This window comes from Clostridium zhoujianii (assembly GCF_051590805.1).
Classification (GTDB): Bacteria; Bacillota; Clostridia; order Clostridiales; family Clostridiaceae; genus Clostridium.
Window position 1 is genome coordinate 922,743 of sequence record NZ_JBPUTF010000001.1, and the last position, 230,686, is coordinate 1,153,428.

Annotated in this window: 232 protein-coding genes, 1 tRNA gene, 1 pseudogene and 3 riboswitches (1 of these 237 running past the window's edge); of the genes and pseudogenes, 207 read left to right on the forward strand and 27 right to left on the reverse strand. The window is 30.0% G+C overall.

The genetic code is table 11. From position 1 onward, the window contains the following. The 8 genes from ACSYT2_RS04265 to baiCD all read left to right on the forward strand — a co-directional run. Positions 1-137: the 3' end of a phosphohydrolase gene (locus ACSYT2_RS04265; protein ID WP_438383685.1), read on the forward strand. The gene continues 403 nt to the left of window position 1, outside the view; only the last 137 of its 540 coding nucleotides appear in the window; the start codon falls outside the window, past its left edge; its stop codon occupies positions 135-137. Between the two features lie 153 nt (positions 138-290). Next, entirely contained in the window at positions 291-605 is a 315-nt protein-coding gene (gene trxA, locus ACSYT2_RS04270) for a thioredoxin (protein WP_438383687.1), read from the forward strand. 7 nt (positions 606-612) lie between these two features. After that, positions 613-1,470 carry an NAD(P)/FAD-dependent oxidoreductase gene (locus tag ACSYT2_RS04275; RefSeq protein WP_438383689.1) on the forward strand — a complete coding sequence of 286 codons (858 nt, stop codon included), beginning with the start codon at positions 613-615 and terminating at the stop codon, positions 1,468-1,470. 221 nt (positions 1,471-1,691) lie between these two features. Continuing rightward, the gene (locus ACSYT2_RS04280) at positions 1,692-1,847 is read left to right on the forward strand and encodes a hypothetical protein (RefSeq protein ID WP_430855948.1); all 156 of its coding nucleotides are present in this window, start codon (positions 1,692-1,694) and stop codon (positions 1,845-1,847) included. A 127-nt stretch (positions 1,848-1,974) separates the two neighbouring features. Next, positions 1,975-2,757: an alpha/beta hydrolase gene (locus ACSYT2_RS04285; protein ID WP_438383690.1), complete on the forward strand. Its 783-nt coding sequence runs from the start codon at positions 1,975-1,977 to the stop codon at positions 2,755-2,757. Next, entirely contained in the window at positions 2,748-2,900 is a 153-nt protein-coding gene (locus ACSYT2_RS04290; protein ID WP_438383692.1) for a hypothetical protein, read from the forward strand. Before ACSYT2_RS04285 ends, ACSYT2_RS04290 begins: the two co-directional genes overlap by 10 nt. A 106-nt stretch (positions 2,901-3,006) precedes the next feature. After that, positions 3,007-3,594: a TetR/AcrR family transcriptional regulator gene (locus tag ACSYT2_RS04295; RefSeq protein WP_438383693.1), complete on the forward strand. Its 588-nt coding sequence runs from the start codon at positions 3,007-3,009 to the stop codon at positions 3,592-3,594. A 271-nt stretch (positions 3,595-3,865) separates the two neighbouring features. Then, a complete protein-coding gene (gene baiCD / locus ACSYT2_RS04300) occupies positions 3,866-5,806 on the forward strand; it encodes a bile acid Fe-S flavoenzyme BaiCD (protein WP_438383695.1) in 1,941 nt (646 codons plus the stop codon). Between the two features lie 99 nt (positions 5,807-5,905). Here the strand turns inward: baiCD and ACSYT2_RS04305 are convergent, their stop codons facing one another. Continuing rightward, complete coding sequence (locus ACSYT2_RS04305) at positions 5,906-6,235, reverse strand: hypothetical protein (RefSeq protein WP_438383696.1); 330 nt, start codon at positions 6,233-6,235, stop codon at positions 5,906-5,908. Positions 6,236-6,447: 212 nt separating this feature from the next. Between ACSYT2_RS04305 and ACSYT2_RS04310 the strand changes: the two genes are divergently transcribed. From ACSYT2_RS04310 to ACSYT2_RS04330, 5 genes are all read left to right on the forward strand, one after another. Then, positions 6,448-6,609 carry a hypothetical protein gene (locus tag ACSYT2_RS04310; RefSeq protein WP_430855953.1) on the forward strand — a complete coding sequence of 54 codons (162 nt, stop codon included), beginning with the start codon at positions 6,448-6,450 and terminating at the stop codon, positions 6,607-6,609. Positions 6,610-6,804: 195 nt separating this feature from the next. Then, on the forward strand, positions 6,805-7,170 hold the full coding sequence (locus ACSYT2_RS04315; RefSeq protein WP_430855954.1) for a phage holin family protein: 366 nt from the start codon (positions 6,805-6,807) through the stop codon (positions 7,168-7,170). 986 nt (positions 7,171-8,156) lie between these two features. After that, on the forward strand, positions 8,157-8,378 hold the full coding sequence (locus ACSYT2_RS04320) for a hypothetical protein (protein ID WP_430855956.1): 222 nt from the start codon (positions 8,157-8,159) through the stop codon (positions 8,376-8,378). A 645-nt stretch (positions 8,379-9,023) separates the two neighbouring features. After that, entirely contained in the window at positions 9,024-9,605 is a 582-nt protein-coding gene (locus ACSYT2_RS04325; RefSeq protein WP_438383699.1) for a hypothetical protein, read from the forward strand. A 137-nt stretch (positions 9,606-9,742) separates the two neighbouring features. Next, complete coding sequence (locus tag ACSYT2_RS04330; RefSeq protein WP_430855958.1) at positions 9,743-9,877, forward strand: hypothetical protein; 135 nt, start codon at positions 9,743-9,745, stop codon at positions 9,875-9,877. A gap of 762 nt (positions 9,878-10,639) precedes the next feature. On the opposite strand, the gene ACSYT2_RS04335 is transcribed toward ACSYT2_RS04330, so the two are convergent. From ACSYT2_RS04335 to ACSYT2_RS04345, 3 genes are read right to left on the reverse strand one after another with little or no spacing between them, the layout of a single operon-like run. Continuing rightward, positions 10,640-11,812 (reverse strand): tyrosine-type recombinase/integrase, encoded by a 1,173-nt coding sequence (locus tag ACSYT2_RS04335; protein WP_438383701.1) that lies wholly within the window; start codon positions 11,810-11,812, stop codon positions 10,640-10,642. 12 nt (positions 11,813-11,824) lie between these two features. Continuing rightward, positions 11,825-12,295 carry an ImmA/IrrE family metallo-endopeptidase gene (locus tag ACSYT2_RS04340; protein ID WP_438383703.1) on the reverse strand — a complete coding sequence of 157 codons (471 nt, stop codon included), beginning with the start codon at positions 12,293-12,295 and terminating at the stop codon, positions 11,825-11,827. 4 nt (positions 12,296-12,299) lie between these two features. Then, the gene (locus tag ACSYT2_RS04345; protein ID WP_438383705.1) at positions 12,300-12,995 is read right to left on the reverse strand and encodes a helix-turn-helix domain-containing protein; all 696 of its coding nucleotides are present in this window, start codon (positions 12,993-12,995) and stop codon (positions 12,300-12,302) included. Positions 12,996-13,217: 222 nt separating this feature from the next. On the opposite strand from ACSYT2_RS04345, the gene ACSYT2_RS04350 reads away from it, so the two are divergent. The 17 genes from ACSYT2_RS04350 to ACSYT2_RS04430 all read left to right on the forward strand — a co-directional run bounded on the left by ACSYT2_RS04350 (position 13,218) and on the right by ACSYT2_RS04430 (position 23,606). Continuing rightward, entirely contained in the window at positions 13,218-13,439 is a 222-nt protein-coding gene (locus ACSYT2_RS04350; protein ID WP_438383707.1) for a helix-turn-helix transcriptional regulator, read from the forward strand. Continuing rightward, positions 13,440-13,676: an excisionase family DNA-binding protein gene (locus tag ACSYT2_RS04355; protein ID WP_438383708.1), complete on the forward strand. Its 237-nt coding sequence runs from the start codon at positions 13,440-13,442 to the stop codon at positions 13,674-13,676. It abuts the gene before it with no gap. Positions 13,677-13,775: 99 nt separating this feature from the next. Next, complete coding sequence (locus ACSYT2_RS04360) at positions 13,776-14,051, forward strand: AbrB/MazE/SpoVT family DNA-binding domain-containing protein (protein ID WP_438383710.1); 276 nt, start codon at positions 13,776-13,778, stop codon at positions 14,049-14,051. After that, a complete protein-coding gene (locus ACSYT2_RS04365) occupies positions 14,041-14,232 on the forward strand; it encodes a hypothetical protein (RefSeq protein WP_438383711.1) in 192 nt (63 codons plus the stop codon). Before ACSYT2_RS04360 ends, ACSYT2_RS04365 begins: the two co-directional genes overlap by 11 nt. A 30-nt stretch (positions 14,233-14,262) precedes the next feature. Then, the gene (locus ACSYT2_RS04370; RefSeq protein ID WP_438383713.1) at positions 14,263-15,186 is read left to right on the forward strand and encodes a helix-turn-helix domain-containing protein; all 924 of its coding nucleotides are present in this window, start codon (positions 14,263-14,265) and stop codon (positions 15,184-15,186) included. A 40-nt stretch (positions 15,187-15,226) separates the two neighbouring features. Continuing rightward, the gene (locus ACSYT2_RS04375; RefSeq protein ID WP_438383715.1) at positions 15,227-15,490 is read left to right on the forward strand and encodes a sporulation transcriptional regulator SpoIIID; all 264 of its coding nucleotides are present in this window, start codon (positions 15,227-15,229) and stop codon (positions 15,488-15,490) included. Beyond that, positions 15,481-17,160: an AAA family ATPase gene (locus ACSYT2_RS04380; RefSeq protein ID WP_438383717.1), complete on the forward strand. Its 1,680-nt coding sequence runs from the start codon at positions 15,481-15,483 to the stop codon at positions 17,158-17,160. Before ACSYT2_RS04375 ends, ACSYT2_RS04380 begins: the two co-directional genes overlap by 10 nt. Further along, positions 17,160-17,483, forward strand: a complete 324-nt coding sequence (locus tag ACSYT2_RS04385) for a hypothetical protein (RefSeq protein WP_438383719.1) — start codon at positions 17,160-17,162, stop codon at positions 17,481-17,483. The genes ACSYT2_RS04380 and ACSYT2_RS04385 overlap by 1 nt, the downstream gene beginning before the upstream one ends. A gap of 2 nt (positions 17,484-17,485) precedes the next feature. Beyond that, positions 17,486-18,436 (forward strand): phage recombination protein Bet, encoded by a 951-nt coding sequence (bet, locus tag ACSYT2_RS04390; RefSeq protein WP_438383721.1) that lies wholly within the window; start codon positions 17,486-17,488, stop codon positions 18,434-18,436. A gap of 12 nt (positions 18,437-18,448) precedes the next feature. Further along, positions 18,449-19,036, forward strand: a complete 588-nt coding sequence (locus ACSYT2_RS04395; RefSeq protein WP_438383722.1) for an HD domain-containing protein — start codon at positions 18,449-18,451, stop codon at positions 19,034-19,036. An 11-nt stretch (positions 19,037-19,047) separates the two neighbouring features. Continuing rightward, positions 19,048-19,473, forward strand: coding sequence for a single-stranded DNA-binding protein (locus tag ACSYT2_RS04400; protein ID WP_438383723.1), 426 nt, complete (start codon positions 19,048-19,050; stop codon positions 19,471-19,473). Between the two features lie 11 nt (positions 19,474-19,484). After that, positions 19,485-19,637 carry a hypothetical protein gene (locus ACSYT2_RS04405; RefSeq protein ID WP_438383725.1) on the forward strand — a complete coding sequence of 51 codons (153 nt, stop codon included), beginning with the start codon at positions 19,485-19,487 and terminating at the stop codon, positions 19,635-19,637. A 30-nt stretch (positions 19,638-19,667) separates the two neighbouring features. Beyond that, positions 19,668-20,330: an ERCC4 domain-containing protein gene (locus ACSYT2_RS04410; protein ID WP_438383726.1), complete on the forward strand. Its 663-nt coding sequence runs from the start codon at positions 19,668-19,670 to the stop codon at positions 20,328-20,330. Positions 20,331-20,417: 87 nt separating this feature from the next. Further along, a complete protein-coding gene (locus ACSYT2_RS04415) occupies positions 20,418-20,594 on the forward strand; it encodes a nucleoside triphosphate pyrophosphohydrolase family protein (RefSeq protein ID WP_438383728.1) in 177 nt (58 codons plus the stop codon). Positions 20,595-20,620: 26 nt separating this feature from the next. Beyond that, positions 20,621-20,770, forward strand: coding sequence for a hypothetical protein (locus tag ACSYT2_RS04420; RefSeq protein WP_438383729.1), 150 nt, complete (start codon positions 20,621-20,623; stop codon positions 20,768-20,770). A gap of 3 nt (positions 20,771-20,773) precedes the next feature. After that, complete coding sequence (locus ACSYT2_RS04425; RefSeq protein ID WP_438383731.1) at positions 20,774-20,998, forward strand: hypothetical protein; 225 nt, start codon at positions 20,774-20,776, stop codon at positions 20,996-20,998. Further along, positions 20,976-23,606, forward strand: a complete 2,631-nt coding sequence (locus ACSYT2_RS04430) for a CHC2 zinc finger domain-containing protein (RefSeq protein ID WP_438383733.1) — start codon at positions 20,976-20,978, stop codon at positions 23,604-23,606. The genes ACSYT2_RS04425 and ACSYT2_RS04430 overlap by 23 nt, the downstream gene beginning before the upstream one ends. Before the next feature lie 47 nt (positions 23,607-23,653). On the opposite strand, the gene ACSYT2_RS04435 is transcribed toward ACSYT2_RS04430, so the two are convergent. Then, the gene (locus tag ACSYT2_RS04435; RefSeq protein ID WP_438383735.1) at positions 23,654-23,788 is read right to left on the reverse strand and encodes a zinc ribbon-containing protein; all 135 of its coding nucleotides are present in this window, start codon (positions 23,786-23,788) and stop codon (positions 23,654-23,656) included. 80 nt (positions 23,789-23,868) lie between these two features. Between ACSYT2_RS04435 and ACSYT2_RS04440 the strand changes: the two genes are divergently transcribed. The 31 genes from ACSYT2_RS04440 (at position 23,869) to ACSYT2_RS04590 (ending at position 47,130) form a co-directional block, all read left to right on the forward strand. Continuing rightward, a complete protein-coding gene (locus ACSYT2_RS04440; protein ID WP_438383737.1) occupies positions 23,869-24,171 on the forward strand; it encodes a hypothetical protein in 303 nt (100 codons plus the stop codon). 1 nt (position 24,172) lies between these two features. Beyond that, entirely contained in the window at positions 24,173-24,514 is a 342-nt protein-coding gene (locus ACSYT2_RS04445) for a hypothetical protein (RefSeq protein WP_438383738.1), read from the forward strand. Then, a complete protein-coding gene (locus tag ACSYT2_RS04450; protein ID WP_438383739.1) occupies positions 24,514-24,996 on the forward strand; it encodes a hypothetical protein in 483 nt (160 codons plus the stop codon). Before ACSYT2_RS04445 ends, ACSYT2_RS04450 begins: the two co-directional genes overlap by 1 nt. Continuing rightward, positions 24,996-25,151: a hypothetical protein gene (locus tag ACSYT2_RS04455; RefSeq protein ID WP_438383741.1), complete on the forward strand. Its 156-nt coding sequence runs from the start codon at positions 24,996-24,998 to the stop codon at positions 25,149-25,151. The genes ACSYT2_RS04450 and ACSYT2_RS04455 overlap by 1 nt, the downstream gene beginning before the upstream one ends. Beyond that, positions 25,152-25,274: a hypothetical protein gene (locus ACSYT2_RS04460; RefSeq protein ID WP_438383742.1), complete on the forward strand. Its 123-nt coding sequence runs from the start codon at positions 25,152-25,154 to the stop codon at positions 25,272-25,274. It begins immediately after the preceding gene. Beyond that, entirely contained in the window at positions 25,271-25,423 is a 153-nt protein-coding gene (locus ACSYT2_RS04465) for a hypothetical protein (protein WP_438383744.1), read from the forward strand. Before ACSYT2_RS04460 ends, ACSYT2_RS04465 begins: the two co-directional genes overlap by 4 nt. A gap of 4 nt (positions 25,424-25,427) precedes the next feature. After that, a complete protein-coding gene (locus tag ACSYT2_RS04470) occupies positions 25,428-25,871 on the forward strand; it encodes a DUF722 domain-containing protein (RefSeq protein WP_438383746.1) in 444 nt (147 codons plus the stop codon). A 648-nt stretch (positions 25,872-26,519) separates the two neighbouring features. Beyond that, positions 26,520-27,110 (forward strand): terminase small subunit, encoded by a 591-nt coding sequence (locus ACSYT2_RS04475; protein ID WP_438383748.1) that lies wholly within the window; start codon positions 26,520-26,522, stop codon positions 27,108-27,110. A gap of 165 nt (positions 27,111-27,275) precedes the next feature. Continuing rightward, positions 27,276-27,836, forward strand: coding sequence for a recombinase family protein (locus ACSYT2_RS04480; protein WP_438383750.1), 561 nt, complete (start codon positions 27,276-27,278; stop codon positions 27,834-27,836). Between the two features lie 41 nt (positions 27,837-27,877). Then, the gene (gene terL, locus ACSYT2_RS04485) at positions 27,878-29,386 is read left to right on the forward strand and encodes a phage terminase large subunit (protein WP_438383752.1); all 1,509 of its coding nucleotides are present in this window, start codon (positions 27,878-27,880) and stop codon (positions 29,384-29,386) included. Between the two features lie 27 nt (positions 29,387-29,413). Then, positions 29,414-29,632, forward strand: a complete 219-nt coding sequence (locus ACSYT2_RS04490) for a hypothetical protein (RefSeq protein WP_438383753.1) — start codon at positions 29,414-29,416, stop codon at positions 29,630-29,632. Further along, complete coding sequence (locus ACSYT2_RS04495) at positions 29,625-31,292, forward strand: portal protein (RefSeq protein ID WP_438383754.1); 1,668 nt, start codon at positions 29,625-29,627, stop codon at positions 31,290-31,292. Before ACSYT2_RS04490 ends, ACSYT2_RS04495 begins: the two co-directional genes overlap by 8 nt. Positions 31,293-31,332: 40 nt before the next feature. Next, entirely contained in the window at positions 31,333-31,596 is a 264-nt protein-coding gene (locus tag ACSYT2_RS04500; protein ID WP_438383756.1) for a DUF6275 family protein, read from the forward strand. A gap of 97 nt (positions 31,597-31,693) precedes the next feature. Continuing rightward, positions 31,694-32,494, forward strand: coding sequence for a hypothetical protein (locus tag ACSYT2_RS04505; protein ID WP_438383757.1), 801 nt, complete (start codon positions 31,694-31,696; stop codon positions 32,492-32,494). Between the two features lie 20 nt (positions 32,495-32,514). Next, positions 32,515-33,342: a major capsid protein gene (locus tag ACSYT2_RS04510; RefSeq protein ID WP_438383758.1), complete on the forward strand. Its 828-nt coding sequence runs from the start codon at positions 32,515-32,517 to the stop codon at positions 33,340-33,342. Positions 33,343-33,352: 10 nt separating this feature from the next. Beyond that, complete coding sequence (locus ACSYT2_RS04515; protein ID WP_438383760.1) at positions 33,353-33,577, forward strand: hypothetical protein; 225 nt, start codon at positions 33,353-33,355, stop codon at positions 33,575-33,577. A 55-nt stretch (positions 33,578-33,632) separates the two neighbouring features. Beyond that, positions 33,633-34,223, forward strand: a complete 591-nt coding sequence (locus tag ACSYT2_RS04520) for a hypothetical protein (RefSeq protein WP_438383762.1) — start codon at positions 33,633-33,635, stop codon at positions 34,221-34,223. Further along, positions 34,210-35,940: a hypothetical protein gene (locus tag ACSYT2_RS04525; protein ID WP_438383763.1), complete on the forward strand. Its 1,731-nt coding sequence runs from the start codon at positions 34,210-34,212 to the stop codon at positions 35,938-35,940. The genes ACSYT2_RS04520 and ACSYT2_RS04525 overlap by 14 nt, the downstream gene beginning before the upstream one ends. 9 nt (positions 35,941-35,949) lie before the next feature. Then, positions 35,950-37,923 carry a metallophosphoesterase family protein gene (locus ACSYT2_RS04530; protein WP_438383765.1) on the forward strand — a complete coding sequence of 658 codons (1,974 nt, stop codon included), beginning with the start codon at positions 35,950-35,952 and terminating at the stop codon, positions 37,921-37,923. A gap of 13 nt (positions 37,924-37,936) precedes the next feature. Beyond that, on the forward strand, positions 37,937-38,728 hold the full coding sequence (locus ACSYT2_RS04535) for a hypothetical protein (RefSeq protein WP_438383767.1): 792 nt from the start codon (positions 37,937-37,939) through the stop codon (positions 38,726-38,728). A gap of 9 nt (positions 38,729-38,737) precedes the next feature. Further along, on the forward strand, positions 38,738-42,124 hold the full coding sequence (locus ACSYT2_RS04540; protein ID WP_438383768.1) for a hypothetical protein: 3,387 nt from the start codon (positions 38,738-38,740) through the stop codon (positions 42,122-42,124). A 57-nt stretch (positions 42,125-42,181) separates the two neighbouring features. Next, entirely contained in the window at positions 42,182-42,466 is a 285-nt protein-coding gene (locus ACSYT2_RS04545; protein WP_438383769.1) for a hypothetical protein, read from the forward strand. Between the two features lie 3 nt (positions 42,467-42,469). Next, complete coding sequence (locus ACSYT2_RS04550) at positions 42,470-42,658, forward strand: hypothetical protein (RefSeq protein ID WP_438383771.1); 189 nt, start codon at positions 42,470-42,472, stop codon at positions 42,656-42,658. A 10-nt stretch (positions 42,659-42,668) separates the two neighbouring features. After that, positions 42,669-43,403, forward strand: coding sequence for a glycoside hydrolase family protein (locus ACSYT2_RS04555; RefSeq protein ID WP_438383773.1), 735 nt, complete (start codon positions 42,669-42,671; stop codon positions 43,401-43,403). Positions 43,404-43,554: 151 nt separating this feature from the next. Next, positions 43,555-43,818, forward strand: a complete 264-nt coding sequence (locus ACSYT2_RS04560; RefSeq protein ID WP_438383775.1) for a hypothetical protein — start codon at positions 43,555-43,557, stop codon at positions 43,816-43,818. 182 nt (positions 43,819-44,000) lie between these two features. After that, on the forward strand, positions 44,001-44,450 hold the full coding sequence (locus ACSYT2_RS04565; RefSeq protein WP_438383777.1) for a hypothetical protein: 450 nt from the start codon (positions 44,001-44,003) through the stop codon (positions 44,448-44,450). A 45-nt stretch (positions 44,451-44,495) separates the two neighbouring features. Next, the gene (locus ACSYT2_RS04570; protein ID WP_438383778.1) at positions 44,496-44,660 is read left to right on the forward strand and encodes a hypothetical protein; all 165 of its coding nucleotides are present in this window, start codon (positions 44,496-44,498) and stop codon (positions 44,658-44,660) included. A 95-nt stretch (positions 44,661-44,755) separates the two neighbouring features. After that, the gene (locus ACSYT2_RS04575) at positions 44,756-44,911 is read left to right on the forward strand and encodes a hypothetical protein (RefSeq protein WP_438383780.1); all 156 of its coding nucleotides are present in this window, start codon (positions 44,756-44,758) and stop codon (positions 44,909-44,911) included. A gap of 9 nt (positions 44,912-44,920) precedes the next feature. Beyond that, positions 44,921-45,871, forward strand: coding sequence for a hypothetical protein (locus ACSYT2_RS04580; RefSeq protein WP_438383782.1), 951 nt, complete (start codon positions 44,921-44,923; stop codon positions 45,869-45,871). A gap of 168 nt (positions 45,872-46,039) precedes the next feature. Then, complete coding sequence (locus tag ACSYT2_RS04585; protein WP_438383783.1) at positions 46,040-46,840, forward strand: rolling circle replication-associated protein; 801 nt, start codon at positions 46,040-46,042, stop codon at positions 46,838-46,840. Positions 46,841-46,845: 5 nt separating this feature from the next. Continuing rightward, the gene (locus ACSYT2_RS04590) at positions 46,846-47,130 is read left to right on the forward strand and encodes a hypothetical protein (protein WP_438383784.1); all 285 of its coding nucleotides are present in this window, start codon (positions 46,846-46,848) and stop codon (positions 47,128-47,130) included. Positions 47,131-47,248: 118 nt separating this feature from the next. On the opposite strand, the gene ACSYT2_RS04595 is transcribed toward ACSYT2_RS04590, so the two are convergent. Then, a tRNA-Glu gene (locus tag ACSYT2_RS04595) sits at positions 47,249-47,323 on the reverse strand. Positions 47,324-47,557: 234 nt separating this feature from the next. Between ACSYT2_RS04595 and ACSYT2_RS04600 the strand changes: the two genes are divergently transcribed. The 18 genes from ACSYT2_RS04600 (at position 47,558) to ACSYT2_RS04685 (ending at position 65,749) form a co-directional block, all read left to right on the forward strand. After that, positions 47,558-48,343, forward strand: a complete 786-nt coding sequence (locus ACSYT2_RS04600; protein ID WP_430856006.1) for an SDR family NAD(P)-dependent oxidoreductase — start codon at positions 47,558-47,560, stop codon at positions 48,341-48,343. 252 nt (positions 48,344-48,595) lie between these two features. After that, entirely contained in the window at positions 48,596-48,916 is a 321-nt protein-coding gene (locus tag ACSYT2_RS04605; RefSeq protein ID WP_430856007.1) for a hypothetical protein, read from the forward strand. A 214-nt stretch (positions 48,917-49,130) separates the two neighbouring features. After that, positions 49,131-49,544 carry an EamA family transporter gene (locus ACSYT2_RS04610; protein ID WP_430856683.1) on the forward strand — a complete coding sequence of 138 codons (414 nt, stop codon included), beginning with the start codon at positions 49,131-49,133 and terminating at the stop codon, positions 49,542-49,544. 631 nt (positions 49,545-50,175) lie between these two features. Beyond that, positions 50,176-51,840 (forward strand): ribonuclease J, encoded by a 1,665-nt coding sequence (locus ACSYT2_RS04615; protein ID WP_430856008.1) that lies wholly within the window; start codon positions 50,176-50,178, stop codon positions 51,838-51,840. 120 nt (positions 51,841-51,960) lie between these two features. Continuing rightward, the gene (locus ACSYT2_RS04620) at positions 51,961-52,629 is read left to right on the forward strand and encodes a hypothetical protein (protein ID WP_438383786.1); all 669 of its coding nucleotides are present in this window, start codon (positions 51,961-51,963) and stop codon (positions 52,627-52,629) included. 140 nt (positions 52,630-52,769) lie between these two features. Then, complete coding sequence (gene sufC / locus ACSYT2_RS04625) at positions 52,770-53,537, forward strand: Fe-S cluster assembly ATPase SufC (RefSeq protein ID WP_430856010.1); 768 nt, start codon at positions 52,770-52,772, stop codon at positions 53,535-53,537. Then, complete coding sequence (gene sufB, locus ACSYT2_RS04630) at positions 53,537-54,946, forward strand: Fe-S cluster assembly protein SufB (RefSeq protein WP_430856011.1); 1,410 nt, start codon at positions 53,537-53,539, stop codon at positions 54,944-54,946. The genes sufC and sufB overlap by 1 nt, the downstream gene beginning before the upstream one ends. Positions 54,947-54,958: 12 nt before the next feature. Further along, positions 54,959-56,056 carry a Fe-S cluster assembly protein SufD gene (sufD, locus tag ACSYT2_RS04635; RefSeq protein WP_438383789.1) on the forward strand — a complete coding sequence of 366 codons (1,098 nt, stop codon included), beginning with the start codon at positions 54,959-54,961 and terminating at the stop codon, positions 56,054-56,056. After that, complete coding sequence (locus tag ACSYT2_RS04640) at positions 56,049-57,269, forward strand: aminotransferase class V-fold PLP-dependent enzyme (protein WP_438383791.1); 1,221 nt, start codon at positions 56,049-56,051, stop codon at positions 57,267-57,269. Before sufD ends, ACSYT2_RS04640 begins: the two co-directional genes overlap by 8 nt. 1 nt (position 57,270) lies before the next feature. Next, the gene (sufU, locus tag ACSYT2_RS04645; protein ID WP_438383793.1) at positions 57,271-57,705 is read left to right on the forward strand and encodes a Fe-S cluster assembly sulfur transfer protein SufU; all 435 of its coding nucleotides are present in this window, start codon (positions 57,271-57,273) and stop codon (positions 57,703-57,705) included. 51 nt (positions 57,706-57,756) lie between these two features. Further along, positions 57,757-58,458 (forward strand): Crp/Fnr family transcriptional regulator, encoded by a 702-nt coding sequence (locus tag ACSYT2_RS04650; RefSeq protein ID WP_430856015.1) that lies wholly within the window; start codon positions 57,757-57,759, stop codon positions 58,456-58,458. Positions 58,459-58,736: 278 nt separating this feature from the next. Continuing rightward, on the forward strand, positions 58,737-60,017 hold the full coding sequence (locus ACSYT2_RS04655; RefSeq protein WP_438383795.1) for a hypothetical protein: 1,281 nt from the start codon (positions 58,737-58,739) through the stop codon (positions 60,015-60,017). Positions 60,018-60,038: 21 nt separating this feature from the next. Beyond that, on the forward strand, positions 60,039-60,443 hold the full coding sequence (locus ACSYT2_RS04660) for an arsenate reductase ArsC (RefSeq protein ID WP_438383796.1): 405 nt from the start codon (positions 60,039-60,041) through the stop codon (positions 60,441-60,443). Positions 60,444-60,611: 168 nt separating this feature from the next. Continuing rightward, positions 60,612-62,270 carry a hydroxylamine reductase gene (gene hcp, locus ACSYT2_RS04665; RefSeq protein ID WP_438384997.1) on the forward strand — a complete coding sequence of 553 codons (1,659 nt, stop codon included), beginning with the start codon at positions 60,612-60,614 and terminating at the stop codon, positions 62,268-62,270. Between the two features lie 286 nt (positions 62,271-62,556). After that, positions 62,557-63,192 (forward strand): hypothetical protein, encoded by a 636-nt coding sequence (locus tag ACSYT2_RS04670; protein ID WP_438383798.1) that lies wholly within the window; start codon positions 62,557-62,559, stop codon positions 63,190-63,192. Positions 63,193-63,203: 11 nt separating this feature from the next. After that, the gene (locus ACSYT2_RS04675) at positions 63,204-63,764 is read left to right on the forward strand and encodes a hemerythrin domain-containing protein (RefSeq protein ID WP_430856019.1); all 561 of its coding nucleotides are present in this window, start codon (positions 63,204-63,206) and stop codon (positions 63,762-63,764) included. 351 nt (positions 63,765-64,115) lie between these two features. Continuing rightward, a complete protein-coding gene (locus tag ACSYT2_RS04680) occupies positions 64,116-64,268 on the forward strand; it encodes a zinc-ribbon domain-containing protein (protein WP_430856020.1) in 153 nt (50 codons plus the stop codon). A gap of 758 nt (positions 64,269-65,026) precedes the next feature. Next, the gene (locus ACSYT2_RS04685; RefSeq protein ID WP_438383801.1) at positions 65,027-65,749 is read left to right on the forward strand and encodes a metallophosphoesterase family protein; all 723 of its coding nucleotides are present in this window, start codon (positions 65,027-65,029) and stop codon (positions 65,747-65,749) included. Positions 65,750-65,870: 121 nt separating this feature from the next. On the opposite strand, the gene ACSYT2_RS04690 is transcribed toward ACSYT2_RS04685, so the two are convergent. Next, positions 65,871-66,602, reverse strand: coding sequence for a 3'-5' exonuclease (locus ACSYT2_RS04690; RefSeq protein WP_430856022.1), 732 nt, complete (start codon positions 66,600-66,602; stop codon positions 65,871-65,873). Between the two features lie 359 nt (positions 66,603-66,961). Between ACSYT2_RS04690 and ACSYT2_RS04695 the strand changes: the two genes are divergently transcribed. From ACSYT2_RS04695 to ACSYT2_RS04740, 10 genes are all read left to right on the forward strand, one after another. Next, positions 66,962-67,636, forward strand: coding sequence for an MgtC/SapB family protein (locus tag ACSYT2_RS04695; protein ID WP_430856023.1), 675 nt, complete (start codon positions 66,962-66,964; stop codon positions 67,634-67,636). Positions 67,637-67,800: 164 nt separating this feature from the next. Next, positions 67,801-68,367, forward strand: a complete 567-nt coding sequence (locus tag ACSYT2_RS04700; protein WP_430856024.1) for a P-loop nucleotide/nucleoside kinase family protein — start codon at positions 67,801-67,803, stop codon at positions 68,365-68,367. Positions 68,368-68,580: 213 nt separating this feature from the next. Then, positions 68,581-69,954: a citrate/2-methylcitrate synthase gene (locus tag ACSYT2_RS04705; RefSeq protein WP_438384998.1), complete on the forward strand. Its 1,374-nt coding sequence runs from the start codon at positions 68,581-68,583 to the stop codon at positions 69,952-69,954. A 250-nt stretch (positions 69,955-70,204) separates the two neighbouring features. Further along, positions 70,205-72,370, forward strand: a complete 2,166-nt coding sequence (locus ACSYT2_RS04710; RefSeq protein ID WP_438383804.1) for a HelD family protein — start codon at positions 70,205-70,207, stop codon at positions 72,368-72,370. Positions 72,371-72,856: 486 nt separating this feature from the next. Next, positions 72,857-74,299 (forward strand): potassium/proton antiporter, encoded by a 1,443-nt coding sequence (locus tag ACSYT2_RS04715; protein WP_430856026.1) that lies wholly within the window; start codon positions 72,857-72,859, stop codon positions 74,297-74,299. Between the two features lie 130 nt (positions 74,300-74,429). Then, the gene (locus tag ACSYT2_RS04720; RefSeq protein WP_430856027.1) at positions 74,430-75,335 is read left to right on the forward strand and encodes a chemotaxis protein; all 906 of its coding nucleotides are present in this window, start codon (positions 74,430-74,432) and stop codon (positions 75,333-75,335) included. A gap of 220 nt (positions 75,336-75,555) precedes the next feature. Continuing rightward, positions 75,556-76,377 (forward strand): ABC transporter permease, encoded by an 822-nt coding sequence (locus ACSYT2_RS04725; RefSeq protein ID WP_438383806.1) that lies wholly within the window; start codon positions 75,556-75,558, stop codon positions 76,375-76,377. A gap of 17 nt (positions 76,378-76,394) precedes the next feature. Beyond that, positions 76,395-77,168, forward strand: a complete 774-nt coding sequence (locus ACSYT2_RS04730; protein ID WP_430856029.1) for an ABC transporter ATP-binding protein — start codon at positions 76,395-76,397, stop codon at positions 77,166-77,168. Between the two features lie 87 nt (positions 77,169-77,255). Continuing rightward, a complete protein-coding gene (locus tag ACSYT2_RS04735) occupies positions 77,256-78,260 on the forward strand; it encodes an ABC transporter substrate-binding protein (protein ID WP_438383808.1) in 1,005 nt (334 codons plus the stop codon). Positions 78,261-78,308: 48 nt separating this feature from the next. Then, positions 78,309-79,757 (forward strand): aryl-sulfate sulfotransferase, encoded by a 1,449-nt coding sequence (locus ACSYT2_RS04740; RefSeq protein ID WP_438383809.1) that lies wholly within the window; start codon positions 78,309-78,311, stop codon positions 79,755-79,757. 55 nt (positions 79,758-79,812) lie between these two features. Here the strand turns inward: ACSYT2_RS04740 and ACSYT2_RS04745 are convergent, their stop codons facing one another. Then, the gene (locus ACSYT2_RS04745) at positions 79,813-80,607 is read right to left on the reverse strand and encodes an HAD family hydrolase (protein ID WP_430856032.1); all 795 of its coding nucleotides are present in this window, start codon (positions 80,605-80,607) and stop codon (positions 79,813-79,815) included. A 247-nt stretch (positions 80,608-80,854) separates the two neighbouring features. Beyond that, positions 80,855-80,947, forward strand: a riboswitch (TPP riboswitch). Between the two features lie 101 nt (positions 80,948-81,048). On the opposite strand from ACSYT2_RS04745, the gene tenA reads away from it, so the two are divergent. The 7 genes from tenA (at position 81,049) to ACSYT2_RS04780 (ending at position 88,359) form a co-directional block, all read left to right on the forward strand. Beyond that, complete coding sequence (gene tenA, locus ACSYT2_RS04750) at positions 81,049-81,714, forward strand: thiaminase II (protein ID WP_438383811.1); 666 nt, start codon at positions 81,049-81,051, stop codon at positions 81,712-81,714. Position 81,715: 1 nt separating this feature from the next. Then, a complete protein-coding gene (gene thiT / locus ACSYT2_RS04755; RefSeq protein ID WP_430856034.1) occupies positions 81,716-82,306 on the forward strand; it encodes an energy-coupled thiamine transporter ThiT in 591 nt (196 codons plus the stop codon). A 178-nt stretch (positions 82,307-82,484) separates the two neighbouring features. After that, positions 82,485-83,996, forward strand: a complete 1,512-nt coding sequence (locus ACSYT2_RS04760) for an ABC transporter permease (RefSeq protein ID WP_438383814.1) — start codon at positions 82,485-82,487, stop codon at positions 83,994-83,996. A gap of 12 nt (positions 83,997-84,008) precedes the next feature. Continuing rightward, a complete protein-coding gene (locus ACSYT2_RS04765) occupies positions 84,009-84,674 on the forward strand; it encodes an ABC transporter ATP-binding protein (RefSeq protein WP_438383816.1) in 666 nt (221 codons plus the stop codon). A 20-nt stretch (positions 84,675-84,694) separates the two neighbouring features. Continuing rightward, positions 84,695-85,363: a response regulator transcription factor gene (locus ACSYT2_RS04770; RefSeq protein WP_438383818.1), complete on the forward strand. Its 669-nt coding sequence runs from the start codon at positions 84,695-84,697 to the stop codon at positions 85,361-85,363. A 97-nt stretch (positions 85,364-85,460) separates the two neighbouring features. Then, a complete protein-coding gene (locus tag ACSYT2_RS04775; RefSeq protein WP_438383819.1) occupies positions 85,461-86,759 on the forward strand; it encodes a sensor histidine kinase in 1,299 nt (432 codons plus the stop codon). 211 nt (positions 86,760-86,970) lie between these two features. Beyond that, positions 86,971-88,359: a L,D-transpeptidase family protein gene (locus ACSYT2_RS04780; RefSeq protein WP_438383821.1), complete on the forward strand. Its 1,389-nt coding sequence runs from the start codon at positions 86,971-86,973 to the stop codon at positions 88,357-88,359. A 134-nt stretch (positions 88,360-88,493) separates the two neighbouring features. Here ACSYT2_RS04780 and ACSYT2_RS04785 read toward each other — a convergent pair whose 3' ends face one another. Beyond that, positions 88,494-88,673, reverse strand: a complete 180-nt coding sequence (locus ACSYT2_RS04785) for a hypothetical protein (protein ID WP_438383822.1) — start codon at positions 88,671-88,673, stop codon at positions 88,494-88,496. Between the two features lie 174 nt (positions 88,674-88,847). On the opposite strand from ACSYT2_RS04785, the gene ACSYT2_RS04790 reads away from it, so the two are divergent. The 12 genes from ACSYT2_RS04790 to ACSYT2_RS04845 all read left to right on the forward strand — a co-directional run bounded on the left by ACSYT2_RS04790 (position 88,848) and on the right by ACSYT2_RS04845 (position 106,436). Continuing rightward, a complete protein-coding gene (locus tag ACSYT2_RS04790; protein WP_438383824.1) occupies positions 88,848-89,402 on the forward strand; it encodes a sigma-70 family RNA polymerase sigma factor in 555 nt (184 codons plus the stop codon). Positions 89,403-89,406: 4 nt separating this feature from the next. Next, the gene (locus ACSYT2_RS04795; protein WP_438383826.1) at positions 89,407-90,762 is read left to right on the forward strand and encodes a DUF4179 domain-containing protein; all 1,356 of its coding nucleotides are present in this window, start codon (positions 89,407-89,409) and stop codon (positions 90,760-90,762) included. 143 nt (positions 90,763-90,905) lie between these two features. Next, positions 90,906-92,270 (forward strand): FAD-binding oxidoreductase, encoded by a 1,365-nt coding sequence (locus ACSYT2_RS04800; RefSeq protein ID WP_438384999.1) that lies wholly within the window; start codon positions 90,906-90,908, stop codon positions 92,268-92,270. 262 nt (positions 92,271-92,532) lie between these two features. Then, positions 92,533-94,617 (forward strand): SPFH domain-containing protein, encoded by a 2,085-nt coding sequence (locus tag ACSYT2_RS04805; RefSeq protein ID WP_497527250.1) that lies wholly within the window; start codon positions 92,533-92,535, stop codon positions 94,615-94,617. Between the two features lie 430 nt (positions 94,618-95,047). Beyond that, positions 95,048-96,436, forward strand: coding sequence for a L,D-transpeptidase family protein (locus ACSYT2_RS04810; protein ID WP_430856044.1), 1,389 nt, complete (start codon positions 95,048-95,050; stop codon positions 96,434-96,436). Between the two features lie 162 nt (positions 96,437-96,598). Further along, a complete protein-coding gene (locus ACSYT2_RS04815) occupies positions 96,599-97,126 on the forward strand; it encodes a DUF5662 family protein (protein WP_430856045.1) in 528 nt (175 codons plus the stop codon). Positions 97,127-97,204: 78 nt separating this feature from the next. Further along, positions 97,205-98,440 (forward strand): peptidase U32 family protein, encoded by a 1,236-nt coding sequence (locus tag ACSYT2_RS04820; RefSeq protein WP_430856047.1) that lies wholly within the window; start codon positions 97,205-97,207, stop codon positions 98,438-98,440. A gap of 232 nt (positions 98,441-98,672) precedes the next feature. Continuing rightward, a complete protein-coding gene (locus tag ACSYT2_RS04825; protein WP_430856048.1) occupies positions 98,673-99,461 on the forward strand; it encodes a GDSL-type esterase/lipase family protein in 789 nt (262 codons plus the stop codon). 19 nt (positions 99,462-99,480) lie between these two features. Next, positions 99,481-99,978 carry a DUF4358 domain-containing protein gene (locus ACSYT2_RS04830; RefSeq protein WP_438383829.1) on the forward strand — a complete coding sequence of 166 codons (498 nt, stop codon included), beginning with the start codon at positions 99,481-99,483 and terminating at the stop codon, positions 99,976-99,978. A 22-nt stretch (positions 99,979-100,000) separates the two neighbouring features. Further along, positions 100,001-101,407 carry an MBOAT family O-acyltransferase gene (locus ACSYT2_RS04835; protein WP_438385000.1) on the forward strand — a complete coding sequence of 469 codons (1,407 nt, stop codon included), beginning with the start codon at positions 100,001-100,003 and terminating at the stop codon, positions 101,405-101,407. A 21-nt stretch (positions 101,408-101,428) separates the two neighbouring features. Then, complete coding sequence (locus tag ACSYT2_RS04840) at positions 101,429-102,622, forward strand: DHHW family protein (protein ID WP_430856051.1); 1,194 nt, start codon at positions 101,429-101,431, stop codon at positions 102,620-102,622. A gap of 376 nt (positions 102,623-102,998) precedes the next feature. Continuing rightward, the gene (locus ACSYT2_RS04845) at positions 102,999-106,436 is read left to right on the forward strand and encodes a pyruvate carboxylase (protein WP_430856052.1); all 3,438 of its coding nucleotides are present in this window, start codon (positions 102,999-103,001) and stop codon (positions 106,434-106,436) included. Between the two features lie 46 nt (positions 106,437-106,482). On the opposite strand, the gene ACSYT2_RS04850 is transcribed toward ACSYT2_RS04845, so the two are convergent. Then, positions 106,483-106,746, reverse strand: coding sequence for a DUF1294 domain-containing protein (locus ACSYT2_RS04850; RefSeq protein WP_430856053.1), 264 nt, complete (start codon positions 106,744-106,746; stop codon positions 106,483-106,485). Between the two features lie 172 nt (positions 106,747-106,918). On the opposite strand from ACSYT2_RS04850, the gene ACSYT2_RS04855 reads away from it, so the two are divergent. From ACSYT2_RS04855 to ACSYT2_RS04870, 4 genes are all read left to right on the forward strand, one after another. Continuing rightward, positions 106,919-107,515, forward strand: coding sequence for a sugar O-acetyltransferase (locus ACSYT2_RS04855; RefSeq protein ID WP_430856054.1), 597 nt, complete (start codon positions 106,919-106,921; stop codon positions 107,513-107,515). A 283-nt stretch (positions 107,516-107,798) separates the two neighbouring features. Beyond that, entirely contained in the window at positions 107,799-110,495 is a 2,697-nt protein-coding gene (locus ACSYT2_RS04860) for a glycosyl hydrolase family 18 protein (protein ID WP_438383831.1), read from the forward strand. A gap of 224 nt (positions 110,496-110,719) precedes the next feature. Beyond that, positions 110,720-111,409, forward strand: a complete 690-nt coding sequence (gpmA, locus tag ACSYT2_RS04865; protein ID WP_430856056.1) for a 2,3-diphosphoglycerate-dependent phosphoglycerate mutase — start codon at positions 110,720-110,722, stop codon at positions 111,407-111,409. Positions 111,410-111,724: 315 nt separating this feature from the next. After that, positions 111,725-112,150 (forward strand): acetyl-CoA carboxylase biotin carboxyl carrier protein, encoded by a 426-nt coding sequence (locus tag ACSYT2_RS04870; RefSeq protein WP_438383832.1) that lies wholly within the window; start codon positions 111,725-111,727, stop codon positions 112,148-112,150. 28 nt (positions 112,151-112,178) lie between these two features. Here ACSYT2_RS04870 and ACSYT2_RS04875 read toward each other — a convergent pair whose 3' ends face one another. After that, a complete protein-coding gene (locus tag ACSYT2_RS04875; protein WP_430856058.1) occupies positions 112,179-112,925 on the reverse strand; it encodes a suppressor of fused domain protein in 747 nt (248 codons plus the stop codon). Positions 112,926-113,182: 257 nt separating this feature from the next. Beyond that, entirely contained in the window at positions 113,183-114,760 is a 1,578-nt protein-coding gene (locus ACSYT2_RS04880) for a multicopper oxidase family protein (RefSeq protein WP_438383834.1), read from the reverse strand. A 214-nt stretch (positions 114,761-114,974) separates the two neighbouring features. Between ACSYT2_RS04880 and ACSYT2_RS04885 the strand changes: the two genes are divergently transcribed. The 4 genes from ACSYT2_RS04885 (at position 114,975) to ACSYT2_RS04900 (ending at position 121,080) form a co-directional block, all read left to right on the forward strand. Then, the gene (locus tag ACSYT2_RS04885; RefSeq protein ID WP_438383835.1) at positions 114,975-116,021 is read left to right on the forward strand and encodes a 5'-3' exonuclease; all 1,047 of its coding nucleotides are present in this window, start codon (positions 114,975-114,977) and stop codon (positions 116,019-116,021) included. 320 nt (positions 116,022-116,341) lie between these two features. Beyond that, on the forward strand, positions 116,342-117,325 hold the full coding sequence (locus tag ACSYT2_RS04890) for a CAP domain-containing protein (protein WP_430856061.1): 984 nt from the start codon (positions 116,342-116,344) through the stop codon (positions 117,323-117,325). A gap of 313 nt (positions 117,326-117,638) precedes the next feature. Then, on the forward strand, positions 117,639-120,323 hold the full coding sequence (locus ACSYT2_RS04895; protein WP_438383836.1) for a glycosyl hydrolase family 18 protein: 2,685 nt from the start codon (positions 117,639-117,641) through the stop codon (positions 120,321-120,323). A gap of 130 nt (positions 120,324-120,453) precedes the next feature. Beyond that, positions 120,454-121,080, forward strand: a complete 627-nt coding sequence (locus ACSYT2_RS04900; protein ID WP_438383837.1) for a DUF5105 domain-containing protein — start codon at positions 120,454-120,456, stop codon at positions 121,078-121,080. 41 nt (positions 121,081-121,121) lie between these two features. Here ACSYT2_RS04900 and ACSYT2_RS04905 read toward each other — a convergent pair whose 3' ends face one another. Then, positions 121,122-122,735 (reverse strand): DEAD/DEAH box helicase, encoded by a 1,614-nt coding sequence (locus ACSYT2_RS04905; RefSeq protein WP_430856064.1) that lies wholly within the window; start codon positions 122,733-122,735, stop codon positions 121,122-121,124. A 218-nt stretch (positions 122,736-122,953) separates the two neighbouring features. Here ACSYT2_RS04905 and ACSYT2_RS04910 point away from each other — a divergent pair, with 218 nt between their 5' ends. The 3 genes from ACSYT2_RS04910 (at position 122,954) to ACSYT2_RS04920 (ending at position 124,781) form a co-directional block, all read left to right on the forward strand. Further along, positions 122,954-123,622 carry a deoxynucleoside kinase gene (locus ACSYT2_RS04910; RefSeq protein WP_430856065.1) on the forward strand — a complete coding sequence of 223 codons (669 nt, stop codon included), beginning with the start codon at positions 122,954-122,956 and terminating at the stop codon, positions 123,620-123,622. A 172-nt stretch (positions 123,623-123,794) separates the two neighbouring features. After that, on the forward strand, positions 123,795-124,292 hold the full coding sequence (lepB, locus tag ACSYT2_RS04915; protein WP_430856066.1) for a signal peptidase I: 498 nt from the start codon (positions 123,795-123,797) through the stop codon (positions 124,290-124,292). 144 nt (positions 124,293-124,436) lie between these two features. Beyond that, positions 124,437-124,781 carry a hypothetical protein gene (locus tag ACSYT2_RS04920; RefSeq protein WP_438383840.1) on the forward strand — a complete coding sequence of 115 codons (345 nt, stop codon included), beginning with the start codon at positions 124,437-124,439 and terminating at the stop codon, positions 124,779-124,781. Between the two features lie 136 nt (positions 124,782-124,917). Here ACSYT2_RS04920 and ACSYT2_RS04925 read toward each other — a convergent pair whose 3' ends face one another. Further along, positions 124,918-126,816 carry an NAD(+) synthase gene (locus ACSYT2_RS04925; protein WP_438383842.1) on the reverse strand — a complete coding sequence of 633 codons (1,899 nt, stop codon included), beginning with the start codon at positions 126,814-126,816 and terminating at the stop codon, positions 124,918-124,920. Between the two features lie 293 nt (positions 126,817-127,109). On the opposite strand from ACSYT2_RS04925, the gene ACSYT2_RS04930 reads away from it, so the two are divergent. The 16 genes from ACSYT2_RS04930 (at position 127,110) to ACSYT2_RS05005 (ending at position 141,916) form a co-directional block, all read left to right on the forward strand. Beyond that, positions 127,110-127,541, forward strand: a complete 432-nt coding sequence (locus ACSYT2_RS04930) for an NfeD family protein (protein WP_430856069.1) — start codon at positions 127,110-127,112, stop codon at positions 127,539-127,541. 2 nt (positions 127,542-127,543) lie between these two features. Next, a complete protein-coding gene (locus ACSYT2_RS04935; RefSeq protein ID WP_430856070.1) occupies positions 127,544-128,491 on the forward strand; it encodes an SPFH domain-containing protein in 948 nt (315 codons plus the stop codon). A 181-nt stretch (positions 128,492-128,672) separates the two neighbouring features. Beyond that, positions 128,673-129,278 (forward strand): hypothetical protein, encoded by a 606-nt coding sequence (locus ACSYT2_RS04940; protein WP_430856071.1) that lies wholly within the window; start codon positions 128,673-128,675, stop codon positions 129,276-129,278. 143 nt (positions 129,279-129,421) lie between these two features. Continuing rightward, complete coding sequence (locus tag ACSYT2_RS04945; RefSeq protein ID WP_438383845.1) at positions 129,422-130,222, forward strand: amino acid ABC transporter substrate-binding protein; 801 nt, start codon at positions 129,422-129,424, stop codon at positions 130,220-130,222. A 23-nt stretch (positions 130,223-130,245) separates the two neighbouring features. Next, positions 130,246-130,887, forward strand: coding sequence for an amino acid ABC transporter permease (locus ACSYT2_RS04950; protein ID WP_430856073.1), 642 nt, complete (start codon positions 130,246-130,248; stop codon positions 130,885-130,887). Between the two features lie 12 nt (positions 130,888-130,899). Continuing rightward, complete coding sequence (locus ACSYT2_RS04955) at positions 130,900-131,592, forward strand: amino acid ABC transporter ATP-binding protein (RefSeq protein WP_430856074.1); 693 nt, start codon at positions 130,900-130,902, stop codon at positions 131,590-131,592. 231 nt (positions 131,593-131,823) lie between these two features. Further along, a complete protein-coding gene (locus ACSYT2_RS04960; RefSeq protein WP_430856075.1) occupies positions 131,824-132,495 on the forward strand; it encodes a DUF969 domain-containing protein in 672 nt (223 codons plus the stop codon). Positions 132,496-132,513: 18 nt separating this feature from the next. Continuing rightward, entirely contained in the window at positions 132,514-133,443 is a 930-nt protein-coding gene (locus tag ACSYT2_RS04965; RefSeq protein WP_430856076.1) for a DUF979 domain-containing protein, read from the forward strand. A 17-nt stretch (positions 133,444-133,460) separates the two neighbouring features. Further along, the gene (gene pcp, locus ACSYT2_RS04970) at positions 133,461-134,102 is read left to right on the forward strand and encodes a pyroglutamyl-peptidase I (protein ID WP_438383848.1); all 642 of its coding nucleotides are present in this window, start codon (positions 133,461-133,463) and stop codon (positions 134,100-134,102) included. Next, complete coding sequence (locus tag ACSYT2_RS04975; RefSeq protein ID WP_438383850.1) at positions 134,102-134,563, forward strand: gamma-glutamylcyclotransferase family protein; 462 nt, start codon at positions 134,102-134,104, stop codon at positions 134,561-134,563. The genes pcp and ACSYT2_RS04975 overlap by 1 nt, the downstream gene beginning before the upstream one ends. 167 nt (positions 134,564-134,730) lie before the next feature. Beyond that, the gene (locus ACSYT2_RS04980; RefSeq protein WP_438383852.1) at positions 134,731-136,302 is read left to right on the forward strand and encodes a ClC family H(+)/Cl(-) exchange transporter; all 1,572 of its coding nucleotides are present in this window, start codon (positions 134,731-134,733) and stop codon (positions 136,300-136,302) included. Positions 136,303-136,396: 94 nt separating this feature from the next. Continuing rightward, a complete protein-coding gene (locus tag ACSYT2_RS04985) occupies positions 136,397-136,924 on the forward strand; it encodes an ECF transporter S component (protein ID WP_430856080.1) in 528 nt (175 codons plus the stop codon). 12 nt (positions 136,925-136,936) lie between these two features. After that, positions 136,937-137,767: a pyridoxamine kinase gene (locus tag ACSYT2_RS04990; RefSeq protein WP_438383854.1), complete on the forward strand. Its 831-nt coding sequence runs from the start codon at positions 136,937-136,939 to the stop codon at positions 137,765-137,767. 411 nt (positions 137,768-138,178) lie between these two features. After that, complete coding sequence (gene nrdD, locus ACSYT2_RS04995) at positions 138,179-140,302, forward strand: anaerobic ribonucleoside-triphosphate reductase (RefSeq protein ID WP_438383855.1); 2,124 nt, start codon at positions 138,179-138,181, stop codon at positions 140,300-140,302. Positions 140,303-140,330: 28 nt separating this feature from the next. Beyond that, complete coding sequence (gene nrdG, locus ACSYT2_RS05000) at positions 140,331-140,831, forward strand: anaerobic ribonucleoside-triphosphate reductase activating protein (RefSeq protein WP_430856083.1); 501 nt, start codon at positions 140,331-140,333, stop codon at positions 140,829-140,831. Positions 140,832-141,022: 191 nt separating this feature from the next. Continuing rightward, complete coding sequence (locus ACSYT2_RS05005; RefSeq protein ID WP_438383856.1) at positions 141,023-141,916, forward strand: aldo/keto reductase; 894 nt, start codon at positions 141,023-141,025, stop codon at positions 141,914-141,916. Positions 141,917-141,997: 81 nt separating this feature from the next. Here ACSYT2_RS05005 and ACSYT2_RS05010 read toward each other — a convergent pair whose 3' ends face one another. After that, complete coding sequence (locus tag ACSYT2_RS05010; RefSeq protein WP_438383859.1) at positions 141,998-142,408, reverse strand: hypothetical protein; 411 nt, start codon at positions 142,406-142,408, stop codon at positions 141,998-142,000. A gap of 326 nt (positions 142,409-142,734) precedes the next feature. On the opposite strand from ACSYT2_RS05010, the gene ACSYT2_RS05015 reads away from it, so the two are divergent. From ACSYT2_RS05015 to ACSYT2_RS05025, 3 genes are all read left to right on the forward strand, one after another. After that, positions 142,735-142,935, forward strand: a complete 201-nt coding sequence (locus tag ACSYT2_RS05015) for a hypothetical protein (RefSeq protein WP_430856086.1) — start codon at positions 142,735-142,737, stop codon at positions 142,933-142,935. A gap of 136 nt (positions 142,936-143,071) precedes the next feature. Further along, positions 143,072-143,260, forward strand: a complete 189-nt coding sequence (locus tag ACSYT2_RS05020; protein ID WP_430856087.1) for a hypothetical protein — start codon at positions 143,072-143,074, stop codon at positions 143,258-143,260. A gap of 9 nt (positions 143,261-143,269) precedes the next feature. Beyond that, a complete protein-coding gene (locus ACSYT2_RS05025) occupies positions 143,270-143,476 on the forward strand; it encodes a helix-turn-helix domain-containing protein (protein ID WP_430856088.1) in 207 nt (68 codons plus the stop codon). Positions 143,477-143,566: 90 nt separating this feature from the next. Here ACSYT2_RS05025 and ACSYT2_RS05030 read toward each other — a convergent pair whose 3' ends face one another. Beyond that, positions 143,567-143,812 (reverse strand): hypothetical protein, encoded by a 246-nt coding sequence (locus ACSYT2_RS05030; RefSeq protein ID WP_430856089.1) that lies wholly within the window; start codon positions 143,810-143,812, stop codon positions 143,567-143,569. A gap of 216 nt (positions 143,813-144,028) precedes the next feature. Here ACSYT2_RS05030 and ACSYT2_RS05035 point away from each other — a divergent pair, with 216 nt between their 5' ends. The 7 genes from ACSYT2_RS05035 (at position 144,029) to ACSYT2_RS05065 (ending at position 149,394) form a co-directional block, all read left to right on the forward strand. After that, the gene (locus ACSYT2_RS05035) at positions 144,029-144,601 is read left to right on the forward strand and encodes an accessory gene regulator B family protein (protein ID WP_430856090.1); all 573 of its coding nucleotides are present in this window, start codon (positions 144,029-144,031) and stop codon (positions 144,599-144,601) included. Further along, on the forward strand, positions 144,598-144,735 hold the full coding sequence (locus tag ACSYT2_RS05040; protein ID WP_430856091.1) for a cyclic lactone autoinducer peptide: 138 nt from the start codon (positions 144,598-144,600) through the stop codon (positions 144,733-144,735). The genes ACSYT2_RS05035 and ACSYT2_RS05040 overlap by 4 nt, the downstream gene beginning before the upstream one ends. A 168-nt stretch (positions 144,736-144,903) precedes the next feature. Further along, positions 144,904-145,626 carry a LytR/AlgR family response regulator transcription factor gene (locus tag ACSYT2_RS05045; protein ID WP_438383862.1) on the forward strand — a complete coding sequence of 241 codons (723 nt, stop codon included), beginning with the start codon at positions 144,904-144,906 and terminating at the stop codon, positions 145,624-145,626. A 2-nt stretch (positions 145,627-145,628) separates the two neighbouring features. Next, complete coding sequence (locus tag ACSYT2_RS05050) at positions 145,629-146,882, forward strand: sensor histidine kinase (RefSeq protein ID WP_438383863.1); 1,254 nt, start codon at positions 145,629-145,631, stop codon at positions 146,880-146,882. A 144-nt stretch (positions 146,883-147,026) separates the two neighbouring features. Further along, complete coding sequence (locus tag ACSYT2_RS05055) at positions 147,027-147,557, forward strand: GHKL domain-containing protein (protein WP_438383865.1); 531 nt, start codon at positions 147,027-147,029, stop codon at positions 147,555-147,557. Between the two features lie 611 nt (positions 147,558-148,168). After that, positions 148,169-149,065, forward strand: a complete 897-nt coding sequence (locus ACSYT2_RS05060; protein WP_430856095.1) for an HD domain-containing protein — start codon at positions 148,169-148,171, stop codon at positions 149,063-149,065. A 146-nt stretch (positions 149,066-149,211) separates the two neighbouring features. After that, positions 149,212-149,394, forward strand: coding sequence for a DUF1858 domain-containing protein (locus ACSYT2_RS05065; protein ID WP_430856096.1), 183 nt, complete (start codon positions 149,212-149,214; stop codon positions 149,392-149,394). An 88-nt stretch (positions 149,395-149,482) separates the two neighbouring features. Here ACSYT2_RS05065 and speE read toward each other — a convergent pair whose 3' ends face one another. Further along, positions 149,483-150,328 (reverse strand): polyamine aminopropyltransferase, encoded by an 846-nt coding sequence (gene speE / locus ACSYT2_RS05070; protein WP_430856097.1) that lies wholly within the window; start codon positions 150,326-150,328, stop codon positions 149,483-149,485. An 11-nt stretch (positions 150,329-150,339) separates the two neighbouring features. Further along, positions 150,340-150,756, reverse strand: a complete 417-nt coding sequence (gene speD / locus ACSYT2_RS05075; RefSeq protein WP_430856687.1) for an adenosylmethionine decarboxylase — start codon at positions 150,754-150,756, stop codon at positions 150,340-150,342. Positions 150,757-151,251: 495 nt separating this feature from the next. Here speD and ACSYT2_RS05080 point away from each other — a divergent pair, with 495 nt between their 5' ends. The 12 genes from ACSYT2_RS05080 (at position 151,252) to ACSYT2_RS05135 (ending at position 166,004) form a co-directional block, all read left to right on the forward strand. Then, positions 151,252-155,001: a phosphoribosylformylglycinamidine synthase gene (locus ACSYT2_RS05080; protein ID WP_438383868.1), complete on the forward strand. Its 3,750-nt coding sequence runs from the start codon at positions 151,252-151,254 to the stop codon at positions 154,999-155,001. 19 nt (positions 155,002-155,020) lie between these two features. Beyond that, a complete protein-coding gene (gene purE, locus ACSYT2_RS05085; protein ID WP_430856099.1) occupies positions 155,021-155,500 on the forward strand; it encodes a 5-(carboxyamino)imidazole ribonucleotide mutase in 480 nt (159 codons plus the stop codon). Then, positions 155,500-156,210, forward strand: a complete 711-nt coding sequence (purC, locus tag ACSYT2_RS05090; RefSeq protein WP_438383870.1) for a phosphoribosylaminoimidazolesuccinocarboxamide synthase — start codon at positions 155,500-155,502, stop codon at positions 156,208-156,210. Before purE ends, purC begins: the two co-directional genes overlap by 1 nt. Positions 156,211-156,213: 3 nt before the next feature. Then, entirely contained in the window at positions 156,214-157,644 is a 1,431-nt protein-coding gene (purF, locus tag ACSYT2_RS05095; protein ID WP_438383871.1) for an amidophosphoribosyltransferase, read from the forward strand. Positions 157,645-157,655: 11 nt separating this feature from the next. Continuing rightward, positions 157,656-158,657, forward strand: coding sequence for a phosphoribosylformylglycinamidine cyclo-ligase (purM, locus tag ACSYT2_RS05100; RefSeq protein ID WP_438383873.1), 1,002 nt, complete (start codon positions 157,656-157,658; stop codon positions 158,655-158,657). Continuing rightward, positions 158,645-159,256, forward strand: a complete 612-nt coding sequence (purN, locus tag ACSYT2_RS05105; protein WP_438383875.1) for a phosphoribosylglycinamide formyltransferase — start codon at positions 158,645-158,647, stop codon at positions 159,254-159,256. Before purM ends, purN begins: the two co-directional genes overlap by 13 nt. A 93-nt stretch (positions 159,257-159,349) precedes the next feature. Continuing rightward, the gene (purH, locus tag ACSYT2_RS05110) at positions 159,350-160,855 is read left to right on the forward strand and encodes a bifunctional phosphoribosylaminoimidazolecarboxamide formyltransferase/IMP cyclohydrolase (protein ID WP_438383877.1); all 1,506 of its coding nucleotides are present in this window, start codon (positions 159,350-159,352) and stop codon (positions 160,853-160,855) included. Between the two features lie 18 nt (positions 160,856-160,873). Next, positions 160,874-162,124 (forward strand): phosphoribosylamine--glycine ligase, encoded by a 1,251-nt coding sequence (purD, locus tag ACSYT2_RS05115; RefSeq protein ID WP_438383879.1) that lies wholly within the window; start codon positions 160,874-160,876, stop codon positions 162,122-162,124. 244 nt (positions 162,125-162,368) lie between these two features. Next, a complete protein-coding gene (locus ACSYT2_RS05120) occupies positions 162,369-162,755 on the forward strand; it encodes a hypothetical protein (RefSeq protein WP_430856106.1) in 387 nt (128 codons plus the stop codon). 31 nt (positions 162,756-162,786) lie between these two features. After that, positions 162,787-162,930 (forward strand): hypothetical protein, encoded by a 144-nt coding sequence (locus ACSYT2_RS05125; RefSeq protein ID WP_430856107.1) that lies wholly within the window; start codon positions 162,787-162,789, stop codon positions 162,928-162,930. Positions 162,931-163,038: 108 nt separating this feature from the next. After that, positions 163,039-164,859 (forward strand): GGDEF domain-containing protein, encoded by a 1,821-nt coding sequence (locus ACSYT2_RS05130; protein ID WP_438383881.1) that lies wholly within the window; start codon positions 163,039-163,041, stop codon positions 164,857-164,859. Between the two features lie 155 nt (positions 164,860-165,014). Further along, positions 165,015-166,004, forward strand: a complete 990-nt coding sequence (locus ACSYT2_RS05135) for an NYN domain-containing protein (protein ID WP_438383882.1) — start codon at positions 165,015-165,017, stop codon at positions 166,002-166,004. Positions 166,005-166,161: 157 nt separating this feature from the next. Here ACSYT2_RS05135 and ACSYT2_RS05140 read toward each other — a convergent pair whose 3' ends face one another. Next, positions 166,162-166,677: a hypothetical protein gene (locus ACSYT2_RS05140; protein WP_430856110.1), complete on the reverse strand. Its 516-nt coding sequence runs from the start codon at positions 166,675-166,677 to the stop codon at positions 166,162-166,164. A 171-nt stretch (positions 166,678-166,848) separates the two neighbouring features. Here ACSYT2_RS05140 and ACSYT2_RS05145 point away from each other — a divergent pair, with 171 nt between their 5' ends. From ACSYT2_RS05145 to ACSYT2_RS05190, 10 genes are all read left to right on the forward strand, one after another. Continuing rightward, a complete protein-coding gene (locus ACSYT2_RS05145) occupies positions 166,849-167,814 on the forward strand; it encodes a tRNA dihydrouridine synthase (protein ID WP_438383884.1) in 966 nt (321 codons plus the stop codon). 166 nt (positions 167,815-167,980) lie between these two features. Continuing rightward, positions 167,981-168,514, forward strand: coding sequence for a UBA domain-containing protein (locus ACSYT2_RS05150; RefSeq protein WP_430856112.1), 534 nt, complete (start codon positions 167,981-167,983; stop codon positions 168,512-168,514). A gap of 102 nt (positions 168,515-168,616) precedes the next feature. Continuing rightward, positions 168,617-169,171 (forward strand): UBA domain-containing protein, encoded by a 555-nt coding sequence (locus tag ACSYT2_RS05155; protein ID WP_438383887.1) that lies wholly within the window; start codon positions 168,617-168,619, stop codon positions 169,169-169,171. After that, positions 169,164-169,844, forward strand: coding sequence for a response regulator transcription factor (locus ACSYT2_RS05160; protein WP_438383889.1), 681 nt, complete (start codon positions 169,164-169,166; stop codon positions 169,842-169,844). The genes ACSYT2_RS05155 and ACSYT2_RS05160 overlap by 8 nt, the downstream gene beginning before the upstream one ends. After that, positions 169,837-171,099, forward strand: coding sequence for a sensor histidine kinase (locus ACSYT2_RS05165; protein WP_438383891.1), 1,263 nt, complete (start codon positions 169,837-169,839; stop codon positions 171,097-171,099). Before ACSYT2_RS05160 ends, ACSYT2_RS05165 begins: the two co-directional genes overlap by 8 nt. Before the next feature lie 246 nt (positions 171,100-171,345). Further along, the gene (locus ACSYT2_RS05170) at positions 171,346-172,212 is read left to right on the forward strand and encodes a cation diffusion facilitator family transporter (RefSeq protein WP_438383892.1); all 867 of its coding nucleotides are present in this window, start codon (positions 171,346-171,348) and stop codon (positions 172,210-172,212) included. A 547-nt stretch (positions 172,213-172,759) separates the two neighbouring features. Next, positions 172,760-174,544: an adenine deaminase gene (locus ACSYT2_RS05175; protein WP_438383893.1), complete on the forward strand. Its 1,785-nt coding sequence runs from the start codon at positions 172,760-172,762 to the stop codon at positions 174,542-174,544. 18 nt (positions 174,545-174,562) lie between these two features. Beyond that, positions 174,563-176,296 carry an adenine deaminase gene (gene ade, locus ACSYT2_RS05180; RefSeq protein WP_438383894.1) on the forward strand — a complete coding sequence of 578 codons (1,734 nt, stop codon included), beginning with the start codon at positions 174,563-174,565 and terminating at the stop codon, positions 176,294-176,296. Between the two features lie 25 nt (positions 176,297-176,321). Then, a complete protein-coding gene (locus tag ACSYT2_RS05185; RefSeq protein ID WP_430856119.1) occupies positions 176,322-177,887 on the forward strand; it encodes a xanthine/uracil/vitamin C permease in 1,566 nt (521 codons plus the stop codon). A gap of 190 nt (positions 177,888-178,077) precedes the next feature. After that, positions 178,078-180,024, forward strand: coding sequence for a dockerin type I domain-containing protein (locus ACSYT2_RS05190; RefSeq protein WP_438383896.1), 1,947 nt, complete (start codon positions 178,078-178,080; stop codon positions 180,022-180,024). Between the two features lie 188 nt (positions 180,025-180,212). On the opposite strand, the gene ACSYT2_RS05195 is transcribed toward ACSYT2_RS05190, so the two are convergent. Further along, positions 180,213-180,905 carry an LbetaH domain-containing protein gene (locus tag ACSYT2_RS05195; protein ID WP_438383898.1) on the reverse strand — a complete coding sequence of 231 codons (693 nt, stop codon included), beginning with the start codon at positions 180,903-180,905 and terminating at the stop codon, positions 180,213-180,215. 270 nt (positions 180,906-181,175) lie between these two features. On the opposite strand from ACSYT2_RS05195, the gene ACSYT2_RS05200 reads away from it, so the two are divergent. The 7 genes and pseudogenes from ACSYT2_RS05200 to ACSYT2_RS05235 all read left to right on the forward strand — a co-directional run bounded on the left by ACSYT2_RS05200 (position 181,176) and on the right by ACSYT2_RS05235 (position 186,791). Next, positions 181,176-182,387, forward strand: coding sequence for a BaiN/RdsA family NAD(P)/FAD-dependent oxidoreductase (locus ACSYT2_RS05200; RefSeq protein ID WP_438383900.1), 1,212 nt, complete (start codon positions 181,176-181,178; stop codon positions 182,385-182,387). Positions 182,388-182,413: 26 nt separating this feature from the next. Next, positions 182,414-182,971 (forward strand): annotated as a pseudogene (locus tag ACSYT2_RS18535) (GNAT family N-acetyltransferase). 227 nt (positions 182,972-183,198) lie between these two features. Then, positions 183,199-184,272 carry a helix-turn-helix domain-containing protein gene (locus tag ACSYT2_RS05215; protein WP_438383904.1) on the forward strand — a complete coding sequence of 358 codons (1,074 nt, stop codon included), beginning with the start codon at positions 183,199-183,201 and terminating at the stop codon, positions 184,270-184,272. A gap of 118 nt (positions 184,273-184,390) precedes the next feature. Then, complete coding sequence (locus ACSYT2_RS05220) at positions 184,391-184,837, forward strand: GNAT family N-acetyltransferase (protein ID WP_438383905.1); 447 nt, start codon at positions 184,391-184,393, stop codon at positions 184,835-184,837. A 517-nt stretch (positions 184,838-185,354) separates the two neighbouring features. Then, positions 185,355-185,819 (forward strand): VOC family protein, encoded by a 465-nt coding sequence (locus ACSYT2_RS05225; protein WP_438383907.1) that lies wholly within the window; start codon positions 185,355-185,357, stop codon positions 185,817-185,819. Between the two features lie 254 nt (positions 185,820-186,073). Further along, positions 186,074-186,289: a hypothetical protein gene (locus ACSYT2_RS05230; RefSeq protein ID WP_438383909.1), complete on the forward strand. Its 216-nt coding sequence runs from the start codon at positions 186,074-186,076 to the stop codon at positions 186,287-186,289. Between the two features lie 37 nt (positions 186,290-186,326). Then, positions 186,327-186,791, forward strand: coding sequence for a hypothetical protein (locus ACSYT2_RS05235; RefSeq protein ID WP_438383910.1), 465 nt, complete (start codon positions 186,327-186,329; stop codon positions 186,789-186,791). A gap of 94 nt (positions 186,792-186,885) precedes the next feature. Here ACSYT2_RS05235 and pdxR read toward each other — a convergent pair whose 3' ends face one another. Next, the gene (gene pdxR / locus ACSYT2_RS05240; protein ID WP_438383912.1) at positions 186,886-188,307 is read right to left on the reverse strand and encodes a MocR-like pyridoxine biosynthesis transcription factor PdxR; all 1,422 of its coding nucleotides are present in this window, start codon (positions 188,305-188,307) and stop codon (positions 186,886-186,888) included. A 139-nt stretch (positions 188,308-188,446) separates the two neighbouring features. Here pdxR and ACSYT2_RS05245 point away from each other — a divergent pair, with 139 nt between their 5' ends. The 7 genes from ACSYT2_RS05245 (at position 188,447) to ACSYT2_RS05275 (ending at position 199,574) form a co-directional block, all read left to right on the forward strand. Further along, entirely contained in the window at positions 188,447-188,860 is a 414-nt protein-coding gene (locus ACSYT2_RS05245; RefSeq protein ID WP_438385001.1) for a CGGC domain-containing protein, read from the forward strand. 123 nt (positions 188,861-188,983) lie between these two features. Further along, complete coding sequence (locus ACSYT2_RS05250; RefSeq protein WP_438383915.1) at positions 188,984-189,745, forward strand: class I SAM-dependent methyltransferase; 762 nt, start codon at positions 188,984-188,986, stop codon at positions 189,743-189,745. Between the two features lie 165 nt (positions 189,746-189,910). Then, entirely contained in the window at positions 189,911-190,075 is a 165-nt protein-coding gene (locus ACSYT2_RS05255; protein ID WP_438383917.1) for a hypothetical protein, read from the forward strand. Between the two features lie 51 nt (positions 190,076-190,126). After that, positions 190,127-190,210, forward strand: a riboswitch (cyclic di-GMP riboswitch). A 153-nt stretch (positions 190,211-190,363) separates the two neighbouring features. After that, the gene (locus ACSYT2_RS05260) at positions 190,364-197,710 is read left to right on the forward strand and encodes an NPCBM/NEW2 domain-containing protein (RefSeq protein WP_438383919.1); all 7,347 of its coding nucleotides are present in this window, start codon (positions 190,364-190,366) and stop codon (positions 197,708-197,710) included. A 216-nt stretch (positions 197,711-197,926) separates the two neighbouring features. Further along, positions 197,927-198,421, forward strand: coding sequence for a helix-turn-helix domain-containing protein (locus tag ACSYT2_RS05265; RefSeq protein ID WP_430856131.1), 495 nt, complete (start codon positions 197,927-197,929; stop codon positions 198,419-198,421). 131 nt (positions 198,422-198,552) lie between these two features. Then, complete coding sequence (locus ACSYT2_RS05270; protein ID WP_430856132.1) at positions 198,553-199,113, forward strand: TetR/AcrR family transcriptional regulator; 561 nt, start codon at positions 198,553-198,555, stop codon at positions 199,111-199,113. Between the two features lie 29 nt (positions 199,114-199,142). Then, positions 199,143-199,574, forward strand: a complete 432-nt coding sequence (locus ACSYT2_RS05275) for a cupin domain-containing protein (protein WP_438383922.1) — start codon at positions 199,143-199,145, stop codon at positions 199,572-199,574. A gap of 59 nt (positions 199,575-199,633) precedes the next feature. On the opposite strand, the gene trhO is transcribed toward ACSYT2_RS05275, so the two are convergent. Then, positions 199,634-200,620: an oxygen-dependent tRNA uridine(34) hydroxylase TrhO gene (gene trhO, locus ACSYT2_RS05280; protein ID WP_438383923.1), complete on the reverse strand. Its 987-nt coding sequence runs from the start codon at positions 200,618-200,620 to the stop codon at positions 199,634-199,636. A gap of 101 nt (positions 200,621-200,721) precedes the next feature. Further along, the gene (locus ACSYT2_RS05285) at positions 200,722-201,411 is read right to left on the reverse strand and encodes a YjjG family noncanonical pyrimidine nucleotidase (RefSeq protein WP_430856135.1); all 690 of its coding nucleotides are present in this window, start codon (positions 201,409-201,411) and stop codon (positions 200,722-200,724) included. A gap of 112 nt (positions 201,412-201,523) precedes the next feature. Between ACSYT2_RS05285 and ACSYT2_RS05290 the strand changes: the two genes are divergently transcribed. The 10 genes from ACSYT2_RS05290 to ACSYT2_RS05335 all read left to right on the forward strand — a co-directional run bounded on the left by ACSYT2_RS05290 (position 201,524) and on the right by ACSYT2_RS05335 (position 214,876). Continuing rightward, the gene (locus ACSYT2_RS05290) at positions 201,524-202,213 is read left to right on the forward strand and encodes a Crp/Fnr family transcriptional regulator (protein WP_438383925.1); all 690 of its coding nucleotides are present in this window, start codon (positions 201,524-201,526) and stop codon (positions 202,211-202,213) included. Between the two features lie 131 nt (positions 202,214-202,344). Further along, positions 202,345-202,428, forward strand: a riboswitch (cyclic di-GMP riboswitch). A 135-nt stretch (positions 202,429-202,563) separates the two neighbouring features. Then, positions 202,564-204,339, forward strand: coding sequence for a GGDEF domain-containing protein (locus ACSYT2_RS05295; protein ID WP_438383926.1), 1,776 nt, complete (start codon positions 202,564-202,566; stop codon positions 204,337-204,339). A 324-nt stretch (positions 204,340-204,663) separates the two neighbouring features. After that, the gene (locus ACSYT2_RS05300) at positions 204,664-206,442 is read left to right on the forward strand and encodes a GGDEF domain-containing protein (protein ID WP_438383928.1); all 1,779 of its coding nucleotides are present in this window, start codon (positions 204,664-204,666) and stop codon (positions 206,440-206,442) included. A 227-nt stretch (positions 206,443-206,669) separates the two neighbouring features. Further along, entirely contained in the window at positions 206,670-208,241 is a 1,572-nt protein-coding gene (locus ACSYT2_RS05305) for a PAS domain-containing protein (protein ID WP_438383929.1), read from the forward strand. Positions 208,242-208,339: 98 nt separating this feature from the next. Further along, positions 208,340-209,038 carry an iron-sulfur cluster repair di-iron protein gene (gene ric, locus ACSYT2_RS05310; protein WP_438383931.1) on the forward strand — a complete coding sequence of 233 codons (699 nt, stop codon included), beginning with the start codon at positions 208,340-208,342 and terminating at the stop codon, positions 209,036-209,038. A gap of 34 nt (positions 209,039-209,072) precedes the next feature. Then, positions 209,073-209,783 (forward strand): Crp/Fnr family transcriptional regulator, encoded by a 711-nt coding sequence (locus ACSYT2_RS05315; protein WP_430856141.1) that lies wholly within the window; start codon positions 209,073-209,075, stop codon positions 209,781-209,783. A gap of 1 nt (position 209,784) precedes the next feature. Continuing rightward, positions 209,785-210,201 (forward strand): hemerythrin domain-containing protein, encoded by a 417-nt coding sequence (locus ACSYT2_RS05320; protein ID WP_430856142.1) that lies wholly within the window; start codon positions 209,785-209,787, stop codon positions 210,199-210,201. Between the two features lie 278 nt (positions 210,202-210,479). Continuing rightward, a complete protein-coding gene (gene licT, locus ACSYT2_RS05325; RefSeq protein ID WP_438383934.1) occupies positions 210,480-211,322 on the forward strand; it encodes a BglG family transcription antiterminator LicT in 843 nt (280 codons plus the stop codon). 133 nt (positions 211,323-211,455) lie between these two features. Continuing rightward, positions 211,456-213,393 (forward strand): beta-glucoside-specific PTS transporter subunit IIABC, encoded by a 1,938-nt coding sequence (locus tag ACSYT2_RS05330; RefSeq protein WP_438383936.1) that lies wholly within the window; start codon positions 211,456-211,458, stop codon positions 213,391-213,393. A gap of 28 nt (positions 213,394-213,421) precedes the next feature. Beyond that, positions 213,422-214,876, forward strand: coding sequence for a 6-phospho-beta-glucosidase (locus ACSYT2_RS05335; protein ID WP_438383938.1), 1,455 nt, complete (start codon positions 213,422-213,424; stop codon positions 214,874-214,876). 83 nt (positions 214,877-214,959) lie between these two features. On the opposite strand, the gene ACSYT2_RS05340 is transcribed toward ACSYT2_RS05335, so the two are convergent. After that, positions 214,960-215,619, reverse strand: coding sequence for a FusB/FusC family EF-G-binding protein (locus ACSYT2_RS05340; RefSeq protein WP_438383939.1), 660 nt, complete (start codon positions 215,617-215,619; stop codon positions 214,960-214,962). Between the two features lie 259 nt (positions 215,620-215,878). Further along, a complete protein-coding gene (locus tag ACSYT2_RS05345) occupies positions 215,879-216,157 on the reverse strand; it encodes a CD3324 family protein (RefSeq protein WP_430856147.1) in 279 nt (92 codons plus the stop codon). A gap of 426 nt (positions 216,158-216,583) precedes the next feature. On the opposite strand from ACSYT2_RS05345, the gene ACSYT2_RS05350 reads away from it, so the two are divergent. After that, complete coding sequence (locus ACSYT2_RS05350; protein ID WP_430856148.1) at positions 216,584-217,003, forward strand: PPC domain-containing DNA-binding protein; 420 nt, start codon at positions 216,584-216,586, stop codon at positions 217,001-217,003. A gap of 104 nt (positions 217,004-217,107) precedes the next feature. Here ACSYT2_RS05350 and ACSYT2_RS05355 read toward each other — a convergent pair whose 3' ends face one another. Continuing rightward, positions 217,108-217,536 carry a nuclear transport factor 2-like protein gene (locus ACSYT2_RS05355; protein WP_438383941.1) on the reverse strand — a complete coding sequence of 143 codons (429 nt, stop codon included), beginning with the start codon at positions 217,534-217,536 and terminating at the stop codon, positions 217,108-217,110. 160 nt (positions 217,537-217,696) lie between these two features. Between ACSYT2_RS05355 and ACSYT2_RS05360 the strand changes: the two genes are divergently transcribed. The 15 genes from ACSYT2_RS05360 to ACSYT2_RS05430 all read left to right on the forward strand — a co-directional run bounded on the left by ACSYT2_RS05360 (position 217,697) and on the right by ACSYT2_RS05430 (position 230,152). Beyond that, positions 217,697-218,110 (forward strand): GNAT family N-acetyltransferase, encoded by a 414-nt coding sequence (locus ACSYT2_RS05360; protein ID WP_438383942.1) that lies wholly within the window; start codon positions 217,697-217,699, stop codon positions 218,108-218,110. 29 nt (positions 218,111-218,139) lie between these two features. Next, positions 218,140-218,640, forward strand: a complete 501-nt coding sequence (locus ACSYT2_RS05365) for a GNAT family N-acetyltransferase (protein WP_438383944.1) — start codon at positions 218,140-218,142, stop codon at positions 218,638-218,640. 34 nt (positions 218,641-218,674) lie between these two features. Next, positions 218,675-219,541: an NAD-dependent epimerase/dehydratase family protein gene (locus tag ACSYT2_RS05370; RefSeq protein ID WP_438383945.1), complete on the forward strand. Its 867-nt coding sequence runs from the start codon at positions 218,675-218,677 to the stop codon at positions 219,539-219,541. Between the two features lie 173 nt (positions 219,542-219,714). After that, positions 219,715-220,056, forward strand: a complete 342-nt coding sequence (locus ACSYT2_RS05375) for a hypothetical protein (RefSeq protein WP_438383947.1) — start codon at positions 219,715-219,717, stop codon at positions 220,054-220,056. 138 nt (positions 220,057-220,194) lie between these two features. Next, entirely contained in the window at positions 220,195-221,070 is an 876-nt protein-coding gene (locus tag ACSYT2_RS05380; protein ID WP_438383949.1) for a helix-turn-helix domain-containing protein, read from the forward strand. A gap of 94 nt (positions 221,071-221,164) precedes the next feature. Beyond that, positions 221,165-221,593 carry a pyridoxamine 5'-phosphate oxidase family protein gene (locus tag ACSYT2_RS05385; protein WP_430856157.1) on the forward strand — a complete coding sequence of 143 codons (429 nt, stop codon included), beginning with the start codon at positions 221,165-221,167 and terminating at the stop codon, positions 221,591-221,593. A gap of 215 nt (positions 221,594-221,808) precedes the next feature. Further along, a complete protein-coding gene (locus ACSYT2_RS05390; protein ID WP_438383953.1) occupies positions 221,809-222,675 on the forward strand; it encodes an HAD family hydrolase in 867 nt (288 codons plus the stop codon). A 437-nt stretch (positions 222,676-223,112) separates the two neighbouring features. Next, positions 223,113-223,580 (forward strand): HAD-IA family hydrolase, encoded by a 468-nt coding sequence (locus ACSYT2_RS05395; protein WP_438383955.1) that lies wholly within the window; start codon positions 223,113-223,115, stop codon positions 223,578-223,580. A gap of 417 nt (positions 223,581-223,997) precedes the next feature. After that, positions 223,998-224,948, forward strand: a complete 951-nt coding sequence (locus ACSYT2_RS05400) for a family 16 glycosylhydrolase (RefSeq protein ID WP_438383956.1) — start codon at positions 223,998-224,000, stop codon at positions 224,946-224,948. A 913-nt stretch (positions 224,949-225,861) separates the two neighbouring features. Next, entirely contained in the window at positions 225,862-226,548 is a 687-nt protein-coding gene (locus ACSYT2_RS05405) for a response regulator transcription factor (protein WP_438383958.1), read from the forward strand. Between the two features lie 138 nt (positions 226,549-226,686). After that, complete coding sequence (locus ACSYT2_RS05410) at positions 226,687-227,610, forward strand: ABC transporter ATP-binding protein (RefSeq protein WP_438383960.1); 924 nt, start codon at positions 226,687-226,689, stop codon at positions 227,608-227,610. Then, complete coding sequence (locus ACSYT2_RS05415; protein ID WP_438383962.1) at positions 227,603-228,400, forward strand: hypothetical protein; 798 nt, start codon at positions 227,603-227,605, stop codon at positions 228,398-228,400. The genes ACSYT2_RS05410 and ACSYT2_RS05415 overlap by 8 nt, the downstream gene beginning before the upstream one ends. 27 nt (positions 228,401-228,427) lie before the next feature. Continuing rightward, positions 228,428-229,306 (forward strand): sensor histidine kinase, encoded by an 879-nt coding sequence (locus tag ACSYT2_RS05420; RefSeq protein WP_438383963.1) that lies wholly within the window; start codon positions 228,428-228,430, stop codon positions 229,304-229,306. A gap of 55 nt (positions 229,307-229,361) precedes the next feature. Beyond that, positions 229,362-229,718 (forward strand): DUF3221 domain-containing protein, encoded by a 357-nt coding sequence (locus ACSYT2_RS05425; protein WP_438383965.1) that lies wholly within the window; start codon positions 229,362-229,364, stop codon positions 229,716-229,718. A 47-nt stretch (positions 229,719-229,765) separates the two neighbouring features. Beyond that, positions 229,766-230,152: a VOC family protein gene (locus tag ACSYT2_RS05430; protein ID WP_438383967.1), complete on the forward strand. Its 387-nt coding sequence runs from the start codon at positions 229,766-229,768 to the stop codon at positions 230,150-230,152. A 105-nt stretch (positions 230,153-230,257) separates the two neighbouring features. Here ACSYT2_RS05430 and ACSYT2_RS05435 read toward each other — a convergent pair whose 3' ends face one another. After that, on the reverse strand, positions 230,258-230,632 hold the full coding sequence (locus ACSYT2_RS05435; RefSeq protein WP_438383968.1) for an SdpI family protein: 375 nt from the start codon (positions 230,630-230,632) through the stop codon (positions 230,258-230,260). Positions 230,633-230,686 lie beyond the last annotated feature (54 nt).

Here is a 230,686-nt window from a genome sequence, read left to right on the forward strand (position 1 = left end):
AGTATGAAATGGAAAACTTGCTTAATTATTCTGGTATAGAAGCAGAAGATATAAAAGGTGAGTACAATCTTGGTCTATTAATGATGAATGAAGTTGAAGAGGAGTTTATTGAATTAGCAGAGGAATTACAGCTTTAAACTGTAGTTCCTTTAACTATATAGGATGAATTTTTAGGTATAAAAATAAATAGAATACTTACACTAAGAGTAGGCTTTTAGTTGACATAAAATGAAATATAGTATAGAATTAATAAAAAACAATACCCCTTAGGGGTATGAGGAGGAAGAAAAATGGTAGAATATATTAGTCAAGATAACTTTCAAGAAGAAGTTTTAAATAATAAGGGAGTAGTAGTTGTAGATTTCTTTGCAACTTGGTGTGGACCTTGTAAGATGATTGCTCCAATTTTAGAAGAATTAGATTCAGAAATTAATGATGTTAAGATAGTAAAGATTGATGTTGATGAAAATGGAGATATAGCAAATGAGTATGGTGTTCAAAGTATACCTACTATAAAGATATTTAAAGATGGTGCTGAAATGGATACTAAGGTAGGATTCTTACCAAAGGATGCATTAAAAGAATCTATTGAAGAGCTACTTTAATTAAAATATGGCAGATAGATTTGATATAGCAATAGTAGGAACTGGGCCAGCTGGATTATCAGCGGCCCTTAATGCTAAAATTAGAAATAAATCATTTATTTTATTTGGAAATAATAATCTTAGTCCAAAGATTCAAAGAGCACCGAAAATAAATAATTATCTTGGGTTACCCAATTCATCAGGAAAAGATATGTTAGAAGCTTTTAGAGGACATATTAATGCTATGGGAATTGAAATAACTGAAGAGAGGGTAAATAGTATTTACTCAATGGGTGACTACTTCACCCTAATGGTTAATGATAAAATGTATGAAGCAAAATCCTTAATATTAGCTACAGGAGTAGAATTTTCAAAACCTTTAAAGGGAGAACTAGAATACCTTGGTAAAGGTGTTGGATATTGCGCTACCTGTGATGCTCCACTTTATAAGGGAAAGGTAGTTACTATAATTGCATCTAATGATGAGGGAGTACATGAAGCAAATTATGTTAGTGAATTGGCATTAAAGGTTTATTTTATTCCTTTATTTAAAGGAGAATATAAACTAAAGGATGGAATAGAGCTTATAAAAGATAAACCTATAGAAATAGTAGGTGAAAAAAAGGTCACAAAGCTTATTATTAAGAATGGTGAAATTGAAACAGATGGTATATTCTTATTAAAGGATGCTATATCACCATCTCAGCTTGTTCCAGGATTATTAGAAGAGGATGGGCATATTAAAGTTGATAGATCTATGGCAACTAACCTTAAGGGTTGTTTTGCAGCAGGAGATTGTGTTGGAAAGCCTTATCAATATATAAAGGCTGCCGGAGAAGGAAATATTGCAGCATTAAGTGCTACTTCATATTTAGATAATAAATAGTATAAAGACATTTATTGATTAAATCAATGAATGTCTTTCTTATTTTTGGAGAATACTATAATCAAATACCTATTAAACGAAATATTTTGAAAATTTAATTTATTATGATATAATAATATCTATTAGTTTATCACTACTTATAATAATGTTATCATTTCGTATTGACATGCATAATATAAGTAGTATAATAAATATTCGTAATATAGCATTAGGAGGTGAAAATGGTGGCTGTAAAGGATTATAGAGAAATGTATACATCAGCAATACTTACTCATGGAAAAGAGATTGGCTTAGAAGAAGAAAAACTTAATAGATCATATTTAGCTAAATTAACTTTTGAGGAGTTAAAAGAATTAGCTCAAAAATTACAAGGTTAATTAGAAAGGATAGTAATATGTATTTATCTATTAACAAATAAAAGAGTAGCAGATTGTAGAATGAAGCTACTCTTTTTTTGCGACTAAAAATAGTGTTATAATGGAGAAAAAAGTTGAGGTATAGATTATGGGAGTTTTAATTGTCATATTAGCCATATTATTAGTACTTGCACTATTATTTCTACACTATGCATCAGAGTATGCTTTTAAAAAAGCCTTTCATGATAATAAAAAAAGTAAAGAGGATGCATTTAGAGTTCTTAAAAGTAGAGAGATGTTAGATGAAAAAATCTATGATGAAGTTTATATGGAAGAAGTAAGTATATTATCTAAAGATGGATTAAAGCTTAGGGGAGCACTTATAGAGAATTTCAAAGATAGTAATAGATTTATAATATTAGTACATGGATATAGCGCAAATCGTCATATTCACATGCCCTTTGTAAGATTATTCATAAAGGAAGGTTTTAATATTTTAATAGTTGATGAACGGAATCATGGAGATAGTGAAGGAGAATATCCTAGCTATGGCTATTATGAGAAGGAAGATTTAGATAGATGGATAGATTTTATAGTTAAAAGAAGAGGTGATAATTTATTTCTAGGGTTACATGGTCAATCTATGGGTGGATCAACAGTCCTTATGTGTGGGGCTAGTAACCCTAGAGTTAAATTTGTAATTGATGATTGTGGCTATTCTAGTGGTAAGGAGATAATAAAATATCAGTTCTCAAAAGTTAAATGGGTACCTTTTGAAATAGTTTATAAAGTTCTTAATTATAAAGTTAAGAAAAGGTATGGTTTTAGGTTCGAGGAGGTAAGCCCTATTGAGGACATTTGTAATAGTGAGGTGCCAGTTCTTTTTATACATGAAACAAAGATAAATCAGTGCCTTATGAGATGGCAATAGATATGTATACAAGAAGAAATAATAAGAAGGATAGAGTACTAATAGTTCCTGATGCACCTCATATGGTAGCCTATAAAATGGCAAAAGAAGAGTATGAGAAATTAGTTCATGATTTTATTGAGAGTATAGAATCTGAATATTAAAATCTAATTAAGGAAATAAATTGAAGGTTTGCAAAAGCTAATAGGTTTGATATAATGCCTTATAGTATGTGGAAGTATTTTTATATATGTCAGTTAGGGGTGTAAAATGAGAGAATTAAAGAATGTTGAAGAGAGGATACTTGATAGAGCATTATATCTTTTTGGGAAAAATGGCTCTACAAATGTTCCAATCAGAACAATTGTAAAGGAAGCAGGAGTTAATGTAAGTGCGATAAACTATTATTTTGGAAGCAAAGATAGAATGTTAAGTTATGTTCAAGAATTCTATATTAATAACATATTAATGGCATATGAACCATTAGATAATAATGAGTTAAGTGATGAAGAAAAGCTTATTAATTGTTCTAATGAGATAATAGAGTATTCAATTAGATATCCAGGGGTACTTGTTATGAATAAAGAAGCATCTAATGCGGAAGAGAAGAGTGAAATGGATATTAAGATTATTAATATTATTAATGAAGCTAATAAGAAATTAGATAATGTGTTAAGGTCTGTTATGAAATGTAATGAAGAAGAATTTATATATAAAAGAATGATATTTTTGTCATCAATATTACATCCTTTCATTAATGAAACTAATGAAATTTTTAATGAAGAAATCCTAGTGGATAAAAATTCAAGGATAAACTATATAAAGTATATTATAAATACTTTAAAAATAAAGGAATAATAACAAGGTTATCTCTGTAGATTATGAGATAACCTTTTATTTATGATAAATTGGGGATTGGTAGTTAATAAATTAACATAATAATATTAATACATAACTTAAGGTATTGATTTGGTAATGATTACAAACAATGAAATTATTAAAAAATATAAAAAGTTCCTTAAAAAAGAAAATTAAAACAAATTGTTTAAAACATATTGATTTAATACTTCGTTAAATATATAATTAACAAAGAGGGAGATAAATTATATTTATTTTAGGGAGGTATATTATGAAATTTAATAGTCTATTTAGTCCAATTACAATCAGGGGAATGGAAATAAAGAATAGAGTAGCATTTCCTGCTATGGGAACAAAAATGGTAAAGGATGATAAGTTAGTAACAGATCAACTTATTGATTATCACGTAGCAAGAGCAAAGGGTGGAAATGGTTTGAACTTTACTGAAGTATGTTCAGTATACGATAAATCAGCTCCAAAGGACTTTTTATCAATATCAGATGATAAATACATACCAGGATTAAAAAAACTTGCTGATGCTATCCATGAAGGCGGAGCAAAAGCAGGGGTTCAGTTATGGCTTGGTGGAACAGCTGTATTTTTTAGTGATCAAAGCGCTATGGCTGTAGTTCCAAGTGATTTTAAAGTAGCAGGTACTGATCATGTAATACCAGCAGCAAGTTTAGAAGTTATAAAGGAATCAATTAAAGCCTTTGGGGATGCTGCAAAACGTGCTGTTGAAGCAGGATATGATACAGTTGAGTTTCATGCAGGACATAATTACACTCCACATTCATTTTTAAGCAAGGCTTTTAACAAGAGAACAGATGAGTATGGAGGAAGCTTTGAAAATCGTGCAAGATTTTTGATAGAGTGTATAGAGTCAATAAGAAATAACATACCAGAGGATATGCCATTATTTATGAGAATTGATGCTCATGACGATTACTTAGAGGATGGACTTACTATTGAAGAAGTAATTGACTTTTGCAAATTAGCAAAGGAAGCAGGAGTAGATGCGGTTGATGTATCTCGTGGTAATTTCTCAAGTGCAGCAATTAAATATGAAGTACCACCTGTTGATTTACCAAGAGGTTTTAATGTAGAAAATGCCGCAAGGATTAAGAAGGAAACAGGATTAATAACAGTTGCAGTAGGAAGAATTAATGATCCAGAACAAGCAGATGAAATAATTAAAAGCGGAAAAGCTGACATGGTGGTAATTGGACGAGCTCAACTTGCAGATCCTGAGTTCTGTAATAAAGCTTATAATGGAGATGTGGACAACATAATACGCTGTGTCGGATGTAACCAAGGTTGCTACGATGGGTTTGTCTCTACTGAAATACCATTTATAACTTGTATGAGAAATCCAGCATTAGGAAGAGAAAGAGAATTCATTTTAGAAAAAACTACCACTCCTAAAAAAGTATTAGTTGTAGGTGGAGGAGTAGCAGGACTTGAAGCAGCTTTAACTTTAAAAGCTAGAGGACATAATCCGATTATCTGTGAATCTTCAGAATTACTTGGAGGTCAATTTGTCCTTGCTGGAGCAGCACCAAGAAAAGAAGAAATGAAGGAAGCAGCTATAGCTATGGGGGAAATGGCAAAAAGAGAGGGTATAGAAATAAGATTATCAACAGCAGTTACACCAGAGCTTATAGAAGATATAGTGCCAGAGGCAGTAATAGTAGCAACGGGTTCTGAACCAATCAAATTAAATGTACCAGGTGCAGATTTATTAAATGTAAGTAATTCCCATGATGTGCTTGCAGGAAAGGTTTCTGTAGATGGGGAAGTTGTAGTTGTAGGAGGAGGTCTTGTAGGCTTAGAAGTAGCTGAATATCTTTCAGGTAAGGTTAAAAAAATAACTGTAGTAGAAATGTTAGATGAAGTAGCTAAGGATCTTGGACCACTAAGAAAGATCTGTGTTATTGAAAACATAGCACAAGAAGGAATAGAAACTATAACAGAAGCAAAATGTACAGAAATAAAAGAAAAGTCAGTAGTTTTAGAGAAGAATGGAGATATTATTGAGTTACCATGTGATTCAGTAGTAATTGCTATTGGAGCGAGATCTCGTGACTTTAAAGAAATATCAGATTTTTGTGAGAAAAAGAAAATAGATTGTTATGTTATTGGAGATGCAGTTAAAGCTCGTAGAGCATTAAATTGTATTGCTGAAGCAGTAGATGTAGCAAGAAAAATTTAATTATTAAATATATTGATTTTAGCTAGCCTATACTTAGGCTAGCTATTATTTTATTACTTTAAATTGATATTCTATGTTGATGAATTATGTAAAAAACTATTATATTATCATTCTAATCATATTATAATCACCAGAATCTCCAAAAGAATCATTAAACTCACCATTACAGAACTTTGATGGTGAGCCATTATCATTTTTATATCTAGCTTCAATAACCCATCCTATGTCCTCTAAGGACTTAATAATATTTAGGTCTTCCTTAAATTGTACTTTTACAACAACATTTATTATACTTTTATCTAGCTTAGAGTATTCTACAAAATAAATATCATAATCCTCTTTATTGACCATTCCTTTATTTTGCATAAAGTTAGTTACTTTTTCTATAGCCTCTTCTTGTCTATTTGTGATGGTTATTCCTGTGTACATGTAGTTATCCCCCTAAGAAATTATCTACACAATATTACCATTTAGAACAAAATACTACAAATTAAATAAATATATACTTTGTGAAGTTTCTATTAAGTTAAAGATTGAAATATGAATAGAGGGAAGAAGTTAAATGAATTCTACTATACTGAGTAACAATTATGTAATGTTAGGAATATATTTTAAGTATACAAAAGAGGAGGGGGATTAATATGTCATTTTGTAGATGTAATAGATGCGAAAAAGAAGAAAAAGAAGAAAGATGCAATAGATGCGAAAAAAAAGAAAGATGTAATAGATGTGAAAGAAAAAAATGCAATCAATGTAACAGATGCAATAGACGTTGTAGACAAAATGAAAACTGTAGATTCTAAAGACCTATAGATAAATCTCTTATGCTTCAAAGATAAAATAAAATTTCTTATTTTAATACCGCATTATTTATGAGAAGTGATGCGGTATTTTTTTACTATGTAGTAAATAGATATATTATGTCCTGTAAATATTTCTAGAATTTATGAGCATACTATAGATGAAATAGTAAGAAATATATTAAAGGAGGAAGTTTAATGGGACATAATGATAGTAAAGAAGGATCTAGCAGTAGCATAATGAGATGGGTAGGAAGATTTGTATTAGTTGGAATCATCTTGGGAATAACCTCATTTTTCACTCCAGGTTTTAGTATTCATGGAATATGGTCATATTTGATAGCCGCTGTTGTAATCTCGGCACTAGACTATTTAGTAGAATCTTTTATGGGAGTTGATGCATCCCCTTTTGGAAAAGGATTAAAAGGATTTGCTATTGCAGCAGTAATAATATATTTGACACAATTCCTTGTGCCAGATATGAGTGTTTCAATTATAGGAGCACTACTAGCAGCAGTAGTTATTGGTGTTTTAGACATGGTATTCCCTGTAAAAGTTATGTAATTTTAAATATTTGTATTTAAGAACCCTATTATAGGGTTCTTTTTATATTAAATTTGAAGAGGATGCAGGAGAATTTTAAGAACTGTAAAGAAATTAAACTAGCAGTAAAAAGGATTAAAATTAGGAGTTAAATTAAGGATTAGAGAAAGCGCATGATTTTTCTATGGATAAAAGTCGTAATTAATTCTAAATAGGAGTGATTTTGAATATTATATAACGATTACAAAAATGATATAATTAAAGGAGTATAATGGAAGAGGGGAAATAATGTGAGAAGAAGAAGGAGGCGTAAAAAGATAGAAATATTTACGACTGAAAGAATTATGATTTTAATTATAATATTAGTAATTACATTATGGGTTGGAGTTAAGTTTGGGAAATAATAGTTGAAGTATATGTATTATATAAAAGTAAAAGTGTTGATATTTCAAGAGATTATAAAATTTATAATCTCTTTTTTGTTTTAAATTAAAGGAGGTTTCCAAAGTGGGATGGGAATTTATCCAGTAAAAATTAACTTTAATGTTGATACACCTGAGGAATTAAAGGAAATAGCCTAAGAATATTTAGATACTCATGACTCACTAGAGAAGTTGACGAGTGTGATGTAGACTTTATTGACTTATTAGATAGCAAGGAGCATGAAAAACTAAGAAATGCTATTAAGATGAATCTCGGGGATACAGTAACAATTTGCGATACTGATTTGGAAATTAATGAGGAACAGAGAGTTATCTTACATATAGTATACTAAGTAAGTACTAATACTTACAATAATAGATGTAGCAGGTAGGAGAAATCTTACTTGCTACATTTTTTTGTAACAATATTAACGATTTATTTACAATATACTATACAAGATTCAAATTAACTAGTCAGAATATATTAGATAAGCTTTTAAAATGGGGAACGTTTTTAATTGAATCAAATGTAAATAAATGGTAATATGAAAGTGGGCCCAAAATAATAGAGGTGGAGGTTTTAGTATGAAAAAAATATTATTATCAACAGCAATTTTAGGAAGCTTATTATTAGGAATGGCATCACCAGCAGTAGTGAAAGCAGACTCACAAGCACAATCCAAAGCTGGAGTAGGCACATATTATGTATCCTGCATTAACCCTAAATGTTCTTCTTATGGAAATATAACCCCTCATGACGTGGTAGGAAATAAATGGGTTTGTAGAGTGTGTGGGTACGCTAGATAAAATATTTATAGAGTGATTGTTTTAAGTGATAGAGAAGGAAATCTGAACATGAAACAGTTAACGATATAGAATTATAGTATATAAAAAAGAATACTAGGATATGTGATAAGTATTCTAGTCTTAGAAAAAAGCTAGGAGAAAAATAACTACTAGCTTTTACTGTTTTAAAAGAGGTTTCAATTACTGAATGTCTATAGACATTAAAGTATATGCATAGGTAGATTAGACTAGGATAGATTATATCCTAGTCTTAAGTTTGAAATAAAGCATAGTAAAAAGTTTTAGAGTGACGTGTTTATTTGCTATTATTTTGCTCAAGTAACTTAATTAAATAGTTAATTTTTTTTAGTATAATTCTGAAACAGAATATTATAGTTGCTGTAATAATAAACAAAATCAGTAGAGATAGAGAATCTTTACTTGAATTATTACTTATTAAAAACAAAAAAAAGCTATTTATGATAATAGATAAGATAATTGAAATGAATAGTTCTTTTAAAAAATTACGCATAGCATTCTCCTTAATTTGTAAAATTCGAAGATATATGTTATTATATAAATAATCTAGCTAGATGTCAAAAAAAGTATTTATAGGGGAAAATTAAGAAAATAAAGGGTGTTGTTGTATTCTTGGGAGTTATTAGTATGTTATTTAGTCCAATTAGTGTACAAGCTAATACTGTTAAAAGTAATGGTATACATAGCGATATACTGAATACGTTTCCAAATATTAAAGAAAGTATTGAAGCTGATGGATATAATGAAATTGTATCAATAGAAGAGCAAGATTTAAAGTTTACGCTAAAAGACTCTGGTGAAATCAATAAGAAGAGTAATTATGTAGTAGATGATTATTTAGTAGAGGAAGTTACAGATAAAGAGTTTAATGGAGCAAAAATTAAAAAAGATATAGAAAAACAACGTAACCTATTAAAAGTAGGATTAGAAAGAAATTATGAAGGTGATGATTTTGAGTGGAATACTGGTGGGGATTCATATTTAGCATTAACTACTGTTGCCTACCGTAATTCAGCAGATAAGTTTAAATTCAAGGTAATTTATGATTATAATTGGATTAATAGACAAATGGTCACACTTCAAGATGCCATAGGTATTTCTATAGGAGAAAGTATGAAGATATATCAAAATAGCTATGAATCAAAATCAGCTCATACAGCAATGGTTGTTGATCCAACTAGTCCGACTGGAGTGAGTTATGTTACATAAGTTTCAGATAATACTTCATTCATAATAGTAAAGGGGTAGCGACTAAGTTTGATATTCGTGGAGGAACTGACGAAAGTGGATATATTTCATGTATAGCTGGATTTGTACAATATATAAACGAATATCAATCATCATCTGTGTTTGGGAATTATGTTCATACTAAAATAGGATTTAGTGGTTCATTATCTTTAGATATCGAAGGAAAGCCAAGTATTGGATGGAATTTAACAGATAAAGAATATAGTATTGCTGTTGATGTTGATGTAAATTAGAAAGAAAAAGCTAGGATAGAGCAAATATCTTAGGTCTAAAGTTAAATTAACATATATAAATAGATTATTAAATCAAAATATATTATGGAAGAACATAATTAAGTATATGAATAGGTAGATTAGGCTAGGATAAATTAAATCCTAGTCTTAAATTTTGCCCCTAAAAGGATAATAAAACTTATTCTATTAACAGATAATAATTTCATTAATAATGATAAAAATTAGATGTTTATTATATTTGTAGGTAATAAGTAATAATAGATAGTAAAGGATAATATCGCTCTTTTTCACCGAAATGTTAAAGAGGTAATCAAAGATGGTGATAGTGTTATAGTTAAAACACAAAGCCCAGTTGAAAATGTTGTTAATGCGAATAAAAATCATCTTGCAGTAACAATAATAGATGATAAAGGTAAATACCTTCAAATAATGCCTTACAAAACGAGTGTTGGAGATTATGCAGAATATGAAATAAAGTAAGACTAGGTTACCCTAGTCTTTTTCTATGGTGTAAAAATACTGAATTACGGATTGTTTAAGCAAATAAAAAACTCTCAAAGCTAGTATAAATCAGCCTTGAGAGTGTAATGGTAGTCCCTAGGGGAATCGAACCCCTGATTTTATTTTATTTACATAATAAAAGTCCATAATTATCTACAAAACAAGTTATAGTCACATTATTTTTGATTTAACTATCCATAAATATCAATACGTAAATAAAACTATGTTGTTAAAATGTTGTTAATTAACAACATAGTTTTATTACATTATTAAGCTTAATGTATCAACAGCTTTTTCCTTTTCCTTCTTTAAAACATGAGTGTATGTGTTAGCAGTGACATCAATACTAGAGTGCCCTAGAAGTTTAGAAATAGTCAAGAGTGGTCTTTCATTTTCAAATTGCAAAGTAGCGTAAGTATGTCTCAATGCATGGAATTTTTTATGTTGTACTTTGCACCTTTTTAAAAAGTAGATCCAACTTTTATCTATATTGCTAGCTTCAATTAATTCTCCAGTTTCAGTTAAGAAGATAAAATTCTTATAACTATCACTATAGCTAGTTGAGGCTTTTAACATATCTCGCTTTTTTAAGTTTATCGAAGACTTTATTATAGGAATTAGGCTTTCAGGTAAGGGGATATCTCTAATAGATGAATAGTTTTTAGCATCTGAAATAAAAGTACGCTTATGTTTATTACCATCAGCATCAAATACATAGGTCGTAACTACAGATCTACGTATATGAATTTCTTTATTCTTGTAATCAAAGTCATCTTCTGACAATCCTAATATTTCCCCACGTCTCATTCCAGTAGCATAGGATATTAATGATATATATCTTATTTTACTATCTTCCTTATTTGCCAATAGTAACTTCATTTCAGATTCTGAGAATACTGGAACTTGTTTCACTTCATTACGTTTAATCACATTATCTTTAGGTATAATTATCTTTTTGCCATCACAAGGATTTCTCAACATATATCCACTATCTACACAATAATTAAAGAATTGCTTAAGAAGCTTATTAGCGTTTTTTATAATATTACTACTTTTGCCATCTTTAAAAAGTGAATTATAATATCTCTGAATATCTATAGGAAGTATTTTATCTAAACTCATGCAGGCTATAGGTGAGTCTTTGAAATATTTAGTAAATATACCTTCATATCTAGCAAATGAAGATGGTTTTATTTGTCCGACCTTCACGACTTCAAAAAGCCAGGATTTCATTGTTTCACCAAGCCAGTATGTCTTAGTATCAACAATTCCACTATTCATTTTATTTATATACTCTTGTTTCTTTTGTTCTGCTTCTTTTTTATTTTTACCAGTAAAAAATTTAGTTTTTCGCTTTCCATTAGCATCTCTTCCAATTTCTAGAGAAACCCTATAATAATCTTTTCCATTTACGGTATAGTTAGTTTTTGCCATAAAAACAACTCCTTAAAAATCTTTGAATTTTTCTATAATCCATAGGGGTTCGAAGCAAAGAATATAATTATCTATTTTATGGAACAATCCTAATTTACACTTATAGTAATTAATTGAATCTTGTAAAAATTCATCAGTAACATTTAAATATTCAGCTAATTCATAGCGATCATTTATTCCGACTTTATGAGCTCTTATAACATCAGCTAAATCTATTAACTTTTCATACCCCCAGCCACGAGCGATTAGTTCTTGTTTCCTGTTATTTATATATGATTGATCAAGTATATTTCCGACTGTTTTATGATAATGCCCAAGTTCTTCAGCTAATACACAAGCTTTTTCTTTATTAGTATCTAATTTAGAACTTATCCCTATTTTATTGCCCTTACATAAGCCTTTTGCTTTTGATTTAAAAGATTTCTCTACAACACACACGTTGATACTATCAGCTTCAGCTAACAATAATTCATATTTATTCATGATGTTACAAGTTGTCTAAATCATCTTTCATTAGTTTTTGTTCTTCAGGGTCATTAGCAAAATCATTATGAGCAGCAATTGGGGCTATGTCCTTATTTTTAAAGATCAATAATTCATTAATATTTTTATCTTCTAATTCAATTATTTTAAGAATTTTATCTACCAAGTTGTTATAAAAACGTGATTTATACTTATATCCAACAGCTGATGCCTCAACAGAGTGAGTATCTATGTGGATTCCATTTATAGCCTTAAATTCATCAGATTCAATTGTAGATAATTTATTTAAATTATTCCTGATATTATTCAAAGAAATAGACGAAGTATTTTTCTCTAGAATTAAATCTAACAGTTCGGTTAAATCAGTTTCTTTAATATATTTTTTTATTGCAGTTTTGTCATCAATTTTTCTGATTATACCTTTGACTTTAGGTGATGTATACTCGTCATAAGTAGTAGATTCAAGATCTATATTTCCATTAACACCAATTATTTCGAAAATATCTATATCGAAAACGTCAGCAATCTTGCCGAGCAATGTTTCATTAGGAGTGGTCCTCCCACTTTCAATATCTCCAATATAACCTCTGGAAACTCCAACAGCCTCTGCTAAATCCTTTTGTAAAAACTTTTTTCCAATCTTTAATCCGTAATCGCTTCTTAATTGTTTAATTTTTAAGCCTAATATTTTATCTCCCATTATTAAAATCCTTTCATTTTGTGATAATAAATTAATTTTACGTCTTTTACGTCATTATGTCAACAAATAATAGAAAACAATAGAAAAAATAAACAGTATAGAGATAACTTAACATATTACCACATTATGACGTATTATTAAGTTTGTTATATACTTCCTTATGACGTAAAATACATTTGTAAACAGTTTTAATATACAAATAAGCAAAGGAGGTAATAAGAGGTGGGTGACGTTATAAATAAATTACCATGGTTTAAAAAAATAGAAGTATTAAGAATTATAAAAGGTTGGAAACAAGATGAAGCTGCTGAAAAATGTTTTACTACTCAAAAAGCATTTTGGTCTTGGGAAAAAGGATTGGTTTATCCAAGAAAAAATAGCAGACGAGCTATATCTCAAGCATTTAAGGTAAGTGAAGAAGAAATATTTGGAGAGGTGAAATAAATGTCTCAAGAAGTATTGGAGGAACTAATTTCAGAAATGAAAATATCAAAGAAAGCAACATTAACAGTAGTGGAATGCTCAAAAATAATTAATGTAAGCAAAGATAAAATAAGAGAGCTTATCAATAAACCCAATACAGACTTTCCATTCTTTAAAGTAGGTTCAAAAGTACTTATTAATAGAGAAATGCTTAATATATGGCTGGAAAAGATAAGTAAAGAGCATAGAGTAATTTAACATATAAATTTATTGGTCAAGCTCTAGGAAATACAAAGAACCCACTAGAGGCTAAGAGGGAGTATTGGAACGTGAAATAAATATAAGGAGGAAAAGTAAATGAAATCAACAGGAATAGTAAGAAGAACTGACGAGTTAGGAAGGATAGTAATACCAAAAGAATTAAGAAGGACCATGGATATTAACGAAGGAGATCCAGTGGAGATTTATACAGAAGGGGAAGACATAATACTTAGAAAATATAGTACAGGCTGTTACATTTGTGGTGAAGAAGGAAATCTAGAAGGATTACTAGGTAGGCAATTATGTCCTGTATGTTTAGAAGAAGCAAAAAGAAATATTGAAAAGATTTTAGGTGCTAACTATGGGAAATAATCAGATAAGAGCTATCAAAGCAGTATTGATAAAGCATGGCGAGAAGGTATTAAGCAGGGTTATGACAGAAACAGAAAATGACATAAAGGTAAATAGAATTGCTTTTGGGATTAAGACCAGTAAACAAGACTTTATGAGACTGTTTTATATGAACTTAAATGTCTATCTTAAGAGCTGTTAGGAGTAGGAGTGTAGAAAGGAGGTGAATGTATTGGAAGTAACTAAAGAGCTGCTTGAAGAATTATATTTCAAAAAGAATATGACTCAAAAAGAAGTAGGACAAGTCATAGGACTACCACAGAATATAGTGAGTAATTATTTCCATAAGTACGGTATAAAGGCAAGAAGAGTTTGGACAGCTAAAGATATTGAGTACTTAGAAGATCACTATGGGCTTATAACATTCAAGGCGATAGCTAAAAAATTAAACAAAACACCTAATGGAGTAAGCATAAAAGCTAAGCGATTAGGACTAGGAGGAACTCTTGGGGCTACTGAGTACCTAAACAGTTCTCAGCTAGCAGATGTTCTCGGAGTTGATAGAAAGACACCTGTAAGATGGATTAAAGATAAAGGGCTAAAAGCATCATTTAAAAATATAGGACTAAAGCGAAAGTTTTGGAGAATAAATCAGAAGGATTTTTGGAAGTGGGCAGAACAAAATAAGACAGCTATCAGATGGTCAAAAGTTGAACTAAATATTTTAGGTAAAGAACCTTCATGGGTTGATAAAGCAAGAAAAGACGATTCAAAAATATCGCACAAGGTATCTACCAAATGGAGTAAAGCTGAGGATGCAATATTAACATCTTACTGGAACTCAGGACTACTTATAAAGGATATAGCTATCAATCTACAACGAACTGAGGCAGGTGTAACAAGAAGAGCTAAGAGACTTGGTCTTAAACGTAGATCAATTTGTTTACCATGGCAATCAGTAGAAGTTGAAACATTAATAAATATGAAGCTTAAAGGCTATAGGGATAAAGATATTGCAGAAGAGTTAGGAAGAGAAGAGTTGAATATAAGTTGGAAAAGAAAAGAGTTGATAAAAAAAGGACAGCTCAACTGGACGTATAGAGAAAATAAAAAAGTTACCCAGGCACCGACCAAAGTAACCGAGGTAACAGTTTAAAGATTTCAGGATTATTATAACACATTTTAAGGAGGAGGAAATGAAAAATTATATCGAAAAGCGAGTTAAAGAAGTAGCTATGTTTACTATCCAAACAAAGAAAACAGTAAGAGATACAGCTAAATTCTTTAATGTAAGTAAGTCTACAGTTTATAGGGATTTAACTGAAAGATTACCTTTAGTAGATATTGGACTTTGTTGTGATGTAGAGGAAGTCCTAAGATTCAATGATGATGCTAAAAGATCTAGAGGTGGAAAGAATAGATGGATAAATAGAGAGGAGAGTATAAATATATGCAATTAGAAATTACAGGGATAGCCATAACAGGCTTTAGAGGATATAAAGAAACAGTTGATTATAAGTTTGCTAATAGAACAACTATAAAGGGTGACAACAGGCTAGGAAAGAGTTCTATAGGGGAAGCAATAGTATGGGCATTAACAGGATGCGATATGTGGGGAAATGAGAAAGCAACAACTAAATTAATCAATGACCAAAAACCAAAAGTTACAGAGGTAGTTTTAGATTTCTTGCTTGATAAAGAACCTCAGACTATTGTAAGAAGAAAAAAAGGTTCTACAAATGAAGTTTATTGGAATGAAAGTAAAAGTAGCACTAATGATATTTCAAGAGAGATATTTAAGAATAAGAATGTGTTCTTAAGTATATTTAATCCTTACTTCTTCCCAGAGTTAGCACCTAAAGATGCAAAACAACTTTTAAGTGATGTTTTGAAGCCAGCAAATAGAGAAGAGATATTTGAAGAGCTTGGGGATTATCTAAAAGAAGTACTTTTGAATAATGGATTCAGAATTGCCGAAACATTCTTATCAGATATGAGGACAGGCCTTAAAGAGCAAGAAGAAAACATTATATATCTTGAAGGGGTAATTGATGGCAGCAAGCCTATTGATGTGGCTGAAAAGATAGTTTTTGAAAATGAAGAAGAATTAAGAATATTAAGTGAGGAATTAAGCAAATTACAAATTCCTTTAAATAATAAATCAAAGTTAAATGAACTAGAGCTAGAGGAACGTATAGCGAGGCAAGAGCAGAAAAATGTATCACTTAATCAATTAATAAATGCTTCAGAAAAGGTGAGCGAAAAGTCAAGGTTGCTTGCTAGGTATAAGGAATTAGACAATGAGTTAAAGAATACTAAACCTAAATTAGTTAAGTGTGAAAATTGTGGTTTTGAAAAAGATAAAACATTATCCTATAGGGAAAAAATTAAAGAGGAAATGCAAAATATTCTTCCAAAAGGCCAGTTGCTAAAAATTGAAATTGAAGAAATTGATAAGAAGAATATTGAAATAGCTGAAGTAAACAGAAAAATGCTTGAAGAAGCTGAAAAAGAGTTAAATGAGAAACTTAAAAAAATAAATGAGAAAAGAGAAAATCTATTAAAAGAAGATGAAGATAGAAGACTTAACGGACAAGAAAAGCTAAGAAATATCAAATGTAAAGCAGATGAACTTGAGCTTAGAAAGATTGATATTTTAAATCATAATTCGCAAATAGATGGAGCTATTAAACATAATGAAAAGATTAAAAAGGATTTAGAAATAAGTAAAGAAAGAATCCAAAATAGTAAAAATAAGATAGAACAAATCAAATTAGCCATTGATGCAGGTAAGCAATATAACAGCATAAAGCTTAAGAAACAAGCAGCAGAGATAGGGAAGTATCTTAAAAATGTATCTATTCAATTTGAAAAGCTTACTAAAGATGGAGAACTTAAAGATGATTTTAAAGTTCTATTGGATGGTAAGGAGTTTAGTAAGCTGTCAGGAAGCGAAAAGATAACTGCAGGTCTTGAGATAGGGAATCTATTAATGAATATACAAAATCTTCATTTTCCAATATTCGTAGATGATGGGGAGAGAATTAATAACATTCCTGAGCTAGATACACAAATGATAGTTACTAAAGTTACTTTAGATAAAAAAATTAATGTGGAGGTAATTGAATAATGGAAAAGTGGAAAGAAGAAGCAGGTACTTTAATAGAAAGAATTTTAGACCAAAAGGAAAGTAAGAAGAATTGTGAAATGGAGCTTGAAAATGACAAGGCTAAGTTATCAGCAATATTAGAAGAGCATAATTTAACTGAGTTTGCTTGTAAAGAAGGTAGATGTAATTTTGTTGACTCTACTAGAGTTGGATTAATAAAAGAAGAAGTTGAAAGTACAGTAACTAAAGTAAACAACAAAGAAATAGATCAAATCGATATAAAAGATTTACAGAAGGATATTTATGTACATTTCTTAAGTGTAAAAGAAAACAAGGAGGAGTAAACATGAGTGGAGCAATACAAAAAGTAAGTTATGAGGCTGGTGGTCAGCGTATAGATCTTACACCAGCAACTGTTAAACAGTATTTAGTTAATGGTGATGCAAGAAATGTCACAGATCAAGAAGTTGGTATGTTTTTAAAACTTTGTGAAGGTCAAAAGTTAAATCCATTCTTAAGGGAAGCTTATTTAGTAAAGTATGGTAATCAAGCAGCAACAATGGTAGTTGGTAAAGATGCATTTACTAAAAGAGCTGAAACTAATGAGAATTATAAAGGCACTGAATCAGGTGTTATTGTAGTTAATTTAAATAATGAAATACAAGAAAGACAGGGAACATTCTATCTCAAAAATAGAGAGGAGCTTGTTGGAGGATGGGCCAAGGTTAAGTTTAAAGATGGTAAGGAAGATGTTTATAATACAGTAAGTTTAGATGAGTATATAGGACGTAAGAAAGATGGCTCAATATCATCTATGTGGAATACAAAGCCAGCTACAATGATTCGTAAGGTAGCTTTAGTCCAAGCACTAAGAGAAGCTTTCCCAAATGCATTAGGGCAAATGTATACAGCTGAGGAAATAGATATTCAGGAAGAACTTCCTACTGATGTAGTTGATCCACAAGAAGAGCAGAGAAAAAATGAATATGTTCCAATGCCTCCTAAACCTGCAGATAAGAAAACTAAGCAGCAAGTTATGCAGTTAGCAGCTGAAAAAGATTTGATGGTTGGAGAAGGTAAGGAAGCAGATATAAGTAAGTTAGAAGCATTAGCAAAGGAAAATGGTGTTAGCCTAAGAGGAATGACTCAAGAGCAGGCAACTAATTTAATAGAGGCATTAAGAAATTATCAAGAAATTCATGAAATTAAGGAAGAAGACATTGAGCCTGTAGAAGATGAAACTCCTGTAGTTGAGGCGGAAGTTGTTGAAGATACAGACGAAGATGATCCATTTTAGGAGGAATTATATATGGCAGATAAAGTTCAAAAAAACAGAGAGAAGATACTAAGTCTTCTCTCATCAGTTAAAAGACCAGGTATGCAAAAGTTGATTGAATGGATAGAAGCTAAGAGTGATTTCTTTGTAGCCCCTGCATCAACGAGATTTCATAGTAATTATACAGGTGGATTAGCTGAACATAGTTTGCTAGTTTATGAACGATTTAAGGAAAAAAATGTACAGTATGATTTAGGATTTAGTGAAGAAAGTGAGATCATTTGTACTCTTCTACATGATATATGTAAATGCAATTTTTATGTTGCCAGTACTAGGAATAAAAAAGATGAAACAACAGGTCAATGGATTAAGGTACCTTTCTATAAAGTAGAGGATGAATTACCACTAGGTCATGGAGATAAGTCAGTAATTATGTTGCAAAGCTTTATTAAGCTTACGAAAGATGAAATGTTAACTATAAGATGGCATATGGGTGGATACGTAGCTCCACAAGACTATAACACTTGTAGTGCTGCTTGGAATATGTGCCGAGGTGCAGTTTGCTTACATACAGCTGACCTAGAGGCAAGTTATATGTTTGAGCAACACATTGAATATTAGGAGGTCTAAGTATGAATAACATAAATCTAATTGGAAGACTTACAAAGGATCCAGAACTAAGATTTGCTCAAGGAAGTGGTACTGCAGTAGCCAGATTTTCATTAGCGGTAACTAGGAAGTTTAAAAAAGATGAAACAGATTTTATTAATTGTGTTGCATTTGGAAAGACCGCAGAAACAATTTCTCAATATGTAACTAAAGGAAGACAACTAGGAGTATCAGGAAGTTTGAGAACTGGAAGTTATGATGCTCAAGATGGTACAAAAAGATATACAGCAGATGTTGCAGTTGAGAGCTTCACATTTGTTGGAGGTGGCAATAATGAGGGGAATAATAATCAAAGTAGTTATTCAACACCAGGAAACAACAACGATACTTTCGGTAATGGAAACTATGATGATATAACTCCTGTAGATGATGGAGATATGCCATTTTAAAGGAGGTAGCTATGAGAGTTAAAGAAATTTGTTCTCCAGGAGATTTGGGGAATGATATTAATAAATGGCTTGATGAAAATAAGAATATAAAAATAATGGATATCAAATATTCAGCATTACCAGACTTTTCAGGAGCATTGATAGTTTATGAAGAAATAGAGTAGGTTAAAAGCTTACTCTTAAGGAGTGATAAAGTGCAATATAGGTTTACTGATAAAGAATTAAAGGAGATACTAGATAAACTAGTAATTCTGGTAGATACAAGAGAGCAAGCAAATTTTCATGTTACAGATTGGTTAGATAAACATAAGAAAAAGTACAAGACTCAAACACTGAAATACGGAGATTATAGTTGTTATCTTCCAAATGGTAGCTTCAAAGGACAGGAAAGAGATATTTATTTCACTAATGATATTGCTATTGAAAGGAAATTCTGCATTGATGAATTGGCAATGAATCTTAAAGACAATAAAACAAATATCAATGAGGTAAAAAAAGAAATTGTAGAATTATTTGGAGAAAAATACTTAGAAAAAGTTCTAAAAACTGATTACAACAGGTTAAAGATGGAACTTACAGCAATGAATAAATATGACATAGAGTTTTTTATATTTCTTGAAGATAAGGATTTTGATAGCAATATTGCATCAGGCAATTATAGATCTCAATATGATAAGTTTAAGCTATATGCAAGACTTAAAGCTTTAGAAAGAGAATTTTGCACAATTATAAGACCTATAAGCAAAGCAGTTATCGGAAGAGAAATATATTACACATTACATTATGGAGTTAGAAATGTTCTGAAGAACAAGGGCTTGATAGAAGATTGTATATGGGAGCGTGAGAATATTGAATGAAATATGCAAGGATGAAGAAATTGTTATATGTCAAAAGGCAATAAATACATTTGGCCAATCAATTCAATTAGTTGTGCCATGGAGGAAATGGCAGAATTAACACAAGCTATCTCTAAATCAATAAGAGGTAAGGAACATAATGTTGAGGAAGAGATTGCAGATGTGGAAATAATGTTGCAGCAATTAAAGATTGTGTATGACCATGGAAAGGTTGAAAAAATAAAACAATCAAAGCTTAAGAGATTAAAGGACCTGGTATGGTAATTAATATATTTATGAGGTGATAGAAGATGTATCTAGTAAGGAGCATTGACGAAATTATTAATACTTCAATAAATAACATAATATTAAGATTTAACTTTGAGGATAAAAAGAGAAGGAAATATCAAAAGAGGGTTAGAAATAGACAAGCCCTATTTTTAAAGATGAAAGGAAGATAAATTATGAATTTGTTAGCTTTGAAACAGAAATACAATAAATGTCTTGAAAGAAATAGAAAAGCAGAAGAGTTTTTCAAAACTCATACAGTTCAACAATGTGAAAAAAAACTTGAGTTATTCAATGAAGTTGTGAGGCAATTAAGTCTTCTCAAAATTGCAATAGAAATAGTTTCTGGGAAAAAGCTAACAGATCATGAGATATTAAATGGTTTTGAACCGAGGGGGTGATAAGGTGAAGGAATTACAAGATATAGATCTTAAGCAACTAATAGAAGATGAAACAGGACAAAGATTTAATCGAGAAGGTTATATAAATTGTCCTTTTCATGCAGATAAGACTCCTTCATTAAGTGTTAAGTTCTTTCCTGATGCCAATAAAGAGAGATTCAAATGCTGGGGATGTGAAGAGAAAGGTGACTCATTAGATTTTATTATGAAGTCAAAGAATTGCAATATAGTAGAAGCTAAAAAATATTTAGGGTTATCTGTTGAGAAAACAATAAAAGAAAAACATATAGAATCGATTAAAGAATATATAAAGTGGCAAATGGAAAAGCCTTTAGAACAAAAGGGATGCAAAAAGGGATTTGAGTTGATAGGTATCTATGAATTTGTAGGAACGAATAACAAACCTTTGTATTACAAAGCTAAGTTTCTAAAACCTAATGGTAAAAAAACAGCAAGTTATTACAGTTTTAAAGAAGATGGAAAGGTTACTAGTCTGAGACCAGAAACAGAAGTTCCATATAACTTACACAATGTATTACAAGGAATCAATGATAACAAGGTCGTAGTCTTTGTAGAGGGCGAGAAAGATGCCAATATGATTAACAATACCTTTAGAAATAATAGCTATGTAGCAACCTCTATTAAGGGTTGTAAGGACTTATCTATTATCAATGATGAGAATATAAAGGTATATGTATTAGGTGATACTGGAGAAGCGGGAGATAGATATAAGTGGAAAATTCATAAAGAATTCTTCAAAAACTCAATTGAATTTAAGTTTATTAATCTACCAGGTATCAAGCAGTTAGGAGACAACAAAGATGTAACGGATTGGATTGAAGCTGGACATAACAAGAAAGATTTACTTAAAGCGTTTAGTAGAAGTCTAGATTTAAAAGATAACTATGAGTTACAACAAGACAGTAAGGGAATATATAAAACTATTGTTAAAAATACTGAAGAAGGAGCACTGGAAAGGAAAATTTACCTAACTGATTTCACATTAAAAGAAGCTGCAAGACTTGTATTTATTGATGAAGAAATAGAGGGTGTTAAGTTGAAATTAAAAAGCTGTACTGGTGATCTAATAGAGAGAACAGGTCCTAGTACTTCCTTTGATGATGTTAGGTCATTTAAAAATTTCTTAGGTACATTAGATCTTTCTTTTAAAGGTAGAATAGATGATTTAACTGAGCTAAAGGGTTGGATAAACAGATATTGGGCTATAGAAAATGAGAGTATCTTTAGTGGTACACAATTTATAGCAGAGGATGAAGGACTTGCATTAGTAACTAATGAAGGTGCAATAAAGGATAACAATATAGAAACTAATAAGAAATCCGATAAAAGTGATTTTATTTCTATATGTGACATAGAAGAAATTAGTAAGAAGGAGCTTATTGAATTAAAAAAACATATATTTAAATTTGCATCTGCAGATAAAAGTATTTCTATAATTGGGACTATACTTAATAATTTATGTGTCTATCAAAATATAAGTGTAAAAGCCTTTCTGCATCATTTATTAATTGTAGGTGAAAGTGGTTCTGGTAAATCTACAATCCTCCAGAATGTTGTAGCAGCAATATTAAATTATCCAAGGAAGGATATAAAATCGATAGGATTAATTACACCATTTGCATTGATAAAGGAACTTTCAACAGGTAATTATCCAATTCTATTTGATGAATTTAAACCTAGTTTACTTGATAGATATAAAGTTCAAAAAATAAGTGATACTTTAAGAAATTCATATGATAGATCTACAGTATCAAGGAGTGACAAATCCTTTACAACGACAAACTTTCAATTAACTAGACCTATAATAATTGCAGGTGAGGAAAGTTACCCAAACAGGGAGAAGGCCCTCATAAATAGAAGTGCTATAGTTTATCTTTCAAAGAATGAAAGAACCATTGAGAATACAGAGGCTATGAAGTGGATTATAGCAAATGAAGGTATACTTAATAAGTTTGGAAGAAGCTTGATTAATGAGGCTATCAGCTTATCAGTCGAAGACTATAAGGATATTAGAGAGAAGATTAAAGACAGGTATAAGAATCTTAAAGATAGGCCCCTGAATACTGCTGTCAATATAGCTACTGGAATAGAGATTTTTAATATTCTACTAAAGAAACATAAAATTAAAGAACTTAAGAATTATGAGAAATATATAATTCAAAACATCAATGAAGAGATTTTAGATGGTGGAGAAGATACTAAGTCTACAGTAGAACAAATGATATCTCTTTACAATGAAATGATTGAAGATGGTAGAGCATTGGACCCGAAAGAAGTAATTAAAAAGCAAGGAAGTTTACTTTTCATAAGAACAAATGAAATGATAAATCAAATCCATATGTTTGTAAATCAGGTTGGATCAGCTGAAATAATACCACTAAAAGCAAGCGATTTTAAGAAGCAGGCTAAGAAATCAGGTTATTTAGTAAAATTAAGTTCGAAAAATATAAAAGTTTCAGGTGTGCAAACAAAGTTTGATGAGTATAACGTTAAAAAAATGAGGGCTCTTAATGTTGATGCAATAATAGAGCCGGAGTTAGTAATAGTAAGCAGTGAAGAACAGAAAATAATAGAAGGTGTATTCTGAGGATATTATAGCCATAAATATAAAAGGAGCATATAGCTCCAATTAAATCAAGGCGTAAATTCAGTGTTATTACATTTTGAACATGGTGGAAGTGTATCAGTATCATCGTCAAGATGTTTTGGTGCTTGACATTTTGTACAGATATAAATACCTTTGCCTGGTTTTTCTCCTGTTGTAGCCATATTATCACCCCTTTACTGTAATAATTATACAATAAAAAGGATTGAATTACTATATTTTACAATAGAAAGGATATGTTAAATTGAATAAATTAAAATCATGGCTAATTAATAAACTTGGAGGCGTTGAAAAAACAATTGAAATGCCACTAAAGATAGAACATTACGAAAAAGAACTGAGAAGGATAGGAGCTTGTATAGAAATGAGTTCTGATGAAGTATTATATCATACAAACACTGGAAAGTTAGAAAAGAGAGTTAAAGAAAAACTATCTTATTGTTTAGCAGTAGAAATTCAAAAATATATAAATGTTAAGAATATATTCGATGGTGGCAATAACACGTATATATTTAATACAAATATTTATATGAGAGAGAGTGATTGATTTGAAAAAACCAACTTTAAGAGAGCAGATAGCAGAACTACAGAAAGAGAATCATGATTTAAAAATTAAGATGGATAAAAAAGGATTGACAATAAATGATAAATACAAAGTAGAATCAGAAGAGTCAAATGTTATTATTTATGAAAAACGTATTCCAAAAGTAAATGAGGGTGAAGAACCTAAAGAACCTAAGTGGCTTCCTATAAGTTATCATCCTAACTTAGAAATGGCCTATAGAAGTCTTATGACTAAAGAAATCAATGGGACAGGCCTTAAGGATATAGAAACAGTACTTGATAAGATAAGTGAGCTTAAAAGCTTTATTAAGGAGGTTACTAGGTAGTGGAGTATATAACAGTAGAACAGTTTAGGGAGCAACCAGAAGAAGTGCAGAAGGTATTCTTAGATTGGTGGAAACCAATTTTAGGAGATATATTTAACATAGAAATGGTGGTTCAAGAACAAGATATTTATAATGGGATACCCTATGATATTTGCGACAACTATATCACTGTAGTTGACCATAAAACATTAAAATATGGTGATGGATTTGTAAAGAATGGGTTAGATGGAGTAGTAACCCCATTATTTACAGAAGGGCAATTAAGGAAGTTTATAGAGGATAAGACAAAGTGCGTTATGTCATCATCATGGGATTGCTGGAGCAGGGACAATGGAATAGAAACATTTGATTACAGATTCCATTTCTCTAATTGGGACGGACTCGCTAAAAGTCACAATGCTATAAAGTTGAAAGAATGTACTGATATGTTTCAAGCATATTGGAAAATTGCTTGTATGGTTGCTAAGGAGGGGTTAAGGTAGTGCAGGAAAGTGAACAAAGAGCATATGATTCATTAAGAGCTGAATTGGAAGGTGCTAACAAGGAGATAAAAAACCTTAAAGAAAAGATAAATGCAAGTGAGCTTGAGAATACAAGGCTGAAATGCATAATAAAGATTTTTGCTGAGGTGATATAAGTGAAATGCCTTAAAGCAGAATGTAGATGGAATTGTAACGGATGGATGTGTGTTAAATCAATACCTAAGCCTGGAATTTATGTATTTAAAGATGGGAAGTTAGTAAAGGGGGATTGTAAGTGAGTATAAATTTCAAAGAAGTTTATGGAGATAGAATAGCTGAAATTAACAATCAGATAAGAGCAGCAGTCAAAAAGAAGGGCTGGAAGGTTAAAGCTCAACTGGAAGCAGAGAAACAAAAATTACAGGATAAGATTGAGCAAATGAGGTGATACTTTGGATAATTCTTTTAAAGAAACAGAATATCAGCTGTACAATTACAAGGATATAGATACTTTAAACAAAATAGCAGATATAAAGATAAAGATGCTCAAAGATGATGTATCACTTAAGGGTATAAGTTATGAGGAAAAGTCAGCACCTACTAATTCATTTCATTCAGATGTTGAGGGGGAAGTAATTAGAAGAGAAGAACATAACTCTGAAAAAATAGACAGGCTTAAGCATGAAAAAGAAAATAGAATTAAGATGAAAGAGTTAATAGAGCAATCCCTTAATGTATTAGATCCAACCGATAAAAGGTTAGTTGAACTTAGATATTTCAGCAAACCAAAGAAGAGCTGGCAGAGTGTAGCCATTGACTTGAATATGTCTATAGAGAATTGCATAAAGTTAAGAAAAAACATAATTTCCTTATTGTCAAAGTTTATTAATATATGAAATGAAGCTAGTAGATTTAGTTCTACTGGCTTTTTACTTTATCTAAGGTTACCTTTTAGGTTACTTTTTTTATAAAATCTTAATTTTCGGAAATCCATCAACAAAGCCATTTACAGGCAATCAAGTGTTGAAAAGTTACCTTTTTAGAGTTTTTGGTAACCAATTTGGTAACCGTATCAAAGTGGCATGGTTGTGTCATTTGCTTATATATTATATATATAAGTTACTAAAATAAAAAAAAATATATATTATATATAAGGAGATATTCGTATAAATATATATGTATATATACACGTTACATTTTTATTTTTTGGTAACTTGGTAACCATGTACCTAGACATTAGTGATACCAATGCTTTGAGCAGTTACTAAGATTAGTAACCTTAGGTAACCAATAAATTAAGCAAAACAGGTATGAAGCTTGTTATATCAATGGATACATGCGGTTACTAAAAAAGGTAACTTTAGATAAAAACTATTGAAAATGTATAATAAAGTACTAGTTTTATGCTGAATTTATACCATTTTAGTACTAAACAAATACATTTCATATCTATTTTAAGGTGTTATTATAGTATCATAGAATAAATCAAGAGAGCATTTACTATGTAGGTGCTCTTATTTTTATATTAAAAGGAGGTGAATCTGTTGGATATAGAAAGAGATCCTAAAGATTTATTAAACCCTAGACAACAAAGATTCTGTAGAGAGTATGTTAAAGATTTGAATGCTACTAGAAGTTATAAGAAGGTCTATGGATGTGCTTATTCAACGGCTAATGTAGAAGGTAGTAAAAGTCTAGCGAATCCTAGTATCAAAGCATACGTTAATCAATTATTAGAAGAAAGAGAAAAGAGAACTAATATAACAGCAGATAGAGTCCTGGAGGAATTAGCTAAGATAGGATTTGCAAATGTAGGTGATGTAGTAAGAATAGAATCAGATGATCCTGTAGAAGAAGGTAATCCAAGACGTAATCAAAGAGTTACAATTCATGATACAGAAGATTTAAGCGAGAATGAATTAGCAGCTATAAGTGAAATTAAAAATACTAGAGATGGTATTACTATTAAGATGCATGACAAGACCAAAGCTCTTGAAAATCTAGCCAGACATTTAGGTATGTTTAATGATAAGCTTACTGTTACAGGTGATATAAATACAAATAATATCAATGCATTTAAGGATATGAGTCCGGAAGAAATAAAGGAATATATTAAATCTTTATCTAAACAGTAGTTATTTGTTTAGAATGTAGTCTAATAAAACAGATTCATAAGGTTGATATACTATTTATTTGAAATTGTTTTGCTTATTAATAAATAAATGTTTAATAAAGTTATTGACTTTAAATAAACACTTTCCTATAATTGGATTATAGAGTTTAGTGAGGGGTGTTTATTAATGAATATAGCATATGTAAGAGTTAGTACAGTAGAACAGAATGAGAACAGACAACTTGAAGGACTCGAAAAATACAATATAGATAAATGGTTTACTGAAAAGGTAAGTGCTAAAGATACTAATAGACCAGAACTTAAGAAGATGTTGGAATTTGCTAGGGAAGGAGATACAATCTTTGTTTGGGACTTTTCAAGATTAGCTAGAAGTACAAAGGATCTATTAGATTTAGTGGAATTAATGCAGCATAAAGGAATACACTTAAAAAGTATTAAAGAGAATCTAGATACTTCAACACCTACAGGAAAATTAATGCTTACAATGATAGGTGCTATAAATGAATTTGAAAGAGCTAACTTATTGGAAAGACAAAGGGAAGGTATTGCAATAGCTAAAAGAGAAGGTAAATACAGAGGCAGAAAGAAAATTGATTATCCTTCAAATTGGAATGAGGTCTATCCAAAGTGGAAGAGTAGAGAGCTTACAGGAAATAAGGCTATGGAATTACTGGGACTAAAGAGAAATACATTTTACAATCTTATAAAACAATATGAAGAAGATTAGCTTAGGCTAGTCTTTTTATTTTACCTAAGGAGGGTTGCTATATGAATAAAAAAGAAATACTACTGGAGCAACTCACCTTGGAGTTATGCAGGAAAGACTTCTGGGAGTACTGCAAGTACATTGATTCGGATTTCTTTAATGATAAGATGTGGCATCTTAAAAAGATAGCTGATGCTTTTCAAGAGATAGCAGATGGTAAGCTTAAGAAGTTAGCTGTATCTATAGCACCAAGAGCAGGTAAATCTTATATAACATCAATGTTTTGTGCTTGGATGTTAGGAAGAGATGTTCAAGGTTCTATAATGAGGAACTCTTACGCTTCAACATTGGCTCAAAAGTTCAGTAGAGATATAAGGGATGGAATACTTCAGAAGCCTGCATATAAAAAGATATTTCCAAATGTAGCTATAAGTAGATTAAGTTCTGCAGTAGATGCATGGAGCCTTGAAGGTAATACTCAACCATCTTACTTTTGTGCTGGTACTGGTGGAGCAATAACAGGGGTAGGGTGTAAAACTGTGGCCATACTAGATGATCCTATTAAGAACATAGAGGAAGCTTTATCACCAACAGTTATAGAGAGTGTATGGAATTGGTATACATCAACTCATTTATCAAGACTTGAAAAGGGATGTGCTGAAATACATATAGCTACAAGGTGGAGTTCTAAGGACCCTATAGGTAGGCTTACTGATAAGTATGGTGAGTTCTATATTGAGGATATGAAAGTAATATGTATACCTGCATTGATTGATGGGAAGTCATATTGTGAAGAAGTTAAGACAACAGAAGAGTATGCTCAAATAAAGAAAGTAACACCAGACTTTATATGGGAAGCTGAATATATGCAGAATCCAGTTGAAACTAAGGGACTACTTTATAATCCATCAACTCTTAAGCGGTTTAAAAAAGCAGATATTAAGGGGAAAAGTCCAGATGGGATTATTGCATTTGGTGATACAGCAGATAAGGGAACTGACAGTCTTTCTTTTCCTGTGGGGCTTATATATGGCAAAGATGTGTATGTTAAAGATGTTGTATTCACTCAAGAACCTGTAGAGATATCTGAACCTTTAGTTGCGGGTGCTATTATAAGGAATAAAGTTGAGGCAGCAAGATTTGAGGCTAATAACGGAGGTCATCAATACTCAAGAAATATAAGAAGACTTATAGAAGGTGAATCAGATTGTGTTGTTATTTCTAAAATGAATATGCAAAATAAAGAAACACGTATTTTGATGGAAAGTGGCTATGTTAAGGAACATTTCTATTTTTTAGATACTGAAGATATAGAACCTGGTAGTGATTATGATAGATTTTTTAGGGAACTTACAAGCTATATGAGACTTGGAAAGAATCCTCATGATGATGCAACTGATAGTATAACTGGATTATCTGAGTACTCAAAAACTTTTGTTTGTACTCCTAAAAGTGAAAATCAGGAAGAATACGATCCTATCTATGGATATGATCCAGAGGATGAATATGACGAGATGGTAAAAGAAATTACAGGCGGCAATATCAATGATGAAATATTTGATTGGAGTTGATTTAAGTTGATTACATTAGAAGTACCGTTGTGGCTCGTACAAGCCGTTATCTTTTTTATAGTGTTATGTATTGGCTATACCATTGGAAGGACGTCCACACGGGCAAGAGGACAATTAAACGAAGTAACAAGCGAAGAAGATGATAAAAAGGAGATAAGGCTTAAAGAAATGAATGAGGGTATGGCAAATATAATGAATTATGATTTAGATGTAGCTATGGGAACTAGAGGTGATATGTATGAGTGATAGTCCTATAAAAGAGTGGAAACTGTATGAGGCAGGTAAAAGCTACAATGGGAAGTTGGACCCTCCATATTATAAGACAGTTGATACAAATATAGACTTTTACAATGGGAACCAGTGGAAGAACTTAAAATCTAATGGTATGCCTACTCCTGTATTCAATATATTAAAGCGTGGAGTAACATTCTTTGTATCTTCTTTAATGAGTTCAAGGACAAAAGTACAATATACACCTCTAGAATATAGAGAGGATGCTCAGTCAGAAGATGGAACTCCAAGTACTGCTGATATAGCAACAAGTGAGGTAGACAATCTATTTGATAAGTTTAAGATGGATAATAGAATAAGAGATGCTTTATTTGATGCTGCTGTAATGGGAGATGTAGCAGCACATATTTATTTTGATCCAGATAAGAAACCTTACAATGGTCAGTTTGAAGATATAATGGGAGAAATAGAATTTGAGCTGGTAGATGGAACTAATGTATATCTAGGAAATGCAAATAATCCTATAATTACAACAAGTACTCAACCATATGTAATTATAAGTGGAAGAGATCTTGTTAAAAATTTAAAGCGTGAAGCTGAACTTCATGAGCAACAAGACTCAGAAATAACATCAATTCAAAAGGATAGTGCTAAAGAAGATATGCCAGGATCTAAAGATGAAATTGATATTGAATCAGATGAGTATGGAAAAGCTAACTACATAATTTATTATAGGTATGATAAGGATACAAAAACTATAAAGGTTACAAAGTGTACTGAAAAAGCTTATATCTACAAGGATATAGATACAGGACTTAGTTATTACCCTGTAAGTTGGCTTGTATGGGAAAAACAAAAGAATCAATATCATGGTAGAGCAGTTTGTACAAGTATGATACCTAATCAAATTTTTATTAACAGAATGTTTGCTATGGTTATGTATCACTTAATGATGAGTGCGTTCCCTAAAGCTGTTTATAATGGGGATGTAATTAAAAGTTTTACTAATGAAATAGGTTCAGCAATAAAAGTAACTGGAATGAATCCAGGGGATAATATTAAAAACTATGCTTCTTATATGGAGCCTGGTAATATGAGTAATCAAATTGTACAAGTGCTGGAACTTGCAATTAAATATACCAAGGAAACTCTAGGAATTAATGATGCAATGATGGGAGATGTTAATCCTGAAAAGACTTCAGGTAAAGCTATTATTGCAACAGTTAATCAAGCAGTTGTTCCTCTAGAAAATGTAAGGGCGAACCTCTATGAATGGATTGAAAACATAGGGGTTATTTTATTGGACATGATGGGGACTTATTACGGTGAGAGACCTATGGTTCTTCGTGGAGTTGGAAGTAGTAGAGAAGTTATTGATTTTAATTTTGATGCTCTAAAAGATACTTATTTAAGAAGTAAATGTGATGTTGGTCCTAGTACTTACTGGAGTGAATTAGCAGCAGTTGAAACCTTGGATAATTTATTTGAAAATGGGGCTATAGAACTAATTGAATACCTAGAGTCTATGCCAGATGGATATATACCTAATAAGCAAGAATTAATAGATAAGATTAAAACAAGAATTGAGGAAGAACAAAGAGCACAGGAATTACTGGGACAAATGAATCTACAGGGAGGTGTGCCTCCAGTAGGGGATATCATACCAGCTAACTGAATTGGTGCTTAAAGTAATTTAAATTAAGGAGGAAAAAGGAATGAATGAAAAAGAATTTTTAGAATGGTGTAAAAAAGAGGTTTGTAATTATACGAATAATCACTTAGATAAGTCAGATAAAAAGGAAATTACAACAGATGATGTATTTATGGTATGGGGTTGCAAAACACTTCAGAATAATAAAGCACTACTTAGTACTACTTTATTTGATGGAATGTATTATGAGTGTACTTACAATGGAGATAAAAAAGAGATGTATGTAGATGCTTATAAGAAATGGGAAAACTACAAGGTTGAAATCTAATTAAGTCTTAGGAAACTAAGGCTTTTTATTATGCCCTAAGCAAGGCAATAAAAGGCTTTATTTTTATGCCAAACCATAGGCAAGGAGGAATTTGAAAATGAATGAAGATGAAATATTAGAAGTTGAAACTGACAAACCAGAGTCAGAGGACTTAGATTTAGGATTTGAAGATGAAGTTGACTCAGTAGAGGACACCGACCAAACTGAGGAAGCTACAGAAGAAAATCAAACAGAAGAAGAAAATCAGGAAAATATAGAGGCTAAAGAGGAATCGAAAGAAGATACACCGACAATAAAGGTTAAATTTAATCATCAAGAGATGGATTTACCTTTAGATCAGGCACAAGAGTATATTCAGAAAGGTATGAATTATGATAAGATTCTAGGTCAATTACAGGAAGTTCAAGATAATCAAGGACTACAGTATCTTAATGACTTATCGCAAAAAAGTGGGATGTCAGTTGATGAAATGGTTAGTCATTGGAGGCAACAAGAAGAACAGGCTGAAATTGATGAACTTGTACAGAAAAATATTCCACCTGAGTATGCAAAGGAAATGATTGAAAATAAGAAATTTAGAGAAGAGCAGTTAAGAAAAGAAAAGGAAGCTGCGAAGGAAAATGAAAGTCAAGCAATGTATAAAGAATTTGTACAGGCTTATCCATATGCAAAAGCCGAGGAAATACCACCAGAGGTATGGGATAAGGTTGATGCAGGAGTTCCGCTTAAATATGCCTATATGGAATATGAAAATGCAAAGTTACAGGAAAAGATTAAAGTTAAAACTCAAAATGAAACAAATAAGAAAAGAGCTCCTGGATTAGGGGTTACATCTAATGGGACTGCTGAGAGTGTGAAGGAAGATGATTTCTTAGAGGGGTTTAACGAAGATTATTAAAAAAGAGGGAGATGTTATAAATGGCAATTAATTATGCTAAAAAGTATTCAGACAAGGTTGTTGAAAGATTTAGAAAAGAATCATTTACGGAGACTGGGTTAAACAAAGACTATGAATGGAAAGGTGTAAAAACAGTTGCAGTTTATTCAATTCCGACTGTCGGAATGAACGATTATGCAAGAACTGGTGATAATAGATATGGTACCCCAACAGAATTACAGGATACTGTACAAGAAATGTCGGTAAGTAAAGATAGATCATTTACATTTACTATAGATAGAGGAAATCAAACAGAACAAATGGGAGTTAAAGAGTCTGGTAAGGCTCTTAGGAGACAAATAGATGAAGTTGTTACTCCGGAAATAGATAAATATAGACTCGCAACTTGGGCTGCTAAAACAGGAATTCAAACAAATGCAACTAAGGAAGTTTTAAGTGCAGCTAATGCATATGAGAAATTCTTAGAAGCACAAGAAAAATTAGATGATGAAAGTGTTCCAGAGAAAGGAAGAATTTGTTATGCTACACCAAAATTCTTAAAGTTTTTAAAGTTATCAGATAATTTTATTAAGGCAAGTGACATAGCTCAAAATATGCTTATTAAAGGACAAGTAGGGGAAGTTGACGGAGTTGCTATTAAAAAGGCCCCTACAAGATATTTCCCAGCGAATGTTGGATTTGAGTTAATTCATCCTTCAGTAAGTTGTTCACCAATGAAACTTGCAGATTATAAAACACATGACAATCCTCCTGGAATTAATGGTTGGTTAGTAGAAGGAAGAGTAATATATGATTGCTTTGTTCTTGATGAGCTTGTAAAGGCAATATATGTATATAAAGAAGCTTAGGAGGTAGGTTATGAAAGTTTTTGTTCATAGAGAAACTGGTGAGGAAGTAAGTGTAAGTGATTCTAATTTATTTTCAATTTATGAGCGTGAAGGATATGAGGACTTAGATTTGAAAATGAGAAAACAGGAAGAAAAGGCTAAGAAGCAAGCAGAGAAGGAAAGGCTTGCAACTGAAAAATTAGCTAAAGAAGAATCAGAGAAGAACAAGAGTAAGGAAGTAAAAGATAATAAGTAACACTATAGGCCTCACCCAATAACTGGTGAGGCTTATTTTTGTATAGAGGTGTTTTATGAATATAAAGCAATTAAAGGATAAAACAATGCAAATTATAAGGGAATATTCAACAAACGGATCTATTATTGGAAAAGGTGGAAATGCTGATTATTTGTTATCAGTTCCAACTTTTTTGAGTGAAGCTGAAAATGAAATAAGCAATAAAAGACCAATATTAGATGAAATGGAGTTAAAGGAGCCAATAAGGGCTACTAGTAAATATATTAGGTTTAAGAAGCCAGAAAGATTTAAAAAGGTTAGTGAAATTACGTGTGATGATATTCATATAGGTGATTACGATGTTTCTGTTAATGAGATATGTATCCCAAAGTCGTATATGGGGAGGGATTTGGTACTAACGTACATCAAGAGTCCAAAAATGTTTGATAATACTGTAGATGACTCTTATATATTAGAGATTGACGAAGACTTACATTATATAACAGCTTATAAAGCAGCTGGAAGCGTAATAATGGATGAGAATCAAGAAATGGCTAATAGCTTTTTAAAAGAATATCAGAGTTTATTGGGTTCTATCGACTCAATATCAACAAAGAAAATAAACATTGTAGATGTATATGGATGTGATTTTAATGGAGAAGAATAGTATTTATACATTAAATGAATTTGAAGGAATAAATGTTAGTACTGATGTATCTAAAATTAAGGATAATGAAAGTCCTGATATGTGTAATTTTGAATTAGATATTAAAGGATCGTTGAGGAAAAGATTGGGCTATAAGAAGGTTTTTGAAAGTTTAGGTAGTGGTCCAATCAATGGTCAATTTATATACAAGAAAAAAGATAATACCTCAGTGGAATTATTCACACATCAAACAAAGTTATACTCACTTGTAAATGATATGCCTACGATAATTTATGATGGATTAGCAAACTCTAAGACTATATTTTTCGTTGTTAAAGATAAACTTTATATTCTGGATGGGGAAAGCTATCTTGAATATGACGGTAAAACGGTTAAAGAACCAACTCCATATATACCAGAGATGTTTCACAATACAATGGCTATGGAGGATTTTAACCTGCTTGGTACTAGATTCAAATGTACTTTTTCGCCTAAAGCTGATGAAAAGGAGTTTGCTTTAGGTGTTAAAAAACTCAATTCAGAAGAAGTTAAAGTATCTACTGATGGAGGTGTTACTTGGAGAACTACAGGATTCACAGTTGATAGGGATAAAGGCATAGTAATGATGGATGTTGCACCAGGTGATGGTGATAGTACATTGGTAATAGAGGCTGCAAAAGATAATTCCGGTAAAAAAGAGTTTATTAAAAAATGTACTTTACAAACTATTTATGGTGGAACTAATGATACTAGAATAATTCTTAGTGGTAATCCAAACTTCCCTAATAGAATATTTAGGAGTGGATTATATGATCCTAGTTACTTTCCCGAAAATGGATTTACTGATTTAGGTGGAGATAATGACAAAATACAAGGTTTAGTTAAGCAATATGATGGATTAGTTGTTATTAAGGAAATGAGTGTATTTATGGTTAATTATGATAGTACACAATTAATCTTTACCTCAAAGCCTATTAATGATGAAAGTGGTACTTGTGCTAAAAATAGCATTCAGATAATCAACAATTCTCCAGTATGGCTAGATAGATATAAAGGGGTAATGTTATTAAGGCAAAGTAATGTTAGAGATGAAAGGAATTGTAAAATAATAAGTGATAAAATTAATAACTTGTTACTACAGGAAGAAGGTCTTGAATTTAGTACGAGCGTTGATTATCAAGGTAAATATCATTTGTTTGTAAATGGAAATGTTTATGTATATGACTACAATAGGGATTTGTGGTGGAAGTTTGATAATATTCACGCTAACACCTTCTTGATTAAAGATACTTTGACTTTTGGTGATATGAATGGTTGCATACAAAGGTTTAAGAAAATAGAAGAAAACTTTGCTTACAACGATAATGATGATCCGATCAATGCTTATTGGTATTCTAAACTGATGAATTTTAATGCTGATTACAGAGAAAAAACTGTTAGGAAAATATATTACTGTATAAGACCTGCTGATAGAAGCTCTATATCTTTATATGTTAATACAGATAATTTCAAGGATCAGTTCTTAGCTTTTGGTAGAGTAAATCTTTTTAGATTTTCACCTTTTTATTTTGAGCCATTTTCATTTATAGGAAATAGCTTGCCTTTAACTGAGGGTATAAAAGCTAAGTTAAAAAAGATAGTTTTTTTGCAAGTTAAAGTGGTTAATGATAGATTTGATGAAAGTTTAGGATTAATTAGTCTTAACTTTGAAATACAAAAAACTAGATATGTGAAATAGGAGGTTGCTATGAAACAATTAAAAATCATGCCCGATTTTAGTTTTAAATGGATTGATGTACCGGGGAATTATATGGATACCCCAGCAGATGAAACTAAGGATAAATTGGATCTAAAAACTAGAGAAATTAGAACATACTTAAATGATGTTATTTCAAAGTTAACAAGTAGAGAAGGTGCTGACTATATAGGTGCTAAAAAAAGTGATGGTACTATTGGTTCTATTCAAGAGATAATCTCGACTTCAACTATTAATGCCGAGGACTTTAAGAGATTACAGGATTTATTTGAAAGTTTAATTATTAATGGTGGTAATAGTAATGCAGAAGTAGTTGTTGCTAGAAGAGATGATATAAATAAAGTTAATTATACAACTTTGGGCGATAGATTAAATGCAGTAAATATCTTTTTAAATGAATTAATAGTTGATAACCTTACAAGTGATAATTCTAAAAAAGCACTATCAGCAGCACAAGGACAGAATCTGAAAAAGTTGATTGACAGTATATCTTTTGATAATCCTTCAAATAATGAATATTCTTCATCCTCTCTTACTGATAACTATGTATCTAGTTACAATGAATTAATGACTTTAACACCACATTATAAATATTACAATGCTGAAAGGTACGGAGATTTCACAATATATAAAGATAACAATACCGTTACTTTTAATACTACGTTAACTAAAATCGGTAGTGGTATTGTAGAGCCAGAAGTTGTTATGACCTATTTACCACCAGAATTATTTCCAGATCATCATATTTATACAACTTCACAAAGTTGGAGATTAATGGATGGTAAATTCGGAGTCTGTGCTGTTATAACAAGCCAATTTGGAACTGTTAAAGTTGATGGTGATTCTTATTTTGCAGCAGGAGCGTTAAATGATTTTATAGTTGTAAATTTCACTTATATTGTTAATCCACAGTTAGTAAAACCATATGCTGAGGCTAATGCTAAAGCAGCAATTGAAAAGGTTCTTTCTAAAAACTTTAGAGGTGTATCTAAGATGGTATGGTCAAGTGATACTCACGCTAGACCTTATTTAGGGAAAATAGTAGATGGTATTAGAAATTACAATATTTATATGTTTAAATTTTTAAATTACTTAAATTACTCAATCAATGCCTTTGCCACGATTATAAGTGGTGATGTTGGTGACGATGGTGGAGCTTATACAAGCGATATGTTGAAAGCAGACCATAAAAGCATTAGAAGGCTATGTTTACCAAATACACTTTTTGCTAGAGGTAATCACGATGGTAATAATAGGTCTACTATTCTTAATGATGGAGTTACATCGGTAGATAATTTCAATAGCTTAATTAAGGGTAAGACAGTTAATTACAATCCTGCTGATAGAGCTTGTTACTATTATGTTGATGACCAAATTAATAAGGTTAGATATATAATCTTAAATTCGTGTGATAATCCTAAAGGAACAGATTGTAGTAATTATTCATTTATGACAAAACAAGTTGAATGGTTTGGTAAAGTAGCACTTAATGTTGTTGATGATTACCACGTTGTTGTATTTAGTCATAATCCTATTTTGAATGGTGAAGATATACCTTCTCAATATGATAGAACACCGATTAATTCAGACATTATGGAGAAGATTTTGTTAGCTTTTAAAGGATCAACTAAAATTGTTGAAAGTAAGTCAGATGGAGTATATTCATATAATGTGAACTGTGATTTTACTGAAAATAAGGGTTGTAAGGTTGTAGGTTGGTTCTTTGGTCATTATCACTATGACTATATTAAAACAGTTAATGGAATAACTCACGTTGGCATTGATAGTGCTTATTATGGTGATGGTAATAGTAATCCACCAACAGAAGGTGGAGCAACTGACAATAATAGAGCGGCTGGCACTTATACTGAATTCGTTGCTGATTTAATGTGTGTTGATACTGTAAATAGGTCAGTAGACTTATTCAGAGTTGGTGCAGGAAAGGACAGGAATTTTACTTATTAAGGAGGTTTTTACATTGGGTTATTTAGAGGATCAAACATCTAAAGTGAATTCACAATATGATAGTGAACTTGCAAGTAGAATACAAGCGATAAATAAGGCTAAGGAGCAAAGTGTTTTAGGGTTAAACAATCAGTATGATACTCAAGCAAAAGAATATAAAAATCAAAGAATAACAGCAGATACTCAGTCGGCTATGTCTAAGAAGAACAATAATGAGTTGATGGCTGCAATAGGTGCTTATAATAGTGGTGATAATATTACCGCGAATTCTAGAATAGATAATAATAGAGCAAGTGCTATAAAAGCTATTATGGGAGCTCAAAATGATTATAGAAAGATGACAGATGAAAAGATCAATGAAGCTAACTCAAATGCACAATATCAGATAAATGATACAACTAACTCTATTAATTCTCAAAGAGCACAAGCTTTAAGAGCAGTTCAAGAAGCGGAAAGGCAAAGGCAATTCCAAGAGCAAATGCAAAGAGAACAAATAGCTGCACAAGAAAGAGCAGCGGCGGCAAGTAGGGCTGCAGCAGCTCAAAAAGCAGCGGCTAGTTCTAGTAAATCAAGTGGTGGAACCTTTAATGATTTTTATGCTCAGTTTAAGGATTCTACTCGAAGTGGTTCAAAAGGTCAAGATGAAGCTAGAAATATGCTTAGTCAAGGAAAGGATAGCCTTGTTAGTAAATATGGCTATGCTAACTATAAAAAACTATATAATTGGTATTGGTCAGGACAGGCTCCTGAAAATAGTTATAGCAGTATGAAAGATAGTGATTTAATAGACTTTAATATTAGTTAGGAGGTTTATATGACTTATTTTGATGAGCTTAGAAATAAATTAAGTGGAGATTTTGAAAGTGGTTATAATACCAGAGTTGCTAATTATGAGATTAAAAGAAAAAAAGATGAAGAAGAAAGGCAACTATATAATAACAGCTTAAGCTCAAGACTTCCTACTACAAATACTCAAAAAACTAATTTAGGAGTCAATCCTCCTAGTGAGGTATTTGGAAAAGAATCATATGAATATTTTAAGAAGAACCATCCTGATACACCGGATGGTTTTTTTAGTGGATTGGGATATGCATTAGAGACTCCTTATAGGATACCGGTAATTAATAAAATATTTGGTAGTGCAAGTAAGACTATGGGTGGAGAAAAAGCTATAGCGGAAAATGCCCCTATGAATATGTATAAAGATACCACTGGAAATAAAGTTGTTGATAAAGTTGCTGAACTTGGTGGTAATATGCTTGGACTTGCAAGTTTTCAAGGACTTACACCAGGGCAGAATTTACTTAATGTAGGTGATGATATAGCAACAAGAGGAGCAAATGAACTAGGTAGTAAGATAAGTAATCCACTGTTAAACAAAATTACTACGGGAGCGGTTAGAGGTGCTATTGATAATTCAGTAGGTGAAGGACTCGATAATTTGAGGTTTAAAGGTGGAGAAGAGATAGGTAAAGATGTTTTAGAGGGTGCTTTGGGTGGTGCATTATTTGGTGGTACTCTAGGAGGTGCTAGTAGAGGTGTAGAGAAGATAAAAAACTTTAGTGATAATATTGAACCGTTGAAAAATGCTCCTCTTGTAGGGGCTTATAATGGCGAGAATTTAAGACCATCTTTGGACATCAAAAATCCTAAAAGTGATGGATTGAAATTACCTTCTTTAGAGTTACCAGTTAATAATATTAAGAAACCTAAATCCTTAGCATTGGATATTGAAAGACCTAAGGATAATATGAGTTTAGAAATTCCTATAGGAAAAGACATGTATAGTGAAGTAACTGGACCAGGACAAAATTTATCAATGAATAAATATAACACTATGAAAAATTCTCATTTTATGCAAGGTGATGATGTTCAGAAGGTTGTAGATGAAGTAAATGGAATCTACGATATTAAAGCAAATGCTCAAAGTTATGACAGAGCAACTAAGATGTTAGATGAAGATATGGAAGGAACTATTAAGCGTATCAGGAACAACGGTATTAAGTCAGCAGAGTACTCTGTAGCTAGTGGGTTAATAACTAACCGTCTTATTCAAGATGCTCGTACAAATGGCGATTACGGACAATTAAAAGAATGGCTTGAATATTCGAGGGGAGAAGCTACTAACTTAGGGCAAACTCTACAAGCTTTATCTACTTGGAAAAGGCTAAGTCCTGAAGGTACTTTAATGCAAATGCAGAAAATTACTGATAGTGCAAAAGAAAGTCTAAGTAAAAGAACTACTGATAAATTAAAGAAAGAACTGTCTAATGTCAAAGATAAAGAAATGATAAACGAAATAATGAAAAAGTATGATATTCCTGTATGGTCAGATGCTGAAATTGCCAAATTGATTGACAAATCGGAGTCAATTCAAAATATGTCTGATGGTAGAGAAAAGGATATTGCAGTTGCTCAGCTAAAAAAGGCTTTAGTTGAAAAAATCCCTTCTAGTAATACAGAAAAATATAGTGCTATGCAAAGAATGAATCTTTTACTTAATCCTAAAACAATGATTAGAAATCCTTTAGGAAATGTAGTTATGGGAACTTTAGAAAATGTTAAAGATATTCCAGCAACAGCTATTGATAAAGTAATGTCTAAATTTACAGGTGAGAGAACAACAGGGTTACCTAATTTAGGTGAACAACTAAAAGGCATGAAACAAGGACTAAAGGAAGTTGGAGAAGATTATAAGCTTGGAATTAATACATCTATGAGCCAAGGACAATATGAATTGCCTAGTACTAAAGCATTCAAGGGGAATAAGGGAATAGTAGACAAAGCGTTATCTAAGGCGGAGGACTTAACATCTACAGGGCTAAGGTTGGGTGATGAACCTTTTTACAAAGCTGCTTATAATGATGAAGTAAGAAGACAGATGAAACTTAAGGGTGTAACTGAGGTAACAGATGAAATAAAAGAAATTGCGAAAAGAACCGCTGAGGATAAAACTTTTCAGAACTCTTCAGGTATATCTGATGGAGCAAAAATGCTTCAGCAAGGTATGAATAAAATAGGAAACTCAATGATAGGAAAGGTTACTTCAAAGAATCCATTTGATTCATCTTTTGGAATAGGAAATATTGTAATGCCTTTTATTAAGACACCTGCCAATATAATGGATAAGGCAGTTGATTATTCACCTTTGGGTGGAATTAGAGGAATTGTAAACTTAGCAAAAGGAATTGCAACTGATGAATTAGATCAAAGGAAAGTAGTTGACCAATTAGCAAGAGGATTAACTGGTAGTGCTCTTATTGGAGCAGGGGCATTAATGGCACATGAGGGAGTTATTAATGGAAGTGGTCCAAAAGATAAAGAAGCAGCAGCATTGGAAAAACAATCAGGAAAGATGCCTTATTCAATAAAATCAGGAAATGTTTATAATTCTATTGACTGGATGCAACCGGCTGCTATTCCATTAATGATTGGAGCTGATGTTTATGAGAATATAAAAGGTAGTAAAGATATATTTAGTTCATTCATTGAAGGAGCCAAGACAGGTGGAGCAACGTTGTTTAATCAATCAATGTTGCAAGGATTATCTAAGCTATTTGGTGGATACGATAGTAATGCTGGTAATAATATGATGGAAGGGTTAGAGCAAACAGCGGTAAATGGATTAAGTCAGTTAGTTCCTTTTAACAGTGCTATGAAGGCTGTTAATGATGTTATTGATCCTAATACTAGAGATACGTATAGTGAATCTAATATAGGACGTGGCATCAATGGAATTAAGTCAAAGATACCTATACTGTCTCAAGGTTTAACTAAAAAAGTTGATACATTAGGAAATGAACAACAAAAATTTTATGGTGATGGAGCATTGAAGATGTTTAATACTTTAATTAATCCAGGTAAAACTAGTAAGTTTAATCCTAGTAAAGCCGAGAAAATTGCCTTAGATTTATATAATGATACAGGTGATGTTGCTCAAATGCCAAGGGTAGCTCCTAAGAGTTTTACCTATAAAGAGAAGAAGAATGCTCCAAGTTTAAAGATAAGCTTAACAGGTGAAGAAAAGAATCAAATGCAAAAATATATGGGTAAAGAAACAGAAAAAGCATTTAGTAGTATACCAAGTGGCTTAAGTAGTGAAGAGAAGTCAAAGAAAATGAAGGATATTTTAGAAGATGTACAGGAAAAGGCTAAGTTAGAGATTTTAAGGAAAAGGGGACTTAAATATTATAAAAAATAAAAGAGATTTAGATTAATTCTAAGTCTCTTTTTTTGTATTAAATTACTGGGGGTAATTATGGAAAATATACCGATAGCAATAATTTTTACAATCCTAGGTGGCATAATTGGTTTCTTAACATTCACAAGAAATAGGGATAAAGATATTAAAAATGAAAGTAAACAGGATGGAATCATTGAAACGAAATTGGATTATATAAGCAAAGGAGTTGATGATATTAGAATTGATAATAAAGCTAGAGATAAGCAAATACAAGATGTTGTAAAGGAATTAGCAGAAGTAAAACAGTCTGTAAAATCAGCACATCATAGAATTGATAATTTAGAAAAGGGAGATGTTTAAAAAGTGAAAGAAAGATTAATAAGAAAGTTGACAAGTGCAAGGTTTTTAATGTCTATTATATTAACAGTGGTTTTAAGCTACATGGCCATTAGAGGAACTATAACTGGAGAGCAATTCGTTCCATTGGTAACTATGGTTATAGCATTTTATTTTACAAAAGAAAAAAATCAAATAGAAGATAATCAGTTGTAGGGGTGGAGATATGAAAATAAGTGAAAAAGGTTTAAGCTTAATAAAAGAATTTGAGGGATGTCAATTAAGAGCCTATAGGTGTCCTAGTAATGTGTTGACGATTGGATGGGGACATACAGGGGATGTATGGGAAGGGCAAACAATTACACAAGATCAGGCAGATAACTTACTAGTAACAGATATGGTTGAGTACGAAAACTACGTTAATAATTGTAGAGAATTGACTTTCATACCTAATCAGAATCAATTTGATGCATTGACAAGTTTTGTTTATAATTGTGGACCTGGTAGCTTAAAGACTTTAGTACAGAATAGAGATGCCGGAGTAGTAGCCGATAAGTTATTGTTATACATTAATGGAGCATATGGACCACTGGCTGGATTAGTGAGAAGAAGAGAAGCAGAAAGGACATTATTCCTAAGTGGAGATAGGTTACCTATAGATCAACCAAGACAAGATACTGGATGGGTGTATAGATTACAGGATGAATGTAATGTTCAAGGATTTAGTAATCAAAAGGTAGACAATCTACCAGGGCCAGTTACATTAAAAGGATGTCCTACCATCAAACGTGGAGCTAAGGGGAGCATTACTAAATTGCTACAGGAAAAACTAGGAATAAATACTGATGGTAATTTTGGACCAGCTACAGAAGCAGCAGTAAAACAATTTCAAAGAAATAATGGATTAATAGCAGATGGTATTGTAGGTAAAAACACTTGGAATAAATTAATATATATGTAGTATAATATTTTATGTACTAATACTTACATAAAATAAGAAAACAAAAGAGGTAGTGGGTAGATTAATTTCTACCTGCTACCTCTTTTTTGCTTTACATACAAACAAATGTTCTCTATAATATAGTAAGGATTTATTTTAGGGAGCGGATAATATGAGCGAATTAAGAGAAATAGAAATGATTGCAGAGTTTAGTTTAGAAGGTGATATTAGACCAGTAAGGTTCAGGATTCACGAATGTGATGAGCCTGTAGTAGTTAAGATAGATAAGCTACTAGGAATACGGAAGATAAAGCCTAGAGGTTCTACATATCCGGTTAAAACGGTATATAAATGCAAGTGTATTTTTAGGGATATATGTAGGGATATGGACTTAATATATGAAACAGATACATACAAGTGGTATTTAAAAAGCTAGTAGGAATGAAACTACTAGCTTTTTATATTTATAGGAGAACTGGGATAGCTACCAATATTATAGCCATTACAGATAATTTCAATATTAAATTAACTTGAATATAACTCTTTTTCAAATTATCACCTCAGTAAATTATTGACAATATATTCAAGTATTATACAATTATCATGTGGGGGTGGATTATGAAAAAGATAATTAAAATTATTATTCCTATTGTTGGATTTATAATATGTTTTGCAATTATGATGTTAGGAAATCTAAAAATAAATGATTACAGAATAGCATCAGAAAAGGAAAAAGTGAAAATTAATTCAAAATATCAAGAAGATCTTAAGAAACATATGTTAAAAGAGCCTGAAAGAAAAGTATACACAGAAGATGAACCATTTACATTTGATAGAGGAATGAGAGCAGCAGAGGAGAACTTGAAGTGGGAAAAAAGCAAGCCCAAGGAACCTATAGAAGAATTGGAATTGGTTGAAAAAGAGTTCTCATCTAAACAGAATAGGGTATATTTAATCTATGGTGGTACAATGGTATTGATATTCACATTAAATATAATCTTTATATTAGTAAATCTGATAATGTTGATTGTTAAGAAGATAAAGAAAAGAAGTGTAATGAATTTATAATTATTACATTATGTGGTAAACTATTACTGTAAGGTGGTGTAAGTTATGCAGGACAAAAATAAATTCTCTATATCTTTTAAAAATACTGATAAAGAACAAGAATTAAAAAAATGGTTCATGGAGCAAAGTGAAATAATTGGTCCTGGTAACTATATAAAGCAATTGTTGTATAAAGAGATGATAAATCAGATAAAGGCTACAAAAGAGTAGTCTTTATTTTTTTATATATAATTTCGGAAATAGGAAACATTTTCGGAAATAGAGCATACATATAAACTATAAATCAAAACAAAAGGAATAGTTTAATGGAATGTGTAAACATCTATGAACTATGGGAAATTGAAATGCAGGATCATGTAAGAGAAGTGAGAAGGATTGGAGAAAGTAGAATTTATGTAGATACAATAGAATACATTGCATTTTTAGTAGATGGAAGTATGTACTCTATATTTCTAGAGTAACTTTAAACTATGTTATATATAAAATTATTAGCGATGTTTGTATCAGCATATGGCTCGATTTCTCTATTAACTCCACATGAAGTGAAAATTAAACGTGGGATAAAAAAGAGGTTTAGGCATTTTTTTAAAGATAAAAAGATTATTAACGTAGAGGAAAAAACTCCATATATAGACAACGTTGAATTATACAACTGGGGTTTTAAATCAACTATTGATATAAGTAGAATTTCTTCATTTGATGATATAGAAAAGAATGAAGACTATATTAAGCAGCTATTCAGGGCAAAGGAAGTTAAAATTACAAATGCTAAGGGAACAGCAATACTTGAAGTAATTAATAAAGAAGTTGGAGATGTTAAATATACTTATGTTAAATTACCACCTACAAGCCTATTGGTAGGCTATAACAATAAAGGTGAGGAAATTATCGTTGATATGAAAAAAACTCCACACATAGGGGTACAGGGTGCAAGTAATAGCGGCAAAAGTAAGATGGTTGAATTAGCATTAAGAAATTTAAAAAATGTAGATATTATTTTACTTAATGTATTTGAGGATGATTTTGTAACTATAAAAGGAAGACGAATTAACGGAAATGAGGATATACTAGATTACCTAAAAACTATAATTGATGAACCATATATTAGAGACAAACCTCTTTACTTAGTGCTGGATGAATTGAATGTGTTAGGAAAGGATAAGGCCATTAATAAAGCCATTATGGATGTATTAAGCCAAGCTAGGCATTTCAATATTTATCTTATTGCACTTGGTCAAAGTCTATTAAAGGAGTATTGCCCTTACAAGCAATTATTTAACGTAAGGATTACCTTTAGAGCTATAGACAAAAGTTCTATTAGTGCTTTTTTAGGATGCCCTGGACAAGACTCTGAATTATTACAAAGAGAGTTTATTTGTTATTCAGACAGTATTTATAGAGGAAAGTCATATCTATTATAAATTATTATGTAAAGAATTAATTGGCTGAGGCAGGAGTGTAGCAATCGTAGTTTTGAAATGCGAAGGTAAGCTTGCTTATTGTAGCATGCAGAAACGGAGAGAGCGGAGCGACTACCGAAGACAATAAGGCGAAGCCTAATAACTTGATAGTAGTGGGGTAATTCAAATATGGAAAGACTTTATAATCTAAAAATAATAACTTCAGGTGATAGATTAGAAATCTACAAGATGAATAACTATGCTGCAAGAACAAATTTCAAACGGGATCTAAAAGCTAAAGAGATAATTCTTAATGAGGAAAAGGGAAAAATTCAATCCCAAAAGGATAGAAAAGCAACCTTGAATAAGGCGAGAAATAACATTATGAGGCTTATTAAGGCTAATCCAGATATGACTACATTTATTACATTGACCTTTAGCAGAGTGCCCAATTACAAGGAGAGTAAGAGGTTGCTAAATATATTCTTTACTAAGTTAAGGAAAGAACATGATGGACTTAAATATATCTGGGTATTGGAGCTTGGGGAAAAGTATAAAAGGTTACATTATCATTTGCTTACTAATTTGCCTATAGGTGTAAAACTAAGTTCAAATTTTGAAGAGAAGACAGAAAATCATAAAAGATTTGAGGAATTATTTAGACAAGAGTATTGGGACCATGGGTTTATAGATATTCGTAACCTTAAGCAAGAGGATAATACAAATATAGCTTTGTATGTTAGTGCATATATAGTTAAGAGCCTTATAGATGTAAAAGTAGATGGTAGGGTATACAGCTATAGCCACAAAACAATGAATCGTCCTATTGAGACGAAAGTTTATTCAAATGACAATTTAGAACAATTACTGAGTAAATTTGATGATTATGATTTGATATTTTCAAATAGCTACAATATAGGTTTTACAGACTGGAAAGGTGAAAGAAAAGGTACAGTTACCTACTTAGATTTAAATAAAAAAGGAGAATGATTAATATGAAAATAAATAATATATGTTGTTTAGTTAGTTCTATCACTAAGAAGGAAAATCAAAATACCCATTTACCTTATTGGGCAGTAGGCTTAGTTAGTTTAGATGGAGAAGGCACATCAATAAATGTTAATGTAAAAGATGAAAGCATAGCAAATAGATTAAAGTTGATGTTCAAATATGATTTCAATTTGAGTTTATCATCTTCCCAGTATGGACTAAAGGTAGAAATGGCATCTAATAATCCAATAGCAAAAGAGTTAGGATCTATTCTTGGAAATGAAAAATAATTTATGTTAGGTTTTAAAATAAAATGTTGTTAAAATGTTGTTAAAATAAATAAAAGTATATATAATTGATGAAATAAAAAACTCTCAAAGCTAGTATTACTCAGCTTTGAGAGTATAATGGTAGTCCCTAGGGGAATCGAACCCCTGATTCCACCGTGAGAGGGTGGTGTCTTAACCTCTTGACCAAGAGACCGGAACAGTTGTTAGTATACCATATATTTCATTAAAAAGTAATCCTTGTTTTGAAGTGTTTGGACTACTATTTACTGTATATAGGTAAAAATTATAGTAGATACTCCAAAATCCTTTGTTTTACTTGAATATGCTACTATTGTAAATTCTTTAAGAGTGTTATAATAATAGTGATAATAGAGCACAGAATATTCTATTATATACTTTAATAAAAAGGTAAAGATTAGGTGGGATTATGGGAAAGGTTGCAGTAGTAACAGGAGCAACAAGTGGCTTTGGCAGAGTATTTAGTAGAAAACTAGCAAGTCAAGGATACGATTTAATTATTGTTGGAAGAAGAGAAGATATAATTAGTAAAGTAGCAGAGGATATTAAAAAAGAATATAAAATTAAAGTAGATGTTAATATATTTGACCTTACAGACAAAGATAGACTTAATGATTTTATAAGTAAGCTAGAAGAGAGAAATGACATTGAATTTTTAGTTAATAATGCAGGACATGGGGCAGATGATTCCTTTACTGAGGACAAGTATGAAAATCAAGAGGGAATGATAAATGTACATATTCTAGCAGCTGTTAAGTTATGCCATGTAGTAGCAAAGCAGATGAAAAGGAATAAGAAGGGATTTATAATTAATCTTAGTTCATTAGCATCTTTCAATGTATTTCCAACTTCAGCCATGTATTGTGCTACGAAATGTTTTTTAACAAGTTTTTCTCAATCTTTAGCAATGGAACTTAATAAATACAATATAAGAGTTCAAGCTTTATGTCCGGGTTTTGCCAGGACAGATTTTCATTCAAAATTAGATATGGATGAAAGTACACTAAAAAGTAAAGGAATTATTAGATGGATGACAGCAGAAGAAGTTGTAGATGTTTCTTTGAAAAATATAGAAAAGGAATTAAAGGTGATAGTTATACCTGGTTTCTTTAATAAGCTAATCTATCAATTACTAAAAGTGATACCTAAGAAAGTATATTATAAGGTTGCATCAAAAGGGTGGGATCTATTATAGAATTTACAAAAAATATATAATCATTATAATTATATGGGTGGACTAGTTTAATAAATAATATATAATTATATAGAGGGGATTAATTAAGTAATATTTTAATAAAAAATCTCTTATTGGATTTCTCATAATATTAAGGGGAGTGTTGAGATAAAGATTATTTATACAATCCTAGGGAGGGTTATACAAAAGTTTTAAATGAATTAACTCAAATAAAAATGATATGAATTTATAAGGTAGAAAGTAGGAATATTAATGGGCTTATTTGATGAAATGAAAAGAGCAGCAACAACAGGAAGGATAATGGCAGAAGTGAAACAGGCGGAAAAATATAAAGAAATAAAAGAAAAAGATGACAAAGAAAAGGCAGCGAATTACACAAAACAAGGAATAGCATTTTGTCCTAGATGTTGTGCAACGAATATAAAAACAACGAAGAAAAAGTATAGTATTGGGAGAGGTGAAAAAGGACCTCTATTAATGGATACAAAAGGAAAAATACTAGGATCACTAGTATGTAGAGATATAACACTAGTATGCCCATGTTGCGGCTATAAGTGGAAACCAACTAAGTAGAATCAATATTTTATATTGGTTCTTTTATTTTGATTAAATTATGATGGGATATAGTTATAATTTGTTTGAAAAGAAATGAAGATAATAATGATAATATTTCTCAATAGTGTAGAAAATATATTGCCACTTTGATATATTATAAGAAGAGGTATTCATATAGTAGTAAGAAATTAAGGAGGTTAATAATTTGATATCATTACAAGGAGGAAAGAAAATGTGGGTGTTATTTGCGATTTTATCGGCATTGTTTGCTGCCTTAACTTCAATTTTAGCTAAGATGGGAATAAACAATATTAATTCTAATCTAGCAACAGCAATACGTACTGTAGTAGTTCTTGTTATGGCATGGGGAATAGTGTTTATTACAGGAACTCAGAATGAAGTGGCGAATATTAGTACAAAATCATGGGTGTTTTTAGTTCTATCTGGAATAGCTACAGGTTTGTCTTGGTTATGTTATTTTAAGGCACTACAGATGGGGGATGCATCAAAGGTAGTCCCTATAGATAAGTTTAGTGTAGTTATTACTATGGTGTTAGCATTTATTATTTTAGGGGAGACAGTTACTGTAAAAACAGTAATTGGAGGTCTTTTAATTACTGCAGGAACATTTGTACTTATACTTTAATATATTTTTAAAATTAAAAAACACCAAGTCATAAATTATATTTAAAGATATTTATGCTTGGTGAAAAGGCCTTTAAATCCTGTTACTTAGTAAAATTTGCATAGAAAAAAGAGGATAAAGAATGATTATTATAGCTATAATAAATATATAAATATATAAATTCTAAAATATCTGTTTGATTATTTTCTAAATTTAGTATACACTTATAGTAGATGAGAGAGGATGTATGTAAAAAAAGATGAATGAATATATAGAATTATATTTATTCAAGTTTTTTTAGATGCGTTAAGAAGGGTTTATTATAAGAATTAATACTTGAATTACAATGACTCTAAACTTACTTAGCTATGTAGTATTGAATATAGAAATAGATCAGTGAAGCGGTTAGAGACTGATGTTGATCAATATATGCATAGATTGGGTAGGAGAAGACTAGGTTTATAAGGATATCTTCAACGGTTTATTACAGAGGATTATCCATAACTAGTAAAATTGAAGAGCAGAAGAATTACATGAGATTATAAGGACTTATTTTTGTACGCTTTTTTAAATAAACAAATTAAATTATGATTAAATGTAGATGTAAATTTATTTTGAAAGTGAAAGTAAATTTACAAGATAGGAGAAAATTGTGCAAAAGAATAAGAAGATAAAGATAATCCCATTAGGGGGACTAGGTGAAGTAGGAAAGAATATTACTGCTTTTGAGTATGAGGATCAAATAGTAATCGTGGATTGTGGTTTAGCATTTCCAGATGAAGAATTATTTGGAATAGATTTAGTTATTCCTGATATTGCATACCTTAAGAAGAATAGAAGTAAAGTAAAAGGAATATTTATAACACATGGACACGAAGATCATATAGGTGCATTGCCATACGTATTAAAAGAATTAAATGTACCAGTATATGGAACAAGATTAACTTTAGGGTTAGTTGAAAATAAGCTTACAGAACATGGAATATTAAAGGACTGCACATTAAATGTAGTTGAGCAAGGAGATACTGTAACCGTAGATGATTTTAAAGTGGAGTTCATTAGAACAAACCATAGTATAGCAGATAGTTGTGCTCTAGCAATACACACACCAGTTGGTGTCATTGTCCATACAGGGGACTTTAAGATTGATTATACTCCAATTGATGGAAAAGTAATTGATTTAGCTAGATTAGCTCAACTAGGTAAAAGAGGAGTATTACTATTAATGGCGGATAGTACAAATGTTAGCCATGCAGGATATACTTTATCAGAGAGAGCAGTTGGTGAAACCTTAGATAAGTATTTTGGTAAAGCTAAGGGTAGAGTTATTGTTGCTACATTTGCATCAAATATTCATAGAATACAACAAATTGTTAACACTTGTATGAAGACTAATAGAAAGATTGCTTTCAGTGGACGTAGTATGGAGAAAATATCTGAAGTAGCCATTAGACTTGGATACTTAGATATGCCAGAGGGTATGTTAATTGATTTAAGTGAAATTAATAAGTATGCAAACGATAGATTAACTATTATTACTACAGGAAGTCAAGGGGAACCGATGGCTGCATTAAGTAGAATAGCTGCTGGTAATCATAGAAGTATTCAAATTGAAAAAGATGACATGGTTATAGTATCAGCAACACCAATTCCAGGAAATGAGAAAGCTGTATCAAATATTGTAAATGATTTAACTAGAAGAGGGGCAGATGTAATCTATAAAACTGCAGAACCTATTCACGTTTCAGGTCATGCTTGTGAAGCTGAATTACAGTTAATGCAAGCATTAGTTAAACCAAAATTCTTCTTGCCTATTCATGGTGAGTACAAAATGCTTAAAAAGCATTTAGAACTTGCAGAAACTATGGGGGTTAAGAGAGAGAATATTACAATTCTTGAAAATGGTGATGTTTTTGAACTTACTAGAAAAACAGGAAAAGTAGTTGGTAAAGTACCATCAGGTAGAGTGCTTATAGATGGTAGTGGTGTAGGAGATGTAGGTAATATAGTCCTTAGAGATAGAAAATCCCTTTCTCAAGACGGTATAATTACAGTAGTAGTTGCAATCAATAAAGAAAGTAAGACTATAACATCAGGACCAGATATAATAACTAGAGGATTCGTTTACGTTAGAGATTCAGAAGCTTTAATGGGAGAGCTTAGAAGAATAAGTTATAAAGCTGTTGAAGGTTGTCTTGAAGAAAATGTTACTCAATGGTCTGAAATTAAACGTAAGCTAAGAAATGATGTTAGTAGTTATGTTTATGAAAATATTAAGAGAAGACCTATGATAGTACCAGTTATCGTAGAAATATAAAAAGTTAAAAAGGCTATATCTAATTGATATAGCCTTTTTTATTATGTAGATATAAAGAAAAATATTTTGTAATAATTTGGTATATGTGCTAATGTAATAATGTGAGATTAGGGGGGGAAGATGAAAAAAATTAATAGAACATTAGTGTTAGGGTTGGTAATGATTTTAACTACATCTTTATTTTTTGTAGGATGTATAGGTGAATCAAAACAAGCAGATAAAGTTGCAGAAGCAATCTATGATTTATTTATATTAGAAGATTCAACTAAGATAGAGGGAATTGGATTTAGCAAGGAAGAAGTTGAAAAGAGTAATATGACTAAGGCAATATATATGGAGGAAAGTAAAAAGGAGCTTGAAGGTGAGAAACTTATTGTTACAGATGAAGAATTAGAAACTCTTTACGTTGTTTTAAAAGAACGTTTAAAGAAGTTAACTGTAACTACAGAAATTATATCGGAAGATAAAGAAACTACTGTTGTAAAAGTTAAAACTACATTTTTATATTTAAAAGATGCAGCTATAGAAGCAGGTGAATATACTTTAAAAGAAGCTCAGAATGTGGAAGCAATTAGTGAGTCAGATTATTATAATAAAATTTCTAATATCTACATAAGCAAGTATATAGATAATATTAAAATATTAGAACCTTCAGTAGCGGTTAAAGAAAAAACTTTTGAATTTGAAAAACAGTATGTGAAAAATGAGGATAATACTATCAAGTTATGGGTTCCAAAGGATGCAAAAGAGTTTGGTGAAGTGACAATGCAAATGTGTTTAGGAATATAATAATATTAACTAGGAGATGGCTCTCCTAGTATTTTTTTTGCAAAAGTGTGATTTGAATCACATTTTATTTACCTAAGTGAATATATAATAAATATAAAGCAGAGTGAAATACTCGGGATTAGAAAATAGGAGATGATACCATGAAGGGCAATTTATTGAATATAGAAAATTTAAAGGTAAATGTAGAGGATAAGGAAATCCTAAAAGGATTAGATTTAAATATAAACAAAGGTGAAGTACATGTAATAATGGGACCAAATGGAGCAGGTAAGTCAACTTTGGCAAATGCGTTAATGAACCATCCTAGATACGTAAGAAAGAACGGCGATATAGTTTTAAATAACGAAAATATAAATGAACTAAAAACAGACGAAAGAGCAAGAAAAGGATTATTCTTATCTTTCCAATATCCAGAAGAGGTTCCAGGAATAACTGTAGAAAACTTCTTAAAGAGTACAATTAAGACTATGGGAACAGGAATTCTAGGTCATATGAAGTTTGAACTTGATTTAAAAAGAATAATGAATGAATTAAAAATAGATGAAAATTACGCTAAGAGATACTTAAATGTTGGTTTCTCTGGTGGGGAAAAGAAGAAAAATGAAATTCTTCAAATGTTAATGTTAGAACCACAACTTGCAATTTTAGATGAGTCTGATTCAGGACTAGATGTTGATGCTATAAGAGTTGTTTCAAAAGGAATTAATATGTTCTTAAATGAAAATAATTCAGTACTTATTATAACTCATAATACAAAAATACTAGAAAATTTAAAGCCAGATTATGTACATGTTCTTGTAGATGGGAAAATAGTAAAAACTGGAGATGCAACTTTAGCTAAGGAAATTGAAAAAATAGGTTATGAAAGTTTTAAAAAAGGCATTAACGAGCTTGGTGGTGAGAAATAATGGGAGAAAAGAAAAGAACAGAAATTGATGAAATGGATAGAGGTATATACGATGTAAAGAATGAAGACGTATATAGCTTTAAGTCAGAGAAAGGTTTAACAGAGGATATAGTAAGAACTATATCAGAAGAAAAAGATGAACCAGAATGGATGCTAAAGCTAAGATTGAAGGCTTTGGAAATATATAATAAATTAGAATTACCATCTTGGGGACCATCCCTAGATGAACTAGACATGGATAGTATTGTAACTTATGTTCGTCCTAAGTCTGATTTAAAGGGAAGTTGGGATGAGGTTCCTGAAGATATTAAGAAAACCTTTGATCTTTTAGGAATACCAGAAGCTGAAAAAACTTCACTTGCAGGAGTTGGTGCTCAGTATGACTCAGAAGTTGTTTACCATAGTATTAAGGATGAGCTTGTAGCGCAAGGTGTAATTTATACTGACATGGAAACAGCAGTGAAGGAACATGAAGATTTAGTAAAGGAATACTTCATGAAATGTGTTACGGCTAATGATCATAAATTTGTAGCCTTACATGGAGCAGTATGGTCAGGAGGATCATTCGTTTATGTACCTAAAGGGGTTCATGTAGATATACCACTTCAGTCATACTTTAGATTGAACTCTCCAGGAGCAGGACAATTCGAGCACACTTTAATAATAGTAGATGAAGGAGCAAGTCTTCATTTTATTGAAGGATGTTCAGCACCTAAATATAACTCAATAAATTTACATGCAGGTTGTGTTGAGTTATTTGTTAAAGAAAATGCAAAATTAAGATATAGTACCATAGAAAACTGGTCAAAGAATATGCTTAATTTAAATACTAAAAGATCAATAGTTGAAAAAAATGGGTCAATAGAATGGGTATCTGGTTCATTTGGATCAAGAATATCTATGTTATATCCAATGAGTATTTTAAAGGGTGATGGAGCAAAGGCTGACTTCACAGGGGTATCTTTCGCAGGTAAAGGACAGACTCTAGATACTGGAGCAAAGATGGTTCATGCTGCACCAAATACTTCATCAACAATAAATTCAAAATCTATATCAAAAAGTGGTGGAACTGCCATCTATAGAGGTGTAGTAAAGATAAATAGTAATGCTTATAATTCAAAATCATCTGTATCTTGTGAATCTTTAATGTTAGATAGCATATCAAAATCTGATACTATTCCTGTTATGGATATATTAAATGATGATGTTAATATTGGACACGAAGCAAAGATTGGTAAGATAAGCGATGATGCAATTTTCTATCTTATGAGTAGAGGTTTAAGTGAAGAAGAGGCTAAGGGAATGATAGTTAGAGGCTTTGTTGAACCAATATCAAAGGAATTACCTCTAGAGTATGCGGTAGAGATGAATAAGTTAATTAGTTTAGAGCTAGAGGGAAGTATAGGATAGGAAGTGAGTGTAATGAATAGTAACAAATACATTAATATAAATGAAACTCCAGTAAGAACAAAATCTTGGGTTGGAGTTAATGATATTAGTTTAAAAGATTATAAAGGTTTAGAAATAAAAGAATTTACTAATAGTAACTTATATTTTGGAGAAGGTGCTACAGTAAAAAAGTTAGAACTTTGTAAACATGAGAAGTTATCAAATAATCTTATTTATGGTGTTGGAAGAGAATTAACTAAGGAAGCGGATAATTTATACAATAAAGGATATATAGTTAAAATTGATAAGGATATAGAATTAGAAGAACCAATAGTAATTAAGTTTGATATGGATGGTTATAACAATTCCTTAGTAGATAATTTAAATATTATTGCAGAAGAAGGAAGTAAGGCTACTATAGTCATTAACTATAAGTCTTGGGATGATAAAGAAGGATATCATAATGGAGTATGTAGGGTAGTTGCCAAAAAGGGTAGTGACCTAAAGATAATAAAAGTCAATCTCCTAAATAATAATACAGGGAATTTTGATTCTATTGAAGGAACAGTTGAGGAAGGTGCCAATATAGACTATGTAGCAATTGATTTTGGTGGGAAATATAGTGTAACTAATTACCATGGAGATTTAGTTGGGAACAAGGGATCGTCAACAATAAATTCTATTTATCTTGGAGATGATAAAAAGACTATTGATATTAATTATATTATGACACATAAGGGAAAAGGAACTAAGTCTAAAATAGTTACAAATGGAGCTTTAAAGGATGAATCAAAAAAGACCTTTAAGGGTACTATTGATTTTAAAAGAGGAGCTTCTAAAAGTGAAGGGGCAGAAAGTGAATATTGCATGTTACTTTCAGAAAAGGCAAGATCAAAAGCAATGCCATTATTACTTTGTGAAGAGGATGATGTATCAGGAGAACATGCAGCTTCATCAGGAAATATTGATGAAAACAAATTGTTCTACCTTATGAGCAGAGGTTTAAGCTATAAAGAAGCAAGAAAGGTTATAGTGCAAGGAGCCTTTAATCCAATAATAGATATGATACCAGTAGATGATATAAGAGAAGAAGTATTAGCAGAATTAGATAGGAGGTTAGTAAATGGTTAAAAAAGATATATTGCAGGACTTTCCAATATTACAAGATGATAAATTAGTATATTTAGATAGTGCAGCTACTACGCAAAAGCCTAAAGCAGTACTTGAAGCTATTGAAGGATATTATAAAGAACAGAATGCTAACCCCCATAGAGGAGCTTATAACTTAAGTATATTATCAACTGATGCTTATGATAAAGCAAGGGTAAAGATTCAGAAATTTATAGATGCAGAGGATTCTAGGGAAGTGATTTTCACAAAGAATGCAACAGAAGGATTCAATTTAATTGCTGAATCCTATGGTATGGATAATATTAATGAAGGTGATGAAATAGTAATTTCAATTTTGGAGCATCATTCTAATTTAATTCCATGGCAAAGAGTAGCTAGAGTAAAAAATGCAAAGCTTAAATATCTATATATAGATGAAAATGGGGAAATATCTAAGGAAGAAATAGAAAGTAAAATTACTGATAAAACTAAGATTGTAAGTATAACTCAAGTATCTAATGCCCTTGGAACTATTAATCCTGTGAAGGAAATCGCAGCTTATGCACATTCTAAAGGTGCTGTAGTTATAGTTGATGGAGCTCAGAGTGTACCACATATGAAGGTGAGTGTTAGGGATTTAGATGCAGATTTCTTAGTATTCTCTGGACATAAACTACTAGGACCTATGGGTATTGGAGTAGTTTATGGTAAGAAAAATTTATTGGAAAATATGAGTCCATATATATTAGGTGGAGACATGATAGAGTACGTTTATGAGGATAGTGCAACCTATGCAGAAATACCTTGTAAGTTTGAAGCAGGTACTCAAAATGTTGAAGCAGCTGTAGGACTTGGGTTAGCAATAGATTATTTAAATGAAATAGGGTTAGAAAATATTAAAGAGTTAGAAGAAAGTCTTATATCTTATGGAGTTGAGAAGTTATCAGAACTAGACTATGTTACTGTATATGGGCCAAAGGACATCAGAAAGAGGAGCGGTGTAATTTCCTTTGCTATTGATGGAATTCATCCTCATGATGTAGCTTCATTATTAGATAGTTATGGTATAGCAATTAGATCAGGTAATCATTGTGCACAACCATTAATGAGATATATGAATATTAATTCTACTTGTAGGGCTAGCGTCTATCTATATAATACAAGAGAAGATATAGATAAATTAGTTAATGGAGTAGAAAGAATCTATAATAAATTTAAAGAGTGGAGGAAATAGAATGGATTTAGATGCAATTTATACAGAGTTAATAATGGAGCACAGCACTTCAAAACGAAACAAAAGAAAAATAGATAATCCAGATATTTCTGAGAAAGGCCACAATCCAAGCTGCGGTGATGAAATTGAATTAGAAATTAAATTCAATGGAGATATTGTTGAAGATTTAGCCTTCACAGGCGATGGATGTGCTATTTCTCAAGCTTCAACTTCAATGATGATAGATTTATTAAAGGGAAAAAGTAAAAAAGAAGCATTAAACCTAGCAGATACATTTATTAAGATGATAAAAAGAGATATAATAGAAGATGAAAAATTATTAATCTTAGAGGATGCTATGGTTTTAAAGAATATTTCCAATATGCCAGCAAGGGTAAAATGTGCAGTTTTAGCTTGGCATACTTTAAAGGAAGCTATAGATAAAGAAGAAAACTAAAAATTTAAGATTGATAATTTGAATATTTTAAAGGTGGAATATGGTGGTATTATGAAGTGCTGTTGTTCAAATTGTAGTAAGGATATTTGTTTAAAGAAAGTATCTTTATTCAATTCTTTATCAGATGAAGAACTTTTAGATATTAGACAAAATGTTGTTTCTAAAGAATATTCAAAAGGAGATCTTATTTTTAGAGAAGGAAGTAATGGGAAAACCCTTTATTTTATAAATGAAGGTAAAATAAAGTTATATAAGTATACTAAATACGGAAAAGAGCAGATATTACACATACTATCTGATGGTGACTTTTTTGGTGAATTAAACTTACTTAAAGATTCAAGTTATAAGTTTAATGCTATGGCACTATCAGATTGTAAGATTTGTTCACTAAGTAAGGATGAACTAAAAAGTATAATAATGAAGAATCCTGAAATAGGAATAAAGATACTAGAAATTCTAGCAGAGAGGTTATCAGATACAGAAAGTCTTGTTCAAAACATCGCTAGTAATGATGGTGATTCAAGAATAGCATATTTATTAATTGAATTAGCAGAAAAGTATGGGGAGCCTGTTGGAGAGTATATTAATATAGATCTACCTATATTAAGAGATGATATGGCTAACTATACAGGAGTAACTAGGGAAACTATTAGTAGAAAACTTAGGAAGTTCCATGATGATAAATTAATTAAGGTTGTAGGGACAAAGAAAATAGTTATTCTAGATAAAAAAGGATTAAAAGAGTATATATAAGCAATAACTTAACAAGTGAAATATTTTTCTATTACATTAGGATATTAATAGTGTTCTATTGTTATAAAATAAAATCCCAGGAGTATAAGAGCTATACTTCTGGGATTTTATTCTTTGTCATTAAGATAATATTTAATTATGTATATAAATAGATAACTTCCTTTTTACAAATATATGTATAAAATTGGTATAAAAGATGTTATGATATAGGTATATAACAAAATATGGTAAGTTTCTTTGGTATTGGTTATATCAATAAGAAAATAGGGGGGATTACAGTGCTAAATGAGAGTATATTAGGATTATTTCAAATTGATGAACATTTGATTGGAGAACGGTATATTAATGCCTTTATTGAAAACAAGTGTGACATTAACGACTTAGTCGAGGGTTTAGATAGAAATAATATGTATAAATATCATAATGATTTAAAGAACTTTAATTATCCTGTAATCTATAGTATAGAAGAAGAGCAGAAGATAAATGAGTTATTTGGAAAGATAATGGAAAAGGATATATCCCTAGGTCAAAAGATATATATTTATATGAATTCATTTTTTAGGACATTTTTGAACCTTGAGGAATTTATTGAGTCTATTATTGAGGAGTCAATGGAAGAAGTTATTTTAAATAAGTTATTTGCTTTTTATAAATTTTATGGAAAAGTTATTAATACAGAAGGGGATTATATTGAGATTGATCCTTTATACCTTGGAACTAGAAAGAGTATTCTTTTAAAAAAATCATCAGAACCAGATTTAGAGTGGAGAAATGTTAAAGTTAATGATGAAGTAAGTTTTGACTTGAAGAAATTTAATAAAGGAAGAATATATGGGAAAACCATAAAGATTATTAGGTTAAATAGTGATGAAAATTTACTAATTGATTGGGAATTATATTCAAAGGCTTTACTAAAAATATCATTATGTAGATATATAAGTGAAGAAAATAGAAGAACTCTGAATGAGATACGTAATATAGATTTTAGAGCTATAAGAAAGATAGCTAAAAATCAAGAATTAATTATGGAGTGCCTAAGGGGTCTTAAAAATATTGAATCAATAGCAAATTTTTTAGAACTACTAGGAGATAGGAATAGCTATAAATATGATGAAATTAGAAGTAAGTTATGTTATAAGCCAAATGGAAAAGATAATGAAGAAAAGTTAGAAAAACTTTTAAGTATAATTATGAGTGATAAAGGATCTTTTGAGAATAAGGTTAATATTTATATGAATACACCTTTAAAAACTTTAGTGGACATTAATAAATTTATGGGATTATTGATAGAAAATGGTTTAGAGGAGAATAAAGTATATAGGGTATTCGATAAGTATAAGTTTTATGGAAAGGTTATTTACAGTACAGGTAATATTGTAAAGGTACAACCATCAACAATATATTTAAAGGATATAGTAACTATAGATAAGAGATATCAATTATCTTTAAAGAAAGAAAATGTAAGAATAAATAATATGGTTATTTTTAAGATTAATAGGTATTATAAGGATACAGATAGAATTGATGTTCAAGTAGTTGCACATATAGTAAGAAAATAGACTTAAAAGGGAGAGGTAAATATGAAACCAAAGATAGCATTTATATGTGTTCATAATTCATGCAGATCACAAATGGCTGAGGCAATAGGAAAATTATATGGAGATGATGTATTTGAAAGTTATTCTGCAGGTACAGAAACTAAGCCTCAGATTAATCAAGATGCAGTTAGAATAATTAAGGATTTATATGATATAGATATGAATGAAGGTCAAAAATCTAAGTTATTATCAGAAATCCCAAAGGTAGATATAGTTGTTAAGATGGGATGTAATGTAGTATGTCCATATTTTCCAGGGAAACATATTGAGGACTGGGGATTAGAGGATCCTACAGGTAAGCCTGATGAAGAGTTTATCAAAGTTGCCAAGAATATAGAAGAAAAGATAAAAGATCTTATAAAGAGAATTAAAAATAAGGATATATAGTAAATTATGATTAGAGGTAGAAATATTTAATTTCTACCTCTAATTCTATATTAAAGGCAAAAGTAAATAATATATAGAAATAATAAGAATAAATATATAAAGATAGTAGGGTATATTATAAGCTTTTATGAAAATAATAATATGGAAGAATTTAAAGGAGTGATATTCATGGATGAGAATCCGATGTTTTGTTATCAATGTGAACAAACAGCAGGGGGGAAGGGCTGTACTAAAATGGGTGTCTGCGGTAAAACACCTGAAGTAGCAAATTTACAAGATTTATTAATATATCAGCTTAAGGGAATTAGCTGCTATGCAATGGAGATAATAGAAAATGGCAAAAATATAAGTAAGGATATAGTTAGTTTTGTAGAAAATTGTTTATTTACAACATTAACAAATGTAAATTTTGATGCAGAGGTCCATATTGAGTTATTAAAAAAAGCTCAAGAAATAAAAGAAGAATTAAGTAAATATGGAGCTCAGGGTAAAGAGTATCCAGAGCAAGCTACTTATAAATTAAGAGATACAAAAACTGAAATCCTTGAGGATTCAAAAAGAGCAGGGATTATGTTTGATCAGGACTTAGATGCTGATTTAAGATCACTAAGACAAACCATAGTTTATGGACTTAAGGGAATAAGTGCTTATGGACATCAAGCAAGAGTCTTAGGTTATTATGATGATCAAGTAGATAATTTCTATTTTAGGGGATTGGAAGCTGCAACTAAGGATAACCTATCAGTTGAAGAGTTAATTAGAATGACTATGAGGACTGGTGATATGGCTGTAGCAGTAATGAAAAAACTGGATGAAGCCAATACTAATACATATAAAAATCCTAAGCCTCAAAAGGTAAATGTCAATATTAAAAAGGGGCCATTTATTATAGTGTCTGGACATGATTTAAGGGATCTGGAAATGCTTCTTGAGCAGACAGAAGGTAAGGGGATTAATATTTATACTCATGGTGAAATGATTCCTTCTCATGGATATCCAGAACTTAAAAAGTATAAACATCTTGTGGGTAATTATGGTGGAGCTTGGCAGGATCAACAGAAAGAGTTTGATGGTATTCCAGGTTGTATTCTAATGACTACGAATTGCCTAATGAGACCTAGAGAAACATATAAAGATAGGATATTCACTACAAGTGTAGTAGGCTGGGATGGGATTAAATATATTGGGGCAGATAGCAAAGGCTACAAAGATTTTTCGGAGATAATAGAGAAAGCTTTAGAGCTTGGTGGATTTAAAAAATCTGAAGAACCTCATGAAATCTTAGTAGGCTTTGGTCACAATGCCACCTTGAGTTATGCTAATGAAATTGTTGAAGCAGTGAAAAATGGTGATGTAAGGCATTTCTTTTTAATAGGTGGATGTGATGGTGCAAGACCGGGAAGAAACTATTATACAGATTTTGCTAAGCTTGTACCAGAAGACTGTATTATCTTAACACTTGCTTGTGGTAAATATAGATTTAATAAGTTGAACTTTGGTGAAGTGGCAGGGCTTCCAAGATTATTAGACATTGGTCAATGTAATGATGCTTATTCAGCAGTAAGAATTGCTACAGCCCTTGCTGACGCTTTTGATACAGATGTAAATGGGTTACCATTATCAATTATTTTATCCTGGTATGAACAAAAGGCGGTTGCAGATCTTTTGGCGTTATTATCATTAGGGATAAAGGGTATATTCCTTGGACCGAGTCTTCCAGCCTTTATAAGCCCTAATGTGTATCAATATTTAGTTGATACATTTAATTTAAGACCTATAAGTACGCCAGAAGATGACTTGAAGACATGTTTACAACAAGGAATTTAAAATTTCCAGTAAAATTAAAATAATAAAAATTTTAAGGTACTTATATTATTAATCTAAGTACCTTTTTATATTTTTAAGAACATATTAGTTTTTAATGTAACAAAGGTTACAGAGTAATTCTTAGTGTTTTAGTATACTTTAAATAACAGATAGCAAGTAATGAAAGGAAGTATTTTTATGAAGCTTAATGTTAAAATAGAGGATAATGTTATTGTCAAGGAAGAGAGTAAAATATTAGTGATGATTTCGAAATCATTAAATGAATAATAGAGAGGTGGAGTAGACTATGAGTTTATATTTAGGTAAAATTCATTATTGGTTATTTAATAAAATTGTATGGTTTGAAGGGTTAGAGAGTGAGATTATTAAGTTAGCTGAAAAGAAAGGATTGAATGTAGAGGAGCTATCAGCTGAAATAAATAAAAAGTATGGAGAGAAGTTACCAAATAAACCATTAGAAGAAATTATAGATTTAGGAAATATTCACGGATGGTTACAAAGCAAGATTCATTCTGCGGAAGGAAGGGTTGCTACTTGGACAGCTAGAATAATACAAAGTAGTAAAGATAATTCTAATGAGATGAATGATATATTTATTCATCAAGGGATGAATACAGGTATGTTGGTTCGAGAGGAAAAAGGAGAGATTAATACAGCTATAGAGATCTATAATAGTATTAATGACTATATTTTAGATGGAATGCCATGTGATAGAGTTAATGAGGTTATAATATCTGAAGAGGATCTTGTTAAGTGGCAGAGAAGGATTTGTGTCCATAAAGATATTTGGGATGAAGTTGGGGTTGAAGTAGAGTATTTTTATACCCTAAGAGATTTATGGATAAAAGCTTTTGTAACAGAAGTAAATAGTAGTTTTATTTATATTGAAAAAGATGGTGTGATGGAAATAAAAAGAGTTTAGGGGAGGATAATATGAAGGCTATAGAATTATTAATGGATGAACATAAGTATATAAAGAGAATGCTACTTGTAGTAAGAAAGGTCTGTTTAAATATTATGGATGGATCAGAAGTTGACTATGAGGATTTTTATAAAATAATTGATTTTATAAGGAACTATGCAGATGGACATCATCATAATAAGGAAGAAATTATACTTTTTAATAAGATGATAGATGAAATGGGAGTAACTGCTGAAAAGGTAATTAAATATGGGATGCTTGTTGAACATGATTTAGGTAGACTATATATAAGTAGTTTAGATGAATCTTTGCAGAAACTAAAGTCTGGAGATAAGGAATCAAGGCTTGATGTAATTGCTAATGCGATTTCATATACTAATCTTTTAGAAAGACATATACATAAAGAAGATAATGTGATTTACAAATTTGCAACTAGAGAGCTATCAGAGGATACTTTAGATAAAATAAATGAAGAGACAAATCTTTATGAAGGTACAAACAATACAGTTAAGGATAAGTATGTGGAGTTATTAGAAGTCCTAGAAGAGAAATACTTAGAAAAAAAGAGCTAAAAAGTCGGGGTGGACTTATATAGCTCAAAACTTTATGAAACAGGCATATGTTTCGATTTATTATATACTGAATTAATTGAAATAGAAATATATATAAAGTTAATGATTTATGAATTCAAGTTTATATTTACTATTGTAGCTATATATAGATGATAAAGAACTATTTAGCATGTATATTTCATATAAAAATGATTTATTTTATGGAAAAAATAAAAAAAGGGTTTGTTTTTTATTTTGAAGTATGTTATACTAAATGAGCCGAAACAAAAAAGATTTACTATGAAATATACATTTCTCCTTTAAGAGAATTATATGGAAGTATTAATCTTTAAATTAAAGGAGGATTTTAATATGACAGATAAGACTATCGTATGCAGAGATTGTGGAGAAGAATTCGTATTCACAGTTGGAGAACAAGAATTCTACAAGGAAAAAGGATTCGATAACGAACCAGTTAGATGTCCAGCTTGCAGAAGAGCTAAGAAAGAACAAAACAGAAGATAATTTTGTTCACTAAGAGTTACGAGAGTTTCTTGTAACTCTTTTTTGATCTATTAAGGTATGTTAGTAAACAGAAAAAAGAGGAAAATAAAGTGAATGAATAAAGAAGTTGCTTTGTAGTTAGATAATAAAGTTATCATTTATAAAGTGTAGGGTTCCGTAGTAGTTAATCCTTTAAAAGCTACTTTCCATAAAATATGATATAAACTCCTGTAAGAAGGGAGCTAATAAAAAAGCTAGTAGTAAGCTACTAGCTTTTTTGTTATTCAGAAAACTATTAGTAATTTTAGTATAGTAAGACTACTAATTTTATAGACTTTTTATTTCATCAAAGGTACAGTTTCTATTTGATCAGAAATACTTTCAATTTAATTCCAAGGGGGCATATTATATTCTTTATATTAGGGATATAAAGAATATAAATAAAACTATAAAGTTATCTATACCCTAGAAAAAAGAGTGGTTATAGTTGCCAAAGTATTTTAAATTTTGTGCTAGTAGATTTATAAGGCAAGTAGTAACCTACTAGTACAATTGGTAAAAAGGATAGTAGAAAATCATAAGAATTAAATGACATAATAAATCTCTTTAAATATTGTAAGTTACATACAAGTGTAGATTATTTTATAAAAAAGTAAAATTTTGTATAAATATAAGTTGAAAACTCTTCTGTTAAATTTTTATTGAAAATAGGATTAAAATAATAAATAATATGTTACAATTACATAAGAAATCTTTATAGGAAGAAAGGAGAATTATTTATGATTTATGTAATGTCAGATATACATGGTTACTATAATTCTTTTATAAGAATGTTAGAGAAGATAAATTTTACTGAGGAAGATACCTTATATATTTTAGGGGACTTAATAGATAGAGGACCTCAGGGAATTAAACTTATAGAATATTGTAGAAACAATCCTAATATTATAGTTCTTAAAGGCAATCATGAGTATATGCTAGAGACATATAAACGTGATGAGCAAATGAATAAATGTTGGCTTAGAAGTGGTGGGCTAGATACTTTAGATGAATTAGAAAGTAACTATGGAGCTAATTCTGAATATGAAAAGGATATTATAAGTTGGATAGAAAAATTGCCGTTATTTATGGAAGTTAGTGTTGGGGGAGAAAGTTATTTACTTACTCATGCTGGATTAAGTAAAGAATTATTTGATAAATATTGTAAACGCAATAAATATGGAAAGTTCCATAAGATCGATTTACCAGATTTATTTGAGTGGGCTGTTGAATATTTAGATTGGAACGATAGCAATATACTTTGGAGTAAGGGGATATTCGATTCAAAATTTATATTCACTAAGGGAAGTTTAGTAGTAGGCCATACACCAACAAGTAGTAAGAAGATAGAAAAGAAGAAAAAAGTTTATAATATAGACTGTGGTTCCTATGAGAAGGGTGGAGCCTTAGGCTGTCTTTGCTTGGACAATTTAAAAGAGTTCTACGTTAAGGTAATAGATTAGAATTATTAATTTGCTAGTATCTATGAATTATATACTAGCAGTAAACTCTTAAGGAATAAATAAGGAAGCTTGTGAATACAGGCTTCCTTGTTTATTTTTTAGATATTCCTTATAAACTTAATTATATAAGGAATTGGTTAGTCTTTCCCATAATATAAGAAAGTTTTATTATAGATATTTCTTCATCAGTCATTTTTCTATTATACATTTTTTCGAATTGATTAATTAATGATTTTGTATCAATTTTAGATTTATATGCTACATTCCTTTTATAAGAGCTTTTTAAATTATAGGATAAAGTATTTATATTAGGATTATAAAGTATTTTAAAAATCTCTGAGGTATAGTAGGCATCATTAAAGGCATCATGAAAATCATGTTTAATAGGTATATTTAGGCCCTCGGCAGCATTTTTCAAACCTATTTTTATTCCCTTTTTAGTATTAAAATAGGTTGAAGCAATATTTTGAACATCAATATATTTTTTGACAATTAGATTATCAGATAAATTATGAAATTCTATGTTTCTTAAAAGTTCTTTGATATCAGCCATGCCCCAGGTACATAAGGTATAGTCATTTTCACCAATAAAGTTTATAAAATCATTATAAACATAAGGAAAGGTTTTTTCTTTATATAAATCTTCAGTAGATATTTTAGTTAGGCCTTCTACATAAGGATGTACAGTAGTATAAAGGGTAGGCTTCACTAATGAGTTAAAAGTGGATATAATCTCTAATTTATCATTTAGTTTGAATGCTCCTATTTGAATTATTTCAAAGTTTAATTTATATGTATTATTATCTTTAGAATCTTTCTGATTAAATTCTAGATCGTATACTATGAAATTCATTATACTTACCTGCCTTTTAGGTTTATAGTTCTTTATTTATAGTATATGTAAAATTAATAAAAGAAAATAAAAAAATTAAGGGGATAGATAGTAAAATAATGAGCTGTGTAGGTTTAATAGCAAGTCTTTTTAATAATTATATACATAAAATATAATGTGATTATTATCTGAGAGATACAAGTGATGTATTCAAAGGGTTCAGTTAATTAAGGAAAGTACTCAAAGGCATGTTGTTTAGTACAGTGGGAATTTAACATCACCTTATAGAGATAATGTAAGTTTAACATGGAATAGTAGATTTTTGGAAGATATTTAAACATATGATATAAAGTAAAATATTATAAAAATGGAGAAGTAAAATGAGTGAGTTTTTATATACACAATTAGAGCTAGTTTTAAGAATATTGATAGCAGGGGTTTGTGGGGGATTAATTGGATATGAAAGGAGAAATAGATTAAAGGAGGCAGGAATTCGAACTCACATTATTGTAGCCTTTGCGTCGGCACTTATGATGATTGTGTCTAAATACGGATTTGATGACATATTAGGAGAAGTAGGAGTAGGTCTTGATCCATCTCGCATAGCATCTATAGTAGTATCGGGAGTTGGATTTTTAGGAGCAGGACTAATCTTTGTTAGAAATAGGTCAATTAGTGGACTAACTACAGCAGCGGGGATATGGGTAACAGCAGGGGTAGGGCTTGCAGTGGGCTCAGGCTTATATTTTTTAGGGTTAGTTTCCACATTATTACTTGTTATTGTACAGGTACTAAGACATAAGAGAATAAAATGGTTTAAGCTGCCTACATCTGAACAAATAGTAATCAAAGTTTGTGATAGTAGTAATGGTATAAATTATATTCAGAAACTATTTGCTGAGGATAATATTGAAGTAACAAATATGAGAGTTGAAAGGATAGAGGTTGGATGTATTGAGGTTGATGCATATATAAAATTACCAAGTGGATATAATGTGGCTGATCTAATGAAGATTTTTACTGATAATCCTCTAATAAAATCTGTAGAGATATAATCTACATTTTCACAGCATATATTGTAAATTTCTAAAGAGATGATATAATTATAAATGTTCGATTTTTTATATCGTAATTTAGCTTTACACATTAGATAATTGTACAAGCTTAAATATATAAACCAAAAGACAAAATAAAGATGACTGTAGGGGTGGAACATAAAATGAAAAAATTAATATTAGTTACATCTCCACCTGCGTGTGGAAAAACTTTCGTATCAAAAGAATTATCTAAAGGAATGAAGAACATAGTTTATTTAGATAAAGATACTTTAATACCATTATCTAAGCAAATATTTAAGGTTGCAAATGAAGAGTATAATAGAAGCTCGGATTTTTTTGAGGAGAATATCAGAAATTATGAGTATGAAGTTATAGTTGATTTAGCATTAGAAGCATTAGAGTATGCAGATAATGTTTTAATAAATGCACCTTTTACTAGAGAAATTAGAGATACAAGCTATATGGAGTCATTAAACAAAAAATTAGCAGAGAAAAATGCTAAGTTAAGTATAGTATGGGTTGAAACTGATGTGGAAGTATGTCATAGAAGAATGATAGAACGTAACTCAAGTCGTGACACATGGAAACTAGAAAATTGGGATGAGTATATTGCAGGATGCAATTTTGAAAGACCAGAAGATATTAAGGATCTAATTGTATTTAATAATTCTTCAGAAGAAGAATTTAAAGAGTCTCTAGAAAGAATAGTAAAAACTTTAAGTGAATAAAGTAAAAAAGGAAATCCACTGTGTATAGCAGTGGATTTTTTTTATAAGTACTGAATAAAAATAATTAGAATAAAGTGTAATTGAAGGGTAAATATAAATAAGTAATAAAAATTTCGAAAATGTGTTAAAATATGTTATCATATTAGTAATATCCTTATAGTTTAAAGACTATATTACTATATTATTAAGAAAGGAGAGGGTTTAGTGATAAATATATCAGATATAAATTTTTCTGAAATCACGCCAGAAATAATTAAATTAAAAGATATTTGTCTCGAAAATAGCAAAATAGAAAAGGATCTCTATGTAAAGTATAAAGTAAATCGTGGATTGAGAGATTTAAATGGAAAAGGCGTTCTTACTGGGCTTACAGAGATATCAGAAATATGTTCAAAAAAAATTAAAAATGGTGAGAGTGTTCCTTGTGATGGAAAACTTTATTATAGAGGTATGGACATAGAGGAATTGGTGGCTGGTTTTGTAAAAGAAAAGCGATTTGGATTTGAGGAAGTAGCATATCTTTTATTATTAGGAAATCTACCTAACAAGAAAGAATTAGAAGATTTCAATCAAATACTAGCAAGGTATAGAAGTTTACCAACATCCTTCGTAAGAGATATTATTATGAAGGCACCAAGTTTTGATATGATGAATGCTCTTGCTAGAAGTGTCCTTACCCTTTATTCATATGATGATAGGGCAGATGATACAGCTATTGATAATGTTTTACGTCAATCATTACAACTTATTGCTGTATTTCCACTATTATCAGTATATGGATATCAATCATATGATCATTATTATAATGGTAAAAGCTTAATTATTCATACACCACAAGCAGAATTATCAACTGCAGAGAATATTTTATACATGTTACGTCCTGATTGCAAATATACTGAGCTTGAAGCAAGGATACTAGATGTTGCCTTAGTACTTCATGCAGAACATGGTGGAGGTAATAATTCTACATTCACAACTCATGTAGTTTCATCATCAGGAACAGATACTTATTCAGCAGTTGCAGCAGCACTAGGTTCATTAAAGGGACCAAAGCATGGTGGAGCTAATATAAAGGTAATTAAAATGTTCAATGATTTAAAAGAAAATGTATCGGATTGGAGAAATGAAGATGAGGTTAGAAATTATTTAAAGGCATTACTTAGAAAAGAGGCCTTTGATAAAACTGGTTTAATTTACGGTATGGGACATGCTGTTTATTCCTTATCAGATCCTAGAGCAAATATTTTTAAAGGATTTGTAAAAAGCTTATCAGAGGAAAAGGGTAGAACTGATGAGTATAACCTTTATGCCTTAGTTGAAAAACTAGCACCTGAAGTTATAAATGAAGAGAGAAAAACTTATAAAGGTGTAAGTGCTAATATTGATTTTTATAGTGGATTTGTATATAGTATGTTAGATTTGCCATTAGAATTATATACACCAATATTCGCAATGGCACGTATTGCAGGATGGAGTGCCCATAGAATTGAAGAGTTAATTAATGCAGATAAAATAATTCGTCCAGCTTATATGAATGTTGAGGAGCAGAAGGAATATATTAGCTTAGAAGATAGAGAAAACAATTAAATATTTTAAGATTATTTAAGTACTTTTTTGAAAAGAAATTAATAAGAGTGCTATTTTACTCCAGTAAAAAGAAAAAGTCTTTTTGCTGGAGTATTTTTATTTTAATAAATAGCATTGGGAGAAATATTATATCTATGGTATTATATAGTGTCTAAGGGTTAAATATAAAAGTATGGTCATGATAAAAGCTTGACATATTAAATAATAGTATTTAAAATTTAATGACGATTAAATTAGGAGATAAAGAAATATGCTTATAGGAAAAGATAAATTAGCAGAAGAAAAGTATTTAGAATTAACTATTAAAACAATTAAGGGACTTTTGGAAAAATATATTGACCTAAGTGAAATAGGGGATAAGGAGATTGTAAAACATAGAAGATTTCTTTGGGAAAATAGAACTGAGCTAGATGAAATAGAGATAAATGAAAACTGCAGTCAAGTTGCATTACAAGAAAAGGTTCATGCAAAACAAGTAACTAGGATTAGAACTCTTGAAAGGCAGCTTGGATCACCATATTTTGCAAGATTAGATTTTAAGGAAGATGGTGAAGAAACTGAAAGTTTTTATATAGGATTATCAACAGTAGAAAATGAAGAGGATTTTGAGTTTTACGTTTTTGACTGGCGTTCACCAGTTTCAACTATGTTCTATGATTTTGAAGTAGGTCCAGCTTATTATGAAGCACCTGGAAGAAAAGTTAAGGGTGTAATTGAATTTAGTAGACAATTTAACATTAAAAATGGTGAGATAGTATTTATGCATAATTCAAATGAATCATTATGTGATGAAACCTTAGGAGCAATGCTTGGCGGTAATGCTACAGATAAAATGAAGAATATAGTAGCATCTATACAAAAAGAACAAAATGATATTATAAGAAATGAAGATAGCAAAGTATTGTTTATTCAGGGTGCAGCAGGGTCAGGAAAGACCTCAATTGCCCTTCATAGAGCAGCATATATATTATATAAACATAGAAAAGAACTTAAAGCAGATAATATATTAATTTTCAGTCCAAATGAGGTGTTTGCAGAATATATATCTGATGTACTACCTGAACTTGGTGAAAGTAATATTCTTCAAACTACTTTTGAACAATTCTCAAGGACTTTCTTGCCAGGAAATTATATATATGAAAATAAGAATGAACATTTAGATTATATATACTCTCAAGAGGACGATTCAAAGGAATTTAAGATAAGAGCAAAGTCTATGGAATATAAAAATACTACTGAATTTATGGAGGTATTAAATAAATTTACAAGAGATATACCAAGATTAATAGTAAATTCTAAGGCTATAATAATAGAGGGTAAAGAGATAGTAAGTAGAAAATCTGTTGAGAAGACATTCTTAGAGAGATTTCAAAATATACCATTTTTAAATAGAATTGATGTGGTTAAGCAAAGTATATTTTCACAGGTTGAAACAAGATACTTATCTGATAATGACGACTTTGATTATATAGAAGATAGAAAAACCTTCTATGATTATTGTAATGAGCAAGTAAGTATTCAAATTGATGGAATGATAAGGACTTTAAATAATGTTGAAGTATATAAAATTTTATGGAATAACATAGAGAAATACACTAAAGAAAATTTAAGGGATATTAAAGAACTTACACTAGAGAATTTAAGTTGTGGAGAAGTTAAATTTGAAGATATTACGCCAATAATATATATTAGAGCAGCTATGGAGGGCTTTAGAAATTATAGTAGTGTGAAGCATATTCTAATAGACGAAGCACAGGATTATAGTCCTCTTTTCTATGAAATAATAAAAAAATCTTTTGTAGATGTCTCAATTACAATTATGGGGGATTTAAATCAAAGAATTGATAAACATTCAAACGTTAAAGATAAAAACGGAATAACTAGTATATTCAAAGATGTTAAGGTTGCAATATTAACCAAGAGTTATCGTTCAACATGGAATATAACTAATTTTACAAAGGAAATATTAGATACACATGAGCCAATAGAAGCTGTTGAGAGAACAGGTGAATATCCTATGGTTCATATAATTAAAGATAATTTAGAAAATGAAATTTCAAAGGTTATCGATAAAATGACTGAAAAAGGCTATAAATCTATAGCTGTAATTTGTAAAAATAAGACTAAGGCTGAGGAGATTTATATAAGACTTAAGGACATTAAAGATAATATAAATCTTATAGATAACGATAAAGCAGAGTTCAAGATTGGTATAAATGTAATATCATCATATTTAGCTAAGGGACTTGAATTTGATGGGGTTATCCTTGCAGATGGAGAAGCTTATTATGGTGAGATAGACAAAAATCTATTCTATACAGCTTGCACTAGAGCATTGCATGAACTACATATTTTTGGTGATAAGGAGCTTGATAAAGTATTACCAAAGAATAAGGAACTTTATACTATTGTGTAGTAAGAGAAGCTAAGAAATAATTCTGGAAAAAGCAAATATAAATAACTAATGTTAAGGGTGGATTTGTATTAATGAATCCACTTTTGCTGTTCACGGATAAAGATAAATTAATCTTCATATACTGAAATATATGAATTTATTAAATGTTAATATTATTGGGACTATTAAACATTATTAGTTGATAATTGTATTTTAGTGAAATATAAATACAAAAATTAAAGTCTTAAATATGGTGAACACAAGGATATACTAATAAATATATATATAATACACAATAATAAATTATTGAATAAATATGAACAAATTTAAATTTGTTAATTATTAGTTAACATTTAAGTGGTAAATTAAAAAATAAAAGCATAAATATGTTATAATATAACTAATTGATATTGATTATTAGCACCCTTATCAAAAGAATTTAAGATTTTGGTTAGAGTGATGCTTATATAACTTAACATAATAATATTTTATAATGGGAGGAAGTGTATGATTAATTTAGTTTTACTTAGTATTTTAATTCTCTTAATATGTATAAGCTCAGATAAGGCTTTATACAAATTTGGAGTACCTATTCTTTTAATATTTATAGCCTTTGGTATGTTATTAGGCTCAGATGGAATCGGTGGCATTTATTTTGATGATTATGCATTAACAGAAAGAATATGTTCTATTGGACTTGCATTTATAATGTTTTATGGTGGTTTTGGAACTAATTGGAGAATGGCAAAACCAGTAGCAATTAAATCTGTTGCCATGTCGACTATAGGCGTAGCAATAACAGGAGGTCTTACAGGACTATTCTGCTATTGGATAATGAAAACAACCCTACTTGAGGGATTACTTATAGGTGCTATTGTGGCATCAACAGATGCAGCATCAGTTTTTTCAATATTACGTTCACAAAAGTTAAATTTAAAAGATGAACTTGCTTCATTACTGGAATTGGAAAGTGGAAGCAATGACCCTATGTCATATATGCTTACTATAACTATTTTAACCTTTATGTCCAGTGGTAGTGGAGAGTCAATCTTCTCCATGTTATTACTTCAAGTTATCTTTGGTCTTTTAATAGGATTTGTATTAGCAAAGATTGCTGTTGTGTTATTAGATAGAATATCTTTCCAAATTGATGGATTCTACCCTATATTTGTTACGGCCATGGCCTTATTAACTTATTCTCTAAGCGATTCTCTTGGTGGAAATGGATATTTAAGTGTTTATATTGCAGGTATTATAATTGGAAATAGTGCCATTCCTCATAAGAAGAGTTTAGTTCATTTCTTTGATGGAATATCATGGATAGTACAAATGGGATTATTCTTCTTACTAGGACTATTAGCATTCCCATCTAGATTACCAGCAGTTATGTTTACTGGAGTTGCTATTTCAATATTTATGATCCTAATAGCAAGGCCTATTGCTACATTTAGTATACTTAGTTGGTTTAAAGTTCCTATAAAAGAGCAAATTTTTATTTCATGGGTAGGTCTTAGGGGTGCAGCATCTATAGTTTTTGCTATATTTGCTATGAATTCTGGAGTCTTAATAGATTCAGATATATTTCATATAATATTCTTCATAGCATTATTCTCTGTTGCAGTTCAAGGTACTCTTATACCAAAAGTTGCAACAAAGCTTAATCTTGTAGATGATAACGCACCAGTTCTTAAAACATTTAATGATTACAGAGAAGAAAGAGCAACGAAATTAATAGAGTATAATATTAAGAGCGATAGCATTTGGGCAAATAAAAAAGTAATGGATGCGAGAATACCAGATGAAATTCTTATTGTAATGATAAAACGTGGAGAAGAGGTTATAGTACCTAAAGGAACTATAAAGATTGAAAGTGGAGATACATTAGTATTAAGTGGAAGTGATTATGAAATGAATAAATTTATTAAGGATAATTCACTTAATATAAATTAATTTAAAAATCTCAGCAATAGTGCTGAGATTTTTAATTATTTGTCTAAAGAATTCACATAATATATCGATAAATATACTGAAGCCATAGGTTACTATCCTATGGATTATAAAAGCATTGAGAGGTAAAATTATGAATAATAATATATTATTAGAATCAGGCAATGGTGAATTAGAGATTATTGAGTTTGTTGTTAATGGAACTCATTATGCAATTAATGTAGTAAAGGTTAAAGAAGTAATAGAGATGCCAAAGGATGGAATAACATCACTACCAAATCCTAAGGCTGAGATAGCAGGACTTATGCTGTGTAGAGGGGAAGTTCTTACATTAATTGATCTAAAATATATAGTAACAAGACAAAAAATAAATAATTTAGGCTCTAAGGTTATAGTTTGTGAGTTTAATAAGCTTAAGGTTGCCTTTAGTATTGATGATATAGTAGCAGTTCATCGTATAAAATGGAGTGATATAAGAAAGCCAGATGAATTATTTGATGAAACTTTAGCTGTTGGAACTATACTATTAGGTGAGAAACTTATGATTATGCTTGACTTTGAGAAGATAGTTACTGATATTAATCCAAGTTCAGGAATAAGTGAAGAAAGACTTGTAACTGTTGAATATAAGGATAGATCAGGTGTGAAATTAGTATTAGCTGACGATTCTGCCTTAATTAGAAGACTTTTAAAAGAAACATTAACAAAAGCAGGGTTTAGGGACCTAAGAATTTTTGATGATGGTAAACAAGCACTAGATTATTTCAATAGTCTTGTTGATAAGAAGGGGCAAGACTTTATTGAAGATGCTCAAATATTAATTACTGATATAGAAATGCCACAAATGGATGGGTTAACGCTTACAAGAAATATAAAGGAAAATGATGTTTTAAAGAGGCTACCAGTTATTATATTCTCATCATTAATTACCGAAGAGTTAAAACATAAGGGTGAGTCAGTTAAAGCTGATGCTCAACTAAGTAAACCTGAAGTTGAACAATTAGTAGCAGTTATTGATAGGTTATTAGGCATTTATTAAAGTTAATAGAGGTTAAGAATTTTTAAAGTAATGAAATCCGCTGTGTTACACAGTGGATTTTTTATTTTGTAGTTACTAACTAAGATTCAAGCAAAATAAAAAAATTAACATTTGGAATTTATTAATATTATTAACATTTGATAGAAATAAGAATATAATTAGTAAATACATAGTATTCATATAGAATAACTATGAAATAAAAAAGAAGGGGGCCGATAACATGAAAATGACACAAGAAAATTTAGTCGAAGAAATTAAGAATAATATTGAGAAGAGGAAAAAGAAAAACTGTAGTATCAGAAAAATAGGGAATTATCTATGTTTACCAATAATCATTGTAGTCCTATGGATCACAGCAACAAATATACAATTATTTTCATCAGCAATATTACCATCTATACCAACTGTGTTTGAATCTTTAAAGAGTCAAATAATATCTGGTCAACTTGTTCAAGATATTAGCATTAGTTTGATACGGGTATTAGAAGGATATCTTCTGGCAGCAACCCTAGGTATTACTCTAGGTGTACTTATGGGGATGAGTGATAAAATAAATAATTTCTTCTTTATAACCTTTAGTGGAATAAGACAAATACCAATGCTAGCATGGATTCCGTTGATAGTTTTATGGTTTGGAATTGGAGAGAAATCAAAAATTATAGTTATAGTAATTGCAGCCTTTTTTCCTATTTTATTAAATACTATTAATGGAATAAAGAGGGTTGATGAGAGATTAATAGAGGTTGGTAAGATGTTTAATCTAAGCAAGTGGAAGTTATTTAAGAAAATATATTTTCCATCTGCACTACCCTCAATATTTGTAGGATTAAAGCTTGGACTTGGAATATCATGGATGGCTGTAGTTGGAGCTGAAATAATAGCTTCAAGTTCAGGGATAGGATATAGAATGAATGATGCAAGAAGTTTAATGCAACCAGAAGTAGTCTTTGTTGGAATGATATCAATTGCGCTAATTGGAATTATAATGGATCAAATTTTAACAAGAGCATCTAAAAAGATTACTCCATGGGAAAGGAAATAATGGGGGAGGTATTAAAAATGATAGATAATAATTTAGTTATTGATAACTTAAATAAAAGCTTCCATGTTGATGGAAGTAGTATAAAGATATTAAGTGATATTAACTTGGATATAAAAGAAGGAGAGTTTGTAGTAATTGTTGGGAAGAGTGGATGCGGGAAGAGTACATTGCTTAAAATTATTGCAGGATTATTAGAATATGATTATGGAAATGTAACCTTAGGTGGAAATAGAATTATTAAACCAGGTGTTGATAGAGGAATGGTTTTTCAAGAGCATAGATTATTTCCTTGGTTAACTATAAAAGAGAATATAGGACTAGGGTTAGATAAGCTTGAAGAGATAAAGAGGGAAAGTATAGTATCGGAACATTTAAAATTAGTAAAACTTGAAGGATTCGAAAATGTTTATCCCCATCAGTTATCTGGAGGCATGGCTCAAAGAGCAGCTATAGCAAGAGCACTTATAAACGAACCAAAGGTATTATTATTAGATGAACCTTTTGGGGCTTTAGATGCATTAACAAAGATTTTATTACAAAAAGAAATATTAAGAATATGGGGAAAGGAAAAATCAACTATGGTTATGGTTACTCATGATATTGAAGAGGCAGTATATTTAGCAGATAGAATTATTGTAATGTCTGAGAGACCAGGGAAAATAAAAGAAATAGTTAAGGTTGATTTAGGTAGAAATAGAGACAGAGGTAGTGCAGATTTCTCACGCATTAAAAAGAAAATATATTCCTATTTCTTTGAAGAGGATAAAGTTGAAATAGAATATACAATTTAAAGAAGCAAGATTCATTAGTATATTTCAAAAGCCAGAGAGTTTAGGTAAATAAAATCAGATTATAAATGAATATAGGGAGAGATTGAAATGAGAAAAAAACTAGTATCAATAATATTAGGGTTAATTATGGTAGTAGTATTAGTAGGATGTGTTGATAAAAATGAAAATGGGGATACTGGGAATAAGGTAGTTAGAATAGGATATCCAGGGACACAAAATTTTATTGGTGGGGTAGCGGGGATAGCCCAAGAGAAGCAATTTATAGAAGAAGAACTTAAGAAAGTTGGATATAGAGTAGAGTATAAATCTTTTGCAGCAGCTGGTCCTGCTGTAAATGAAGCACTTACTGCAAAGGAAATTGATATAGCAGTATATGCAGATTTTCCAGGAATTCTAAGTAAATCAAAAGGGGTTGAAACAACATTAATAGGAATATCTGATAATTATATAAATTCAGCAGTAGTTGTTAAGTCTGATTCAAATATAAGTACAATTAAGGATTTAAAAGGCAAAAAAATTGGATTTACAAAAGGAACTTATATGCAAAAATATTTGTATCAAATATTAGAATATAATAGTATAGGCAAAAATGAAGTTGAACTTATTAATACTAGTGATGGGGAAGCAGCTCTTCAAGGAGGAACAATAGATGCTTTAGTTACAACTGATACTCAGGAAGCCTTACTGGTTTTGACAAAGAAACAGGCTAAAGTTATTGATACATCAAAGGATAATAAGGAAATTTGTGCTCAGTCAATTATAATTGGAACTAATGAATTTCTGGAAGGAAATAAAGAGGCTGTAATTGCATTACAGAGAGCATTATTAGATGCAAAAAGATTTATTAAGGATAATACAAATGAATCTTATGAGGTATTTACTAAATCAGGATTGGACAAAGAGTCCGTAGAATATCTATATGGTAAAGATAAGGAGAAATTTGATTATATTACACTTAAAGTTGGAGAAGAAGAAAAGAAGAAGCTCAATAATAGTAAAAAATTTATGTTGGAAAACAAAATAATATCTAAAGATTTCAATATAGATAGGTGGGTTGATAATTCATTTTATGAGGCAGCAAATTTAAATTAAAATTTATATTTAAATAAGAGAAACTAGTAATTAAAGGGGGAATTTATTATGGGACATCCGACAATTTATCCAACTGGAGTAACTTTTTATAATCCAAAGAAATCATGGAGTGGATACACTATCTTTCAGGTTAATGGATTAGGAGCATTATTAATAAATATGAATGGAAAAGAGGTTAAACTATGGAAGGGGCTTCAAGGATTCCCTAACAAAATATTCCCAGGGGGATATGTACTAGGAAGCACTGGAGAGAGGAATCCTAAATATGGGATTCAGGATATGGTTGACTTAGTACAAGTAGATTGGAATGGAAATATTGTTTGGAAATTTGAAGAAAAAGAATATATTCATGATGATGGAGAGGAATCGAGATGGATGGCAAGACAACATCATGACTTTCAAAGGGAAGGAAATAGCGTTGGTTACTATGCACCGGGATCAGAGCCACTAGTTGATAGAGGGAATACACTTATACTTTGTCATGAAAATATTAAGAATAATAATATAAGTGAAAAGTTACTATTAGATGATAAGATAATCGAAGTAACATGGGAAGGGGAAATTATTTGGGAATGGAATATTAATGAGCACTTTGAAGAGTTAGGGTTTAATGAGACTGCTAAAAATGTAATTTGTAGGGATCCTAATATAAGGCCAGTAGGTGGGGGGATGGGGGACTGGATGCATATAAACTCCATTTCTTTATTAGGTCCTAATAAATGGTATGATGATGGTGATGAGAGATTTAACCCTAATAATATTATTTGGAGCAGTAGGGAATCGAATATTTTTGCAATTATTGATAAAAGTAGTGGGAAAATTGTTTGGAAGGTTGGGCCATACTATGATGAAAATGAAACCTTAAAAAAACTAGGGTGGATTATTGGTCAACACCATGTGCATATGATACCAAAGGGATTACCGGGAGAAGGGAATATACTAATCTTTGATAATGGGGGATGGGCCGGGTATGGAAGTACTAATCCTGTGTCACTAACTGGCAGACAAAATGCCCATAGGGACTATTCTAGAGTATTAGAAATTAATCCAGTAACATTAGAGATTGTATGGCAATATACTCCAAAGGAAGCTGGGTTAGTTGAGCCCCTAGATTCAAGTAGATTTTATAGTCCTTTTGTAAGTAGTGCACAAAGACTTGCCAATGGTAATACACTAATAACTGAAGGATCAGATGGACGGGTATTTGAAATTACATCTGACCATGAGATAGTATGGGAATATATAAATCCGTACAAAGAAGTAGAAAATAACGTTCCAAGTATGAACATGATATATAGGGCTTATAGGGTTCCCTATGAATGGGTACCACAATTAGAAAAACAAATTGAGGTAGAAATTAAAAAGGTGGATTTAAAAAACTATAGAATAGAGGGGGCAGAACCTATAGGGGCAAAAGAAATAACAGAAGTTATTGGAGTTAAAGGATATAATAATAGTAGTGCATTTTGCGTTATATCAAATACAGAAGGAAAATAGGATAATGTAAAAGTAAATAGGGAACCCCAGCATAAGTGGTGCTGGGGTCTTTTATTTAAAGCATATTATAATGAGATAAGGCATGATGTATTCCATCATCCTCAAGATTCTTAGTAATAAAGGAAACTAGATTAAATAGAATGGGATTACTATTACCCATTGCAATACTATGATTAACATACTCAAGCATAGATAAATCATTAGTGCTATCACCTATAGCATAAGTATTTTCATAAGGAATATTTAAATGATTTATTATATACTTAATTCCTGATGCTTTAGAGTATCCACTAGGCACTAATTCATAAAAATCATCAGCTCTTTTTATAAAATCGAATATATTTTTATACTTTTCATAAAATCCATTAAAGTTACTATCTTCATTTAAGAAAATAACTAGCTTGTCAATATCTAAGTTATCTTCATACCAGGTAGTACCTTTATAGAAGCCTTCATTTTTATGTATATCTATAATTCTTAGAATTTCTTTATGTTTTATATTTTCAAGGTTATCAAAATAAACACCATTTCTACCTTCCAATACTCCATCTAAATTATACTCTTGCATTGCTTGTCCTAATTCCTTTGATAATTCTTTACCAAGAGATTTGTAAAGAAGAACTTCATTATTATATTCAATGTAAGTACCACAACCACAAATTAATCCATCAAAACCTATCTCTCTATGAGTATTAGTTATTTCTGATACTGGCCTACCTGTATTAATAAAGGCTAGGTGACCATTTTCCCTTATCTTTTTAATTGCCTCTTTAGTGCTTTCTGGAATGATATGATTTTCTTCACTTACTAAGGTGCCATCAATATCAAAAAATACAATATTTTTATTCATTAGTAACTTAACTACATCAACATGTAGTATCTCCTCTCTTTGATTTATAACTTTATTATAGTGAAAAAGCTCATATATTTCAAAAAAATCATAAGGAAGAGGTAAAAGAGACATTGTAAAGGCGAAGATGGATATTAACCAAATTATATTAATTTAGAGTAGTCCTTCTAATATTTAAGTATTAGTGATATAATTATTTTGGATATTATAGGTTGTAAAGTTATAATATTCTGATATTTTGTAAAAATAAAATAGCTAGGGGAGCCATGTGCTGAGAGGATAACCGACCCTTATACCTGAACTAGATAATGCTAGCGTAGGAAAGCTTATTATAGAATTATAATATTAATATATTTTAATCTTGAATTATATAAGCTATGCCTATAGGTATAGCTTTTTTATTATGTAAATTAAGAATATGTATAAGTAGGAGGAGAAAATATGTTATTTACAGAAAAATTATTTAAAGGAAGTAAGGATATATGGATGGGGTATTTAGAACATCCATTTATTAAGGAGATTGGTGAAGGTACTTTAGATAAGGATAAGTTTAAAAATTATCTTATACAAGACTATCTATATCTTAAAGAATATACAAAAGTATACTGTATGGGGGTTATAAAAAGCAACAAAATATATGATATGAAAATGTTTTATGAAGGAGCAGATGGTATTATTAATGATGAAAGTGCAAATCATATTTCTTATCTAAAGGGATTTGGAGAAAATATTATTGATATAGAGAATTATGATTATCATAAAGCAAATGAAAGCTATACAAGCTATATGAAGAGTGTAGCATTAACAGGTTCAATTGAAGAAATAGTTGCAGTATTATTACCTTGTACCTGGAGTTATAATTTTATAGGGAAATATCTTAAAGATAATTATAGTGGATCAATTGAAGGTAATTTTTATGGAAGTTGGATAGATGTTTATAGTGGTGAAGACTATACAAATTTCACAAAAATATGGATAGACTACACTAATAAGTTATGTGAGAATTTAAATGAAGATGATAAGGAGAAATTAATAAAAATCTTTAGGAATGCAAGTATATATGAGATGGATTTTTGGAATATGGCATATTCCTTGGGAGATAAATAAGATGTTTAATACTTTTCTATTATTTATTTCTATAATTCCATTCCTAATTTACTTTAATAAGATGAGAAAGCTTAAATTAACTACAAAAGAGATGGTAGTAGTGGCATTGTTTAGTGCCATTAGCTATATGTTATCATTGATACCTGTAATAAAGTATCCTCAAGATGGAGGAATTAATATGTTCTCCATGTTACCACTTTTATTAGTATCAATCTTATATTCAAGAAAGGTAGGGGTTACTGCTGGACTTATTACAGGATTGTTAAGCTTATTAATGGGAGGATACATAGTTCATCCAGCACAATTAATACTTGATTATTTACTTCCAGAGATGGCATTAGGTTTAAGCGATATATTTGGAAAAGATAGTAAAAAGAATATTGTAATAGGTAGCTTAGTAGCGGTACTTATAAGTACTCTATTACACTTTATATCTGGAATAGTCTTCTTTGGACAATTTGCTCCAGAGGGGATGAATCCTGTAGTTTATTCATTTATATATAATTTCTCTGGAGGTGGACTAGAAGGTGTGCTTTCAGTAGGGATAATATATATGTTGCCAATTGCAAGATTAAAGAAAGCTTTAAATTAATAAAAACTATATTAAACTAAGAAATATTCACCTAGGTAGTATGCTAACCTAGGTGCTTTTTTATTATTAATACAGGTGTAGAAATTACAGATGAAATTCACATGTCCTTCATTAGAAATACAATTTACTTTGCTAATATTAATGAAAGTAAAAATATAAGTAAAGGAATGTGATAAAAATGAACTTTATAATACGAGGAATACTGACATTAAAGGAAAAGAAAGGTAGAACGGTAATTTTACTTGGAATTATGTTTACAGTTTGTGTAGTAATACTAGCATCTTTTGGAATACAGTCAGGGGCACAAGCAGCCGCAGTACTAGCTAGAGAAAAACTTGGAGCAGTTGTTACTGTATCTCAAAATATGGAGAAAATGATGCAAAAACAAAGAGATAGTAATGAACAGGGCAGTAGTACTGCTGGAGAAAGAAAAAGGCTTACTATGGAGAAAAAAGATGTACCTTTAGAATATGTAGATTTACTAAAAGAAAATGATCACGTAACAGGATATTACTTAAGTAAAAGTGCTGGTGCAAACTTAACAGAACTTTTACCCGTTGGCAAAGAGAAAGAAGCGGAAACAACAACTACGGAAAATAAGATTGCGGGATTTGGCAAAGAAAATGGTGGAAATTCATTTATAAATAACATTCCCAAAGGTATGCATATGTCTGGTGATATTACAATAAGCGGAGTTAATAATTTTAGTATGTCAGATGAATATGTAAATGGCGAATCAGTACTAAGCGAAGGAGAGTCAATAACGGAAAGTAATATAGATACAAATGTAGTAATGGTTGAAAAAACTTTTGCAGATGAAAATTCATTGGCAGTTGGTAGTACTTTTTCAATTGAAGATACAGATGGAAATAATGTAATACAAGTTGAAGTTATAGGGATATATACATCTAGCAAAGAAGTTAGTGATAATGGATTTATTAATACTTCTCAGCTTCCATATAATACAATAATTGCACCATATACATTAGTAAGCTCAATTAATTCTGAAGAAGCAACAACAGGGGTTAATACAATTAAATTTTACTTAGATGATCCATTAAATGTTGATTCATTTGTTGAATTTGCAAAAAGCACTACAATAGATTTTGATACTTATTCAGTAGATGGTGGAACAAAAGAGTATGAAGATATGATGAAACCAATTGAAAATGTTGCTTCATTTTCTAAAACAACAATTATTATAGTATCAGTTTTTGGAGGAGTAATATTAGCTTTAATAATAATTCTATCAATAAAAGATAGAACAAGCGAAATTGGAATGTTAATGGCTTTAGGAGAAAGGAGAGTAAAGGTAATAGGTCAATTCTTAGTTGAGGCATTAATTGTTTTAGTAGTAGCTTTTAGTTTATCTATTATAGCTGGAAATGCAATTAGTAGTAAAATTGGCGATGTTCTTTTAGAAAAAGAATTAACTACAACAGAATCAATAGCAACAAATACGCAAGGTGGTGGTATGCCTAACAGACCAGGTGGTATGAATTTTGGGAATAATAAAGGTGGTTTGATTACAACTACTGAAAAGATTGAGGAATTAGATATAGATATTTCTACTGATGAAGTAGGGAAAATGGCAGAATTAGCATTCATAATAGTGATTTTAGGAACTATAGTTCCTTCAGTAATGATAATGAGATATAATCCTAAAACAATATTAAGTAAGCATAGCTAGGAGGAAATAATTATGGAAAGTATTTTAAGAGTAGAAAATGTATCCTATTGGTACGATAAAAATCAAAATGTATTAGATGAAATTGAATTAGAATTTAATAAAGGCAGATTTTATACTATTATAGGAAGTTCAGGGTCTGGAAAGACAACCTTTCTATCTTTAATATCTGGACTTGATCATCCCAAAGAAGGTACAATTGTATTTGAAGGTGAAAGTATAAGAAATATTGGACTTGAAGCCTATAGAAATAAGTGTGTTTCAATAATATTTCAAGGATATAACTTATTAAATTATATGACAGCACTTCAAAATATAACTTCGGCTATGTCTATTAAAGGAATTAAAAAGGGAAATAATAAAATGTTTGCTTTAGAAATGCTAAATAGAGTAGGCTTAACTAAGGATAAGGGTCAACAAAAGGTACTAACATTAAGTGGGGGTGAACAACAAAGAGTTGCCATTGCAAGAGCATTATGTTGTGAAAGTGATTTAATTATTGCAGATGAACCAACAGGAAATCTTGATGAGTCAACCTCTAAGGAAATTGTTTCTTTATTTAAAGATATAGTGTATAAGGAAGGTAAAACTGTTGTGATGGTCACTCATGATAAAGAAATTGCTAAAGTAGCAGATGAAATTTATCAGGTTAAAAAACAAAAAATAATTAAAGTAAAGTAAAATGAAGGGTAGTTAGAAATATGGATATAAAGATTTTAGTAGTAGAAGATGATGTTAAGATTCAAGAACTTATTGTTGAATTTCTATTATCACAAGATTATAAGGTTGATGCAGCAAGTGATGGTGTAGAAGGCTATGAGAAATTTAAAAAGGGTAACTATGACTTGATAATTTTAGATGTAATGATGCCAAATCTAAATGGATACGATCTTTGTAAGATGATAAGAAAAAAGAATAGATATATTCCAATTATATTTTTAACTGCCTTAGGAAATGAAGAAGATGAGATTAAAGGATTTGATTTAGAAGCGGATGATTATATCACAAAGCCTTTTTCATATAATATTTTAATAAAAAGAGTAGAAGTAATATTGAAAAGAAAAGGAAATCAGAAGATTAACGATAATTTGCTAGAATATAAAGATTTAAATATAGATGAGAATTCATATAAGGTCTATATTAAAGGGGAAGAAATTGAACTTACATTAAAAGAATTTAATATTTTAAAGCTTTTAGTAAAGTCATATCCAATGGTAGTTACAAGGGAACTTATTATAGAAAAGGTTTGGGGAACAGATTACTTTGAGGATACAAGAGTAATTGATGCTCATGTTAAGAACTTAAGAAAAAAGATAAATGCTAATTATATAAAAACATTAATAGGAATTGGTTATGTTCTTGAAAAATAAATTTAATAATTTAGGAATTAAAAAGAAAATATTTGTAGTATCCACTTCAGTAATAATATTTGGATTTTTGATCCTATATATAGCGTTTTATATATTTATGCCGAGAGTCTTTTATCGTTATAAGGTTGCAACAATTGAAAGTAAAATTAATACATTAACAAATGATTTAAGTAGTAATAGCTATGAAAATCCTTATGAGATATTAGATAAATTTTCTTATGATAATAACTTAATTATGTTTATAGTGGACGAAGATGGAAGGCGTATATACTCTTCAGTTAGGGAAGGATTTAATCATTCAGATAGAGGTGTCTTACCAGGGTTATCTAAAAAAAAGACTTCTATAATGAGAAAGGAAGAGGAGTTTTATTTTAAGCAAATAAATAAGAATTGTATAGTATATCTTGACATACCTATTAAAGCAATAGATGAAACTGAAACAACAATAAAGATATTTTTCCCTTTTGCTATATTGGCAATTGTAGTAATTGCTCTTACAATTTCATATTTTTATTCAATGATAATAAGTAAACCCTTAATTGAGATAACAAAGAAGGCAAAGAAGATGTCTAATTTGAATTTTACAGAAAAGTTTTATCCAAAGGGAAATGATGAGATAGCCCAATTGTCAAAGTCATTAAATATTATGAGTGAAAATTTATATGCTGGTATTAAAAATTTGGAGTCGGCTAATTTTAAGTTGCAACAGGATATTGATAATGAAAGGAAGATTGAAAAAGAGAGAAAGGAATTCATACAAACTATATCCCATGAATTAAAATCTCCAATTACCGTTCTAAGGGGTCAGTTAGAAGGAATGATTCATAGTATTGGGAAGTATAATGATAGAGATAAGTATTTAAAAGAATCTTATGAAGTTATTAAGAAGATGGAGCAATTAGTTTTAGAATTATTAGATTTATCTAAGTTTGATAATCTAGATTTTCAATTAAATCTTGAAAGGGTAGATGTATCAAAGCTAATTAGGGAAATCTTAAGAGACAATTATTACTTTATAGAGCAGAAGATGATAAAGCTTGATGAGAATATAGAAAAAGAAGTATTTGTTGTAGGCGATAAAAAGCTACTAAATAAGGTCTTCTCAAATATAATAGGAAATGCTATTCAACATTCTCCAATTAATGAGAGGATAGTTGTAGGTCTTAATAGTTCGGTATTTAGGGTGAAAAATAGTGGCGTAGAGATAGAAGAGGATGATTTAATTAACATATTTAAAGCTTTTTATAGAGTTGATAAATCGCGGAATTCTAATACTGGCGGTACAGGATTAGGGTTATATATTGTTAAATCTATTTTAGATAAACACAGTAATTTAGATTTTTCAATAGTCTCAAAAAATAATAGTGTAATTTTTAATATAAACATAGAAAACTAGCATTTAAAAGTGCTAGTTTTATTTTATGAAAATAAATAAGAAATTGTTTAATAATTTTTTTATGTAAAGTGATTATAATAGTTTTAAATTTAAAACTTACCTCATAAATATAGAGTAGATAACAATAAAGTATTGGAACTATTAGAGTGAACAGTTCATATAATTAAAATGATAAAAAATGGTAATAATCTATATTGAAGGGGGGAGTATTATGAGCAAGGGAAAGAAGAAACATTCTAAATTCGTAAAGGCAGGTATTATAACATTTTCTATTTTACTAGGAATATATGTAATTACATCAATGTATTTTTCTAATCATTTTTATCTAGGTTCATCAATAAATTCAATTAGTGTGTCAGGTAAGACTATTGATGAGGCTCATGAAGAAATACTATCAGAAGCAGATTCATATTTATTAGAGTTAAAAGGTAAAGATGGGGTTACAGATTCTATTAAAGGAAGAGAGATTGATCTTAAATATGATACAGAAGAGGAGGTTAAAAGATTGAAGGATAAACAGAATCCCTTTGGATGGATTATAGGGATTTTTAGTACTGATGAGATTGAGACATCGGATATAGTTTCTTTTAATGAAGAAAAGTTAAAAGAAAAGATAGATGCTTTATCTTTTTTTGATAGTAAAAATATAGTTGAATCTAAAAATGCTGGATTTGAGTATAAGAATAATGAATATAGGGTTATTAATGAGATATATGGCAATAGTGTTGATAAAGAATATTTATATTCTAATATAGTTAGTGAAATATATAAGGGTGGAAAAATAATAGATTTAGAGTCAGCAAAGTGCTATAAAGAACCTGAATATAAAGCTGATTCTAAGGAAACTAAGGAGATTGTAAAAACCTTAAATAAATATGTAGATTCAAAAATAACATATACAGTAGCTGACCATCCAGAGTTGATTGATGGGAGAATAATAAATCAGTGGCTTACTGTAAATGATAATTATGAAGTTGTTTTTGATGAATCGAAAGTTAAAGAATATGTTAACTCCTTAGGAAGTAAGTATAATACCTTGGGGAAAACAAGGAAGTTTACCACAACAGAAGGTAAGGTAGTATCTGTTCCAGGTGGAGATTATGGATGGAAAGTCGATACTACAGATGATGTATCAGGTATAATAGCTGATATAAAAGAGAGTAAGACTACATCAAGGGATGCTGAATATACACAAACAGCCTTTGCTAAAGGTGAAAGTGATATAGGAAAAACTTATGTAGAGATTAATTTAAGTAAGCAGCATATGTGGTTTTATAAGGATGGAGCACTTGTAGTTGAAGGTGATATTGTTACAGGAAATGTTAGTTTAAATCATACAACTCCAGCAGGAACTTATAGATTAAAGTATAAACAAAGGGATACAGTACTTAAAGGTGAAGATTATGAATCGCCAGTTAGTTTCTGGATGCCATTTAATGGAGGTATTGGACTTCATGATGCAACTTGGAGAGGTACATTTGGAGGATCTATTTATAAAACAAATGGATCACATGGTTGCGTTAACTTGCCTTATCCTGTGGCAAGTAAAGTTTTTAGTAATATTGAAGCTGGTACTCCAATTGTTTGCTATGTGGAGTAATAAATTATTATAGATAGAATTTATAACAATAAGGATTCTCACCTTTCTTTTAAGGATACATCTCCCATTAGGAGTAGAATTAAAAGGACATGTGAGAGTCCTTATTTTAATGTGGAAATTTAAGAGGTGATTATTTATAAATCATCAGCATCTTGTTCTTCACCATACCTAACAGTACCTTCAGAACTAAAGCTATCACTAGGATCCCTTTCAATAAAGTATCCATCATTAGGCTCCTTAGAAGGCTTAGCACAATTCTTAGATGATTTTACTTGAAGATCTTTTAAATTATTTATTTTTTTTTCTTTACTCATAATAAAAACTCCTTTTTCATTAATGAATTTAGTATACCCAATTTAAATAATTAAGTAATGGTTAAGGCTGATAAAGAAAATTTAACCATATGGATAGATTTGGTATAATTTATACGAAGTAATAATTAGAGGAGGAAAATGATTATTTACTTGCAAGTATAAAGGAGAATCAATATGAAAGTTAATGAAGAAAATTATATTTTGTTATTGAGAAGAAGAAATGAAAAAGCATTGGATTATGTGATAGATAACTATGGCGGCTTAATAAAGGTAGTAGTTAAGAAACAATTATATAACTTAAGTAGCCTTCAAGATGAGTGTATTAACGATATTTTACTAGGTATCTGGAATAATATAGACAAGTTTGACGAAAAGAGAAGTGAATTTAAGAACTGGGTAATTGGGATAGCTAAATTTAAATCTATTGATTATAAAAGAAAGTATTTAAGAGAGTTGGCTTATGAAAATATAGATGAATTAAATTTAAGTACTCCAGATAATACATATAATGGGATTACAATAAAAGCCTTAGAGGAGGAGTTAGGAATTTTACTTAGTTACCTAAAAGAAGAGGATAGGGAATTATTTAGGAAAATCTATCTTGAGGAAAAGGATATTTTAGAAATAGTTAAAGAAACAGGGCTAAAGAGAGAGATTATTTATAATAGGATTTCTAAGGGGAAGAAAAAAATAAGAAGGCTACAAGAAGTAGCAAACAATAGGGGGTAACTCTATGAGTAGAGATATATATGATATGTTAAATGATGCTAAATTTAACTCAGAAGAATTTAGTGCTGAGGAATTAGATATGGAAGGATTTAATGATATGGAAAAAGAAAAGATAAAAAATAATATTAAAAAAAATGGAAATGGAATAAATAAAAATAAAAATAAAAATAAAAAAGTAAAAATAGCAATAACTGCAGCAGCTATGGCTTTAGCAGTAGCATTGTCTAATGGAAGTGTAAGAGATGCTGTTTGGGCAAGTGCAAATGAAATAGCAAGTAAACTAGATTTTAGCAAGAATTACTCATCAGATTATATAGTGCCATTAGATGAGATGGTTAATAAAAATGGTGTGAGTATAAAGTTAGATGAAAGTTATAGAAATGGAAGAGAGGTAAGACTAGTTTATACTATGACTTTTGAAAAGGGAGTCCCAGATTCGATTAATGGAGAAGTAATTAGAGCAAATGAGGAAGGAGCTAAAACAGAAAATATTAAGCAAATCACATATTATACAGTTGGTGATGATGGCAAGATTAGTGCTTATGGGAAAAATGATAAACCTCTAGATTTGAATGAAGATGAAGAGGCATATCTTAGAGAAGAAGTAAGAAAAGGTACTATGGAAATGAATGATGAACGACGTGAATTTGAATCAAGAAAGCGAGGAGTCTATGGGGCTAGCATATCTATAAATGGATCAAATATAGCAGATATACTACAAATAAGAGAAAATTATGAAGAATCTGGAATACTAGAGTGTCAATCAACAGATAAATTAGTAGATGAAAATACAATACAAAAAGAATTTATAATTACTTTAATGAATGATGAATTAGATAAAAATTTAGATGTAGAAATAAATTATGACAAAATCATAGAGAATGATGGGAATGCACTTAATGGACCATGGATTTTAAAATATACAGTAAAAGCTGATAATAAAGAAAATTCTATAGAAATAACAAAATTTGATGGGAATTACGATTATACATTCAGCAATGGAGAGAAGATTGTATTTGAAGGTTATGCTAATACGAATACAGGATTAAAAATATATACAAAAAACTACGAGGCACCATCGAAAGATTTAGTAAGTAACCGACTTGAAGGAACTGATAATTTAGGTAATAAATTAATAATGTATCCTCGTTATCCAAATTATAAAGAGGGTGAAGTTAATGAAGGCGTATATACACTATATGATGGACCAGATGGATCTAGTACAAAGAGACCAGTATTTGGAGATGATGTTACAAGTGTAACTCTTAGACTTTATGAGGGGAAATCTGTGTTTACAAATGGTAAATGGGGTGAAAATTGGAGTCCTGTAGGAGAAGAATTTACAATTAACTTAAAATAATAACAGAGCTCTAGCCCTAGTGCTAGGGCTCTATACTCTTATATTAAAATAAATTATGAACTAATATTAGTAACAAATATTAGTAACAAAGTTATAGTTTACATCATAATATATTACGTAAATATAATAAAAATGAGGATGTCATTATGAAATATAATTTTGATGGAATAACAGGTGAATTAGTAACTAGAAGGAGTAGTAGCTATAATGTAGATAGAGAGATATGGAATAGATCAATACAGAGATTTCCTATAGCTATTGTCTATTGTTTTAAGAAAATTGATGTAGTTAATGCAATTTGTTGGTCAAGGAGAAATGATGTAGACATAAGAGTCAGGACAGGAGGACATAATTATGAAGGTTATTCTATTGGCAATGATATATTAGTTATTGATATAAGTAAAATGGATAATATATATATAAATGAAGAGAAAGGAATAATTAAAGTTGATGGAGGAGTAAGTAATTTTCATATTTATGAGTCTCTTGGAGTTAGGGGATATCCATTTCCAGGTGGCTCTTGTCTTACAGTTGGAGTAGCAGGTTATGCTCAAGGTGGAGGTTGGGGATTTTCTTCAAGAATTTTTGGATTAGGTTGTGATAGCCTTAAAGAGGTAGAGATTATCAATTATAAAGGTGAGACAATAATAGCCAACCAATACTGTAATTCAGACCTTTTTTGGGCATTAAGAGGTGCTGGAGGAGGTAACTTTGGCATTATAGTATCTATGACATTTTCTTTACCACCTAAGATCAATAAGGTTACTTTACTATCAATAAATTATGATGAATTACCACTTGAGGAAGAGGTTGAGATATTTGATATTCTACAAAATATGTTTCCAAATTTAGATAGGAGAATTAACTTTAGGGTTAGTTTTTTTAATTCAGAGGAAGATGGAAGAGGAATTTATATAATTGGATTATTTTATGGAAGAGAAGAGGAAGCCTTAGAAATAATCAAACCTCTAATAGATATAAATAGTAGTGTTAAGATTAAAATTGAGTATATTACTTTTTTAGAGGCAACTCGGAAGATTGGATCTATTTATGCTCCCTATGAAAAATTTAAATCTACCGGTGGATTTGTATATAAAAAATATAGTAAGTCAGAACTAGTAAGAATACTTCAATATATAAGAATGAGACCTGCAGGATCAGTATATATAGCAGTAACCTTGTATGGATTAGGTGGAGCTGTTAATGATAAAGATAAAAATAGCACAGCATTTTATTATAGAGGATGCCAGTATATATTAGGAATTCAAACAGTATGGGAAGAGGATAATTACCAAGAAGTTAATGAAGAATGGTTTAAAGAGCAATTTGAAATAATGAAGGGGTTCTTTATAGGTTCATATGTTAATTTTCCATACTCAGATATAAAAAATTATGAAATTAGATATTATGGAAATCATGTAAAGAGACTTAGAAGGATAAAAAACAAATACGATCCTTTTAATATATTTAAATTCCAACAAAGCATAAAGGGATATCTTGAGGATTAATTAAAGATTCTAATGAAAAAAAGCTATCTTAAATATTAAGGGTAGCTTTTTTACTTATAAGAAAATTACTGTCCATATAGAGGATTATAAAAATGTTCTGAAAGGAAAAATTTATTTTAGAGAAATAAGAAAATAAACTAATAATTGTATGGTGAAATAAAGTGGATAAAAAATGCCAAGGTGAATATAAATAGAGTATATTCATTTAGAATTTAATATAAAAATTAAAAAATGAATACAAAATTAAAAGGGGATGCTTATATTGGAAGAGATTAAACAATTTATTTTACCTGGGGTTTTAGTTATAGTAGCTTTGATAGCTGCTTATTTATTAATTTTCAAAGTATTAGGACTCAGAATAATTAGCACAGATGAAGTAGGGGTAGTGGAGAAATGGTGGTCTCCACGAGGTAACCTAAAAGATGGAAGGTTTATTGCATTAAATGGAGAAGCAGGATTTCAGCCAGATGTTCTAAGAACAGGTATACATTTCAAATCTTGTTTAATATACAAAGTTTTAAAGTGTCCATTAGTAACAATTCCTCAAGGACAAATAGGATATATTTTTGCTAGAGATGGGGAGCCACTAAATGAAACACAGACCTTAGGCAGAGTGGTAGACTGTGCAAATTATCAAGATACTAAATCCTTTTTAGCTAACGGAGGCCAGAAAGGACCACAAAGGTCTATTCTGAGAGAAGGAACCTATGCTTTCAATCTTAGTATATTTATAATACTAACAGAAGCTAAAGATCTTTATGTAAATATAGGTAATAAGCTTGAAATAGATCAGATTGCAAGAATGTCAGATGACTTAAGGGCTCAAAATGGATTTAGGCCAGTAGTAATAAAAGAAGGTACTAGAAATGCTTTTGGAGAGATTATTAAAGATCCTATGGGGATTATAACAGTTCAAGATGGACCTTCATTGAGAAATGGAGAGATAATAGCACCAGTAGTTGGCGAAGATCCAACAGATCCAGAAACATATCACAATAACTTCCAAAATACAGAGGCATTCTTAAGAGCTGGCGGATATAGGGGAAAGCAATATCAAGTAATTAGTGACGGGACTTATTTTATAAATCGTTTGTTTGCAAGTATAGATATTATTCCAAAGACAATTATTCCAGTGGGTTTTGCAGGTGTAGTAAATTCCTTTGTTGGTAAGAAAGGAATAGATGTATCTGGAAGTACTTATACTCATGGAGAACTAGTAGAAGAGGGATGTAAAGGGATATGGGCAAATCCATTAAAGCCAGGTAAGTATTCATATAATCTTTCAGCAGGAATTTTAACTCAAGTTCCTACAACTAACTTTATATTAAAATGGGTTCAATCTGAGGTTGGGGGACATAAATTTGATGAGAATTTAAAAGAAGTAACATTAATAACTATGGATGCTTTTGAACCAACATTACCACTTTCAGTTGTTGTTCATATAGATTATAAAAAAGCACCTCTTGTTATTCAAAGATTTGGAGATATAAAGAGATTAGTTGATCAGACATTAGATCCCATGGTTTCCTCATACTTTAAAAATATAGCTCAGAAAATGACATTAATACAACTGATTCAAAATCGCTCAGAAATTCAGAAGCAAGCCACTGATGAAATGAAGTCAAAGTTTGAAAATTATAATCTAGAACTTGAGGAAGTATTAATTGGAACTCCTTCACCAAATGGGGATAAGAAAATTGAAGAGATTCTAAAACAATTAAGTGATAGACAATTAGCAAAGGAAAAGATTGAAACATACAGTAGTCAAATGAAAGCTAGTGAGAAAGAGAAGGAATTAAAAGAGTTCCAAGCTAAAGCTGATCAACAATCTGAACTTACTAAATCAGAAATTAACATTAAGATACAAGACAATATTGGTAAGGCCGAATTGGAAAAGGCTAAACAAGATGCTGAAAAGCAAAAAACTCTTGCTGACGCTGAATCCTATAAGGTTAAAAGATTAGGAGAAGCTCAGGCAGAAATGAAAGCAAGACTTGGTATTGCCCAAGCTATTGCAACAAAGGAACAAGTTAATGCATATGGAGGGCCTCAATATCAAGTAATTCAAGATGTAATGACTAAATTTACTGATTCAATTAAGGAAGGAAAAATCAATATAGTACCTAATAATGTAGTTACTATGGGTGGTGGAGAAAATGGTGGAAATGTTAATGCTGTAGAAAGTTTACTTGCAGTACTATTATCTGAGAAGATTGGGATTGATTTTAAAGCTGATATTGAGGAAAGTGACTATGTCAAGAATATGAAAGAAGATATATATAAGAAAATGGGTGAGAAAAGTAGAGACTACAATGATAAGGCAAAAGAGGAAATAGAAGAAAAATGAAAACAATTATAGAATAAATATTAAAATAAGAAAATCACTTGCGAACATGCAAGTGATTTTCTTATTTTAATTATTAGTAAACTTTATAAATCTATAGTGATTTAAATTGTTAAAGTTAAGTATAAGTCAAATAATAAGTATATTTTTTTTAATCTATAATAAACCTCTAAATAATATAAGAACTATAGGCGATAATAGAGTAATATATAATTATTTCGAATAGTTATAAATTATATTGATAAGAAATTTCAAAATAATCACATTAGTAAATATAAAATCTATGAAAGTATAAAATAAATAGAACAAAAGTTTTTTAGGTAAAGGATATCAGCCTTTGAACTTATTAAAAAAATATTATATAATTATTAGGTTGATGAAAATGGAATTATTTTGGTAATTATTAAAATGTTTTGGGAAAGGAGAAATTATTATGGATAAAAAGCTAAGTAAAGGTAAGAAGATTGCAATAGGTACTGCAATTCCTTTTTTCATTTTACTTATTATATACTTAGGTGGATCAATGTATTTTAGAAATCATTTCTATTTAGGATCTAAAATTAATGGAATGGATGTTTCAAGAAAAACAGTTGAAGAAGTAGAAAATAAAATCATTTCTGAAATTGAGAAATACACATTAACTTTAGAGGGAAGGGGAAATCATAAAGAAGAACTTAAGGCGGCTGATTTTGGATTGAGATATGAAGCAACTGAGACAATCCAAAAGATAAAGAATAGTCAGAGTCCTTATGGTTGGATTTCAGCATTATTCAAATCGGAAGAAGAGGAAAAGTATGAGGTAGTCTCATATGATGAAAATTTGTTAAAGAAAGTTATTGATACTCTGTCAGCACTTAAGAGTGAAAATGTAACTGAGCCCCGGAATGCAGCTTTAGAATACACTGAGAATGGTTATGTAATAGTTGATGAAGTTTATGGAAATAAAATAAATAAGAATACTTTGTATGAAGAAGTAACAAAGGCAATACTAGAAGGGCAAACAACACTAGATTTAGAATCCGCTAATTGTTATGAAAATCCAAGATTTACAGCTAAGTCTCAGGAAGTATTAGAGGCTAAAAATACAGCTGATAAGTATGTATCATCAAAAATTACTTATAATATTGGAAATAATACAGAAGTACTAGATGGATCTACAATAAATAAATGGATTACTGTTAATGATAATTATGAAGTTGTTTTTAATGAATCTAAGGTTAAAAGATATATTGATGAATTGGGATATAAGTACAACACTGTTGGAAAGACAAGAACATTTACTACTTCATTAGGAAAGACAGTAGAGGTTCCAGGTGGAGATTATGGTTGGAAAATTAATCGTTCAGAGGAAACAGAAGAATTAATTGCAGCTATAAAGGAAGGACAAGACATTACAAAAGTACCAAAGTACAGTCAAAGTGGTGCATCTCGTGATGGAAATGATATAGGCAATACCTATCTGGAGATTAATTTAACTACACAACATATGTGGTTTTATAAAGATGGTGCTCTTATAACTGAAGGTGATATTGTTACAGGTAATATAGTTAATAATTGGGGGACACCAGCAGGAACTTATATGTTAAAGTATAAAGAGAGAAATGCAACCCTTACAGGAGAGGATTATAAAACACCTGTTAACTTTTGGATGCCATTCAACGGTGGGATTGGTCTTCATGATGCACTTTGGAGAGATGAGTTTGGAAAGGATATTTATATAGCAGCTGGTTCTCATGGATGTGTGAATGCACCATATGAAGTAGCACAGGCAGTATTTGATAATATTCAAGCTGGTGCACCTGTTGTTTGTTATACTGAATAATTATATAAAACGGAATTATATCTTAAAATTATTTATATAAAGGACAAGAGTATCATCTTATAAGAGTTGATGCTCTTGTCCTTATATTGTCAAAAATGCTATTATAGTAGAGGATAGAGACCTTAAAAGCTATTAGATAAGATATAGTGGGAGAAAATGAAAATGAATGCAATAGATCATTTTAGAACAATCACAAATCATAAAATGCTAGTTATGAAATACTGCTTTAAAGTAGGTTTATATAAGCAAGGTATATTACATGATTTATCGAAATATAAATGGATTGAATTTTCAGCTGGTATAAAATATTACCAGGGGAATAGAAGCCCAAATGGTATTCAAAAGGTTAAAGAAGGATACTCAAGAGCATGGCTTCATCACAAAGGAAGAAATAAACATCACTTTGAATATTGGATTGATTATGGTATAAAAGCTGAGGATGGAGTAATAGGTATGAAAATGCCTATTAATTACGTAGTTGAGATGTTTATAGATAGAATGTGTGCTTCGAAAAACTATGAGAGGGACAAGTATACTGATAAAAGCTCTATAGAATATTATAATAGAGAAAAGGATTATTATATTCTTCATAAGGAAACAAGAGAAATATTAGAAAGGTTACTGAATATGTTAGCAGATAAAGGTGAAGAAGTAACATTTAACTATATAAAAAACTCACTTTTAAGTTGATTTAGAAGTGAGTTTTTGTTAATGTCATAATAGAATAATTATAGTTATAAAATATAAGAAGGTAAGGAAGATATAGAAATGAAACATAAGTATAAAAAACCAGAATTATTAGCACCAGCAGGAAGTTTAGAAAAACTTAAAATAGCATTTCAATATGGAGCAGATGCAGTTTACTTTGGAGGTAAGTTCTTTTCTTTAAGAGCTACAACACAAAATTTTTCCTATGAGGAAATGAAAGAAGGGGTGGAAATAGCCCATAGTCTTGGGAAGAAAATGTACTGTACAGTTAATGTAATGCCTAGAAGTGAGGATATTGATAGATTACCAGAATTTCTAAAAAAGTTAGAGGAAATAGGTATTGATGCAGTTTTGGTATCAGACCTTGGAGTATTTTCAACTGTAAAGAAGCATACGAACCTTCCTATTCATGTAAGTACACAGGCAAATACAGTTAATTACGAGGCCTGTAATATGTGGGAAACTCTTGGAGCAGAGCGTGTGGTTCTAGGACGAGAATGTTCACTAAAGGAAATAAAAAAAATTCGGGAGAATATATCAGAAGAATTAGAACTTGAAGTATTTGTTCATGGCTCAATGTGTATTTCATATTCAGGAAGGTGCCTACTTTCAAGCTATATGACAGGTAGAGATTCTAATAGAGGAGCCTGTGCTCAATCTTGTAGATGGAAGTACTCTTTAGTTGAAGAAAAGAGAGCAAATGAGTATTTCCCAATTGAAGAAGATTCAAATGGTACATATATTATGAATTCGAAAGATTTATCAATGATAGAATATATTCCAGAGCTTATGGAAGCTGGAATTTCGTCATTAAAAATAGAAGGGCGAAATAAAAGTGAGTATTATGTTGCTATAGTTGTAAATGCATACAGACAAGCAATTGATTTATATTATAGTGATCCTGAGAATTATAAATTACCTAAGGAGCTATATGATGAACTTTATAAGGTGAGTCATAGAGAGTATTCAACAGGATTTTTCTTTAATGAACCTAAGAGTGATGGACAGATTTATCATACTAATGACCATGTTAGAGAGTATGATATGGTAGCTATTGTTCATGAATACGATGAAGAGACTCAAATTGCTACTTGTAAACAAAGAAATAAGTTTGTATTAGGTGATAGGGTTGAAATTTTATCACCAAACTCAATGAGTGAATCATTTATTGTAGAAGAGTTATACAATGAAGAGGGGGAAAAGATAGATAGTTGTCCCCATCCTGGAATGATCTGTAAGGTAAAAATACCCTGCAAGGTAGGGAAGAATAGCTTTATAAGAAAAGCTTTAATTTAATAAGCTAAAGGATGACATATATAAAGGGGAATTGTATTAGAATAATTAAATTTTTTATTCTGATATAATTCTTTTTTTATGGATTTTTATCTAGTTTAACTAAGGAAAAGTAGAAGAATATCAAGATGAAATTTTATGGGGATAATTGAGTTGTAAACAAATTGTAATCAAAATATAGAATTAATATTTTATAATAGTGAGAGAAAATTTTGTAATATAAGAGGATAATTATATGAAAAAAGTAGTTTTGATAATAGCAGCAGCAATATTAAGCTTTATTACAATCAATGGAGCTATTACAGGAGGCAATAAAGGGAAGCTTAATGAAAGTGAAAATAAAGGTAGAGAGTATTTGTTAAAGTTAGAAGAGAGAGATTTGAATACTATAGAGAGTGAAATAGATGAATTTAAAGATAGCTATTATATAGATACAAATAAAAAAAATGAGGAATCAGAGGGAATAGGAGGGAAGAATTATAGCAAATACTATAAAGACACCATATTTATGGGAGATTCAATAATGGAGGCTTTATCGGAATTTGATGTAATAAATGACTACAATGTATTGAGTACCAAGGGTGATACAGTTGTGAAAGCTACTAGTAAGGTTGATAAATTGAAAAATCTTAACCCTAAAAATATAGTTTTATTATATGGTATGAATGATGTAATAGAATTTGATGGTGAAATTCCTGGAAAGAACGAGGATATGTTTAAAGAAAAATATACTGAACTTTTAAATAAGATAAAAGAAGCATTACCAAGTGCCAATATATATATAATGTCACCACTTCCTGTATTAGATAATGCAGTTAAAACAAATAAGAGACTGACAAATAATAATTTGGATAAATTTAAAGTAAAGGTAGAAGAAACAGCAGTTGAAACTGGAAGTATTTATGTGGATATATCTGGATTAGTAAAAGGGAAGGAGATCTTATATGAGGGGGATGGAATTCATCTTAAATATGACTTTTATACTATATGGTTAGATTATCTTAAGAAATATATTAGTAATTAACAATTTTGTAGGTGGAGAAATGATAAGAGGGAGAAATAGAAAAAAAAGTAGATATAGAAAGTATTATTTAATGGAAATAGTAGTAATAGTAGTTACATTTGTTTTGTTATATCCCTTAGTTAAGGTAAAGGATGCGAATATGGATAGTATAAGAAGTACTTTAGAAGCTAAGGTTAACTCTGAGATAGTTAAGGTAGGAACTGAGAAAGATCTTAAGAAGATATATAACATAGATAGTAAAGATATAGAAGAATTTGTTTCCTTTATACCTAAAAGTAATATGGATGCAGAGGAATTTCTAATCTTAAAGGTTAAAGATGAAAAAATGATACCTGAGACTAAGGAGAAAATACAGAGTAGGATTGATAAACAAGGAGAGAATTTCAAAAATTATAGGCCTGAAAAATATGAAGTAATAAGAAATGCGGTATTAGAAAATGAAGGGAGATATATTATATTTATAATTTCAGAGGAGGATCAAATTATAAAAGAGGAAGTAAAAGAAGAATTTAGATAAAGACGTAATAGAGGTGACAGTTTTGGTTTTTAGTAGTTTAATATTTTTATTTTTTTTCTTACCACTAACATTAATAATATATAATATTGTACCAAGGAAAGCAAAAAATCTAATAATACTATTAGTGAGTTTAATGTTCTATGCTTGGGGAGAACCAGTCTATATAGTTTTAATTTTGATATCTATAATTATTAATTATATTGGAGCTTTATTAATTAGAAAAAATCGAAGAGATGAAGAAAAACACAAATTTATATTTGTAACATTAATACTAATAGATGTTAGTATTTTATTTTTCTTTAAATACTATGGATTCTTTATAGAAAATATTAATGTTCTATTTGGTAGTAGTTTATCTGTTAGAAATTTACCATTGCCCTTAGGAATATCATTTTACACTTTTCAACTAATATCCTATATAGCTGATGTTTATATGGAAAAGGTAAAACCACAAAAAAATATAGTAGATTTTGGGGCTTACGTTGTTATGTTTCCACAGTTAGTAGCTGGTCCTATAGTTCAGTATAGTGATGTAGAAAAACAGTTAAAGAATAGATATGAAAGTCTAGATAAATTTGGACAAGGTGTCAGGAGGTTTATTATAGGGCTAGGCAAGAAAGTAATAATAGCAAATAATATTGGTCTTATTTGGGTGGAAATTAAAAATATACCCATTGAAAATATATCGGTATTATCAGCTTGGATTGGAATAATTGCATTTACTTTACAAATATATTTTGATTTCAGTGGATATTCAGATATGGCTATAGGCCTTGGGAAAATGTTTGGATTTGATTTTATAGAGAACTTCGATTATCCTTACATTTCAAAAAGTATAACAGAGTTCTGGAGAAGGTGGCATATATCTTTAGGCTCATGGTTTAGAGATTATTTATATATACCATTAGGGGGAAATAGAAGAGGACTAAGAATACAATTTAGAAACCTTATTATAGTATGGTTTGCAACTGGACTTTGGCATGGAGCTAGCAAAAATTTTATTGCTTGGGGATTATACTTTGGTATATTGATTTTTATTGAAAAGTTATTCTTAAAGAAGATTTTAGATAGAATTCCTACTATATTTGCTCACATATACACAATGATTTTAGTGATTGTGGGATGGGTATTCTTTGATACAGATAGCCTTTCTTCTGCAATAAGATATATCTCTGTAATGTTTGGGTTTGGGGATAACATACTAATGGATAATGTATTTAAATATATATTATCTACTAATTTTTTGATATTAGCCATAGCTATAATATGTTCAACACAAATTGTTAGTAAATTTGTTAGAAAAGTAAAATTTAATATGGATGGAATAAATTTATTCTTAATAGTAAGTATACAATTCTTAATTTTAATAATTAGTATTGCTTTCATTGTAAGTGATACTTACAATCCATTTTTATACTTTAGGTTTTAGGAAAAAAGGGAGTTGTTTGGGTTGAAGATACATAAGATTGAAAAACAAAGTAGGTATTTAGTTAAGAAAAAAAAGAAAGTCAAGAAATATGAAAAAGCTAATAATATTTTGCTAGCAATGATATTTATAGGTTTAATTTTTTCAATAACATTGGTAGGTAGTATAAAAAAAGATAAGGATTTTTCAGAACAAGAAAATAGGAAATTAAGTATGAAACCAAAGTTTACTTTGAAGTCATTTGTGAATGGAGAATATACTGAAGATTATTCAAACTACAAATCAGATCAATTTCCTGGTAGAAGTAGATTTGTTTCTATAAAAGCAAAGTTTGATGATGTATTTGGGAAGAATAGAAGTAATGGGGTTTATATAGGTGAGGATAATCAACTTATAGAGCAATTTCAAGAGGCTAGTGAAGAGGAAACTAAGGAAAAAATAGAGGCCATTAATAACTTCTCTAAAAGATATAGTAACCTTGATACTACTTTCATGTTAGTTCCTACTGCAGGTAAAGTACTAGAGGAAAAGTTACCTAAGTATGCAATTATGGATGATCAATTAGAGTATATGGACAAAATAAAAGGCGGTCTAAATTCTAATATTAAATATATAAATCCCTATGAAGATTTATATAAGAACAAAGATAACTATATGTATTACAAAACTGATCACCATTGGACTAGTAAAGGTGCCTATATAGGTTATAGAAAATTTTGTCGTGATCTAGGACTAGTAGCAAAAGAGGAGAAGGATTTTACCATAGAGAAGGTGTCAGATTCATTTTATGGTAGTTTATCATCGAAAATTGGAACAATAAGTGGGGAGGGAGATGAAGTAGAAGTTTATATCCCTAAGGATGAAAAGTTTGTTGTTAGCTATGTAGAGGAGCAAGAGAAGGCTACTAGTCTTTTTGATAGCGATGCTCTAAAGCAAAAGGATAAATATGAAGTATTTACTGGGGGGAATCACCCTCTTATAAATATAAAAACATTAGGTAATCCAGAGAAGAAATTACTGATTATAAAGGATTCTTATGCAAATAGTTTTCTACCATTTTTAAACTCACACTATGGGCAAATAAGTGTAGTTGACTTACGATACTATACTGATGACATAGATAAGTTAATGGAGTCAGAGGAAATAACTGATATAGTGTTCCTATATAATGTAAATACCTTTAATCAGGATGGTTCTATTTTAAATCTGAACAATTAAATTATTTTAAACAATAAAAATATTTACAAATACTATAGTATTTAGATATAATTGCTTAAACAAGAAAGTTAATTAAGTAAAAATTATATAAATTCGATAAAAATAGGATTTAATATAGAAATAAAAATCCTCAAGAATAAAATTGTATAATTTTAAATATTACTAAATATAATATATTTTTAGAAAAAATATATTATAAAGATAAAAGTAGATAAAACTGAAAAAATTTTCATGTAAATGAGATATAATTATGATATAATTTGTATGGTACTGTCAAAAAAAATACATTCTTTTAGGGCTATTACAAAAATGAGTTAATAAAAATAATGTATTTTTAATATAAACAAAGAGACAAATGTTAAAGGAGTGTATGATATTGGGGAAAAAATTTAAAAGAGTATTAGTTGCTAACAGAGGGGAAATAGCTATAAGAATATTTAGAGCTTGTCATGAGCTAGGAATAAGAACAGTAGCTATTTATACAGAGGAAGATAAGCGTGCATTGTTTAGAACTAAAGCTCATGAAGCATATTTAATAGGCAAGGGAAAAGGTCCAGTTGAAGCTTATTTAAATATTGATGAAATAATAACTCTTGCATTAAAGAAACGAGTTGATGCAATCCATCCAGGTTATGGATTCTTATCTGAAAACGCTGAGTTTGCAAGAAGATGTGAAGAGGTAGGAATAGAATTTATAGGTCCTAAATCAGAAATGATGGAACAATTAGGAGATAAAATTCAATCTAAAATAGTTGCGAAAAAAGTTGGGGTTCCAGTAATACCAGGAGTTGAAAGAGCAATAACTTCAGAAGAAGAGGCTATTAAAATTGCAGAGGAATGTGGATATCCTGTAATGGTAAAGGCTGCTGCTGGTGGTGGCGGTAGAGGAATGAGAATTGTAAGAAATGCAGATGAACTTGTAAGTAACTTTAGAAGCGCTAAAAATGAAGCAAAGAAGGCTTTTGGCATAGATGATATATTCATTGAAAAGTATTTAGAAGGACCAAAGCATATTGAAATTCAAATTCTTGGAGATAAGTATGGTAATATAGTACATCTTTATGAAAGAGATTGTTCTATCCAAAGAAGACACCAAAAGGTTATTGAATTTAGTCCGGCATTATCACTAACAGAGGAAAAAAGACAGGAAATATGTGCTGATGCTATAAAAATAGCTAAGTCTGTAGATTACAGAAGTGCAGGTACTTTAGAGTTCTTAGTGGACATGCATGGAGATCATTACTTTATAGAAATGAATCCAAGAATACAAGTTGAACATACAGTTAGTGAATTAACAACTGGTATAGATATAGTTCAAAGCCAAATCTTAGTAGCAGAAGGTCATCCATTAGCTTCAGAGGAAATAGGAATATATTCTCAAGATGATGTAAAGCCAAGAGGATTTGCAATTCAATGTAGAGTTACAACAGAAGATCCTTCAAATAACTTCTCACCGGATACAGGTAAAATTGATATATACAGAACAGGTTCAGGCTTTGGTATAAGACTTGATGGTGGAAATGGATATAGTGGAGCTGTAATTAGTCCATACTATGATAGTTTACTTGTAAAATCCACTGCATTCTCAAGAACTTTTGAGGATACAATTAGAAAGTCAATTCGTGCTATCAAGGAAATAAATATTACAGGTGTTAAGACTAATGTTGGATTCTTAATCAATGTACTTAATAATGAACAATTTAAAAAGGGTGAATGTGACACTAATTTCATATCAGACAACCCTCAATTATTTGATATAAAACCAAGAACTGATGAAGAACAAAGAGTATTAAGATTTATTGGAGAGAAGATAGTAAATGAAACTAAGGGAATTAAAAAAGAATATGATGTTCCTGCAATTCCTGAAGTAGAAACATTAGATGGTTTAAGAGGTACAAAACAAATACTAGATGAACAAGGTCCAGATGGATTGGTTAAGTGGATTCAAAGCCAAAATAAACTTCTTCTAACTGATACAACAATGAGAGATGCTCAACAATCACTAATGGCTACAAGAGTTAGAAGTAGAGATATGAAAAATATTGCAAAGGCTACAGCTACTTATGGAAATGATTTATTCTCATTAGAAATGTGGGGAGGAGCTACTTTTGATACTGCTTACAGATTCTTAAAAGAAGATCCATGGTTAAGACTTGAATCACTAAGAAAGCGTATCCCAAATGTTATGTTCCAAATGTTAATTAGAGGTGCTAATGCAGTAGGATACAAAAACTACCCAGATAATGTTATTAAAGAATTTATAAAAGAGTCCGCTAAGAGTGGAATAGATATATTTAGAATCTTTGACTCATTGAACTGGTTAGAAGGAATAAAAACTTCATTAGATCAAGTGTTAGAATGTAATAAGGTAGCAGAAGTTGCTTTATGTTATACAGGTGACATTTTAGATTCTAGTAGAGATAAGTATAGTCTTGAATACTATGTTAAAAAAGCAAAAGAGATTGAAAAGATGGGTGCTCATATACTTGCAATCAAAGATATGTCAGCATTACTTAAGCCTTACGCTGCAAAGAAGCTTATTACAGCATTAAAGAATGAAATATCGATTCCAATACATTTGCATACTCATGATACTACAGGGAATGGTGTAGCAACCGTGTTAATGGCTGCAGATTCTGGAGTGGATATAGTTGATACTACTTTCAATTCTATGTCAGGACTTACAAGTCAACCTGCACTTAACTCAATAGTTGCAGCACTTGGACACACTGATAGAGATACTGGAATTGATATAGAGGGTGTACAAAAGCTATCTGATTATTGGGATACAGTAAGACCGGTTTATAGCCAGTTTGAATCTGAGCTAAAGTCAGGAAGTGCAGAAATATATAATTTTGAAATACCAGGTGGTCAATATTCAAATCTTAAGCCACAAGTTGAAAGCTTTGGGTTAGGACATAGATTTAATGATGTAAAGCATATGTATAAAGTTGTTAATGAAATGCTTGGAGATATTATAAAGGTTACACCTTCTTCTAAGATGGTTGGTGATATGGCAATATTTATGGTACAAAATGATTTAACACCAGAAAATATATATGAAAAAGCTAAGAATATGGCATTCCCTGATTCAATAGTTTCATACTTTAAAGGTATGATGGGACAACCAGAAGGTGGTTTCCCTGAAAAGTTACAAAAGCTTGTATTAAAGGGTGAAGAGCCTATAACGGTTAGACCAGGTGAGTTACTAGCTCCAGAAGACTTTGATAAGATTGAAGAATACTTAAAAGATAAGTATAAATTCAAGCCATCAAGAAAAGATATACTAAGCTATGCTTTATATCCAGATGTATTTGAAGACTATATAAAATCCGTTATTGAATATGGTGATTTAAGCCGTATGGGTAGCGATGTATTCTTCCATGGATTAGCTGAAGGAGAAACAAGTGAAATTGAAGTGGCAGAAGGTAAAACATTAATAGTTCAATTAATTGAAATAGGTAAACTTGATGCAGATGGATTTAGAACTTTAGATTTCGAAATAAACGGAAATAGAAGAGAAATCAAAATTAAGGATAAGACTGAAAGAATTATAGGTGGATTAACAGATAATGCTATTGAAATGGCTGATGTTGATAACAAACTAGAAATCGGAGCAAGTATTCCAGGAAACGTAATTAAGGTACTTGTAGAAGAAGGACAAGAAGTTAAAGCTGGTGAAGGACTTGTTGTAATCGAAGCTATGAAGATGGAAACAAACATAGTATCTTCAGAAGACGGAATTGTTGAGGCAATATTTGCAAAAGAAGGCCAACAAGTAAAAACAGGTCAGTTATTAGTAAGGATTAAATAATATTTTTAGGCTAGCAGAAGGTGAACTGCTAGCCTTTTTCTTATTATTAAAGAAATAAATAAATTATAGTAGAAATCTGAATTATAAGAATAATAGGTACTCCTATAGTAAACTTTTTATGCTTAGTTTTGTGCCTAAAGGATTGAATTCCTAATAGTATACCAATTGATCCACCAAATATTGAAAGGGTGATAAGAGTTGACTCCCTAATTCTCCATTTATTTCTTATTGCTCTTTTTTTATCAACAAACATAAATATGAAAGCAAATATATTAATAAAAATCAAATAAATTATAAAATATTTAGGCATATTTAGCTCCTTTAGATATGAATTTATATATTGATAATACCATAGTGGGACAAATTATAAAAAGAATAATATTAATTTTTTTCGGGAAAGGTTTACACTGATTAAATAAAGATATAAAATAGAGTTATAACATAAAGGATAAATTAGTAGACGAATAATGGGGGGAAGAATTATGACAGAATTAGAAAAAAAATATAATGGTGAATTATTTCACTCTGTCTGGGAAGATGTAGAAGAAGATATGACTAGAACAAGGGATATATTATTTGAATATAACGCAAAACATCCATCTGAAATTAAGCAAAATGATCCATTACTATTAAAACTATTTGGTAAAGTAGGTACATGCTTTATTTCTCAACCTTTTAAATGTGAGTATGGTCGCAATATAGAAATTGGAGACAGTTTTTTTGCGAATTTTGATTGTATGATGTTGGATTCAGGAAAAATAACAATTGGTAATCATGTTTGTTTTGGACCTAGGGTTACATTAATAACTGTAGGACATCCAGTAGACACAGAACTTAGGAATGAAGGTTATCAATATGCTTTTCCAATAAACATAGAAGATAATGTATGGATTGGTGCAGGAACAATTGTAAATCCAGGAGTTACAATTGGACATGATACTGTAATTGGATCAGGAAGTGTAGTAACTAAAGATATTCCATCAGGGGTAGTAGCAGTAGGAAATCCTTGCAGAGTTCTTAGACCGATTAATGAAGAAGATAAGAAGAGATATTTTAAAGATAGATACATAAAAGAATAGGCAGTAAGTAGAATAAGGTGTATTAAAATGATTAAGAATTGTTTTAATACACCTTATTTTTATAATGTAAATTATTATAGGTTTAATTTATTAGAACTAAATAATAATTATAAAATACGTAAACATACAAAATAACAATTGAATTAGAAAAGATTATAAAAAATATAGAAATATCAGTCTAAAATAAGGATATACTATCATAATTTTTGTTAAATTCTTTTACTAATTATGTAAAAGAAAGGGGTAAACTATTTATAGGATATTAATATAAGAGGGGGATAAAATGAAAATTATTAGAAAACGTTTATTATCAGCTTTAATTACAGCTACAGTCATTGCAACAAGTCTACCTACACTTTGCGTAAGTGCAGTAGAGTCGAAAGAGAATTTAAGCTCACAAATGAGTAGTGTACAAGCATCAGGAACTACAGAGACAGTTGAAAGAAAGGTAGTAGCATATTTCCCAGAGTGGGCTTATACAAAGGAGGCAAATGATTATTATACTGCTGATAGAATGCCCTGGGATAAGATCACCCATATAAATTATGCTTTCGCACATGTAGGAAAGGATAATAAAATTGGAATAAGTGATAAGGTAGCGGCCTTACAGGCAGAATTGCCAGGACAGACAAGTGACTTTCCTTATAAGGGTCATTTTAATGTATTAAACTCATATAAAAAGAAGTACCCAAATGTAAAGACTATGATTTCTATTGGCGGATGGGCAGAATCTTCAGGATTTTATACAATGTGTCAAACTCCAGAAGGAAGACAAACCTTTGCAAACTCTGTAGTTGATTTTTTAAAGGAATATGGCTTTGATGGGGCAGACATAGATTATGAATACCCAACATCAGTTAAGGAATCAGGAAATCCAATTGACTTTCCAGTAGCAGATCCTATGAGAGGGAGGCTATATAATGATTATTTAGAAATGATGAAAGTTCTAAGAGATACAATAGATGAGGCAAGTGTTAGAGACGGAAAGAAGTATCTTTTAACAGCTGCTATAACAGCTTCAGGTTGGGTATTAGCAGGAATGGGGAGAGGAGAGTACGTACAATACTTAGATTACTTAAACTTAATGAGCTATGATTATCACGGATCATGGGATGGGTATGTAGCACATAACTCGCCACTATATTCAGATCCAGAAGATCCGGCTACAACAGGTATGAAATATAATTATTTAAGCACTGATTGGTCAGTAAAGTATTTTTCAGGGTTGATGGATCCATCAAAAATTGTAGTTGGAATTCCTTATTATACAAGAGGCTGGGAAGGTGTTAAGCCTGGAAAACGTGAAGGAGGATTATATGGTAGTGCATGGAAGGGAAAAGTTGATGATTCAGAGGGAACAGGAGCGGTAGGAATAGATAATATTTGGCACGATAAACTTCCAGATGGAAGTGAAGAACCGGGTGGATCAAATCCTTTATGGCATGTAAAAAATCTTTTGGCAGATAAAAATCTTGGATATCAAAGATTTTGGGATGATAAATCAAAGGTACCTTATGTTTGGAATGAAAATAAAAAAGTTTTTTTGAGCTTTGAAGATGAACAATCAATGGGTGAAAAAATGGATTATATAGTTAATAATAATCTTGGTGGAGCAATGATTTGGGAAATTGATGGTGATTTCTCAAAAGATTCAACAGGTAAATATGTTATTGGTGACACATTAACAACAATAGCAAAGAATAAGTTAGATGCAGCAGGACCATTAAAGATAGAAGAAAAAACAAATACACTACCTCTTATTGATTTTGATATGGATATAGAAGAAGTATATGATCATCCATATGGAGAAGATAAGATTATCATAAATAATAAAAGTGGTGCTACAATAAATGCACCATGGAAATTGGAATTTGATGTACCTAACACAGTTAATATGGATGGGCTTTCATCAGGTGAGTTTACTATAAATCAAAAAAAACAAGGTAATAACATTCACTTCACTATTACATCAGCAGAAGGATGGGGAAAAGCATTAGGTACAGGTAAGACTACATTAGCAGAAGGACAAGTTACAATGAAGGTAGCATCTGCACCACAAAATATGGTTCTTAATGGGAAGGCATCTAAAACAGAGTGGGATAGGATAAATAGTGGGAAGGATAAGTTAATGCCTTCAGCAGTATTAACAAGTACAAATCATAGTAAGGATGGAAAATATGAGGTGACTGTAAAGGTTCCTGAAAATAGCAATGGGCAAACTGTTGAATTATATGAAGGTAATACAAAAATAAAGACAGAAAATATAAATTCAAGTGAAAAGACATTCAACTATCAGATGACAGGAAAACAGAGCGGTACCTATAACTATAAAGTGGTTATAAAGGGGAATGGGAAGGAGAGAACTTCAAGAATAGCATCTGTTTATGTTGGACCAGATATTGAAATAAAGGCTCCAACAGTTGTAACATCGACATCAAAGAGTTTAGATGGCAAGTATACTGTTACAGTTAATGTTCCTAGTGGAAGTAATGGAACAACTCTAGATTTTTATGAAAATGGAGCTTTAGTAAAGACTGAAGTAATAAATAATTCAATGAAAGATTTTACTTATAGTATGACAGGTAAGAAAACTGGTAGCTTTACTTATAGTGCTGTAATTAGGAATACGATATTTAGTAAAGAGTCTAATATTGCAACTGTAAAAGTAAAGATTGTTGATAACTATCCAGCATGGGATTCTGCAGTAGGTTATACTAAGCAAGGTGAGATTGTTATATACAATGGAAGGAAATATGAATTTATAGGATGGTGGTCTTCTAATGAGGCACCAGATAAAAATCCTAATAAGTGGAAGGATCTAGGAGTTGCTATTACAGATGATGGTTTATTAGATTTATCAATTGCAGCTGAAAAGTATAACATACAAAAGGGAGAAGCAGGCTATAGCATAGATTATGATTTAAATAAAGATAATATAATTGATATCTATGATATTGTGTTAATTTCAAAAGATATATAATGATAGTAAAACTCTACTTATTATTGGTAGAGTTTTATTATTTCAAAAGAGTAATTGAAAATAATTATCAATTGTGTTATTATAATAGTATAAATTAACTATATAACTAAAAATAATAATATATGGTATCAAATATAAAAAATCTAATATAAAGTATTAAAGCTACTTGTAAGCAGGGTAGTAAATAGATAGATATAATAATATATTTGGAAGGAGAGGTTTTAATGATTAAGTTAGTATTAATAAGACATGGAGAAAGTAAATGGAATTTAGAAAATAGATTTACTGGTTGGACTGACGTAGATTTATCTGAAAATGGATTAAAAGAAGCTAGACAAGCAGGGAAGATTTTAAAGGAAAATGGATTTATATTTGATGAAGCATATACTTCAGTTCTAAAAAGGGCTATAAGAACTTTATGGATTACACTTCATGAGATGGATTTAATGTGGATACCAGTAGAAAAGTCATGGAAGCTAAATGAAAGACATTATGGAGCATTACAAGGACTAAATAAAGATGAAACTGCAGAAAAGTATGGTGCAGAACAAGTTCATAAATGGAGAAGATATGTGGATGTTAAGCCACCGGAGTTGACTAAAGATGATCCAAGATATGCTGGACATGAAGCAAAATATAGTAGCTTAAATGAAAGTGAAATACCAGTTACAGAAAACTTAGCTGATACAGAGAAAAGAGTATTAGAGGAGTGGAATGAAAATATAGCACCAAAATTGAAAGCAGGTAAGAAAATTATAATTTCAGCACATGGTAATACTCTAAGAGCTTTAGTTAAGTACTTAGATAATATTTCAAGTGACGGTATAGCTAATTTAAATATACCAACAGGAACACCTTTAGTTTATGAATTAGATGAAGATCTAAAACCAATTAAGCATTATTATTTATCATAGGATGGTAAAATATCCATAGGTTAGACAATACAGGGTAGTATGGTAAAAAAAAAAGCTCAGTAGAAGTTTTTACTTTTACTGGGTTTTTTATATTTTTAAATTGAATTTTTAATAGATGTATATTAGTAGAATAATAAAGTGTAAAGTTAATAAAAATATATTAACTCGGAGTGAAGGTTATGCTAAAATATATAAAAAAATACATTAATTGATAATTAATACAATATATGTTAAACTTATAGTATGAATATAAAGAGTTAAATATATAAGGAGAATAGAGTTGTTTAATTACAATGTTTAATAGTGAGATTTAGTATGAGAGTAGAGAGTGTTGTAGAAATAATCAATGAATTTAATAGTACAGATATTAATTATTTAGAATTTAAAAGTAAAGATACCACGATTATTATGAAGAAATCTACTGAAGATGAGGGTGTGAAGCTAAGGAATATGGCAATGAAAGAAGTCGCAGGAACTATATGTAAAGATGAAGAGTATGTAGAGGTGACTTCAAAATATGTATCATTGATAGAGATAGTTAATCCATTTAATCAGGAGCCTTTTGTAAATTTAAATGATAATGTTAAAAAGGGATCTATATTGGGAATAATCAAATATTTAAATGTAGAAATAGAATTAGTATCTCCAGTTGATGGGGTAATGAAAGAAATATGTATAAGAAATAATGAATTTGTAGAGTATGGTCAAGAACTATTTATAATTAAAGAAAATGTTCAATAAGAAAAGCTATGGATAGCCACAGCTTTTCTTACCTATAAAATATACTAAATAATCCCTTTTTCTTATTACATGTATTCAATCTATTTAAATTAATAACCTCATTAATATTCTTAGATATAAATTTATTAAATAGTGGTTCAGAACCATTATCAATCTTAAAATTAATTTCTTCTTTATATAATGGAACTAAGGAATGGAGTTTTATAGTTTTATTTTTATTGATAAAAATTTTACTGAATTCTGGATCTAAAGTGAAATTTGGAAAAAGTATAACTCCAGAAAATGAGTTGTTATATAAGTTAAGTTCTTCATCAGACTCATTATCAATTGTATGGCATGGTCCAAGCCAACTTTTATTTTTAAAAGGATATCTAGCAATATCTTTAAGTAATTGTATAGGCCAATAATTTTTAATGTCTTTAAGGTCTTCTTCACCAATCTTCCAATTAGCAGGTAAGGTTATTACAAGTTCAGCATATTTATCTTCTTTAGTATTTGCAGGAATGTTCATAGGTATGGAACTCATACCTGCGGTAACAAAGGTATAATAAGGTCTTTCTTTTGTAGGCATAAAATATATTATGTCCAAATGCATGATTTCTGAGATATGTTCGTGGTATACTCCCCCAACTTTCCCAAGGTATTTCTCTAAATGATTTTCTATAAGATTATATTCAACATTGGAAAGCAGCGTTGGTATGGGGTTGTTTTTATTAAATTTGAATGTAGGATGTCCATCCTCTAAATACATTGAATATTTTAAAGTTGTTTCCATATGCTCTCCCCCTTAAGCACTAGCATTAGTATATATCAATAATAATTATACCAAATATGGAAATAAATACAAAGTATTTATTGATATTGTTATGAATTAATAAGATAAACATTATTTTAAAGTAGTATTGGAATTGAGATATAAAAGTAATAGAAAAAGATGTAAAAAAGTAAAGTATGAGATAAATATCAGTAATGAAAATAGGAGGTAGTTTACCTCCTATTTTTAGGTGGTCAGGAGATCATATAGGTGAAGTTTTATTCTAAAACTCTAAGAGGTCTCATCATATCATAATCTTCATGTTCAAGGATATGACAATGCCATACAAAGTCTCCAGGATAATCCTTAAATTGCATTATTATTCTTGTGATTTTACCAGGCTCAGCTCTAACTGTATCTTTGAAACCTCTTTCGAAATCTAAAGGTTCTTCAGGATTACCAGTAAATTTAATTTTACCTGTTTCCTCATAGTAAGGAACATCGAAGGGAGTTCTACATACTATTTTAAATTGAACTAAATGAACATGAATAGGATGAGCTCTGGTGAATGGATTAATTATATCCCACATTTCGATAGAATTTAGTTGTACTATCTCTGTTACAGGATCAGTCCACATCTTATTATTTAGCAAAAACATTGGCCTATTATATTCATCTGTATGTCTTGTTAAAACTAAAGGTCTAATTTTAGAAGCTAAATTTTGGTTTATTCTTTTATTAGGATCTAATATATTAGGAATGCAGCTGTTATCCAAAGATTTTAAAGTTTTCTCAACTTTAAATTTCATAACCATAGAAGTATTTTCATCAGCATTACTATCGCTATTTAATAAAATTATTTCTTTACCCTTTGACTTGGAAAAGTCTATTATTAAATCTATTCTTTCAGCAGGTTCTAAAATAAATGATTTTAATTTCTTTGTAAAATCTAATAATCCACCATCAGTACCAATTTGATAAAAAGTATCTTCATTTGATAAATTTAAAGTATATGCACTAGTGTTAGATGCGTTTAGTATTTTAAATCTGTATTTACGTGGTTCAACATTAAGATATGGCCAAACTTTACCATTTACTAATATTGTATTTCCAGCAAAGCCTGGTATTATTGATGGATATACTGTAACAGCAGGAGCCTTTGGATCAGGTTCAGGGCCTGCTGGATAGAATAAAGAACCATCTTCATTAAAAGATTTATCTTGAATTATAAGAGGAATTTCATATTTACCTTTTGGAAGATTTAATTTAGATTCTATAGAATCTCTAATAATATATAAACCAGCAAGACCAGCATATACGTTAAGTCTTGTTAAGCTAATAGCATGGTCATGATACCAAAGAGTAGTGCTAGGTTGGTTGTTTGGATACTCATACACTTCCCTAGTAAAAGCATGACCAGTGACAGAATAATTTTTTGTAAACCAGGCATCTGGATTACCATCACTATCAGGTTTAACATTAGCACCATGTAAGTGGACTACAGTTCTTACCTGAGGATTATGAGCTACTCCATGAAGAGTGGTGTCTACTGGTAGAATATGCTTACATGGCAAACAGTTTGCCCATTGTACCTGTATAGGATTATTTTTAAATACTTCTATAGTTGGACCAGGATACATTCCATCATATCCCCAAACTTTTGTTTCAGGGAAACAGCAATGAAACTTATGGTAAACTTCTTCCATTGTGATATAATAAAAATCTTTATTTTCTGAACCCCTTGAAGGAATAATTGGTGTTGCAACCTCTGGTATTTGAAGATGATCTACAAACTTTGGAATAGTATTAGGATCTGATGGGTTTATTATAGGTGGACAATATTTATCTTCATTCATAATAATCACTTCCTTGAATTATTCACATTTACGTAATAATAATATATGTAGAATATAGATTCATGGTGAATTAAAAAATAGAGAAAGTACAATAAGATTCACTATGAAAAAAGGTAATTTACCAATAAGTAAATAAAGTTTTAAAATACTATATACAATTAATAAAAAATGAAGTTAAATAATATAGAACAATAGAAAACAATTGGAGGATCATATGAAGAGTTTATTATTAATTGATGGAAGTTCAATGCTTACTACAGCGTATTTTGGGACTATGCCATCAGCATATTATAAAGCAAGAACAAGGGAAGAAAAAGAAGTGATTTTTGAGAAGTTATTACAAACATCCTCAGGTAAATATGTAAATGCAGTTTATCCTATGATGAAAACAATAGTTTCAATATTAAAGGAACAGCAACCAAGTCACATATTAGTAGCCTGGGATTTAACACGAAATACCTTTAGAAAAGAATTATATTCTGATTATAAAGGGACACGATCAGAAACGGACAAGCCATTGAAGGAACAATTTGCTACTATGCAAGAATTATTAGCTGAATTAAAGATACCTCAAGCTAGTAGTTTAGAATTTGAAGCAGATGATTATTTAGGAAGCTATGCGGCAAAGTTTCAAGATGAAATACTTGTTAATATAATGACTAAGGATAGGGATTCCCTTCAGTTATGTGATAGAAATACGAGAGTTTGGTTAGTTACAGGTAAAGCTGATGATCTTAATGAAAAGTATGGAATAGATAGATCAATATTTAATACACCTAAAAATGTGTTTGAATATACACCTATATATATTAAAGAAGAATATAGCCTTACGCCTGCACAACTTGTTGATTTAAAGGCATTAGTTGGTGATACATCTGATAACATTCCAGGGGTAAAAGGAGTTGGAGAGAAGTCAGGAATACCTTTAATAAAGGAATATGGAACAATAGAGAATCTTTATGAGAATATAAAAGGTTTAGATAAGAAAGAGGAAAAAGAATTAAAGTTATTTTGGAAAGAAGCATTAGGTATTGCAAAATCACCATTGAATTATCTGCTAAAAGAACCAACAGAAGAGGGTGAGATTCTAGGAGAAGCTTCAGCAATTTTAAGTAAAAAGCTTGGAGAAATTAGATTAGATGCACCAATTGAGCATAAATTAGAAGATTTAGAATACAAATTTGAAGAAAATAAAAAAATAATGTCCAAGATATTTGAGGAATATGAATTTAAATCTTTAATTAAGAATTATCTAAAGTAATAGAGTTTGAGGATTTTTATTACTAAAATGAATAAAAATATTAAATAAAGTAGGTGGAAATTTACACCTAGGAATAAAATGTAAAACCTTTTCTATCCCTGTCATAAAGGGAAAGTAACTTAAGTTATAATTAACATGTAAAGATTTCATATCCATTTAAAAAAGAAAAATGAAGTAAAAGTAATAATTTTCAGAAAAATAATGAATGAAATATGTTATAACTGTATCTGAGGCCACTAGTGAAAAGTAAAAAGTACTTTAACTAATAAGATATTGGACTTAAGTAATTAAGTTCAAAAAAATAAAAAGGAGTGGTACAGATGAAAAAGAAACTAATTGCCCTATTAGTATCAATAACATTATTAGGAGGGGTAGGAACAACAGCATTTGCTTCAATAGATAAGAATACAAATATAGAAAGTATAAATCTACTTGTATCTAATAAAAATGGAGACAACCTTACTGAGAATGTAGAAAAATCAGAAGAAGTAAAAGTTAGTGAAGATTCTAATGAGAAGGAAGAGTTATCTATTAAGAAACAAGGATTCTTTGGATATATTTGGTTTAAGATAAAAAAAATATTTATTAGTATTAATGATTTTTTCAAAGATATAATTGGAGGAAATAAGACAGAGATTGAAGAAGGTAATAGTGGAGAGAATCCAGATGAGGATATAATTCAGCCAGATAATAATACTTCAGGAAATGATGAGGACAAGCCATTAGAGGATTCAAAAGATAAGGTTGAGGTTCCAGGGAATGCAGGTGATAGCAAAGAAGAGATAGAAACTCCACCTACACAGGTAGCTCCGCCATCAGTTGAAAAACCGCCTGTAGTAGAGACTCCACAAGTTACACCTCCTACAGTAAACAAACCACAAGTACCAACATCTAATGAAAAATTTATGGCAGAAGTAGAAAGAATGATTTTCGAAAAGGTAAATGCTGAAAGAGCTAAGGCTGGAGCTGCAGCATTATCATATAATTCTACTATGGAAAAGTATGCAAGAATTAAATCTCAAGATATGGGAGATAGAGGATACTTTGACCATAATGACCCAGAGGGTAACCTTATTACAGTTCAGATGAAAAATGATGGGGTAAGTTACAGTGCATGGGGAGAAAATATAGCCTATATAGGTGGTGTATCTGATGCTAATGCTTTAGCTAACCAATTTATGACTAACTGGATGAATTCATCAGGCCATAGAAAAAATATCTTATCAACTAACTTCACTGGAATTGGAGTAGGTGTTTATAAGATAGGTAATAAAGTTTATGCAACCCAAGAATTTTTCAGATAGACTATCTATAATATAATATTCTAGTTTTAAGTTACAATAAAACTATTTTTAGTAGCACAACCTTTAAGTTGTGCTACTATTTTTTATAGTATATTTAACCAAAATTATTATTTTAATATCTTCTATAGGGAATGAAAATATACAATTCCCCTTAAGGATACAAGTATTTCATTATTGGGATTTCAAATAGAGAAGATTGTAAATGAAAGTCTAATAATAAAATGAAATGTAGGAATAATTGTTACGAAAGTTTTATTCTTTCAAATCTATAGGAGTAAAATAAACTTAGTAATGTTAGAAAGAGGGGGATAAAATGAAAAGTTTAAGAAAAGGTTTAATATCACTTATAGCAATGGTTACAGTAGGTGCAACATTGATACCAGTATCTTTAGTAAATGCAAAGGGGATAGAAGAAAAAAGTGTACAAGCTACTTCGGGATCTATGACAGAAACAGTTGAAAGAAAGGTTGTAGCCTATTTTCCAGAATGGGCATATAACAAACCTGCAAATGATAATTATACAGCAGATAGAATGCCGTGGGATAAAATGACTCATATAAATTATGCATTTGCTCATATAGACAAGGATAATAAGATTGCAATAGGAGATAAAGTAGCAGCCTTAGAAGCTGAGTTACCAGGACAAACTAAGGATTTTCCATATAAGGGGCATTTTAATGTTTTAAACTCATACAAAAAGAAGTATCCAAATGTAAAGACGATGATATCAATAGGAGGATGGGCTGAATCATCAGGATTTTATACAATGTGTCAAACAGCAGCAGGAAGACAAACCTTTGCTGATTCAGTAGTAAAATTTTTAAGGGATTATGGCTTTGATGGTGCAGATATAGATTATGAATATCCTACATCAGTTGGAGAAGCAGGAAATCCTATTGATTTTCCAGTAGCCGAACCAATAAGAGCTAGATTATATAATGATTATCTTGAAATGATGAAGGTATTAAGAAAGACAATAGATGAAGCATCAGATAAAGATGGAAAGAAGTATTTATTAACAGCAGCTGTTACGGCATCAGGTTGGGTACTTGGTGGAATGGGAAGAGGAGAATATGTAGATTATTTAGATTTTATAAATTTGATGTCCTATGATTATCACGGAGCATGGGATGGATATGTAGCACACAATTCACCACTTTATTCAGATAATAGAGATCCTGCAACTAAGCCACTTGGATATGATTATTTAAGTACAGATTGGTCAGTAAGATATTTTTCTGGCATTTGTGATCCTTCAAAAATTGTTGTAGGTGTACCATATTATACAAGAGGTTGGGAGAAGGTTACCCCTTCAAGCTATCCAGGAGGGTTGTATGGTAGCGCATGGCAAGGAAAAATTGATGAATCAGAGGGGTGGGGTGCAACAGGAATAGATAATGTATGGCACGATAAACTTCCAGATGGTTCAGAAGAACCAGGTGGTTCAAATCCTTTATGGCATGTTAAAAATCTATTAGCAGATAAAGCCCTAGGTTATGAAAGATTCTGGGATGATGTATCAAAGGTACCATATGTTTGGAATGAGAAGAAAAAGGTATGGCTAAGCTTTGAAGATGAACAATCTATGGGTGAAAAGATGGATTATATCGTCAATAAGAATCTTGGTGGTGTTATGATTTGGGAGATAGATGGTGACTATACTAAAGATAGTACAGGTAAATATGTTATAGGTGATGATTTAACAACAATTGCAAAAAATAAGTTAGATGCAGCAGGGCCATTAAAGGTAGAGCATAAAGAAAATACTTTGCCACTTATGGATTTTGATGTTCAGTTTACAGAAAACTTTGATCATCCTAATAATGAATACACAATAAGTTTAATTAATAATACAGGTAAAACTATTACAAATGATTGGGTATTTGAGTTTGATTTACCTAATTGTGTAAATTTTAGAACTGAGCCTTGGGCAAATGGAGCTACTGTTAAGAGAGAAGTTAGAGGGGACTTTATTCACTTTACAATTACAGGTGGTATATGGTCTAATCTTGCAACAGGTAAAAATGATTTAATCATGGGAACAATGACGTTAAGACCATCAAAAGGACCTCAAAACTTAAAGCTAAATGGATATGCGTCAAAGGCTGAGGTAGAGCGAAATAAGGTAGTAGTAAACCTAAAGGCACCTTTAGTATCAGCTAGTACAGTAGATAGTAGAGATGGTAATTATTCAGTAATAGTAGACGTTCCTGCAAACAGTAAGGGTAATGTTGTTAAATTATATGAAGGGAATACTCTAGTAAAGACAGTAAGTATTGATAATACAGCAAAAAGAATTACACATGATGTTAAGGGTAAAGCTAATGGTGACTATAACTATAGAGCTGTTATTACGGATGGACAGTATGAGATAGAATCAAACAGTATATCTGTATATGTAGGACCAAAGATAGATGTAAGGGCACCAGGAGTAAATACCTCCACAGCAGGTAGTACAACTGGTAGTTATAAAGTAACAGTAGATGTACCATCAAATAGTAATGGAACTTCTTTAGATGTATATGAAAATGATGTAAAAATAAAGACAGAAACAATAACAAATGCTGCAAAGACATTCACTTATGACATTACAGGTAAAAAGAATGGAATTTATAAATACAAGGCTGTAATCAATAAGGGGGCAATAGCCGCAACATCAAATATTGCATCTGTTAAGGTGAGTATTGTAGAGGTCTACTCAAATTATAGTAACTCTACAATTTATAAAAAAGGAGATATAGTAATATTTAACGGAAAGAAGTATCAATGTACCTATGATGGAATAAGCAATATGGCACCAAACGTATGGACTCAATTTTGGACAGACTTAGGAAAGGTCGAAGAACCAGGACCACCTTCTGATTTATTAGATCTAGCTATTGTGGCTGAAAAATATAATTTGCAAAAAGGCGAATATGGATTTAATGAGGAGTATGATTTAAATAAAGATAATATAATTGATATTTATGATATAGTGGCTATTTCAAGAAAATTATAGAATATTTTAAAATAAAAAGAACTTCCATAATGGGAGTTCTTTTTATTTATGAAATATCTAATCACAGGAGTAAAGAGAGATGAATAATATGACTATTGTATTAACAAGTATAATTTTAAGGAGAGACTATATGAAGAAAATTTTAAAGAGAATAATGACTATGGGGTTAATAGCAATATTATCACTTGTTATTATTTCTTGTGAGAAGAAGAGTGAGATAACGCCCGAGGAAAGTTTAAACATATATATGGGAATTTTAATAAGTGAGAATAAAGAGGGAATCGAAAAAATAGGGTTAAGTGATGCAGAGTTTTTTTCTATAATAAGCCTTAGGAACGAAGGCTTTAAAATGGGTGTTGCAAGTGATCCAGCCATAAAGAAAAGTTTAGATGATAAGTTAACTGAAGATTTACTTACTTCAGTTACTACAGCTATGAAAAAAGTGGAGTTTAATGCAGTTTCATCTGAGATTAATGGTGATAATGCTATTGTTAATGTAGAGGTAAGGGGATTGGATTTCGAAAAGATAATGGATGATACAATTGAGGATATGACAAAGGATATCACAAAGTATTCTGGCATGAGTGAAGATGAAATAAATAGAGAGGTAATGAAGACTTTTATAATATATATAGGAAAAGCTGAGATTAAGAATGAGAAGAAAACAGTTATAATAAATATGAAGAAGGACAAAAAGGGAGAATGGCAAATAGGAAAGGAAGAAGTTGAAACTTTAATAAAATCTATTATGGAATAAAAAAACAACTCCTGAAAATGGAGTTGTTTCTTTATAAGAGATTATCTTCTCTTTGTAGCAACCTCTACATTAACTCTTCTCTTGTTAATCTTATGACCAGTACAAGCTTGAAGAACTTTTTCAGAGATATCACTATCTACTGTTACGAATGAGAAACTTTCAAGAATATCAATTCTATTAACTTTCTTACCATTAATATCAGCTTTTTCAGTTATGAACTTTACTAAAGTTTTAGGAGTTAAGTTATCTCTCTTTCCGATAGAGAAGAATAATCTAACATCATTACCGTTACCACGGCCACCACCATATGATGAGCTAGTAGTTGTAGCTCTTGGAGATTCCATAGTATCGTTTGTATAGTCGAAACTCATTTCCTTATCAAATTGCATCTTCATTAAAGCTGCAACAACATCAGTTGGGTTGAATTTATTACATAAATCATTAGCAATTGATGTATACTTTTCAAATTTATTTTCAGTAAGAACCTTTTCGATTTCTTCAGTTCTTGCAGCAGCTTTAGCCTCTAATATTTGAGCAACAGTAGGGATTGGCATTTTTTGAATATCTCCCTTAGTTACTGTTCTTATTTGTCTAAGCATTGAGTTTTCTCTTGGAGTAATAAATGAGTAAGCAGTACCTTCTCTATTAGCTCTTCCAGTTCTACCAATTCTATGAACATAACTTTCTACGTCTTGAGTTAAGTCATAGTTAATAACGTGAGTTATACCATCAACATCAATTCCTCTAGCAGCAACATCAGTAGCAACTAAGAAGCTTAATGAACCTTCCTTAAATCTCTTTAAAGTTTTCATTCTATGAAGTTGTGACATATCACCATGCATACCTTCAACAACATAATTTTTAGCTTGAAGACCTTCTACTAGATCATCAACACCTTTCTTCGTTTTACAGAAGATGATTGCAGCATTTGGAGTATCGTAATCTAATACTCTACAAAGTGCTTCAAATTTATTTCTTTGATTAACTTCGAAGAATCCTTGAGTAATCTTAGAAACTGTCATTGCAACCTTTTTAATATTTACGATTTTATAGTCTTTCTTTAGATAATTTCTAGCTAATTTTTGTATTGCAGCGGGCATTGTAGCTGAGAAAAGTAGAGTTTGTCTATCAGATGGGACTTCTTTAAGAATAGTTTCTATATCTTCAATGAATCCCATATTAAGCATTTCATCAGCTTCATCAAGTACTAAACATTGTACATGAGAAAGAGGTAATACTTTTCTGTTTATTAGATCTAGAACTCTACCAGGAGTACCAACAACTACATCTACTCCTCTTCTTAATTCTCTAATTTGTTTTTGAATTGAATCTCCACCATATATAGGTAGAACGTTAATTTTTTCGTATTTTGAAAGCTTATTTAATTCTTCATATATTTGAATAGCAAGCTCTCTAGTAGGCGTTAATATTATAGACGCAATGTTGTCACCTTTAACAATGTTGTTTAATAGAGAGCAACCAAAAGCGGCCGTTTTACCTGTACCAGTTTGCGCTTGACCGATTATATCGTTACCTTCTATTGCAAGAGGAATTGCTTCTGCTTGGATTTGAGATGGATACTCATATCCTAAGTCCTCTATAGCTCTTAATATCGTTTCTTTTAAATTTAAATCCTTGAATGTAATTTTTTCCATGTAATGTTCCCTTCGTTTTGAAATTTGCTTTTAATTATCTACTAAAAATCATTTGTTGAGTTTTTTTATAACGTAAATATTCGCACTAACTTATTAAGTATATCTTATTTTGATGAAAATTGCAAAGAGTTTTCATTAGCAAATCTTACACTTGACTAAAAAGGACTATGTTTGTATCCTTATGTATGTACTAAAGATAAAGTAAGGATAGGTGAGTCATGTTGATAGTTGTTGGAGGTATGATTGGTCTAGGTAAAAGCTCAGTAGCAAAGGCTTTAGGTGAACATTTTAACTCAGAAGTATTTTACGAAAGTGTGGATGATAATCCAATTTTACCCCTATTTTATAGTGAAAGTGAAGAAGAGATTCAAAAGAATAGATACCCGTTTCTTTTACAACTTTATTTTTTAAATACTAGATTTAAAAGTATTAAAGAGGCTTTATATCATCAAAATAATGTTTTAGATAGATCAATCTATGAGGATTGGTATTTTGCAAAGAAGAATATGGAACTAGGTAGAATTTCTGAATTGGAAATGTCTATATATGAAAATCTTTTGGATAACATGATGGAAGAGTTAGAAACTTTACCAAAGAAAGCACCAGATTTAATGGTATATTTAAAAGGTTCCTTTGAAACAGTAATCAACAGAATTAACTTAAGAGGAAGAGAATTTGAAATTGATGATTCATTACTAGAGTATTATAGATTCCTTTGGAAAGACTATGATAATTGGGTACAGAATCACTATAAAGCTTCACAAGTGCTTATTATAGATATGGATAAAATGGATATAGTAAATAATGAAGAAGATAAAAAAGAACTTATAAGATTAGTTACAGAAGCAGTATCTAATAGAGATGCAGTATATGGAATTGCTGATTAATATTTGTGATAGCTCAATCTAAATAAATGTTTTATTTAGATTGAGCTATTTTTATACAAATAATAGGTAAGTATTATATATATATTAACAAAGAATATAAATCTGTTGAGTTAATGGTAAAAATTGTTATATAATATAGGTATAAATTAAGGTTTAGTTACGGAGTGATTTAATGAAAAAGTTCATAAAAGAGTGGGGAGGAAGTATACTACTATGTTTAAGTATTATATTCATTAAAGTTGCAGTTTTTGACGTGGCAGAAGTTAGTGGTGTATCAATGAATCCAACTTTACAAGATGAAGATAAACTTATAATAGAGAAGGTAACTAGATATGGAAATATCTATAATAGAGGAGATATTGTTATTCTAGAGAGTCATAGAGAAAATAAAGAAACTGGTGAAGGTAAGTATTGGATTAAAAGAATAATGGCCCTTCCGGGTGAAACTATTGAATGTAAAAATAATAAGTTATATATAAATGATGAGGAATTTAAAGAAAGTTATATTCCAGAGGGTACATTTACTACAGACATATCAAGAATAGAAGTACCAGAAGGAAAAATGTATGTTTTAGGAGATAATAGAACAAGAAGTGGTGATAGTAGGGAAATAGGATTTGTTGACTATAAAGATATATATGGGAAATATATATATAACTTAAATAAATAAAGGGTTTTATTAGAAGCAGAGGATGCCTAAGTGTATCCTTTTTTTTCTTATATTCCTAAATCAATTAATGCAATATATTTAAATAAAGGAATTTTTAATATATAATAAATGAATAATTATATATTAAAAGAGAGAGGTATAAAAATGACATTAGAATCTACATATGAAGAATTTAAAGGGTTGAATAGTGAATATATTTCATTTATAGAAGAATTATTAGAAAGTAACTTTACAAATTATAGTGAAGAAGAGATTGTTGAAAAACTTACAAATGGTAAAATAGTTTTTGAAACTCTAAAAGTAAAAAGTGATAATATAGAGATTGAAGATAAGGATAAAGAAAATCTTATGGATCTTAAATACTTAATAATAGATGGATTATTCTTAGCAATAGATTTATTAAATTTTTATAAACTTAAAGAAATGGAAAGATTTAAGATGAGAATAGTAAATTATGTTAGAAAAAAAAGAGTTACAGAGAGAATGTAACTGTTGTTTTAATATTGAATATAGAGTAGTTAATAAGAAGAGGATATAGGTAGAAAGTTTGCAGCTCATATGATTGTAAATTAATACCTATGTCCTCTCTTATCTTTATATTATTTATTGATAGGTGGAAAATAAACTACTTCCATGGAGTAGCATCAGAAGGCATTCTCCAATCTCCCCTAGGAGATAAAGAGATGCTACCAACTTTTGGACCATCAGGAAGAGCACTTCTTTTAAATTGTTGAGTGAAGAATCTCCACATGAATTTATCTAACCATTTCTGTATTTCAGTATCAGAATAGTCATTTTTAAAGGCTTCTTTAGCTAAGAAAAGTATTCTTTCTTTTGATGAACCATTCTTAATAAAGTGATATAGGAAGAAGTCATGTAATTCATATGGACCTACAATATCCTCAGTTTTTTGAGCAATTTTACCTTCAGCATCCTTTGGTAATAATTCAGGACTAACTGGAGTATCTAAAATATCAAATAATGTATCTGATACCTTCTTAGATACTTCTTTTTCTGCTACATAATTAACAAGGTATCTTACAAGGGTTTTAGGTATTGATGGATTAACAGAGTACATTGACATGTGATCCCCATTATAAGTACACCAACCGAGAGCAAGCTCAGAAAGATCACCTGTACCTATTAATAATCCAGCTTCTTTATTAGCTAAATCCATAAGAATCTGAGTTCTTTCTCTTGCTTGAACATTTTCATAGGTAACATCATGTATATCTTTGTCGTGGCCAATATCTTCAAAATGCTGTAAAGCAGCTTTGACTATATTTATCTCTCTTAAATCACATCCAATTTCTTGACATAAAGATAAAGCGTTATTATAAGTTCTATCAGTAGTTCCAAAACCAGGCATTGTTATTGTGACAATATCTTTCATTGGGTATTTTAAAAGTTCAAAGGTTTTTACTACTACAAGTAAGGCTAGAGTTGAATCAAGTCCACCTGAAATCCCTATTACAGCTTTCTTAAGACCAGTATGTTCAAATCTCTTAGCTAATGCTGATGCTTGGATATTGAATATCTCCTTACATCTCATCTCCCTTTCATGTTCATTAGATGGAACAAAAGGATGTTTATCAATATACCTATCGAAAACTTTAATCTTTGTATCTTCATAATTGAAAGTTATTACTTTTGGTTCAACAGAAACCATTCTAGAAGAGTCTCTAAAACTTAGGTTTTTCATTCTATCTGAATTTAATTTAAATATATCAATTATAGAGTAGATAATCTCATTTTCTCTTTGGAATCTTTCATTCTCCTTTAGCAAGCTACCATTTTCACTAATTAATAAATGGCCACTAAATAATAAATCTGTAGAGGATTCATGGACTCCGGCAGATGAGTATATATAACTGCAAATTGAACGTGCGCTTTGATTAGATATTAAGGATTTTCTATACTCCATTTTGCTAACAAGTTCATTTGAAGCAGAAAGGTTTCCAATTATGTTTGCTCCCATTAATGCAAGGTAGGAACTTGGTGGAATAGTCACCCATAAGTCTTCACAAATTTCGAAACCATAGTTAAATTCTTTGCAGGAAAATATTAAATTTGTGCCAAAGTTAACATCCTTTTGAAAAGGTAGATTAATTAGTTTATCTCTAACTCCAAGACCTTCAGTAAACCAACGTTTTTCATAAAATTCACTATAATTTGGAATATAGGATTTAGGTACTATACCAAGAACTCTTCCTTTAAACAAAATATAGGCACAATTATAAAGAGTACTGTTATGTAGCAATGGTGCTCCAATTGCAATTAAGATATCTAAGTCTTTAGTTCTTAGAAGAAGTTCTTTAATAGCATCCATTGACTTATTTAATAAAGTATCTTGTAGAAATAGATCACCGCAAGTATATGATGTTATGCATAGTTCTGGAAAAACTATTGACTTAGCCCCATTCACTGTTGCTTCTTTAACTAGTGTAATTATATTAGTAAGATTATAATCAACATCCCCAACTCTTGAAACTGGGCAAGCTGCTGCTACTTTTATAAAATTCATATCTTTCAACTCCAATATTTATTCTTCATATAGTAGTATTTCATATTATTACTATTCTATAAATATAATAAGATGAAAATATTAGTAAATCAATGAAAGTGAGAGATAGTAGAAGATTATGAAGATAATACGATATTAAATACCACTTAAAGTTATTAAATCAACCTTGTTAAAAGATAATATATAAAATATAATATGTCCATAAAAGAAATTAAATACCTACAAGTAACAATTAATAAATGGTATAATTACTTTACAGGAAAGGTATACCAAATAATAAGGGGGAAGTAATAATGGGAACATTAATCTTATGGTTAGTAGTTGCAGCTGGAGCAATATTATTAGACCTATTTACTAGTGCATTTCTCTTTGTATGGTTTGCAATTGGAGCTTTTGCAGCAGTAATTGCAGGTTTACTAGGTCTTAACTTTGGATGGCAACTTACTATTTTCGGTGTGGTAAGCATTGTTTCAATAGCAATTGGTTATCCATGGGCAAAGAAAAAGTTTAAAAAAACTACAGAAAGAGTACCTTTGATGGAAGAGACGTATATAGGTAGAGAATTTGTTGCAGAAGAGGATATAGTAGATACATTTACATTTAAGGTAAGTGGAGTTTACTGGACTGGTGAAAATAGAGGAAGTAAAATCAAAAGAGGTCAGAAATTCCAAGTCACAGGAATTGATGGTAATAAATTATTAGTAACAGGATTAGGGGAGGAATAGTAATGAATTTAACAGGATTAATCATTTTAGGAGTAGCAATATTATTCATAGTGATTATATTAGCTTCTTCAATAAAAATCGTTAACACAGGGTATTTAGCAGTTGTAGAACGTTTAGGACAATTTCATAAGGTTTTAGAACCAGGTTGGCATTTTATGATTCCGTTTGTAGACTTTGTTAGAAAGAAAGTAACAACAAAGCAACAAATTTTAGATGTACCACCACAATCAGTTATCACTAAGGATAATGTTAAAATATCCGTTGATAATGTTATATTCTTTAAGTTATTAAATGCAAAAGATGCTGTATATAATATAGAAGACTTTAGATCAGGTATTGTATATTCAGCTACAACTAATATGAGAAATATTATTGGTAACATGACTCTTGATGAGGTATTATCAGGAAGAGATGCTATTAACCAAGACTTATTAAGTATTATTGATGAAGTTACAGATGCTTATGGTATCAAGATTCTTTCAGTAGAAATTAAGAACATAGTTCCACCAGCAGAAATACAACAGGCCATGGAAAAGCAAATGAAAGCTGAAAGAGATAAGAGAGCTGCAATATTACAAGCAGAAGGACAAAGACAATCACAGATAGAAAAAGCTGAAGGTGAAAAAAGATCTAAGATTCTTGAAGCAGAAGGTCAAAAGGAATCTCAAATAAGAAGAGCAGAAGGTTTAAGAGAATCACAATTATTAGAAGCAGAAGGTAAAGCAAAGGCTATACAAGCAATTGCAGCAGCCGAAGCTGAAGCTATAATGAAGGTAAATCAAGCCATTATTAATTCTGGCACAGATGAAAGAGTAATTGCATTGAAGCAAGTAGAAGCTCTTAAAGAAATGGCTAATAATCCAGCCAATAAGCTTATATTACCAAATGAAACATTATCGTCCCTTGGTAGCATAGCAGCTATTGGTGAAATGCTTAAAGGTGAAAAGTAATAAGATAGGTTATAAAAATAGAACTTTGTTAAAAGGTTCTATTTTTTTGTATTTAAAATAATGAACAAAATTCGTTAATATAAAATAATTGAATTTTTACCATAAATTTCTTGTTACTTTTTCTTCAGTAAAGTATAATTTTTATTGTTATAGATTTATAAGTTAAAAGGGGGATAATAGAATGAAAAAAAGTTTTAGAAAGTTATTACCAATAGGATTAATCTTAGTTTTATCATTTACATTAATGGCTTGTGGTAAAAAATCAACACCTGAGGAATCAATGATTAGTTACTTAAATTTACTTGTTAATGGTTCTGATGATAGCGAAACATTGCCAAAAGCAGAAAAAGAAAGTGTTTTAAAAGCTAGAGACGATGCATTTATGTATATGATTGAAGGTAATGAATTATATAAAGGGCTTATGGATGATGCACTTAAAAAAGAATATATGGATGCTGTGTATAATGGTGCAAAAATAACTAAGTATAGTGTTCTTTCATCTAAAATAGATGGGGATACTGCAACAGTAGATATAGAGATACAAGGGGCAAATATGTCAGCTGCTTTTGATAAAGCTGGGGCTAATGTTAATGCAAGACCAGAGGTTTCAGATATGGATGATAAAACATTTTACATTGAAGTATTAAAAGAATTTCCTAAGACTTTAGCTACAGTAGAGCAAATACCTGAAAAGAAAACAGTAACTATTAATGTTAAGAAGAGCAAGGGGTACTGGTCAATAGATAGTATTACAGACATAACAAATAATATAGTTAATATAAAATAGTATTATAGAGCATTTATCTTTAATTAAGATGGATGCTCTTATTTAAGTGAATATTAAAATTTTATAGAGAAAAGTATTGCACTTATCACTTTAGTGTGATAAAGTAGTAAATAGATAAAGGCAAAGAAATGGGGGAAAAATAAATGAACTTAAAAAATTTAGTTAAAAAAGGTTTACTACTTTCAATAATAGGGGCTTTAGCAATTGGAGTAGTAGGTTGTGGAAGTAATGATAAAAAAGCAGTAAGTGGAATGGACAAAGATCAATTAGTTTTAGGTTTCGATGATACATTTGTACCAATGGGATTTAAAGGTGATGATGGAGAATATACAGGCTTTGACATAGAACTAGCAAAGGAAGTTTCAAAAAAGTTAGGTAAGGATATTAAGTTGCAACCAATAGATTGGACAATGAAAGAATCAGAACTTAATAATGGAAATATAGATTTTATATGGAATGGATTCTCTATAACTGAGGAGAGAAAAAAGAGTGTTAATTTCTCTAATCCATATTTAAAGAATAGACAAGTTATAATTACTTTAAAAGATTCAAGTATAAAGACTAAAGAAGATTTAAAAGGTAAAAATGTTGCAGCACAGGATCAATCAAGTGCAGTTGATGCAATTGGTGATTACAAGTCAAACTTTAAGGAACTTGTAACATTCTCTACTAATAATGAAGCACTAATAGATTTGGAAGCTGGAAGAGTTGATGCAGTTGTTGCAGATGAAATCTTAGGTAGGTATTATATGAAGCTTAAAGGTGAGTCAAAATATAATGTTTTAGCAGATGACTTTGGTAAAGAAGAATATGCTGTTGGTATTAGAAAAGATGATAGTAAATTATTAGAAGCATTTAATAAGGCATTTAATGAAGTTGTTGATGAAGGAAAAGCATCAGAAATTTCAGTTAAATGGTTTGGAGAAGATATAATAGAAAAATAATTATAGGAAAAGGGGTAACCTCAATGGACATGATAATAGATTTAATGCCTCAAATGCTTGAAGGCTTAATGGTAACATTAAAAGTATTTGTACTAACATTAGTGCTTTCACTACCACTTGGAGTTATAGTAGCACTAGGAAGGACATCAAAATCAAAAATATTGCAAGAATTAACTGGGGTATATGTACTTGTAATGAGGGGAACTCCTTTACTATTACAATTGATATTCATCTTTTTTGGCCTACCTATAGTAGGTATTAGCATAGATAGATTTCCAGGTGCTTTATTAGCATTCGTTTTAAATTATGGAGCATATTTCGCAGAAATATTTAGGGCAGGAATTTTATCAATAGATAAAGGCCAATATGAGGGAGCAGAAGTTTTAGGACTATCACAAAAAGATGTATTTTTTAGAATTATAATGCCACAAGGGTTGAAAAGAATTTTACCACCAGTAGCAAATGAGGTTATTACCTTAGTGAAGGATACATCACTTATTTATGTTGTTGGTCTAGACGAACTTTTAAAGATAGGTAAGATAGCTACAAATAGATTTGGATCATTAGTTCCTCTTGTATTAGTAGGAGTTATATACTTGGTGCTTATTGGAATATTAACAAAAGTGCTTTCAAGAGTAGAGAAGAAATATAGCTATTATCAGTAGGAGGAATTTAGTATGCTAAAGGTAAGTGGACTTAAAAAAAGTTTTGGTAAAACAGAAGTATTAAAATCAGTAGATTTAGAAATAAAATCAGGTGAAATTCTAGTAGTAGTTGGTCCTTCTGGGGGCGGAAAGACTACACTACTTAGGTGTGTAAATGCATTAGAAACAGCAGATGAGGGGACTATTGAAATAAATGGTAAGAAATTGTGCCATAGCGGTAAGTATATAGATAAAAAAGGGCTTAAAGATATAAGAAAAGACATAGGTCTAGTATTTCAAAACTTTAATTTATTTCCACATATGAGTGTCTTAGAAAATTTAATTGAGGCACCACAAAGGGCTTTAGGTATTAAAAAGGAAGAGGCTATTGAAAAGGCAAAGGAAATATTAGGATTTTTAGGTCTAAGTGATAAAATAGATAATTATCCTTTTGAGTTATCAGGGGGGCAAAAACAAAGAGTTGCAATAGGAAGAGCACTAGCATTAGAACCTAAACTTATGTGTTTTGATGAACCAACTTCAGCATTAGATCCAGGTTTAACTGATGAAGTAGCAAAACTTATAAAAAGTTTGAGTGAAAAAGGTATGGCAATGCTTATAATAACCCATGATATGGAATTTGCTAACAAGGTAGCAGATAGAGTTGTTTCCATGGATAAAGGAGTACTTGTTGATGGAATGATATTTAAGGAAGTATTAGTTTAAGTGGATTCAAATAATAAAATATAAAAGATTATACCTCCCATATTTTTTAGTTACATAACACTAAAAAATATGGGAGTTTTTATTCTAGTTTACTAATAATTCGACATATTATTTGATGGATAGATAGGGTTTTCGAAAAGTATTAAACATTTCCATAGATTTTTACAGAAAAACTATGTATAATGTATAAATATAATGTATCTATACAAATGATGAAAGGACGGGATATGTATGGCTTTAATAGGTATTTTAATAATAATTGTTGGATTTGCATTAAAACTAAATACTATTGCTGTTGTTATATCAGCAGGTCTTGTTACAGGATTAGTATCAGGCATGAATATCACAGAAATATTAACTATATTAGGAGAAACATTTGTAAATAAAAGAGAAATGAGTTTATTCTTATTAACATTACCTGTTATAGGATTATGTGAAAGATATGGACTTAAAGACAAGGCAATAATGATGATAAAAAAGGCAAAATCATTATCAACAGGAAAACTTATTACTGGATATTTATTTATAAGAGAAGTATCAATTGCGGCTTCTGTTAAGCTTGGAGGACACCCTCAATTCGTAAGACCACTTATTAATCCAATGGCTCAAGGCGCAGCTATTGCAAAATATGGTGAAATTGATGAAGAGGATGAGGATATGATAAAGGGAGCGGCGGCAGCTTCAGATAACTATGGTAATTTCTTTGGACAAAATGTATTCTTAGCAAACTCAGGAGTACTACTTATTGCAGGAACCCTTGAGACACTTGGTTATAAAGTAGACACCCTACAAATAGCGAAGGCATCTATACCTGTTGCAATAATTGCCTTTATATTAGGAGTTCTTCAAAATTACTATTTAGATAAAAAATTAGATAGGAAATATAAAAAGAAGAATAAGTAGTTAAAGGGGAGAAAAATTATGGATATTAAGATGTTTTCAAATATATTATTAGATCTATTCTACATAATGGTAGGGTTACTTATGACTCTTACTATGATTTTTACAATAAAAGATAAAAATCATAAATCAAGGTTAGGTACAGCAACTTTCTGGGGGATATTAGGAGTAATATTTATATTTGGTAAGTTAATACCTTCAGTAGTAGTTGGAGGATTGATTGTAATAATAGGAATATTATCGGCATTCAATCAGGTCAATATAGGTACTATAAAACAATTAGATACAACCTTTGCAAAGTTAAAGGCTGAGAAAATAGGAATTAAAATATTTATACCTTCTATACTTATTGCATTGATTGCATTAGTTATAGCACAGTTTACAGAAATTTCAGGAACAGCAGCAGTTGGTATATCAGCATTAGTTGCATTAATTATAACTTTTATAATTACTAGATCAACAAAAAATGAATTTATAGAAGATAGTGATAGAATGTTACAATCAGTAGGAGCAACAGCTATATTACCTCAGCTTTTAGCAGCACTTGGTGCATTATTCACAGCAGCAGGAGTTGGTGATATTATATCTAATATGATTTCAAGTGTTATACCAGAGGGGAATAAATTAATTGGAATTACTGCTTATTGCTTGGGTATGGCTATATTTACAATAATAATGGGAAATTGTTTTGCAGCATTTTCAGTAATTACAGTAGGGATAGGAGTACCTTTTGTTTTTGCACAAGGAGCAGATCCAATAATTGCTTCAGCTATTGCTATGACAGCAGGGTTCTGTGGAACATTACTTACACCAATGGCGGCAAACTTTAATGTATTGCCAGCTGCACTTTTAGAAACTAAAGATAAAAATAGAGTGATAAAATCTCAAGCAGTATACGGAATAGTTTTATTAATAATTCATATTCCCCTTATGTACTTCTTGGCATTTTAATATAGGAGGAAATTAGGATGAAAGTTTTAATTACAGGATTTGATCCATTTGGAGGAGAATCTATTAATCCAGCCCTAGAAGCTGTTAAAAAATTACCTGAAAATATAGTAGGAGCTCAAATTATAAAGCTTGAAATACCAACAGTATTTGGAAAGTCATTAGAGAAGATAGAAGAAGGAATTTTAAGGCATAAACCTGATATTGTTATATCAGTAGGTCAAGCTGGTGGAAGATTTGGAGTAACTCCAGAGAGAGTAGCAATCAATATTGATGATGCAAGAATTAAAGATAATGAAGGTAATCAACCAATAGATATACCAGTTTTTGAAGATGGAGAAAATGCTTACTTCACAAACCTACCAATAAAAGCAATGGTTAAAGAAATGCATGAAGGTGGTATTCCAGGAGCTGTCTCAAACTCAGCAGGTACATTTGTATGTAATCATGTAATGTATGGAGTTTTATATTTGATAGATAAAAAGTATCCTAATATAAAGGGTGGATTTATCCATGTACCATATACTCCAGCACAAGTTATCACAAAAGCTAATATGCCAGCCATGTCAATAGATGATATAGCAAAGGGATTGGAACTTTGTATTAGGGCAGCAGTTGAAAATAATGAAGATATAAAAACAGTAGGAGGCACTATCTGCTAATGTTACAAGAGAGAAAAATATTTGTCTATGGAAGTCTTAGAGAAGGTTTCTTTAACTATGATAAGTATTTAAGTGGAAAAGTTGAGTCAGTGGAGATAGGAAGGGTTAAAGGTAAGACTCTTTATCATATGCCTTATAAAGGATATCCAGCCATGCTTTCAGGTGAAGGTGAAGTAGTAGGTGAGGTAATGGTAGTTAAGGATTATACTAATACAATGAAGGCAATAGACGAGATGGAAGGCTTCATTGGCGAAGGTCATCCAGATAATGAGTACAATAAAACTCTTCTTGAAATAGAGTTTGCTGATGGAAGTAAAGAGATGTGTTATGCATATTGTTATAATAAAATTAATGACAAGATATTTGATACTGAAGCAGTTTTTCTTCCAAGTGGAGACTGGAAAGAATATATGTTAAATAAATATAAATTTAGGATAAAAACTAGACAATGGTATTATTAATTACCTTGTCTAGTTTTTTTATATTATATATAACAAGTAGTATTATAAAGAAAAGTGATCTTAATGCTATGTAGGAATAGGATAGGAATTCATAAACTATGTTTAAATTTTAACAATTAAGTTGTATAATTTATTTAGCTATTTATCAAAGCAGAGGAGGATTTAAGATGAGTGTGGATAAGGATGAGATAATTAGTATTATGTCTCATAGGAAGAATCTTAAGTTTAAGTTAGTATTGGAATCTTTATTAATAGGTATAATTGTAGGGGGGATAATAGTATTAAATAGATTATTAATAAATAAGTTAACTCCATATTTTATGAAGTTATATAAGGGTGTAGAAGGTAATGTTTTTGATTATATCAAGGTATTTGGAATATTAGTATTAGTTGGACTATTCGTAGGATTTTTAGTGAAAAGAGAACCCATGATTTCAGGTAGTGGTATACCACAAGTAGAGGGCATACTTATGAAAAGCCTTAGTATAAATTGGCTAAAGGTTTTAATCTATAAGTTTGTAGGTGGAACTTTAAGTTTAGCTACAGGTTTATCAGTTGGAAGAGAAGGACCATCAGTACAAATAGGAGCTGCTGTTGGACAAGGTTTTTCAAAGGTATGTAGAAGAATTAATATAGAGGAGAAATTTCTTATAACAAGTGGAGCAAGTGCAGGGTTGTCAGCAGCTTTTAATGCACCAATTTCAGGAGTGATATTTGCATTAGAGGAGGTACATAAGAATTTTTCACCTCTAGTTTTATTATCAGCTATGGCAGCATCTTTGGCAGCAGATTTTGTTTGTAAGCAATTCTTAGGGGTTGCACCAGCAATGGAATTCACTGGAGTAAATATGTTCCCTTTAAAATATTATTGGTCATTATTATTATTAGGAATATTAGTCGGAATAACAGGAATTATTTTCAATAAAGGGATACTTGCATCACAAAAGATATATGAAATATTTAAAAAGATACCTACCGAGATAAAAATGGTAGTACCATTTATCTGTGCTGGATTAGTTGGTATTTTAACACCTATACTTTTAGGTGGAGGACATGAGCTTATTATGTCTTTGGTAACTAAAGGCTTTACAATAAAGATTTTATTATTCTTTTTAATAATAAAATATATATTTACACTTATAAGCTTTGGATCCGGTGCACCAGGAGGAATATTCTTTCCATTGCTTGTACTTGGAGCATTGGTAGGTAATATTTTTGGGATATTTATAAGTGATTTTTTTGGTTTACCAAAGGAATTTATAGTGAATTTTATTATATTAGCAATGGCAGGGAATTTTGCATCAATAGTAAAGGCACCTATTACGGGGATAATATTAATTACAGAGATGACGGGTTCATTTGAGCATCTATTAGCTCTTGCTTTTGTAGTTATTATTTCATATTTAACAGCAGATATATTTAAGTCTAGACCAATATATGATAGTTTACTTGAAAGAATTTTAATGAAAGGAAACAATTCAACTAAGGCCTATAGGGGGAGTAAAACCTTATTAGAGAAGTGCGTATGCATGGGAAGTTATGCTGAGGGTAGATATGTAAGTGAAGTTAAATGGCCAAAAAATTCATTACTTATATCTATTAAAAGAGGGGATAGGGAGATTATACCTAAAGGTGATACTAAGATTGATAGTGGAGACTTTTTGGTTCTACTAATTAACGAGAATAACGCAAGAGAAGCTTTGGTAGAAATTGATAAGTTAGCATCAAAAGTATATTAAAAAAGAGGTTTGAATATGTATCGATACATTTGACAACTAAAAAAGGCCCTCATATTATATAACATATAAGTAATAAATAATTGGGGGATTAACTATGAAAACTAAAAAACTAGTACTATTATCATTATTTACAGCTTTATGTTTCATTGGAACATGGATTCATATACCAGTACCAACAGTAGGTACAAATGCTATGATCCATCTTGGGACAACTGTAATATTTATAATTGCAATTCTTATTGGAAAAAACGCAGCAATTCCAGCAGGTCTTGGATGTGCATTATTTGATTTATTCTCACCAGGATATGCACTTTGGGTAATTCCTACCTTAATTACAAAGGGTTTAATGGGATATGCAGTTGGTAAAATAGCTTTTGCAAATGGAAAGAAGGGGAAGAACCCTATTTATAATATAATCGGATTTGTAATAGGTGGAATAGTATCATTAACAGGATATTTTATATTTAATTGGATATTTTTTAAAGGGTGGGAAGGTGCTGTATCAAGTTTAATTACCTCCTTTGGAACAACTATAATTGGTCTGTTAATTGCAATTCCATTGTCAATGGGTGTTAAGGCAGCAACAAATAGATTTATAGAAGATGTGTTTATAAGTGAATAGGAAGGTGTTATTTTGAGAAAGCCAGTTAAAAGGGTAGCGGTAGTTCATGACTTATGTGGAGTAGGAAAAGCAGCATTAACAAATATTATACCCGTACTTAGTATTATGGGAGTAGAAGTGTGTCCTATACCTACAATGCTTTTATCAACTCACACAGGTGGATTTGGTAATCCATCAATAGTAAAGCTTCCTAATTATATTGATGAGTGTGATGAACATTATTCTAAGTATGAAATAGATTTTGATGCATTGCTAATTGGATATTTAGGAAGTGATAGTGCTATAGATTCTGCAATAAAATTTATTGAGAGAAATAAGAGCTCTAATATTGTTATAGATCCTATATTTGGAGATCATGGAAAGTGCTATTCTAATTTTGATATGATATATGTCCAAGGCTTAAAAAGGCTAATAGCATTTGCTGATATAATTACACCCAATTATACAGAGGCTTGTCTATTAACTGGCGAAGATTATATAGAAGATTTTTCTTTTAGTAGAATTGAAAAAATTTGTAATAAACTTATTGATTTAGGAGCTAAAAATATTGTTATTACAAGTTTGCCTTCTAAGCTGGAAAAGGATATAGGTATAGCTATTTACGAAAAAGGTGAGCTATCTATTATATCTAAAGAAAAGAAAGGTGAGGCATATCCGGGGACAGGGGATATATTTACATCTGTATTAATAGGGGAAAGACTTAGAGGAAAATCTTTAATTGAGAGCTGTGAGAAGGCACATAACTTTGTTAGTGAATGTATAGAGGAAAGTAGTAAATTTGATTATCCTAGAAGAGAAGGAGTTCTCCTTGAAAAAAAGCTATATTTGCTTGTAAATAAATAATAAAATAAAAAATCTTCAGTTTGTTACTGGAGATTTTTTATTTTATATAGAATTACTATTAATGTTGATAGATTTATAATTTTAAGATGGACATTTTTGATATTTACTATAAAATTTTATTGAGATTTTTATTTACAATAGAATTTTATATTGATGAAACCACTAAATGTAGTGTATAGTTTATAGAGTGATAGGTTTATATTGTGGATTTGTTAAAAATATATGAAGTTATACTTATTATAAAGATATAGTATGAAAAAGAGAGAAAAGTAAAAACAAATCATAAATTTAGACATATTTCATGTATGAAATATAAATTTAGGTAGTGTATAATAATGAAATAATGGCTATTGATTGACAATAAATAGCAAAAAATATTTTATATTGAATTACAGGGGGAAGAAGAAGGATATGAACGTTATAAAGAGAGATGGAAGTACTGTTGTATTTGATAAAATGAAAATTAGGGAAGCAGTAACAAAGGCAATGAAAAATGGTAGTGGGATTTATTTGCCAGACATTGCGAAATTAATAGCTAATGATGCAGAAAAACACTTTAGTGATGGGGAAGAAATACCTACAATATATAAAATAGAGACTTATGTATATGATAGATTAGTTCATTATGGGCAAGCAGTTACTGCAAAAGCCTATGAAGGATACAGAGCAGTACAAGAGTTTAAAAGAAATAAGAATACAACAGATGAAAGTATATTAAGTTTACTTAGTAAAACAAATGAAGATGTAATGAAGGAGAACTCAAATAAGAACTCTGTAATTGCTGCAACACAAAGAGATTTAATTGCTGGAGAAGTATCTAAGGATATTTCAAGAAGAAGATTAATTCCATCTCATATGGTTCAAGCTCATGATGAAGGAATGATTCATTGGCATGATATGGACTATACACTTTCTTCAATTTTCAACTGTTGTTTAATAAACTTAGAAGATATGTTAAACAATGGAACTGTAATAAATGATAAATTAGTTGAGTCACCAAAATCCTTTGGAACAGCTTGTACAGTTACAACACAGATAATAGCACAAGTTGCAAGTAATCAATATGGTGGACAAAGTATAACAATAAAGCATTTAGCTAAATTCCTTAGAGTTACATATGATAAGTACTACAAGTTCTATTTAGATAAATATGGTAATGAAGAGTTAGCAAGAGATTTAGCTAATGATATGAAACTAAAGGATTTAAAGGATGGAGTTCAAACTATAAGATATCAATTATCAACTCTTCAAACAACAAATGGCCAATCACCATTTAGTACAATATACCTTGAAATAGAAGAGGGTAATGAGTACGAAGAAGAAATGGCATTAATATGTGAAGAGATGATTAAACAGAGATTAGCTGGAATGAAGAACTATAGAGGTCAAGAAATTGGTGAGGCTTTCCCAAAACTTGTGTATTTACTTGATGAACATAACAGTTTAGAAGGTGGAAAATATGATTACATAACTAAACTTGCAGCTACTTGTACTGTTAAGAGATTAGTTCCTGACTACCAATCTGCAAAGATTATGAGAAAGAACTATGAAGGAAATACATTCCCACCAATGGGTTGTAGATCCCACTTAAGTCCATGGAAAGATGAAAATGGAGATTACAAGTGGTATGGAAGATTCAATCAAGGTGTTATTAGCTTGAACTTACCTCAAATAGGAATAGTAGCAGATAAGGATATGGAGCTATTCTGGGATATGCTTGATCAAAGATTAGAACTATGTAAAGAAGCTTTATTAATTAGACATAAGATGTTACTTGGAACTCTTTCAGATGTTTCACCAATTCATTGGCAACATGGCGCAATAGCAAGACTTGAAAAGGGCGAAAAGATAGATAAGTTATTAAAGGATGGATATTCAACATTATCTCTTGGTTATGTTGGAATTCATGAGATGGTTCAGGCTATGCTTGGAGTAAGCCATACAACAGAAGAGGGAGAAAAGTTTGCTATCGATGTAATGAAACATATGAGTGAAGCTTGTGAAAGATGGAAGAAGGAAACTGGATTAGGCTTTGGTTTATATGGAACACCAGCAGAAAACCTTATTTATAGATTCTGTAGGTTAGATAAGCAAAAATATGGAGTGATCCCTGGTGTAACAGATAGATTATATTACACTAATTCATACCATGTTCATGTTTGTGAAGAAATAGATGCTTTTAGTAAGCTTAAGTTTGAATCACAATTCCATGATATTAGCTTAGGTGGATGTATTTCATATATTGAAGTTCCTGACATGAGCAGAAATGTTGAAGCAGTAGAACAGATAATAAACTATATTTATCATAATATTCAATATGCTGAGATAAACACTAAACCTGACATATGCTACAGCTGCGGATACACAGGAGAAATAAAACTGGATAATGAAAGCTTAACTTGGTACTGCCCATCCTGTGGAAACAAAGATGAAAGTGAAATGCAAGTTATGAGAAGAACCTGTGGTTATATTGGGACAAATTTCTGGAATAAGGGTAGAACGGCAGAAATAGGAGACAGAGTACTTCACTTATAGAAGGAACTTTATTTAGGAGGTATTTCTATTGAATTATGCAGAAATAAGAAAATTTGACGTTACAAATGGGCCAAATGTAAGAGTAACTTTATTTGTAAGTGGTTGTACTAATAACTGTGAAGGTTGTTTTAATAAAGATTTGCAAAATTTCAACTATGGAACCCTATGGAATAAAGAGACAGAGGATAAGTTTATCTCCTATGTAAAAAACGTGAATATCTTAGGAGTTAATATCCTTGGGGGAGAACCTATGGAGCAAACAAAGGATAGGGATTTAGTAAATCTTTTAAAAAGGATTAAAGATGAAACAGGAAAGCCTATTTGGCTTTGGTCTGGTTATCTTTATGAAGATATCATAAAGGACGAAAAGAAGAAAGAGATTTTAGCTTTAGTTGATGTTATTATAGACGGAAAGTTTGAAATTGCAAGAAGAGATATTAGTTTAAAATATAGAGGTTCAGGGAATCAAAGAGTAATAAATGTTACTGAATCTTTGAAATTAAATAAAATAGTTGAAATAGAGCTATAGGAAAGAATAAAAGACAAGTATATACTTGTCTTTTATTATATAATCATTATTTAGAGAAGGCAAATAAGGTATAATCAATACTAAGTATAAAGGGAAATTAATAGGAATGTAATATTTTGCTAGAGGATTTTGAGTTAGAAAATAGAATATGTTACTGTTGGCAAAGAACATAATAAAAGGAGTGAGTATTTATGGAAAGAATAGAGGTTAATAAAGATTTATCATTATCAAGAATAATACAAGGTTTTTGGAGATTAAGTCACTGGAATAATAAACCTGAAGATACATTAAGATTTATGGAAGAGTGCTTAGAATTAGGTATAACTTCTTTTGATAACGCTGATATTTATATGGCAGAGGAGCTTCAAGGAAATGCTATGAAGCTAAATCCTACTTTAAGAGATAAGATTGAAATAATAACAAAATGTGGAATTAAACCGATGAATGCTCTTTTCCCAGAAAATAAAATGTTACAATATAATTCAAGTAAGGAGCATATTGTAACTTGTGCTGAAAATTCATTAAGAAGATTAGGAACTGATCATATTGATTTATTATTGATTCATAGACCTGATTTTATAATGGACCCAGAAGAAATTGGAGAGGCTTTTAATGAATTAAAGAAGAGTGGGAAGGTGTTTAACTTTGGGGTATCTAATTTTACATCATCACAATTTAGTATGCTACAATCCTATGTTGATGTACCTCTTGTAACAAATCAAGTAGAAGTATCACCATTACATTTAGATCCAATAGCTGATGGAAGCTTTGACTTCATGTTAGAGAAGAGAATTAATCCTATGGCTTGGTCACCCCTTGCAGGAGGAAGAATATTTACTGGAGAAGATGAGAGAGCAGTAAGATTAAGAGGATCTCTTGATAGAATCAAAGAAGAAATAGGAGCTAATTCTATAGATGAAGTTATTTATGCTTGGCTATTGAGACATCCAGTGAAAATAATGCCTATAGTAGGTTCGGGTAAAATTGAAAGAACTAAGGCAGCTGTGAATGCTTTACAATTAAACTTCACTAGAGATCATTGGTATGAAATATGGCAATCATCATTAGGAAGAAATATAGATTAGATTTTTATATTAGGCTTATACAAGAGAATTAGAGATAAAAAGATAAAGGGCAAGAATTTCTTGTCCTTTATCTTTTTATAATTAATCTTTAATTAAAGCTTTATATTTATCAATATCATCAAATTCTGTTGAATAGTATACTGGAACTTTATCAATGTTTTTCATCACAATAGGATTTCCGTCATTAAGATTTTTAAAAATAACTTCAAAAGAATTATTTTTCTCTAAAGCAATTTCAATTGTTTGATTCTCTCCAATTAATTTGTATTTTTTATCACCTAACTCATCATAAGTACCACTATTAACTTCTCTATTATCAATATATTCTGTAAAATTCTTTTCATCAGGTTGTATTGATATTTGGATAACATAATTATCAATGGTTCTTTCACTTTGATAGAATCCACTTAAGGGTAAATAATTTGTGTCTGTACAACCATAAATTATAAGTACTACTATTAAGGATAAGGTTGAAAAAAGTAATTTTTTCATAATAATATTCATCTCCTTTTTGTGGATTGTAAAAAAATAATACGTTACTATTAAATTTTACACAAATAATGGTAAATGTCAAAGTTTCTAAGAATATTATCATTTGAGAAAGTAGGGCATACTTTGCTGAATAAGGTTATTTTAATAATATATTGAATTTATATAATAAATTAGTTAATAAACAGAAAAAAGTTATTGATAAACGATAAAAATGATCTATATTAAATATATAAGTAAAATATTGGAGGGGCAATTATGTCTGAAATAAAGCCTATAGTAATTGGAAAGAAAAAAGACTGAGAAGGTTAAGTAGATGGAACATTTTATTGAGTTTTGTAATCTGTATTGCTTTAATATTTAATTTAGCATCAGCATATATTATTTTTGAAAATCCACCATTTGAAATACCTTGGAATGGAGAAATGAAACAAGTAATTTTTAGTAGTGTTATGAGAATTATGCTATTTATAGGGAGTATATTAGGTATAATTTTAAGCGTATATCCATTAATTTCATTAAAAAAATAATAAAATCTATAAATACTAATAGTATTTTTAATAATACAAACATAAGAATATTAAAAAAAGTGCAATTGTTATAGGATTATACATTTTTCTTAAGGCATTTAATATTATACCTAAATCTACAGGTGGATTAGATATAATGAGTTTTGAACAAAGTATAGTAATAGGAAAGGTAGGAACAATACCGGAATTATCTATGTCTGGTTTTGGATTTAACTTTAGTTTTGATAGTGTGTATTCAATATCAATTATATTGTTTATAATAGTTTTAATAGAAATAATAAAGCTAGGAAAAGTATTAAAAGAAGAGAATGAGTTAAGAATTTAGGTGATGGAATTGAGTATAATAGTAAATTTAGATGTTATGATGGTTAAACGTAAAATATCATTAAATGAACTTTCTGAAAGGGTTGGAATAACAAATGCAAATCTTTCAGTACTAAAAACTGGAAAAGCTAAAGCAATAAGATTTTCAACCTTAGAAAAGATCTGCGAGGTGTTAGAGTGCCAACCAGGTGATATACTAGAATATAAAACTAATTGATTAAAGGTAAAAAGCTACTTACTTTTAGAGGTTGACTTCTAAAAGTAAGTAGCTTTTTGGCACTAAAATCTTATAACATAGTGTAGGTAACTAAATAGCTACCTTATATAAAAAAGTAGAATCTGGCTTATTAATAAGGATAAATGCAAAATTATTGCAGCTATCAGATGCTTTAAAAAGAAATTCGATATTTTCAATTATATCAGCTAAGGATGTTGATGCAAACTCATCAACAAATAAAAGTGTACTTTCATCAATACCATCAACAGATAAAGATGAGTAAGAATCATATAATATTAAGATATATTTATCTGGTAAATTGATCATATCATGCATAAGTTATCTCTCCTAAAGTAATATACTATTTATATACTAAAAATAAGTAAAAAAAATAAAAATTGCAGGAAAAGCATATATAGGGTATGAAATGATATGGAAAAGCATTATGTGTACGGATTTCGCACTTTCATACCGAATGTAAAATAAGGAGATAAAAAGTAGTATTATAAAGAAAGAAAACAAAAGAAAGAAAGCAAAAGAAAGGAAGAAATAATGATGTTACAACATGCTATTAAATGGAATGTAAACTTCATTACACAAATATTAAATATTGAAGATAAGTATGAAATTGATAGGATTAGATATGGGGTAGAAACATTACTTGGGGAACTTATAAAAACATTAGTAATATTATTTACATCAATATTAACAGGTAATGTTCTGGAATTTTTCATAGTATTTCTTATGATGAGTATCTTAAGAAGTAGTATTGGAGGTACTCATGCTAAAAGCTATTTAAGATGTTTAATAAGAAGTGTATTTTTATTTTATCTTCTTTACTTTGTTGGTAGTGTAACAGAGGACATGCCTTCAATTATTCAAGGGGCTATTTTGGTATTTGAAACTATAGTTTTACTTGGAGTTGAATATAAGACGAAAATAGATAGTAGTGGGGCGAATAGAAGTCTTAATATAAGACTTAGGATTAAGTTACTTTTGGTAGTAGTCTTTTCAGCCCTTATATGCAAATTATTCTTTAATCATTTAACAAGCCTATTATTAATTACTCAATTGTATATCATAATAGATTATTTATATATGAAAAGGAGTGTAATAAAATCATGAAAAAAGAAGTGGTATTACAAAAAGTTGCTAAAGCAATGAAGAAAGTAAGTAAAATGGCTGCAAATAAGGGAGTAACGACTTATTGCTTCTGGTATGGTGGAGAACCAGAATTGCCGTTAGATCTTAAGAAATAATAAAATAATAATTATTAAAATAATTCTAAAAAAGTTATTTCAAGACATAATAATGGATTGAAATAACTTTTTTATTTACTATAGGTAACTATAGTAGATTTTACATAAATGTCGTATGATTGTATAATATGAATGTGGAGTATAAAAAATGTCATTTTGGAGGAGAAAATGAGAATATTATTAATAGAAGATGATAAGAAGCAAAAGGAATCTTTAATTAAGATAATAGAGAAAAACTATATCGATATTAAAACATATGATGCTGAAACTGTGATGGAAGCAGAAAAGATTGTAAAGGAGAAGAAAATAGATCTATTCTTAATAGATATAAATCTTCCTGATGGCTCAGGACTAGAATTTGCTAAGAAAGTAAGAGAGATGCATGAATATAAATTAACGGGAATAGTATTTTTAACAACACAAGTAGTACAAATAATAGATGCTTTCAAAAATACCCATTGCTATGATTTTTTAATAAAACCCTATACAGTTGATGATATAAAACGTATTATTGATATATTTTACGAAGAATTTACAAGTACTCCAGTAAAAGAATGTAATTCTTTTATAGTATCCCTTGAAAATGGTGTTTCGGCAAAAATATTTGAAGACGATATAATCTTTGTGGAGTATTCTCAACGTAAATGTTTTTTTTATACTAATAAAGGTAAAATACAAAGTAAAGCAATGTCTTTAGCTAAACTAATGAAATCAATTAAGAGTGATAATATAGTACAAGCTCATAAATCTTATGTGGTTAACACAAGGTATATAAATAGAATAGAAAAAGTATATCCTAAGATATGGGACATACATTTTACAATTATTGATGATGTAGCTCAACTTAGTAATAGTTATAAAGATGATGTTTTTGCAAGGTGGGAGGAATAATCATGCCATTTATGACTATTGTAGAAACCCTGGCAATAGTTCTATTTAGAAATATAATATTTCAACGAAAAGTACTAGAAGATTTTGATATTATGATTCCTGTAAGTATATTTTTATATGGACTAAATAAATATGTATTAATTAAGGTTCCAACAATATCCTTCATAGTTATACTTTTCATTACTATTCTTTTTCTTAATATTAAGAGGAAAAATAAAATATGGAATTGTATTACTGAAGTAATAGTAGGACTAATTATAATGATTGTGAGTGAAAACATAGCCTTAGGAATTGCATTAAGCCTTCAAGGCACAGTAGATATGGAGTTTAATATTTTAAATATTATTTGTATTTTTATTAGTTATGGAATTGTAACAGTGATCTTATTATTAGTACCATCAAAAAAGTATGAAGACTTTATAAGGGCTATGGATAAAAACAATACATTTATACTACTTTTATTTAATTTAGTATTAGTTACTTTAATTGCAAAACTTCTTTTTGATAATGACTCATTAAGAGGGATAATAGGAATACAGATACTAGTAATTGTAATAATATTTGCAGTATTAACATTTTGGACTTACTGTTGTTTAATTCACCAAGTGAAAGAAAGGGATAGATTATTAACTGAGAATAGTTTTAAGACTATTTTAGAAGATTATGTGAATCAATTAAGGGCTAATGAACATGAATATAAAAATCATCTTAATGCAATATATAGTATGATTCTTGTAAATGATGATAATGAAGTTAGAAATAAAGTAGAGGATTATATTGGTAAGATAAAGCAAAGTGATAATTTGAATAAATTGCTCTACGTAAATAATATAGTTTTAAAGGCGGTCTTATACAGTAAAATACATGAAGCGGAAGATAGAGGCATTAAGGTAGATTATGAAATATTAAGTAGCTTAGAAGACATAGAAATGAATAGTACGGAATTAGTTGTAGTTATAAGTAATCTATTAAATAATGCTATAGAAGCAGCTAATGATCAGAATGATTCTTGGATTAAGATTGATATTTATGAAAAAATAAACAAGGAAAAGATTAGTCATTACATAGCAGTAGAAAATTCAGTAGAGGATATTAGTGCTGTAGATATATCATCAATTATGAACAAAGGTTACACCACTAAGGCAAATGGAAATGGATATGGCCTATATAATATTAGTAAGGTTATGAAAAGAGTTAGTGGTAATATAATAATAGAGCCTAAAAAGGATTCTTTAAGAATAGAATTAGAATTTTAAGAGACACAAAGTGTCTCTTTTTTTGTACAACTTTCTTAATTAAGTCAATTCATGTATGAAAAAGGTAAAGATATGTATTATTTTGTATTACCTTTAGCATTCCATGTATAATACATTTAGAAAGGTTGAATGGGGGAATTGGGTTTGGGTTTATTACTAAGGGGGAAGAGGTCAGATAGGAAAGAAACAGATAACTATAATATTTCATCACCAACTATAGATGTTAGTAGCTTTTCAAATTTAAGAGTACCATCTACTAGGGGAGCAATACTTGCTAAGATTATAATGTGTGAAAATAGAGGGATAAGTATAAGGGTAAGTGTTCCTAATTTAATAAACTTTATTTCATCAAATGAGCTTATAATATCAAGATGCATTGGTATTATAATAGAAAATGCTATAGAGGCTACAGAAAATTGCTTGAATCCTTTTGTAAATATATCTTGCATAAAGAAAGGAAATGCTACAAGTTTTATTGTTGAAAGCAATTATAATAAGAATATAATAGATAGCAATAGCTTACTGGATGATTTTTATTTTAGCAATGATGAAAATGGTTTTGTTTGCTTACATGATGTTAGGAATTTGCTAGCATATGAAAGTAACGTAATATTTGATAGTGTTGTACTTGATGATATTGTAAAAAGAACGTTACATATAACAGCTTTTTATTAAACCGCTTATACAGAAGAAACTATATTCTTTAATGGAATAGTTAGGCTACAATTGGTGGACATATAAATTATAGGATAAAAGATTTAACTTTTAATCCTTTATAGAAACACCTTTGATATATATACATAATTGACAATTTATATTAAGTTTCCCCACAACTCTATAAATTGTTAAGGAGACTATCTTAAGACTTAATATTAGAATGGTTTAGTATTGAAGTTGATTTAAATCTTAAATAAATAAGTATTTGGATATTAGAGAGTAAAATCTCGGAATTTACACTAGGATAAGTAGTATAAGATTTAAAAATCAGATGTTAAAGATAGTTATTTTTAATTGCAGTAATAAATATAATAGGTAGTTATGTATTATGCATAAGATAAGAAAATTTCTTTTGTGTAGTACCTAGTAACAGAATTAATAATAGTAGGATAAAGAATAACTAAATATACTCGATGAAAATTTATATCTTCCAATTGTAGCAAAATAATTGATAAGATAATTCGGGTAATACAAATTTATGAGGGAAAAGATGTTGTGAATTCAACATCTTTTTTGCGTAAAAATAGGTGAAAGAACACATACTATTCTTGTAAGGATAGGTGAAAAATATGAAGAACAAAAGTTTAAAGGATTATAATTGGGGAGAAAAAATAGAGTTATCTCTTATGATAAATAAGATATTAGATAAAAATGAGAAAATGGTATGGGCATATGTTGGTGATAAAGGTAAGGAAGTAAAGTGCATAATAAATGATGGTGATAAGGAGTTAAAGGTAGGAGATGTATTAAAGTTCAAAGGTCATTATAGTGAACCCTTTAAGCCTTCCTCCTGTGAAAGGATGAAAGAATATAATATTGAAGACTATCTTCCAACAGTTAAGAGACCTATTGAAGAAATAATGAAGGAAATAGAGGGAATTTCTATTGAAGAGTTTAAATCAGAAGAGGCAAAAAAGTTAAATGATTATTTCTTTATGGATAAGAATTTTCTAGAAAAATTTAAAAGAGCTATAGGTGGGGTATATAATCATCATAATTATTTGGGAGGACTTGCAGAACATACTTTAGGCGTTATGTCTTTGTCTAAGATCTTTGCTATACAATATAATTGTGAGTATAGGGAATTAGCAGTATTAGGAGCAAAGCTACATGATATAGGTAAGATATATGAAATGAGTTATGATGGTCCATTTCATTACAGTATTAAAGGGAGTTTAGAAGGACATATAGTAATGGGAATAACTATGTTAGAGAGGGTATTTATAGAAAATCCTAATGATTTTTCAGAGGATTTTAAAGAGAGGATTAAGGGGATAATAGTGCAACATCACGGTAAATTAGAGTTTGGATCACCAGTACCGCCAAGAACTCAGGAGGCATATATAGTGCATTATGCTGATTATGTTGATGCGTCCTTCAATAAAATAGATTTAATTAAGGAAGGCGTAGGGAAGGGTGAATGGAGTAAGTTCGATAAAAGGATTGAAGGAAGGATATTATTCTAATTGAAGCTAAATTATGAAAGATATATATTAGAAATATACAGTATTATTTAATAAATTCTCTTTTAGTGTAACAATTGATACGGAGCTAAAGTAAGGATTGTATTATACTTAGTTCAAGAAAGAAGATGAATCTAAGGAGGGTTATTATGATAACTAAGAATATGACTATAGGAGAAATCATTCGTATAAAGGAAGATGCTGCACAAATTTTAATGAGCTTTGGAATGGGATGTGTTGGATGTCCATCTGCTCAAGCTGAAACTCTTGAAGAAGCAGTAGCTGTGCATGGATTAAATATTGAAGAATTGTTATTAGCATTATCAAAATAATAAGATTGAATATAAGTTATATATAAAGACTTCAACATAAGTGTGTTGAAGTCTTTATTAAATAATTTAATAAGTATCAACTCTATATTTATGAATTAAGTAACCTTTTAACATAGTTAGGTAAAGCAAAAGAAGCAAGATGTACATCTTCATTATAATACTTATCATCTAACTGAAGACTTTTATAGTATTCCTTATTATAATCCTTAACAGGATGTAACTTCTTTGAAGCAAATCCAAAGAACCAATGTCCAGATGGATAGGTAGGAATCATATATTGATATACCTCACATATTGGAAATATATCTTTAAGTTTATTATGTGCTCGTTTCATTTCTCTTTTATTCATGTCATAGTATGGACTTTCACCTTGATTAACAAGAATACCATTTTCAGTTAAGGCATTATAACAGTTTTTATAGAATTCCACAGTAAATAAGCCCTCACCAGGACCTATTGGATCTGTAGAGTCAACGATTATAAGGTCATATTGATTTACTTTTCCTTCAACAAATTTTATTCCATCTTGGAAGTAAAGATTTACTGTTGGGTCATCAAGTTTGCAAGAAGTGAAAGGTAGGTATTTTCTAGAAGCCTTAACTACTTCCTCATCTAGCTCTACCATATCTATTTTTTCTATTGACTTAAATCTAGTTAATTCACGTACAGTACCACCATCACCTGCGCCTATTACTAGAACATTTTTAATTTTTGGATTTACTGTCATAGGAACATGAGTAATCATTTCATGGTAGATGAACTCATCTTTTTCAGTAATCATGGTCCATCCATCAATAACCAGTACTTTACCGAAATCATATGTCTCTATTATATCAATTTGTTGGAATTCACTCTTTTTAGAATAAAGTGTTTCCTTAACTCTCATTGAGAATTTTACATTGTCAGTTTGATTTTCTGTGTACCAAAGTTCCATAATAGCCCCCTTTAAGCAGTTGGTTTGTGAGTGATTCTATCAAAAGTTTCAGGAGAGAAGCTTCGTATTTTTTCTACCATGCCTCTAGCTATTTCAGTAGATTCACTTCTTTCGCATTTTAGCATTTTTTCAAGATAAGCAAAGCCTACCCAAGGGTCAACTGATTCACCACAGGTGTATAAGTCGACAGATGCGTAGCCATATTCTGGCCATGTATGGATTGTAAGGTGAGATTCTTGTATAATTACAGCACCACTAACGCCCCATGGATTAAACTTGTGAAAACAACTTGTTACTATAGTTGCTTTTGCTTTCCTAGCAGCTTCACACATATATTCTTCTATTTCATTATGATCACCTAAAATATCACAATCACAGTTATAGAATTCTACTAGGATATGCCTACCTAATTGTTCAAGTTTCAAAATAAAACCCCCTTAAATTTAATTATCCCCCTTTAGGATAGGTAAGATAATCAAGAAAAAAATACGTAAAAGTTTACTAATGCTAAACTTAAAATTAACTTATAGTAAACACCACGAAATATAGTATACAAGAATGTTTAAAAATGTCAATACATTTTTAGGGAAAATATTGATTTAAATGGAATAAAGTTTTGTGAATATATTTCATTTCATAAGGATATAATATTAATGACCTTTTAAGGTTACGTAGGTTTCTTTGCCGATGGCTCATGCTGTCGGTATTTTTTTGTTTAATTGTGAATATACGAATTAATGCGAAATATATACGTATAAAAACATATTAATATTCGATATATAACGAATATTAATATAAATTTACCTAGTTAATATTGACAAAAAAACATTAGGGTGGTAGTATAAATTTAACAAAACGAAATATAAGACAAAATTTAAAGATAATATTCGTAATAATTCTATTTATGATTTGGAGGTATTTAAATGGTGAATATCAGATGCATATTCGTTGAGAAGAAAAAAGGTTTCGACGTTGAAGCAAAAAGCTTGCTTAGCGACTTTAAGAGAAATTTAAGAATGGACAATTTAGAAGAGGTTAGAGTCCTTAATAAATATACTCTTGGAGAAGTATCAGATGAGTATTATAAGAAGGCTTTACATACAATTTTTTCAGAACTAACAGTTGATAAAGTTTATGAAGAATCATTACCATTAAATGAAGGAGATATAGCCTTTGGGGTGGAGTACCTACCAGGTCAATATGATCAAAGAGCAGATTCAGCATCACAATGCTTCCAGCTTCTTACTACAGAAGATAGAGTAGAAGTTAAATCCTCAAAAGTTATCATTTTAAGAGGAAATCTTTCAAAAGAAGATGTAGATAGAGTTAAAGAGTATCATATCAATTCAGTAGATTCTAGAGAAGTGGATATAGATAGTAGGGAACTACAAGGACCACTTAGCATTCCTAATGATGTAGAAATATTAACTGGGTTTATAAATAAAGATATTATTGCTTTAGAGGGATTCCATAAGGAACAAAGCCTTGCAATGAGTATTGATGACCTTGTTATGATTAGAGATTACTTTAAAGACGAAGAAAAGAGAGACCCAAGTATTACAGAAATTAAGGTTATTGACACTTACTGGTCAGACCACTGTAGACACACTACATTCTCAACCTCAATCCAAGAAGTAGAAATAGAAGAGAATAGATTTACAAATCCTATAAAGAAAAGCTACGAAGCTTATATTAAGTCTAGAGATTATGTTTATGGAGAAACAGATAGAAATATTACATTAATGGACATAGCAGTTATAACAATGAAAGAAATGAGAAAGAAAGGTATGCTAGATGACCTTGATGTTTCAGATGAAATTAACGCTTGTTCAATTAATATAGATGTTGAAACAGATAAGGGAACTGAAAAGTACTTACTAATGTTTAAGAATGAAACACATAACCATCCAACTGAAATAGAGCCTTTTGGTGGAGCAGCTACTTGTCTTGGAGGAGCTATTAGAGATCCATTATCAGGTAGAACTTTTGTATATCAAGCAATGAGAGTTACAGGATCAGCAGATCCAACAGTGCCAGTTGAAGAAACATTAAAGGGTAAGTTACCTCAAAGAACAATTACATTGGGTGCAGCGCATGGATATAGTTCATATGGAAATCAAATTGGACTAGCTACTGGTCAAGTTTCAGAAATATATCATCCAAACTATGTTGCTAAGAGAATGGAAGTAGGTGCAGTTATAGCAGCAGCTCCAAAGGAAAATGTAGTGCGGGAGGAACCAAGAGTAGGAGATATCATAATATTACTTGGGGGCAGAACAGGTAGAGATGGTGTTGGTGGTGCAACTGGCTCATCTAAGGAACATACAGAAGAATCTATAAATGCTTGTGGAGCAGAAGTACAAAAGGGTAACGCTCCTACAGAAAGAAAGATTCAAAGATTATTTAGAAATCCAGAAGTAGCTAAGATGATAAAGAGATGTAATGACTTCGGTGCTGGTGGAGTTTCAGTAGCAATTGGAGAACTTTGCAGAGGGCTAGATATTAACTTAGATATGGTTCCTAAGAAGTACGATGGCTTAGATGGAACAGAACTTGCAGTTTCAGAATCACAAGAAAGAATGGCTGTTGTAGTTCATAACAGTTTAGCAGATAAATTTATAAAGCTTTCTGAAGAAGAAAACTTAGAAGCTGTTGTAGTAGCAGAAGTTACTGACACTGAAAGATTAAGATTATTCTGGAGAGGAAAAAAGATAGTAGATGTAAAGAGAAGCTTCCTTGATACTAACGGAGCAACTCAAACTACAAATATCATGGTTACAGCACCTTCTGATTATCCTTATTCAGTAGGAATAGTAAATGTTAAAGATAAATGGATGGGAAATCTACATTCATTAAATGTAGCATCTCAAAAAGGATTAGTTGAAAGATTTGACTCAACTATTGGAGCAAGAACTGTACTTATGCCATTTGGTGGTAAGTATTCAAAAACTCCAGCAGAAGGTATGGCAGCAAAAATTCCAGTACTTAATGGAGAAAGTAAGGATGCATCATTAATGACCTTTGGATTTAATCCAAACTTAGGTACATGGAGTCCATTCCATATGGCATTTTACTCAGTAATAGAGTCAGTTGCTAAGATTGCAGCTATGGGGGGAGATTACAGAAAGGTAAGATTAACTTTCCAAGAGTACTTTGAAAAGCTAGGAAAAGATCCTACAAGATGGGGTAAACCATTTGCAGCATTACTTGGGGCTTACAAGGCACAAGAAGACTTAGGAATACCTGCAATAGGTGGCAAGGATTCAATGTCAGGAAGTTTTGGAGATATTGATGTACCACCAAGTTTAGTTTCCTTTGCAGTAGGATATGAAAAGGCAAATAGAGTTATTTCACCAGAATTTAAGATGGTAGGATCAAAACTAGTACTTCTTAAGAGTGTAAAATTAACTGATGGAACAATAGATATGGACAAGTTCAAGAAGAACTTAGAAGTTCTTTATAACTTGATTGGAGAAAGGAAAGTAATTTCAGCATCAACTTTAAAGTTTGGAGGGGCAGCAGAAGTTATCAGTAAGATGACTTTAGGAAATAGAATTGGAGCAGAGTTTGTTAATCTTTCGGTAGAAGAATTATTTGGATTAAATTATGGATCACTTTTACTAGAAGTTAATAAGGATGTAAATATTATTGAAGCCTTTGAAGGATGCAGCTACAAGGTTATTGGTAATACAATAGTTGATGAAAAAGTCATAGGTAATGATTATGGTATAAGTTTTACTATTGATGAAATTGAAGAGGCTTTAGAAGAAAAGTTAGGAGATGTATTTAAATCAAAGACTGAGGATACAGAAAAAAGGGTTGAAACAATTGCTTATGATAAAAAGGTAAGAGTTTCAAGCAAAGTTAAGGTAGATAAGCCTAAGGTTGTAATTCCAGTATTCCCTGGTACAAACTGTGAAGATGATTGTGAAAGAGCTTTTAGAAAAGAAGGAGCAGAGGTTGTTCAAGTTCTTATAAGAAACTTAAACAAAGAAGCTTTAAGAGAATCTGTTGATAGATTAGAAAAAGAAATTAGAACAGCTCAAATTATAATGTTACCTGGTGGTTTCTCAGCAGGAGATGAACCAGATGGATCAGCTAAGTTTATTGCAACAGTCTTTAGAAATGAAAAGATTAAAGATGCTGTTATGGATCTAATAAATAATAGAGATGGATTAATCCTAGGAATTTGTAACGGATTCCAAGCATTAATCAAATTAGGATTAGTTCCTTATGGTGAAATAAGAGATATTGAAGAGGATATGGCAACATTAACTTATAATAATATCAATAGACATATGTCTTCATTAATAAGAACTAAGATTTCTTCAACTAAGTCACCATGGTTTAGTGAAGTGAATACAGGAGATATTCACACAGTAGCAATATCTCATGGAGAAGGTAGATTTGTAGCTCCAGAAAGGCTATTAGAGGAATTAAAAGAAAATGGACAAATTGCTACGCAATATGTTGATTTTAATGGAGAACCATCATTAAATATGCCGCATAATCCAAACGGATCAGTACTAGCTGTTGAAGGTATTACAAGTCCAGATGGAAGAATTTTAGGTAAGATGGCTCACTCAGAAAGAATAGGAGAAGACCTATACAGAAATGTACCAGGAAACTTCGATCAAAAGATATTTAGAGCAGGAGTTAATTATTTCAGATAAATTAGAGGAGGAAAAGGTTATGAAGGTAGGAATATTTTTCGGAAGTAAATCAGATACAGATGTAATGAAGGGTGCAGCAAATGCACTTAAGGAATTTGGTGTTGAGTATAAGGCATACATCCTTTCAGCTCATAGAGTGCCAGAGAAATTAGAAGAAACAATTAAGAAAATAGAAAGTGAAGGATGCGAAGTTATAATAGCTGGAGCAGGACTTGCAGCACATTTACCAGGAGTTATCGCATCACAAACAACATTACCTGTAATAGGTGTTCCTGTTAAAGCAGCGGTAGAAGGAATGGATGCATTACTTTCAATAGTACAAATGCCAAAGTCAATTCCAGTTGCAACAGTAGGTATAAATAATAGCTACAACGCAGGAATGTTAGCTGTACAAATATTATCACTTAAATACCCTGAAATAAAAGAAAAGTTAGTAGACTTTAGAATAAATATGAAGAAAAAATTTATAGAAGAAAACGGTGAAGGAGTAGATTTATAATGGAAAAATTAGAAATGATGTATGAAGGTAAAGCAAAGAAGATTTATGCTACAGAAAAGGCAGATGAAGTTGTAGTTTACTACAAAGACGATGCAACAGCTTTTAATGGAGAAAAGAAGGATCAAATCAACAATAAAGGTATTTTAAATAATGCAATTACTACAATGATATTTGAAATGTTAAATAAAGAAGGAATTAAGACTCACTTTATTGAGAAGTTAAATGAAAGAGAACAGCTTTGTAAGAAGGTTGAAATAATACCACTAGAAGTTATTGTTAGAAATGTTGCAGCTGGTAGCATGGCTAAAAGATTAGGACTTGAAGAAGGATATAAGTTAAAGACTACAGTATTCGAATTCTCTTACAAAGATGATGAACTAGGAGATCCATTAATAAATTCATATCATGCAGTAGCAATTGGAGCTGCAACCTTTGAAGAAATTAAGGTTATTCTTGATATAACAGCAAAGGTAAATGACTTGTTAAAAGAATTCTTCTCTAAATTAAATATTAACTTAGTTGATTTTAAGATTGAATTTGGAAAGCTTGCAAACGGAGAAATAGTTTTAGCAGATGAAATTTCACCAGATACTTGTAGATTCTGGGATGCTACAACTGGAGAAAAATTGGACAAAGACAGATTTAGAAGAAATATGGGTAATGTAGAAGAAGCTTATGTTGAAATATTAAACAGAATTAAAGGGGAATAGCAGATGAGAAAAGCTGACTTTGAATTAATATTAGATCCAAGTCTAGATAAATTTAAGGATGAATGTGGTGTGTTTGGGGTGTACTCAAACTCACCTTTAGATGTAGCTGGTATGACATATTACGGTCTATATGCCCTTCAACATAGAGGACAAGAAAGTGCTGGTATTGCAGTTTCTGATGGCGAAAAAGTAGATATGCATAAGGAACTAGGATTATTAACGGAAGCTTTCACTCAAGAGGATTTAAAAAAATTAAAAGGACATATAGGGATTGGACATGTTAGATATTCAACAACAGGAGCAAATAAGGTAGAAAATTCTCAACCTTTACTAGCAGTCTCAAAGCTTGGACCTGTAGCTATGGCCCATAATGGTAATCTTGTTAATGCTGATGTTATACGTGAGTTACTTGAAGATGGGGGGCATGTATTCCATACAACAATTGACTCAGAAGTTATAGCAACTTTAATTGCTAGGGGAGCGAAAAGAGGGATAGAAAGAGCTGTAGTTGACGCTATACAAGCTGTAAAAGGAAGTTTTGCAATGGTAATCCTAACTAAGGATAAGCTAATAGGAGCAAGGGATCCTCATGGTATAAGACCACTTTGTATTGGAAAAGTTGATGATGCTTATATTCTTTCTTCAGAAAGCTGCGGATTAGATGCAGTTGGTGCTGAGTTTGTACGTGATGTTGAGCCAGGAGAAGTAGTTGTAATAGATGAAAATGGTATTAGATCAATACGTTATTCAGAGAATGCAGGATGCCAAACCTGTGCCTTTGAGTATATCTACTTTGCTAGACCTGACTCAATAATAGATGGACTAGATGTTCAAGTTACAAGAGTAAGAGCTGGAGAAGAGTTATTTAAAGAACATAAGATAGAAGCTGACTTAGTTGCAGCAGTACCAGATTCAGGTATACCAGCAGCTATAGGATATGCTAGAGCATCAGGAATTCCTTTTGATACAGCATTTGTTAAGAATAGATATGTAGGAAGAACATTTATTTCACCTTCTCAAGAAATTAGAGAAAAGGCGGTAGCGGTTAAGCTAAATCCTTTAAAGGTAAATGTTAATGGTAAGAGAGTTATCTTAATAGATGATTCAATAGTTAGAGGAACTACTTCGAGACATTTAGTTGAATCATTAAGAAGAGCTGGAGCTAAGGAGGTTCATTTCCTAGTAGCATCACCAGTAGTTAAGTATCCATGTTACTTTGGAATAGATACACCATATAGAAGCGAACTAATTGGAGCTAATTATTCAGTTAATGAAATAGCTGATATGATTGGTGCAGATTCATTAGGGTACCTAAGTATGGATGGAATGTACAAAACATTTGCAGGGAAAAATGGGTTCTGTGTTGGATGCTTCAATGGAATTTATCCAGTATCAACACCAATTGAAACATCAAAAGATCATCTTGAAAGGTAGTGTGAATTTAAATGATAACTTACAAGGAATCAGGAGTTAATATAGAAGAAGGATATAAGTCAGTTAAACTTATAAAAGAATATGCAGCAAAAACAATGAGCCAATATGTATTAAATGGTTTAGGAAGTTTTGCTGGAATGGTTGAACTTCCAGAAGGGTATAAGAAACCAGTTTTAGTTTCAGGTACTGATGGGGTTGGAACTAAGCTTGAAATAGCCTTTAAGACTAAGAAGTATGATACAGTTGGAATTGACTGTGTTGCAATGTGTGTAAATGATATTTTATGTCATGGAGCAAAGCCATTATTCTTTTTAGATTATATAGCTTGTGGAAAGTTAGAAGCAGAAGTAGCTGCTGATTTAGTTAAGGGAATATCAGATGGTTGCCTTCAATCAGATTGTGCTTTAGTTGGTGGAGAAACAGCAGAAATGCCTGGATTCTACAGCGAAGGTGAATATGATATGGCAGGATTTGCAGTAGGAATTGCTGATAAAGATGAAATAATAGATGGAAGTAAAATTGAAGAAGGAGATGCATTAATTGGTATAGCTTCTTCAGGGCTTCATTCAAATGGATTTTCATTAGTTAGAAAATTATTTACTGATTTAAATGAAGACTTTAATGGAGAAGAACTATGGAAGACCTTAATTACTCCAACGAAGATTTATGTAAAACCAGTACTTAAGTTAATGGAAGACTTTGAAATTAGGGGAATGTCACATATTACAGGAGGTGGATTTATAGAAAATGCACCAAGAATGTTTAATGGACGAGATTTAACAGCTGTAATAAATAAGGACAGCTATCCAGTACCAACTATATTTGAGAGAATGGTTGAACTTGGAGTAGAAAGGGATCATATGTACAATACATTCAATATGGGGATTGGATTTGTATTATGCGTTAAGAGAGATGATGCTGATGCTGTTATCAAAGCTTTAATTGAAATGGGTGAAAAAGCTTATGAGATAGGTCATGTTATCTCTGGAGGTGAAGGTGTTTGTTTAAAATAGCAGTACTTGTTTCAGGGGGAGGAACAAACCTTCAGTCAATAATAGATGCAGTTAATCTAGGGGACTTAAATTGTGAAATTGAAATGGTTATAAGCAGTAAAGAAGGGGTTTTTGCTTTAGAGAGAGCTAAAAAGCATGGCATAGAAGGCCATGTGGTTAGCAAAAAAGAATATGGAAGTGAACAATCAAATAAGATATTAGAATTAACTGAAGGGAAGGTTGATTTAATAGTATTAGCTGGATATTTATCAATATTAGAAGGGGCAATATTAGATAATTTCCATAATAAAATAATTAATATTCATCCATCCTTAATCCCATCATTTTGTGGGCCTAGGATGTATGGACTTAAAGTTCACGAAGCGGCAGTTAAAAAGGGGGTTAAGTACTCAGGCTGTACAGTACACTTTGTAAACAATGAAGTTGATGGAGGAGCTATAATCCTTCAAGAATCTGTACCAGTTTATTTTGAAGATGATGGGGAAACTCTTCAAAAGAGAGTATTAGAAAAAGAGCACATACTACTACCAAAAGCAATAAAGTTGATTTCAGAAAATAAAGTTAATATAATAGATGGAAGAGTTAGGATAGCTGAGTAGAAATATTCAGCTAATCTTTCTTTTGGAGTAAATAGTAAAATTTAGGCTATTTAATAGATGAAGATAGAGGTATATTAAAGGAGGAAGTAATTAATGAAAAAGAGAGCTTTAATTAGTGTATTTTATAAGGATGGAGTTTTAGAATTTGCAAAATTCTTAGAAGCTAGAGGAGTTGAAATACTTTCAACTGGTGGAACATATAAGCATTTAAAAGAAAATGGGGTTAAGGTTATAGAAGTTAATGAAGTAACTAACTTCCCAGAAATGTTAGATGGAAGAGTAAAGACTTTACACCCATTAGTACATGCTGGAATCCTGGCAATAAGAGATAATGAAGAGCATATGAATACATTAAAAGAAAGAGAAATTAACACAATTGATTATGTTGTAGTTAATCTTTATCCATTCTTTGAGAAGGTAAAAGAAGATTTAGACTTTGAAGAAAAGGTAGAATTTATTGATATCGGTGGGCCAACAATGTTAAGAGCTGCAGCTAAGAACTTCCAAGATGTAGTTGTTATTTCAGATCAAAAGGATTATGTGGGAGTTATGGAAGAGATTGAGGATAATGGTGAAGTTTCTTACAATACTAAGAAGAAATTAGCTGGTAAGGTCTTTAACTTAATGGGAGCTTATGATTCAGCTATAGCAAACTTTATGTTAGGTGGAGTAGAAGAATATCCAGAATATCTTTCGGTTTCATTCAAGAAGAAGCAAGGATTAAGATATGGTGAAAATTCACATCAAAGTGCTGCATTCTATGAATCAACAGTAACTGATGGAGCTATGAATACTTTTGATGTATTAAATGGTAAAGAGTTATCATACAACAATTTTAAAGATATGGACATTGCTTGGAAGTGTGTTAGTGAGTTTGATGAGCCGACTTGCTGTGCATTAAAGCATAATACTCCTTGTGGTGTTGCTACTGGTAAGGATTCTTACGAAGCATACATGAAGGCTTACGAAGTAGATCCAACTTCAATATTTGGAGGAATTGTTGCTTTCAATAGAAAAGTGGACAAGAAGACTGCAGAAGAAATGGTTAAGATTTTCTTAGAGGTTATTGCAGCTCCAGAATATGATGAAGATGCATTAGAAGTATTAAAGACTAAGAAGAATTTAAGAGTACTAAAGTGCCACAACACACCTAAGGACGAAAAGTACATGGTTACTGTAGATGGAGGAATATTAGTTCAAGAAGAAGATAAAGAATTATTTGATGAAATAAAGGTAGTTACAGAAAAACAACCTACTGAAGAAGAAATGAAGGATTTATTATTTGGAATGAAGGTAGTTAAGTATGTTAAATCAAATGCTATAGTAGTAGCAAAGGATGGAATAGCACTAGGAATTGGTGGAGGTCAAGTTAACAGAATATGGCCTACAGAAGATGCACTTAGAAGAGGAGCTGGCGCTACAATTCTTGCATCAGATGCATTCTTCCCATTCAGAGATGTTGTAGATCAAGCGGCTAAAGCTGGAATTAAAGCTATAATTCAACCAGGTGGATCTATGAATGATCAACAATCTATAGATGCTTGTAATGAACATGGTATTGCTATGGTATTTACAGGACTTAGACACTTTAAGCACTAAAATTCTAGGAGGAAAGATATGAAGCTATTATTAATTGGATCAGGCGGTAGAGAACATGCAATTGCTTGGAAACTTGCACAAAGCCCAAAGGTAGAGAAAATATATGTAGCTCCAGGTAACGGTGGTACAGCTATAGAAAACAAATGTGAAAATCTTAATATTACAGATATAAATGAGCTAGCAACATTTGCAAAGGAAAATCATATTTACCTAACTGTAGTTGGACCAGAAGATCCTCTTACAAAAGGAATAACAAATACTTTTAAGGCTCAAGGCCTTAGAGTATTTGGACCAGATGCAGCAGGAGCACAGCTTGAAGGAAGTAAAAGCTTCTCAAAGGATTTTATGAAAAAGTATGGTGTTAAAACTGCTGAGTATGAAGTGTTTACAGAGGTAGAGAAGGCTCTAGAGTACTTAGAAACTTGTTCATATCCAATAGTTATAAAGGCTGATGGACTCGCAGCAGGTAAGGGTGTATTAATCTGTGAAACAAAGGAAGAAGCTAAGGATGGAGTTAAGACTTGCATGGTTGATGATGTATTCAATGGAGCAGGTAAAAAGATAGTAGTAGAAGAATTCTTAGAGGGTGTGGAAGCATCAATTCTTTCAATAACAGATGGAAAGACTATAATACCATTTGTATCTGCTAAAGATCATAAGCAAATATTTGATGGTGGTACTGGACCTAACACTGGTGGCATGGGAGTTCTTGCACCAAACCCATATGTAACTGAAGAAGTTATGAAGGATTTTGAAGATAATATATCTGCTAATACTTTAAAGGGTATTCAAGAAGAGGGATTTGATTTTAAGGGAATTATCTTCTTTGGTCTTATGATTACTAATAAGGGTACTTACCTTTTAGAGTATAATGTAAGAATGGGAGATCCTGAAACCCAATCAGTACTTAATTTAATGGAAAGCGATTTATTCGAAGTTATTGAAGCAGCTATGAATGAGAAGTTAAATGAAACTGCGATTAAGTGGAAGGATGAAGTTTGTGTAAATGTAGTTCTTGCATCTAAGGGGTATCCTGGAAACTTTACTAAGGGATATGAGATTACAATTAATGATAGCATTAGAGATAATGTATTTTTAGCAGGAGCTATCCTTGAAGATGGTGTTCTTAAGACTAATGGAGGAAGAGTTCTTTCGGTTGTTGGTACTGGAAAGACTCTTGAGGAAGCTAGGGAAGCCGCTTATAGAAATATTGAATTGGTTAACTTTGAGGGTGCTTACTGTAGAAAAGATATAGGAATTCACAAGTAGGATATTTAAGAATTTTAATTATGATTTACTAAAGATAGATTAACTTTTGTGGAGTTAGTCTATCTTTTTATTTAGGGGAAGTATTGTGAGGTGAGGGGATATAGATAGAGAGGACTATCACTTAAAGGGAAGTATATATATTAATGATATAAAAACTATAGATATTGGGGAGACATTCCCATTTGGATATCTACTAGTTGAAGAAAAGCATTTTTTAAGGAGCTTTCAAGTTTCTATTGTAGTTATGATTATTATATTATATGGTACTTATAGAATTATTAAAGTTCTTGAAACATTTTGGGAGAGACTTTTTCCAGGCATTATGTTTTTAGCTATGATAATAATGTGTATATATCAAATTAAATATAACTTAGAAATTGAAAAGTCAGAAGATAAGACAAAAACATTATACGTTGAAGAATTTAAGGTTTTTAGATATAAAAGGCCTACGGATGGGGCTTTTAAGTGGAGAAAAGCTCTAGGTGTAGAGTTCATTGATAATGATAATAAAAAGTATATATTGAAAACATCCTTTGAGTTAGAAAAGTTTTTTTTCGAAGGTTTGGGATGTACAGCAGTTTGCAAGGGGAAAGAGGTAGTTAGGATTTTAGCTTTTGATAATGAATTATAGTAGATGATAACATCAAAGGAGAATCAAATGGGTGCTAAGGCTAATAATAACAAGTGCTGTTGATTTTTCACATATAAGAAGTTATGTTTTGTTTAAAAATATATCAGATAATATAGCGAATGGTTTGAATGTTCAGTGGTATGGTAGCTACAAAAAGTATTTTATCAAAATATAATATTATATAAGTCTTGCGAGATATCGCAAGACTTTTTATAATAAAAAAGATAATAGTAAAAATACATTATAATTATAAGTTGAACTGAAAAGTGGAGGATAATAAACAGTGAGAATTGGAAATCTAATAAGAGATAACGAAAGTATAATTACTAAATTATTAATAGGAGTAATAACTATACTTTTAGTTGTAGGTGTTAGCTTAAATGCTAGATTATTAGGTGTATCAGATAAAAATGAAGCTGAAATATTAATAAATGAAGCTGAAAAAGAGTTTTTGCTTAATATGGAAGCTGAGAAGAGTACAAGAGATGTTCAGGCATTCGAGGAAGCGTATTTAGAAGTATTATCAAACTTAAAAAAGAATGCACCATCAAAAGAAAATACATTGAATATAGGTAGGGTAAACTACTACTTGGGATATAATAGACTTCTTAATGGTGATTTTAATGAAGCGATTAAGTTTTTTGAGGATGCACTTATAAACTTTGAGCAGACTACATACTATTTCTACATTTTAAATACTAGATTAGATTTAATGAATATATATTTTAGAAAAGTTAACTACATAGATGCTTTAAAGAATGCAAATGCAATCTATACAATATTGAGGCAAAAGGATATTGAGGGAATAAGTGCAGGAGGGCAAGAAGAAATTGAAATGCAAGTTTTACCAGGGTTGGTAACAACAGCATCAAATTTTGGAATGAAAAATGTAAGCGAAGAGTTTTATAGGGAATTAGTTGACTTAACAGAGGAAAATGGAAAAGAAAAAGATAGAATGGCAACATATGCAAAATATCAATACAACATAAATAATAGAAATATTGAAGATGCCAAAAAGTATGCATTAAAGTATACAGAATTTTATAAAGATAAAGACGAAAAGTCAAAAGCTAATGCAAATATTTATATATTAGAGACATTAATTGTAGATAAAGATATAGAAGAAGCAGAGAAAATGTTAAGCAATGTGGCCGAGGCAGTATATGAATTTAATGAGCCTGTAAGTAAGGGATATATAAATAAACTTATAGGTATGTATTATGAAGCCATAGATGACTATGATAATGCTTTAAAATATTATGTAGAATCAATAAGAATATTTGAAGAAGAAGAGTTATATAGCTATTGTACAGATATTAATGATAAAGCAATAAGATTACATGATAAGACAGAAATGGATTTAGATCATTTTATAGGGAAAGCAACCTTTTATGAAGAACACTATAAATATGTAGATGAACTAAGTGCTTTAGCAGATTCTTTAGTAAAAGTTGATTTAGAAAAGTTAGAAAAAGAAAATGATAGTATGATAAAACAAATGAAGAAAGCAGAAAAATTAAATGAGATTTCTAAAAAGTTAAATATATTATACTTTTTTATAATAGCTTCTCTTGTGCTAATTACAAAAATATTAAAGAATGAGATAAGAAAGAGAAAATCTAAGGAAGAAGAGCTAAAGAAAATAATTAATATTGATTATTTAACAAAAAGCTATTCAAAGCAATATATACATAAAAGGTTAGAATGTTTAAAAGAGGATAAGGAAAAATTTTCAGTATGCATAATTGATATAGACAACTTTAAAAAGATAAATGATACATATGGACATAATTTTGGTGATGAAGTTTTATTTAAAACTGTTGATGTAATAAAAGATGATATTCAAGATGATGGTATAATTGGAAGATTTGGAGGGGAGGAATTTATACTTATATTTAAAGATACAGTGGAATTAAAGGATATTCCTAAAAGAATAAAGGATTGTCTTAAAAACATAAAGTTAAGTATAGAAGGTGTAAATGTTACGGTTAGTGGCGGTGCTAAAAGATATAATGGCGAAGAGATAACACCATTAATATCAGAGATAGATAGTTTATTATATAAAGCAAAATCAGAAGGAAAAGATAGAATACTATTGAATTAGTCACTATAATGAGATTAGTTTGTCTTTACATATGTGTGTAACCGAAGTTTAAAATAAAGAGGATTTTTTATTGATTAATCTTTTTAAGAGTGGTTTAATTAACTTTAAAGGTATTTAATGGAATTTACTTAATTAAAGATAGGGGAGGTAAAAAAGTGGATATAAATGAAAAGAGATTTGCATTACTTATTGACTCAGATAATATATCAGCAAAGTATATTACATATATAATGAATGAGTTGAACAAATATGGAATAATAACTTTTAAAAGAATATATGGGGATTGGACAAGTACACAGGCAACAAAGTGGAAGGAAAATCTTTTAGAGAATTCATTGAGTCCTATACAGCAATTTAGTAATACAGTAGGGAAAAATGCAACAGATTCTGCTTTGATAATAGATGCTATGGATATACTTTACTCAAATAAGGTAGAAGGTTTTTGTATTGTTTCAAGTGATAGTGATTTTACAAGATTAGCAAGTAGGTTAAGGGAAGCAGGTATGGAGGTAATAGGGATGGGAGAAAATAAAACTCCTAAATCTTTTAGAGTAGCTTGCACTGTATTTACTAATTTAGAATTATTAATTGATGAAGAGGATGAAGGGGATAGTGATGAATCTAATACTATTCTTGTGGATGAAAGTGATAAGATAATTAAAAATAAAAAAGAGACTGTTTCAAAGAAGATTGATAGGTCAACAATAGAAAAGGCTATAGTTGATATAATAACTGAAAATGAAAATGAAGGTAAAATCACAATGTTAGGTCAGATTGGAAATAGTTTAGTTAAGAAATACCCAGATTTTGATGTTAGAAATTATGGTTATAGCTTATTATCAAAATTTTTAGAGGAAATGAGTAATTTTGAATTAAGAAAAGAGAATAATTTAATAGAAGTAAGTATAAAGGAAAATAAAATGAGACTAGAGGAGATACAAAATCTGATTAAAGAGGTTGTTATAAAGTCAGGTAATGAAGGGGTAGGATTAAGTGAAATGAGTAATTTACTTCATCAAAGATATAATAAATTTAATGTAAAGGATTATGGTTATGCTACTTTTTCTAAATTTCTTCAAAGTATTAAGGGTATAGAAATTATAGAAATAAAGCCGCTACAAAAACGTGCATATTATAAGTTGTAGGCAAAGTAATAATCTCTCTTTAGTAGTTGAAAGGGATTTAGTTATAGTAATAAATGGATCTATATAACAAGTTAAATAGTAGAGAGAAGGAAGATTTTAAATGATAAGGAAAGCAACCGCTAGTAAATTAAACGGTTGCTTATTTTTTTGATGAATATTATCTTACTCTTACAACAGTTACAGTTGTATCAATGAAGCCCATAATTTGAATGCTTGTATTTATTAAGCTTAAGATTGAACTTACATTAGTCACAGGTACAAGTACTGTTTTAGATAAATTTAATTTTTGATTTTCAACTGGTGATGGTGTTAAAACTTGAACTCTAGTTTCTGATCCAGCTAATAAGTTTTGATTTAGCCTTAATTGAACTATTGCTTCGTTAGTACCATAAGGTAGTGTAGTCCATACTGCAGATGTGCTATAAGTTACTAAATATAGTCCAGGGACAGCTAGAATTATACTAGTACCGTTTGATTGGATACTCATACCATTTTTTGTGCCAGTAACTATCGGTCCTAACAAGATTTGAGCATTAGAGATAATATTTTGTAGAGTTGGGTTAGATGTTTCTGCTGCATCTAATGAAACATGAGGGATATGGTGACATGACTGCCAGTTATTTTCGAAACAGCTATCATTATGGAATGAACCGCAATGATTTGAATTAGACATAAAGTTCAACTCCTACTAATTTTGAATGTTTTTTGTATATTATATAGTATGATACTGTATTAATAAGGGTTACATAATTTTATTATTGTCTTTGATAGTAATAATATAAGTAGATAAGAAAAAAGAAGGCTGATATAATACTCTTAGAATTACTTATAAAGGAGTTACTAAATGAAATATTATTTAGCACCAATGGAAGGAATTACGGGATACATATATAGAAATACCTATGAAAAGTATTTTAATAATATTGATAAATACTTTACACCTTTTATTGTGACAAACCAGAGTAGAAGTCTTAAAACTAAAGAACTTAGGGATGTTTTGCCTGAAAACAATGAAGGGATGAATATTGTTCCTCAAATATTGACTAATGATTCTGAGGGGTTTATTAATACTTCAAGACGACTACAACAATTAGGTTATAATGAGGTTAATTTAAATCTTGGATGCCCGGCTGGAACAGTAGTTTCAAAGTACAGGGGTTCTGGGTTCCTAGCTAAAAGGGAAGAATTAGATAGGTTTTTAGAGGAAATATTTAAAATAGAGGATATGAAAATTTCAATAAAAACTAGAATAGGAAAGGATAGTCCAGAAGAATTCTATGAGTTAATAAAAATTTATAATAAATATCCCTTAGAGGAGTTAATTATTCATCCTAGAACGCAGAAAGATTTTTATGGTAATAAACCTAATTTGGAGGTCTTTAGGGATGGATTAGCCTTAAGTACTAATCCAGTATGCTATAATGGAGATATTTTCACTAAAAATGATCATGATAAAATAATAAAGACTTTTCCAGAAGTAGATACATTAATGCTAGGAAGAGGACTATTGGCCAATCCAGGATTAATAAATGAAATTAAAAATAGTACCTTTATAGATAAAAAACATTTAAAAGACTTTCATGATGAAATTTTAGACAAGTATATAGAACTATTTAATGAAGATAGAAATGCTATGTTTAGAATGAAAGAACTGTGGGGATATATGATTCATATATTTTCAGATAATAAGAAATATGCAAAAAAAATAAAGAAGTCACAAAAGCTAAGTGATTATAATGAAGCTGTTATAAGCTTATTTGGTGAACAGGAAATTATAGATGGAGCCGGATTATTTAACACTCCAGATTAAATAGTCTTTAGGGTAGGGATATAATAATTTTGCTTTTACCAGAATAGTTATAAAAAATTATGTAATTTTAATCTAATTTTAATCTTTCTTATATTTAAGATTAATTTTCTAAAAGTATTATATAAGCATAGTAAGTTTATTAAAAGATTTTTGGAGGATGATTTAAATGGAAAGAAATGAAATGATTAAAGTCTTAATGGAGAAGACTAAAGTAAGCTATGAAGAGGCAGAAGAAGTATTACAAAACTGTGATTGGGATTTACTAGATTCTATAATTTACTTGGAGAGAAAAGGAAAAGTTGAGAATAATGAAGCTACTACTATTATAGAAGTAGTAGAAGGGAAGAAAAAAGAAAGTAATGAAAATAAAAAAGAGGAAAGTGGCGGTATTGGAGAAATTATTGGTAGAATCTTTAGGTTTATAGGAAAGGTGATAAGCAAGGGAAATAAAAATCATTTAGAAATTAATAAAGAAAATGAAAAGCCAATAAAGATATCTTTAACTATATCAGCAATTTTATTAATTTTTGCTTTTTTTCCTGTAGTAATATTGCTAGTAGCTGGTTTATTTTTTGGATATAAATACTCTATAACAGGTCCTAATATTAAAAGTGATAAAGTTAATGAGATTTTTCATAAAGCAGCAGAGTCAGCAGATAATATTAAGGATGATTTTAAAGAAGGATATAATAAATGTTAAACTAAATATAGGATAGCTAGAGGTTTTGAAATTATTCGAAGCCTCTTATTTTATGTGACTTAGTATATGGTATAATTTATGTAATATATATGGAGGGTAATTATGGATAATCTTAAGCTTGTAGAAAAATTAAAAGAAAAAACTAATATAAGCTATGAAGAGGCAAAAGAAGCTATGGAAAAATCCAACTGGGATATACTTGAGGCAATGCTATATCTAGAGGAAAAGGGAAGGATTCCAAGGCCTTCTACTAGGATTTTTTACACTAATGAATATAAGGAAAATAATAAACATGAGGATCAAATAAATAATAAGGATAAAAAGAATCATTATTATAATGAAAAGAAAGGTAATATCTTTGGGGGGATTTTTGAATGGGTATGTAAATTTATAGATACATGTAATAACATTCTATTTGAGATAAGGAAAGAGGATATAGTATTTCTTAGTATTCCTATTACAGTAATAGGTCTCTTGTTAATCTTTACCTTCTGGATAGTTATTCCTTTAGCTATAGTAGGTCTTTTCTTTGATATTGAATTTTCATTATCCAGTAATAAGGTAGATATAGGCAAGGTTAATAATATATTTAAATTATTATCAGAAAATATAAAAAAGTTAAAAGAGGAGTTAAGGAAAGGAATTAAAAATGGCTAAAATTTTAATAGTTGAGGATGAAGAAAAAATTGCAAGATTTATTGAACTAGAATTATTACATGAAGGATATGAAATATTAAAAGCTGATAATGGGAGAAAAGGCCTTGAAATTGCAGAAAGGGGGGAAGCGGACTTAATACTTCTTGATATTATGCTTCCAGAAATAAATGGATTAGAAGTATTACGTAGGCTAAGAAAAACATCAGATTTACCTGTTATAATGCTTACTGCTAGAGATGCTGTTATGGATAAGGTATCTGGACTTGATGCAGGAGCTGATGACTATATAACTAAACCTTTTGCAATTGAAGAGTTATTAGCAAGAATAAGAACAGCACTTAAAAAGAAGGGTGTTACTGAAAAAAAGAATACAGATGTAATAAGCTGCGGATTGTTATCTTTAGATAAGATAAGACACAAAGTAGTCTATGATAATACAGAAATAGAATTAACAAAGAGGGAATTTAGTTTACTACAAATGTTAATGGAAAATAAGAATATTGTATTAACAAGAGATGTGCTAATGGATAAAGTATGCGGCTATGACTATATCGGAGAAACTAATGTAATAGATGTGTATGTAAGATATTTAAGAGCAAAAATAGATGATAGATTTAAAAGAAAAATAATATCTACAGTACGTGGAGTAGGGTACGTTATAAAAGATGAATAATGTAAATCCAACAAAGAATGTTACATCTATTGCAATAAAACTGAATTCTATTTTTGTAAGAAAGCTATTTTTCAAATTTATTTGTATTGATATAGCTATAATAGGTCTCTTAACTGTATCATGGTGTATTACTGGTGAAATTGATTTTTATGGAGAATTTGTACAGGGTGCTAAAAGAAGCTTTACTTTTTTGCCTATAGAAAGTTCCACTTATACAGTAGTTTGGGATAATGGTAAAACTATGGTTAAGGAGTTAAGTGGGTTTCTATATTTTCTTCAAAGAATAATTGAAGCTATAGCAATTATAGAAGTGCTATTTATATTTAAGGAAATAGTATTTGGAACATCAAAAATTAGAAAGACTTTAAAACCCCTTAATGAAATAGCAGAAACTGCAAGCAGACTTAGTAATATGACCTTTGATGAAGAAAAGTTTCAAAATCTTGAAGAAGCCATCTCTAGAATTAGCCCTGTAATATCAAATGAAAGAATTTATACTGGAGATAGCGAGTTACATGGATTGGAAGAGGCAATAAATAATCTTTTAGAGAGAATGAGAGACTCCTATAGACAACAAGCAAGGTTTGTATCTGATGCATCCCATGAACTTAGGACTCCTATTTCAGTAATTCAAGGATATGCTAATATGCTAGATCGTTGGGGAAAAGAGGATGAAAGTGTACTAAATGAATCTATTACAGCTATAAAAAGTGAATCTGAAAATATGAAAAATCTAGTGGAACAATTATTATTCTTAGCTAGAGGTATTAATGGGAAAACACAAATTAACAGTAAAGACTTTATATTAAATGATATGATAAGCGAAGTATTGGAAGAATCAAAGATGATTGATGAAAATCATATATATAAGTATGATGCCTTAGAAAAAATAACTGTTCATGGAGATATAGCATTACTTAAACAGGTTGTTAGAATATTAATTGAAAATGCATCTAAATATACAGATGAAAATGAGGTAATAATGTTAAAGACAGGGTCTAATGAAAAGGGTGAAACTTATATTTCAGTTCAGGATAATGGTATAGGTATGGATACGGAAGATGTATCACATATATTCGAAAGATTCTTTAGGGCAGATACATCAAGAGTTAGGAAGAATGGTGGGACTGGCTTAGGTTTATCTATAGCTAAGTGGATTATTGATGGGCATAAAGGATATTTTTCTGTATTAAGTAGAAAAGGTATTGGTACGAGGATAACAATATTTTTACCACAGTCACATATTAGAGAGTAAGTTCAATTAAAAAGAAATTAATTTATAGAAAAAGTGCGAATCTGGCTAGGTTTAGCACTTTTTTATTTTAAAGAATTAAGAGCAATTCACAGTGAATTTAAACTTTTAGAAGGTAAAATATATTATCAATTGATAATACTTTTTATTAACTGAAATAAAGAATGATAGCAAAATATGATAATCAGCCATATTATAATAAGTAGATGAAAAGGGATATATTCAATTGAGAATAAGGAGAGGGTTTTTATGAATAATGAACGTTTAGATATTGGCTTGAAGGTTAGTAGGAATACTATAATTGGTAATGGATTTCTTTCAGCAATAAAAATTATAATTGGAATAGTATCAACTAGTTCAGCTATGATTGCTGATGGAATACATTCATTTTCTGATGTAATAAGTACAATTGGTGTTATAGTTGGATTTAAATTATCAAACAAGGACGCAGATAAAGAACATCCATATGGACATGAAAGAATAGAAAGTTTAACATCACTATTTCTTTCAATAATGCTTTTCCTTGTGGCAATTGGCATTGGATACTCTGGAATACAAAATATAATAACTAAAAGTTATAATGTTCCAGGAATTATGGCAATTGTAGCTGCTGTTATTTCAATTGTTTCAAAGGAATATATGTATTTTTACACAATTAAGTATGCTAAAAAAATAGATAGTACTTCATTAAAAGCTGATGCATGGCATCATAGATCAGACTCACTATCATCTGTAGGTGCATTAGTTGGGATAATAGGTGCTAGATGCGGATATCCTGTATTAGATCCCTTAGTAGCAATTGTAATTTGTATCATAATAATTAAGGTGGCTTATGATATTTGTAAGCAAAGTATAAGTCAGCTTATAGATGAAGCAGCATCTGAAGAAGAGATTGAGGAGATAACTTCAAAGATATTAGAGGTTATTGGTGTAATTAAAATTGATTCTTTAAAAACACGAAAATATGCAAGTAAATTATATGTTGATGTAGATATTGCTGTAAAGTCAAATATGAATGTAGAAGAAGCACATGATATAGCAAAGAAAGTACATGATTCTATTGAAGAAAACCCTAAAATAAAACATTGTATGGTTCATGTAAATCCATTTCAATAGTTCATATTTAACTGGATAAAGTAAAAGTGGCAGTGATTAGTTTCGCTGTTACTTTTATTTTTTACAAAGAATGAGGAATAATATTCTGATTTCACATTAAATTAATATATTTACGTATAAAAAAATTACGTGATTGTCAATAAAATAAGTATTTTTAAATACAATAATAAACTAACAATAAAACTAAAATTAATTGTTGTTTTGATTGCCATAATGTGCTAAACTATTTTCAAGAAATAAATACGAACGTTCATTATTTTTAAAATAAGAATTATCGTATATGAAGAGGTGATAAATTAAGAAATTTACTAAAATAAGATAAAATATTCTAAAAATCTTTTTGAGTGTTCCTTTATAGTTAGTTAAGGAGTGAAAACACGAACAATCGAAATTTAGATTCTTATTCCCTATATTTTAGTTTTTAATTTTGAACTTTCTTATTAAATTTCAATCCATTAAATTCGTCTAGATACAAACTGCAGGACGGGAAACCTGGATCGCTATGTTAGCCGGGGTATCTAAAACTTTATTTATTGGAGGAAAGAAAATGGAACAAACAATGACAAATCTAAAACAACTTATTCGTGCAGGTAGAGGTATAATACCAGCTCATACTGTAATACTAAATGGTAATTTAGTAAATGTTATGACAAGTGAGATTTACCAAGCTGATGTTGCAATTTATGAAGATACAATTGTAGCAGTTGGAAATGTAACAGATTATATAGGCGAAGGTACAAAAACAATCGATGCAAATGGAAAGTATTTAGTACCAGGACTTATTGATGGACATATCCACAGTGAGTGTAGCAAACTTAGCATAACTAGTTATGCTAAAGCAGTAGTTCCTCATGGAACAACAAGTATGATATCAGGACTTGACGAATACATTTCTGTTTCTGGTCTAGAAGGATTACAAGAAGTATTTGAAGAGGTTAAAGCTAGCCCACTTAAAGTATTTTGGGGAGCACCTTACAAAACACCTTATACATTCCCACAATCAACAGTAGCTTTTAATTTTACAAAAGATGTACATGCAACTGTACAACAATGGCCTGAGTGCTTTGGAGTATGGGAAACAGTACGTGAATATGTAACTGAAGAGGATAATGATACTTTAGGAGCAATTGAAGAAGCTGCTAAAAATCGTCTTCCTGTATTTGGTTGCGCTCCGATGGCAAGAGGTAAGGAATTAAATGGTTATCTTTGTGCTGGAATAAGACTAGATCATGAAAGTTATGATCATGAAGAAGTAGTTGAAAAGATGCGTAATGGTATGCATATGCTAATACGTGAATCTTCAGTAACTCACTTCCTTAAAGAAAATATTAGAGCGGTAACAGAAGTTAATCCTTATCTTGCACGTCGTGTAAGTTTCTGTACAGACGATGTAACTGCTAGTGATGTTTTAGAAAAAGGTCATTTAGACAACGTTGTACGTTTAGCTATAAAAGAAGGGGTAGAGCCAATAACAGCTATTCAAATGGCTACTATAAACAGTGCTGAAGCCTATAGGATTGATCACTTAATAGGATCAATATCGCCAGGTAGAATTGCTGATATTCTTTTAGTAGATGATATAGAAAACTTCAATGTAGAAACAGTTATAACTAATGGTAAGCTAGTTGCTAATGGTGGAAAGTTATCATATGGACTTAAAGCACCAAAGAGAAGTGCTATACTAACTAGCGAATTAAAGTGTGCTAAAACTACTAAGGAAGATTTCCAATACAAAGTAGGTATAGAAAATGGTAGTGCTAAAGTTCTATCAATGGATGTTAAAGGACCTTTCGTTCGTAAGAGAAGAGATGTAGTCCTTGAAGTTAAAAATGGAATTGTACAACCAGATACAGAACAAGATGCATTAATGGTATCAGTTCTTGAGCGTTTTGGACGTAATGGAAACAAATCTTTAGCTTTCTGTTCAGGATGGAAACTTAAGAAGGGTGCAATGGCCTCATCAGCAGCTCCAGATGATAATAATATAATCGTTATGGGTGCAGATGCAGAGGATATGTCCGTTGCAGTAAATCACTTAATTGAGAATGGTGGAGGACAAGTTGTTGTTGCAGATGGTAAAGTTCTTGAATTCTTACCATTACCAGTTGGAGGAATTGTTAGTGATTTAGAACCAGAAGAAGTTGCAGAATGGGAAAAACGTGTTAACAAGGCAGCTAATGAATTAGGTTGTGATTTACCAGAGCCTTTAATGTACATGTTCTTCTTACCTATCACAGCTATTCCTGATTATGCTATCACAGATGTAGGACCAGTAGATTGTATTGCATTAGATACATTTGATCCAATTCTTGAACTTAATGAAAATAAGTAATATAGGGGTGGCGTAGTTATGGAAAGAAAAGATCTTAAAAAACTAATTGATATATCAGCAGGTAGAATTCCTGCTGATAAAGTAATAAAGAATTGTAAAGTTGTAGACGTTTATGGGGGAACTATAATTGAGGGAGATATTGCAATTTGTGATAACTTAATTGCTGGTGTAGGTAACTATGAAGGTAAAGAAGTTATTGATGCAAAGGGGAAATATGCAGCTCCTGGTTTTATAGATAGTCATATTCATATAGAGTCATCTTACCTTAGCCCAGAGGAGCTTGGAAGATTAATTGTTCCTCATGGTACAACAACTATAATTGCAGATCCACATGAAATAACAAATGTATGTGGATTTAAGGGTGTAAATTATATGTTAAAGGCATCAGAAGGAACAGCTCTTGATATTCAATTAATGTTACCTTCATGTGTACCAGCTACACCACTTGAACATTCAGGTGCTAGAATAGATGCAAAAGATATGATAGAACCTATGGGAAGCGATAGTATCCTTGGGTTAGGTGAATTTATGAATTTTCCTGGAGTTGTTGAAGGTCATGATGATGTTCTAGACAAGCTTCTTGTAGCTAAGAATGAAGGAAAAGTTATTGACGGGCATAGTCCAGGACTAGTAGGAAAAGCACTAAATGCTTATGCTGCAGCTAATATCCAAACAGATCATGAATGTTCAACAGTTGAAGAAATGCATGATAGGATTTCACGTGGACTTTATGTAATGCTTCGTCAAGGGTCAGCATGTCATAATCTTAGAGCTTTAGCTAAGGGAGTTACTCCTTTTAATAGTAAGCGTTGCTTACTTTGTGCAGATGACTGCCAACCTAAGACAATTTTAAGTGTAGGACATTTAGATAATAACTTAAGAATGTGTGTAGAAGAGGGAATCGATCCAATTATAGCAATTCAAATGGCTACTTTAAATTCAGCAGAATGTTATGGTTTAAAGGATAGAGGAGCAATTGTACCAGGATTAAGAGCAGATATAGTAATTATGGATGATCTTAAAGACTTCAAGGTAGAGAGAGTTCTAATTGAAGGACAAGATGTAGCAGAAGCTGGTAAGTACAAGTTACCAATATCACATTATGATATTTCTGATACAAAGGGAAGCTTCCATGTAAAAGATTTTTCAAAGGAAAAATTAAGGTTAACAATTAATGCTAATAAAGCACATGCTATTAACATTTTACCTGGCGGAGTAGTTACAAGTAAGGAAGTTGTAACCATTACTCGTGATGAAAATAATGAGTTTATTTATAATCCAAGTGAGGATGTTGTTAAAGTAGCTGTAGTTGAACGTCATCAGAACACAGGAAATGTGGCAGTTGCACTATTAAAGGGTTACGGAATTAAAGAAGGAGCTGTAGCACTTTCTGTAGCTCATGATTCTCATAATATTATAGTAGTAGGTGTAAATGATGATGATATGGCCTATGCTGTAGAAGAACTTATAAGTCAAGGTGGAGGAATTATACTTGTAAAAGATAAGAAAGTTATTGAAAGTATGCCAATGCCAATAGGTGGACTTATGAGTGATCAAAATGGAGAATGGGTAGATAAAAAGTTAACAAGTATACACAAGATGGCACATGAAATTCTTAAGGTAAGTGGAGATGTAGAACCTGTTATGACACTTTGCTTTATGTCCTTAGCTGTTATCCCAGAATTAAAGATCACAGATATGGGATTATTCGATGTGACACAATTTAAATTTATACCAATTGAAGCAGAGTAAGAAGATTAATAGGGGGCATAGATAAATGATTAAATCAAAAAATAGTATACCATTTTTTTCTACAGGAGATATAGGTGGTCTAACATATACACTTACAAATAATATAGTAAATTATCTTATAGTAATAGCAACATTATCAGGAGTTCTTGGATGGTCAGATGATCTAGTTTACGGACGTGTTATACCTGGTATGTCAATAGGCCTTTTAGTGAGTGGAGCCTATTATGCATTTATGGCATACAAATTAGGTAAAAAAGAAGGAAGAAATGATGTAACAGCATTACCATCAGGTGTATCAACACCAGCAATGTTTGTTATATTATATGGGGTAATAATGCCATTACACTATGCATTAGGTGATGCTGAACTTACATGGTCAGCAGCAGTTGCAGCATGTTTTATTGGTGGATTTGTTGAATTCCTTGGTGGTTTTATAGGACCTTGGATGAAGAAAAGAGTCCCACGTGCAGCTCTTTTAGGAACTGTGGCAGGTATTGGATTTATATGGATGGCTACACAAGGGGTATTTGATGTGTTTAGTGATCCTATTATAGGACTTCCAATTTTACTTGTAGCAATGGTTGGCGTATTCGGAGGGTATTTATTCAAGAAGAAATTTCCACCACTTGTGCTTGCAATTATAGGGGGAATAATATATGCGCTAGCCCTTGGACGTACAAATGTTGATTTTTCAGGAATAGGATTCTATGTACCAAATCCAGTTACTTCTATTCAAGCCCTTATAAATGGGTTCTCAATAGTAGCACCTTATTTAACAATAATAATTCCAATTGAAATCTATAACTTTATAGAAACAATGGATAATGTTGAAGCAGCTAATGCAGCTGGTGATAACTATAGTATAAGAGAAGCACAATTTGCAGATGGTATTTGTACTATGATTTCTGCAGCTTGTGGTGGAGTTGTACCAAACACAGTATGGCTTGGACATGCTGGACTTAAGAAATCTGGAGCAAGAATAGGATTTTCTTGGCTTGGAGGAGTTCTATTAGGGATTGCAGGGGTATTCGGACTATTTACATTCTTTAGTCAGTTAGTTCCACCAGCAATTGCAGCAATAACTTATTTATGGTGTTCAGTTGTTATGGTATCTCAATCCTTTAAGGAATGTAAAGTTAAGCATTATGCTGCTATTGCAATAGCAATGGTGCCACCAGTAGCAGATTATTTATATACTCAAATTACTGGAGCTGTAGGATTAGCTGATATTTGGACAGAAACATTACCTTCAGGAGTGCTAGGATATGAAGCAGAGGTATCAAAGTACTTAATTGACCATGGTGTAATGTGGAGAGGGGTTGCAGAAGTAAAATCTGGAGCAATCATAATTGGTATTATCCTTGGTACTATAACTGTGTTTATTATAGATAAGCGTTTAGATAAGGTAGCTATTACAGCATTGGCTGCAGCAGGACTTGCCTTATTTGGATTTATACACAGCGCTGCTTTAGGATTCTATATAACATCACCTTTTGTTATGGGATATTTAATCTTTGCAGTAATTAGTTATATTCTTCATTTAGGTAGTGGAAAATGGTTTGATGCTCCTGATGATTTTGAATATGTATAGGAAGAATAATAAAAATAGTGAATTTTAAGGCTACACCTGTTCACTAATAGAAACCTCCATAGTACAGAGATGTATTGTGGGGGTTATTATATTACATATTATTTGAAAAGAATTCAAACAAATTAGAATTTATTACAAAAATAAAGAACTATGATAAATATGGTAAGTAATATAAATAGGGGGAAGAATAATGAGAAACTATAAGAGACTAATGTCTTTGTTATTAGTAAGTTTAATTATAATTTCTAATAATAAAATAATTTCAGTTTATGCTTATGAAAAAGATCAGGTTAACACACTTAGTAGTAAAAAAGAATTAAATAAAGTTTATGATGAAAATGTTAATAGAGCAGTAGATGTAACACCACCAATATTACATATTAATACATTAAAGGTAGACAAGAAGGAGGCAAAGGTAGGAGAGACTGTTAATATAAGCCTTAAGGCAACAGATGATTTATCAGGAATAAAGAGGGTAGAGGTATACTATAATACACCTATAACTAATAAATTTGAACTTGTAAAATTATCTTATGATGAAAAGGAAGATTTATATAAAGGTAATATTTATATAAATGAAAATATAGAAGAGGGAGAATGGAAAATAAATTATATTGCATTAACAGATCATCTGAATAATTATATAAGCTATCATAAAAATAGAAATGATTTCACTGCATTAACCTTTAATGTAAAGAATGATAAAGAAATAGATGTAACAGCACCAATATTACACATGGATACATTAAATGTGGACAAGAAGGAAGCTGATATAGGAGATACAGTTAACATAAGCTTTAAAGCAACAGATGATTTATCAGGAATAAGAAGTATTAAAGTATATTATAGTACACCTATAACTCAGAAAATGAGGCTTGTACAAGTATATTATGATGAAATTGAGAATTTATATAAAGGTAGTATTTATATAGATGAAAACTCCGAAGAGGGACAGTGGAAAATAAATTATATTGCGCTAACAGATACTATGAGTAATTACGTGAGTTATCATAGTAGTAGAAATGACTTTGCTGCATTAGCTTTTAATGTGAAAAATGATAGGGAAGTAGATGTAACACCACCAATAATATATATGGATACATTAAATGTAGACAAGAAAGAAGCAAATATAGGAGATACAGTTAACATAAGCTTTAAAGCAACAGATGATTTATCAGGAATAAGTAGTATTAAAGTATATTATAGTACCCCTATAACTCAAAAAATGGAGCTTGTACAAGTATACTATGATGAAAATGATAATTTGTATAAAGGTAGTATTTACTTACATGAAAACTCAGAAACAGGGGAATGGAAAATAAATTATATTGCATTAACTGATACTATAAATAACTTTATAAGTTATTATAATAAAAATAATGAGTTTAATGATTTAAGTTTTAATGTAGTGGAGGATACTAATGAAACAGCTCCAATAGATAATACTACAGTAGTTACAAAAAATGAAACATGGTCAAACAAGACAGTAGAAGGAGATGTATATGTGGGACCAAACACAGTTTTAATAATAAACGGTAATGTAAATATAAGCGGTAATGTTTATGTTTTAGGCGCACTTAAAACATATGGAGGTTTAAATATACAGGGATCTTTAAATGGAAGAAGTATGAGTTTTGGAGGGAATCCTACATTATATAACGGAACAGTAGTTGTAAGTGGTTCAAATTCAATAAACTCTACAACAATGAAGGATTACCCGGTGGAGGATATACCAATAAGAATCGATAATATATCATTATCTCAAGAAAAGGGGAAAGTAAATATTCAAGGAGCAACTTTAGATATTTCAGATATGTATGTAGAAGATGAAAAGGTTACTTTAGATTATAAAGGAAGATTTGATTTAAAGGATATTAATATAGGGAACAAAAGTAGTATTACAGTGAAGTTTATCACTGTCTTTGGAAATGTGATAACTAAGAAAATTAGCATTAGTAATGACAAAGAGGATATAAATCAAGATGGCGTTGTGGACATGCTCGATATTGCATTACTAAGTGAAAATTATAATAAAACAAATAATGAAAGTGGTTGGAATATTAAACTGGATATCAATAATGATGGGATAATTGATATTTATGATTTAGTATTAGTAGCTAGAAAGCTGTTGACTTAGGGTTAATTCCAAGTTGTAATATAAAAATTGTTAGTTGGACAACGTAAACTACTTAAAGAAAGAATGGAAGAAATGAATAATACTATAGAGCCTCTTGATTATAAAATTACAAGATATTAAAATGCGTTAGTGAAAAGTATTTAAAAAAAATCCAGAACAGTTTAAATCTGTTCTGGATCTTTCTATAATTATTTATTTCGTAGGTTCTTATAGTCCTTATGATTGCAAGAAAGACCACAACTGCATCTTGTATCACCAAATTTTTGAGAATAGCTCTGAGAAAGTTCAATATTCGTATTAATTACTCCCTTAGCAAATTCTTCATTACTGTCTGATACCATTTTTAAACAATCTGCCTTATCTTGGGTATCAATAATAGCCCCAACAGGAACATATCTATTACAAGGAATCCTTACTCCATTAGTAATAATAGCACCTAAATCAATGTAACAGCCATCTTCAACAATAGAATTAAAAACAATACTGTTAAAGCCAACAAAGGTATTATTTCCAACTATACATGGCCCGTGGATTAATGCTCCATGCGCTATACTAACCTCTTTTCCTATATAGATTGAATAGGTATCATCATTTACACAGAATTTCATATCCTTTAATCCATGTAAGATTACCCCATCTTGAATATTACTTCTAGAGCCAATATAAAATGGTGTACCTTCATCAGCCCTAAGGGTAGCATTGCATCCAATAAAGACATCATTACAGATTCTTACATCACCTATAATACTAGTAAAAGGTCCTACAAAAGCAGTTTTAGAAATAGTTGGATAGATGCTAATAGGATTAAAAGAAGTAATTGGGTTACTACTAACAAAATATGAATATGAATTATTTGGACCAATAGGGGTAGATTTACTCATTATGTTTCTCCTGAAAATTATTACTATAATATATTTATAAACTATGATTATTGTGAAAATAGAATTTCTATAGTATAAGTTAAGATAAAATATATGTAAAATATTACCAGGGAAATAATATGATAATATTAAAAGAGATATGTGATAAGATAAGATCATTTTCTATATTACAAAACAAAAATAATACTTAAAAAATAAAGAGATAATAGTATGATATAATTATAAAATTGATAAATAAGTTCATTATAAATTAAACTAAGGAGTAATAGTATGGGAAAAGTTATTATAGTTGGAGCAGGTCCAGCTGGAATTATGGCAGCACTAACTGCAGCAAAGTCTAATGAGGTAGTGCTAATTGAGAGAAATAATGAGATAGGTAAGAAATTAAGACTTACAGGTGGTGGTAGATGTAATATTACCAATCACAGAGCAATTGAAGAATTTTTTAGTAAGGTAGTTAATAATAATAAATTTTTATATAGTGCTTTTTATACTTTTACAAATCAGGATTTACTAAATTATTTAGATGAAAATAATCTAGAGTATAAAATTGAGTATGATAATGATTTTAAAGTTTATACAAAAAGTGATAAGTCAGATGATGTTATTGAGGTATTTAGAAATAACCTAATTAATAGTAATGTAAAAATACTCTATGGAACTAAGGTTGAAGATCTAATTATAGATGATAATACAATAAAAGGTGTTGTTACTGATTGTGGTGAAAAGATATTAGGTGATAAAGTGATTGTGACAACGGGAGGAAAGAGTATTCCTGCGACAGGATCAGATGGTAGTATGTATTCTGTATTAAGCAAATATGGTCATACTATTATGCCTTTATATCCAGCATTAATACCCTTAGTCATAAAAGAAGGTTTTGTTAAGAATCTTCAAGGGGTAGCTATGAAGGATGTAGTTATTCAAACTAAGATTAAAAAGAAAAAAGTTCAGCTATATGGAGATATGATATTCACTCATTTTGGAATTTCAGGACCAGCAGTATTAAAAGTATCTTCATATATTAATAAGTCATTAGAGGATGGAGAGATAGAAATTATTTTAGATTTCTTAAGGGATAAATCTAAGGAGGAAATGTCTAAGCTAATTAGAGAAAATACTAGCAAAACAGTATTAAATAATATTAAGGGATTATTACCAGGTAACTTCTTGAAGGAGATCATAAGCTTATTGGATTTAACAGAGACAAAAGCTAGTGACCTTAAGAAGGAAGATGAGAATAAGCTTATTAGCTACATAAAGGAAATGAAACTTACTGTACTAGAAACATTAAGTATAAAGGCAGCTATGGTAACAAGTGGAGGAGTTAGTGTTAAAGAAATTAACGCTTCTACAATGGAGTCGAAACTTATTAAGAATCTATTTTTTGCAGGAGAAGTAATGGATGTAGATGCAGAAACAGGTGGATATAATCTTCAGATAGCATTTTCTACAGGATATTTGGCTGGAAGGGATTTTTAGAAAAATTAAAGATATTAGGGGTAGTTATGAAAAATTTAGGAACGAATACATTAGAAACAGAAAGATTAATATTACGTAAGTTTACTTTAGAGGATGCCCAACCTATGTATGATAATTGGGTTAATGATTATGAAGTGATAAAATACTTAACATGGCCTAAACATAATTCTGTAGATGATACTAAAATAGTTTTAGGGGATTGGATTACTTAGTATAATAAACAGGATTATTATCATTGGGCCATTGCATTAAGGGATGACCTAAAGAATCCAATTAGAAGTATTGGTGTAGTGCATAATGATAATAGGATTAAAATGGCTCATATAGGGTATTGCATTAGCAGAAGCTTCTGGAATAAGGGTATTACATCAGAAGCTTTGGCTGAGGTTATAAAGTTTCTAATTCTTGAAGTAGGCATTAACCGTGTAGAATCAAGACATGATCCTAGAAATATTAATTCTGGAAGAGTTATGACTAAATGTGGCATGAAGTATGAAGGCACTATGAGACAAGCTGACTGGAATAACCTAGGAATTTGTGATTATTCCCAATATGCAATTCTTGCTTCTGATTATAAAAAGTAATATAAATATTAAAATATCCCATTATTCAGTGATGAATTTGGGATATTTTTTATAATTCAAATAGAAGATTAAAATAGCTATTAATATTAAAGGAAATATATATAAGTTGAATAGAACGCAACTTTTATTAACTTAAACATGAGATACTATCAATTGTCCAGAAGAAAAATCAGGATTATAATTGATTTATTAAAAAGCTCTTAATTAAAGAAATTGGAGGTATAGGATTGGATAGATTAAATGTTGGTGAGATAATTCTAAGGTTAAGAAAAGAGAAAGGAATTACTCAAGATCAATTAGCCTCTATGGTTGGGATTTCTGCAGGTGCAGTAAGTAAGTGGGAAAATGGAAATTCAATGCCAGATATCTCATTATTATCTCCCCTAGCACGAGCCTTAAATACAACTCCTGATGTACTTTTGAGTTTTCATCAGGACCTTTCAGAAAAAGAGGTTAGTAATATTAAAGAGGAACTAACGAAGTTATTTTTACATGAAGGTTATAAAGAAGGGGAAGAAAAATCCCAGATGTACTTAAAGAATTATCCGAATAGCATTCATTTAAAAGTTGTTATAGCTAGCCTACTTAATATGTATTTGATGATGTCAGAAGATAATTCAGAAGAATTTATTAAAAGAAAGAGGATGGAATCTTTAGGTTTATTCCAAGAGGTAGTGGAAAATAGGGATCCTAAATATACATCAATTGCATTATTTTCAATTGCGCATATCCAGATGGAACTTGGAAACTATGAAGAAAGTGAAAAAGCCCTTAATGATATTTCACAAACTATAGATCCAGTAACATTATATCCAGCTCTTTTTATAAAGCAAGGAAAAACTAAGGAAGGGATGAAGTATTGCAATAATAAATTATTGTATTACGTTAATAATAGTTGTTTTATGCTTATAATGCTGGCAAAAATATCAAAAGTACAGGGAGATTATGAAAAGGCAATCTTTTATTTAGAGTCTTCTCATGCACTACATAATATATTTAAAATTGGGATAAATGCAGCAACATATAATTTTATAAAACTATATATTGAAACAGATAAGAAAGAAGAAGCAGCAAAATGGTTTAAAACTTATGTAGATGAATTAATTTCTACTGGTTATGATTATCATAGCAATCCATATTTTGAAGAGATTGAGTTAGAAGTAAAAGAAGAAGAACAGAAGGTAATGAGAAAGAGGTTACTAGAAGAGATGGTAGGGGAAGAGGAGTTCAAGGCGTTAGCTGGAATTTTAGATTATGAAAGTGCAATTAATAAATTAAAGGATGCTATTTCTGAAATGTAGATAGCTTAATATAAGTAGAGTTGGTCAATTGAAAATCAAAGAAATTTATATTACAGTATATCTTATAATAAATTCATAATAGGAAGATCTTATTTAGTTATTTTTTGGGTGGTGGAGGATGTATAATCTAATTGAATTTACAGAAGAATTACAAGAAAGGGTTATAAATTTTTATTCAAATTGTCTGTTAGAATCAGGTCGTAAATTTGAACCAAATGGAAGACATCAGGCTTTGGTAAATATAAAGGATGCTTATGACATTTTTTTGTGTTTGGAATTAAACAATAAAATAATTGGAACTGTTGGAGTAAAAAACTTAGGATGCTTTAAGTGTGAACTTAAGTCAATGTACCTATTAAGGAAATATCATGGAAATGGACTAGGTCAAAAGATGATTGATAAGGCGTTAGATTATGCTAAAAAGAAAGGTTTTAAAGAAATGTACTTGGATACTTTGAAAACCAGCACGGGAGCAATCAGACTTTATAAGAAAAATGGATTCCTTGAAACAATAAGATATAACAATAACATGGTAGCAGATGTTTTTATGAAAAGAGAAATCTAAAAACAGGTATAGTGTTAAGAAAACTTAAAATAAATGTCAATATCAGATTCAAATATCCCACTATTCAAAAGGAATGTGGGATATTTTTTTGTTTTAAATCTTAATAAAATATGTACTACCAGCCTAATATGTATAGCCAAAATATAAACCAAGGGGGAATAAAAAGTGACTCTATTAAGCTAGTAATTAAAGAATAATACAATTGTAAATAAATGTAAAACTCCATATATGGGGCTGAGAGGTGGATAAAGTAGATGTAATTGTTTAAAACTAACTTTTAATACAAAAATTGTAGATTTAGTAGATACTTTAATTCAGTAATATTTATAATTATAAGTAGAGAAATTTAACAAGGAATTACATAAAATGGTATACTTAACTTTATTAGAAGGGATTATTACAAAGATTGTTATGTTTATTAATTTACTTATTTTATAGATGGCTCTTAAAATATAATTAAAAAAATAGTGTAGTGTTCTAATTACAATATAAGAACTACAGTGAGTGGAGGATTATAATGAAATTTTTAAATCCAATGATAGTTGTTTCTAATATGGAAATGTCAAAGTTGTTTTACTATGAAGTACTAGGACTAGAGGTTATTTTTGATTTTGGAGCAAATGTAACCTTGACTGGTGGGATCAGATTACAGACAAAAGATACTTGGACTACATTCATTAACAAAGATGAGAAAGAGATTGTTTTTGGTAGCAATTCAACAGAATTATATTTTGAGGAGAATGATTTTGATGGCTTTATTAAAAGGATAAATTATATGGATGGAATTAGATATATACATCCTATTAAGGAACATTCTTGGGGGCAGCGTGTTATTCGTTTATATGATCTTGATCAGCACATTATTGAAGTAGGAGAGAATATGATTACTGTTGTTAGAAGATTTTTAGACAGTGGTTTATCAATTGAAGAAACTACTATTAGAATGGATGTATCCGTTGATTATGTTAAATTAGTGATTTAGTGTTTACATTTAGATAGTTTTTGCTACTTCGCTTGAGGTATAGGATAAATAGGATACATATTATAAATTAATTGAAAGTGATAATATTCTATTATATGATTTTGAAAAAAACACATTCATATTGGATGTGTTTTTAAAGTTTAATGCTAAAATATATTATAATTACTAAGTAAGAAATATGAGTAATTTACAAAATATGCTATAATTATTATGATGTATATAACATTTATTAGAAAATATTATAGGGGGATAAGATGAAGAAGGTAATATTTGGAGGGATACTATTTATTGGTGGGTTATTAGGTCTATTAATATATCCAATAACTGCAGCATTCTCTAGAGAGGAAATATCTAGATTAGGAGGTAGCTTAGCAAATGATGGCGGAATAGTAATAGTTGGAATTATATTTGGAGCGATATCATTAACAGGGCTTGCAATATGTATTAACGAAGTATACGTAAAAAAATAGAAGGTAATAATACTTATTAACACAAGGAGTAGGTTTGATGAAAAATAAAAAAAAGCTTTTAATAATTATACTGAGCATATTTCTTATATTATCAGCAGGAGGAAATATTTATCAGTGGATAAAAGTTGGTAAATATAAAGAAAATTTAACAGCTTCAATCAAACAGAATTTATACTACTTTTCAGAAAACTGTGGTAATAGTAGTATAGATTCATCAGTATATACACGTATGGTATCTAGTATTGAATCAGCTAGAAATTCATATATTATATTAAATGATGGAGATAGTAGTATAATTGGTGGATATAATGATGAGTTGGCGAAATTACTAACTTATTTAACTATGCTTACACGTGATGAAAAAAAGAGGTTTGAAGAGTTTATTAGTAAGCAAGAAATGAATGAACTTATCTTTGACATATCTCGGAACCTAGAAGACAGAGACTCAATAAGTAAGGTTATTGATTTACTTAATGTTGTACTAGGTAAGTCACATTTTTAGTATGAAAATGTCTACAATTCTTTGAGTAAATATATTAAGATAATAAATACTAATATTGTCCTTAGCTACTATGCTAAAGATAGTATTAGTATTTTTACAATTTATTATTATTGTTATTATTAAGTATATCTCCAAGCAATTTTATTCCATCTTTTATTTGATTTTCATCTAGGCCCCCAAAACCTATTAAAAAAACTGGGTAGGCTAAATTACTAGGGGTTATCCAATATTTTGAGGTGGGATATATTTTCACACCGGCCATTTCCGTCTTTTGAATAATCATATCTTCAGACATACCATTTCTTATTTCTAGAAGTATGTGTAGGCCTGCCTTACCATCAATTAATCTAGCTTTACTATTTAAGTGATATTCTATCGATTCTATTAATATATTATATTTTCTACGATAGACTTTACGCATCTTTTGAATATGTCGTTCCCAGTAACCATTAGACATAAATAATTGAATAGTTTTTTGATTTAATCTTGAGGTTGGTTGCTCGTACATAGACATATTCTCTTTATATTTATCTAATAATTTCTTAGGTAAAACCATGTAGCTTGTACGTAAAGAAGGTGCAAGGGATTTTGAAAATGTACCAAGATAAATAACACGATTATTATTATCAAGACCTTGCAAGGATGGGATAGGTATACCAATATAACGAAACTCACTATCATAGTCATCTTCAATGATGTAGGCATTAGTACGATTAGCCCATTTTAATAGGTTTTGTCTTCTTGTAACAGGCATAACTACTCCAGATGGAAATTGATGAGAAGGAGTAATATAAACAAATTTTGGGGAAATTTCCTTTAAGGCCTTTAAGCAAATACCATCTTTATCAAGAGGGGTAGGAATTATTTTGAAGTTATTTTTCTCAAAAACAAACTTAGAATTACTCCAGCCTGGATTTTCTAGAGCTATTGATTTATTATCACAGTCTATTAATTCACATAATAACTGCAAGGAGTTAAGAGTACCTGATGTAATTATAACCTGACTAGATGAACACGATACACCTCGTGATGATCTAAGATAGTTTACTATTTCCTCTCTAAAATCCAATTCTCCCTGAGGATCTCCACATTGAAGAAGCTTTTCTTGAGATGATATTAAAGCTTGAGAAGTTAACTTTCGCCATATTTTAAAGTCAAAATTTTCACTATCAATAGTGCCATAATGAAAGTCATATTTGATATGATTTAAAAATGGGGTAGTAGAGATACACATTTCATTAAATTCTAGTGGTGTAGATAGTATTTCTTCAATCTGTTGAACATACATGCCACTTCGCTCTATACTTTCTATATATCCTTCAACTAGTAATTGTTGGTATGCATTATCCACTGTAATTTTGCTAACATTTAGATAATTTGCTAGATAACGAATAGAAGGTAGTTTAGTACCATTTTTAAGTTTATTAGATTTTATTTCTTCACGAATATATTTGTAAAGTTGTACATATAACGGTTCATTTGAATTTCTATCAAGATAGACTATTATATCCTTCATTAAATGCCTCCAGACTGTACCTATTAGTTAAACAAAAACTGTATCTAACGATATATACAATAACATGTTACACTATTTTCCAATAGAGTTCAAAGTAAATTAAGATAGTTGATTTTATTAATTGGGGGGAAGAATTATGATGAATGCAAAGTATGTTGTTATTATTCAGTGTGATCTTACACATAGAAGGTGTAGTGGTATTGCTTGTACTGATGCTTTTTATAATAAGGAGGGAATGTTTGAAAAATATGAAGATGATATAAGGTATATTTCTTTTACTTGTGGTGGATGTTGTGGAAAAAGTTTAGCAGCTAAATTAGAACAATTTTCTAAAAAATCTAGAGCCTTTAATAATACAAATAAAGATGATGTTTTTATTCACCTTTCATCTTGTATGGTAACTGATAATCATCATTCTGATAGATGTCCTCATGTAGATTATATTAAAAGTATTATTCTAAAAAAAGGCTACAAAAATATAGTGGAGAAATCATATATATATGGGAATACAGAAAAGAGAAAAGGGTGCCTACAAGAATTACTAGAGGCTTAAATTTAAATAAGCCTTAGTAAAATTCTTTAGGGCTAAATACTGTGAAGAATCAAAGGGAAATGAATTTACTCTTAATTTTCTTCTAGGATAGTAATTTTATTTTTATGAAATGGGGGAGTGTAAGTGGATTTAGTAAAGGAATATGAAAATCAAAATGAATGGAGACTGTGGGAAAGATATCTAAGTAAACTACCATTAGATAAAAATCAAACAATATATGATTTAGGATGTTCTATAGGAACAGTCTCTAAATTACTTTCTAGCAGAGGGGGAAAGGTAGTAGGTTACGATAATGACGAATATCTTTTAAAAAAGGCAATGATAGAAAAGAAAGATAACTGTAACTTTATTTTAGAGGATATTTTCAGCATAAATCCTATCAAGTTGGAAAAATGCCATGGTATTTGGATAAGTTTTGTTTTATCTTATGCAGAAAATCCAAGGTTATTTATTTCAAATTGGATTAAGTGTTTAAATAAGGGTGGCTGGTTTGCAATAGTTGATATTGACAATCTATTTTCAGGACACTTATCGGTAGAGGATAGATATTTAGATGTGATAAGAAGATTTGAAGAGGATTCATATAAAAATAAAACTTATGATTTTAAAATTGGAAGTAAGATAAAAGACCTTATGGTTCAAAATGGATTAGAGATATTTGTTGAAGAAAATGATTGGTACGATGATGAATTAAACTTTAAGGGAAGTGCTAATGAAAGTATTATTGAAAATTGGAAAGCAAGATTGGATAGAATGGTTAATTTGAAATCTTTACTAGGAAATAAGTACAATGAGTTTAGCACTCATTTTTGTTATGAAATTTCAAAACAAGATCATGTGGCAAGAGGGTGTGTAAAGTTTTATGTTGGTATAAAAAATTATTAAAGACTCTTCGTTAGGGAAGGAAGAAAGACTCCACAAAACTCAGTGACTGCTGAAAAAGTTGCTAGATATGAATATTAAGGATTTATGAAAATAAAGAGATAATTATTCGGGGATTCGTAAATAGAATGAAAAAATTAGTTCCTGATAAGTTAAAGGTGTTGATTGTTGCAAAAAGAAAAGGATAAAAACATTTTAAAGCCTATTTTTTCAAATAAGTATTTTGTGATATTCTTCACCTGTAAAGCTAAGAAATTAGCTATAAAACTTGTTTTATCAGTAATAGGCATAAAAGTATCAAATGATTTTTATAACAACATAGTATTTTATTAAAAAATATATTGAAATTACTGTTGAATGATGATAATATACAGCTGTAAATAAAAATTTAATAGGCAAATTTAGGGAAATCTAAAGACGCAAAACTATAGGGACTAAAGTGAATAACTATGTCAGCCAGTTGCCAAAGAGTACATTATACTTTTTGTTTTGAAGTAAATTAATATTGTTACATTTATTTGTTGTATAAAATATTAATCTATAAGGATACTATAAAGCTACTCTTTTAGAGTAGCTTTTTTTTAATGTACTTCTGAGGAGAATAAAAATCAGGGGGTAAAAATGAATAAAAGAAAAATCGCAGCAATAATGGCAGCAGCAGTAATCCTTAACTTTTCTGCAACACCAATAGAGGTTCTAGCAGATGAAATATCAAGGAATGTATCTTCAATAGTAGCAAAGAAAGATACTAAAGCAACTATAAGTAAGTTTGAGTTATTAAACAACAGCAATATAGGTGCTTATAATCAAATGTTCAAAATGGACAACTCAAATATTGAAGCTATAACTAATAATGGAGGTAACTATCCTGGTTCAACTATTAATAAATCAATAGATGGTGATTTTAATACACATTGGGAAACAGGGAAACCAAATAATGCTGAGTTTACAAATGAGGTTGTAGTTAAATTTAAGGAAGAAACAACTTTAAACAGAGTTGTATATGCAGCTAGACAATCATCGGCTAAAGGAAAAGGTTTTGCACAAGAAGTAGAAATCTATGGGTCACTTACTGATAATGAAGATGATTTTACTTTAGTAAGTACTGGTGAATATAAAGGTTCAACTGGTGATACAGTAGAAATTAAATTTAGTCCAACAGAATTTAAAAGAATAAAGTTTAAATTTATAAAAGCTAATCAAGACTGGGCTTCAGCTTCAGAATTTATGTTCTATAAAGAAGATAAAGTAAGTGATAAGATGAAGAACTTATTTACTGATGAAACAATGAGTCAAGTTAGTCAAGAGTTTAATACTGTAGAAAAGATAAATGCTTTAGATAAAGAAGTAAAGAATCATCCACTATACAATGATTTTAAAGAAGATATAGAAAATGCAAAGTTAATAGTAGAAAATAAAGGAGTTACTTACACTAATGCTAAGGTATCTAAATTTAAAGATATGAGTAGTGAAGTCCTTCCAGCCTACGATAAACTTTATAAAATTGATTCTAGTAAAATAAAATCAATAACAACAAATGGTGGTCAATATGCAAGTGAATCTATAAATAAAGCTATAGATGGTGATATAAATACAAAGTGGCATTCAGGAAAGCAAAATAGTACAAGCTTTACAAATGAAGTAATAATAGAGTTAAATGAGTTAACAAAATTAAATAGAATAGTATATACTGCGCCTAGAGGAACTAATAGAGGATTTGCAGAAGGATTTGATATATATGCATCAAGAACCAGTAAAGGTGAGACTTTTGAATTAGTATCAAGTGGATCATCACAGTTAACTCAAGACTCTATAGAAATAAGATTTAATCCTACAGAATTTAAGAGAGTTAAGTTTGTATATAAAATAGGATATGAAAACTGGGCTTGTGCAGCAGAATTTGGTTTATATACACAAGATGAAAGAGCAGAAAAAATAGAAAGATTATTCACTGATAATGCAATGAGTATAGTTAGTGAAGAATTTAATACTCTTGGTAAGATAAATGCTTTAGAAGAAGAAGTGAAGAATCATCCATTTTATGAAGAATATAAAGAAATCTTAGAAAATGCTAGGGAGTTAGTAAATCAACAAAAGGTAGAAGCAACAAAAGCAAATACAAAAGAATTTGAAGAATATTCTAATGAAAAATATTCTGAGTTATTTAAAATGGATAAGGAAAATATAAAAAGCATTAAGAATAATGCAGGTCAATATTTATCTCAAGTAATAACAAATGCTATAGATGGTAACTTAGATACATATTGGGAAACTAATAAAGCTAACACAAGTGACTTTACAAATGAAGTAGAAGTAGAATTTAAAGAAGCTGTAGAACTAAATAGAATAGTATATGGAGCAAGAAAATCTGATAATAAAGGATTTGCTAAAGAATTTGAGATATATGGTTCTACAACATCTAAAGGAGATACATATCAACTTGTTGCAACAGGTAGTCATAATAAAGTATCTGGACTAGTTGAAGCAAAATTCAATCCAATTAAATTTAAAAGAGTTAAATTTAGATTTAAAAATTCAGATCAAAACTGGGCTACATTATCAGAAATAGCATTCTATAAGCAAGATATTGTAAGGGATAAAGTTGATGATTTATTCACAAATAAATTAATGAATGAATTATCAGAAGAATTTAATACTATAGAAAAGTTACAGGCTTTAGAAAATGATGCTAAAGGACATCCTTTAGAAAATTCATTTAAAGAAGCATTTGAATTAGCTAATAAAATACTTAAGGGTGAATTAAAAACTGTAAAAGTTATTACAGCAGAACAACATGGAAATATGGTAGAACATGCTAATAAAAACTTAAAGTTTGGATTTGGTAATAATAATCAACCAACAGGAATATCTGCAAAACCAGGAGAAGAGATAACGGTTTATGTAGATGCAGATCCAAGTGAGCCAATGCCAAGCTTAGCATTTGCACAACAAGAAGGAAGTTGGTCTAGCTGGATGAGAACAGTGAATTTAAAGCCAGGTAAGAATGTAATAACTGTTCCTGAGGTAGCAAAAGATAGCTGGTATAAACTTGATGTAACTAGCGGAGGATCAATATATATAGTAAATCCTTATACTCCAAAAGAGCAATCTAAAGCTCCAGTTATAAGATTTGAGTCAGGTGATAAGTACCCATTCTTTACAGCAGACACCGACCTAGAAGAATTTAAAAACTACTTAATAGAGTATAAGAAGGCAATAGATGAAGATATAGCTAAAAATCCTAATGTTTTAGATAGAGAAGTATTAGATATATTTGAGTTTGTAAGTGATCATATAGTATGGACAGGTACTGCTACTGGAGCTTATGAAACATATATAGAAAATGGAGTAAATCCTTTAGATACAATAAAATCTTACAATACACTTATGGAAGAGCTATTTAGATATTATGGCTTAGATGGAAGTAATGAAAAAAATGATCCTAAATATATAAGAGAAAATATTAGAATAGCACAACCTTATGCATATATGTATGCAGCAGGAAATCATATAGGTGTAGGAAGAGATGTACTAGCAAGTGCCTTAGTTCCAATGGAAGAAAAAGGTGGATCATGGGGGATAATTCATGAAATAGGCCATAGAATGGACATGAGTGCAAGATTATTTGGTGAAGTTACAAATAACATGCTACCTATGTACATGTCAGGATACTACAATAATATGGATAATAGAATACCTTACGAAAATAATACTTATAAAAATGTCCTAAGTGAAAATTCTAATAAATATGTTGAAGGTGGAGCATTTGAGAGCTTGGCTGTATACTGGCAATTAGAAATGTATAAACCTGGATACTGGGGACTATTAAATAGATTGTATAGAGAAAAAGATGTTGACTTAGGAAAAGAAGATCCTACAAATGTTAAGATGCAATATTTAGTTAAATTCTCATCAGAAGTAATAGGTGAAGATTTAAGCGAATACTTTGCTAGACATGGATTTGAAGTTAATGAAGAAACTAAAGTAGAAACAAGTAAGTATCAAAAACCTAGTGGTAAGATATGGTACTTAAATAATAATAAATTTAAGTATGAAGGAAATGGATTTACAGAGGATACTAATTTAGAGCTTTCACTTCATAGATTAGAAAATGGAATTAAGTTAACATTTAATATAAGTAAAAGTGCTCAATCAGATTTATTAGGATACGAAATATTAAGAGATGGTGAGTTAATAGGATTTACTTCTACTAATTCATTCATAGATACAAATGCAGATAAAACTAAGAATTATAAGTATGAAGTAATACCTTATGACCTTAACTTAGGAACTGGTGAAAGTTCTGTAATTAATTCATTTACACCAAGTATGAGTATTCAACAAGAGAAGATTACGTTAGAACTTAGAGAAGAGTTTAATCCTATAGATTATATTAAAGCATTAAACTATGAAGGCAATGATATAACTTCTAAGGTTGAAGCGACAGACAATGTAGATACGAGCAGAAAGGGTAACTATCAAGTTAAGTATACAGTTAATGATGAAGGTATAGTAATAGAAAAGATTGTAGAAGTTGAAGTTGTGAGTAATTATGATTATTTATCAGATGTTGAATGGTTATCTGTAGAAACTCAATGGGGAACTCCAAGAAAAAACTATAATATAAAAGGTAGAGTAAATGGAGACATAAAAGAGTTTAATAAAGGTTTTGGAATCCATGCAAATGGTACAATCACTTATGATTTATCAGATAAAGAATATGATTACTTCGAAGCTTTACTTGGAGTTGATACAGGAATAGCAGCACAAAATAACTCAAGTATAAAATTTGAAATATTAGGTGATGGTAAAGTTCTAGCAACTACTGAAGTATTAAAGCATGCTGATAATATGGCATATGTAAATATACCAGTTAAAGGTGTAGAAGAATTAGTAATAAAAGTGACTGATGCTGGAAATGGAAACGCTTCAGATCATGCAGTAATAGCTAATCCTAAATTAACAACAAATAATGCTAAACCTGTTATTTCAGCTGTAGATAAGGTTTATAAATTAGGAGAAGTAGTAGACTTTATGTCAGGAATTACAGCAAGTGACAGTGAAGATGGTGATTTATCATCTAGAGTTGAAATAATTTCAAATAACTTTGAAGATGGTAAAATAGGTAGATTTGAAGTTGTTTATAAGGTAACAGATAGTGATAACAACATAGTTGAAACAAAAGCGTATGTTACTGTATATGAAGATTTCATTGTAAATAAATCTAATTTTGGTGAGTTTGAAAATTTAGATGAATATAACGCAGAATTTAAGCATGGAGTTTACTCTGTAAGTAATAATGCTGGAAGTTATCCAGGTACTATTATAGGTAATGCTATTGATGGCAATAGAAATACTCACTGGGAAACTAATAGACCAAATAGTGACACATTCCAAAATGAAGTAATATTTGATTTAGGCGAAAGCACAGAAATAAATAGAATTGCTTATAAAGCTCGAAATGGTGGAAAAGGATTTGCTAAGAAATTCGAAATATATACTTCAAATGAAGCAGAAGGAAATGACTTTATACTAGCAGGTAAAGGTGAATACACTGGAAATGTTAATGATGTTGTTGAGTTTAAAATTAATAAAACTACAGCAAGAAGAGTAATGTTTAAATTTATAGAAGCAAATCAAGATTGGGCTAGCATAGGTGAAATATCATTTTATGGGGAAGATATTTTAGCTGATAAGATAAACAATGATTTATTTACGGATAGAAGTAAGACAGAAGTTACTGAAAGCTACAATACCTTACAAAAGGTTGATGCATTAAGAGAAGAGGTTAAAAAACATCCAGCAGCTAAGTTATTTGAAAAAGATTTAGTTAGAGCAGAAGAAATAATAATAGCTAAGTTCCCAACATTAAAGGTTGAAGGTAAAACTTATGTTAAATTAAATAGTGATTATGATCTAAGATCAGGGGTTACTGCGAAGGACCAAGAAGATGGCGATATAACTGAAAATGTTAAAGTTAATAGTAATAACTTTAATATAGGTAAGACTGGAGAATACACTATAACTTACACTGTAATAGATAGTGATAATAATATTGTAACTAAAGATAGAAAAGTTGTAGTTTATAGTGAAAGTACTTATGTATCTGATATGGAATGGGAATCAGCAGTATCAGGATGGAAGACTGTAAACAAGGATTCAGCAGTTAATTTAATTAACAAGATAAAACTTAAGGTTAATGGTGAAATAAAAGAGTTTGATAAAGGTATAGGAGCTGCAACAAATGCAGAAATAATATATAAACTAGATGGAGATTATACTAACTTCTCAACATATGTAGGTACTGATAAGAACTATGATGATAGTAGAACTACTATAATATTCAAAATTTTTGCAGATGGAGAAGAGGTATATACTTCAAATGTAATAAGAAAAGATAGTGAAGCGGAACTTGTAAATCTTGATATTACGGGAGTAAAAGAACTTAAGTTAGTAGCAGATAATGCAGATGGTAATGGTCTTGGAGATTTTGCTTCATGGGCAGATACTAAATTATATACTACAAATGCAAAACCAAAATTAACTATACCAATATCAGTATCAACAAAAGTTGGACAAGAAATAGATATAAATGAAGAATATAGTGCAATAGATGCTGAAGATGGAGATATAACTGAAAAAGTTGAAGTAACTGGTAAAGTGAACTTCAATAAAACAGGAAAGTATCCAATAACTTATAAGGTAATTGATAGCGATGGTAATGAGGTAGTTAAAACAAGAACTATATCAGTAGTAGATATGAATGATTATAACTACTTAACAGATTATGATTGGAAATCAACTCAAAATAGTTATGCTGCCCCTAAAAAGGATAGAGCAGCAAGTGGTAATGCTTTAAGATTAACAAATAAAGATGGTAGTGAAATATCATTTGAAAGAGGTATAGGAGCTCATGCTACTTCAACAACAATATATGATTTAAGTGAAAAAGATTATTCATACTTCAGCTCCTATGTAGGTGTAGATAGACAAATGTTTGGTTCAGTTGGAACAGTTTCATTTGAAGTATATGTAGATGGAGAGAAGAAATTCGATAGTGGAGTAATGACTTCAAGAGATCATATGAAGTATCTAGAAGTTGATATAGCTGGAGCTAAAGAATTAAAACTTGTAGTAACTGATGGTGGAAATGGAATTGGATCAGATCATGCTACCTGGGGAGACACAAAGCTTCATTTTGCAAAAAATGTACAATGTAATTATGAAGAATTAGAGGCATTAGTAAATAAGGCTAAGAACTACGAAAAAGATGAATATACAGAAGAATCATTTAAGATATTAGATATAGCTTTAAATAAAGCAGATGTAATACTAATAGATAAAATAAGTACTCAGGATGAGATAAATTCTATGACTGCAGAATTAAATGAAGCAATTTCTAAACTAGAAGAAAAGGTAGATTTAAATGAAGTTATAACTATCAAGGATAATTATCTTAAGGATATTATAAAAAGAGAGCTTAATTTATCAAGTAATGACATAACTATAGGTGATATGTATAAATTAACAAAGTTATCAGCTTCATCTAAATGGATTACAAGTTTAGAAGGATTACAATATGCTAAAAACTTAGAGTCATTGGATGTATCATATAATGAAATTAAAGATTTATCACCACTTAAGAATCTTAAAAAGTTAACTAATTTAAATGCAAATCCTCAAATAATAACAGAGGGTATGCTATATGCAGAGAATAATAGAATAACATTAGATTACAAAGTATTAAATAGAAATGGTGATAAAGTAGCAGTAAAAGATATACTTATAAAAAGTAATAGAAGTACTGAAGCAGTTAATTTAACTTTAGATGAATTAATAGATGAAAATGGAGTTATTTCTTTTGATATTTCAAACTTTGATAAATATGTTCATAGTATATATATATTATGTGAAGATCAGGAAGATAATTTCTTAACTCAATCACTTTATATGTTTGATGTAAGATAATAAATGTTAAAATCTCCTTAGATTATAGATGTATAATCTAAGGGGTTTTTCTTTATTCATATAAATGGTATAAAGTGTTATTATTGTTATAATAGTACAAGTTATTATAGTATAAGGGTAAAATATCAACATTCTACTTTTAATCTACTAACTCTACCAGCAGTAGGTTTATATATAGTGTGGTTTGAATTATGATTTTATTAAAGGGGGGCAATTATGGATATAAAGAAAGTTGGCATGTTTATTGCAGAAAATAGAAAAAAGAAGAATATGACTCAAGCACAGTTTGGGGAAGTATTAAATGTAAGTGATAAAGCTGTTTCAAAATGGGAATGTGGTAAGTCATTACCAGATAGCTCATTATTTGAAGAAATAAGTGAGGTGTTAGAAATTTCAATGAGTGAATTATTAAAGGGTGAATATATTAAAGATGAAAATTTAGAAAAAGAAAATAATAAAAATATTACTTCATTACTTAATGAAATTGAAAAATTAAAAAGAAATGAATCATTAGTTGGTGCATTGTGTGCCTTATCTATATCATTTATTACAGCAATTTACTCAGCTATATGGAAGCCAGGAGTTGAAAATATTGAACAATTTTTTGCAGGATTCATTTTTTCAATAAGTGCTTGTAGCCTTGTAATTGGATTAGTTTTAATATTCAGTACATGGGTTAAGTACTCATCAAAGGACTCTAATAAAAATTGAGGTATAGGAGTGTGAAAGTGGCTGTTTCGAAATTAATCCTATAATTATAGTAGATGATTGATTAATTAAAAACATCAAATATATTGAAATAATAGACCGAAAGGTCTATTATTGTTTTTGGGAGGTATTTTATGGAAACAAATACTAAGGGTAAAAACAGTAAGAGGAAAATTATAGAGTCAGCTGCATACCTATTTTTGAAAAATGGATATAACAATACAGGGATAAAGGAAATCCTTTTAGAAACAAATTTACCTAAGGGATCATTTTACTTTCACTTTAACAGTAAAAAAGATTTAGCAATTGAAGTAGCATCATATTTTAAAGAGAAGATAGGAAATTGGATTTTCGTGATTTCAGAAGATAAAAAGTGGGATGAGTTTGTAGAGGCTTTTATGAATGATATTGTAGAGGATGCCAAAAATGAAAACTATTATGGCTGTCCATTTGCAGTATTAGGAACAGAGATGGCTTTTATAGAGCCAGAAATTTTAGAATATTATCATAATCCAATGAAAAACTTGATTACTATTTTTTTGAAGGTTTTAGAGTTTTCAGGAGCTCCTAAAGAAGAATTAGAGAGTAAAGCAATGCATGCTTTTGCTTTATTTGAAGGATATATAATGTATTACAGAATAACTAAGGATATTAAGGTATTAGAAATATTAAAAGGACAGTTAAAAAGTATATAGGTTGTTTAAAAGGCATAGGGGGAGAGAATATGAGAGAAATTGAAATAGTAAAAAGGGATAAAAATTATACTATAGGAAATATTGGGGCGTTTGAAAATTTAAAAGAGTACTCATATCTACATTCTAAAGTAGATATGGCTATACCAGGTAAAGTTTTTCTTGGTGAAAAATTAGATATGTCATCAATGGAAATATCATTTCATCTATTAAAAGCAGGACAAGGGATTCCTTTTGATCATATGCACAATGAAAATGAAGAAGTTTATGTGGTTATAAAAGGGAAGGGTGAATTCATAATTGAGGATGAAGTAACTGCGGTTAAAGAAGGATCAATAATTAAAATTGAACCAGAAGGAAAGAGAAGATGGAGGAATAATTCACAAGAGGATTTTATAGTAATGGTAATACAAGCAGTTAGTAAATCCTTAAATAAATTTAATGTTACAGATGGATATATGTAATTAAAATGTATAAGAGAAAAGCTTAGCATTTCAATACTAAGCTTTTCTTATTTAGATAACTATAATTTATTAATAATATTTTTATAGGCATCATGACTTTGGTTGTAACTTTCATAAAGTTCTTTCTTATGAAGCAATCTTAATTTAGCATCTCTGTTAGGATGAGTTACTACATAATCCTTACAATCTTCAGAGCAAAAACCAGAGAAACTTTCTTCACAGGATTCACAGCAAATAAATTGATCATGACAATCATCATTTCTACAGTTTATATATCTGTCAGATGGTTCCTTGCAAATAGAGCATTTTGAAATAATAATATCTTCATCTGTTCTATTAATTGGAACTGAAATTCTATTATCAAATACATAACATTTACCATCCCAAAGACGTCCTTGAACTTCCTCATCTTTACCGTAGCTTACGATACCACCCTCTAAGTGATATACATCCTTAAAGCCTTTTTCAAGTAAAACTCCAGTTAACTTTTCACATCGAATTCCACCAGTACAATATGTCAATATTTTTTTATCCTTAGAATCACCTAAAGTCTCGTCTATCCATTTAGGAAATTGTTTAAAGTTTTGGACATCAGCTTTTATGGCACCTCTAAAGTGACCTATTTCATATTCATAATCATTTCTTCCGTCAACTATAATAACATCATCTCTTTGAATCATTTCATAAAACTTTTTTGGTGCTAAATATTCGCCTACTTTTTCATTTGGATTTACATCATCTTCATCTAATAGAGTTAAAATACTATCTTTGAATTTAACATGTAACTTATTAAATGCATGTCCATCACTTTCATCAATTTTAAATATAATACCACTAAATCTAGGATCTTCTTTTAATATATTCATATACTTTTCAGTATCTTCAGTGGTACCAGAACATGTACCATTTATACCTTCATTAGCTATAAGAATTCTTCCTTTAAGATTTAAACTTTTGCATAAATCAAGATGCTCCATTGTATATTCCTCAGGATTTTCTATTGAGGTGAATTTATAATAAAGCAATATTCTATAATTATTTGTCATTTGTCATTCTCCTTTAGTAAAACAAAACCTATTTAGATAATTATAGATAAAATTTAGTTAAAAGTAAATGATAATGTTTATTCATTGATAATTAATTTCTATTAATTAAGTAATAGGTCTTTTAGTTCATTAAAATTAGATACTTCATAAGTAGGTTTTATACTAGTTTCATTTTTAACTTTATTAGGGTTGTACCAACATGTGTCGATACGAAAGTTAATGCCACCTTGTATATCTGAAGTTAAACTATCACCTATCATTAATACCTTGCTTTTATCAATATGATTTATATTTTTCAAAGCAAGTTCAAAGATTTTAGGGTTAGGCTTTGATACAGATACTTCTTCAGAGATTACTATATCTTCAAAGTAATGTGAGATAATTGACTTTCTAATTCTATTTTCCTGAACAGCTGTTAAGCCATTTGTAATTATAGAAAGTTTATAATCTTTATGTAGATTTTCAATAAGATCTACACTATCATTATATAAAAAGGAGCCAGAAGCTAAATGTTTCATATATGATTTTGCAAATAAGACTTCATCGAAGGTAATAGCTAATTTATCCGATAATCTTTTAAATCGTTCTACCTTCAACTTTTCTTGAGTAATAAGACCTTCTTCGAATTCTTTCCATATAGCTGTATTTATATCCTTATATATTTTTAAATGATAATTCTCATCATAATCAATACCAAATTCAAGAATAGTATTTTTAAAAGCTTCCCTTTCAGATCTTTTAAAATCAAATAAAGTTTCATCAGCATCGAATATTATAACTTCATATTTCATAATTCATTTCCTCCATAGTTTAAACTAATCTTTCTACCTTTACGGTACTTTCTAAATAAGATAATATATTTACATAGATTATAACATGACATATGTCATATTAGGAGGAATTATGAGGAAACTTTCAGATGATATGCTATTAGCCTATTACATTAAAAAATATAATATTGACAATATATTTGATGAGGAAATATTAAAATATGCACAAATTCATTTTTTTGAAAAGGATGAATACATATTAGAAGCAGAAGAGAAGCTTGAATATTATTATTTATTCGTAGATGGAAAGATTAAGGTTTTTTATCCCTTCGAAAATGGAAAATCAATGCTTTTAAAGTTTTATAGTGAATTTAATACTATTGGAGATATAGAACTTTTTAAAGATGTTCCTATTCTTTGTAATATTGATGCAGTGGAGGATACCTACTTAATTGCAATACCTTCAGATATACTTAGAAAAAATTATTTTGATAATACAAGATTCTTACATCATTTAGTGGAGTCCTTAAGTGATAAGCTTTCTGCAACAATTAATAATAGTTCATACAATTTTGTATATCCCCTTATAAATAGACTGTCTAGTTATTTAGTAGGGCATCTTACAGATAAGAATTATATAATTTTAAATTCATCATACTTAGAAATTGCACAATTTTTAGGAGCAACTTATAGGCATTTAAATAGAACTATTAAAGATTTAGAAGGAAAATTGATTATAAGATGTGAGGGCAAGATAATATATATTCTAGATATCAAGAGGCTTAAGGAATTATCTAAGAATATTTATATAAAGTCTCTCTGAACCTAGGTCTTTATTAAATAAACTAGTCATAAGGGATAAATAAAAAATGAATAATAATTTAGTATTATATAATAAAATATATAGAAAAAACTAATGAAATAATATAAAATATTATTCGGCACATTATAGAAAAGTAAATATGCTAAAATTATCGAAAGATAATGACGGAAAGCTATAGGGGCTAAGGGAAAATTCTATGCCAGCCAGTTGCCAAAGAGTATTAGATATTTTTTGTGAAAAAATTTTTTAAGGCTGCTCTTTTTGAGTAGTTTTTTATTCTTTAGTCAATTATTTATAGGCATAGGGTTGACCCATATAGGTACTAAAAGTATTTATAGAAAGGTTAAGATATGAGAGAATTAAAAAAAAGTAAAATTATTATAGGTATTATTCTATTGATTAGTATTAGTGTAGTTCTAATAAAGTGCTTAGAAAGTAAGAATGAAGGAGAGTCTAGAGATATTCTAGTTAAAAACCTTCAAATGATTAATGATGAGGCTAATAGCGTATATCAGGATATTGAGGCAAGTGAAATGAAATATCTAGCTTTATTAGAAGCGGAAACAGATCCATTTAAAAGAGGAATGTATTCATCAGCATTAGTTCAAGTATATACAGTTTATACTGATTTTGATAAAATTGATTTTTATGCCAATCAAGCAATTAAGGAATATAAAAAGGTTCCTGATGGAGAATATTATGCTATAGCAGAGAGTAAGTACTTAGCATTTTCTATGATGGGTATGGGATTGAAGGCAGAAAGCTTTATTGCAACAAATTCATTATTAGAAATGTTAAATTCAAGTGGAAAAAGAATCCTAAATGATGAAGAAATTATGGATACAGAGGTAGTAATATATACAATATTACTAAGTATATATTCAGAATTTGATGTATTAGATATGGCAGAGATTTATTATAAAAAATTATCTGAAATGGAGATAACACCAGAAATATATATATCAAGAGGAGATAAAATAGCTTATAGTAAATTCTCATATGCAATGGCAATTAATGACCTAGACTTAATTAATAAATATGCATATGAGTGCTATGATTTAATGCTAGAAAGAGATAAGGAAAGAGGCACTAATACGGCAGATTCTGTAATATTGAATGTTGTCGATGCAGATATAATATCAGGTAACCTTGATAACGTAATGGAAAATATAATAAAAGCACATAATTTTTTTAACTCATTAAAAGGTGAACAAGGTATAGCCTATGTTTACAAAGCCTATTCTGATTATTATGAAAAAATTGGAGATTTAGATAGGTCTGATGATTATCATAAAAAGTCTATAGATAAAGCTGAAGAGTTACGTAATGATCATTTACAAATTGAGATGATTCAATCATACATAAGTTTTTTAGAAAAATATGATTTACATGCTGACGAAAATATAGAAGGGTATTATAGAAAATACTATTATTTGGTGAATGAAAAGAAAGATCAAGAATTAACCAGTTTGCTATCGGAAATTCTGAGAACTAATGAAGAGCTAAATAATAGCAGATTGATACAGGTAGAGAAAGAAGCATTACAGGTTAGAAAAAGTTTTATATCAGCAGCTGTCATGATATTAATATTAGGAGTAATGCTAGTGATTATGGCATATAGCATAAAAAAGAAAAATATAACTGAAAAAAAATTAGAAGAGATAGCTAATAAGGATTACTTGACTAGTGTAAATACAAGAGCATATGGTAATAAAATTATTTCAAATCTTATAAAGAATAAGGTGCATTTTTCATTGGCACTATTTGATATAGATAACTTTAAAGGCGTAAATGATACTTTTGGGCATGTCTTTGGTGATAAGGTTTTAAAGACTATTGCTGATAAAGTAAAAGAAGAAGTTAATAAAGAGGATATTGTTATTAGATTTGGTGGAGAAGAGTTTATAGTTATATTTGTTGGTTGCACAAGTATTGAGGCAAAAGAAAAATTAGATAAAATTAGAGAGGATATTAATAATATTATTTTTGATAATGAAGTAAGGGTATCAATTAGTGCAGGTATAAAAGAATGGGATAACACAAATATTGAAGATGTAATAGATGAAGCTGATAAATTATTATACAAGGCTAAGAAAGAAGGTAAAAATAAAGTTAAGATTATTTAGCTTTAATAATTATACATATAAAGATTTTGAATGAAACAGTATATACTTTTATATAAACAAAAGTATATACTGTTTTTTAACTGAAAAATTAGTACTACAATCAAAAAAGGTGAACAGTATATAGTTTTAAGAATGAACCAATATACATAATTTGGGAAAAGTTTAGACACATATAGAAAAGAGGAAAAAAATGATATACAATTATATTTAGTATAGATAAAAAGTAAACATTCTATTAAGATTACCTTTTGAATCATTAGGAGGTTAATTTAGGTATTGAGGGGATTCCTATAGGTATTAATAGTAGGTATTGTGGGGTTTAAAATGAGAAAATTAAGAAAAGGTAAAATTATTACAGTTTTTCTTTTATTGATTATTATTAGCAGTAGTCTAATTTTAATACAATTTATTGATAAGAATAATGAAAGAGTCCCTAAAGATACTCTAGTTGAAAATCTTCAAATGATTAATGATGAAGCTAATAGTGTATATGAAGATATTGAGACAAGTGAAAATAAGTATTTAGATTTATTGAAAGTAGAAACAGATCCCTTTAAAAGAGGAATGTATTCCTCAGGATTAGTTCAAGTATATACTGTTTATAATGATGTTGATAAAGTTAAATTTTATGCAAATCAAGCAATTGAAGAATATACAAAAGTTCCAGGTGGAGAATATTATGCAATAGCAGAGAACAAGTATTTAGCATACTCAATGTTAAGAATGGATCTAAAAGGGGAAAGCTTTGTAGCAACAAATTCATTATTTAAAATGTTAAATTCAAGTGATAAAGACATCCTAAATGATGAAGAAATAAGGGATACGGAGATAATAATATATACTATACTTTTAAGTATATATTCAGAATTTGATTTATTAGATATGGCAGAGGTTTATTATAATAAGTTATGTGAAATGGAGATAACACCAGAATTATATAAATCAAGAGGAGATAGAATATCTTATAGTAAATTAGTATATGCAACAGCAATTAATAATATAGATCTAATTAGTGAATATGCATATGAGTGCTACAATATAAGCTCAGAAAGAGATAAAGAAAGAGGAACAAAAACATCAAATTCTGTAATATTGAATATTGCTAATGCTGACATAATGTCAGGAAATCTAGATAATGTAATGGAAAATATTAAGGCGGCAGAGGGTTATTATATATCAATAAAAGATGAGCAAGGATTAGCTGAAACATATAAAAGCTATGCTGATTATTATGAGAAAATTGGAGAGTTAGATAAGGCTAATGAACATTATAGAATGTGCATATCTAAAACTGAAGGATTAGGAAATGATAATTTATTAATTAATACAATTCAAGGGTATATAGATTTTCTAGGAAAATATCCTCTATATGCTAATGGGAAGTTAGAAGATTATTATAAAAGATATTATTATTTAGTAAATGTGAGAAAAGATGAAGAATTAAATAGTTTGATATTAGAAATCTTAAAAATAAATGAAGAGTTAAATAATAGCAGATTAGTGCAGGTAGAAGAGGAATCACTACGAAATAGAAAAGGATTTACTACAGCAGCTATATTAAGTTTGATATTAGTAGTAACACTAGTCATTATGGCAGGAAGTATTAAAAAGAAAAATATTACTGAAAAGAAATTAGAAGAGATAGCCAATAAGGATTATTTAACTAATGTAAATGCTAGAGGATATGGCTATAAACTTATTTCAAAAATTATAAAAAATAAAGCTGAATTCTCATTAGCACTATTAGACATAGATAACTTTAAGGGTATAAATGATAGGTTTGGGCATATCTTTGGTGATAAGGTTTTGAAGGCTATAGCTGATAAAATAAAAGAGGGAATAAATGATGATATTGTTATTAGATATGGTGGAGAAGAGTTTATAATTATATTTGTAGGTTGTACAAGTACTGAAGCTAAAGAAAAGTTAGATATAATAAGAGAAGAAATAAATCAAATTATTTTTGATAATGAAGTAAAAGTATCAATCAGCGGAGGAATCAAAGAGTGGGATAACACTAATATTGAAGATGTAATAGATGCAGCAGATAAATTATTATATAGAGCTAAGAAAGAAGGTAAAAATAAAGTTAATATTACTTAATCTTAACAATTATACTATTTAAGAAAATTTAAATAATTCATACCATATGACATAGCAATCAGCATGAAAACACGCTATTATTCTAATAGGAATTTAGGGTGTTTTTTTATATTCACAATCCTCATAATAGATTAGTTTGATTTTGGTATCATTTGTTACATCAATTTCGAAATAATTATAGTATCCTAATGATAATGAATTTCAATTATTAGAAAGGGGCGTTAATTATGAAGAGAGATATTACTAGCATTGAAGGTATTACAGATATTGAAATGAACAAGAATTTAAGTTTTGATAATGAGAAAATCAAGAAATTACTAGAGATAAAGGTTGATTACCTAAAAGGAAAAACCACACTAGATGAAGCTAAGAAGGAAATGAATGCTTCTTTTGAAAAAGTTACAGCAGAAGAGTTTGCATTAGCTGAACAACATCTTCAATCTTATGGTATTTCAGATGATACATTAGCTGAAAAAATGGAAGAAATTCTTGCGATTTTTGAAGATGTGCTGATTTCAACAAAACTTGATCTTCCAAAAGGACATCCAATTAGAACTTATATAGATGAAACTGTAGAAATAAGAAAAGTTCTTTATTCTATGAAGGAACTTTTAAATAAAAAATTTATAAAAAATCAATGGAGTGAAATTTATGATAAACTAAGCCAAATAAGCATCCATTTTAGTAGAAAACAAAACCAATTGTTTTCAGCTCTTGAGAGAAAAGGATTTGATAAGCCTTCAAAGGTAATGTGGACTTTAGATAATAATGTTAGAGATGTAATAAGAAAATCAATGAAACTTTTAAATGAAGATAAAGATTCCGAATTTCTTTCACTACAATCTGAGGTAATTCAAATGGTTAGTGACATTATAGAAAAGGAAGTTGAAATCTTATTTCCAACTTCTATGGAGCTTTTAAAGGATGAAGAATTTATTGAAATGAGAATAAGTGATGATGAAATAGGATATTGCCTAATAGATACACCACCAGCTTACAAGGATAAAAAGAATATTATTCCTGTAGAGGACCTTGGAATGAATACTGAGCTTTTAAAGGATCTTGCAAAGGTCTTTCAAAAACATGGTATAGATTCACAAAGAAGGGTAGAAGACGAGGTTTTAAATGTTAACCAAGGGTTACTTACTCTTAAGGAAATAAATTTAATTTTCAAGCATATACCAGTGGACCTTTCTTATGTTGATGAGGATGAAATATTTAAATTTTATAGTGATACAAAGCATAGGGTTTTTCCAAGAAGTGCAGGAGCTATAGGTAGAAAGGTACAAAATTGCCATCCACGTGAAAGTGTAGAAACAGTTGAAAAAATAATTAATGCTTTTAGAAATGGTGAGAAAGATGAGGCAGAATTCTGGATTGATATGGGAGAGAAATTTATATACATCCTATATACAGCAGTAAGAGATGATAAAGGTAACTTCAAGGGAGTACTTGAAATGATGCAAGATGCAACTCACATTAGAAGCCTTTCTGGAAGTCAAAGACTTTTAAATTGGGAAAATTGTGAGATAGATAAAAAGAGTAAAGAGTCTATTTCATCTAAAGAAAATAAGTATGATATCACGGAAAAAACAAATGTAGGAGAGCTTTTGAAAAAATACCCTTATATACGAGACTTTTTAATATCTTTAAGTCCAAAGTTTGAAAAGCTAAATTCACCTATGTTTAGAAGTATGGCAGGAGTTGCTACCCTTAGTATGATTAGTGCAAGAGGGGGCTTCAAGACCTCTGATTTGATTAACAGGATAGTTGAAGAAATTAACCGAAGAAGTAAATAGTTATATATTTATAACCTGATTATAATCACATTATTATTTATAAGTTACTTGTACAATTAATTCATAGATAATAAATTAAAATATTTGGAGGGGTTATTATGATAAAAACTATAGATAAAAATTTAAGCTTAGGTGAATCTGTTATTATTTATCCTGCTATTATAGAAAGGTTTAATGAACTTCAATTAGATTATTGTTGCGGTGGAAATAAAAATTTAGAAATTGCATTAAAGGAGAAAGAAATTGATGTAGATAAGTTTATTGAAGAAATTAATATTGAACTTAATAAATTTATATTTGATGATTCTTTATATGTAAATTGGAATGAAAGAAAGTCAGAAGAATTAATTAATCATATAGTAAATAATCATCATGTAAAGACTTTTGAATTACTAAAGAGTATTGATCCATTATTAATAAAGGTATTCAAAGTTCATTATGATCATTTACCAGAGGTTTTAAAAAGAGTTCATAAACTTTTTGGTGAACTTAAATGTGAATTAGAAGAACATTTAATAAAAGAGGAAAAGGAACTATTTCCAAGGATTCTTGAATTTGAAAAGATAAATAATAAAGAAGAAAAGAAAAAATTAGGGGAGGAAATAAATAGCTTTTTAGGAGAGCATGAAGCAGCTGGAGATATACTTAAGGAGTTAGCGGAAGTTACAGGGAACTATAATCCGCCTGAATGGGCATGTACAAGCTTTAAGTTACTATATTCACAAATTAATGAACTTGAAAAAGATTTATTTATTCATATTCATAAGGAAAATAATATCCTATTTAAGAGATATTAATATAAAGTAAATTCGAATATAGGAGTTGATTAATTTGAGTTATAATTGTTGTTGTGAAAAATGTGTAAGCAGATTATATGCAGAAGAAATTCCTATATTTGAATCACTTTCAAAAGAGGAATTAGATAAAATAATATCTGTAAGAAATCATATGGCTATAAAAAAGGGAGAAATTTTATTTTTAGAAGGAGATAAAGTTTCAAAGTTATTTATAATAAGTGAGGGTATGATAAAAATAAGTAAAAGCACAGCTAGTGGTAAAGAGCAAATTTTAAATATATTAACTGTTGGGGATTTTCTTGGAGAAAATAATATATTAGGAGAAGTTGTGGAAAGTAACATATCTGCAACAGCTGTTAAGGATACAGAGTTATGTACTATTTCAAGAGAAGACCTTAAAGAAATATTATCGTCTAATATAACAATTTGTTTAAAGTTTCTATCAGAATTAAACAAGAGGCTAATAGAAGTAGAGAATTTATCAAAAAATCTATCTAATAATAACCCCGAAAGTAGGATATGTTGTATGCTCTTAGAATTTTCAGAGAAGTATGGTAAAGAGGGAGATGGAAAAATAGAAATAGCTTTGCCATTAAATAGAGAGGGGATGGCTAATTACTGTGGAATAGCAAGGGAGACATTAAGCAGAAAATTGAGCGCATTTGAAAGTAAAGGTATTATAAAACTTATTGGGAATAAAAAAATAGTGATAAATGATATAGATTTACTAGAGGAGGAAATGTAATATGAGAAATATCCACAATTTAGAAAGACAACATATAGATATAATAGGCCTAATTTCAAATATTAAAACAGGAATAAATTCAAGTGATGTAGATAAAAATCTAGATATCTTAGTAAGAGATATAAATATACTTGCAGGTAAACTAAATATCCACATGACTTCAGAAGATAAATTTTTATATCCAACATTAATTGAAAGTAAAGACGAGGAATTAAAAGAAATTGCTAAAGAATATAGTAATGAGATGGGCAGTATATATACAGAATTTAATGATTACAAAAATAATTTTAATACAAAAAGTAAAGTTTTAAGAGATATAGATAAATTTTTAAAAGAAAGTTATGAAATAGTAAAAGTGTTAGAGAAGCGAATTTCTAAGGAAGATAGATACTTATATCCTAAAATAAAATCTGTATAACTAAGGAGGTTAAGTGTTACATTTTCTAGTACTGTAGATAGATTTGTGCAAAAACAAAGCTATGTCTATGCTTTACTTTAGAAAACGTTGACAAAAGACAGGAGATAGGGTAAGATATAGTTGGAATTGGGTAGTAATTGTTTAAGTACAAGCTAAGCCTATTCATTAATATGCATGGAATAACCATAGTTTTTTTGTGCATTATAATGGATGGGCTTTTTTTATTTCATAGAAAAGAATTATTTTATTATAAAATATCTTTGACAGGAGGGTAAATTGTGGTAATCAACAGACTCTTAAATAATAATGTTGTAATTACGCTAGACAGTAATGGTGAAGAAGTAATTGTTATGGGTAAAGGTATAGGGTATGAAAAATCAAAGGGTGATACCATTGATGAAGCTAAGATAAATAAGATATTTAGGTTATCTAATAAAGAGGTATTAAGTAAATTTGAAGAATTGCTTAACAACATCCCAATAAAGTATATGAAACTTTCAGATGAAATTATTGAATATGCGGAAGGTAAACTAAATAAAAAGTTAAACGAAAGTATTTATATTTCATTATCTGATCATATATACACTGCAATTCAGAGAATAAAAAAAGGTATAAAGGTTAAAAATGCTCTTCTTTGGGAGATTAAGCGTTTTTATAAAGATGAATTTGAAATTGGAATGAAGGCTTTAGATATTATAGAAGAAAAAACTAAATTTAGACTTCCAGATGATGAGGCAGGATTCATAGCATTTCATATTGTTAATGCTCAGTTAGATGTAGAGCAACCAATGGTACAAGGTATTACAAAGTTAATACAGGAGATACTTACCATAGTTAGAATTCATTTTGGGGTTGAATTTAAAGAGGAATCAGTATTTTATTATAGATTTATTACCCACTTAAAGTTTTTTGCTCAACGTTTATTCTCAGATAATACATATAATGGAGAGAAAGATGAGGAGCTATTAAACATAATCAAAGGTAAGTATAAAAAAGAGTTTGAATGTATCATCAAGATTAAAACTTTTATTGAGAAAAAATATAAGTACAATCTAACAAATGATGAAACGATATATTTAACTATACATATTGCAAAGGTAATGCAAGATTTAAAGTTATAGTATAACTTTATCTGTAGCTTGAAAGGATGTGATAAGAATAAAAATTAACACTTAAGTTGGATGGTAACATTAAGTTGGCCAAACCTTCAAATTTCAATAGAAAGTAATAAAGGAATTATGGAGGGAAAATTAAATGGGAAAATATAAGGAATTAGCAAATAGCATTATAAAAAATGTTGGTGGGAAAGAAAATATTAGTAGTTTAACACATTGTATTACAAGGTTACGTTTTAAATTAAAGGATGAGAGCCTAGCAAATGACGATGTATTAAAAGCTATGGAGGGTATTGTTACAGTTATGAAAAGTGGTGGACAATACCAAGTAGTTATAGGAAATCATGTTCAAGATGTGTATGCAGATGTAAGTAAGCTAATAGACGTTGATAATTTAAGTACAGCTTCTGAGGAAAAGAAGTCAGGTAAGCTATTAGATAGAGGAATTGATGTTATATCAGGGATATTCCAACCTATATTAGGTGTAATGGCTGCCTGTGGGATGTTAAAAGGGTTAAATGCATTATTTGTAGCAATGGGCTTATATAGTGCTACAAGTGGTGGTTACTTAGTAATTAATGCTGCAGGAGATGCACTATTTACCTTTCTTCCTTTATTCCTAGGATATACAGCAGCTAAGAAATTTGGCTTAAAGCCAATGATTGGATTAGTTGTTGGTGCTGCAATGTGCTATCCAGGAATGCAGGCTAGTACTTTATCAGCAGGAGCAGAGCCACTATATAATTTATTTAGTGGAACAATGTTTGCATCACCAGTATATATTGATTTCTTTGGAATACCACTAATTTCAATAGATTATACAGGTACAGTTATTCCAGTTATATTGGCAGTATATTTTGCAGCAAAGTGCGAAAAATTATTTAGTAAATTTATACCAGACTTAGTTAAATTCTTCTTTGTGCCAATGCTGACTTTATTAGTAGCATTACCAATGGCATTTATAGTTATTGGACCAATAGCAACTTTTGGATCTACAATTATCTCTGAATTTGTATTTGCAATAAGAGATTTTAGTCCATTATTAGCAGGTGCAATAGTAGGTCTAACATGGCAAGTATTAGTTATTTTTGGTATGCACTGGGGCTTTATTCCAGTATATATAAATAATATTATGACTAATGGATATGATAATGTTATGATGCCTTTCTTTGCATGTACATTTGCAACATCAGCAGTTGTGCTAGCAATATTCTTTAAGACAAAAGATAAAAAGCTTAAGGAAATGGCACTACCAAACTTTATATCAGGAGTGTTTGGAGTAACAGAACCAGCTATATATGGTATTTTATTACCTTTAAAAAAACCTTTCACTATTAGCTGTATTGCAGGTGGTATTGGAGGAGCCTTCTATGGATTCTTTAACTTTAGAAAGTTTATGGTAGGAGGAATGGGTATATTCGAATTACCAGCTATGATTGAACCAGATGGATCTATGGGAAATATAATAGTAGCTTTAGTAGGTATGGCAATTTCAATGATTGTAGGTTTTGTCTTAACAATGATTTTGTATAAAGATGAAGAAGAAATATCAAAGGAAGTAGTTAAAAATGAAGATTTATCAAATGAAGTTAAAGTTACAGATACAAATACTAATAAGCTTGAAAAGGTAGTGATAAGTAGTCCATTAAAAGGGGAAACAATAAAATTAGAAAATATAGAAGATGAAGCATTTGCATCAGGAGTATTAGGAAGTGGTATTGCTATTATTCCAAGTGAAGGTAAGGTAGTTGCACCAGTAGATGGTGAGGTTACAACCTTATTCCCAAGCTTACATGCTATAGGGATTACTGGAAAAGATGGAGTTGAAATTCTTATTCATGTAGGATTAGATACTGTACAACTAGAAGGTAAGGGCTTTGAAGCTTTTGTTAAGCAAGGAGATAATGTTACTAAGGGGCAAGCTTTAGTAAATTTTGATATGGATTTTATTAAAGAAGCGGGATATAGTGTAGTTACTCCAGTAGTTGTAACAAATACAGCAGATTTTCTAGAGGTAGTAGGAACTGAAAGCAAAAGTGTAGAAAGAGAAAGTAGTTTAATTACAGTTATACTTTAATGCTTTATACAACATAGGAGGAGAAGAAATGAAGTTTAGAGAAGATTTTTTATGGGGTGGAGCTACTGCTGCAAACCAATGTGAAGGTGGATATAATGAAGGTGGCAGAGGTTTAGCTAATGTTGATTTATGCCCTACAGGAAAGGATAGATCAGCAGTTATTACGGGTAAACTAAAAATGTATAACTTTGATAATGAACATTTCTACCCAGCTAAAGTAGCAATTGATATGTATCATAACTTTAAGGAAGATATTAAACTATTTGCTGAAATGGGCTTTAAAGTATATAGAATGAGTATCGGATGGAGCAGAATTTTTCCAATGGGAGATGAAGATACTCCTAACGAAAATGGTCTTAAATTTTATGAAGATATATTTAGGGAATGCCATAAATATGGTATAGAACCTTTAGTTACAATTACTCACTTTGATTGTCCTATGCATTTGATAGAAAAGTATGGTGCTTGGCGTAATCGTAAAATGATAGGATTCTATGAGAATTTCTGTAATACTATATTTAAAAGATATAAGGGTCTTGTTAAGTATTGGCTTACTTTTAATGAAATAAATATGATTTTACATGCTCCTTTTATAAGCGCAGGGATTTGCTTTGAAGAAGGAGAAAATGAAGAAAAGGTTAAATATCAAGCAGCTCATCATCAACTAGTAGCAAGTGCTATTGCAACAAAAATTGCTCATGAAATAGATCCTAATAATTTAGTTGGTTGCATGTTTGCAGCAGGAAGTGTATATCCTTATAGCTGTAATCCAGATGATGTTTGGGAAGCTACAAAAGTAGATCGTGAAAATTATTTCTTTGTAGATGTACAAGCAAGAGGTAAGTACCCTAATTATGCAATTAAAAGAATGGAAAGAAAGGGTATTATGCCTATAATAGAAGAGGGTGATAAGGAATTACTATCAAAATATACAGTAGATTTCATATCTTTCTCGTACTATAATAGCCGTTGTGTAAGAGCTGATGAAAACAAAGATGATATTGCAGAAGGTAACTTATTTGTATCTGCTAAGAACCCACATCTTACATATAGCCAATGGGGATGGCCAATTGATCCACTAGGATTAAGAATTACCTTAAATCAGGTTTATGATAGATATGAGAAGCCATTATTTATTGTAGAAAATGGTTTGGGAGCACGAGATATAGTAGATGAGAATGGATATGTAGAGGATGATTATAGAATAGATTATTTAAGAGAACATATTAAAGCTATGAGAGATGCAGTTAATATTGATGGAGTAGATCTTCTAGGATATACAAGTTGGGGTCCAATAGATTTAGTAAGTGCTGGATCAGGTGAAATGGAAAAACGTTATGGATTTATATATGTGGATAGAGATAATGAGGGAAAAGGAACTTTAAAAAGAAGTAAAAAGAAAAGCTTTTATTGGTATAAAAATGTAATAACATCTAATGGTGAGAATTTAGATTATATGGATGAAGCTCACAAAGGAATTTAAGATATACAAAGAGTATTAGAAGGATTGAAATAATAAAAGCCTAAAGTATACAAACTATGCTTTAGGCTTTTAATTTATCCTGATTATTCAATATTGTTAACAGCCTTTAAAAGTTCTTCAAGCTTTTCTGTAGAAATTATTCTATCATTACATTGTGCACTGTCTAAGCATATATTAAATCCTATTGATTTATATCCATAGGTTCCTTGATTAGATGTTTTGCAAACAGGTGAAACAAATGCAACTTCATTTTCTGAACCTATATGATTACAAAGAGTACATATATTAGTATTGTTGGAAGTGGAGCTTTGAAGTCTACATGCCATACCAATTAATTTGCCATCCATATTATAGGCTATAAGTAATTTTCTAATGGATGAATCAATCCAACCTAAATATACAAGCTTAGAATCTTGTGCATGTGAATCAGGTAATTTTAGTTTCTTTTCCTTTTTGAATAATTTACTAATTTGTGTATCTGTGATATTTGGCATTCCGTAAACATACTGGTTTAAATCTTTTAAGTAGATATCAATATGGGATGGATCAGTTATTTTACTTATATTAAGGATATCTCTTTCTTCATGAGATAAATTTGTGAAAAAATTTAGTATTTTATCTTGGGTATAAGCTTTAGTTGTTTCAATGATATTAGGATCTGTACAATTTATAAAGTGATTTTTCATATCGGACAAAGCCTTTTTTATATAATTATATTCATATTTTTTTATAAAAGTATCCATTTAATTTTGCTCCTCTTTTTTATATTAATCAATTATGCAAACAAGCCATTAGTTCTAATTATTAACTAATAAAAAAATGATTATTATTACTCCACCGAAAGTAACAATAATCATATCTAAAATATAGTACAAATTTACAATCACTTTATAAATGAATAATATATTAATTTAGAAATAATAACTTTAGTAGATTGATTCATATTGAAAGAATAACATGTTTTTAAATGAGTAATCAATCCAATAAATAAGTCTGGAATGATTATGGGCATAGACGTTTCTCTTGTCCTATTATTCTTCTTATACTTTTCTCAGAAAGATAGTATTCCTGAACTAATTCATTAATGCTACTACCATCAAGGTATTTTTTATAAATTTCAGTATTTCTAGCATTAAGACAATTTCTTATACCACTTTTTTCCCCCCAGGTCTTATGTTCTCCATCTTTTCTAGGGATATAAAGATATTCACCGTCTACATATTCTTGTATTATTTTAATAACTTCTATAGGTAACACATCCAGTGCTTTTACATGCTTCATTTCCTTACTCCTTAACTTTTAGAATAGTATAAAAGCAAAGAATACTAAAAAGCTATGTGTTACAGAGCCTAAAATATAGGCATTTCAGCTAAATTAATAACTTAGGCTCCAAACAATTCATAGCTGACTTTGTGTAGTCTTTGCAAGGAGCTAACTGATTTAAATTTGAATGTATTATATACTTTCATAAAGAAACACCTCCAGTTATATTTATATTATGATATAATAGGCTTTTAGTTAATTATATCATAATAGGCATTAATTTAAATATCATTAATAATTAGTGAAGTTTTGCTGAGTTGAAGTGTGGTCACTTTTAAAGGCTGCTACTGGAGTGTTAGAAAATAAAGTCTTTAAGGAAATAGCTAATAAGTATGCTATAATTTATTTAATACAGATAGATAAATTGTAGAGGAGTAATTAAAAATGGATTATAGAAGATTTGAAAATACTATAGTAGCTAGAATAGATAAAGGTGAAGAAATATTAACTAAAATAAAAGAAATAGCTATAAAAGAAAATATTAAATTAGCTAATATAAATGGATTAGGTGCAGTTAATGACTTTACAGTAGGTGTTTTTAAAACTAAGGAAAAGAAGTATTATTCAAATAATTTTAAAGGTGATTTTGAAATAGTTTCATTAACAGGAACAGTAAATACAATGAATGGAGAATTTTATTCACATTTACATATGAGTGCTGGAGATGAAGAGGGCAAGGTTTTTGGTGGACACTTAAATGAAGCTATTGTAAGTGCTACTTGTGAAATGATTATTAATATTATAAATGGACAGGTTGATAGGAAATTTGACGAAGAAGTAGGATTAAATTTATTTAGATTCTAGATCAGAATAGGACAGTAGATAGTCTGTGCAAAAGCAAAGCTATCTACTGTTTTTTGACTTAACAGCATTATATATTAAAATAATAAAATATAGAGTTTCTCACCCTATCTTATTGGTTTACCGATTTTTTTAACTAATCTCCATTGAGGAGCAATTCCATCATCTCCCCAGTATTCATCAAGGGTCACTATCTTATCATTTTTAAATTTAATAAATGATACAGCGTGAAAGGACATGCTATTATCTACTACCCACAGTCTTGAAACTGAAATAACTAAATCATTGAATATATCTATTCTTTCAACTTCTCCACACCATTTACCTGGATATTCGCAATTTGCTATAATATATTCTTCAATGGTAAAAGACTCATTAGTATTGTGCCAGTTAATAACAGCATTTGGAGTAAAATATGTTCTTAATCCTAAAGGATTTTGTGTAATAACATCATTTAAAAAACTTAATACGATTTTTTTAATATCCCAAACAATTTCCTTTTTTATATCAATTTCTGAATTTCTTTCAATAGGCATAAAAGGATCCCCATCAATAATATAATATCCTCATAATTATAACATGTTTATATTTACAAGAAGTACTGTAATATACAAATATGTTATAATTTACTTAAAGAAATTAAGGTTTTTTTTGTATAATATCAAAATTATTTAGATAGTGAAAGGAAGAAGATGAATGAAGTATAAGATTACAGAAAAACCAAGTAGTGAAGATAAAGAGATAATATTTCAAAAGCTTTTGAAATATAATCTCAGTAAAATTGAGGATAAAGAACCGAAAGAACTTGGTATATTATTAGAGGATAAAGAGGGTAGCAAAGTAGCAGGCTTGATTGGTGAAACCCATGGAAATTGGTTAGAGATAGAGTATCTATGGGTAGATGAAGAAAATCGAGGACAAAATATTGGAAGAGAGCTTATGAAAAAAGCAGAAACTATTGGAAGAGAAAGAGGCTGCAGATTTGTATTTTTAAATACATTTAGTTTTCAAGCACCAGAATTTTATGTGAAACTTGGATATGAAGAAAAATTTGTGCAGAATGAATATCCACGTACTGGTAAAAGACATTATTATACTAAAAGTTTATAAGCAAATTTGAATTTGAAGGGAGGGACTTTATGATAATAGAACTTAGAAAATGGACTAAGGATGATAAAGTAGCACTAGCTAATATCTGCAATAATGCTGACAGGAGATATTTAAGAAATCGCATTCCTTATCCATATACAGATGCAGATGCTGAATGGTGGTTGAATATGGTACAAGAGCAAGAGGGTAAAAAGGGGGTATATCGTGCTATTGTTGTAGATGAAAAATATGTTGGCAATATCAGCATAGAACAAAAGGATGATGTATATTGTAAAGATGCTGAAATAGGGTACATGCTATTAGGATCTGAATGGTCAAAGGGTATTATGACTGAAGCAGTAAGTAATATCTGTGAATTAGCATTTAATAACCTTGATATTATTCGTATTACTGGTTTAGTTCATGAGCCAAATATAGGATCAAGACGTGTTTTAGAAAAGAATAATTTTATATTAGAGGGAATTATGAAAAAAGCTATTTATAAAAATGATAATATATATGATGAATGTATTTATGGATTATTAAAATAGATTATCGTTTATTTATGATAATAGGGGGTTTTTAATGAATATATTGGTGCTAGGTGGGACTAGATTTTTTGGAGTAAATTTGGTATTAAATTTGCTAAAGGATGGGCACAAAGTATCTATTGCAACACGTGGAAATGCAAAGGATGATTTTGATAATTCTGTGGACAGGATACAGGTAGAACGTACAGACTATAATTTAATGAAAAAGATATTCGAGAAGAAGGAATTTGATGTAGTATATGATAATTTAGCATACTCATCTAATGATGTGAAAATTGCTTTGGATACAATTAAATGTAATAGATATGTAATGGTATCATCAGCAGCAGTATATAATCTTCATAATAATACACTAGAGAAAGATTATGAAGCAGATAAGAAGAATTTGACTTGGGGTAACCGTTCTGAATTTTCTTATGATGAGGGAAAAAGACTTGCTGAAGTAGCCTTGGTCCAAGGCTACTCATTGCAAAATGCAATTTCAGTAAGATTTCCATATGTTATCGGGAAAGATGATTATACTAGAAGACTATATTTTTACGTAGAGCATATAGTGAAAGAAATTCCTATGTATGTTGACAATCTGGATAATCAGATAGGTTTCATAACTTCTGGGGATGCAGGAAGATTTTTATCATATCTAGCTACCAATAGCATTATTGGTTCTATAAATGGGTGTAGTATAGGAACAATCTCATTAAGAGAGATTATTAACTATGTAGAAGGAAAAATGGGTAAAAGAGCAATATTTCATAAGGATGGAGAGGCAGGGCCATACAATGGAACAAAAGAATATAGCATAAATACAGATAAAGCAGCAGAAATAGGGTTTAGATTTACTGATTTAAAAGAGTGGATATTTGATTTGTTGGATTACTATATAGAAAAGGCAGTTAGATAGAAATGTTTTTAGCGGTAGGGAAAAGAAAGGATAAGAATAATTATCTTTTCATTTCTATGATTCTAGTAATAAGACTATTGAAGTAAGGGAAAATTGAATAATATAAAAATTAAAAAGTTAATATAAATTAATAATTAATGAAGGTATAGGAATAATAGTATTGAGGTGAGATTATGAAAAAAAAGAGTTTGATCTTTGTATCATCAATAATATTATGTCTTATAATTTTAACATCTAATGTATATGCTAACGAAGTAATTCCGCCAGTTAATGAAGTTTATAAAGCTGGAATTTATCAACTAGAAGAAAAGGATAAAGGCTCATATAATTTAATGTATGAATTTGTAGACAAAAATAAAAAGGCTGCAATAATAGTTTTAGATGCTGAATTTAATATAACTTATAAGAATATTAACTGTAATAGAAGATGTAATGCTGGAACAATAACAAACAAAGATACTATTGTTATTATCGGAGATGATGAAGCAGCTTTATTCTTTACTAAAATTAACTAAAGGAATAGATAATTGATCTTGTAATATGAAAAATAAAAAAGTAGAGTGCCGTATTTTTCAATGATAAAAATACGGTATTTTTGTGACTGTAAAAGTATTCATAAAAATTAGCCAAAGAGAGTAGTAGGGGGGAGCTGAATGGATGTAAAAGTTTTAGAATATATAAAAAAGCCGATAGGAGATATTAAGGAAACAGATTTAAAGTATGTAGATTATTATGCTTCTGAAAAGCTATGTATTTGTATACCAAGCGTTGGATTTTGTGAATATGCTATAAAACCAAATCATACTCACCCTGGATACTCCTTTGTACTATTCTTTCATAATGAGGAAAGGTTTATGCCCAATACAATTGAAGTATTACCTGATCATTTTTTAGCTACTGGTTTGTCTCCCAAAATGAAACATCAAGAAGAAAAAAGTGATAGTTTTAATAGATATATTGCAATATTTATTGATAAGGATTTTTATGAAATGTATTATAGGAATTATAGTAATGAAAAGGTAGATAATTATTTTTGGAATGAGTTTTTAGTTCATAAGGAAATTATGGTGTATATTAGAAAATATATGAGTGAGTTTGAAAATAAAAGCAGTGGATATGAAGAGCTTCTAAATAGCTTGTCTGTGATAATAACAAATGAAATAATTAGAAGCATTATTGGTATAAAAGCTAGATCTAATAAAGTAATAAAGAGCTTTGATATAGAAGATGTAATCGAATATATGAATAAAAACTTTGGTGATAAACTTACTGTTGGAGTACTGGCAAATTACATAAATATGTCTGAGTCCCACTTTATTCGTATTTTTAAGGAAGAAACAGGATTATCTCCAATTGATTATTTAATTAAACTGCGTATTAATAAAGGAAAAATGTTAATCAGGAGCAAAGCTTATAGTATTACTGAAATTGCTGGGGAATGTGGATTTAATAGTGTATCCCATTTTTCATCTTGTTTTGTAAAGCAAAATGGTTCATCTCCAACTGAATATAAAAATTTATATACTTAATAAAAGTAATATTATTAAAGATGATGATAGTATTTTGAAAGACTAACTTCTCAGCTTATTATAAAATATAGTAATAAGTAGAGGGGGTATATGAATGAATAAAGAAGAAATATTAAAGTTAATTAGTGAAAATCCAGCATTCTATTTGGCAACAGTGGAAGGGGATCAACCTAGGGTAAGAGGTATGTTACTGTATGATATTAATGAAGATGGAATACTATTTCATACAGGTAGCATGAAGGATTTGTACAAGCAGGTATTGGGAAATCCTAAAGCTGAGTTATGTTTTAATGGTAATGGGACTCAGGTCAGAGTAACTGGTATTTTAGAGATTGTTGATGATAATAAGTTAAAAGATGAAATTGCCGAAAATCCAACTCGTGGCTTTGTTAAGGTATGGAAAGAAAGTGGAGCATTAGAAGATTTTTATAATACATTTATAGTTTTAAGATTAGTAAATTCTATAGCAACTACTTGGACTATGGAAACAAATTTCGGACCAAAAGAGTTTATAGAGATATAGATTTAAGTAGTAGAACCATGTCAAAGTTATTTGATGTGGTTCTTTTAATTTTCTAAAAATACTTGACTTAGAGTTAACTCCAAGTGATAAGGTATATATAGCTAGTTAAAACTATCTATTATAACTTTATGGGCTTTGCAGAAATATTAAGGTAAGTCAAATTTGGATAAACGTATTTAGAAAATTAAAAGAAGCTATAGGTATGGAGGAGAAAGATGAGTAGAAAGATTATATTTTTTGATGCAGATGGGACAATCGTTAAAGGAAACAATATGTCTAAATTAACAGTAGAAGCATTTAGAAGATTAAAAGAAAATGGGCATATTTTAGTACTAAGCACAGGAAGAGCTTTGCCAGCTATTGATGGAGTTTTAAAAGAAATGGATTTTGGTAATATAATTTGCTCCGCTGGAGGAGCAGTTGTTAGAAATAATGAAGTTGTGTATACAAATCCTATGACAAAAGAAAGCAAAAAAAATATATTAAAATATTTAGATGAACACAAAGTTGTATATAATATGGAAGCTAATGATTACATATGGATTAAAAAAGGAGATAAAGAAAAGTATCTTCGCCTATTTGAGTTACCTAATAAAGAAAGTGTTTCTGCTGAGGAATATAAAAAAGCAGTTGAAATATTGGACAAGGTATCAAAGAGAACTATGGAAATAGAAGATCCAATGGAGATTGATATTAATAAGATTCATTATTATGAAGCTGATATGTTATATGATGAAGGAAGCTGTCCTATTTCCTATGATAAGATAGTAGGAGATTTAGGAGATAAATATAAATGTGTTCAATTATCTTTGAGTAAAAAATTCTCAGGGGGAGAAATCTGTGAAAAGGGAACTTCAAAAAAGACAGGGATGGATGTTATTTTAGATTATTTCAAAATTCATAAGGAAAATATCTATGCTATAGGTGATGATTATAATGATATTGAAATGCTAGAACATGCAACTACAAGTATTGCAATGGGTAATTCACCAGAAGTAGTGAAAAAGTTAGCGCATTATGTTACAGAGGATATTGATAATGATGGGTTTTATTATGCAATGAAGCATTTTGGATTAATATAGATAAGAAAGATGTAGATATGAGTATTATGACTGTATAAAGAAGCTAGAAGATAGGAACTATTAATTCTTATCTTCTAGTTTTTTTATTTTTCTTTTCAGTTTTATACATATAAATATTAAAAATATTAGTATTGGGAAATATATTAGCAAATAGATTGTAAAAAATAAAAATGTAGATCTAATATCTGATACTATCCCCACAGCAGATGCAATTCCTACTACTAAAAGGTATGAGTACAATATTGATGTTATAGTCAACGCTACTAGTAACAAATCTAAAAAAAGAATTTTCAATTTCATATTCTCACCATGACCTTTTATATATTCGATTATAATTTCGGAATAGTATAATTTTACCATAATATATACAGTTTTATAACAGTAAGTGAAGAAATGGGAATAAGTTCTTTAATATACTATCTAGGGAATTAGCTGACTTGAATATTAATAATGATAAGAGAAAACTTTTAACTGATGATATGGTGTTAAATTTTGATAAGTATAAGTTTTATGATGATGTTTTCCAGGTTATACCTAAATTAAGTGAGGAATATAAACTTAGTATTTTATCAGATTCTTGGCCATCATTAAGAGAGGTTTATAAAAAATATAAGTTAGACAAGTACTTTGTCAGTATGATTATATCTTCGGAGTTAGGAATAAGTAAGCCAAATAAAGAAATGTATAAAGAAGAATTAAGAAAGTTAGGATTAAAGGAAGACGAGGTTATTTTTATTGATGATAATCCTAAAAATTGTGATGGATCAAATATGAGTGGGATAGAATCTATTGTTTTAGATAGAGTTTTAGTTAGAAGGATATATAGTAGGTTTATTTTAAGAACAAAGCATAAAGTGGAGAGAAATCTACATGAATTAAAGGAGATTACCTATTGTCAATGGTGATTAGCAAAAGTAATTGTTAACAGGTAAATATATTTTGCTACATAATTAAACAAAAAAAAACCGTCACTATAAATGTGAAGGTTTTGTAAACTATTTATCTTTTCTGCCTTTATTACACCACAAAATGTGGAAAGTTTCAAGTCTTGTACTGCTAATATTGAAATGATATTAATTACTAGAGGTGATAATATTATGGAAGAAAAAAGCATAACCGCATGTTAACTTTATGAAAATAACAAATATATTACAGTATAACTTTACAGTAACAAATGTACGATAGATAAAGATGTAATAACTACTGATTCTGATTAAGAAACTGCTTAAAAGTATAAAAGATATTATCATGAATATATAAAAATTTAGCATTTATTTACAATAAATGTTAAATGTGATACTTTGTTATTGAGGGGTGATATTATGAAAAAAAGTATAATAGCAATATCATTAATGATGGGGATTGTATTAATGCTATTAAAATTTGGTGAGTCAGTTTTAGCTACAGAAAATATAACTAATACAAAAACAAGCTTACAAGAAAAAATGTTTGAGTTTAATGGTCCAGATTATCAGGATTTTTATATTTCAGATGGTTGGTCAAATGGATCAGGATTTAACTGTATGTGGAGGAAGGAAAACATTAAATTTAAAGATGGAATAATGAACTTAACAATAGATAAAGATCCTGTTGGAACAACAAAACCATATTCAGGAGGAGAATATGCTACTAACGAAACATATGGTTATGGATACTATAATGTAAAAATGAAGCCAATAAAAAATGATGGTGTTGTATCTTCATTTTTTACATATGTTGATAAAAGTGGAGATGCATATGCTGGAATATCACACGAAATTGATATTGAGTTTACTGGGAAAGATACTACCAAGGTTGAATTTAACTACTTCACTGACGGAGTTTCAGCAAGGGGATTTATATATGACTTAGGATTTGATGCTTCAAAAGAATTTCATGAATATGGGTTTTTATGGCTTCCAGATTCAATAACTTGGTTTGTTGATGGTAAGGAAGCTTTTCGTACAGAAGGTGTTTCATATACTAATTATGAGGTTCCATCAGCGCCTGGACATATTATGATGAATGTATGGCCAGGAAATTTACCAGAATGGTTAAAGCCATTTGATGGAAAAACACCATTAACTGCAGAATATGATTGGGCATCATTTAAAGCAGCAGAACTAGAAGATCTTGATTTAAGTGGTGAAGTAGATATAGTAGATTTAGCTACCTTAGCTTTAAGATATAATTTAACATCTAATGATTACGGATTTAAAAAGCAGATGGATTATAACAAAGATGGTATAATTGATATATTTGATTTAGTTATAGTATCAAGGAAAATTGGTTAGTCAGTAGATAGTAATACTGTAACAGGGCTATACTTTAAATTAACTCTTATTAGAAAATATAGTATAAAAAAGAAGTAGGGAAATTTATAATGAAAAAATATTAGCATTCTTCAGAGTTGCTAGTTAGTATAGGATTTATGAATATATGGGATTTAAAGTCTTTAAAAAATCTGAGTAGAGCGAACAAGCAAATCCATTCTATATACTGCATATGAAATTAAATAATAATATAAATTATAGTATAAATTAATTAGTATAAATATAGTAAAGAGAAACTGAGTCATACTAAGTTTCTCTTTATTATGTCCAGAATTAGTAGGGGCTAGTAATGACATCTTAAGAAATTGTGATATTTAATTATAATATGAGGTTTAGAATAAAGAGTAGTGAACCCTATCATAGGTAAGCCCCCAAATTTTATATTTGGTTAAGGGAATTTACGAACCGAGGGAATGTGAGTCAGATTTTCTATAAGTGGCTGAAATAATATATATTGTGCAGGTTCATCAGAAGATACAGTAGGTTTCTACTTTAAATTAGGTTGTATTGAAGGTACTGAAGTAAATTAAGAACTGTACGAATTGAATAGAAATGATTATCAACTGTAATATAGATTGTAAGAAAAGTTCAAAGTAATAAATGAGGTAAGTAAGTTGCAGATTATATTGATGGGGCCTGACTTGGGTTTCGGTAGGTGTTGCACTTGCTGCTTTCATCTCATATATGGATTTGAAAAGAAAAAGGAAAATACTAAATAACTGATTAAAATACCGTAACATTCAAATATGGATAGTGCGGTATTTTTATTGAAAACTTCTAATAAATATGAATCAAAAGAAAAAATATTTGAAAATTTCTAGACAATGGTAATATAAGGTATAATATAAAGTATCACATATAATTGGGGGTACATATGGAAAAGGTATTAGTTATAGAAGATAACAGAGATGTTAATTTACTTTTAGCAGAAACACTAAAAGATGAGGGCTATGAAGTTGAATCATCTTATGATGGACTAGGGGGAATAAAGGCAATTAAGTCAAAAGAATTCAATATTATTTTATTAGATATTATGCTTCCTTACAAAAGTGGTGATGAAATATTAAAGGAGATCAGAGAGTTTACTAATATACCAGTGATTATTATTTCTGCAAAGGATATGATAGGAACTAAAATAGATTTATTAAGGCTTGGAGCTGATGATTACATAACAAAGCCCTTTGATTTAGGAGAAGTAGCAGCTCGTGTTGAATCAAATTTACGTCGTGTACAAGGGGTAAAGAAAGGTGATTTAGTTCTTATGTATAAGGATATGAACTTAGATTTAAATAGGAAAACAGTTACTATTAATGGAGAGGAATTAATTCTTACGGCTAAAGAATATTGTATGCTAGAACTTTTCTTAGGGAATAAAGGAAAGATTTTTTCAAAAGCTAATATTTATGAAACTATTTGGAATGAAGAATATTTTGGAGATGATAATTCTGTTAAAACACATATGAGTAACCTTCGTAATAAGCTTAAAAAAGCAAATTCTACAGAGGAGTATATAGAAACTGTATGGGGACTTGGATATCGTTTGTGTAAAGAAGATAAATAAATTTATCCTATTCTTTACAACTATAGATGAATTCTTTACTTTTTCTAAACCTTTTGAAACTATACTGAAATCATAAAGAACAGGGATTAAATATGAGTCCTTGCTAATTTTGATTCTGGAGAAAGAGGAGATAATACTATGAAGGAATATGTAGTAAAAGCAAATAATATTTCAAAAGTCTTTCCAAAGTTTACAGCTCTTAAAAATGTATCTATAGCTTTGGAACAAGGTAAAATCTATGGTCTGATTGGACAGAATGGTGCAGGTAAAACTACATTGATGAGATTAATTGCAGGACTTAGTTTTCCTACAAGTGGAACCTTAGAGCTATTTGGTCATACTGAAGAAAAAGAAATGGAAAAGGAGATTAGAAGAATAGGTGCATTAATTGAATATCCAACCTTGAATGGTAATATGACAGCAAAGGAAAATTTAAAGTTACACAGAATTTTAAGGGGGATTCCTAATAAAGAGATTGAGGATGAATTACTTGAAACAGTAGGACTTAAGGATTCTGGAAAGAAGAAAACTAGGAATTTTTCATTAGGTATGAAACAACGTTTAGGAATTGCTATAGCTTTAATTGGAAGTCCTGAACTTTTGATATTGGATGAGCCAGTTAATGGGCTTGATCCAATGGGAATAGTTGAAGTGCGTAAATTAATTAAAAAAATCTGTGAAGAACGTAATATGACAATTCTTATATCTAGTCATAACTTACCAGAGTTATATCAAACATGTACAGACTATATTATTATTCATAATGGAGAGATTAAAAAGTCATTAAGGCTAGATGAGCTAGAAGAATGTTGTAAGCATCATATAAAAATCGAATGTAGTAAGCCAGAGGAGCTTATAGAAATATTAGAAAGAAAACTTAAAGCTACTAATTATAAGGTAATGGAAGACAAAAGTGTAAAGCTATATGATTATCTTGATGAAAAGGAAGTTGTATCAAGAACAATTTATGAAAATGGAGTTATTCCAACACATTTTTCTGTAGAAGGAGATACACTTGAAAACTACTTCATTTCAGTTATAGGAGGTAGCAATAATGTTTAATTTAATACATGCAGAATTATTTAAATTAAGAAAATCAGCAGGTTTGAAGGTAGGATTAATTGCTTCTACTCTCTGTGCAATAGGACTTGCTATGATTTCACATAATATTGCCATAGGAACTATAGGGGAAGAGGTTATTGCTAATGCTTCAGGCTTAAGTGAAGTTATGATGATATCTCTACTTGGATCCTTAATGGCAGGAATTTTAGTTTGTAGTGATTTTGAAACTAAAACAATTCATGATTCAGTTGCATGTGGAAATGGTAGAGGAAATATTGTTTTTAGTAAGTTTTTAGTATATGTATTAATTATAGGTATGTTGATGATTCCATATATTATAGTCACATTAATTGGATTTAGTACAAGTACAGAATTTGCAAAATCCTTCAATGTATCTGTATTTGCAAATATTATGTCGGAAAGTTCAACAATTGGGATATCAGCAGAATCAATTGGTAAAATTATTTCTATATCTTTAGTTGAAATTCTAGTATATGTTGCTAGATTAAGTATTTGTATATTAATTGATTTTAAGGCAAGAAAAACAATGGTTGTTATGGGAATTGGATTTACCATATCAGGTTTAATAGATTTACTTATAGGATTAGTAAATGATATTCCTGGAGTTAGTAAGATTATATCTATGACACCTTTTTATAGGGAGTATATGTTAATTAATATGGATACAGAAGTAGGAACGTTATTGAAGATAACATTAATTAGCATTATATTTATTCTTATTATCACATTAATAACATATAAACTTTTTAAGAGAGCTGAAATTAAGTAATAGAGATAGGAAGGGCGTGTAGATATAGTGAAATTAATAATTGGAATATTAATATTTCTGGTAGTTATCCTTTTTAGCTATATATTTTTTATCCAAAGTCAAATAAGGACTATGAATAAGCAACTTAACAAACGGTTGAAGGAAAAAACAGCCCAACCTATCAATCTAAATCTATTTAATAATAATTTAAATGAATTGGCTAGTAATATGAATAGATGTTTTAAGGCGGAGGAAAATCTTCGCCTTAAAGCCATTAAAGAAGAAAAGAGATTTAAAGAGATGATAGCTAATTTATCTCATGATTTAAGGACACCCCTTACTGCAATTAAAGGATATCAACAGCTAATTAAAAAGACTGGTCTAGAAGATAAGCAAAGAGAAAAACTAGAAATTGCTATGAAACATACTGAAGAATTAGGCGAGCTTATAGAGCATTTCTTTGAGTATTCCTACTATTTAAATGTGGAGCCAAAGGTTAACTTAGAAGAATTAAATCTCACTAATATTGTTGCAGAGTGTCTTGTGGCCTCTATAAATGCATTTGAGGATAAGGGATTATCAGTTGAATTTCAAGAAACTCAACCAATATTTATTGTGTCAGATAAGGAATTAGTTAATAGAATAGTACAAAACTTAATAAGTAATTGTCTTAAGCACTCACAGGGAGATGTTAAAGTGAAGTTGATAGCTGAAAATAAGACAATTATATCTTTTCAAAATCCTATAAAAAATTCTTCAAATATTGATCCTAGTAAACTTTTTGACCGTTTTTATACTGGAGATAAGGCAAGAAGTAATTCTACAGGACTTGGATTATCAATAGTGAAGCTTTTAGCTGAAAAAATGGGGGGAAGTGCTGAGGCATATGTGAAGGGGGATATATTAGATATTAGGGTGAAGCTTTGATGTTGAACAAGAAAGTGGTATAATATGTAAATGATTTATGTGAAGGGTGATATATGTGAGTAATAAAAAGAAAGGCATAATTGTTGGGTTAGTACCATTATTAGGGGTATTTTTGATTGTAGTTTCTAAAAACAATTCCTTTAAATCAAGTGAAAAAGGTCAAAAATCTTTTAATGCAATAGTTTTAGAAGATCAGGAAAATAATTTTCTTGTAGAGCCTATTGAAGGAGAATTTGAGCTAAAGTCTTCTGATAAAATTAAAGTTACAAAAGATATTATTTCTAAAGATAGTGCTCAAGATGTAAAGATCGGGGATGAAATAAGGATTGTTTACAATGGTGAAATTATGGAATCATATCCTGTTAGGTTAGGTGTTGTATATGCTATATATAGGGCTGATGAATTAGAGTAAAATTATAAATAAATACCAAGATATCAATTAATAAGGAGGAAATCATAATGAAAGCAGAAATTAATCTGATTACAATTTGGACAGAAGATATAGATAGAATGAAGGAATTTTACAATAAAGTTCTTGGCTTTAAGATTATAAATGATCTTGGCAATTACGTTGAATTTGAGAATAGTGGAGCAAGGTTTGCTATTTGTAAGAGAGAAGTTATGCATAACTATAGCAAAGAGTATGAGAAAAAGGCAGTAGGTCAAGGTTTTGAACTTGCTTTCCCTTGTGAAAGTACAAGTGATGTTGACAAATCATTTAAGGAATTGATTGAAAAGGGAGCAACATTTATAAAGGAACCACAGGATATGCCCTGGAATCAAAGAACAGCATTATTTGCAGATCCAGATGGTAACATACATGAAATTTTCTCGGAGATAAAATAGAGTACAACAATTATATACTGACATAAATTTAGGGGAGTCATTTTGGCTTCCCTAAATCATTTTACTCTATAGGAAATTATAATCTTAGAGTATTAAATGATAAGTCTAGGGGGTATTTTTTCTAATGCCCCCCTTATCAAAGGTCTTTCTTAATGCTATTTCAGTTAATGGAATAACTAACATTAGTATTATAATTTGAATGTAACAGATCCCAAGTATAAGTTGATCATAATCTTTGAAGTTTTGTAGTGCAAATATAAAGAAAAGTGATAGAATTCCAGTAATAATACCACTCCTAAACCATACTTTACCTGCATATCTATGAGCAAAATTCCATGTGTCCTCATTTTTTGATGACATTGGTGTTCTATATCCTATTACAGAGTTAATTTCAGAAGGTGGATGTTTGGAAAATAAATAGCCAAACACAATCATAGTTAGAGACATTATTGCTGTCATAATTAAAGCGGAAATTAACATTTTACTCCTCCTAATAAAATTCAATTGTTTTTAAAAACTTAACTTACAAATTTA

Bases quoted from the DNA above. Each gene is read 5' to 3' on its own strand.
- trxA (WP_438383687.1), top strand. From the start codon at position 291: ATGGTAGAATATATTAGTCAAGATAACTTTCAAGAAGAAGTTTTAAAT.
- ACSYT2_RS04275 (WP_438383689.1), top strand. From the start codon at position 613: ATGGCAGATAGATTTGATATAGCAATAGTAGGAACTGGGCCAGCTGGA.
- ACSYT2_RS04280 (WP_430855948.1), top strand. From the start codon at position 1,692: ATGGTGGCTGTAAAGGATTATAGAGAAATGTATACATCAGCAATACTT.
- ACSYT2_RS04285 (WP_438383690.1), top strand. From the start codon at position 1,975: ATGGGAGTTTTAATTGTCATATTAGCCATATTATTAGTACTTGCACTA.
- ACSYT2_RS04290 (WP_438383692.1), top strand. From the start codon at position 2,748: ATGGCAATAGATATGTATACAAGAAGAAATAATAAGAAGGATAGAGTA.
- ACSYT2_RS04295 (WP_438383693.1), top strand. From the start codon at position 3,007: ATGAGAGAATTAAAGAATGTTGAAGAGAGGATACTTGATAGAGCATTA.
- baiCD (WP_438383695.1), top strand. From the start codon at position 3,866: ATGAAATTTAATAGTCTATTTAGTCCAATTACAATCAGGGGAATGGAA.
- ACSYT2_RS04305 (WP_438383696.1), bottom strand. From the start codon at position 6,235: ATGTACACAGGAATAACCATCACAAATAGACAAGAAGAGGCTATAGAA.
- ACSYT2_RS04310 (WP_430855953.1), top strand. From the start codon at position 6,448: ATGTCATTTTGTAGATGTAATAGATGCGAAAAAGAAGAAAAAGAAGAA.
- ACSYT2_RS04315 (WP_430855954.1), top strand. From the start codon at position 6,805: ATGGGACATAATGATAGTAAAGAAGGATCTAGCAGTAGCATAATGAGA.
- ACSYT2_RS04320 (WP_430855956.1), top strand. From the start codon at position 8,157: ATGAAAAAAATATTATTATCAACAGCAATTTTAGGAAGCTTATTATTA.
- ACSYT2_RS04325 (WP_438383699.1), top strand. From the start codon at position 9,024: ATGTTATTTAGTCCAATTAGTGTACAAGCTAATACTGTTAAAAGTAAT.
- ACSYT2_RS04335 (WP_438383701.1), bottom strand. From the start codon at position 11,812: ATGGCAAAAACTAACTATACCGTAAATGGAAAAGATTATTATAGGGTT.
- ACSYT2_RS04340 (WP_438383703.1), bottom strand. From the start codon at position 12,295: ATGAATAAATATGAATTATTGTTAGCTGAAGCTGATAGTATCAACGTG.
- ACSYT2_RS04345 (WP_438383705.1), bottom strand. From the start codon at position 12,995: ATGGGAGATAAAATATTAGGCTTAAAAATTAAACAATTAAGAAGCGAT.
- ACSYT2_RS04355 (WP_438383708.1), top strand. From the start codon at position 13,440: ATGTCTCAAGAAGTATTGGAGGAACTAATTTCAGAAATGAAAATATCA.
- ACSYT2_RS04360 (WP_438383710.1), top strand. From the start codon at position 13,776: ATGAAATCAACAGGAATAGTAAGAAGAACTGACGAGTTAGGAAGGATA.
- ACSYT2_RS04365 (WP_438383711.1), top strand. From the start codon at position 14,041: ATGGGAAATAATCAGATAAGAGCTATCAAAGCAGTATTGATAAAGCAT.
- ACSYT2_RS04375 (WP_438383715.1), top strand. From the start codon at position 15,227: ATGAAAAATTATATCGAAAAGCGAGTTAAAGAAGTAGCTATGTTTACT.
- ACSYT2_RS04380 (WP_438383717.1), top strand. From the start codon at position 15,481: ATGCAATTAGAAATTACAGGGATAGCCATAACAGGCTTTAGAGGATAT.
- ACSYT2_RS04385 (WP_438383719.1), top strand. From the start codon at position 17,160: ATGGAAAAGTGGAAAGAAGAAGCAGGTACTTTAATAGAAAGAATTTTA.
- bet (WP_438383721.1), top strand. From the start codon at position 17,486: ATGAGTGGAGCAATACAAAAAGTAAGTTATGAGGCTGGTGGTCAGCGT.
- ACSYT2_RS04395 (WP_438383722.1), top strand. From the start codon at position 18,449: ATGGCAGATAAAGTTCAAAAAAACAGAGAGAAGATACTAAGTCTTCTC.
- ACSYT2_RS04400 (WP_438383723.1), top strand. From the start codon at position 19,048: ATGAATAACATAAATCTAATTGGAAGACTTACAAAGGATCCAGAACTA.
- ACSYT2_RS04405 (WP_438383725.1), top strand. From the start codon at position 19,485: ATGAGAGTTAAAGAAATTTGTTCTCCAGGAGATTTGGGGAATGATATT.
- ACSYT2_RS04415 (WP_438383728.1), top strand. From the start codon at position 20,418: ATGGCAGAATTAACACAAGCTATCTCTAAATCAATAAGAGGTAAGGAA.
- ACSYT2_RS04420 (WP_438383729.1), top strand. From the start codon at position 20,621: ATGTATCTAGTAAGGAGCATTGACGAAATTATTAATACTTCAATAAAT.
- ACSYT2_RS04425 (WP_438383731.1), top strand. From the start codon at position 20,774: ATGAATTTGTTAGCTTTGAAACAGAAATACAATAAATGTCTTGAAAGA.
- ACSYT2_RS04430 (WP_438383733.1), top strand. From the start codon at position 20,976: ATGGTTTTGAACCGAGGGGGTGATAAGGTGAAGGAATTACAAGATATA.
- ACSYT2_RS04435 (WP_438383735.1), bottom strand. From the start codon at position 23,788: ATGGCTACAACAGGAGAAAAACCAGGCAAAGGTATTTATATCTGTACA.
- ACSYT2_RS04480 (WP_438383750.1), top strand. From the start codon at position 27,276: ATGAATATAGCATATGTAAGAGTTAGTACAGTAGAACAGAATGAGAAC.
- terL (WP_438383752.1), top strand. From the start codon at position 27,878: ATGAATAAAAAAGAAATACTACTGGAGCAACTCACCTTGGAGTTATGC.
- ACSYT2_RS04495 (WP_438383754.1), top strand. From the start codon at position 29,625: ATGAGTGATAGTCCTATAAAAGAGTGGAAACTGTATGAGGCAGGTAAA.
- ACSYT2_RS04500 (WP_438383756.1), top strand. From the start codon at position 31,333: ATGAATGAAAAAGAATTTTTAGAATGGTGTAAAAAAGAGGTTTGTAAT.
- ACSYT2_RS04505 (WP_438383757.1), top strand. From the start codon at position 31,694: ATGAATGAAGATGAAATATTAGAAGTTGAAACTGACAAACCAGAGTCA.
- ACSYT2_RS04510 (WP_438383758.1), top strand. From the start codon at position 32,515: ATGGCAATTAATTATGCTAAAAAGTATTCAGACAAGGTTGTTGAAAGA.
- ACSYT2_RS04515 (WP_438383760.1), top strand. From the start codon at position 33,353: ATGAAAGTTTTTGTTCATAGAGAAACTGGTGAGGAAGTAAGTGTAAGT.
- ACSYT2_RS04520 (WP_438383762.1), top strand. From the start codon at position 33,633: ATGAATATAAAGCAATTAAAGGATAAAACAATGCAAATTATAAGGGAA.
- ACSYT2_RS04525 (WP_438383763.1), top strand. From the start codon at position 34,210: ATGGAGAAGAATAGTATTTATACATTAAATGAATTTGAAGGAATAAAT.
- ACSYT2_RS04530 (WP_438383765.1), top strand. From the start codon at position 35,950: ATGAAACAATTAAAAATCATGCCCGATTTTAGTTTTAAATGGATTGAT.
- ACSYT2_RS04540 (WP_438383768.1), top strand. From the start codon at position 38,738: ATGACTTATTTTGATGAGCTTAGAAATAAATTAAGTGGAGATTTTGAA.
- ACSYT2_RS04545 (WP_438383769.1), top strand. From the start codon at position 42,182: ATGGAAAATATACCGATAGCAATAATTTTTACAATCCTAGGTGGCATA.
- ACSYT2_RS04555 (WP_438383773.1), top strand. From the start codon at position 42,669: ATGAAAATAAGTGAAAAAGGTTTAAGCTTAATAAAAGAATTTGAGGGA.
- ACSYT2_RS04560 (WP_438383775.1), top strand. From the start codon at position 43,555: ATGAGCGAATTAAGAGAAATAGAAATGATTGCAGAGTTTAGTTTAGAA.
- ACSYT2_RS04565 (WP_438383777.1), top strand. From the start codon at position 44,001: ATGAAAAAGATAATTAAAATTATTATTCCTATTGTTGGATTTATAATA.
- ACSYT2_RS04570 (WP_438383778.1), top strand. From the start codon at position 44,496: ATGCAGGACAAAAATAAATTCTCTATATCTTTTAAAAATACTGATAAA.
- ACSYT2_RS04575 (WP_438383780.1), top strand. From the start codon at position 44,756: ATGGAATGTGTAAACATCTATGAACTATGGGAAATTGAAATGCAGGAT.
- ACSYT2_RS04580 (WP_438383782.1), top strand. From the start codon at position 44,921: ATGTTATATATAAAATTATTAGCGATGTTTGTATCAGCATATGGCTCG.
- ACSYT2_RS04585 (WP_438383783.1), top strand. From the start codon at position 46,040: ATGGAAAGACTTTATAATCTAAAAATAATAACTTCAGGTGATAGATTA.
- ACSYT2_RS04590 (WP_438383784.1), top strand. From the start codon at position 46,846: ATGAAAATAAATAATATATGTTGTTTAGTTAGTTCTATCACTAAGAAG.
- ACSYT2_RS04600 (WP_430856006.1), top strand. From the start codon at position 47,558: ATGGGAAAGGTTGCAGTAGTAACAGGAGCAACAAGTGGCTTTGGCAGA.
- ACSYT2_RS04605 (WP_430856007.1), top strand. From the start codon at position 48,596: ATGGGCTTATTTGATGAAATGAAAAGAGCAGCAACAACAGGAAGGATA.
- ACSYT2_RS04610 (WP_430856683.1), top strand. From the start codon at position 49,131: ATGTGGGTGTTATTTGCGATTTTATCGGCATTGTTTGCTGCCTTAACT.
- ACSYT2_RS04620 (WP_438383786.1), top strand. From the start codon at position 51,961: ATGAAAAAAATTAATAGAACATTAGTGTTAGGGTTGGTAATGATTTTA.
- sufC (WP_430856010.1), top strand. From the start codon at position 52,770: ATGAAGGGCAATTTATTGAATATAGAAAATTTAAAGGTAAATGTAGAG.
- sufB (WP_430856011.1), top strand. From the start codon at position 53,537: ATGGGAGAAAAGAAAAGAACAGAAATTGATGAAATGGATAGAGGTATA.
- sufD (WP_438383789.1), top strand. From the start codon at position 54,959: ATGAATAGTAACAAATACATTAATATAAATGAAACTCCAGTAAGAACA.
- ACSYT2_RS04640 (WP_438383791.1), top strand. From the start codon at position 56,049: ATGGTTAAAAAAGATATATTGCAGGACTTTCCAATATTACAAGATGAT.
- sufU (WP_438383793.1), top strand. From the start codon at position 57,271: ATGGATTTAGATGCAATTTATACAGAGTTAATAATGGAGCACAGCACT.
- ACSYT2_RS04650 (WP_430856015.1), top strand. From the start codon at position 57,757: ATGAAGTGCTGTTGTTCAAATTGTAGTAAGGATATTTGTTTAAAGAAA.
- ACSYT2_RS04660 (WP_438383796.1), top strand. From the start codon at position 60,039: ATGAAACCAAAGATAGCATTTATATGTGTTCATAATTCATGCAGATCA.
- hcp (WP_438384997.1), top strand. From the start codon at position 60,612: ATGGATGAGAATCCGATGTTTTGTTATCAATGTGAACAAACAGCAGGG.
- ACSYT2_RS04670 (WP_438383798.1), top strand. From the start codon at position 62,557: ATGAGTTTATATTTAGGTAAAATTCATTATTGGTTATTTAATAAAATT.
- ACSYT2_RS04675 (WP_430856019.1), top strand. From the start codon at position 63,204: ATGAAGGCTATAGAATTATTAATGGATGAACATAAGTATATAAAGAGA.
- ACSYT2_RS04680 (WP_430856020.1), top strand. From the start codon at position 64,116: ATGACAGATAAGACTATCGTATGCAGAGATTGTGGAGAAGAATTCGTA.
- ACSYT2_RS04685 (WP_438383801.1), top strand. From the start codon at position 65,027: ATGATTTATGTAATGTCAGATATACATGGTTACTATAATTCTTTTATA.
- ACSYT2_RS04690 (WP_430856022.1), bottom strand. From the start codon at position 66,602: ATGAATTTCATAGTATACGATCTAGAATTTAATCAGAAAGATTCTAAA.
- ACSYT2_RS04695 (WP_430856023.1), top strand. From the start codon at position 66,962: ATGAGTGAGTTTTTATATACACAATTAGAGCTAGTTTTAAGAATATTG.
- ACSYT2_RS04700 (WP_430856024.1), top strand. From the start codon at position 67,801: ATGAAAAAATTAATATTAGTTACATCTCCACCTGCGTGTGGAAAAACT.
- ACSYT2_RS04710 (WP_438383804.1), top strand. From the start codon at position 70,205: ATGCTTATAGGAAAAGATAAATTAGCAGAAGAAAAGTATTTAGAATTA.
- ACSYT2_RS04715 (WP_430856026.1), top strand. From the start codon at position 72,857: ATGATTAATTTAGTTTTACTTAGTATTTTAATTCTCTTAATATGTATA.
- ACSYT2_RS04720 (WP_430856027.1), top strand. From the start codon at position 74,430: ATGAATAATAATATATTATTAGAATCAGGCAATGGTGAATTAGAGATT.
- ACSYT2_RS04725 (WP_438383806.1), top strand. From the start codon at position 75,556: ATGAAAATGACACAAGAAAATTTAGTCGAAGAAATTAAGAATAATATT.
- ACSYT2_RS04730 (WP_430856029.1), top strand. From the start codon at position 76,395: ATGATAGATAATAATTTAGTTATTGATAACTTAAATAAAAGCTTCCAT.
- ACSYT2_RS04735 (WP_438383808.1), top strand. From the start codon at position 77,256: ATGAGAAAAAAACTAGTATCAATAATATTAGGGTTAATTATGGTAGTA.
- ACSYT2_RS04740 (WP_438383809.1), top strand. From the start codon at position 78,309: ATGGGACATCCGACAATTTATCCAACTGGAGTAACTTTTTATAATCCA.
- ACSYT2_RS04745 (WP_430856032.1), bottom strand. From the start codon at position 80,607: ATGAATAAAAATATTGTATTTTTTGATATTGATGGCACCTTAGTAAGT.
- tenA (WP_438383811.1), top strand. From the start codon at position 81,049: ATGTTATTTACAGAAAAATTATTTAAAGGAAGTAAGGATATATGGATG.
- thiT (WP_430856034.1), top strand. From the start codon at position 81,716: ATGTTTAATACTTTTCTATTATTTATTTCTATAATTCCATTCCTAATT.
- ACSYT2_RS04760 (WP_438383814.1), top strand. From the start codon at position 82,485: ATGAACTTTATAATACGAGGAATACTGACATTAAAGGAAAAGAAAGGT.
- ACSYT2_RS04765 (WP_438383816.1), top strand. From the start codon at position 84,009: ATGGAAAGTATTTTAAGAGTAGAAAATGTATCCTATTGGTACGATAAA.
- ACSYT2_RS04770 (WP_438383818.1), top strand. From the start codon at position 84,695: ATGGATATAAAGATTTTAGTAGTAGAAGATGATGTTAAGATTCAAGAA.
- ACSYT2_RS04775 (WP_438383819.1), top strand. From the start codon at position 85,461: ATGCCGAGAGTCTTTTATCGTTATAAGGTTGCAACAATTGAAAGTAAA.
- ACSYT2_RS04780 (WP_438383821.1), top strand. From the start codon at position 86,971: ATGAGCAAGGGAAAGAAGAAACATTCTAAATTCGTAAAGGCAGGTATT.
- ACSYT2_RS04785 (WP_438383822.1), bottom strand. From the start codon at position 88,673: ATGAGTAAAGAAAAAAAAATAAATAATTTAAAAGATCTTCAAGTAAAA.
- ACSYT2_RS04790 (WP_438383824.1), top strand. From the start codon at position 88,848: ATGAAAGTTAATGAAGAAAATTATATTTTGTTATTGAGAAGAAGAAAT.
- ACSYT2_RS04795 (WP_438383826.1), top strand. From the start codon at position 89,407: ATGAGTAGAGATATATATGATATGTTAAATGATGCTAAATTTAACTCA.
- ACSYT2_RS04810 (WP_430856044.1), top strand. From the start codon at position 95,048: ATGGATAAAAAGCTAAGTAAAGGTAAGAAGATTGCAATAGGTACTGCA.
- ACSYT2_RS04815 (WP_430856045.1), top strand. From the start codon at position 96,599: ATGAATGCAATAGATCATTTTAGAACAATCACAAATCATAAAATGCTA.
- ACSYT2_RS04820 (WP_430856047.1), top strand. From the start codon at position 97,205: ATGAAACATAAGTATAAAAAACCAGAATTATTAGCACCAGCAGGAAGT.
- ACSYT2_RS04825 (WP_430856048.1), top strand. From the start codon at position 98,673: ATGAAAAAAGTAGTTTTGATAATAGCAGCAGCAATATTAAGCTTTATT.
- ACSYT2_RS04830 (WP_438383829.1), top strand. From the start codon at position 99,481: ATGATAAGAGGGAGAAATAGAAAAAAAAGTAGATATAGAAAGTATTAT.
- ACSYT2_RS04850 (WP_430856053.1), bottom strand. From the start codon at position 106,746: ATGCCTAAATATTTTATAATTTATTTGATTTTTATTAATATATTTGCT.
- ACSYT2_RS04855 (WP_430856054.1), top strand. From the start codon at position 106,919: ATGACAGAATTAGAAAAAAAATATAATGGTGAATTATTTCACTCTGTC.
- ACSYT2_RS04860 (WP_438383831.1), top strand. From the start codon at position 107,799: ATGAAAATTATTAGAAAACGTTTATTATCAGCTTTAATTACAGCTACA.
- gpmA (WP_430856056.1), top strand. From the start codon at position 110,720: ATGATTAAGTTAGTATTAATAAGACATGGAGAAAGTAAATGGAATTTA.
- ACSYT2_RS04870 (WP_438383832.1), top strand. From the start codon at position 111,725: ATGAGAGTAGAGAGTGTTGTAGAAATAATCAATGAATTTAATAGTACA.
- ACSYT2_RS04875 (WP_430856058.1), bottom strand. From the start codon at position 112,925: ATGGAAACAACTTTAAAATATTCAATGTATTTAGAGGATGGACATCCT.
- ACSYT2_RS04880 (WP_438383834.1), bottom strand. From the start codon at position 114,760: ATGAATGAAGATAAATATTGTCCACCTATAATAAACCCATCAGATCCT.
- ACSYT2_RS04885 (WP_438383835.1), top strand. From the start codon at position 114,975: ATGAAGAGTTTATTATTAATTGATGGAAGTTCAATGCTTACTACAGCG.
- ACSYT2_RS04890 (WP_430856061.1), top strand. From the start codon at position 116,342: ATGAAAAAGAAACTAATTGCCCTATTAGTATCAATAACATTATTAGGA.
- ACSYT2_RS04895 (WP_438383836.1), top strand. From the start codon at position 117,639: ATGAAAAGTTTAAGAAAAGGTTTAATATCACTTATAGCAATGGTTACA.
- ACSYT2_RS04900 (WP_438383837.1), top strand. From the start codon at position 120,454: ATGAAGAAAATTTTAAAGAGAATAATGACTATGGGGTTAATAGCAATA.
- ACSYT2_RS04905 (WP_430856064.1), bottom strand. From the start codon at position 122,735: ATGGAAAAAATTACATTCAAGGATTTAAATTTAAAAGAAACGATATTA.
- ACSYT2_RS04910 (WP_430856065.1), top strand. From the start codon at position 122,954: ATGTTGATAGTTGTTGGAGGTATGATTGGTCTAGGTAAAAGCTCAGTA.
- lepB (WP_430856066.1), top strand. From the start codon at position 123,795: ATGAAAAAGTTCATAAAAGAGTGGGGAGGAAGTATACTACTATGTTTA.
- ACSYT2_RS04920 (WP_438383840.1), top strand. From the start codon at position 124,437: ATGACATTAGAATCTACATATGAAGAATTTAAAGGGTTGAATAGTGAA.
- ACSYT2_RS04925 (WP_438383842.1), bottom strand. From the start codon at position 126,816: ATGAATTTTATAAAAGTAGCAGCAGCTTGCCCAGTTTCAAGAGTTGGG.
- ACSYT2_RS04930 (WP_430856069.1), top strand. From the start codon at position 127,110: ATGGGAACATTAATCTTATGGTTAGTAGTTGCAGCTGGAGCAATATTA.
- ACSYT2_RS04935 (WP_430856070.1), top strand. From the start codon at position 127,544: ATGAATTTAACAGGATTAATCATTTTAGGAGTAGCAATATTATTCATA.
- ACSYT2_RS04940 (WP_430856071.1), top strand. From the start codon at position 128,673: ATGAAAAAAAGTTTTAGAAAGTTATTACCAATAGGATTAATCTTAGTT.
- ACSYT2_RS04945 (WP_438383845.1), top strand. From the start codon at position 129,422: ATGAACTTAAAAAATTTAGTTAAAAAAGGTTTACTACTTTCAATAATA.
- ACSYT2_RS04950 (WP_430856073.1), top strand. From the start codon at position 130,246: ATGGACATGATAATAGATTTAATGCCTCAAATGCTTGAAGGCTTAATG.
- ACSYT2_RS04955 (WP_430856074.1), top strand. From the start codon at position 130,900: ATGCTAAAGGTAAGTGGACTTAAAAAAAGTTTTGGTAAAACAGAAGTA.
- ACSYT2_RS04960 (WP_430856075.1), top strand. From the start codon at position 131,824: ATGGCTTTAATAGGTATTTTAATAATAATTGTTGGATTTGCATTAAAA.
- ACSYT2_RS04965 (WP_430856076.1), top strand. From the start codon at position 132,514: ATGGATATTAAGATGTTTTCAAATATATTATTAGATCTATTCTACATA.
- pcp (WP_438383848.1), top strand. From the start codon at position 133,461: ATGAAAGTTTTAATTACAGGATTTGATCCATTTGGAGGAGAATCTATT.
- ACSYT2_RS04975 (WP_438383850.1), top strand. From the start codon at position 134,102: ATGTTACAAGAGAGAAAAATATTTGTCTATGGAAGTCTTAGAGAAGGT.
- ACSYT2_RS04980 (WP_438383852.1), top strand. From the start codon at position 134,731: ATGAGTGTGGATAAGGATGAGATAATTAGTATTATGTCTCATAGGAAG.
- ACSYT2_RS04985 (WP_430856080.1), top strand. From the start codon at position 136,397: ATGAAAACTAAAAAACTAGTACTATTATCATTATTTACAGCTTTATGT.
- nrdD (WP_438383855.1), top strand. From the start codon at position 138,179: ATGAACGTTATAAAGAGAGATGGAAGTACTGTTGTATTTGATAAAATG.
- ACSYT2_RS05005 (WP_438383856.1), top strand. From the start codon at position 141,023: ATGGAAAGAATAGAGGTTAATAAAGATTTATCATTATCAAGAATAATA.
- ACSYT2_RS05010 (WP_438383859.1), bottom strand. From the start codon at position 142,408: ATGAAAAAATTACTTTTTTCAACCTTATCCTTAATAGTAGTACTTATA.
- ACSYT2_RS05020 (WP_430856087.1), top strand. From the start codon at position 143,072: ATGAGTTTTGAACAAAGTATAGTAATAGGAAAGGTAGGAACAATACCG.
- ACSYT2_RS05030 (WP_430856089.1), bottom strand. From the start codon at position 143,812: ATGCATGATATGATCAATTTACCAGATAAATATATCTTAATATTATAT.
- ACSYT2_RS05035 (WP_430856090.1), top strand. From the start codon at position 144,029: ATGATGTTACAACATGCTATTAAATGGAATGTAAACTTCATTACACAA.
- ACSYT2_RS05040 (WP_430856091.1), top strand. From the start codon at position 144,598: ATGAAAAAAGAAGTGGTATTACAAAAAGTTGCTAAAGCAATGAAGAAA.
- ACSYT2_RS05045 (WP_438383862.1), top strand. From the start codon at position 144,904: ATGAGAATATTATTAATAGAAGATGATAAGAAGCAAAAGGAATCTTTA.
- ACSYT2_RS05050 (WP_438383863.1), top strand. From the start codon at position 145,629: ATGCCATTTATGACTATTGTAGAAACCCTGGCAATAGTTCTATTTAGA.
- ACSYT2_RS05060 (WP_430856095.1), top strand. From the start codon at position 148,169: ATGAAGAACAAAAGTTTAAAGGATTATAATTGGGGAGAAAAAATAGAG.
- ACSYT2_RS05065 (WP_430856096.1), top strand. From the start codon at position 149,212: ATGATAACTAAGAATATGACTATAGGAGAAATCATTCGTATAAAGGAA.
- speE (WP_430856097.1), bottom strand. From the start codon at position 150,328: ATGGAACTTTGGTACACAGAAAATCAAACTGACAATGTAAAATTCTCA.
- ACSYT2_RS05080 (WP_438383868.1), top strand. From the start codon at position 151,252: ATGGTGAATATCAGATGCATATTCGTTGAGAAGAAAAAAGGTTTCGAC.
- purE (WP_430856099.1), top strand. From the start codon at position 155,021: ATGAAGGTAGGAATATTTTTCGGAAGTAAATCAGATACAGATGTAATG.
- purC (WP_438383870.1), top strand. From the start codon at position 155,500: ATGGAAAAATTAGAAATGATGTATGAAGGTAAAGCAAAGAAGATTTAT.
- purF (WP_438383871.1), top strand. From the start codon at position 156,214: ATGAGAAAAGCTGACTTTGAATTAATATTAGATCCAAGTCTAGATAAA.
- purM (WP_438383873.1), top strand. From the start codon at position 157,656: ATGATAACTTACAAGGAATCAGGAGTTAATATAGAAGAAGGATATAAG.
- purH (WP_438383877.1), top strand. From the start codon at position 159,350: ATGAAAAAGAGAGCTTTAATTAGTGTATTTTATAAGGATGGAGTTTTA.
- purD (WP_438383879.1), top strand. From the start codon at position 160,874: ATGAAGCTATTATTAATTGGATCAGGCGGTAGAGAACATGCAATTGCT.
- ACSYT2_RS05120 (WP_430856106.1), top strand. From the start codon at position 162,369: ATGATTATTATATTATATGGTACTTATAGAATTATTAAAGTTCTTGAA.
- ACSYT2_RS05140 (WP_430856110.1), bottom strand. From the start codon at position 166,677: ATGTCTAATTCAAATCATTGCGGTTCATTCCATAATGATAGCTGTTTC.
- ACSYT2_RS05145 (WP_438383884.1), top strand. From the start codon at position 166,849: ATGAAATATTATTTAGCACCAATGGAAGGAATTACGGGATACATATAT.
- ACSYT2_RS05150 (WP_430856112.1), top strand. From the start codon at position 167,981: ATGGAAAGAAATGAAATGATTAAAGTCTTAATGGAGAAGACTAAAGTA.
- ACSYT2_RS05155 (WP_438383887.1), top strand. From the start codon at position 168,617: ATGGATAATCTTAAGCTTGTAGAAAAATTAAAAGAAAAAACTAATATA.
- ACSYT2_RS05160 (WP_438383889.1), top strand. From the start codon at position 169,164: ATGGCTAAAATTTTAATAGTTGAGGATGAAGAAAAAATTGCAAGATTT.
- ACSYT2_RS05165 (WP_438383891.1), top strand. From the start codon at position 169,837: ATGAATAATGTAAATCCAACAAAGAATGTTACATCTATTGCAATAAAA.
- ACSYT2_RS05170 (WP_438383892.1), top strand. From the start codon at position 171,346: ATGAATAATGAACGTTTAGATATTGGCTTGAAGGTTAGTAGGAATACT.
- ACSYT2_RS05175 (WP_438383893.1), top strand. From the start codon at position 172,760: ATGGAACAAACAATGACAAATCTAAAACAACTTATTCGTGCAGGTAGA.
- ade (WP_438383894.1), top strand. From the start codon at position 174,563: ATGGAAAGAAAAGATCTTAAAAAACTAATTGATATATCAGCAGGTAGA.
- ACSYT2_RS05185 (WP_430856119.1), top strand. From the start codon at position 176,322: ATGATTAAATCAAAAAATAGTATACCATTTTTTTCTACAGGAGATATA.
- ACSYT2_RS05190 (WP_438383896.1), top strand. From the start codon at position 178,078: ATGAGAAACTATAAGAGACTAATGTCTTTGTTATTAGTAAGTTTAATT.
- ACSYT2_RS05195 (WP_438383898.1), bottom strand. From the start codon at position 180,905: ATGAGTAAATCTACCCCTATTGGTCCAAATAATTCATATTCATATTTT.
- ACSYT2_RS05200 (WP_438383900.1), top strand. From the start codon at position 181,176: ATGGGAAAAGTTATTATAGTTGGAGCAGGTCCAGCTGGAATTATGGCA.
- ACSYT2_RS05220 (WP_438383905.1), top strand. From the start codon at position 184,391: ATGTATAATCTAATTGAATTTACAGAAGAATTACAAGAAAGGGTTATA.
- ACSYT2_RS05225 (WP_438383907.1), top strand. From the start codon at position 185,355: ATGAAATTTTTAAATCCAATGATAGTTGTTTCTAATATGGAAATGTCA.
- ACSYT2_RS05230 (WP_438383909.1), top strand. From the start codon at position 186,074: ATGAAGAAGGTAATATTTGGAGGGATACTATTTATTGGTGGGTTATTA.
- ACSYT2_RS05235 (WP_438383910.1), top strand. From the start codon at position 186,327: ATGAAAAATAAAAAAAAGCTTTTAATAATTATACTGAGCATATTTCTT.
- pdxR (WP_438383912.1), bottom strand. From the start codon at position 188,307: ATGAAGGATATAATAGTCTATCTTGATAGAAATTCAAATGAACCGTTA.
- ACSYT2_RS05245 (WP_438385001.1), top strand. From the start codon at position 188,447: ATGAATGCAAAGTATGTTGTTATTATTCAGTGTGATCTTACACATAGA.
- ACSYT2_RS05260 (WP_438383919.1), top strand. From the start codon at position 190,364: ATGAATAAAAGAAAAATCGCAGCAATAATGGCAGCAGCAGTAATCCTT.
- ACSYT2_RS05265 (WP_430856131.1), top strand. From the start codon at position 197,927: ATGGATATAAAGAAAGTTGGCATGTTTATTGCAGAAAATAGAAAAAAG.
- ACSYT2_RS05270 (WP_430856132.1), top strand. From the start codon at position 198,553: ATGGAAACAAATACTAAGGGTAAAAACAGTAAGAGGAAAATTATAGAG.
- ACSYT2_RS05275 (WP_438383922.1), top strand. From the start codon at position 199,143: ATGAGAGAAATTGAAATAGTAAAAAGGGATAAAAATTATACTATAGGA.
- trhO (WP_438383923.1), bottom strand. From the start codon at position 200,620: ATGACAAATAATTATAGAATATTGCTTTATTATAAATTCACCTCAATA.
- ACSYT2_RS05285 (WP_430856135.1), bottom strand. From the start codon at position 201,411: ATGAAATATGAAGTTATAATATTCGATGCTGATGAAACTTTATTTGAT.
- ACSYT2_RS05290 (WP_438383925.1), top strand. From the start codon at position 201,524: ATGAGGAAACTTTCAGATGATATGCTATTAGCCTATTACATTAAAAAA.
- ACSYT2_RS05295 (WP_438383926.1), top strand. From the start codon at position 202,564: ATGAGAGAATTAAAAAAAAGTAAAATTATTATAGGTATTATTCTATTG.
- ACSYT2_RS05300 (WP_438383928.1), top strand. From the start codon at position 204,664: ATGAGAAAATTAAGAAAAGGTAAAATTATTACAGTTTTTCTTTTATTG.
- ACSYT2_RS05305 (WP_438383929.1), top strand. From the start codon at position 206,670: ATGAAGAGAGATATTACTAGCATTGAAGGTATTACAGATATTGAAATG.
- ric (WP_438383931.1), top strand. From the start codon at position 208,340: ATGATAAAAACTATAGATAAAAATTTAAGCTTAGGTGAATCTGTTATT.
- ACSYT2_RS05320 (WP_430856142.1), top strand. From the start codon at position 209,785: ATGAGAAATATCCACAATTTAGAAAGACAACATATAGATATAATAGGC.
- ACSYT2_RS05330 (WP_438383936.1), top strand. From the start codon at position 211,456: ATGGGAAAATATAAGGAATTAGCAAATAGCATTATAAAAAATGTTGGT.
- ACSYT2_RS05335 (WP_438383938.1), top strand. From the start codon at position 213,422: ATGAAGTTTAGAGAAGATTTTTTATGGGGTGGAGCTACTGCTGCAAAC.
- ACSYT2_RS05340 (WP_438383939.1), bottom strand. From the start codon at position 215,619: ATGGATACTTTTATAAAAAAATATGAATATAATTATATAAAAAAGGCT.
- ACSYT2_RS05345 (WP_430856147.1), bottom strand. From the start codon at position 216,157: ATGAAGCATGTAAAAGCACTGGATGTGTTACCTATAGAAGTTATTAAA.
- ACSYT2_RS05350 (WP_430856148.1), top strand. From the start codon at position 216,584: ATGGATTATAGAAGATTTGAAAATACTATAGTAGCTAGAATAGATAAA.
- ACSYT2_RS05355 (WP_438383941.1), bottom strand. From the start codon at position 217,536: ATGCCTATTGAAAGAAATTCAGAAATTGATATAAAAAAGGAAATTGTT.
- ACSYT2_RS05360 (WP_438383942.1), top strand. From the start codon at position 217,697: ATGAAGTATAAGATTACAGAAAAACCAAGTAGTGAAGATAAAGAGATA.
- ACSYT2_RS05365 (WP_438383944.1), top strand. From the start codon at position 218,140: ATGATAATAGAACTTAGAAAATGGACTAAGGATGATAAAGTAGCACTA.
- ACSYT2_RS05370 (WP_438383945.1), top strand. From the start codon at position 218,675: ATGAATATATTGGTGCTAGGTGGGACTAGATTTTTTGGAGTAAATTTG.
- ACSYT2_RS05375 (WP_438383947.1), top strand. From the start codon at position 219,715: ATGAAAAAAAAGAGTTTGATCTTTGTATCATCAATAATATTATGTCTT.
- ACSYT2_RS05380 (WP_438383949.1), top strand. From the start codon at position 220,195: ATGGATGTAAAAGTTTTAGAATATATAAAAAAGCCGATAGGAGATATT.
- ACSYT2_RS05385 (WP_430856157.1), top strand. From the start codon at position 221,165: ATGAATAAAGAAGAAATATTAAAGTTAATTAGTGAAAATCCAGCATTC.
- ACSYT2_RS05390 (WP_438383953.1), top strand. From the start codon at position 221,809: ATGAGTAGAAAGATTATATTTTTTGATGCAGATGGGACAATCGTTAAA.
- ACSYT2_RS05400 (WP_438383956.1), top strand. From the start codon at position 223,998: ATGAAAAAAAGTATAATAGCAATATCATTAATGATGGGGATTGTATTA.
- ACSYT2_RS05405 (WP_438383958.1), top strand. From the start codon at position 225,862: ATGGAAAAGGTATTAGTTATAGAAGATAACAGAGATGTTAATTTACTT.
- ACSYT2_RS05410 (WP_438383960.1), top strand. From the start codon at position 226,687: ATGAAGGAATATGTAGTAAAAGCAAATAATATTTCAAAAGTCTTTCCA.
- ACSYT2_RS05415 (WP_438383962.1), top strand. From the start codon at position 227,603: ATGTTTAATTTAATACATGCAGAATTATTTAAATTAAGAAAATCAGCA.
- ACSYT2_RS05430 (WP_438383967.1), top strand. From the start codon at position 229,766: ATGAAAGCAGAAATTAATCTGATTACAATTTGGACAGAAGATATAGAT.
- ACSYT2_RS05435 (WP_438383968.1), bottom strand. From the start codon at position 230,632: ATGTTAATTTCCGCTTTAATTATGACAGCAATAATGTCTCTAACTATG.